The 230,686-nt window shown below is 46.6% G+C and carries 178 protein-coding genes and 4 pseudogenes (2 of these 182 running past the window's edge); 102 read left to right on the top strand and 80 right to left on the bottom strand.

Annotation, left to right across the window (positions count from 1 at the left end; all coding sequences use genetic code 11):
- From ACUJFK_RS17255 to ACUJFK_RS17235, 5 genes are all read left to right on the top strand, one after another.
- Positions 1-130: the 3' portion of a sugar kinase gene (locus tag ACUJFK_RS17255; RefSeq protein WP_226752260.1), read on the top strand. The gene continues 803 nt to the left of window position 1, outside the view; 130 of the gene's 933 nt are visible here — the last part of the coding sequence; the start codon falls outside the window, past its left edge; its stop codon occupies positions 128-130.
- A 48-nt stretch (positions 131-178) separates the two neighbouring features.
- A complete protein-coding gene (eda, locus tag ACUJFK_RS17250) occupies positions 179-829 on the top strand; it encodes a bifunctional 4-hydroxy-2-oxoglutarate aldolase/2-dehydro-3-deoxy-phosphogluconate aldolase (protein WP_445425616.1) in 651 nt (216 codons plus the stop codon).
- 140 nt (positions 830-969) lie between these two features.
- Entirely contained in the window at positions 970-1,863 is an 894-nt protein-coding gene (locus tag ACUJFK_RS17245; RefSeq protein WP_445426802.1) for a polysaccharide lyase family 7 protein, read from the top strand.
- A 394-nt stretch (positions 1,864-2,257) separates the two neighbouring features.
- A complete protein-coding gene (locus ACUJFK_RS17240) occupies positions 2,258-5,176 on the top strand; it encodes a TonB-dependent receptor (RefSeq protein ID WP_445426801.1) in 2,919 nt (972 codons plus the stop codon).
- A 123-nt stretch (positions 5,177-5,299) separates the two neighbouring features.
- Positions 5,300-8,950: a VCBS domain-containing protein gene (locus tag ACUJFK_RS17235; protein WP_445425615.1), complete on the top strand. Its 3,651-nt coding sequence runs from the start codon at positions 5,300-5,302 to the stop codon at positions 8,948-8,950.
- A gap of 133 nt (positions 8,951-9,083) precedes the next feature.
- Here the strand turns inward: ACUJFK_RS17235 and ACUJFK_RS17230 are convergent, their stop codons facing one another.
- Positions 9,084-10,364, bottom strand: a complete 1,281-nt coding sequence (locus ACUJFK_RS17230; protein ID WP_445425614.1) for a polysaccharide lyase family 7 protein — start codon at positions 10,362-10,364, stop codon at positions 9,084-9,086.
- Between the two features lie 655 nt (positions 10,365-11,019).
- On the opposite strand from ACUJFK_RS17230, the gene ACUJFK_RS17225 reads away from it, so the two are divergent.
- Positions 11,020-13,956: a TonB-dependent receptor gene (locus ACUJFK_RS17225; protein ID WP_445425613.1), complete on the top strand. Its 2,937-nt coding sequence runs from the start codon at positions 11,020-11,022 to the stop codon at positions 13,954-13,956.
- 187 nt (positions 13,957-14,143) lie between these two features.
- On the opposite strand, the gene ACUJFK_RS17220 is transcribed toward ACUJFK_RS17225, so the two are convergent.
- From ACUJFK_RS17220 to ACUJFK_RS17210, 3 genes are all read right to left on the bottom strand, one after another.
- Positions 14,144-14,884, bottom strand: coding sequence for a FadR/GntR family transcriptional regulator (locus ACUJFK_RS17220; RefSeq protein ID WP_445425612.1), 741 nt, complete (start codon positions 14,882-14,884; stop codon positions 14,144-14,146).
- A gap of 161 nt (positions 14,885-15,045) precedes the next feature.
- Positions 15,046-16,125 (bottom strand): transglycosylase SLT domain-containing protein, encoded by a 1,080-nt coding sequence (locus tag ACUJFK_RS17215; RefSeq protein ID WP_445425611.1) that lies wholly within the window; start codon positions 16,123-16,125, stop codon positions 15,046-15,048.
- A 206-nt stretch (positions 16,126-16,331) separates the two neighbouring features.
- On the bottom strand, positions 16,332-16,682 hold the full coding sequence (locus ACUJFK_RS17210) for a hypothetical protein (RefSeq protein ID WP_226752251.1): 351 nt from the start codon (positions 16,680-16,682) through the stop codon (positions 16,332-16,334).
- Between the two features lie 142 nt (positions 16,683-16,824).
- Here ACUJFK_RS17210 and ACUJFK_RS17205 point away from each other — a divergent pair, with 142 nt between their 5' ends.
- From ACUJFK_RS17205 to ACUJFK_RS17175, 7 genes are all read left to right on the top strand, one after another.
- The gene (locus ACUJFK_RS17205; RefSeq protein ID WP_445425610.1) at positions 16,825-17,958 is read left to right on the top strand and encodes an EAL domain-containing protein; all 1,134 of its coding nucleotides are present in this window, start codon (positions 16,825-16,827) and stop codon (positions 17,956-17,958) included.
- A 65-nt stretch (positions 17,959-18,023) separates the two neighbouring features.
- Positions 18,024-18,686 carry an ABC transporter ATP-binding protein gene (locus ACUJFK_RS17200; protein ID WP_445425609.1) on the top strand — a complete coding sequence of 221 codons (663 nt, stop codon included), beginning with the start codon at positions 18,024-18,026 and terminating at the stop codon, positions 18,684-18,686.
- Complete coding sequence (locus ACUJFK_RS17195; protein ID WP_445425608.1) at positions 18,661-21,063, top strand: FtsX-like permease family protein; 2,403 nt, start codon at positions 18,661-18,663, stop codon at positions 21,061-21,063. Before ACUJFK_RS17200 ends, ACUJFK_RS17195 begins: the two co-directional genes overlap by 26 nt.
- Before the next feature lie 6 nt (positions 21,064-21,069).
- Positions 21,070-22,113, top strand: a complete 1,044-nt coding sequence (locus ACUJFK_RS17190) for a lipocalin-like domain-containing protein (protein WP_445425607.1) — start codon at positions 21,070-21,072, stop codon at positions 22,111-22,113.
- A 311-nt stretch (positions 22,114-22,424) separates the two neighbouring features.
- Positions 22,425-23,519, top strand: a complete 1,095-nt coding sequence (locus ACUJFK_RS17185) for an efflux RND transporter periplasmic adaptor subunit (RefSeq protein WP_445425606.1) — start codon at positions 22,425-22,427, stop codon at positions 23,517-23,519.
- Positions 23,519-26,620, top strand: coding sequence for an efflux RND transporter permease subunit (locus ACUJFK_RS17180; protein WP_445425605.1), 3,102 nt, complete (start codon positions 23,519-23,521; stop codon positions 26,618-26,620). Before ACUJFK_RS17185 ends, ACUJFK_RS17180 begins: the two co-directional genes overlap by 1 nt.
- 312 nt (positions 26,621-26,932) lie before the next feature.
- Positions 26,933-28,192, top strand: coding sequence for an OmpP1/FadL family transporter (locus tag ACUJFK_RS17175; protein WP_445425604.1), 1,260 nt, complete (start codon positions 26,933-26,935; stop codon positions 28,190-28,192).
- Between the two features lie 183 nt (positions 28,193-28,375).
- Here the strand turns inward: ACUJFK_RS17175 and ACUJFK_RS17170 are convergent, their stop codons facing one another.
- From ACUJFK_RS17170 to ACUJFK_RS17160, 3 genes are all read right to left on the bottom strand, one after another.
- A complete protein-coding gene (locus tag ACUJFK_RS17170) occupies positions 28,376-28,726 on the bottom strand; it encodes a DUF805 domain-containing protein (protein ID WP_445425603.1) in 351 nt (116 codons plus the stop codon).
- Between the two features lie 124 nt (positions 28,727-28,850).
- Complete coding sequence (locus ACUJFK_RS17165) at positions 28,851-29,201, bottom strand: DUF4870 family protein (RefSeq protein WP_445425602.1); 351 nt, start codon at positions 29,199-29,201, stop codon at positions 28,851-28,853.
- Between the two features lie 427 nt (positions 29,202-29,628).
- Positions 29,629-41,556, bottom strand: a complete 11,928-nt coding sequence (locus ACUJFK_RS17160) for an Ig-like domain-containing protein (protein WP_445425601.1) — start codon at positions 41,554-41,556, stop codon at positions 29,629-29,631.
- 207 nt (positions 41,557-41,763) lie between these two features.
- Here ACUJFK_RS17160 and ACUJFK_RS17155 point away from each other — a divergent pair, with 207 nt between their 5' ends.
- The 5 genes from ACUJFK_RS17155 to ACUJFK_RS17135 are packed head-to-tail and all read left to right on the top strand — an operon-like array spanning position 41,764 to position 48,068.
- Positions 41,764-43,620 (top strand): TolC family outer membrane protein, encoded by a 1,857-nt coding sequence (locus ACUJFK_RS17155; protein ID WP_445425600.1) that lies wholly within the window; start codon positions 41,764-41,766, stop codon positions 43,618-43,620.
- A 23-nt stretch (positions 43,621-43,643) separates the two neighbouring features.
- The gene (locus ACUJFK_RS17150) at positions 43,644-45,782 is read left to right on the top strand and encodes a type I secretion system permease/ATPase (protein WP_445425599.1); all 2,139 of its coding nucleotides are present in this window, start codon (positions 43,644-43,646) and stop codon (positions 45,780-45,782) included.
- Positions 45,779-47,095: an HlyD family type I secretion periplasmic adaptor subunit gene (locus ACUJFK_RS17145; protein WP_445425598.1), complete on the top strand. Its 1,317-nt coding sequence runs from the start codon at positions 45,779-45,781 to the stop codon at positions 47,093-47,095. The genes ACUJFK_RS17150 and ACUJFK_RS17145 overlap by 4 nt, the downstream gene beginning before the upstream one ends.
- 7 nt (positions 47,096-47,102) lie before the next feature.
- A complete protein-coding gene (locus tag ACUJFK_RS17140; protein WP_445425597.1) occupies positions 47,103-47,690 on the top strand; it encodes a helix-turn-helix transcriptional regulator in 588 nt (195 codons plus the stop codon).
- Between the two features lie 12 nt (positions 47,691-47,702).
- Entirely contained in the window at positions 47,703-48,068 is a 366-nt protein-coding gene (locus ACUJFK_RS17135) for a hypothetical protein (protein ID WP_226751907.1), read from the top strand.
- Between the two features lie 6 nt (positions 48,069-48,074).
- Here ACUJFK_RS17135 and ACUJFK_RS17130 read toward each other — a convergent pair whose 3' ends face one another.
- From ACUJFK_RS17130 to ACUJFK_RS17095, 8 genes are all read right to left on the bottom strand, one after another.
- Positions 48,075-49,973, bottom strand: coding sequence for a bifunctional diguanylate cyclase/phosphodiesterase (locus ACUJFK_RS17130; protein ID WP_445425596.1), 1,899 nt, complete (start codon positions 49,971-49,973; stop codon positions 48,075-48,077).
- A gap of 34 nt (positions 49,974-50,007) precedes the next feature.
- A complete protein-coding gene (locus ACUJFK_RS17125) occupies positions 50,008-50,664 on the bottom strand; it encodes a transglutaminase-like cysteine peptidase (RefSeq protein WP_445425595.1) in 657 nt (218 codons plus the stop codon).
- A gap of 239 nt (positions 50,665-50,903) precedes the next feature.
- On the bottom strand, positions 50,904-51,701 hold the full coding sequence (locus ACUJFK_RS17120; RefSeq protein ID WP_445425594.1) for a hypothetical protein: 798 nt from the start codon (positions 51,699-51,701) through the stop codon (positions 50,904-50,906).
- 171 nt (positions 51,702-51,872) lie between these two features.
- Positions 51,873-53,471, bottom strand: a complete 1,599-nt coding sequence (locus ACUJFK_RS17115; RefSeq protein ID WP_445425593.1) for a peptidoglycan-binding domain-containing protein — start codon at positions 53,469-53,471, stop codon at positions 51,873-51,875.
- A 1-nt stretch (position 53,472) separates the two neighbouring features.
- Positions 53,473-53,820 (bottom strand): hypothetical protein, encoded by a 348-nt coding sequence (locus ACUJFK_RS17110; RefSeq protein ID WP_445425592.1) that lies wholly within the window; start codon positions 53,818-53,820, stop codon positions 53,473-53,475.
- Between the two features lie 22 nt (positions 53,821-53,842).
- Positions 53,843-54,130 (bottom strand): hypothetical protein, encoded by a 288-nt coding sequence (locus ACUJFK_RS17105; RefSeq protein WP_226751913.1) that lies wholly within the window; start codon positions 54,128-54,130, stop codon positions 53,843-53,845.
- Positions 54,131-54,946 (bottom strand): hypothetical protein, encoded by an 816-nt coding sequence (locus ACUJFK_RS17100; protein WP_445425591.1) that lies wholly within the window; start codon positions 54,944-54,946, stop codon positions 54,131-54,133. It lies immediately after the preceding gene.
- Positions 54,947-55,138: 192 nt separating this feature from the next.
- Positions 55,139-56,593: a sensor domain-containing diguanylate cyclase gene (locus tag ACUJFK_RS17095; RefSeq protein WP_445425590.1), complete on the bottom strand. Its 1,455-nt coding sequence runs from the start codon at positions 56,591-56,593 to the stop codon at positions 55,139-55,141.
- Between the two features lie 481 nt (positions 56,594-57,074).
- Here ACUJFK_RS17095 and ACUJFK_RS17090 point away from each other — a divergent pair, with 481 nt between their 5' ends.
- Together ACUJFK_RS17090 and ACUJFK_RS17085 are read left to right on the top strand one after the other, a co-directional pair.
- Entirely contained in the window at positions 57,075-57,920 is an 846-nt protein-coding gene (locus ACUJFK_RS17090; protein ID WP_445425589.1) for an alpha/beta fold hydrolase, read from the top strand.
- The gene (locus ACUJFK_RS17085) at positions 57,910-58,890 is read left to right on the top strand and encodes a sensor domain-containing diguanylate cyclase (RefSeq protein WP_226751917.1); all 981 of its coding nucleotides are present in this window, start codon (positions 57,910-57,912) and stop codon (positions 58,888-58,890) included. The genes ACUJFK_RS17090 and ACUJFK_RS17085 overlap by 11 nt, the downstream gene beginning before the upstream one ends.
- A gap of 266 nt (positions 58,891-59,156) precedes the next feature.
- Here ACUJFK_RS17085 and ACUJFK_RS17080 read toward each other — a convergent pair whose 3' ends face one another.
- The 10 genes from ACUJFK_RS17080 to ACUJFK_RS17035 all read right to left on the bottom strand — a co-directional run bounded on the left by ACUJFK_RS17080 (position 59,157) and on the right by ACUJFK_RS17035 (position 69,100).
- Positions 59,157-59,345, bottom strand: coding sequence for a YgaP family membrane protein (locus ACUJFK_RS17080; RefSeq protein ID WP_226751918.1), 189 nt, complete (start codon positions 59,343-59,345; stop codon positions 59,157-59,159).
- Between the two features lie 140 nt (positions 59,346-59,485).
- Complete coding sequence (locus ACUJFK_RS17075) at positions 59,486-60,052, bottom strand: Tll0287-like domain-containing protein (RefSeq protein WP_445425588.1); 567 nt, start codon at positions 60,050-60,052, stop codon at positions 59,486-59,488.
- Positions 60,053-60,082: 30 nt separating this feature from the next.
- Positions 60,083-61,375, bottom strand: coding sequence for an FAD-dependent oxidoreductase (locus ACUJFK_RS17070; protein ID WP_445425587.1), 1,293 nt, complete (start codon positions 61,373-61,375; stop codon positions 60,083-60,085).
- Positions 61,376-61,692: 317 nt separating this feature from the next.
- Complete coding sequence (locus tag ACUJFK_RS17065) at positions 61,693-62,298, bottom strand: rhodanese-like domain-containing protein (RefSeq protein WP_445425586.1); 606 nt, start codon at positions 62,296-62,298, stop codon at positions 61,693-61,695.
- 51 nt (positions 62,299-62,349) lie between these two features.
- Positions 62,350-64,026 (bottom strand): amino acid ABC transporter ATP-binding/permease protein, encoded by a 1,677-nt coding sequence (locus ACUJFK_RS17060; RefSeq protein WP_445425585.1) that lies wholly within the window; start codon positions 64,024-64,026, stop codon positions 62,350-62,352.
- Positions 64,013-65,719, bottom strand: coding sequence for a thiol reductant ABC exporter subunit CydD (gene cydD / locus ACUJFK_RS17055; RefSeq protein ID WP_445425584.1), 1,707 nt, complete (start codon positions 65,717-65,719; stop codon positions 64,013-64,015). Before cydD ends, ACUJFK_RS17060 begins: the two co-directional genes overlap by 14 nt.
- The gene (gene cydB / locus ACUJFK_RS17050) at positions 65,720-66,721 is read right to left on the bottom strand and encodes a cytochrome d ubiquinol oxidase subunit II (RefSeq protein ID WP_226751924.1); all 1,002 of its coding nucleotides are present in this window, start codon (positions 66,719-66,721) and stop codon (positions 65,720-65,722) included. It lies immediately after the preceding gene.
- Positions 66,721-68,118: a cytochrome ubiquinol oxidase subunit I gene (locus ACUJFK_RS17045; RefSeq protein ID WP_226751925.1), complete on the bottom strand. Its 1,398-nt coding sequence runs from the start codon at positions 68,116-68,118 to the stop codon at positions 66,721-66,723. Before ACUJFK_RS17045 ends, cydB begins: the two co-directional genes overlap by 1 nt.
- A gap of 27 nt (positions 68,119-68,145) precedes the next feature.
- Entirely contained in the window at positions 68,146-68,346 is a 201-nt protein-coding gene (locus ACUJFK_RS17040; RefSeq protein WP_445426800.1) for a DUF2798 domain-containing protein, read from the bottom strand.
- Positions 68,347-68,458: 112 nt separating this feature from the next.
- Positions 68,459-69,100 carry a peroxiredoxin gene (locus ACUJFK_RS17035; protein ID WP_445425583.1) on the bottom strand — a complete coding sequence of 214 codons (642 nt, stop codon included), beginning with the start codon at positions 69,098-69,100 and terminating at the stop codon, positions 68,459-68,461.
- A 291-nt stretch (positions 69,101-69,391) separates the two neighbouring features.
- On the opposite strand from ACUJFK_RS17035, the gene ACUJFK_RS17030 reads away from it, so the two are divergent.
- From ACUJFK_RS17030 to ACUJFK_RS17005, 6 genes are all read left to right on the top strand, one after another.
- Entirely contained in the window at positions 69,392-69,571 is a 180-nt protein-coding gene (locus ACUJFK_RS17030) for a hypothetical protein (RefSeq protein WP_445425582.1), read from the top strand.
- A gap of 57 nt (positions 69,572-69,628) precedes the next feature.
- Entirely contained in the window at positions 69,629-69,844 is a 216-nt protein-coding gene (locus tag ACUJFK_RS17025; RefSeq protein ID WP_445425581.1) for a hypothetical protein, read from the top strand.
- Between the two features lie 87 nt (positions 69,845-69,931).
- Complete coding sequence (locus tag ACUJFK_RS17020) at positions 69,932-71,131, top strand: TolC family protein (protein ID WP_445425580.1); 1,200 nt, start codon at positions 69,932-69,934, stop codon at positions 71,129-71,131.
- Positions 71,128-72,165, top strand: coding sequence for a hypothetical protein (locus tag ACUJFK_RS17015; RefSeq protein WP_445425579.1), 1,038 nt, complete (start codon positions 71,128-71,130; stop codon positions 72,163-72,165). The genes ACUJFK_RS17020 and ACUJFK_RS17015 overlap by 4 nt, the downstream gene beginning before the upstream one ends.
- Positions 72,166-72,167: 2 nt before the next feature.
- Positions 72,168-75,233 carry an efflux RND transporter permease subunit gene (locus tag ACUJFK_RS17010; protein WP_445425578.1) on the top strand — a complete coding sequence of 1,022 codons (3,066 nt, stop codon included), beginning with the start codon at positions 72,168-72,170 and terminating at the stop codon, positions 75,231-75,233.
- Positions 75,220-75,534, top strand: a complete 315-nt coding sequence (locus ACUJFK_RS17005) for a DUF3240 family protein (RefSeq protein WP_226751932.1) — start codon at positions 75,220-75,222, stop codon at positions 75,532-75,534. Before ACUJFK_RS17010 ends, ACUJFK_RS17005 begins: the two co-directional genes overlap by 14 nt.
- A gap of 89 nt (positions 75,535-75,623) precedes the next feature.
- Here the strand turns inward: ACUJFK_RS17005 and ACUJFK_RS17000 are convergent, their stop codons facing one another.
- From ACUJFK_RS17000 to ACUJFK_RS16990, 3 genes are all read right to left on the bottom strand, one after another.
- A complete protein-coding gene (locus tag ACUJFK_RS17000) occupies positions 75,624-77,888 on the bottom strand; it encodes a TonB-dependent receptor plug domain-containing protein (RefSeq protein ID WP_445425577.1) in 2,265 nt (754 codons plus the stop codon).
- A gap of 85 nt (positions 77,889-77,973) precedes the next feature.
- The gene (locus ACUJFK_RS16995) at positions 77,974-78,510 is read right to left on the bottom strand and encodes a response regulator transcription factor (protein ID WP_226751934.1); all 537 of its coding nucleotides are present in this window, start codon (positions 78,508-78,510) and stop codon (positions 77,974-77,976) included.
- A complete protein-coding gene (locus tag ACUJFK_RS16990; protein WP_445425576.1) occupies positions 78,507-79,763 on the bottom strand; it encodes a sensor histidine kinase in 1,257 nt (418 codons plus the stop codon). The genes ACUJFK_RS16995 and ACUJFK_RS16990 overlap by 4 nt, the downstream gene beginning before the upstream one ends.
- Before the next feature lie 284 nt (positions 79,764-80,047).
- Between ACUJFK_RS16990 and ACUJFK_RS16985 the strand changes: the two genes are divergently transcribed.
- Positions 80,048-81,280, top strand: coding sequence for an Nramp family divalent metal transporter (locus ACUJFK_RS16985; RefSeq protein WP_445425575.1), 1,233 nt, complete (start codon positions 80,048-80,050; stop codon positions 81,278-81,280).
- 296 nt (positions 81,281-81,576) lie between these two features.
- Entirely contained in the window at positions 81,577-82,194 is a 618-nt protein-coding gene (locus ACUJFK_RS16980; RefSeq protein ID WP_445425574.1) for a TetR family transcriptional regulator, read from the top strand.
- A gap of 99 nt (positions 82,195-82,293) precedes the next feature.
- On the opposite strand, the gene ACUJFK_RS16975 is transcribed toward ACUJFK_RS16980, so the two are convergent.
- The 5 genes from ACUJFK_RS16975 to ACUJFK_RS16955 all read right to left on the bottom strand — a co-directional run bounded on the left by ACUJFK_RS16975 (position 82,294) and on the right by ACUJFK_RS16955 (position 90,626).
- Positions 82,294-85,413, bottom strand: a complete 3,120-nt coding sequence (locus ACUJFK_RS16975; RefSeq protein WP_445425573.1) for an efflux RND transporter permease subunit — start codon at positions 85,411-85,413, stop codon at positions 82,294-82,296.
- Between the two features lie 14 nt (positions 85,414-85,427).
- Positions 85,428-86,576: an efflux RND transporter periplasmic adaptor subunit gene (locus ACUJFK_RS16970; RefSeq protein ID WP_445425572.1), complete on the bottom strand. Its 1,149-nt coding sequence runs from the start codon at positions 86,574-86,576 to the stop codon at positions 85,428-85,430.
- A 274-nt stretch (positions 86,577-86,850) separates the two neighbouring features.
- Positions 86,851-87,804, bottom strand: coding sequence for a glutaminase B (glsB, locus tag ACUJFK_RS16965; RefSeq protein ID WP_445425571.1), 954 nt, complete (start codon positions 87,802-87,804; stop codon positions 86,851-86,853).
- Positions 87,805-87,874: 70 nt separating this feature from the next.
- Positions 87,875-88,222 (bottom strand): hypothetical protein, encoded by a 348-nt coding sequence (locus ACUJFK_RS16960; RefSeq protein ID WP_445425570.1) that lies wholly within the window; start codon positions 88,220-88,222, stop codon positions 87,875-87,877.
- A gap of 211 nt (positions 88,223-88,433) precedes the next feature.
- Positions 88,434-90,626, bottom strand: a complete 2,193-nt coding sequence (locus tag ACUJFK_RS16955) for a TonB-dependent receptor (protein WP_445425569.1) — start codon at positions 90,624-90,626, stop codon at positions 88,434-88,436.
- A 410-nt stretch (positions 90,627-91,036) separates the two neighbouring features.
- On the opposite strand from ACUJFK_RS16955, the gene ACUJFK_RS16950 reads away from it, so the two are divergent.
- The 3 genes from ACUJFK_RS16950 to ACUJFK_RS16940 all read left to right on the top strand — a co-directional run bounded on the left by ACUJFK_RS16950 (position 91,037) and on the right by ACUJFK_RS16940 (position 94,975).
- Positions 91,037-92,881, top strand: a complete 1,845-nt coding sequence (locus tag ACUJFK_RS16950) for an esterase/lipase family protein (RefSeq protein ID WP_445425568.1) — start codon at positions 91,037-91,039, stop codon at positions 92,879-92,881.
- A gap of 87 nt (positions 92,882-92,968) precedes the next feature.
- Complete coding sequence (gene hemN / locus ACUJFK_RS16945; protein ID WP_445425567.1) at positions 92,969-94,330, top strand: oxygen-independent coproporphyrinogen III oxidase; 1,362 nt, start codon at positions 92,969-92,971, stop codon at positions 94,328-94,330.
- Positions 94,331-94,447: 117 nt separating this feature from the next.
- The gene (locus tag ACUJFK_RS16940) at positions 94,448-94,975 is read left to right on the top strand and encodes a hypothetical protein (protein ID WP_226751944.1); all 528 of its coding nucleotides are present in this window, start codon (positions 94,448-94,450) and stop codon (positions 94,973-94,975) included.
- A 50-nt stretch (positions 94,976-95,025) separates the two neighbouring features.
- On the opposite strand, the gene ACUJFK_RS16935 is transcribed toward ACUJFK_RS16940, so the two are convergent.
- Positions 95,026-96,462 (bottom strand): Na+/H+ antiporter NhaC family protein, encoded by a 1,437-nt coding sequence (locus tag ACUJFK_RS16935; RefSeq protein WP_445425566.1) that lies wholly within the window; start codon positions 96,460-96,462, stop codon positions 95,026-95,028.
- Between the two features lie 179 nt (positions 96,463-96,641).
- Here ACUJFK_RS16935 and ACUJFK_RS16930 point away from each other — a divergent pair, with 179 nt between their 5' ends.
- On the top strand, positions 96,642-98,048 hold the full coding sequence (locus ACUJFK_RS16930; RefSeq protein WP_306177909.1) for a M14 family zinc carboxypeptidase: 1,407 nt from the start codon (positions 96,642-96,644) through the stop codon (positions 98,046-98,048).
- Between the two features lie 6 nt (positions 98,049-98,054).
- On the opposite strand, the gene ACUJFK_RS16925 is transcribed toward ACUJFK_RS16930, so the two are convergent.
- From ACUJFK_RS16925 to ACUJFK_RS16910, 4 genes and pseudogenes are all read right to left on the bottom strand, one after another.
- Entirely contained in the window at positions 98,055-99,224 is a 1,170-nt protein-coding gene (locus ACUJFK_RS16925) for an exo-beta-N-acetylmuramidase NamZ family protein (RefSeq protein ID WP_445425565.1), read from the bottom strand.
- Positions 99,221-100,141 (bottom strand): N-acetylmuramic acid 6-phosphate etherase, encoded by a 921-nt coding sequence (gene murQ, locus ACUJFK_RS16920; protein ID WP_445425564.1) that lies wholly within the window; start codon positions 100,139-100,141, stop codon positions 99,221-99,223. Before murQ ends, ACUJFK_RS16925 begins: the two co-directional genes overlap by 4 nt.
- A gap of 13 nt (positions 100,142-100,154) precedes the next feature.
- Positions 100,155-101,012: a BadF/BadG/BcrA/BcrD ATPase family protein gene (locus ACUJFK_RS16915; RefSeq protein WP_226751949.1), complete on the bottom strand. Its 858-nt coding sequence runs from the start codon at positions 101,010-101,012 to the stop codon at positions 100,155-100,157.
- A pseudogene (locus ACUJFK_RS16910) lies at positions 101,012-102,584 on the bottom strand (sodium:solute symporter). The gene ACUJFK_RS16915 and the pseudogene ACUJFK_RS16910 overlap by 1 nt, the downstream one beginning before the upstream one ends.
- A gap of 265 nt (positions 102,585-102,849) precedes the next feature.
- Here ACUJFK_RS16910 and ACUJFK_RS16905 point away from each other — a divergent pair.
- Both ACUJFK_RS16905 and ACUJFK_RS16900 read left to right on the top strand, forming a co-directional pair.
- On the top strand, positions 102,850-104,661 hold the full coding sequence (locus tag ACUJFK_RS16905; protein WP_445425563.1) for a glycoside hydrolase family 3 protein: 1,812 nt from the start codon (positions 102,850-102,852) through the stop codon (positions 104,659-104,661).
- Positions 104,662-104,663: 2 nt separating this feature from the next.
- The gene (locus ACUJFK_RS16900; protein WP_445425562.1) at positions 104,664-105,854 is read left to right on the top strand and encodes an acyltransferase family protein; all 1,191 of its coding nucleotides are present in this window, start codon (positions 104,664-104,666) and stop codon (positions 105,852-105,854) included.
- On the opposite strand, the gene ACUJFK_RS16895 is transcribed toward ACUJFK_RS16900, so the two are convergent.
- The 3 genes from ACUJFK_RS16895 to ACUJFK_RS16885 form a co-directional block, all read right to left on the bottom strand.
- Positions 105,844-106,500 (bottom strand): cold shock and DUF1294 domain-containing protein, encoded by a 657-nt coding sequence (locus ACUJFK_RS16895; RefSeq protein ID WP_306177902.1) that lies wholly within the window; start codon positions 106,498-106,500, stop codon positions 105,844-105,846. The two genes, ACUJFK_RS16900 and ACUJFK_RS16895, sit on opposite strands and share 11 nt — an antisense overlap.
- Before the next feature lie 68 nt (positions 106,501-106,568).
- Complete coding sequence (gene nadC, locus ACUJFK_RS16890; RefSeq protein WP_445425561.1) at positions 106,569-107,450, bottom strand: carboxylating nicotinate-nucleotide diphosphorylase; 882 nt, start codon at positions 107,448-107,450, stop codon at positions 106,569-106,571.
- 3 nt (positions 107,451-107,453) lie between these two features.
- Positions 107,454-107,972: a retropepsin-like aspartic protease family protein gene (locus tag ACUJFK_RS16885; RefSeq protein WP_445425560.1), complete on the bottom strand. Its 519-nt coding sequence runs from the start codon at positions 107,970-107,972 to the stop codon at positions 107,454-107,456.
- Between the two features lie 69 nt (positions 107,973-108,041).
- On the opposite strand from ACUJFK_RS16885, the gene ampD reads away from it, so the two are divergent.
- The 6 genes from ampD to lpdA all read left to right on the top strand — a co-directional run bounded on the left by ampD (position 108,042) and on the right by lpdA (position 116,854).
- Complete coding sequence (gene ampD, locus ACUJFK_RS16880; RefSeq protein ID WP_445425559.1) at positions 108,042-108,608, top strand: 1,6-anhydro-N-acetylmuramyl-L-alanine amidase AmpD; 567 nt, start codon at positions 108,042-108,044, stop codon at positions 108,606-108,608.
- Complete coding sequence (gene ampE, locus ACUJFK_RS16875; protein WP_445425558.1) at positions 108,605-109,531, top strand: regulatory signaling modulator protein AmpE; 927 nt, start codon at positions 108,605-108,607, stop codon at positions 109,529-109,531. Before ampD ends, ampE begins: the two co-directional genes overlap by 4 nt.
- Positions 109,532-109,859: 328 nt before the next feature.
- A complete protein-coding gene (gene pdhR, locus ACUJFK_RS16870) occupies positions 109,860-110,618 on the top strand; it encodes a pyruvate dehydrogenase complex transcriptional repressor PdhR (RefSeq protein ID WP_226751958.1) in 759 nt (252 codons plus the stop codon).
- Between the two features lie 46 nt (positions 110,619-110,664).
- Positions 110,665-113,331 (top strand): pyruvate dehydrogenase (acetyl-transferring), homodimeric type, encoded by a 2,667-nt coding sequence (aceE, locus tag ACUJFK_RS16865; protein WP_226751959.1) that lies wholly within the window; start codon positions 110,665-110,667, stop codon positions 113,329-113,331.
- 11 nt (positions 113,332-113,342) lie between these two features.
- Complete coding sequence (aceF, locus tag ACUJFK_RS16860) at positions 113,343-115,256, top strand: pyruvate dehydrogenase complex dihydrolipoyllysine-residue acetyltransferase (RefSeq protein WP_445425557.1); 1,914 nt, start codon at positions 113,343-113,345, stop codon at positions 115,254-115,256.
- A 185-nt stretch (positions 115,257-115,441) separates the two neighbouring features.
- Complete coding sequence (gene lpdA, locus ACUJFK_RS16855) at positions 115,442-116,854, top strand: dihydrolipoyl dehydrogenase (RefSeq protein WP_226751961.1); 1,413 nt, start codon at positions 115,442-115,444, stop codon at positions 116,852-116,854.
- A 55-nt stretch (positions 116,855-116,909) separates the two neighbouring features.
- Here lpdA and ACUJFK_RS16850 read toward each other — a convergent pair whose 3' ends face one another.
- From ACUJFK_RS16850 to ACUJFK_RS16820, 7 genes are all read right to left on the bottom strand, one after another.
- Positions 116,910-117,647 carry a PEP-CTERM sorting domain-containing protein gene (locus tag ACUJFK_RS16850; protein WP_445425556.1) on the bottom strand — a complete coding sequence of 246 codons (738 nt, stop codon included), beginning with the start codon at positions 117,645-117,647 and terminating at the stop codon, positions 116,910-116,912.
- A 254-nt stretch (positions 117,648-117,901) separates the two neighbouring features.
- Entirely contained in the window at positions 117,902-119,452 is a 1,551-nt protein-coding gene (locus ACUJFK_RS16845; protein ID WP_445425555.1) for a cation:proton antiporter domain-containing protein, read from the bottom strand.
- Between the two features lie 128 nt (positions 119,453-119,580).
- A complete protein-coding gene (locus ACUJFK_RS16840) occupies positions 119,581-120,753 on the bottom strand; it encodes a GGDEF domain-containing protein (protein ID WP_445425554.1) in 1,173 nt (390 codons plus the stop codon).
- 219 nt (positions 120,754-120,972) lie between these two features.
- Complete coding sequence (locus tag ACUJFK_RS16835; RefSeq protein ID WP_445425553.1) at positions 120,973-121,563, bottom strand: carboxymuconolactone decarboxylase family protein; 591 nt, start codon at positions 121,561-121,563, stop codon at positions 120,973-120,975.
- Positions 121,564-121,648: 85 nt separating this feature from the next.
- Positions 121,649-122,362 (bottom strand): PepSY domain-containing protein, encoded by a 714-nt coding sequence (locus ACUJFK_RS16830; protein ID WP_445425552.1) that lies wholly within the window; start codon positions 122,360-122,362, stop codon positions 121,649-121,651.
- A 168-nt stretch (positions 122,363-122,530) separates the two neighbouring features.
- Positions 122,531-123,217 (bottom strand): cupin domain-containing protein, encoded by a 687-nt coding sequence (locus ACUJFK_RS16825; protein ID WP_445425551.1) that lies wholly within the window; start codon positions 123,215-123,217, stop codon positions 122,531-122,533.
- A 6-nt stretch (positions 123,218-123,223) separates the two neighbouring features.
- Positions 123,224-123,595 (bottom strand): VOC family protein, encoded by a 372-nt coding sequence (locus tag ACUJFK_RS16820; RefSeq protein WP_445425550.1) that lies wholly within the window; start codon positions 123,593-123,595, stop codon positions 123,224-123,226.
- 228 nt (positions 123,596-123,823) lie between these two features.
- On the opposite strand from ACUJFK_RS16820, the gene ACUJFK_RS16815 reads away from it, so the two are divergent.
- The 3 genes and pseudogenes from ACUJFK_RS16815 to ACUJFK_RS16805 all read left to right on the top strand — a co-directional run bounded on the left by ACUJFK_RS16815 (position 123,824) and on the right by ACUJFK_RS16805 (position 127,114).
- Positions 123,824-124,714, top strand: a complete 891-nt coding sequence (locus tag ACUJFK_RS16815) for a hypothetical protein (protein ID WP_445425549.1) — start codon at positions 123,824-123,826, stop codon at positions 124,712-124,714.
- A 119-nt stretch (positions 124,715-124,833) separates the two neighbouring features.
- On the top strand, positions 124,834-125,820 hold the full coding sequence (locus tag ACUJFK_RS16810) for an alpha/beta hydrolase (protein WP_445425548.1): 987 nt from the start codon (positions 124,834-124,836) through the stop codon (positions 125,818-125,820).
- A 95-nt stretch (positions 125,821-125,915) separates the two neighbouring features.
- Positions 125,916-127,114, top strand: a pseudogene (locus ACUJFK_RS16805) (anhydro-N-acetylmuramic acid kinase).
- 66 nt (positions 127,115-127,180) lie between these two features.
- On the opposite strand, the gene ACUJFK_RS16800 reads toward ACUJFK_RS16805, so the two are convergent.
- From ACUJFK_RS16800 to ACUJFK_RS16790, 3 genes are all read right to left on the bottom strand, one after another.
- The gene (locus ACUJFK_RS16800) at positions 127,181-129,955 is read right to left on the bottom strand and encodes a tetratricopeptide repeat protein (protein ID WP_445425547.1); all 2,775 of its coding nucleotides are present in this window, start codon (positions 129,953-129,955) and stop codon (positions 127,181-127,183) included.
- A gap of 84 nt (positions 129,956-130,039) precedes the next feature.
- Positions 130,040-130,870 carry an exosortase-dependent surface protein XDP1 gene (gene xdp1 / locus ACUJFK_RS16795; RefSeq protein ID WP_445425546.1) on the bottom strand — a complete coding sequence of 277 codons (831 nt, stop codon included), beginning with the start codon at positions 130,868-130,870 and terminating at the stop codon, positions 130,040-130,042.
- A gap of 506 nt (positions 130,871-131,376) precedes the next feature.
- Positions 131,377-133,131 carry a S8 family peptidase gene (locus tag ACUJFK_RS16790; protein WP_445425545.1) on the bottom strand — a complete coding sequence of 585 codons (1,755 nt, stop codon included), beginning with the start codon at positions 133,129-133,131 and terminating at the stop codon, positions 131,377-131,379.
- Positions 133,132-133,592: 461 nt separating this feature from the next.
- Between ACUJFK_RS16790 and ACUJFK_RS16785 the strand changes: the two genes are divergently transcribed.
- Both ACUJFK_RS16785 and ACUJFK_RS16780 read left to right on the top strand, forming a co-directional pair.
- Positions 133,593-133,796, top strand: coding sequence for a hypothetical protein (locus ACUJFK_RS16785; RefSeq protein ID WP_445425544.1), 204 nt, complete (start codon positions 133,593-133,595; stop codon positions 133,794-133,796).
- A gap of 305 nt (positions 133,797-134,101) precedes the next feature.
- Positions 134,102-134,620, top strand: coding sequence for a hypothetical protein (locus ACUJFK_RS16780; RefSeq protein ID WP_445425543.1), 519 nt, complete (start codon positions 134,102-134,104; stop codon positions 134,618-134,620).
- Positions 134,621-134,671: 51 nt separating this feature from the next.
- Here ACUJFK_RS16780 and ACUJFK_RS16775 read toward each other — a convergent pair whose 3' ends face one another.
- Positions 134,672-135,037 (bottom strand): hypothetical protein, encoded by a 366-nt coding sequence (locus ACUJFK_RS16775; protein ID WP_445425542.1) that lies wholly within the window; start codon positions 135,035-135,037, stop codon positions 134,672-134,674.
- A 229-nt stretch (positions 135,038-135,266) separates the two neighbouring features.
- Complete coding sequence (locus tag ACUJFK_RS16770; protein ID WP_445425541.1) at positions 135,267-135,761, bottom strand: malate synthase; 495 nt, start codon at positions 135,759-135,761, stop codon at positions 135,267-135,269.
- A gap of 142 nt (positions 135,762-135,903) precedes the next feature.
- Between ACUJFK_RS16770 and ACUJFK_RS16765 the strand changes: the two genes are divergently transcribed.
- The 8 genes from ACUJFK_RS16765 to ACUJFK_RS16730 all read left to right on the top strand — a co-directional run bounded on the left by ACUJFK_RS16765 (position 135,904) and on the right by ACUJFK_RS16730 (position 148,243).
- A complete protein-coding gene (locus ACUJFK_RS16765; protein WP_445425540.1) occupies positions 135,904-137,415 on the top strand; it encodes a DUF3612 domain-containing protein in 1,512 nt (503 codons plus the stop codon).
- 33 nt (positions 137,416-137,448) lie between these two features.
- Positions 137,449-138,582, top strand: coding sequence for a polyphosphate kinase 2 (gene ppk2, locus ACUJFK_RS16760; protein ID WP_445425539.1), 1,134 nt, complete (start codon positions 137,449-137,451; stop codon positions 138,580-138,582).
- A gap of 96 nt (positions 138,583-138,678) precedes the next feature.
- Positions 138,679-140,748, top strand: a complete 2,070-nt coding sequence (locus ACUJFK_RS16755) for a M13 family metallopeptidase (RefSeq protein ID WP_445425538.1) — start codon at positions 138,679-138,681, stop codon at positions 140,746-140,748.
- A gap of 297 nt (positions 140,749-141,045) precedes the next feature.
- On the top strand, positions 141,046-143,643 hold the full coding sequence (gene acnB, locus ACUJFK_RS16750; protein ID WP_445425537.1) for a bifunctional aconitate hydratase 2/2-methylisocitrate dehydratase: 2,598 nt from the start codon (positions 141,046-141,048) through the stop codon (positions 143,641-143,643).
- A 299-nt stretch (positions 143,644-143,942) separates the two neighbouring features.
- Positions 143,943-144,332, top strand: a complete 390-nt coding sequence (locus ACUJFK_RS16745) for a YacL family protein (RefSeq protein WP_445425536.1) — start codon at positions 143,943-143,945, stop codon at positions 144,330-144,332.
- 174 nt (positions 144,333-144,506) lie between these two features.
- The gene (gene glnK / locus ACUJFK_RS16740) at positions 144,507-144,845 is read left to right on the top strand and encodes a P-II family nitrogen regulator (protein WP_226751983.1); all 339 of its coding nucleotides are present in this window, start codon (positions 144,507-144,509) and stop codon (positions 144,843-144,845) included.
- Between the two features lie 11 nt (positions 144,846-144,856).
- A complete protein-coding gene (locus tag ACUJFK_RS16735; RefSeq protein ID WP_445425535.1) occupies positions 144,857-146,128 on the top strand; it encodes an ammonium transporter in 1,272 nt (423 codons plus the stop codon).
- Between the two features lie 1,158 nt (positions 146,129-147,286).
- Positions 147,287-148,243: a Dyp-type peroxidase gene (locus ACUJFK_RS16730; RefSeq protein ID WP_445425534.1), complete on the top strand. Its 957-nt coding sequence runs from the start codon at positions 147,287-147,289 to the stop codon at positions 148,241-148,243.
- Here ACUJFK_RS16730 and argR read toward each other — a convergent pair.
- Entirely contained in the window at positions 148,226-148,693 is a 468-nt protein-coding gene (gene argR / locus ACUJFK_RS16725) for a transcriptional regulator ArgR (RefSeq protein ID WP_226751986.1), read from the bottom strand. The two genes, ACUJFK_RS16730 and argR, sit on opposite strands and share 18 nt — an antisense overlap.
- A gap of 219 nt (positions 148,694-148,912) precedes the next feature.
- On the opposite strand from argR, the gene mdh reads away from it, so the two are divergent.
- The gene (gene mdh / locus ACUJFK_RS16720) at positions 148,913-149,851 is read left to right on the top strand and encodes a malate dehydrogenase (protein ID WP_226751987.1); all 939 of its coding nucleotides are present in this window, start codon (positions 148,913-148,915) and stop codon (positions 149,849-149,851) included.
- Between the two features lie 69 nt (positions 149,852-149,920).
- Here the strand turns inward: mdh and ispB are convergent, their stop codons facing one another.
- Positions 149,921-150,892 carry an octaprenyl diphosphate synthase gene (gene ispB, locus ACUJFK_RS16715; RefSeq protein ID WP_226751988.1) on the bottom strand — a complete coding sequence of 324 codons (972 nt, stop codon included), beginning with the start codon at positions 150,890-150,892 and terminating at the stop codon, positions 149,921-149,923.
- Between the two features lie 467 nt (positions 150,893-151,359).
- Between ispB and rplU the strand changes: the two genes are divergently transcribed.
- The 4 genes from rplU to folA all read left to right on the top strand — a co-directional run bounded on the left by rplU (position 151,360) and on the right by folA (position 153,731).
- Positions 151,360-151,668 carry a 50S ribosomal protein L21 gene (gene rplU, locus ACUJFK_RS16710; protein ID WP_226751989.1) on the top strand — a complete coding sequence of 103 codons (309 nt, stop codon included), beginning with the start codon at positions 151,360-151,362 and terminating at the stop codon, positions 151,666-151,668.
- A 15-nt stretch (positions 151,669-151,683) separates the two neighbouring features.
- Positions 151,684-151,941 carry a 50S ribosomal protein L27 gene (gene rpmA / locus ACUJFK_RS16705; RefSeq protein WP_226751990.1) on the top strand — a complete coding sequence of 86 codons (258 nt, stop codon included), beginning with the start codon at positions 151,684-151,686 and terminating at the stop codon, positions 151,939-151,941.
- Between the two features lie 134 nt (positions 151,942-152,075).
- Entirely contained in the window at positions 152,076-153,233 is a 1,158-nt protein-coding gene (gene cgtA / locus ACUJFK_RS16700) for an Obg family GTPase CgtA (RefSeq protein ID WP_226751991.1), read from the top strand.
- Between the two features lie 9 nt (positions 153,234-153,242).
- Positions 153,243-153,731, top strand: coding sequence for a type 3 dihydrofolate reductase (gene folA / locus ACUJFK_RS16695; protein ID WP_445425533.1), 489 nt, complete (start codon positions 153,243-153,245; stop codon positions 153,729-153,731).
- Between the two features lie 67 nt (positions 153,732-153,798).
- Here the strand turns inward: folA and ACUJFK_RS16690 are convergent, their stop codons facing one another.
- The 7 genes from ACUJFK_RS16690 to ACUJFK_RS16660 form a co-directional block, all read right to left on the bottom strand.
- Entirely contained in the window at positions 153,799-155,808 is a 2,010-nt protein-coding gene (locus tag ACUJFK_RS16690; protein ID WP_445425532.1) for a methyl-accepting chemotaxis protein, read from the bottom strand.
- Positions 155,809-155,883: 75 nt separating this feature from the next.
- Complete coding sequence (locus tag ACUJFK_RS16685; protein WP_306177875.1) at positions 155,884-156,684, bottom strand: symmetrical bis(5'-nucleosyl)-tetraphosphatase; 801 nt, start codon at positions 156,682-156,684, stop codon at positions 155,884-155,886.
- On the bottom strand, positions 156,684-157,061 hold the full coding sequence (apaG, locus tag ACUJFK_RS16680) for a Co2+/Mg2+ efflux protein ApaG (protein WP_445425531.1): 378 nt from the start codon (positions 157,059-157,061) through the stop codon (positions 156,684-156,686). The genes ACUJFK_RS16685 and apaG overlap by 1 nt, the downstream gene beginning before the upstream one ends.
- The gene (gene rsmA / locus ACUJFK_RS16675) at positions 157,051-157,869 is read right to left on the bottom strand and encodes a 16S rRNA (adenine(1518)-N(6)/adenine(1519)-N(6))-dimethyltransferase RsmA (RefSeq protein WP_226752395.1); all 819 of its coding nucleotides are present in this window, start codon (positions 157,867-157,869) and stop codon (positions 157,051-157,053) included. The genes apaG and rsmA overlap by 11 nt, the downstream gene beginning before the upstream one ends.
- Entirely contained in the window at positions 157,866-158,855 is a 990-nt protein-coding gene (gene pdxA / locus ACUJFK_RS16670) for a 4-hydroxythreonine-4-phosphate dehydrogenase PdxA (protein WP_445425530.1), read from the bottom strand. Before pdxA ends, rsmA begins: the two co-directional genes overlap by 4 nt.
- Positions 158,855-160,144: a peptidylprolyl isomerase SurA gene (surA, locus tag ACUJFK_RS16665; protein WP_445425529.1), complete on the bottom strand. Its 1,290-nt coding sequence runs from the start codon at positions 160,142-160,144 to the stop codon at positions 158,855-158,857. Before surA ends, pdxA begins: the two co-directional genes overlap by 1 nt.
- Positions 160,145-160,157: 13 nt before the next feature.
- Positions 160,158-162,422, bottom strand: coding sequence for an LPS-assembly protein LptD (locus ACUJFK_RS16660; RefSeq protein WP_445425528.1), 2,265 nt, complete (start codon positions 162,420-162,422; stop codon positions 160,158-160,160).
- A gap of 163 nt (positions 162,423-162,585) precedes the next feature.
- On the opposite strand from ACUJFK_RS16660, the gene djlA reads away from it, so the two are divergent.
- Positions 162,586-163,389, top strand: coding sequence for a co-chaperone DjlA (djlA, locus tag ACUJFK_RS16655; protein WP_445425527.1), 804 nt, complete (start codon positions 162,586-162,588; stop codon positions 163,387-163,389).
- Here the strand turns inward: djlA and ACUJFK_RS16650 are convergent.
- The 5 genes from ACUJFK_RS16650 to rapA all read right to left on the bottom strand — a co-directional run bounded on the left by ACUJFK_RS16650 (position 163,376) and on the right by rapA (position 169,470).
- The gene (locus ACUJFK_RS16650) at positions 163,376-164,125 is read right to left on the bottom strand and encodes a DUF3530 family protein (RefSeq protein WP_445425526.1); all 750 of its coding nucleotides are present in this window, start codon (positions 164,123-164,125) and stop codon (positions 163,376-163,378) included. The genes djlA and ACUJFK_RS16650 overlap by 14 nt on opposite strands.
- 32 nt (positions 164,126-164,157) lie before the next feature.
- On the bottom strand, positions 164,158-164,478 hold the full coding sequence (locus tag ACUJFK_RS16645) for a hypothetical protein (RefSeq protein WP_306177870.1): 321 nt from the start codon (positions 164,476-164,478) through the stop codon (positions 164,158-164,160).
- A gap of 193 nt (positions 164,479-164,671) precedes the next feature.
- Entirely contained in the window at positions 164,672-165,751 is a 1,080-nt protein-coding gene (locus ACUJFK_RS16640; RefSeq protein ID WP_445425525.1) for an OmpA family protein, read from the bottom strand.
- Between the two features lie 160 nt (positions 165,752-165,911).
- On the bottom strand, positions 165,912-166,562 hold the full coding sequence (locus tag ACUJFK_RS16635) for an RluA family pseudouridine synthase (RefSeq protein ID WP_445425524.1): 651 nt from the start codon (positions 166,560-166,562) through the stop codon (positions 165,912-165,914).
- A gap of 4 nt (positions 166,563-166,566) precedes the next feature.
- Entirely contained in the window at positions 166,567-169,470 is a 2,904-nt protein-coding gene (rapA, locus tag ACUJFK_RS16630; protein ID WP_445425523.1) for an RNA polymerase-associated protein RapA, read from the bottom strand.
- 247 nt (positions 169,471-169,717) lie between these two features.
- Between rapA and ACUJFK_RS16625 the strand changes: the two genes are divergently transcribed.
- From ACUJFK_RS16625 to ACUJFK_RS16615, 3 genes are all read left to right on the top strand, one after another.
- A complete protein-coding gene (locus tag ACUJFK_RS16625) occupies positions 169,718-171,109 on the top strand; it encodes a PhoH family protein (protein WP_306177865.1) in 1,392 nt (463 codons plus the stop codon).
- 79 nt (positions 171,110-171,188) lie between these two features.
- On the top strand, positions 171,189-172,223 hold the full coding sequence (locus ACUJFK_RS16620) for a hypothetical protein (RefSeq protein WP_445425522.1): 1,035 nt from the start codon (positions 171,189-171,191) through the stop codon (positions 172,221-172,223).
- A gap of 36 nt (positions 172,224-172,259) precedes the next feature.
- On the top strand, positions 172,260-173,090 hold the full coding sequence (locus tag ACUJFK_RS16615; protein WP_445425521.1) for an RluA family pseudouridine synthase: 831 nt from the start codon (positions 172,260-172,262) through the stop codon (positions 173,088-173,090).
- Between the two features lie 21 nt (positions 173,091-173,111).
- Here the strand turns inward: ACUJFK_RS16615 and ACUJFK_RS16610 are convergent, their stop codons facing one another.
- On the bottom strand, positions 173,112-175,163 hold the full coding sequence (locus ACUJFK_RS16610; RefSeq protein WP_445425520.1) for a tetratricopeptide repeat protein: 2,052 nt from the start codon (positions 175,161-175,163) through the stop codon (positions 173,112-173,114).
- Positions 175,164-175,230: 67 nt separating this feature from the next.
- Positions 175,231-176,166, bottom strand: coding sequence for a D-2-hydroxyacid dehydrogenase (locus tag ACUJFK_RS16605; protein ID WP_445425519.1), 936 nt, complete (start codon positions 176,164-176,166; stop codon positions 175,231-175,233).
- Between the two features lie 206 nt (positions 176,167-176,372).
- Here ACUJFK_RS16605 and ACUJFK_RS16600 point away from each other — a divergent pair, with 206 nt between their 5' ends.
- The 3 genes from ACUJFK_RS16600 to ACUJFK_RS16590 all read left to right on the top strand — a co-directional run bounded on the left by ACUJFK_RS16600 (position 176,373) and on the right by ACUJFK_RS16590 (position 178,925).
- Positions 176,373-177,302 carry an ABC transporter ATP-binding protein gene (locus ACUJFK_RS16600; protein WP_445425518.1) on the top strand — a complete coding sequence of 310 codons (930 nt, stop codon included), beginning with the start codon at positions 176,373-176,375 and terminating at the stop codon, positions 177,300-177,302.
- Positions 177,299-178,480 carry an ABC transporter permease gene (locus tag ACUJFK_RS16595; RefSeq protein ID WP_306177858.1) on the top strand — a complete coding sequence of 394 codons (1,182 nt, stop codon included), beginning with the start codon at positions 177,299-177,301 and terminating at the stop codon, positions 178,478-178,480. Before ACUJFK_RS16600 ends, ACUJFK_RS16595 begins: the two co-directional genes overlap by 4 nt.
- A 124-nt stretch (positions 178,481-178,604) precedes the next feature.
- Positions 178,605-178,925, top strand: a complete 321-nt coding sequence (locus ACUJFK_RS16590) for a hypothetical protein (RefSeq protein WP_445425517.1) — start codon at positions 178,605-178,607, stop codon at positions 178,923-178,925.
- Here ACUJFK_RS16590 and ACUJFK_RS16585 read toward each other — a convergent pair whose 3' ends face one another.
- On the bottom strand, positions 178,926-179,396 hold the full coding sequence (locus tag ACUJFK_RS16585) for a tellurite resistance TerB family protein (RefSeq protein WP_445425516.1): 471 nt from the start codon (positions 179,394-179,396) through the stop codon (positions 178,926-178,928).
- A 115-nt stretch (positions 179,397-179,511) separates the two neighbouring features.
- On the opposite strand from ACUJFK_RS16585, the gene ACUJFK_RS16580 reads away from it, so the two are divergent.
- From ACUJFK_RS16580 to ACUJFK_RS16570, 3 genes are all read left to right on the top strand, one after another.
- Positions 179,512-180,333 (top strand): M90 family metallopeptidase, encoded by an 822-nt coding sequence (locus ACUJFK_RS16580; protein WP_445425515.1) that lies wholly within the window; start codon positions 179,512-179,514, stop codon positions 180,331-180,333.
- 96 nt (positions 180,334-180,429) lie between these two features.
- Entirely contained in the window at positions 180,430-181,485 is a 1,056-nt protein-coding gene (locus ACUJFK_RS16575) for an efflux RND transporter periplasmic adaptor subunit (RefSeq protein ID WP_445425514.1), read from the top strand.
- Positions 181,485-184,631, top strand: coding sequence for an efflux RND transporter permease subunit (locus tag ACUJFK_RS16570; protein WP_445425513.1), 3,147 nt, complete (start codon positions 181,485-181,487; stop codon positions 184,629-184,631). Before ACUJFK_RS16575 ends, ACUJFK_RS16570 begins: the two co-directional genes overlap by 1 nt.
- On the opposite strand, the gene ACUJFK_RS16565 is transcribed toward ACUJFK_RS16570, so the two are convergent.
- On the bottom strand, positions 184,612-184,794 hold the full coding sequence (locus ACUJFK_RS16565) for a hypothetical protein (protein WP_306177853.1): 183 nt from the start codon (positions 184,792-184,794) through the stop codon (positions 184,612-184,614). The two genes, ACUJFK_RS16570 and ACUJFK_RS16565, sit on opposite strands and share 20 nt — an antisense overlap.
- 136 nt (positions 184,795-184,930) lie before the next feature.
- On the opposite strand from ACUJFK_RS16565, the gene ACUJFK_RS16560 reads away from it, so the two are divergent.
- The 4 genes from ACUJFK_RS16560 to ACUJFK_RS16545 all read left to right on the top strand — a co-directional run bounded on the left by ACUJFK_RS16560 (position 184,931) and on the right by ACUJFK_RS16545 (position 189,915).
- On the top strand, positions 184,931-185,902 hold the full coding sequence (locus ACUJFK_RS16560; RefSeq protein ID WP_445425512.1) for a calcium/sodium antiporter: 972 nt from the start codon (positions 184,931-184,933) through the stop codon (positions 185,900-185,902).
- Positions 185,902-188,130 carry an exonuclease domain-containing protein gene (locus ACUJFK_RS16555; RefSeq protein WP_445425511.1) on the top strand — a complete coding sequence of 743 codons (2,229 nt, stop codon included), beginning with the start codon at positions 185,902-185,904 and terminating at the stop codon, positions 188,128-188,130. Before ACUJFK_RS16560 ends, ACUJFK_RS16555 begins: the two co-directional genes overlap by 1 nt.
- A gap of 170 nt (positions 188,131-188,300) precedes the next feature.
- Complete coding sequence (mtgA, locus tag ACUJFK_RS16550) at positions 188,301-188,990, top strand: monofunctional biosynthetic peptidoglycan transglycosylase (protein WP_445425510.1); 690 nt, start codon at positions 188,301-188,303, stop codon at positions 188,988-188,990.
- A gap of 94 nt (positions 188,991-189,084) precedes the next feature.
- Positions 189,085-189,915, top strand: a complete 831-nt coding sequence (locus ACUJFK_RS16545; protein WP_445425509.1) for a DNA ligase — start codon at positions 189,085-189,087, stop codon at positions 189,913-189,915.
- Here ACUJFK_RS16545 and ACUJFK_RS16540 read toward each other — a convergent pair.
- A complete protein-coding gene (locus ACUJFK_RS16540; RefSeq protein ID WP_306177847.1) occupies positions 189,912-190,835 on the bottom strand; it encodes a DMT family transporter in 924 nt (307 codons plus the stop codon). The two genes, ACUJFK_RS16545 and ACUJFK_RS16540, sit on opposite strands and share 4 nt — an antisense overlap.
- Before the next feature lie 78 nt (positions 190,836-190,913).
- Between ACUJFK_RS16540 and ACUJFK_RS16535 the strand changes: the two genes are divergently transcribed.
- The 8 genes from ACUJFK_RS16535 to ACUJFK_RS16500 all read left to right on the top strand — a co-directional run bounded on the left by ACUJFK_RS16535 (position 190,914) and on the right by ACUJFK_RS16500 (position 197,244).
- Positions 190,914-191,201, top strand: coding sequence for a hypothetical protein (locus ACUJFK_RS16535; protein WP_445425508.1), 288 nt, complete (start codon positions 190,914-190,916; stop codon positions 191,199-191,201).
- A 142-nt stretch (positions 191,202-191,343) separates the two neighbouring features.
- Positions 191,344-191,730, top strand: coding sequence for a hypothetical protein (locus ACUJFK_RS16530; protein WP_445425507.1), 387 nt, complete (start codon positions 191,344-191,346; stop codon positions 191,728-191,730).
- 949 nt (positions 191,731-192,679) lie between these two features.
- Positions 192,680-192,964: an IS66 family insertion sequence element accessory protein TnpA gene (gene tnpA / locus ACUJFK_RS16525; RefSeq protein WP_226752469.1), complete on the top strand. Its 285-nt coding sequence runs from the start codon at positions 192,680-192,682 to the stop codon at positions 192,962-192,964.
- Between the two features lie 2 nt (positions 192,965-192,966).
- Entirely contained in the window at positions 192,967-193,323 is a 357-nt protein-coding gene (gene tnpB, locus ACUJFK_RS16520) for an IS66 family insertion sequence element accessory protein TnpB (RefSeq protein WP_445425237.1), read from the top strand.
- A 92-nt stretch (positions 193,324-193,415) separates the two neighbouring features.
- Complete coding sequence (gene tnpC, locus ACUJFK_RS16515) at positions 193,416-194,996, top strand: IS66 family transposase (RefSeq protein WP_445425506.1); 1,581 nt, start codon at positions 193,416-193,418, stop codon at positions 194,994-194,996.
- A 21-nt stretch (positions 194,997-195,017) separates the two neighbouring features.
- The gene (locus ACUJFK_RS16510) at positions 195,018-195,380 is read left to right on the top strand and encodes a hypothetical protein (protein WP_445425505.1); all 363 of its coding nucleotides are present in this window, start codon (positions 195,018-195,020) and stop codon (positions 195,378-195,380) included.
- Positions 195,381-196,678: 1,298 nt separating this feature from the next.
- Positions 196,679-196,960 (top strand): type II toxin-antitoxin system Phd/YefM family antitoxin, encoded by a 282-nt coding sequence (locus ACUJFK_RS16505; RefSeq protein ID WP_445425504.1) that lies wholly within the window; start codon positions 196,679-196,681, stop codon positions 196,958-196,960.
- Positions 196,957-197,244: a type II toxin-antitoxin system RelE/ParE family toxin gene (locus ACUJFK_RS16500; protein ID WP_445425503.1), complete on the top strand. Its 288-nt coding sequence runs from the start codon at positions 196,957-196,959 to the stop codon at positions 197,242-197,244. Before ACUJFK_RS16505 ends, ACUJFK_RS16500 begins: the two co-directional genes overlap by 4 nt.
- A 315-nt stretch (positions 197,245-197,559) precedes the next feature.
- Here ACUJFK_RS16500 and ACUJFK_RS16495 read toward each other — a convergent pair whose 3' ends face one another.
- Positions 197,560-198,168 (bottom strand): TetR/AcrR family transcriptional regulator, encoded by a 609-nt coding sequence (locus ACUJFK_RS16495; RefSeq protein WP_445425502.1) that lies wholly within the window; start codon positions 198,166-198,168, stop codon positions 197,560-197,562.
- A 253-nt stretch (positions 198,169-198,421) separates the two neighbouring features.
- Here ACUJFK_RS16495 and ACUJFK_RS16490 point away from each other — a divergent pair.
- The 4 genes and pseudogenes from ACUJFK_RS16490 to ACUJFK_RS16475 all read left to right on the top strand — a co-directional run bounded on the left by ACUJFK_RS16490 (position 198,422) and on the right by ACUJFK_RS16475 (position 205,169).
- Positions 198,422-199,667: pseudogene (locus ACUJFK_RS16490) on the top strand (efflux RND transporter periplasmic adaptor subunit).
- Positions 199,668-199,677: 10 nt separating this feature from the next.
- Complete coding sequence (locus tag ACUJFK_RS16485; RefSeq protein ID WP_445425501.1) at positions 199,678-202,857, top strand: efflux RND transporter permease subunit; 3,180 nt, start codon at positions 199,678-199,680, stop codon at positions 202,855-202,857.
- Positions 202,850-204,232, top strand: a complete 1,383-nt coding sequence (locus ACUJFK_RS16480; RefSeq protein ID WP_445425500.1) for an efflux transporter outer membrane subunit — start codon at positions 202,850-202,852, stop codon at positions 204,230-204,232. Before ACUJFK_RS16485 ends, ACUJFK_RS16480 begins: the two co-directional genes overlap by 8 nt.
- A 313-nt stretch (positions 204,233-204,545) precedes the next feature.
- Positions 204,546-205,169, top strand: a complete 624-nt coding sequence (locus ACUJFK_RS16475) for a LysE family translocator (RefSeq protein WP_445425499.1) — start codon at positions 204,546-204,548, stop codon at positions 205,167-205,169.
- A gap of 3 nt (positions 205,170-205,172) precedes the next feature.
- Here the strand turns inward: ACUJFK_RS16475 and ACUJFK_RS16470 are convergent, their stop codons facing one another.
- Positions 205,173-205,781 carry a DUF502 domain-containing protein gene (locus tag ACUJFK_RS16470; protein WP_445425498.1) on the bottom strand — a complete coding sequence of 203 codons (609 nt, stop codon included), beginning with the start codon at positions 205,779-205,781 and terminating at the stop codon, positions 205,173-205,175.
- Positions 205,782-205,791: 10 nt separating this feature from the next.
- Positions 205,792-206,877, bottom strand: coding sequence for a DUF2891 domain-containing protein (locus ACUJFK_RS16465; protein WP_445425497.1), 1,086 nt, complete (start codon positions 206,875-206,877; stop codon positions 205,792-205,794).
- Positions 206,878-207,198: 321 nt separating this feature from the next.
- Here ACUJFK_RS16465 and ACUJFK_RS16460 point away from each other — a divergent pair, with 321 nt between their 5' ends.
- Positions 207,199-208,665, top strand: a complete 1,467-nt coding sequence (locus tag ACUJFK_RS16460) for an aminoacyl-histidine dipeptidase (RefSeq protein ID WP_445425496.1) — start codon at positions 207,199-207,201, stop codon at positions 208,663-208,665.
- Between the two features lie 55 nt (positions 208,666-208,720).
- Here ACUJFK_RS16460 and ACUJFK_RS16455 read toward each other — a convergent pair whose 3' ends face one another.
- Complete coding sequence (locus tag ACUJFK_RS16455; RefSeq protein ID WP_445425495.1) at positions 208,721-209,230, bottom strand: lipocalin family protein; 510 nt, start codon at positions 209,228-209,230, stop codon at positions 208,721-208,723.
- A gap of 91 nt (positions 209,231-209,321) precedes the next feature.
- On the opposite strand from ACUJFK_RS16455, the gene ACUJFK_RS16450 reads away from it, so the two are divergent.
- From ACUJFK_RS16450 to ACUJFK_RS16440, 3 genes are all read left to right on the top strand, one after another.
- Positions 209,322-209,684, top strand: a complete 363-nt coding sequence (locus ACUJFK_RS16450; protein WP_226751700.1) for a DUF2237 family protein — start codon at positions 209,322-209,324, stop codon at positions 209,682-209,684.
- Between the two features lie 2 nt (positions 209,685-209,686).
- Positions 209,687-209,938 carry a TIGR03643 family protein gene (locus ACUJFK_RS16445; protein ID WP_226751701.1) on the top strand — a complete coding sequence of 84 codons (252 nt, stop codon included), beginning with the start codon at positions 209,687-209,689 and terminating at the stop codon, positions 209,936-209,938.
- Positions 209,939-209,999: 61 nt separating this feature from the next.
- Positions 210,000-211,451: an NAD-dependent succinate-semialdehyde dehydrogenase gene (locus tag ACUJFK_RS16440; RefSeq protein ID WP_445425494.1), complete on the top strand. Its 1,452-nt coding sequence runs from the start codon at positions 210,000-210,002 to the stop codon at positions 211,449-211,451.
- A 155-nt stretch (positions 211,452-211,606) separates the two neighbouring features.
- Here the strand turns inward: ACUJFK_RS16440 and ACUJFK_RS16435 are convergent, their stop codons facing one another.
- The 4 genes from ACUJFK_RS16435 to ACUJFK_RS16420 form a co-directional block, all read right to left on the bottom strand.
- Positions 211,607-213,652: a S9 family peptidase gene (locus ACUJFK_RS16435; protein ID WP_445425493.1), complete on the bottom strand. Its 2,046-nt coding sequence runs from the start codon at positions 213,650-213,652 to the stop codon at positions 211,607-211,609.
- Positions 213,653-213,924: 272 nt separating this feature from the next.
- Positions 213,925-214,797, bottom strand: a complete 873-nt coding sequence (locus tag ACUJFK_RS16430; RefSeq protein ID WP_445425492.1) for a DUF5694 domain-containing protein — start codon at positions 214,795-214,797, stop codon at positions 213,925-213,927.
- A gap of 63 nt (positions 214,798-214,860) precedes the next feature.
- Positions 214,861-215,850: a PA2778 family cysteine peptidase gene (locus ACUJFK_RS16425; RefSeq protein WP_445425491.1), complete on the bottom strand. Its 990-nt coding sequence runs from the start codon at positions 215,848-215,850 to the stop codon at positions 214,861-214,863.
- Positions 215,851-216,228, bottom strand: a complete 378-nt coding sequence (locus ACUJFK_RS16420) for a PA2779 family protein (protein WP_306177960.1) — start codon at positions 216,226-216,228, stop codon at positions 215,851-215,853.
- 839 nt (positions 216,229-217,067) lie between these two features.
- Between ACUJFK_RS16420 and ACUJFK_RS16415 the strand changes: the two genes are divergently transcribed.
- From ACUJFK_RS16415 to ACUJFK_RS16350, 14 genes and pseudogenes are all read left to right on the top strand, one after another.
- On the top strand, positions 217,068-218,414 hold the full coding sequence (locus ACUJFK_RS16415; RefSeq protein WP_226751706.1) for a tyrosine-type recombinase/integrase: 1,347 nt from the start codon (positions 217,068-217,070) through the stop codon (positions 218,412-218,414).
- Positions 218,411-219,187, top strand: coding sequence for a hypothetical protein (locus ACUJFK_RS16410; protein ID WP_226751707.1), 777 nt, complete (start codon positions 218,411-218,413; stop codon positions 219,185-219,187). The genes ACUJFK_RS16415 and ACUJFK_RS16410 overlap by 4 nt, the downstream gene beginning before the upstream one ends.
- Before the next feature lie 50 nt (positions 219,188-219,237).
- Entirely contained in the window at positions 219,238-219,438 is a 201-nt protein-coding gene (locus ACUJFK_RS16405; RefSeq protein ID WP_226751708.1) for a hypothetical protein, read from the top strand.
- A gap of 2 nt (positions 219,439-219,440) precedes the next feature.
- Positions 219,441-219,638: pseudogene (locus tag ACUJFK_RS16400) on the top strand (primase-helicase zinc-binding domain-containing protein); the annotation flags it as partial.
- Positions 219,639-219,659: 21 nt separating this feature from the next.
- Positions 219,660-220,451 carry a DUF7146 domain-containing protein gene (locus ACUJFK_RS16395; protein ID WP_226751784.1) on the top strand — a complete coding sequence of 264 codons (792 nt, stop codon included), beginning with the start codon at positions 219,660-219,662 and terminating at the stop codon, positions 220,449-220,451.
- Positions 220,444-222,246: a DUF927 domain-containing protein gene (locus tag ACUJFK_RS16390; RefSeq protein ID WP_445425490.1), complete on the top strand. Its 1,803-nt coding sequence runs from the start codon at positions 220,444-220,446 to the stop codon at positions 222,244-222,246. The genes ACUJFK_RS16395 and ACUJFK_RS16390 overlap by 8 nt, the downstream gene beginning before the upstream one ends.
- Before the next feature lie 129 nt (positions 222,247-222,375).
- On the top strand, positions 222,376-222,690 hold the full coding sequence (locus ACUJFK_RS16385; protein ID WP_445425489.1) for a hypothetical protein: 315 nt from the start codon (positions 222,376-222,378) through the stop codon (positions 222,688-222,690).
- 77 nt (positions 222,691-222,767) lie between these two features.
- Positions 222,768-222,989: a hypothetical protein gene (locus tag ACUJFK_RS16380; protein WP_445425488.1), complete on the top strand. Its 222-nt coding sequence runs from the start codon at positions 222,768-222,770 to the stop codon at positions 222,987-222,989.
- A 146-nt stretch (positions 222,990-223,135) separates the two neighbouring features.
- Positions 223,136-223,417, top strand: a complete 282-nt coding sequence (locus ACUJFK_RS16375) for an ADP-ribosyl-(dinitrogen reductase) hydrolase (protein WP_226751711.1) — start codon at positions 223,136-223,138, stop codon at positions 223,415-223,417.
- A gap of 22 nt (positions 223,418-223,439) precedes the next feature.
- Positions 223,440-223,790 carry a hypothetical protein gene (locus tag ACUJFK_RS16370; RefSeq protein WP_226751712.1) on the top strand — a complete coding sequence of 117 codons (351 nt, stop codon included), beginning with the start codon at positions 223,440-223,442 and terminating at the stop codon, positions 223,788-223,790.
- Between the two features lie 254 nt (positions 223,791-224,044).
- Complete coding sequence (locus ACUJFK_RS16365; protein ID WP_445425487.1) at positions 224,045-226,021, top strand: type I restriction-modification system subunit M; 1,977 nt, start codon at positions 224,045-224,047, stop codon at positions 226,019-226,021.
- Positions 226,018-227,367 (top strand): restriction endonuclease subunit S, encoded by a 1,350-nt coding sequence (locus ACUJFK_RS16360; RefSeq protein ID WP_445425486.1) that lies wholly within the window; start codon positions 226,018-226,020, stop codon positions 227,365-227,367. The genes ACUJFK_RS16365 and ACUJFK_RS16360 overlap by 4 nt, the downstream gene beginning before the upstream one ends.
- Before the next feature lie 14 nt (positions 227,368-227,381).
- Positions 227,382-230,555 (top strand): type I restriction endonuclease subunit R, encoded by a 3,174-nt coding sequence (locus tag ACUJFK_RS16355; protein WP_445425485.1) that lies wholly within the window; start codon positions 227,382-227,384, stop codon positions 230,553-230,555.
- A gap of 7 nt (positions 230,556-230,562) precedes the next feature.
- A protein-coding gene (locus ACUJFK_RS16350) for a hypothetical protein (protein WP_226751717.1) crosses the window boundary here: on the top strand, positions 230,563-230,686 show its beginning. Its footprint extends 1,121 nt past the window's final position; only the first 124 of its 1,245 coding nucleotides appear in the window; it begins with the start codon at positions 230,563-230,565; the stop codon falls past the right edge of the window.

Below are 230,686 nucleotides of genomic sequence, written 5' to 3'. Positions count from 1 at the left end.
TTTGTCAGGACGATCGGTCTTTGAAGCGGTACAACTAGGCGCTAAAGCCGCCGGCACGGTGATCCAGCACCCTGGCGCGATAGCTCCTTTGGCAGCATTCAAACAGGCCATGTCTGAAGTAGGCATATAGCTGTTACGGCAAAACAACATACATTATTAATTAAAGAGATATTCAGACATGACGCGTTTTTCTGAACTGATGGCAAAACAGACATTACTCCCTATTATTCAAGCGCAATCACCAAAACAGGGTGTGCAAATTGCCCAAGCTATGGCGGATGCCGGTCTTACTCTGGTCGAAGTAGTATTGAGAACAGAAGCTTCTCTTGCCGCTTTAACGGCGATTAAGCAAGAAGTGCCGCAACTGAAAGTCGGCGCAGGGACGGTGATCGATGCCCGGATCTTGAATCAGGCACTGCAAGCCGGTGCTGACTTCATTGTCACCCCAGCAACCTCAAAGACGCTATTGATTGAATTGGCAAGCTGTGGCGTGCCGGTGCTACCGGGAGTGTCTAATACCGGTGATATTTTGCTGGCGTATGAGCATGGCTACTCGGAAATGAAACTTTTTCCGGCTTCACTGTCGGGCGGGGTACCCTTCTTGCAGGCGGTATCGTCAGTATTCCAATCGGTTCGTTTTTGTCCGACCGGTGGCGTCAATCAGCAAAATATGCAGGACTATTTGTCATTGAGCAATGTGTTTGCGGTAGGTGGCACCTGGGTTGCACCTGCCAAGTGGGTTGAACAGGGTAATTGGCAAGCCATTACCACCGCCTGCTATCAAGCGCTGAATAGACAAGGTGCAGAAATGACCTGTTCAGTGACTTAGAAGCACTCGGGTATTGTCTTGGTAGAGTAAAAGGAACAACAATGAAACCCATAAACCGCATGTTGACGCTGAGCTTAATGTTATTGGCCGTTTTCGTCACTTATGCCAATGAAAACGACGAAAGTGACAGCAATATCATAATGCCAGTATCCCACCAACAATTAGCGCAAGGGGTATTACTGGGAAATTTTACGCATTTGGATCCTGCGAAAAAACCCAGTGAAAACTTTGATCTGCTGGATTGGAGTTTAACGCTGCCAACGGATCTGAACAAAGATAAAAAAGCCGACATTGTTTACGAGCGGGCATTAGCTGATGGCTTTGAACTGAAACCGTTGTTTTACACCGCCGAGGATGGCGGTATGGTGTTCGCTTGTCCAAATGAAGGTGCCAAAACTTCAAGCAATACCAAGTATGCCAGAACAGAGTTGCGCGAAATGCTCAGGCGCGGCAATACTCAGATAAAGACGCAAGGTATAACCAAGAATAACTGGGTTTTTAGCCAAGCGCACGGTTCAGTTAAACGCAATGCTGGCGCTGTTGAAGGCAGCCTAGAAGCAACGCTTGCCGTTAATAGGGTATCGATAACGGGCGATGAGAAACAAGTCGGCAGAGTGATCATTGGCCAGATCCATGCAACAGACGATGAGCCCATTCGCCTTTATTACCGAAAACTCCCTAATAATGAAAAGGGCTCTATTTATTTTGCGCATGAGATCAATGGCGGCGATGACGTCTGGGTTCATATTATCGGCTCGCGCTCGCACACCTTAGTCAATCCTGAAGATGGCATCGGATTGAATGAGAAGTTCAGCTATAAAATTACAGTGGAAAACAGTGTGTTGTTTGTCACTATCATTCGTCCTGGCAAAGCCAATATCACTAAATCCATCGATATGAGTAAAAGTGGTTATAACAGGAATAATCAATATATGTACTTTAAAGCGGGTGTTTATAACCAAAACAATAGCGGCGATCCTCGAGACTATGTGCAGGCGACGTTCTATCACCTTGATAACCAGCACGATAATTAGCCATTTTTGTTGAATGCAACGCTAAATACATATCCATCAAAGCGCAAACTGGTTAACCAGTTTGCGCTTTTTTTATGGCATTTTAGCTGTTTATCTTTATGGTGTTTTACCTGTTGCATCTTTTAAATTCTCATTGGTAATTAACATTGGTAATATCAATAATTAATAATTGGTTGATATGGCGGTTTGATTTGGTTATATTTCGAACGTTAAATAAATTTCTTACAGGTAACAGGTAAACCTAACCGCACAAAATAATAACGGAGAACAGGATATGTCGCTGATATTTGATAATGATGCAGACAGATGTACACAAGAGAAACACTTCAGGCTTTCGCCTGTCGCCACAGTGGTAAAAATGGCACTGGTTGTCTCTCTTACCAGTTTTATTGCGATGTCTGCCAAAGCGCAAGACACGAATGCTGAACCGAAAAAAGAAGCTGAAAATATTGAAGTTGAGGTGATTGAGGTTATAGGTACCCGTAAAACCATCCAAGACCAAATTGCCATAAAGCGTGAAGCGACTTCGGTGGTTGATGGTTTATCAGCTGAAGATATCGGTGATTTACCTGCACTGTCAATTGGTGAAGCCTTAGAGTCAATAACGGGTGCCGCCTCTCACCGTGAAAATGGCGGTGCGACAGAAATTACGATTCGCGGTTTAGGCCCCTTCTTGAGTGCCACGCACATTAATGGTCGTGAAGCGACAAATGGCAGTGGTGACCGCTCAGTTAACTTTTCACAATTTCCGTCTGAGTTAATGCAAAAAGTGGCGATTTATAAAACTCAGGACGCATCACTGATCGAAGGGGGTGTGGCCGGTGTCATTACCTTAGAAACGCTAAAGCCTTTAGATTACGGTAAACAGCAAATTCAGGGGGAGGTAAAAGTAAATTATAACCCTGATGAAGCTAATATTGACAACTCATTACACGGCAATCTAGGTGGTCGGCTAACATTCAGCCTTGTTGACCAATTTGAGTTTGACAATGGTCAGGCCTTAGGGGTTTCGTTTGGTGTGCAACGTCAGGATATCAGCCAACCTGAAGCGGAATATCGCAGTTCAGGCCCGACTGGCGCTTCTTTGTGGGCATGTTTAAACGATCCCACTAACACCAATGAAGGTTTTTTCCGCAGTACGGCCGGTGATTGCGAAGATCGGGTGGTGGGTAGTAGTAATCAAGGTTATCAAACCGCGATTAATCCCGTGACGGGTGAGGCACAAAGTGCGGGTACGCCTTACGCTTGGACGGGTAGTAGCCGTAGTTACCGCCAAAATGAAACGTCTGATGAGCGTGATGCTGTGTTTCTTGCGTTACAATATCGACCTTCCGATGCGTGGGATATCAACTTCGACGCGCAAATCTCGGATCGTAATCAAGCGGAAGCACGTCATGACTTACTGTTCTTACAAAAGCACGTTACGCCGGGTGTCACCGGTGAAAATCTGATTGTTAATGATGTCGGCGGCATTCTGCAATGGCAAGGCGACGAGCGTTTTGAGTCTGCCGGTGAGCAATTTTCTCGTGAAGAAAATTATGTTGGTTACGGCCTGAATGTTGAACACTTTTTCAATGACCGCTTAACGATCACGGCCGATTTTGGTTATTCGCAAACCAAACGTGAAGAGTTGCAAATTTCTAACCGGGGTAGAACGATTGACCGGCCCTTTTTAACGTGGGAAATGGGCAAGTATATCCCGCATATTACCGTCACTGATTTTGATGTGACCGACATCTCGAATTTCACAGACAGTTTACGCACCCGTCTTGATAGAGAAGGTGTGCGTGAAAACGAGATTGTTTCTGCACGCTTGGATTTCAAATATGCGCTGGAAAGCAATGTGTTTTCCAGTGTGCAAGGTGGGGTGAGAGCGTCAGAGCTCAGTTTTCTGCAGCTTGGTGGTAACCAAGGTAGTGGTTCACGTACGGAAATATTGCTGGATGAAAGTGCCATATCCGCATTAGACGTATTGCAGCAATGTCAGATCAATTTCCCTGAAACCGACTTATTATCCTCTGTGTCTGATGGCAATCTGATTACCCACATCGACAGTAACGGTAACGTCGTGGCCAGTGGTACGGGTTCATCATGGGCCACTTACGATAATGTCTGTTTCTCACAAGCACTTGTGAATTCAGTTGGTGGGAGCTTTGCCTACCCGGAAGTTGAGTATCAAAACTCGGGAACTCAGGATGTTACTGAAAAAACCCTGTCGGCTTATCTGATGGCCAACTACGATACTGAAATGTTCGGTAAGTTTATTCGCGGTAATTTTGGTGTGCGGCTGGTTGATACCGACGTTACTTCAATTGGTTTTAGAAACAGCTTTGATGTTGTTACCAATGAATTAGGGGTGCTGAGCCTGGTTACCGGCGATTCGTTAGAGTCGATTACTGGCGGCGGCGGTTATACCGAAATACTCCCTAGCTTTAACCTGGTCGTCGATTACAGTGACAACATATTGCTGCGGGCCGGTATTTACCGGGGCATGTCACGAGCGAACCCCAGTGATATGAGTTATAGCCGCACATTCCAAACGGATGATGATGTAGCGCCAACGTCCTTGGCAGACTTATTTGTCGGCGTGAATGGTTCAGGTAACCCCAATATCAAGCCTCTGATGTCATGGAATTACGACGTCGCATTTGAATGGTATCCTAACGAAGATTCCATCTTCGCGCTAAGCCTCTATTACAAACAATTCCAGGGTGGGTTCCAACAACGCACCGTATTGGAAGACTTTCTTGTTGACGGTCAGACGGTAACCTTGCCGATTACCAATTCGGTCACTACAGACAATGAAAGTGACCTATACGGCTTAGAGGCGTCAATAGCCTATCGCTGGGACAATGGCCTTGGCGTTAAGCTGGGTTACAACTACGCCGATACGGACTTCGAGTTTGAAGACAGCTTGTACGGTAATACCTTTATTACCGATTTAGATGGCACCACGCGTCAATTGACGGCAGGTATTGTGCCACCTGGCTCAGTCCCTGGCTTTTCTGAACATGTATTCAGTGGTCAGATCTACTATCAAATCGGCGATTTTGATACGGCACTTATTTACAAGTATCGCAGTGAATACTTCCAGCCCTATACCACTGACGGAACCCGACTGCGTTATGTTGATGAAGTGGGCGTATGGGAAGCCCGCGCCTCTTACCGCATTAATAAAAATATTCGGGTAAAAGTGGAAGCGATTAACCTGTTCAGTGCACCCAAATCACAGGATTTCTTTGTGCAGGGTAACTTGGGCGAAGTTAACGACTACGGTCCGCGATTCTTTGCCGGTATTAGTTTGAAGTACTAATCGATTCACTAGAGATCTGAATCAGAATGCGGGAGAAAATCGAAGCCCGCGAGTATTGACCTATATTACTTTTGTTCAGTCACTAAGCCACTTGTTAGTACTGAACCATTAGGAGCAGAAAGCATGTTTAAACAGTCTCTGATAGCCATCATCTTGGCAACCGCTTTGGTCGGTTGTGGTGGTGGTGATAATAACGAACTGGCTGGCAATAGCAGAGGAAGTATCAGTATCAGTGGTGGCGCATTAATCGCAGGCACCACCCTCTCGGCATCGGTAACGGATGCCGACGGCATTAAAAGCGACACCCTAGTTTACCAGTGGTCAACGGGGACAACGGGATCGTCATACACCATCACTGAAGCGGATGAAGGTTCTACCATCTCCGTGTCGGCCAGATATACCGATGAAAAAGGCATTACAGAAGGCGTAGGGGCATCGACGTCTGTGATACTGCCTACCCTGGATGTCAATGCCAATGTGGTAAAAGGGCCAATAGACGCCGCAAATTGCGAAATATTTGCTGTGACTGACACGGGTGTTGCAGCAACACCGGCTCAGGCCACGGCTATCTCCAATAGTATGGGTCGCGTCACTTTTACTAATGTGCATTTTGAAGGTACGGGCTTAATTTCGTGTTCAGGCGGTACCTATAAAGATGAGTCAACCGGCTTAATGCTGGAAGCGCCTACCTTGAGGTCGGTGGTGAATGTGGTGGAAGGCACTGCAGATGCGCCTGCACCTTCTTATGTTGTGTCGCCTTTAACGGAAATGGCGGTTCAGGCAGCAGGTGCCAACTTAAACACCTTTGCTGAGCGTGCTCGAGTCATCAATGCACGTTTTGGTATTCGTTTTGATACTACAACTGTGTTACCGACCGAGATTGGCGTTGTAGATCTGGGCGCTGCTGGTGCAGCAGATGCCGACCGCTATGGCTCGGTATTAGCACTGTTGTCGCAACTCGATGCCGACAACGTTGACAAAAACATGGCAACGTTAATCGCCGACATCGCGGCTGATTTGGCTGATGGTGCCTTTTCAGAGGGGCTGTTAGCTGCCCTTGAAACGGCCCAGCTTAATTTACAAACTATGTCAGTTATCGCAAATAAAGTGGATGTCTCTTTACTTAATATTATTGGTTCTGCGATTGGCTACAACAACACCCCTGTTGCTGCAATCATTGAAGGGACCTTAAATGGCACCATTCAACATACTGCCACCGAGCCGTTAACGGGTTCTGTTATTGTGATTGACCCGAACTTTGGCGAAGATGAAATTCTGGTACAAAGTAACGAACTGCTTGACTATGGTTCTTTCAGTATCAGTGCCCAAGGCAATTGGTCATACACTGTCGATGTGAACAACGAAACGGTTGCCAACCTAGAACTTGGCAACTCTGTGAATGATACGGTGACCATCACCTCGATTGACGGAACGACTGCTGAAATCAAGATCCGCATTGCAGCGTTAACGCAGTTAGTGAAGATTTCGGATACGGGTAATGACACTGGTGAAATTCGTTTTAGTGTTAACAATTTACGTAAAGGTAAGCTCAGTGCGTCTTTTGCTAAAGATGAAACCCTGGGCAGTGATGGCAATATAAAAGATGCCTATATTACACTGTATGGTTCTTCTGGTAGTTCCAGCGAGGCGTTGATTGATTTGCGTATTCAAGGTTCGCAAACGGGCAGTGATGGTATGCCGATTGCACCCCGTTTCTTGGTTAGAAACACAGAAAGTGCCGCTTATCCGGGTGTCATCGTTACCGCCCCCTTTGTGGAAGGCGAATTCTATAACGTTGACATTACCTGGGATTTAGATGCCGCTGAGCAATTAACACTTACGATTAACGATGAAGTGATTGGTGGTGGGTCGTTCTCCACTGCGGCGGTAGTTGATCCTGATTTTGTTAATCTGGAACAGTGGTTCGCCGATGGCGTTAAAGCGGTACAATTTAGATTGGGTGACAATGATCGAACCATCCCTTTTGGTTCTTTTTATGTAGATGATATTGAGGTTTATTCAGACGTTGCAGGTACCACCCGCGTATTCGCAGATGATTTTGAAAGCTACGCCGAGGGTGACACCCTGGATGGTGTCGGCAGTCTTTATAACTTAGCGATCTACTCTGAAGTTGTGGTATTTGATGTTGGGGATGGCACTGTTGAGCCAACGCCAGCCGTTTTCTTTGACTTAACTGCGTCTATTGCAAGCAATGCTACTGCAGCTTTAACCGGAACCGTTACTGTGGTTGACCCAGATGAAGGTGAAGCCTTTATTACGCCTGCCTCGTTCCGCAGCCGATTTGGCGACTTTGCTATTCTGGAAGACGGTTCTTGGAGCTACTTGCTTGATACGACCAACGCTACCATTGCGGCTTTAGTGAGCGGTGAAAGCGAAACCGATACGATCACCATTGAATCTTTCGATGGCACCACCGCAGAACTGGTGATTACCATCAATGGTGTGGGTGGCGAAACCGCAGGCGACAATAAGGTTGCAGTGATTATTGATACCGATCCAACGGATACTGGCGAGCTACGTTATGCGCTTGGCAGTAATGGCCCACTGGCACAAGGTCGAATTACCGCATCGGTTAAGCGTTTAGATGATGAATTAGGTGATGGTGATGCGTTTATCACGCTATTTAACTCTGCCACCAATAACAATGGTGCGATCTTAGATCTACGTATCACAGACGATAGCTTTGCGGTGCGTAGCCCAAGCAATGTTGATACGTCGGCAGCCACCGTGTTGTTAGATACCTTTATGGACATTGTTATCACGTGGGAATATCCAAATGGTAACTTAGAGGTTAATCCGCTGGTAACGGTTGAAGTAGACGGCGTCAGTTTTGTGGCTGAAGGCTTTACACCAGATAACAGTTCTACCGGTGGTGTCACGCACGTTGCATTCCGGTTCGGTGACAATAGTGGCGTACGACCAGAGACGGCTAAATTTACGGTGGATGACTTAGTCATTTACGCGGATAAGGCCGGCAATAATGTGGTATTTTCTGACGATTTTGAGTCATATAACAATGGTGATTCTCTTGGCACAGATAACCCGGCATCACCCTATAACTCAGCAACCTCTGAGGCAAGTATTGAGACTATTGGTGAAGCGATTGGCCCTGGCACACCGGGCAATAAAATTGCTGAAATACGGGATACCGATCCGACTGACACCGGCGAGTTAAGATATGCGCTTGCCGACAAAGGCCCGCTGGCTGAAGGTCGCTTTGTGCTTGCCATCAAACGTTTAGACGATGAAATGGGTGATGGCGATGCCTATATTACGCTGTTTAATTCCGCCACCAATAACGATGGGGCGATTTTAGATCTGCGTATCACTGACGATAGCTTTGCGGTTCGCAGCCCGGCAGGTGTCGACACCTCCGCAGCCAACGTCTTGCTGGATGAATTTATGCATGTGGTGATTACCTGGAAGTACCCAGGTGGCAATCTTGAAGTGAATCCGGTGGTCACGGTTGAGGTTGACGGTGTGCGGTTTACGGCCGATGGCTTTACGCCAGACAATAACTCCTTCGGTGGTGTCACTCACATTGCGGTAAGATTTGGTAGCAACAGCGGCACCATACCTGCAACCGGTGTGGTATCGGTAGATAATATTGCTATTTATGCCGAAGCGGAGGGCAGAACCCTATTGTTCTCAGACGATTTTGAATCTTATGCCGTGGGTGACTCGCTGGATACAGACAATTCTGCGTCACCTTATAACTCAGCCACTAATGAGGCGGTTGTCGCGGTGGAATAACACCTTTACTATACTGCTGGGTGAGCGCTCAGAGATTAAACGTGTAGTGTAAATAGTAAGGCGGGAATTATCCCGCCTTCTTTTTACTGTAACTCAAACCCTTAGTGTTTACGTTACTCGTACAGCGCTTATGTTATTCGCTAGCCGAATATCCGGTGTGACTGTTTTTAATTTCATAGAAGGTGGCTTGAACAAACTCTGCTGGATTGCTTGAATTGTTAACGTTATACACACCCACTTTAAAATAGTGGTACTGACCCGCCTGATCATACAAACTTTCAGCCATATCATACTGGGCCACAACATCGGCCTTGCCTGCACGGCTAATCGTCACGGTGAGTAAGTTGAAATTAACGCTGATGTGATAACTAAACACCTCATTCAGGGCGATTCCCTCCACCGGGTTTGCGGCGGTATTGCTGCGTGAGCCAATCATGTCAACATAGGTTTCAATGTTTCTACCTTGGCTGTCTTTCACCCGGCTCTCATGCGCGAAATAGATAGCACCGCGTTCATTTCCTGGCATTTTTCGATAGTATAAGCGAACCGGTTCATCATCATTAGCGTGGATCTGACCAATGATTACCCGGCCAATCTGAAAATTTTCGCCAGTGGTGGTAACCTGATTAACCGCCATCTTTACCCGCAAATCGCCGTCATAGCCGCCTGCATTCTGCCGCCCTTGTGCTGAGGCACTGCCAAACACCCAGTTATTTTTATTCACGCCCTGCGTGCTGATACTACGGTCGCCACGGCGTAACATTTCTCTTAGTTCAACCCGCACATAGCTAGTATTGGCAGAGGTTTTAAAGCCATAACTGGGTGAGCGCATCACAATGCCGCCATCAGCTGAGACATAAAAGAATTCAGAATTGGTATAACCGTTTGCAAGGTCTGTTTCAAAAATGGAGTCAGCGGTGCCACTGTTGTCCTCATCGGTAGGGATGCTCAGGTACCAGTCGATTAACTCGATACCCAATTCATTAGGAAAACGTTCGCTGAAGTTGCCGCCGGCATCTTGGCAATAATGCGCCTGAACTTCAACAATGGCATTATTTTGGTTTTCGTTATTACCAAGCCCGATTAGCTTGATATAGCGGGCTGATGTCGGCTCGATTTTTACTAGTTCAAAACCACTATGTCTGCCGCTGGAATCTGCTTGCGTTAATACGGTGGTCCAACTCGTGTTATCGCTCGAAGTTTCCACAGAAAATCTCGCGATACGTTTATTGCCTTCAAACCATTTAATGGTCAGTGCACCCAGTGTTTTAACGCTTCCCAAATCTAATATTAGCGCGGCATTTCTACCATCGTTTGACCATCTGGATTGGGATGATGTGTTGCCATCAATGGCACTGGATGCTGGATATGCCGAGTTCTCCATGGCGTCAGTGGCAGAGCGTATTGGGTACACCTGATTGATGCATTGCTCAGGTGTGACTATCACAGGGGGTGGGGATGTAATATTGGTGGTATTAGTGTCACTACTTCCACCGCAGGCTGTGACAGCTAGAGCTAAATTTATGGCAATAACGAGTTTGCCGAATTGATGGACTCTTTTTGACCGATAAGACATGCCCTTATCTCCTACTAGAACGATGAATAGAACTTGGTATAAATCTGGCGTTGTGGTGATGTTTGGTATTGCTGGTTATGTCATCAATAATTACCGGTTTACCTTTACTGGTCAACCAATTAATTTGGGCGATGGATGCTGGTGTCACATTTAAACCAATATTTCATCGGTAGCTTGGATATGTTCTTCAGTCGCATAGTCTCTTTAAGGTACTTTAAAAAGTAATTTTACTCATTATGAAACAATATAAAGATATGATTTTTATATTTTTTTTATGTTGTTTTTAGTTTTTCGCTTATTGGGCAGGAGAGTTTTTTACCAAATAGGTTAACCTTTTGGTTGACCAATATTCTAATAAGGTGTAAACATAAAGCATAATAATAAAATTGCCAGTAGTTGTTCTTTTAAGACTGTTGGCATAAAGGTTCGCGATTAACTTAAGGTCGCAGTTGCGACCCCAAAATATAATTATAATTTTAGACGGGGAACAAAAATGAGACATATGCTATCAAAAATTACCTTAGCGATACTGTCGACAACGGCACTCGGTATCGCCTCTACCGCCAACGCCCAAGAGTCAGAGGTAGAACAAAGCGATATCGAAGTGATACAGGTGACGGGGATCAGAAGCTCCTTAACAAGTGCTTTGGCAGAAAAGCGTAATGCCGCCAGCTTAGTTGAAGTTATTCAAGCAGAAGATATCGGTAAACTACCTGATCAAAATTTAGCGGAAGTGCTGGAAAATATTACTGGTATTCAGATTACTCGCTCAGCGGGTGTCGGTACGGGTGTACAAATTCGCGGTACTGATGCAAACCGCACTGAAATTAATGGTGTATCTACGGTGGGATCGGGTGCAGGGCGCAGTGGTATTGATTTTGAAGATGTTTCTGCATCGATTATTGCAGGTGTCGAAGTCATAAAAGCGCCACAAGCAAAAACGATTGAAGGCTCTGTTGGTGGCACTATTAACTTAAGAACCATTCGCCCACTTGAGTTAAGTGAAACGCTAGCCGCATTTAGAGTGCAAGGTGAAGAAAGCAGTTTATCTACCGATGGCGTTAAACCGCGCTTATCAGGAACCTTTGGTGATAATTGGGGAAATGACAATGGTGAGTTTGGTTTTGTCATTAGTGGCAGTTATGCAGAGCAGGATGTAACCGCATTTCGCCCCCGAGCTGACCGTGATAATCTGGTTCGCTCTGACAGTGGTTTAGCCAGCGCACAAAGTTTCCATTATCTACCCATTCAGTTTCTGATCCAGGATTACGATAACTTTGAATATGAGACAAAAAATTTCGCTGGTTCTTTTGAGTGGGCGCCAAACAGCAACAACAAATTTTGGTTTGATGCGATTATAAATGATCAGGACCGTCGGGAAGAAAGTTCCAGGGTTCAGGCGTCAGGGGTAAGTGATCTTATTGGTGTTTCGGTTCCAACTGAATTTGAAACAATTAATTTTGGCTCTTTAGATGGTGTCGAGCTTGGCAGCATTCAAGCCGCACTTAAAGGTATTATTCCGGTTCAGTCTGACGGTTCGGACGGTAATTTACGCTTATCCAGTGACACCAGTTCCCGGGCCACCAAGAGCAAAATATTCCGGCTAGGTGGGGAACACCAGGGGGATAACTTTAAAATAAGCGCCGAGATATCCTCATCTTCATCTGACTCTGCGACCCCCCGAATTGATACTACACTCAATTTTGTCAATCCCAATGCGGCAATTGGGTCAGCTAACGATAATGGTGTCCCGTTTGAGTATGACTTAAGTGGTGGTGCCTTGGCCTTCGGCATTGCATTTGGTGCAGAAAATGCGCCTGCTCCTGCTGATTTGCTCGACCCAGCCAACTACAGGTTGCAAGCGGTAGCACTAGCAAATAATACCAATGAAAATACCGAAGATGCCATGCGTGTTGATTTTAGCTACGACTTGAATATGTCGATTTTTACTACGCTTGACGCAGGTTATCGTTATAACAAGACATCCAGTGTGTCCAACGTTGTGGGCTCAAATCTTAGTTTGTCCAGAATGGTGGATTCTCCCAGTGGCGATTTGTTTGCTGATATTCTGACAACTGGCCCTAATAACTTTAATGCCGCAGATGGCAGAGCGCTTTATATTAAAGATTTTCTGCTGGTGAACCCGGCGTTGGTAGGATCTGATCCTGATCGGGTATTTACTACGTTAGCTAACGCCATTACTGCCCATGGGGGGACAAGACCACTGAATGCCCCAACGTCATCAGTTGCAGGTTTTTATGATATCAGTGAATCCACTAATGCACTGTATGCTCAGGCAAATTTTGAAACTGACATGCTTCGCGGTAATCTTGGTGTACGTTATTTAAAAACGGATCTTGATTCAACCGGCAACCGCAGTGTTAACGGAGATGTCGTCGCAGAAACTAGCTCAAGTGATTACAGTTTTGTGCTGCCGCGGATTAATCTGGCCGCCGATGTAACCGACGATCTGGTGCTGCGCGCTGCTTTTGGGAAGGATATTCGCCGTCCGAATTTTAGTGATCTTTCAACTTCTTATACATTTAGTACTAGCCCCAATCCACCGGTAGCTGGTGGTAACCCTAACTTAAAACCTGAAGTGGTTACATCCTTTGATATTTCTGCAGATTGGTATTTTGCTCAGGCCGCAGTTGTCAGTATCGGCTATTTCCACAAGATACGTAAAGATGTGCATGTGGGGCAACAAGATGATCCTTATTCAGAGCCTGTCACAGGTTATCGTGACATTATTGGTCCAGAGTGTGAGCAAGGCGGTATCTGGAACCCCATTGCGCTGATCAACGTGTTTGGTCCGGTGAGTTCTAACGTAGGTGTTTGTGTACCATTCTCCACTATTATTAATGACACTAAAGAGACTACGCAAAAAGGCATCGAAATGGCATTCCAGTATGATCTTTCTGCTTTCGAAGATCAGCTGGGCTGGGCATCTGGTTTTGGTGTGGTGGCAAACTATACTATTCAGGAATTCTCTGGTGGTGAAGCGGTCAATACCTCGGCTAGTCGTCCTAGTCAGGTTTTTGCTGCATCCACAGGTGGTTCAGGCTCACTGGAGGTGACTGCCGTGCAAGGCTTACTCAACTTATCTGAAAATGCCTACAACTTGACCTTGTATTACGAAAAATATGGCTTGTCTGCCCGGATGCGTTACACCTGGCGAGAAGCGTTTCGTTCAAACGATTTTGGCAGTACATCAAGTTATCCTTGGGGCTTTCCGGTCATTCAGGAAGACCGAGGACAACTTAATGCCAGTATCAGTTATGAGGTGAACGATCAACTCAATATTGGCATTGAAGCCGTCAACCTGACGGAATCTGAGGTTCGCCAATCTTGCGTTAATGAAGGCGCGCTACTTTGCTTTCAGGGCTTAACAGACCGTCGGATTACCTTGGGTGCCAGTTATAGATTTTAATTCTACTATCTAGGGCTGGTTGTCTAAGATAACCGGCTCGAGCAAAATCACAGCAAAAGCACTTGTTAAAGCAAACCAAAAGGTTTGCTTTTTTGCGTGTGGCAAGAAAAATATAAGCTCTGTGTCAGAGCCTATTATGAAGGATAAAAAATAGTGCCAGATGTGAAATGGGTTACGCTAACCGTTACTACTTATTTAAGTGAGAGATAGAATATAAACCGCGGCTTTCATCCGTTTTACGTTTGATCTCTTCCAAGGCTTTTGCTTCACTCGCCTCAAATAAAGCATTGATCAAACGGTCGAAGTGATTGTGCATCGCCGTTCTTGCCGCTGAAGCGTCACGTTTGGCTATGGCGTCATAAATAGCAGTATGTTCTTTGATACGCTGCGCTATACCTTTCGAGCATACATCCTGATAAGCGGCAACGACTTGAGGCTCATTCCGTCTGACTTTCCAAAGGTTGTAAATGGACAGGACAATGGCATTGTTACGTGTTGCACTAGAAATGATCTCGTGGAATTGTTGATCGGCTTCATCAGCCTTATCCAAATCTTCTGAAGATGACATATCATCCAGAGCCTGCTTGAGCGCTGCAAGCTCGGTGTCGCGGATTTTAACTGCGGCTAACGCTGCTGCTTCTCCCTCGACTAATGCCCGAGCCTGGGTGAGCTCAAATGCGCTGATAGATTCAAGTGAAGGTGCTGAGCCAGCAGAATCAGTGACATATACGCCTGAACCTGTTTTTACCTCTACTCTGTCTCTCACTTCTAGCGCGATAATCGCTTCGCGTATCGTCGGACGGCTAACATGATAAATTTCAACCAGCTCTCTTTCAGCGGGCAGGCGGCTTCCTGCAGGGTAAACGCCTTTGTCAATCAACGCTTCTAACTTTTCAACAACTGTCCAGAAACGTCTACGTTTCTTCATGATAGGTATCCCTTTAAGTCTTGCCATTGGCCGAACAGGTAATAACGCCGATTATACCCCGAACCTATCAAAAATTCTCAAAATGCCGGCATCTTATTCAGCTAGGGTTACCCTCCACATTAGAAAGTTCTAATTGGTTTTGCTAAACGCTATGGTCTTGTTTAAATCGGTTTTAGCTTTTTGGAGCGCTGCCAAGAAAACAGTTGGGTACTGCTTTGTGACTCTAACAGTTGCAGCGCAATTCTGATGTCGGCAGTGTAATACAGAGACGCGAAGCCAAGCCGATTGCGGCCAAGGTTATGGAATACCATACCAAAAGCAATATCACCGGCACTAAAGTCTTGATGATGTTCAGCAAAATAGGTCGCTGGTTTACTAAGCTCTTCATCGATAAGCAGCGATCTTACTCTGCCGGGGCCGCCGTGATAAGCCTGGATCAGCAGCAGCCGATAAACCTGTTCTCGTTTTTCTTCTGGTAGGTGGCCGAAGCGGGCCATGAATACGGGATGCAACATGCGATGGTTACGTTCAAATAACCAGAGCGCGCAATCGACCTGAGCGATGCGGTGTAACTGCTTATTTTTGGGAACGCCGCAGTCTTTTAATACTTGTGGGGTCAGTTGTAGAATACCTCTAGCATTGGCTTTTGAATGGGCCTCGCGCACGCCACCACTTTCGATAATCAACATACCGGCCAGATCGGCTAGAAGATCTTCTGGCAGGCTAATACGCTTTTGCTGCGCGCGACGGGCATATACCAAGCGCAGGGTGTCATGCAGTGAAGCTTGGTTTTTAGGTGTGCCTACTTTTATACCATCCCAGTTGCCAGACAGCCTACCTTCCGGATGCTTGCCCAGATAACGCTCAATGGCCAACGATAAATCGACATAAGGTTGGTGGCAACGAATCGCGAAAGGATAGCCAAGGGTCTGGGTATTACCTTCCACCCAGGCATGCACCCGCCCTTGTTGTGCCATACCCTGACGAGTTTGATTCAGGATTAACTGGGTTTGCGGCGAATCTGAGGCATCTTCGATAAATTCTAGAAAGTTGCCGCGCATATCAAATAGCAAATGGCGATTGCGCTCGGTACAGTGTCCTGAACGCGTCAGGATCCAACGTCTAACATTCATTACATTGTCATACACACCTTGGCTCTCGGCATAAGGCTTGCTGCGCACAACGTCAGTCCAGTTCTGGTAAGGTTGCACGAGTTGTTGCCCCAGAGCGCTTGCAGACAATAGGTATCCAAATAGTATAGCGGCGGTAACGGGCCAATAGCTGCTAGGTCGCATGGAACCCATATTTTCTCCGGTGTTGCAAAAGCTGGCGCAACGGTTGTTAGCTGAGGTTCAATAGCCAGAATGATGTATACCAGCAACAGTGGGCACTTTGCTAAGTACTGTTGCTGACACTGAGTATAATCTACGGCGCCTTTATTTAAACACTAATTAGAGGTTGTGACCTGTAAGCTCACCGAACTGTATTTAGACCATTTGCCTGTCATCCTAGAGGTAAATGGCAGCCCAGAGCGTTCAACTTGATTCAATAAATACTGCTGGTAGCTTTCATCATCGCCATAACGGATCACTGAGGCAGCAATGGTGCTGCTTATATTATCATCAAATTTATTCTCTATGCCGTAATCTGCAGGTACTATTTCGTCAGGATAAAAGCCCTGCAATGGGCTAATAAAGCTTTGGAAAAAACGTGTGCCATCATTAAGCCGAAAGTGTTCAACTCGGGGCGCGAGAGTTAGCGAATGGCCAATCGTTTTGATATTGCTCGAGTTTATCATTAACGCCTTATCTTATGCTGTCAGCAAATATAAAGCCGTTTTGTGCTGGTGCTGCTTTAAGAGCAGCAGAGCAGCATTGTCATGGTCTGAAGTTTTACCTTGCGCGTAAAAAAGCCAATAACGTTTAACTCAAGGGTATGAAATGTATTGTGCAGATTGCGAGTCAGTTGATGACTATTTTTTTGACGACGCCACTTTTTTTTGGATATTCGTGCCCACCACGGAAACCTTCGCCAAACTTGCCAGATACGTTGGCAGTCAAAATTACACGGCAAAACAGATAAGTACACACTGCATCGCCGTTGAAATTAAAGCCGGTTCCATTTCTGCTTTCTTAACGGGTGTTAATGGTGCATTAGAGCAAGCCGAATTAGCCGGCACTAAGTTAACGACGATGGCTGAAGATGCTTTACCGGATATTTCTGCTATGTCGCGCATGACCACCTTTAATGTGCTGATCAATCGCTTTAAGGCAAAGTGGCTAATCAATAGTATTGAACATGAGAATTATGAAACATGGTTTCAGCCTATCGTTTATGCGCAGTCGGCATTAGAAGATCCCAAAATCTACTCTTATGAAGGGCTGTTTAGGATGCGCGACGAGACCAACAGTATCGTGCCGCCGCAATTAGCCTTTTTGCTTGCCGAACAAGCCGATTTATTGTTTTCATTGGACCTAGTAGCAAGGCGTGCTGCGGTTGAATACTTTGCTGCAGCTAAATTAAAAGGTAAGTTATTTATTAATTTTAATCCCTCCAGCATCTATGACCCTTCATATTGTTTGCGCTCTACCGCCGCTGCCATTTATGAGCTTGGGTTGACGCCTGCCGATATTGTGTTTGAAGTCACTGAAACACACCAAAGTAGCGATTTAAATCACTTAAAAGGCATTCTGGCGTTTTATCGCAATGCCGGCTTTCAAGTGGCAATGGATGATATTGGATCGGGTTGGTCTGGCTTGAATCTTCTGCAAAAAATACGTCCAGATTACGTGAAAATAGATATGGAACTGGTGCGTGATGTGCATCAAGATGTATTTAAGCAAAATATCGTTTCCAGCCTAGTGAATATCGCCAAAACCAGCGGAATCACAACTGTGGCTGAGGGTATTGAAACGGAAGACGAGGCCAGATGGCTTATTGATAATAAAATTGATTTATTGCAGGGGTATTTATTTGGCCGGCCTAAATTTTATAATCAGAAAGTCAGCCAAGAAAAACGTGAAAATATAAAAAGCTCAGTGTCGCCACTTAAGAATGCGGCAAAAAGATTTTAGTGGCTAGGGCTTGTTGATACATATGAACTCAACAGCCTTGCTGCTGATTTAGAAGGGAAATTATCGTGATCAGTGTCACAGACCTATGCTTTCATCGACAGGATGGCGAGCAAGTTCACCAAGTATTCGACGGCCTCAGTTTTGAGATCAAATCGCAAGAGCAAGTTGCGCTACTTGGAGACAGTGGCTCGGGTAAAACTACCTTACTTAATTTATTATCTGGCTTACTGTCACCTCACAGCGGCCACATTGTCATTAATGGCGAACAGATTTCCTCATACAACGCTTTGCAGCTTGCCTACTACCGCCGCAAAATAGGTTTGATTTTTCAGCGTTATCAACTGCTCGATTGTCTTAGTGTAAAACAAAATATCTTGTTTCAGTATAAGTTAAATTTTCCAAGGCAACGACCTATAGAATTTGAATGCTTAACCGAGCAGCTGGGTTTAACGGATAAACTGCACAAGTTGCCTAATCAGCTGTCTGGTGGCGAGCAACAACGGGTAGGCATTGCCCGTGCTTTACTGAATCAACCTCAGCTTGTGTTAGCCGATGAGCCCACTGGAAACCTCGACCAGGCGCGCTCGCAGCAAGTGGTAGAACTGCTGACCAGTCTGTGTAAGACTCGGCAAATCAACTTGGTTATGGTGACACATTCTCAGCAATTAACGCGGTATTTCGATAGTGTGAAAGTGCTTGCTAATGGCCAGCTTAATGAACGAAATTAAGCTTATTTTACGAACCCATATGGCGTATTTTAAGCACCATCCGTGGTTGTTGTTACTGTTTATTGTGGGGTTAAGTTTAGGCAGCGCCTTACTAACAGCCATCGCTGGATTAAACCAAGAAGCGAAAAACCGGCACCAAATTTCCGCTGCGCTTATCGATAATACCGTTAGCCATATGGTGAAACCGCCAATAGGTCAAGCGTTTTTGGACGGTGCTTTATGGCTTAAATTAAGAGCCAATGGTTATACCAATGCGCAGCCGGTGTTGCGAGGGCAGTTGCAGCTGTCATCTGGTCACACCCTTTATCTGCAAGGTGTCGACAGCCTCATGTGGTTAACTCAGTCAGCAGCGCTAAGTACGCAGCAACATGCCGAGACCACAGAGGCCAGCTTTCGCTTCGATAACATCATCATTGATAGCAATAATGCTGCAAAGTTGATGCTGGATAGCGAAAGTCGGCAACTTACCCTACAAGACTCGGTTATCAAACCAAGCTTCACCTTAGCGGTTGATATAGGTGTGTGGTCAGTTACCGATCTTGCCTATGCAGATATGCTGCTAAACGCGAACGGTCAACTGAGCTTTATTGAGCTGATTGACTTAGCGCCCGAGCAGGCCCCATTAGTTGAGGCGATACTTGGAAATGATGCTCGTTTAGTGGCAGCACAAGAGCAAGACTTTGATGCTTTATCCGAGGCATTCTTTTTTAATTTGGGTGCGCTGGCGTTACTCGGCTACATTGTGGCGGCCTTTTTAAGTTTTAATGCCATCAAGCTATCAATCGCGGGGCGCAGAAACTTACTAATACAATTTCATGTTTTAGGTTTTTCGCAGCAGGCAATTTTTATTGCCATCGCTATCGAGTTTATCGTTATGGGCTTTTTAACGGCACTATTGGGTAGTTTGGCAGGCTATATTATTGCCAACACGTTATTAATGGACATTAACAGTACGCTGATGGGCTTATATCAATTAGAAAAAGCGCTTACCCTTAGCTGGCAGTGGCAAACTTTGTTATTGGGCTTTTTGTTAAACATCGTGACCCTCGGCCTCATGTTACTCACGCAAAAAAAGGTGCTGCATAGCCACCGTAAAGGGCTGTTTTATATTGTACTAGGCGGTGTGCTAGCGGCCCTTAGCTATGGTTATTATTACGCAAGCACCGAGTTTGATGCTCTGTTGATGTGTTTTTTAATCTTGGTAGTTTTTGTGCTGATTACCCCAAGTTGTTTGCAAGGCTTGCTTAGCGTTAAAAACCCGTTTAGCCAGCCACTTTGGCAGTGGCTTTATGCCGACAGTAAATTCCAGTTAGCAGAACTGCGAATTGCCATCGTCGCCATTTTAGTAGCTCTTGGCAGTGCCATTGGCATGCAAATCATGGTTAAAAGCTTCAGCGATACGCTAAATGCGCATCTTGAAACACAACTGAATGCCGATATTTACCTGCAAGTAGACGATGACGATCCAGCATTACGCCAGCGCTTAGCAATGGATACTCAGGTAGCGCGTGTGGGTATTTACATGGCCGCAGCTGGTTATATCGATAAAACACCTACACGCCTTATTAGCTATGGAGATGGCGATTCAGCGTTTTCGCACATCAGCCTTACGTCAAATCAGCCGGTCAGTGCCGAGAATTTTGCCGAACAAGGCTGTATTGCCAATGAGCAGGCGGCTATAAAAGAAGGCTATAAAATTAATGACCGTGTGCGCTTTGTGCAAAACCAACATGAATTTGCGTGCCGGATCAGTGCCTTTGCCTATGATTATGGCAATACCGCATTAAGCCTGATTATCCAAGAGCAGACTTTGCGCGCGAGCCCATTTCACTGGCAAGTTTTTGGTTTGTCGTTAACTTTAGCTGAGCAAGTCAGTGTTGAGCAAATCACTGAACGACTGATCAATGTTTACCAGCTAGACAGTGCCACTATCGCCGCCAATAAGCACTTTAAAGCAGTGGCGAATAAGATGTTTAACGAAACGTTTCAAGTAACTAAGTTACTTAATGGCTTTATTTTAGCTATTGCTTTACTGAGTTTATGTATCAGCTTATTGAGCCTGAGTGCGTTGCATGTAAGTCAATTAGCGGTGCTGCATAGCTTAGGTGTTGATGCGGCCCAGCTGCAAAAGCTTAAGCTGTTACAAACCACCTTATTGGTATTTTTTACCTGTGCTTTTGCGATCCCATTAGGCTTTGCACTTGGGTTCACGCTGTTGGAATTTGTGATGCCCATCGCCTTTGGTTGGACTATCCATTTTAATTTAGATTTGCCGGCACTGCTCTATACCTGTCTGTTTATGCTATTAGCCGCAGTCCTCTGCGCGTATCTGCCGATTAAAAAGCTTACAGCTCATTTGCAGGTAAAGGGGCCTTAACTATTGATGAAGTATGTTCTCGTTTTTTTCAGCTTTTTATTACTCAGTTGCAAGCCTGCGCCGCACCTCGAAAACTTTCAGGCTTTGCAAACTGACAGTGGGCAACCCGTCGATAAACAGCGTGGTGTAATTTTCCCGCAGGATCATGGCCCGCACTTAGAGCAAGGTATTGAGTGGTGGTACGTGACGGCCAATCTTACCGCAGAAAGTGGCGAAACCTTTGGTGCACAGTGGACGTTGTTTAGAACACAAGCTCCCGTTAGCTTTGAGTCTACTTGGTGGGATAACCAACTTTATTTTGCGCATTTCGCTCTGCAGCACGAGCAAACACATATTGCTTTTGAACGCTTTGCCCGAGCGGGGCAGGCCAGTATTGTTGCCAGCCCTTTTAGTGCGCAATTAGATGATTGGTCGCTTAAAAGCACTGAACAGTCGTTTTTACCGTTGCAGATGCAAGCAAAACAACAAGACTATGCCATTGCTGTATCACTGAGTAATAGCCCGTTAACGTTACACGGGGAAAATGGCTATAGCCAAAAAACCGAGAGTGGTCATGCATCTTACTATTTTAGCTATCCATTTCTTGAGGCAAGCGGCGTTATCACCTTCAAAGGTAAGCAATATAAGGTAACAGGTAACGCGTGGTACGATAGAGAATGGTCAGCAAGCTTATTAGATAAAAGCCAGTTTGGTTGGGATTGGTTTAGCCTGGTTAGCGATGAAAATGGCAAACAAGGTTTAATGCTCTTTTGTATTCGTGACGACAAAAATAACTATGATTATTGCAGCGGTAGCCGAATAGCGAAAAACGGGCAGGCCACGATGATTGCCAGAGAAGATATCAGCTTGTCGGTACTCGAGCGCATTACCCTTAACGACAGGCAATACCCCAGCAAGTGGCAGATTACCCTACCTAATTCAGCGCCGATTATGCTTGAAACTTTAACCAAAGACTCACGTAATCAATTGTCTGTGCCATATTGGGAAGGACGCGTGCGCGCTTCCGGTGGCTTTAATGGCTTAGGTTTTGCTGAGCTTACTGGGTATTAACGTTAAATATGGGGTTTTTAAGCGGCAGCTGCAACAGGTTTTGCTTGTCGAGGTATCCGCAAGTGATAGCAGCCTAGAGAGCTGCTATTTCTTAAGGGTTTCTTTGGACGATGCTTTGCATTAACTAAAATAACAATGCTTGAATAGTTAGTGGGTTATTAAAGGTATTTTAACTTGAGTTAATATGAACTATCGCTCCCTATTCACAGTAGAAATTTTAGGTTTGCGGCTTAACTTATGCAGGTTAATGATCTAAATAATCTCAATACAGTTAAACGTTATAGCCAAGACTATTTTTAAGAGGAAGAAAAATGCAATTTCGCCCCTGGATTGCCGCGGTTGCTGGTTGCCTCGTGCTGTTTATACTGTTGGCTTTTGTAAAGTTTACGCAAGTGCGGGCAGCGATTGCGTTTGGCGAGTCGTTTCCTGAGCCCAGCGAAACGGTGGCAGCAATAAAAGTTACCACCAGTATTTGGCAAGACAGTTTGCAGCTGTTGGGTGAAGTTAAGGCAACACGCTCGCTAGAGGTACGCAATGAGCTTGAGGGGGTGATTACCGCTGTTGGTTTTCGCTCGGGTGGCTCGGTAGAAAAAGATCAGGTGTTATTGAGTTTAGATAGCGTTAATGAACAAGCGGCACTAGATGCTATTAACGCAGAAATTGCTTTAGCCACCCTGGATCTTTCTCGATTAACTCAACTGGTTAAAACGCAGGCGTCCAGCCGCGCGCAACTTGACCAAGTGAGCGCGCAACTTGCCATAAAACAAGCTAACGCCAGAGCAATACAGGCCACCATTGCAAAGAAAACCTTGATTGCGCCCTTTAGTGGCAGCACAGGTTTACATGAACTTGAGGTCGGAGGATTTTTAGCGGCGAACACATTAATCACCCGGTTAATTGGTAACTTAGACCAAGTTTGGATCGATTTTTCAGTACCACAAGCTGCTTATCAATTAAGCCTGTCGACCGCGCTTGAAATCAGTAGCGTGGCGTCTGCGGATATCAAACATCAGGCAAAGATCGTTGCTATAGATCCGGTTATTTCTAGTATCTCTCGCAATTTACGAATTCGCGCCGAACTCGACAACCTTGATGCCCAGTTTAAACCCGGTGCCAGTGTGATGGTGAGTTTGCCCATTGCTGCGCCAATCAGCGTCATCCGCTTACCGAACACCGCGGTGCGTTATGATACGTTTGGTGCTTACGTGTATGTACTGGCGCAAGCTGCAGATGACAAGTTACGCGCCAATCGTCGGGCAGTAGAAGTTGGCGCGCATGATGATAAGCACATAGTGATTTTGTCGGGGCTGAGCGAGAATGAACAAGTGGCTACGGTAGGTTCTTTTAAATTACGTGATGGCACCTTAGTCAATCTTGCTAAGGCTGATGATGCGGGGCCGTTGTAATGGCACAGCACACTTCTGATCCGCACAATATAAAAGAGGTCGCGTTGGATAACCGGCCCTCAATAATAGATATATTTTGTAAAAAACCGGTTCTGGCGATTGTACTTTCGCTGATCTTGGTACTGGTGGGGATCCGAGCTGCAATCGATATTCCGGTGCTACAATTTCCACAAATTACCAGCGCGTCGTTACAAATCACTACACCCTATATAGGCGCTTCCGCAGAGGTAGTGCAAGGCTTTATTAGTGAGCCAATTGAACGCGTTGCCAGTTCGGTTCCTGGGGTCGATTATGTTGAGTCGCGCAGCACCCCTGGGCTCAGTGCTGTAACGCTTTGGTTAAAGCTGAATCAAGATAGTACCAAGGCGTTGGCAGAGTTATCGGCCAAGCTGGATCAAATTCGTTTTGAATTACCAGAAGGCGCCGAAGATCCGTCGGTTGAGGTGGTAAGGGCTGACCGTCCTTTCGCGATTTTTTATTTGGTGGTGAATTACAACCAAGCAGACAGCCCGATGTCGCGTATGGAAGTCACTGACTATTTATCGCGCCGTGTTTCACCAGCTTTGGCTTCTATTCCGGGCGTACAGCGCATTGGCATCGAGGGCGGCAGGGCACCGGCGATGCGAATTTGGTTGAATCCTGCGAAGCTGGCTGCTTTTAATATTGCTGCGGACGAGGTGATGTTAGCACTACGAGCAAATAATTTGATCGCGACAGTTGGCCAAAGTGAAAACAATCAGCAACGCATTCCGCTGCTGACCGATACCTCATTATCAAATGTGACTGATTTTGAACAGCTGGTGTTAAGAAATATCGAAGGTGCGCAGGTGCGTCTAGCCGATGTTGCAGAAATCGAGATTGCTGAAGAAGAAAGCGAAACCAGTGCTCGGTTGAGCCACGATACTGTGCTGTTTATTTCTGTCTGGCCTTTACCAGGCGCCAACGAGATAGCTATTGGGGATAGTTTGTATGCCAAGCTGGAGGAAATAAACCCAACCTTGCCCAATGGCTTACGCATTACCGACGGTTACGATGGCACCTTGTATATGCGCAGTGCTTTAACCGAAATATTTATTACGCTGGCCGAAACCATTGTATTGGTGGGTATTGTTGTGGTGGCGATGATGGGATCGTTTCGCACGGCTTTAGTGCCTTTAGTGACTATCCCTATTTCGATTTTAGGCGCTATCGGAACTATGGCGCTGATGGGGTTTAGCCTGAATTTATTGACCGTGCTTGCCATCGTGTTATCCGTGGGTTTGGTGGTTGATGATGCCATCGTTGTGGTTGAGAATGTGGCTAGACATATGCGCAATGGCATGAGTCGACTCGACGCGGCCTTACTTAGTTCACGCCAGTTATTAGCGCCTATAATCAGCATGACCATTACCTTAGCTGCGGTATATGCTCCTATTGGTTTATTAAGTGGTTTAACAGGGGCTTTGTTTAAAGAGTTTGCCTTTACCTTAGCGATTGCCGTGTTAATTTCCGGCTTTGTTGCAATAACCTTATCACCGATTATGAGCGCTTATGCCTCGCCAGAGGGGGGCAAAGAAAGCCGGTTAACTCAACGCATCAATCATGTTTTTGACCGTCTGCAGCTGGCTTACAGTAAAGTATTGCTTTTGACGCTTAAGTATAAAGCGCAGGTGTTATTTATTGCGGTATTTTTAGCGTTACTGAATGTACCGTTTTATCTGTTTTCATTAAAAGAGCTGGCGCCCACAGAAGATCAAAACAGCATTAATGTGGTGGTAGAGTCTGCTCCCGATGCCTCTTTAGCCTATACCATGCAGCATATGGATGCGGTAGTAGACACGATGCTGCAGTTGGATGGGGCGAAGTTTATGTGGCAAATTGTTAACCCTGCAGGAGCTTTTGGCGGCTTAGATTTAGTTGATCCGTCACAGCGTGCTGAAAAAACGCAGGATATGTTTTGGCAAGCCTTTGCTAATTTGTCGCAGGTGCCTGGCTTAAAAGCCTTTCCAGTGATGGAATCAGCCCTACCGACGTCCGGTAATTTTTCAGTAGAACTGGCCGTGCTTTCAACCGACTCTTACGTCGATATGAAACGCTACGCCGATCAGATGGTGGCGGCCGCTCAGGCTAGTGGTAAGTTCTTATTTGCCGAAACGGATTTGAAAATCGATTACCCGCAAGCGCGCTTCAAGCTTAATCGTCAGGCGATTGCGGATTTAGGCATGGATTTAGCCAGTGTTAGTGCCCAGCTTGAGGTATTGTTATCGGCTAATTTTGTCAATCGTTATAATCAAGATGGCCGCGCTTATCGCGTTATACCTATGCTAGATGAAAGCGCACGAGTGAATCCTGATGCCATATTGTCACTGTTGATCCGCACCCCCGCCGATCAGTTAATTCCTTTGCGTGCTATTGCCAGTTTAGAAACCGAAATTAGACCGCGTGTGTTAAGTAAGTTTCAGCAAAAAAATGCCTTTAGAATTTATGGCGAAGTGATCCCAGGCACCACCAAAGAGCAAGGCTTAAGTGCTTTAGAAGACGCCGCTGCGAAAATATTGCCAGCAGAATACAGTATTGATTATGCTGGCGAGTCACGACAAATTCGTTTAGAAGGCAACACCTTAGAAGGTGTACTAGTGGTCGCATTAGTCTTTGTGTTTTTTGTGCTAGCGGTGCAGTTTAATAGCTTTCGTGATCCTTTGGTGGTGTTGTTGGGCTCTGTGCCTTTAGCGATGGCTGGCGCCTTGATGTTTGCCTTTTTAGACTTCACGACAATCAATATTTATTCACAAGTTGGCTTTATCACCTTGGTGGGGCTGATTGCGAAAAACGGCATTTTAATTGTTGAGTTTGCCAATAAAATGCAACAGCAAGGTAAAGCAAAATTCGATGCTATACAGCTTGCAGCACAAGCGCGTTTACGCCCAGTGTTAATGACAACCGCTGCAACTGTGCTGGGGCATTTTCCTTTGGTGTTAGTAGTGGGCGCCGGCGCTGAAGCACGCAATAGTATCGGCATTATTTTAGTTGCAGGCATGTTGGTAGGCACGCTGTTTACTTTATTGGTGTTGCCTAGTGTTTATATGGTGCTGGCGTCAAACCATCAGCCAACTAAAAAGTAGCGAAAGCTCGTACTCAACTTTCTGCACATGTGTGACTGACATCTCACTAAAATTAATGAATTGAAAGCATGGTTTTCTTCTCAGCGTCAACTGAGAAAATGGTGATTTTAAGAAGTCTAATCGGTTAAATGGCTGCATTCTCATATGCTTAGGTTGAGTAATGCAGCTTCTCTCCACATTCAATATATCTGCTTAGCTAAAGTCACAACTGTTATATTTCTTTTGAGTATATCTAATGGTTTTAAATTATTTTTTGTTATATAAGAAAACCGTTATGGTGTCTTCCTTTTATAGTCTGGGTAGGTAGTAACCATGAAAAAACGTGTAGTAGTGAGTGTAGTAGCGGCCAGTATTTTTATGAGTTCTCCCGCTTTCGCAACGAATGGTTATTTTACACACGGTTATGGCATGACGCACAAAGGTATGGCGGGTGCTGGGGTGGCGGTATCAGAAGAGCTGATGTCTGCGGCGAATAACCCAGCTAACTTGCTGGTAAAAGGCAGTGAATTGTCAGTTGGCTTAGAACTGTTTGCGCCCGATCGCAACTATGCGGTGGCGGAGGTTAACGAGTTTTTTCCCGGTGCTTTTTACTTACAAAGTCCGGGTAAGCGAAGCGCAAAAACGTTATTTGCTATCCCCGAGTTTGCTTTTGGCCAGCAATTAAACGATCAAGTTAATGTGGGCATATTAATTTATGCTAACGGCGGTATGAATACGGAATACCAAGCCGACGCTATGCCCGAAGGCACTTTTTATGCGGGCACGACGGGGGTGGACTTAAAGCAATTATTTGTTAGCCCCACCCTAAGTTATCAGTGGACCGAGCAATTACGCTTAGGTGTGGCGCCGGTGCTGGTTGTTCAGCAGTTTTCAGCACAAGGCCTGGCGAGTTTTGCACCGTTTTCTCAAGCACCTACTTCGTTGTCAGATAATGGCTCCGATTTCAGTAGCGGTATTGGCTTGCAATTAGGTTTAACCTATTTAGTGTCGGATGCACTCAGTGTCGGAGCCAGTTATCGTTCTGCGGTAAGCATGGGGGAATTCGATCAATACGCGGGTTTGTTTGCCGAACAAGGCGATTTTGATTTACCCAGTGCCTTACAAGTCGGTTTGGCGTGGCAAATTAATCGGTCGCATCAAGTATTGTTAGATCTGCAGCATATCAATTACGGCGAAGTGAGCAGTGTAGCAAACCCAATCGGTAATATTATGTCAGATCCTTTGGGTGCGTCGAATGGTGCAGGCTTTGGTTGGCAAGATATGACGGTATATAAACTGGGTTATCAATGGCAGCGAACCGAGCAGCAAAAGATCCGGTTTGGTGTTTCTTACGGTGAGCAACCTATTTCGTCATCGCAGGTGTTATTCAACATTTTAGCGCCCGGGGTGCAGGAATGGCATTTCACTACCGGTTTAAGCCAGTCGTTAGCTGCGAATGTACAGATGAACCTAACAGCGTTTTATTCACCCACTAAAACAGTTACTGGGGCAAATTTTTTAGCGCCAAATCAACAGTTAAGCATTGCTATGCAACAGCATGGTGTAGGGGCATCAGTAGCGTGGGTATTTTAAGTTTAATTAAGTACTGATTACGCTGGCGCTAGCCGTAAGTGTTAGCTGCAGGTTTTTGTAGTTAACGCCTAAGCATTTTAGTTTGGCACTTGCGTGCGTTTAATACTGAATGGAAACACAGAAAAACACACCTAAATAAACCCGCAACCTAACTCGTGCTATTTTTAGGTGTGTTTTTGTTTTTTAAGCGAGTGGTACCGCTTTAGGGTTTGGCCCGTACTGGTTATCTTCAACACTATCAAAAATAAAGAAAACTAATAATACTATTCCGCCAATTAAAGGAACTAAGCCAATAAGTAACCACCAGCCGGTGCGGCCGGTGTCATGTAGGCGACGAGCACCAATAGCGAGAGACGGAATAAGTAGGGCTAGGCTGAATAGTAAAGAAATAATAAAGGTGCCTAATATACCGTCAACAATTACTGAGCCGATATAGAATAAAACATAAAACAAAAAAAACATCCAGTATTCTTGACGACGAGCCCTGCCAGTGAAATCTGCGTATTTTTTTATAGCATCCAAAAAGTAATTCATAATTTAACTTCTTTCATTAATGATATTCTTATCAAATATCTGGTAATGGGTAAAACCCGCTAGTACACATTAAGTGTTCTTAAAGGAATGTTGTTCGTAGAACAAGCATGCGCTAGGCGTTAAGTTAGAAAAACCAACTTTTCGGTTCGGCAATGGGTAGACCTTTATCTAAAGCCTGCATACCTTTTACAGAACGAACAATTAGCCATATCGCCCAAAATAGCAGTATAAACCAACCAATTAATACCAAAGCTAAAATACCGCCAAGTATGATATACAAGGCGCCAATCCAAAATGTTCTAATTTGAAATTGATAATGTGTTTGTAACCAAGCTGGCGCATCGCTTTTATTCACATAAGCAATCACCACACCAACAATGCCGGCAAGGCCAAATAGTAAACCGACTAGATAAAGAATATAGACAAGCTTTGCATTTCCTTTTTCGGTAGTGTTTTCCCTAACTATCTCATTCATATCGTTATCCTCATAAAAAGTAGTGATTATTAATATATGAATTATTTAATTCAGGCAACAAATAAATTAGCAGATGTATAAAATTCACTGATTTTATTGAGCAGGCTTCAATTAAATAGCGTTAACACTACAAAGCCTATGATTACCTTTAGAATGAATTAAGTTAGTAATGTTTATCTGGTTGTGTCATGTGGTGTTTTTATTATGCGGTGATGATTCGTTGTAAGGCTAAATTGATCTACCTAGACGTTACTATGTTATGAAATTTAAGCTAATTTGCTCAACTCAGGTGTGATAGGCCAAATCATGATGTGATGTATAAAATTGCTTTTAAATGGTGTTATCGTAATGGTGTGATTCCAACTTAATTGAATAAAAAAACAGGCGCTTAAAGCGCCTGTTTTATCTGGGTTAACAACAGTCAGGTTTAGCCATCAATTTTTAAATGACCACTACTAATCAAGCTATCAATAATGGCTTGTGTATCATTACCGAAGCTACTCAGGTCAACGTTTTCCAGCGTGATTTTTTGCGTTACGTTGCCGCTGCCAGTATGTTTAATATCTATCGTGGTATTACCATCGACAGTAGTAAAACTGAGGTAATTGGTAATGTTTTCGCTATTTTCGCCTTGAAGTAAGTCACGTAAATCGATGACATCGCCTTGTGCTGTGCTGAAGTCTTTAATGACATCAACAGCCGCTTTACCGCTACTTGATTGATCGCCTAATTGCCAAGCGAATACGTCGGCACCTTCACCACCGATAAGCGTATCGTCACCGACACCACCAAACAGCACATCGTTGCCGCTGCCTGCATTAATGGTGTCATTGCCTTGTCCGCCATAGATAACATCATTGCCAGCACCTGAGTTGATCACGTCATCGCCGCCGTAGGCATTGATTAGATCACCCTGATTAGTGCCGTTAATGGTTTGCGAGGCATCACTGCCGCTGTTCACTGTATTGGTCGTTTGCGACAGGTCGATAATTAGCGTATCGGATACTGCAGTAGTAGAAGTGCCATCAGTTGTGGTCGCCGTAACGGTTAAGTTCAGTTGGCCAATAAAATCAACCGGAGTAAGCAAGCTTAGCCCTTCCAATTGTTCTTGGGTTAGGGTCCAGCTGCCGTCAGCATTTTTTATACCCGCGGTGAGCAAGGCGTTGCTGGGTATACCGGTGATGGTGATCAACATGCTTTCACTAGCATCAGTAAGCGCAGCATTAATGTTTAAATCAACCATATCGCCATAGGTAACACCATTGACCGTGATCGTACTCGACGATAAGTTGAGTTGTGAGTCTTTACCGCTATCTCTACCGTTGAGAATAACCCAGTCAAATTTATAATCACCATCTTGCGTTGCGGTAAAGTTAAAGGTGCCATTACCATTAACGCCTGCGCCCAAGAACTCTGAGGACGTAATGATTTGTGTGGTTTTACTGCCATCAGGTGCGGTAATAATCACTAAAACAAAGTCGCTGAAGCCTTGTCGGATTTCACTTGCAATGTTTTCACCATTGATGAAATTCCAATTAAAGCCAACCGACATGCCGCTATTTAAACTAACTGTGCTAGACGTATAGTTTCCGTCGATGGCATTAGTGTTGCCTGATACATTGAGTGCCCCCGAGGGCGGGTTGAAGCCATCTAAGAAGCCACTGCTTAAACCAAGAGCTTGTTCAATAGAGGCTTGGCTTAAACCAGATCCTATCAAGAGGCCGTTCGCGCCAGTAGTAATAGAGGTTGCGCCGACTTTAGTTGAAACGGCATCACCGACTTGCAGAATTGCTGCGTCTGCCACTCCTGCCAAAGTAATGTTTAATGCGGCAGTCGATGAACCACCTTGTCCATCTGTTAGGGTATAGGTTACAGAAGGCAGTGAACCACTCCAATTTGCTACAGGAGTAAAAGTAAAGTTACCTTCAGCGTCTAAGGTTAATTTACCTTGGTTTTCAATAATCACTTCTGCGCCGGCTAGATAAGTTTGCCCATTTATCACAAAGCTTTGTACGGTTAGGGCATTGCCATCTACATCGACGTCATTGGTGAGCACATTACCTGTAATAACTTCATCTTCGTTACCGTTAACTACATTATTCTTAGCGACTGGCGCATTATTGATACTGGCTGAGTCGCCACTACCTTCATTACCCACGAGATCAGTGTAACTGCCATTTGCCACAGTAAATGAAATAGGTGCAGTGCCACTTGCCACGAAGGTGGCTGTCCATACATTCGGATTAGTTGGATCTTGTTTTAATCCGGACAGCACGCCACCGGTAACGGCAATATCAGTTAGATCAAAGCCTGAAATTTCCTCATTAAAGGTAAACGTGATCGTTGCAGATTGGCCACTTTCAAGCGTTGCTTGATCAGATGTGATATCAACACTTGGCGGTGTGAGATCTAAAGCGGCAATCGCGTTATCAATTAATGAGTTACCGTTGTTATCGACCGCCGTCGCGTCAATGGTTAATGGGCCATCGGCTAAGGCGCTGACATCGACACCGTCTAAGGCATAGCTGCCATCGGCTAATACGGTGGCTTGAGCAATGACCGTTTTACCGTTTTGGTCGGTGATGGTGATGTTAATTACGGTACCTGGAGCGACATCGGTGGTGTTGCCAGTCAGGTCAAGCGTACCGTCGGTGTTATCTACGGTGGCAGCGATATCCAATGAACCGGCAACCGCATCAAGTGTGGCTGAGGTATCTGCCGCGAGTGGGTTACCGTTGTTATCGACTGCCGTCGCGTCAATGGTTAATGGGCCATCGGCTAAGGCGCTGACATCGACACCGTCTAAGGCATAGCTGCCATCGGCTAATACGGTGGCTTGAGCAATGACTGTCTTACCGTTTTGATCGGTGATAGTGATGTTAATCACGGTGCCTGGAGCAACGTCGGTGGTGGTACCACTGAGGTCAACCGTACCGTCGGTGTTGTCCACCGTGGCAGCGATATCTAATGAGCCGGTAACCGCATCGAGTGTGGCTGAAGTATCAGCAGCCAATGGATTGCCGTTGTTATCGACTGCCGTCGCATCAATGGTTAATGGGCCATCGGCTAAGGCGCTGACATCGACACCTTCTAACTGGTAGCTGCCATCAGCCAGCACGGTGGCTTGGGCAATGACCGTCTTACCGTTTTGGTCGGTGATGGTGATGTTAATTACGGTACCTGGAGCGACATCGGTGGTGTTGCCAGTCAGGTCAAGCGTACCGTCGGTGTTATCGACGGTCGCAGCGATATCCAATGAACCGGCAATCGCATCGAGTGTGGCTGAGGTATCTGCCACGAGTGGATTGCCGTTGTTATCCACTGCCGTCGCATCAATGGTCAGTGGGCCATCGGCTAACGCGCTGACATCGACACCTTCTAAAGCGTAGCTGCCATCGGCTAATACGGTGGCCTGGGCAATGACTGTCTTACCGTTTTGATCGGTAATGGTGATGTTAATCACGGTGCCTGGAGCAACGTCCGTGGTGGTGCCCGATAAATCGAGGGTGCCATCGTTGTTATCGACGGTAGCAGCGATATCCAATGAACCGGCAATCGCATCAAGTGTGGCTGAAGTATCAGCAGCCAATGGATTGCCGTTGTTATCGACTGCCGTCGCGTCAATGGTCAGTGGGCCATCGGCTAACGCGCTGACATCGACACCTTCTAACTGGTAGCTGCCATCAGCCAGCACGGTGGCTTGGGCGATGACTGTCTTACCGTTTTGATCGGTGATAGTGATGTTAATCACCGTGCCTGGAGCAACGTCGGTGGTGGTGCCACTGAGGTCAAGCGTACCGTCGGTGTTATCGACCGTTGCAGCGATATCCAATGAACCGGCAACCGCATCGAGTGTGGCTGTGGTATCTGCCACGAGTGGATTGCCGTTGTTATCGACTGCCGTGGCGTCAATGGTCAGTGGGCCATCGGCTAAGGCGCTGACATCGACACCTTCTAAAGCGTAGCTGCCATCAGCCAGCACGGTGGCTTGGGCGATGACTGTCTTACCGTTTTGGTCGGTGATAGTGATGTTAATCACCGTGCCTGGAGCAACGTCGGTGGTGGTGCCCGATAAATCGATGGTGCCATCGTTGTTATCGACGGTAGCAGCGATATCCAATGAACCGGCAACTGCATCGAGTGTGGCTGAAGTATCAGCAGCCAATGGATTGCCGTTGTTATCGACTGCCGTCGCATCAATGGTTAATGGGCCATCGGCTAAGGCGCTGACATCGATACCTTCTAAAGCGTAGCTGCCATCAGCCAGCACGGTGGCTTGGGCGATGACTGTCTTACCGTTTTGGTCGGTGATAGTGATGTTAATCACCGTGCCTGGAGCAACGTCGGTGGTGGTGCCACTGAGGTCAAGCGTACCGTCGGTATTGTCCACCGTCGCAGCGATATCTAATGAGCCAGCAATGGCATCGAGTGTGGCTGAGGTATCAGCAGCCAATGGATTGCCGTTGTTATCGACTGCCGTCGCATCAATGGTTAATGGGCCATCGGCTAAGGCGCTGACATCGACACCGTCTAAGGCATAGCTGCCATCGGCCAGCACGGTAGCTTGAGCAATCACCGTTTTACCGTTTTGATCGGTGATGGTGATGTTAACCACGGTGCCTGGAGCAACGTCGGTGGTGGTGCCACTGAGGTCAAGCGTACCGTCGGTGTTGTCCACCGTCGCAGCGATATCTAATGAGCCGGCAATGGCATCGAGTGTGGCTGAAGTATCCGCATCAAGGGCGTTGCCGTTGTTATCCACCGCCGTGGCAGCAATGGTCAGTGGTCCATCGGCTAAGGCGCTGACATCGATACCTTCTAAAGCGTAGCTGCCATCAGCCAGCACGGTGGCTTGGGCGATGACTGTCTTACCGTTTTGGTCGGTGATAGTGATGTTAATCACCGTGCCTGGAGCAACGTCGGTGGTGGTGCCCGATAAATCGATGGTGCCATCGTTGTTATCGACCGTTGCAGCGATATCCAATGAACCGGCAACCGCATCGAGTGTGGCTGAGGCATCGGCCGCGAGTGGGTTACCGTTGTTATCCACCGCCGTCGCATCAATGGTTAATGGGCCATCGGCTAAGGTGCTGACATCGACGCCTTCTAACTGGTAGCTGCCATCGGCCAGCACGGTGGCTTGAGCGATAACGGTCTTACCGTTTTGATCGGTAATGGTGATGTTAATTACGGTGCCTGGAGCAACGTCGGTGGTGGTGCCCGATAAATCGATGGTGCCATCGTTGTTATCGACGGTAGCAGCGATATCCAATGAACCGGCAATCGCATCGAGTGTGGCTGAAGTATCGGCGGCCAATGGATTGCCGTTGTTATCGACTGCCGTGGCGTCAATGGTTAATGGGCCATCGGCTAAGGCGCTGACATCGACACCGTCTAAGGCATAGCTGCCATCGGCTAATACGGTGGCTTGAGTAATCACCGTTTTACCGTTTTGGTCGGTGATGGTGATGTTAATCACCGTGCCTGGAGCAACGTCGGTGGTGGTGCCACTGAGGTCAAGCGTACCGTCGGTGTTGTCCACCGTCGCAGCGATATCCAATGAACCGGCAATGGCATCGAGTGTTGCTGAAGTATCGGCGGCTAATGGATTGCCGTTGTTATCGACTGCCGTCGCAGCAATGGTCAGTGGGCCATCGGCTAAGGCGCTGACATCGATACCTTCTAAAGCGTAGCTGCCATCAGCCAGCACGGTGGCTTGGGCGATGACTGTCTTACCGTTTTGATCGGTAATGGTGATGTTAATCACCGTGCCTGGAGCAACGTCGGTGGTGGTGCCACTGAGGTCAAGCGTACCGTCGGTATTGTCCACCGTCGCAGCGATATCCAATGAGCCAGCAATGGCATCGAGTGTGGCTGAGGTATCAGCAGCCAATGGATTGCCGTTGTTATCGACTGCCGTCGCGTCAATGGTCAGTGGGCCATCGGCTAAGGCGCTGACATCGATACCTTCTAAAGCGTAGCTGCCATCAGCCAGCACGGTGGCTTGGGCGATGACTGTCTTACCGTTTTGGTCGGTGATGGTGATGTTAACCACGGTGCCTGGAGCAACGTCGGTGGTGGTGCCCGATAAATCGATGGTGCCATCGGTATTGTCCACCGTCGCAGCGATATCTAATGAGCCAGCAATCGCATCAAGTGTGGCTGAAGTATCAGCAGCCAATGGATTGCCGTTGTTATCCACTGCCGTCGCATCAATGGTTAATGGGCCATCGGCTAAGGTGCTGACATCGACGCCTTCTAACTGGTAGCTGCCATCGGCCAGCACGGTGGCTTGAGCGATAACGGTCTTACCGTTTTGATCGGTAATGGTGATGTTAATTACGGTGCCTGGAGCAACGTCGGTGGTGGTGCCCGATAAATCGATGGTGCCATCGTTGTTATCGACGGTAGCAGCGATATCCAATGAACCGGCAATCGCATCGAGTGTGGCTGAGGTATCTGCCACGAGTGGATTGCCGTTGTTATCCACTGCCGTCGCATCAATGGTCAGTGGGCCATCGGCTAACGCGCTGACATCGACACCTTCTAAAGCGTAGCTGCCATCGGCTAATACGGTGGCCTGGGCAATGACTGTCTTACCGTTTTGATCGGTAATGGTGATGTTAATCACGGTGCCTGGAGCAACGTCCGTGGTGGTGCCCGATAAATCGAGGGTGCCATCGTTGTTATCGACGGTAGCAGCGATATCCAATGAACCGGCAATCGCATCGAGTGTGGCTGAAGTATCAGCAGCCAATGGATTGCCGTTGTTATCGACTGCTGTCGCGTCAATGGTCAGTGGGCCATCGGCTAACGCGCTGACATCGACACCTTCTAACTGGTAGCTGCCATCAGCCAGCACGGTGGCTTGGGCGATGACTGTCTTACCGTTTTGATCGGTGATAGTGATGTTAATCACCGTGCCTGGAGCAACGTCGGTGGTGGTGCCACTGAGGTCAAGCGTACCGTCGGTGTTGTCCACCGTCGCAGCGATATCCAATGAACCGGCAATGGCATCGAGTGTGGCTGAGGCATCGGCCGCGAGTGGGTTACCGTTGTTATCAACTGCCGTGGCGTCAATGGTTAATGGTCCATCGACTAAGCTACTGACATCGACACCGTCTAAAGCGTAGCTGCCATCGGCTAATACCGTGGCCTGAGCAATGACCGTTTTACCGTTTTGGTCGGTGATGGTGATGTTAACCACGGTGCCTGGAGCAACGTCGGTGGTGGTGCCACTGAGGTCAAGCGTACCGTCGGTATTGTCCACCGTCGCAGCGATATCTAATGAGCCAGCAATGGCATCGAGTGTGGCTGAGGTATCAGCAGCCAATGGATTGCCGTTGTTATCGACTGCCGTCGCATCAATGGTTAATGGGCCATCGGCTAAGGCGCTGACATCGACACCGTCTAAGGCATAGCTGCCATCGGCCAGCACGGTAGCTTGAGCAATCACCGTTTTACCGTTTTGATCGGTGATGGTGATGTTAACCACGGTGCCTGGAGCAACGTCGGTGGTGGTGCCACTGAGGTCAAGCGTACCGTCGGTGTTGTCCACCGTCGCAGCGATATCTAATGAGCCGGCAATGGCATCGAGTGTGGCTGAAGTATCCGCATCAAGGGCGTTGCCGTTGTTATCCACCGCCGTGGCAGCAATGGTCAGTGGTCCATCGGCTAAGGCGCTGACATCGATACCTTCTAAAGCGTAGCTGCCATCAGCCAGCACGGTGGCTTGGGCGATGACTGTCTTACCGTTTTGGTCGGTGATAGTGATGTTAATCACCGTGCCTGGAGCAACGTCGGTGGTGGTGCCACTGAGGTCAAGCGTACCGTCGGTGTTGTCCACCGTCGCAGCGATATCCAATGAACCGGCAATGGCATCGAGTGTGGCTGAAGTATCCGCATCAAGGGCGTTGCCGTTGTTATCCACCGCCGTGGCAGCAATGGTCAGTGGTCCATCGGCTAAGGCGCTGACATCGATACCTTCTAAAGCGTAGCTGCCATCAGCCAGCACGGTGGCTTGGGCGATGACTGTCTTACCGTTTTGGTCGGTGATAGTGATGTTAATCACCGTGCCTGGAGCAACGTCGGTGGTGGTGCCCGATAAATCGATGGTGCCATCGTTGTTATCGACCGTTGCAGCGATATCCAATGAACCGGCAACCGCATCGAGTGTGGCTGAGGCATCGGCCGCGAGTGGGTTACCGTTGTTATCCACCGCCGTCGCATCAATGGTTAATGGGCCATCGGCTAAGGTGCTGACATCGACGCCTTCTAACTGGTAGCTGCCATCGGCCAGCACGGTGGCTTGAGCGATAACGGTCTTACCGTTTTGATCGGTAATGGTGATGTTAATTACGGTGCCTGGAGCAACGTCGGTGGTGGTGCCCGATAAATCGAGGGTGCCATCCGTATTATCTACTGTAGCGGCAATATTCAGTGTTCCAGGTGTTGTCTCTACTGTGTGTGATGAAGCACCGCTGGATTCGACGGTATTACCGGCGGCATCGCTTGATGTCACCACAGCAGTAAAGTCGGTATCGGCGGCTAAATCTGAACCTGCCACATCGACAGACCAACTGCCATCGGCTTGCACTGTGGTGGTGTAAGTGGTGCCATTAATCACTAAGGTGACCACATCGCCTGGGGCAATATCACCGCCTAGTGCGGTACCTGTAACGGCAATCGTACCCGCGGCTTCGGCCGCGTTAAGGATGTCGTCGTCGGTAATATTGTTGACTGTGACCGAACCCGCATCGGCGCTCAGATCCACGGTATGGGTGGAGTCGCCACTGGATTCGACGGTATTACCGGCGGCATCGCTTGATGTCACCACAGCAGTAAAGTCGGTATCGGCGGCTAAATCTGAACCTGCCACATCGACAGACCAACTGCCATCGGTTTGCACGGTGGTGGTGTAAGTGGTGCCATTAATCACTAAGGTGACCACATCGCCTGGGGCAATATCACCGCCTAGTGCGGTACCTGTGACGGCAATCGTACCCGCGGCTTCGGCCGCGTTAAGGATGTCGTCGTCGGTAATATTGTTGACTGTGACCGAACCCGCATCGGCGCTCAGATCCACGGTATGGGTGGAGTCGCCACTGGATTCGACGGTATTACCGGCGGCATCGCTTGATGTCACCACAGCAGTAAAGTCGGTATCGGCGGCTAAATCTGAACCTGCCACATCGACAGACCAACTGCCATCGGCTTGCACGGTGGTGGTGTAAGTGGTGCCGTTAATCACTAAGGTGACCACATCGCCCGGGGCAATATCACCGCCTAGTGCGGTACCTGTGACGGCAATCGTACCCGCAGCTTCGGCCGCGTTAAGGATGTCGTCGGCGGTAATGTTGTTGACTGTGACCGTGCCCGCATCGGCGCTCAGATCAACCGTGTGCGTTGAGTCACCGCTGGATTCGACGGTATTACCGGCGGCATCGCTTGATGTCACCACAGCAGTAAAGTCGGTATCGGCGGCTAAATCTGAACCTGCCACATCGACAGACCAACTGCCATCGGCTTGCACAGTGGTGGTGTAAGTAGTGCCGTTAATCACTAATGTCACGACATCGCCCGGGGCAATATCGCCGCCTAGTGCGGTACCTGTGACGGCAATCGTACCCGCGGCTTCGGCCGCGTTAAGGATGTCGTCGTCGGTAATGTTGTTGACGGTAACAATACCGGCTTCAGCGCTCAGATCAACCGTGTGCGTTGAGTCACCGCTGGATTCGACGGTATTACCGGCGGCATCGCTTGATGTTACCACAGCAGTAAAGTCGGTATCAGCGGCTAAATCACTACCGTCAACATCGACACTCCAACTACCATCTGCTTGCACCGTGGTGGTGTAAGTAGTGCCGTTAATCACTAATGTCACGACATCGCCCGGGGCAATATCGCCGCCTAAGGCCGTGCCGGTAACGGCTATGGTGCCGGCCGCTTCGGCGGCGTTAACGATATCATCGGCAGTGATGTTATTCACCGTAACGGTACCGGCTTCGGCAGAGAGATCAACGGTATGGGTGGAGGTGGCGCTCGATTCAACCGTGTTACCGGCAGCATCCGACGAACTGACCACAGCAGTAAAGTCGGTATCGGCGGCTAAATCTGAACCTGCCACATCGACAGACCAACTGCCATCGGCTTGCACCGTGGTGGTGTAAGTGGTGCCGTTAATTACTAATGTCACGACATCGCCCGGGGCAATATCGCCGCCTAAGGCCGTGCCGGTAACGGCTATGGTGCCGGCCGCTTCAGCGGCGTTAACGATATCATCGGCAGTGATGTTATTCACCGTAACGGTACCGGCTTCGGCAGAGAGATCAACGGTATGGGTGGAGGTGGCGCTCGATTCAACCGTGTTACCGGCAGCATCCGACGAACTGACCACAGCATCAAATTCGGTATCGGCAGCTAAATCACTACCGGCGACATCGACACTCCAACTACCATCTGCTTGCACGGTGGTGGTGTAAGTGGTGCCGTTAATCACTAATGTCACGACATCGCCCGGGGCAATATCGCCGCCTAAGGCCGTGCCGGTAACGGCTATGGTGCCGGCCGCTTCGGCGGCGTTAACGATATCATCGGCAGTGATGTTATTCACCGTAACGGTACCGGCTTCGGCAGAGAGATCAACGGTATGGGTGGAGGTGGCGCTCGATTCAACCGTGTTACCGGCAGCATCCGACGAACTGACCACAGCAGTAAAGTCGGTATCGGCGGCTAAATCTGAACCTGCCACATCGACAGACCAACTGCCATCGGCTTGCACCGTGGTGGTGTAAGTGGTGCCGTTAATTACTAATGTCACGACATCGCCCGGGGCAATATCGCCGCCTAAGGCCGTGCCGGTAACGGCTATGGTGCCGGCCGCTTCAGCGGCGTTAACGATATCATCGGCAGTGATGTTATTCACCGTAACGGTACCGGCTTCGGCAGAGAGATCAACGGTATGGGTGGAGGTGGCGCTCGATTCAACCGTGTTACCGGCAGCATCCGACGAACTGACCACAGCATCAAATTCGGTATCGGCAGCTAAATCACTACCGGCGACATCGACACTCCAACTACCATCTGCTTGCACGGTGGTGGTGTAAGTAGTGCCGTTAATCACTAATGTCACGACATCGCCCGGGGCAATATCGCCGCCTAAGGCCGTGCCGGTAACGGCTATGGTGCCGGCCGCTTCGGCGGCGTTAACGATATCATCGGCAGTGATGTTATTCACCGTAACGGTACCGGCTTCGGCAGAGAGATCAACGGTATGGGTGGAGGTGGCGCTCGATTCAACCGTGTTACCGGCAGCATCCGACGAACTGACCACAGCATCAAATTCGGTATCGGCAGCTAAATCACTACCGGCGACATCGACACTCCAACTACCATCTGCTTGCACGGTGGTGGTGTAAGTAGTGCCGTTAATTACTAATGTCACGACATCGCCCGGGGCAATATCGCCGCCTAAGGCCGTGCCGGTAACGGCTATGGTGCCGGCCGCTTCGGCGGCGTTAACGATATCATCGGCAGTAATGTTATTTACGGTAACGATACCGGCATCGGCGGTTAGATCAACCGTATGGGTAGAGGTTGCACTGTTTTGTACCGTGTTACCAAGCGCGTTAGTTGATGTCACAACAGCGTCAAAAGTGGTGTCTGCAGCCAGGTCGCTACCGGCCACATTAACAGACCAACTACCATCTGCTAGTACTACAGTCGTGTAGGTAACGCCATTAATTACCAGGGTAACAGTATTACCTGCCACAATATCACCCCCGCTGGCGGTGCCGGTAACCGTAATAAAACCTGCTGCCTCAGTCGCATTGACAATATCATCGGCGGTAATGTTATTAATAGTAATCTCAACAGGTTCAATAACATCCGCGGTTGATTCGGCTAATAAGGGTGCAATAGGATCGTCTTCAGAAAATGCAGCGAGTTCAAATAGTGTTGGCTCGGTTGACTCAGCTATTCGGGTAAGTCGGACAAAACCGTTACCACTATTCTCAGCTGAACCGCCATCAGCACCGGCTGCTGTGGCATCTAATTGCTCAAGTAAGTCACCTTCTTCGTCAAGTACGGCTAAGATATCGTCGGCAGTGTTTGAGGCAACAGCGGAGTCTTCAGGCGTAATATCTGTTTGCAGCCAACTTTCAGAAATAACGAATTGTTGGTTTGCGGAAACGCTAACGGTTTCGTCTAAATATGCCAAGATAACCGAACCTTGCTCTGAGGTGATCACAGTGTCGCCGGGCAGTAGCATATCACCTTGCTTCAGAACTCTTATTTCACCGTTAGTCGATTGTACTTGAACAATACCTTCAACAGCTTGAGCAACGATTTTTGACATAATTAGTGTATCCATTAAATAACTATCACAACTTATATGATAAGGTGGGTTTGTAGATAACACCATTGGACCTGAGTACAGTTAATCTCGTAAAAACTTGTTTTCTATTAACTATAGCCATGTGTATAGTGTATATTTGTTAAAATAGAATTAATGATTGTGTCAATTATAGAAACGTAAGGTGTATTCCAATTGAGAGCAGAGTCAGTGATAAAAAAATGTCTGTATCCTTTTTTTGCAACCTTAATTATTTTCGCTTCCCCCAGTTATGCCGCTTCAACAGTGCAGCAAGCTGCAAAAGAGGCAATAGAAAAAAACCCCGAAGTACTGGCTAAATGGTATGAATTTTTAGCCGCAGGCGATGATGTTAAGTCTGTGCGCGCTGGTTATAAACCAACTGTTGATGGCACCTTAGGGGTACAATATCAAAAGCAAAATTATGGTTTGGTTAGAGAATATGACGGTGCTTATGCGCGTTTGACTTTAACTCAAATGCTCTATGATGGCAGCCGCACGCGTTCGGAAGTGAATCGATTCTCCAACTTTCAGCTAGTTGCCTATTTTAACTTGTTAGAAACGGCTGAAAATATCGCGTTAGAAGCTTTTCGGGCTTATCAAGATGTGTTGGCTCAACGCCAGTTGGTTGCGTTGGCGCAAGAAAATTTAGACAAACATTTTGAAGTGTATCGGCAAATCGAAAGTAGCGCCAAAGCCGGGGTCGCAAAATTTGTCGATTTAGAGCAAATTAGCGGTCGTGTGTCCTTAGCGCAAAGCAACCTGATTACTGAAACGTCGAACTTGCATGATGTTACAACGCGCTATTTGAGAATTGTCGGTACCTTACCTGCAGCCGATATGAGACCTGTGACAACGTCAGATCAGTTGCCCAGCACGGTTAATCAAGCGCTACAGCAGGCCTATCAAGCCAGTCCAGCCTATCATGCCGCTTTACGCAACATTAAAGCCGCTGAAGCGGGCGTGCAAACGCAGAAAGCAAATTTTAAGCCTAATGTTAATTTAGTGGGTAGTTACGGATATCAAAACTATTCAGACATTGGTGTCAGAACCGATCAAAATGAAGCATCCGTTGGCATTGAATTAAAATACAATTTTTATAACGGTGGCCGTAATTCAGCTTCGCTAAGTCGTGCTTATTCAGAAGTTAATTTAGCCGAAGAATTACGCGATAAGGCCTGTATTGATATTCGTCAAACCATTCAAATTGCTTATAACGACGGCACTAAGTTAGCAGAGCAGTTGCCATTATTAAATCAACATCGCTTGTCTTCCGATAAAGTTAGAACAGCTTATAAACAACAATTTGATATTGGCCAACGTTCATTGTTAGATGTGCTTGACTCTGAAAATGAATACTTTCAAGCCAGTCGAGCTTATTTAGCCGCGATTTATACCTTAAGTGTCGCTAAAGCTAGAACTTTAGCTGGTATGGGAAACCTGACCAATACACTGGGGTTAACCTCGAGTACCTGGCCTTCTTTAACTGAGCTAGGCGCTGAAAAACTGACTGTTGATCCTGCTAATGCTTGCCCTGCAGTTGATGTATATGGCAGTTTGCAAGTTGATCAAGATACCGATAATGACTCGGTGAAAGACAGTGCTGATTTTTGCCCTAACACGCCAATAACCGATAAAGTTGATGCCAAAGGTTGCTCCGTCTTTACGCAAAAAGAGGCTAAATTTACTTTGGAAATTACCTTTGGTCATAATCAAAGCGTGATTGAAGAGCAATATTTACCTCAAATAGCTAGTTTTGCTGCATTTTTACAGCGTTACCCGAATACAAAAGCTGAAATACAAGGCCACACCTCATCAGATGGTGCGGCGTGGTACAACGATATTTTATCGCAACAACGTGCAGATGCAGTAAAGCAAATATTAGTTTCGCAGTATGGCATCGCGGAAGAACGCATTATGACTAAAGGTTATGGTGCGAGTCGCTTGTTAGATGAAGCTGATACGGAAGCCGCACACAATGTCAATCGCCGGATAGAAGCGGTTGTTACTGGAAAATATGACAATGCTGTGTCACGCGTTGCAGAATAAACCCTGACATAGGAATCGACGTATTGATCCCAGATAACAAGCATACGGGCGGCCCGTTATTTGAAGCCTTACTGTATATCTGTGAATTTCATCATTATGCAGTGAGTCCTGCCAGCTTACTCAGTGGCTTGCCGTTAGCAGACAACATGCTTAGTCCGGCGGTATTTCATCGCGCGGCCGATCGCGCCAAACTGGCTTCAAAAATTCTACAGCGGCCGTTGAAACAATTAAACACGGCGTTATTCCCCGCTATTCTGACACTGCACGACAATAAAGCCTGCATTATTCACAGTATTGATCATGCGCAGCAGCAGGTCAGCATCAGTTATCCTGAATTGCCAGCCAGTGTCATTACATTGCCGTTAGCCGAGCTTGATGCCCTGTACGCCGGTTCGGTGTTTTATGTGCGGCCGAAAACCGATGCGGCAGATAAAATTAACCACTTTAAATTACCGGCGCACCTGCATTGGTTTTGGGGTGTCATTAAGCAAAACCGCTCGTTATATCGCGATGTGTTGCTAGCCGCGATCATGATCAACTTGTTTGCATTGGCGATGCCGATGTTTGTGATGAACGTCTATGATCGAGTTGTGCCCAATTTGGCTACGCACACTCTGTGGATTTTGGCCTCTGGCATTAGCTTAGTGTTGGTAGCTGATTTAGTGTTAAAACTGTTGAGACACCATTTTGTTGATTTAGCGGCAAGTAAAACGGATGTGATGCTTTCGTCTGCCATTATGGACAAAGTGTTGTCGATGAAGTTGAAGTATCGACCGCAATCAACCGGTAGTTTTGCTTCAATTGTGCAATCATTTGAGTTTGTGCGAAGTTTTATCGGCTCTTTAACTATTGTTGCGCTGGCCGATTTTCCTTTTGTACTGTTGTATTGCGTCGTGATTGGCATGATCAGTTTGCCCTTATTAGCACCGATCTTAGTTGGGGCTTTCATTTCGTTGATTTATGCTTATTTTGCTCAGCGCAAACTGAAGTTCTTATCGGATGAATCGGCTAAATCGGTGGCTGAACGCAATGCGACCTTGATTGAAGCCTTAGGCTCGTTAGAAACGACTAAATCCAATAATGTTAATGCAGATATTCAGCACAGCTGGGAGCAGTTGTCTTTAAGCTGTGCTCATCACAGTGCCAAAATGCGCTCGGTATCAGCCTCTGTCAGTAATGTGTCCGCGTTTATTCAACAGCTTGCGGGTGTGGCGGTGATCATTATTGGTGTCTACCTGTTAATCGATGGCAACCTTACACAAGGTAGCTTAATTGCGGTCTATCTACTGTCATCGCGTGCCTTAGCACCGGTAAGCCAAGCTACCGGATTATTAGCGCAATTTCATTATGCGTCATCCGCTTATGAACAGCTGGATGTACTCATGGCTTATCCTTCAGAGCAAAACGCCACAAGGCAAACCATTGATAAACCCTTACTACAAGGCAAAATAGAATTTAAAAATGTGAGTTTCAGCTATCAAGATAGCGATGTCCCGTCGTTACAAAATGTCAGTTTTGTTATCGAGCCCGGTGAGCATGTTGCCATCTTAGGCCGAAACGGTTCGGGTAAATCGACCTTAGAAAAACTGATCTTAGGCTTACATGATGCTGAGCAAGGGCAGGTATTGATTGATGGTATCGATATTCGTCAGTTAGACATTAATCAGGTGCGAAACAATATCGGATATGTGCCACAAGATATCAGCCTGTTTCGTGGCACTTTGCGTTACAACATCGAATTAGCCGCGCCGCCGAAAAGCGCTGAGCATTTTCTCAATATCTGTAACATCTCTGGGTTAAATCAATTATTAAGTCAGCACCCGGCCGGATTTGAAATGCTAGTTGGTGAAAAGGGGCAAAACTTATCTGGCGGTCAAAAGCAAATCGTATCGATTGCCCGAGCGCTTTATAACGATCCGCCGATCTTACTGTTGGATGAGCCGACAGCAGCCTTAGATTACAGCAGTGAAGAGGCTTTTCGAAAGCAATTAGGTGAGTTTGCTGAGAGTAAAACCTTGTTGTTAATTACACATCGCAGCCCATTGTTGTCTTTAGCCAATCGGATTATCGTGATGGATAACGGCAAAATCATAGCCGATGGTCCGAAAGACACCGTTATGGAAGCACTGCGGCAAGGTCGTATCATGGGTAACAACGCATGAGTAATCAACCGCATAAATATTCAAAAGATTGGGTCTCTGAAGCGGAGTGGGCGCGTATAGCGCAATCGCCATTATCGGCGCGTGCTTTGCTTTATGGTGTGCTATTTAGTGTAGTGGCATTGATTGTCTGGGCTGCTTTTGCGCCATTAGATGAAATTGCCCGAGGCGATGGCAAAGTGGTCACTTCGCAACAATTACAAACCATTCAATCGCTGGATGGTGGTTTAGTGACCAATATCTTGGTGCGTGAAGGCGAAGTGGTGGATGTAGGACAGGTGCTGCTAAAGGTTGACTCCACCCGTTCAAACGCGAACTTAGCTGAGAACAAAGCACAGTTTTATGCCTTGACGGCAGAGGTCGCTAGGCTGCAAGCATTAACTAACGAAAGTGCCCCGCAGTTTCCGGAAGAGTTAAAAACGGCAGCGCCCGATCGACTACAACACGAAATTCAACTGTATCGTAATAGTTTAGCCGAGTTAAACGAGCAATTAGCGGTGCAAGCAGAGCAGCAGCAACAACGCTTACAAGAGTTAGTTGAAGCCAGAGCCGCACTTTTCCAATATAGCCAAACCTTAGAATTGACCAATCAAGAGTTAAGTGTAACCAAGCCATTACTGGCGAGTGGTGCAGTATCGGATATTGATATTTTACGCTTAGAGCGCGAAGTGGCACGAGCTAGCGGCGAAGTAAAGCGGGCTGAAGCCAATACTGCGAGAGCCGAGTCTGCCTTGCAAGAGGCAGGCAACAAACTCAACGAAATTAAGTTAACCGTGCTGAATCGTTGGCGTAATCAGTTATCAGAATCGCGTGCCAAATTAGCTGCGCTTGCTGAACTACAAACAGGTTTAGTGGATATGGTGCAGCAGGCTGAAGTGAGATCACCCATGCGTGGCACCATACAGCGGCTGCATATTAATACGGTAGGTGGGGTATTAACCCCAGGTAGAGATATTTTAGATATCGTGCCGTTGGACGATCAGTTATTAATTGAAGCCAGAATCTCGCCAAAAGATATCGCTTTTATTCAAATTGGTCAGCAGGCGACTATCCGCATCAGTGCTTATGATTTTGCTATTTTTGGTGGTTTGCAAGCCAGTGTCAGTCATATCAGTGCTGATACGGTGACGGATGAAAAAGATAACACCTATTATGTTGTCAGATTAAGTACTGCCAGCCCAAAGCTGGATGATAAGTTAACCATCTTGCCTGGTATGACGGTGCAAGTCGATATTGTTACCGGTAAACGCACGGTCTTATCGTATTTGCTGAAGCCACTGCTTCGAGCAAAAAGTAACGCGATGACAGAGAGATAATCAATTAATGTCCAATGTAGCAATTTTTACTGCTCCCGGTTTTACTGCCTCAAGCTGGAACACTGCTTTTGGTAAGCCGCAGCTGCATGTTTATCCCGATGCCGACATTCAAGCGTTAGATGCCTGTGATGTGGTATTAATCCACAGTGCGCGTAGCGATTGGACCATGCTCGTCAAACAGTTGCAACAGAGTAAGTTAGTGTTAGTGATCAGCCAGCAACTCGCTTTAGTTGAACTGCAAGTGGCGTTGAGCTCGGGTGCGAAAGGTTACCTGGATGCCGGCAGTAACAGCGTTAACTTTATCCAAGCCGTGGCGGCTATTCGTAATGGTGCCTTGTGGATCCCTGCAGCGCTGCTTAATCAACTAAATCGGTTTTTATCTAAAGCGATCCCCAGCAAAACAACGTGGCAAACCTTTGCCGGGCAATTGTCGAAAAGAGAATTCGAAGTGGCGAGCTTGGTACGGCAAGGTTTAAGTAACAAAGCGGTTGCCGAGCGTTTATTTATTACCGAGCGCACTGTGAAACAACACCTTACGGCAACCTTTGCTAAGCTAGGGATCAAAGATAGGTTGCAACTCATCATGCTGCTTTAAAGGAAGTGTCTTATGTACGTTAAGCGAGCCAGCAATAAAGAGATCGTCGCGTTAAGCACGGAGCAATCCGCCGACTATCCAGAGTTTGTTGCTAACAATGATCCTGACCTTTTGCAGTTTATGCAAAAAAATATTCCGGCGTATGCCTTAGCAGCAAGTTCTGAGCTAAGCCACAGTGAACAATTACAAGATTCAGATGCAGAATTGGCTCGCGTTCTTGAAGATTTGATTGAATTATTAACAGCTAACGGCATCATCACTTTTACCAAGTTGCCGATGGCCGCGCAGGTTAAATTACTGAACCGTAAAACCCTACGCCACGACATGCAAAGGCTGAGCCTCTTCAATGAAGAAGAGGACGACAGCATTATGCCTTAACCGGCTTTACACAATAGCTGGCCCGGTTAAACCATCGAAACCCAGCTCTAGCAAGCCTTCGATGTCTGCACTGGAGGTTACGCCCTCAGCAATCACGGTTAAGCTTAAAGTATGTGCCAGTTTGATTAAACCCGACAACAAATGAGCACTTTCTGTGTTTTGATAACGTCGTACCAAAGCAGCGTCGATTTTTAAGTAGTCAATGCCTAGTTTTTCTAAGTCTTGGATGGCATTAATGGCAAAGCCACATTTTTGCAAGCCAACATTCACTGACAATGAGGTTAAAGCGGCAGCGAAACGGCTAAACAGCAATGGCTGTTTTACCACTAAGCGCTCATCAAACTCCAAGGCTAAACGCACACGGATCGATGGCTCCACCGCCTGTAGTAGCGTTAATAATTCATAATGTGTTGCGACGTCTAATAAAGTAAGATCAGAGATATTAAGCGCCAAGTTCAGCGCTTTGTCCTCTTGCAGCAACAACAAAGCGTGCTTTAACATAGCGATATCCAACTGACTGGTGTAGTGATAACGCCGCGCCCAACCTAGCACCTGGGTAGCTGATAACCAGTGACCATCGATTTTCATTTTTAACATGGCTTCTTGATGCATAACACGGCTATCACGAAGTCGCACCGGGTAAATAGTCGAGCTAATACTGTCAGATGTTACCGCCTGCTGCAGCGCGTTTAGCCAGTCGGTTGCATCCGCTAAATCGGTGTATGGCTTGGCATCAAGCAGCGTTTTACTTTGTAATGGTGGCGAGGCTTCAACCTCAACTAATAAAGCATCAAGCTGTGCTAATGTTTGCTGCCGGCTAGTGACGGTATCTAATGACATACCGACCAACAATACCGGTGCATTGACCGTATCGGGCGAAACCTTACAGTTCTGATTGAGTTGATTGAGCAGTTGTTCTGTCAACTCAGCAGTCGAAGCTAACTGATCGACAACTAAAAAGAAATCGCTACCATTTAAACGGCTAACTAAGCGCATCCCCGAATATTGTTGAACCTCTGCAATTAACTGTTTTAACCAAAGATCTGTTTTGGCATGGCCGAGTTGCAGGTTTAACTCGTGCAGTTCGCTGACCCGCAATAACAACACGCAACTTAATTCACTGTGTTCAATATTGCCAAAATAACTGTCGAGCCAGTTGGCGCAATAATCGCGGTTAAACGCGCCGGTGACATCGTCCAATTCATGTTGCTTTTGCAGTCTATCCAGCTGTTTTTGTTCTTGTTCTAGCATGCTGCGCACGCGGCTGGTTAGCCGATTCATGGCAGCAACCAAGCGTTTTAACTCAAAGGTTGAAGGTTCTTCACTGGTAATGAATTGACGATTACCTAGCGCTTCTGCATGATTTACTACTTGGTTTAACGGCCGGCTAACACGTTTGAGTAAAAAGCTGCCCACCACACCACAAAAAATAGCAATCAGCAAAAAGCCTAGCGCTAAATCTTGGGTAATGTGCCATAACGCGGTTAAGCTGTAATCGGTTTGGCTTTCCAGTTCAATACTACCATAGCGTTGCCAGCCATCTTGGATCTGAGCAATACCGGGTTTAACATTAAACGCTAATAAACTAGCAAACCAATCGGGAACGGCAACCGGTTGAGGGCTAAGTGTAAATTCTGTAAGCGTATTTCCTGCTACGTCTTTTAAGGTAATGCGCCGATAATAACCGGTATCAAATTGCGCCGAGAGCATTAACTCGATAGTGGTCAGATCTTTATCCATTTGTGACAGGCTTAAAGCCATTCCGGTGGCATTATCGATATTTTTAACTTGTAGTTGTTCTGCGAGATAACTTTTTGATTGGTAGGCACTAATAAAAAAGCTACTGCCAAAGGCTAAGAGCACAATAACAATAATTCCAATCCACAACTGCTTAATCAGAGACATAGCCTAAACTCCTTAACCCACATATTGCCAAGCATTATAAAAAAATGCCCTGCAGTGATAATCGTGCTACCAGATCACGCCAGCGCGATAACCGCGCCGACGCACTGTGTTTTGATTTTTGATTGCCGCTACCCGCCCAAAGCCCGGTAGAATTAAAACTAAATACTGGCGTTAGATCTGGCCTGGCTGATGCGGGTAAAATATTTTGAATTAAACTATCGATAATCAGAGGTTCAGCTTCGGTATCTGGATAATAAGCCAGTACCATATGCGCTAAACTGAGGCCGCTGTGTTCAGCCCCAACGCGCGCTCGAACATAGACTAAGCGAAGCTGTGTATCAGGGATCCCTAAAGCGCGTAAGCTGATGTAACTGGTGATCGCCCAATCTTCACAGTCGCCGCGCCTTGATGCCAATATTTCGGCAGGGCTCGCCCAGTAATCTTCGACTTGATAGAGCGAGGCATCTAACTCGTAACTTAGCGTGTTATGTAAGAACGTGTTCACGGTTTCTAATTGCTGAACAACCGGTAAGTTTGCAGCATCTTGCAACATTTGTTGCCAAGCCGATGAGGTAGCCAGTGTTGTTGACGCTGGAGAAGATTGTTCGAGATAACGATCAAACTGAGAGAAATCAATAAGAAAGGGGGTTTCAAGCGCATGGTTATGCAACGCTGCCGCGATAAACAGCATGCCTCCAAAAGATATTGCGAATTTTTTTATCGCCTTTGCTGGCATTTAGCACACGCTCAGTACTCGTAACCCAGCCCCAAGATAGTGTAAAACTAGTTGTATCTCAACGGATTTTTGCAGCGCGCTCTACTGTTTTGTTATACCTGTTATCGTCTTAGGCTGCTGTGTCGAGTGTGACAGCCTTAAATCACGCTCATCGGGTTTGACACGTTAGGCTAGGCTTATCACACGCTGTGAACTTAGCGTTTGCGTGTTGCTGCGGGATGAATACGCTCGTCATACAGTTTGCCGAGCGCTTGGCTAATGCTGAGCGTGTCATTTTCGGTTAAATAGCGCTCAACTTGTTTATGTACAAAAATGACCGATTGTTTATGTTGTTTAGCAAATTGCTGGCACAGTGTCGTAAGTTGTTTTTGAAACTCCTTGGCTGCGGTTTCTCGATGTACCGCGTGGATGGCTTTTTCAAAACTGTTGCCGTGCTCTGCGTAGTATTCTTTTAAGGTGAATTTGGGAATGCGATACGCTTTACTGGCATAGTCTAGGGCTTCTCTAAAGCTGCTATAGCTTTCACCAAATACGTCAAAGCTGGCGCTAAGATGATAATATACTTGATGATTAATACCGGCAGCTTCGTAATTAAAACCTGGAAAATTAAGCCTTTCGGTGGTTTCTAAACCTAGTTTTAAGCCCGCAGCAATGCTATGGCTTAAGCTAAAATCCAGCGCAGCGAGTTCTTCTTCTGTCCACATTTCGAAAATATTTAAGGCTTTTTCATATTTTTTCGCCAGTTTTTTCTTGGCGTAAACACGGCGCTCTTCTAATGCCCCCGCTTTACAGCTTTTTAAATGCTCAAAGCATTCACGACAACTGGGGATCTTCACAAAATCAGCAGGTTCTTGTGTGCTGAGAAAGAAATCACGGTATTTTAATGGCGGTGCAAAGTCATGTTCACTGGCAATACAACCACAATAAAAGCAGGTATTAAAAGACGCTCTCTCAGTCGGCACAAGGAGGTGGTAGTCGGGATATTCGCTCATAAAGGCTCGCCTGGTTAAAAACTGCCGTTATAGTACGCTGTTTTATACGATCTCAACAGCTAAGTGCCGCCGAGAGCCTATTAAGCAAACTGTAACGGGGGCATCATTACACTGATGCGGGGGTTTACATGCTGAACTTAGCGGGCGGCTTCGACTAAGGCTTTGCTGCATTTAGGATATGTGTGCTTGAAAAAGCGCCTGTTTTATATCGATGCTGAGTTGATAATCAGCGATGCTATCGAGTTGTTGTTTTATGGCCTTTGCCGAATTAGCGAAATCAGCCAGTGCCAGTAATGCTAGTAACCAACCAAAGGGTGTGGTTACGGTTTTGAGCACCCGATGCGCCATACGCATTAAGTGGCTAATAATATTTAAGCTCGCGGCATAAAGCTTTACGCGAGAACGATATTGCACGAGATGGTGCTTGATTTGTGCAGGGGTAGCGCTAGGGCTGAGTAAACAATATTGGTCAAAATCATGGTCGTGGCTAAACAGCAAATTAGCGGGTTGGCTAAACTGATACACTGAGTTGCGCAAATAACTGGTGCCTGCGTGCACAATATCGATGGCTTTGACCACGGCAATATAAAATTTTCGGGCCTTTCTGCTGATATAGCGCGCGAGATTAGCAATAAATTCTGTAGTGAACTGCTGCAGTTGTTTCACGGCTCGAAATAACCAGCGGATCACTCGCTTGAGGCCATCAAAAATACCGTTGGCCAGCCGAGCAAATTGGTTCTGAAATTCTTTTTTGTGCTGATTGTGCGACAAAATGCTTTGCACGGTATTATTGAGCTGTTTACCTAGATAAATGTCTTTGCTCGGTTCATGAGTCAAAACAGCAAAAGCAGCCATCAGTTGCGCATCTACAGTGTTGCTGTGTTGTTTTGCATGAAGCGCTTCTGACGAATTGTCTTGATAAAAACGACTAATGGCGAGTGTGGTTTTTGACAGTTGGCGCCTTGGTCTGGCACTTCTTTTCGCGCGCAGTCTTTCCCATTCAGTTTGGTCTTGGCCAGGGGTAATATCATAGCCGAGCAGCCATAGTTCGATACGGCTAATGGCCTCAATGTTGTGCTGAAACTCGTGAGTAACTTCAGCAAATAACGCAGCATCGGCAAGCTTAAGGACGATAGCATCATGCTGATATAGGGCATGCACTAGTGGCTCGGTAAGCGTTAACGATGCCGTACTGAGCAAGCCTAAACGACCTGCAAATTGCGCAAACCGCGCGATGGCCAAAGCGAAAGCGGGGTTGTCTTGTGGCAATAGGATAGTTTTAGTGTGGATGCGATGCTGTGCCCAATCACTAAAAAAGCCCATACTGTAAAGACGGCAATAAATACCCCGTAACAACGCCAGGTTAGGCATGCCGACGGCAGGAATTAATTGCGCCAATGGCTTGGCCCACACCTGTTGCCAATTTGAGGGCAGTTGCTGATTTTCAAAGCTCACTAAACACTCCAACACCTGCCACGTTTCTGGCCCTGCCCAGCCGTCCACTTCGATGCCGGCTTCTTGTTGTAACTGTTTAATTTTCTTCACCAAGATCGGATCTACAGTGTGATTGCTGCGATTAACCCGCTTGTCGCCCTCGGCTAAATAACCTAACTCAATTAAACGTGCTCTAACGGCGCGAATATAAGCCGCCGAGTCGGTTTGATTGGGGTTGCTTACCGCCATAACGGGGTTGGGGAGATGTCGCTCATTAACGGCAGCATCGAGCCCCATGCCAAATTGCGCTAAAAAATCTGTTGCTGAATCAGCCATATTAGAGATCTGCGATATCGCCAACGATAGATTTCACAAAATCGATGGTGGCTTTACGCGATTCGGCGCCGGCTTGCACTAAATCAGCATGGGCTAAACGCTGCGCATCGGTAATATTTGTGTCATAAAAAGCGACAATATCACCATCAATACTGGTTTGGGTGCTGGCGAGTACTTTGACTTTAACCGTGGTATTGTCTTTCGCTTTGGCCATGACATCGGAGAATCGGACTAATTCCGGATCGCTGCCCTCTAATGTGACGGAGCCTTCAAAGGTAATGACATCTAATTTTGATAAGTCTTGTACGGCGTTTGCGAGATTAGACATGGCTTGTTTAAACGTGGACATAAGTGTTCGCCTCTTTTAGCAGTTAGTAAAACAAGATACTGATAGCATGAGTAAAGGTCGTTCCGTAGCGTTGTTGCAAGGTTGCTAAGGCTGTGGTTTTGGGTAATCCAACCTTGTTGATTACTGGGGTATAGCCTGTTGGATTAAAGGGAGAGCGAAACTGCAGCACATCCGGCAGTTCAGTGTTGGCACTTAGCACCATGCAGCCAGAATATTCCTGCCACTGAAAACCGCTTTGCTCAGTAAATTGCTGGTGTTTGGCTTGCGATGCCGCATAAATTTTTTGTAGTTGTGCCATGTTGTTACTCATTTACGCCACCTGCACTAATTCATCGGCTTGATAGGTGCGCGCAGCTTGCATGACTAACCTGGCTTCATCATCACGCCGATGTAATAAACCATCGAGCCCGCGGCCCTGCCATAAGCGTTTCATATTGATGATTTGTTGAGCGATGTCTTGATAGGCTTGGCGTAGAACCAAAGGTTGTATTGCCGCCATCTCACGGCGAGAATCGCCACTGATGCTGGTACCTCTGTTATAAACCAAAGACAATAACGCGCTTTGTGCATCGGGATGCAGCTTTTCGATACCGGGAAAGGTGCGTTGAGTTTTACTGGCATAAAGAGGCAGTGATGCATGGACAAATACATGTTTAGCGGCTGACAGTGGAATAACCAGTGTTTGAACTGAGCTTAGCAAACGCTTTGCGCTGGCGGCTTTGCTGCCGCAAACACGGCGTAATTTAGCGATATCATATGTTGGGAGTAGGGCTGACCAATCGCGTTCAAATTGCGCTGTGCTGGCATACCCTAAATCATAGCCAATACCGATGGTGATACCTGAGTCACCGCCGGGCCAACTGGGGTGAATGAGTTTGGCCTGATAGTACTGCTCAGAGCTAATTTCGTGCTGAATCATTAAGTCGATACCCTTTTTAGAAAGGGTGAGGCCTTGTGTAATGGCCGGGGGCGTGGCCGAAATGCTTGTTGCTTGCTCAAGGCGAACATCAATCGGTAGCAAGCGTTTTTCTAAGGCGCTAAGGGTTTGTCCACCCAAAACCCCATCGGGTTCTACACCTAAGTACTGTTGGATCCTTTTCAGTCGTTCCGAGGTGGTGCGATGCATGGCGTCCATCCTGCTGTGTTGTGAAAACCGAGCATAGTAAGTATAGACCGCATTAGCATGTCAGCAAGTGACCAACCGGTAGTCGGTTAAGTGCACTCAAGAAGTTGCGGCTTAAGCCGCTGCTGCAATTAGAGTCAGCGGCTCATAGAAAGGGTAACGATATGAAGACTGGCGCAAGGTTATGACGCCAGTTCAGCGTGTGTTGGCTAAAACCAGCGCTTTGCGTTGTGATTTGGCTTGATACATGGCAGCATCTCCAGCGGCTAAGAGAGCCTCTAGCGTTTCGGGCACGGTGCTAAACATGGCGTAACCGATACTCGCCGATACCGAAAAGTGTTGCTGATGCAGGCTAATAGTAAATTGTTCAAAATGTTTTTGTAATTCATCGAGTTTGGCAACGATTTCGTGCTGTGATCTAAAGCAGGCCAGGGCAACAAATTCATCACCCCCGATGCGTGCTACGGCGTCTTCCATGCGCATTTGGCTTTGCAAATAACGGGCAATCTCTTTTAAGGCTGTGTCACCAACGTGATGGCCATAGGTGTCATTGAGCTGTTTGAAGCTATCAACATCAATATAAAAAATGCCCAGTAAGTCGCCATTTTGGCGTTGATAATCCATTAAATGTTGGGCTTTTAAGCTAAAACCTCGGCGATTTAATATGTTACACAACATATCAATATTCGCTTCGTTTTCAGCACGTTCTTTTGCCATAGCAATGCGGCCGATACGTCGTGACACGGCTATGGCTAACATCAGGCTTTCAACCGCAAAGGCAATAATGAAACCATAGCGCTGCACAAAGATATTGCTGTCTAATAATACAATCCGAAAGATCATACTAATGAGCACAATACTAAGGGCGCAGAACACCAAACCTGCCTCACTCACTCGTCGTTGCCATTGCCACAGCGCGCTGGCAAAAATAGCGGCGACCAATGCCAAGGTACCATAGCTCATCAACATAGCGGCGGCGGTGGCCGACGGATGGTTTTCAATGACCATTCTAAGCAAGCAACTGAACAAGACGATCAGAGACATGGTTTTAAAAATGAGGCTCGTTCTTGGAAAGTCAGTGTTCACTTTCAAAATTTCGCACATAAACCAAGTGGCACTGACCACCGTTAAACCAATACTGAGTAAATAGGCGAGATGGATTTCTCTTAACAGATGGCTGGCAATATACAAAAATAACTGGCCTTCCTGCAGCAAGATAAAACTGGTGATACAAAAGATGTAGGCGCTGTAAAGTTTTAACGCCTTGTCGGGTACTTTACGGCTGATTATTAGCACATAGAGCATTAACGTAAAACTTAAACCGTAAAATAAGCCCATAATAAGATTATGTTTTTGGCTAGACAGCATAAAGTCTGTCAGCGGTTGCCATTGAAAGCGTGGGTTGTGCGCAAATTTGGAATCTATGCTAAGTAACGCCGAAAACTCGCCTTGATCAATTTGAAATGTCACTTCACCTGATCGGATCGGTGATTGCGTTATGCCGGCCTGCTGCCAGCTAAAGCGGTTTAAACCATGTCGCTGAAATGAAAACACACCCGGCTGATTAAGGTCACATCGCAGAGTAAATTGATTAAGGCCTGGGGTGAGTTTAATGCTCGATTTTTCAGCTGCGGTTAACACTTCTGCCATAGGCGAGTCGTGAGAGACTAATGAGCATGATTCTGCAGCGACTGCCCTGCTCGAATGAGTCAATAATACCAGGAGCAATGCCCAAAAAAGCGGCGTAAAAACAGACATTTGTTTAGCTGACATCAGTTCTATCCTATGAACAAAAAAGCATAACACGCCAATTAATCTCCAGATTAATCAAACATTTTATAGAACGCGTGTTCAGAGCCCATAAAGGCCAAGCCAGTTTAACATTTTTTACTGTTTTTATAACGGTAATGGCTGCCCAACTTTGCCGCAGTAAAGATAGGGCGGTTATAACAGAGATTGAGCTATCCATGTTTATTCGCGATACGACTGAAAATGTGGTAAGTACTTTCTTGATACTACTGACAGCGCATGACGGTTAAGCTAGGCTAAAGCAATCAATTAATGTGCACGAGCAAATAGAGTTTACGATGCAAAGCGATTTGCACCAAAGCTAGTGCAACAGTGAGGTTTTATGGCTCAGACCGAGCAGCCCAATTTTAATGCAACAACTGCAACTGAGGTGATACGTAGACACAATATTGCCATTCATGGCGAAGGTGAGCAAACGCTGGTGTTTGGGCATGGTTTTGGTTGTGATCAAGATATTTGGCAGCATGTTGCCCCGGCCTTTTACGCGCAGTATCGTGTGGTGCTATTTGATTATATCGGCTGTGGTAAATCAGATCTTGGGGCTTATAACAAGAAACGTTATAACCATTTGCAAGCTTATGCGGATGATTTACTGCAGTTATGCCAAAGCTTACAGTTAAACAACATTATTTTTGTGGGGCATTCGGTCAGTGGTGCGATTGCGCTATTAGCGTCGATAAAGCAGCCTACATTATTTAAAAAAATCATCGCTATTGGTCCTTCGCCACGCTATTTAAATGACCCACCTGCTTATTTTGGTGGCTTTGAAGCCAGTGACATCGCCGGTATGCTAGCGATGATGGAGTTAAACTATTTCGAATGGTCTAACTATTTGGCGCCAAAGGTAATAGGGCAAACAGATGATGCTAAAAGCGTCGATGAGCTGAAACTCAGCTTTATGCGCTCCGATCCGGTAATTTCGTTACAGTTTGCCAACGTGACCTTTTACTGTGATATTCGGCCGCAATTGCCAGCCGTATCAGTGCCAGTGACGATTCTGTATTGTCTTGAAGATATTATTGTTCCCGTGCAGGTTATTGAGTATCTGCAGCAGCATATTCCGAATTCCAAAATTATGGAGTTAGCGGCATCTGGGCATTATCCACAATTGATTAACCCTGGTGCTGTTATTGCTGCCATTCGTAAGGAAATCAGTAGTGAGTGTTAGTCTCGAGCCGGCATCGTTGCCTTGCGGTATTATGCTGCTGGACCAAAAAAATACCATCCAACAAGTTAATGCGCTGTTTTGTGATTGGCTGGGTTATCCGCAGCAACAGTTGTTGCATAATACGGTAACCCGAGTCTTTACCCCGGCTACTAAGTTAGTCTATCTCGGGCATATACTGCCCACGTTACAAACCAACGGGCAGATTGAAGAAAAATTGATCATATTAAAACAGGCCAATGGTCACGATTTACCTGTAATGGTCAACGCCCACCGCGTGCAACAGCAGGATCAGGATTATTATGTATTTGTCGTGCTGCGCATGTTACGCCGGCAGCTTATTGAAGAACAATTACTCACCGAACGACGCAAAGCTGAACAAGCGAATGCAGAAAAAGATGATCTTAATCAGCAGTTGCAGTTAGCGCAAAGTGAATTGCTGGCGAAGCATCAAGAGCTACTTATACTGAATTCGGGCTTAGAAACGCTGTCGGTGACGGATGCGTTAACTGGGTTATTTAATCGACGGTATTATGAGGCGCAACTGGATCTATTGCTTGCCCAATATCAACGTAACCAGCAGCAATTTGCTTTAATATTAGTTGATATCGATTTTTTTAAAACCATCAATGATATTCACGGTCATGCGATGGGCGATACCGTGTTGCAAGCCTTGTCGCAACAACTGCGCCAGCATATTCGCGAAATTGATATTTTGGTACGCATTGGTGGCGAAGAGTTTGCCATTTTATTGCCCGACACCGATCTGGCTGCCGCTCGCATTGCTGCAGAACGACATCGCAGCAGTATTGAACAAATCAGTGGTTTTGCCTTTACCATCACCGCCAGTTTTGGCATTGCCTTAGTGGCTGACGCGGATACCAAAAAGAGTATTTACCAACGCGCAGATAGTGCACTGTACCATGCTAAAACGCATGGTCGTAATCGCGTAAGTACAGAGCACGATCAGTAACAATATTATGCGCTGGCTATCGGCTTAGTTGTGAGCTGATGAACCGACCGGCATCCTCGATATGCCTACTGCGCTGTTCTGCAAGGTGAATGAGCAACGCGGTTGTGCGGTATTGTTAGTAACGCATGATCCTAGCTTGCCGGCGTCGTGCCAGCGATAGCGTTAATCAAGCAGAGCTAACTTAAAAGCCTTAAAACGCCCTGATAAATCAGGTTATTTAAGGCTTAAATCACTTAGGATATTCAGGTGCCCTTATCGTTTTTAGCTTAGGGAATTTTACAGGTTTTAATGCCAATCAAACTGTAAAGTGGGCAAAAGTTAAATAAACCGGTGGCTAGCGGCACCACACCAATCCAACCCCAAACACCAATATAACCGGTTGCCGCGAGCGCAATCAGCAATATCCCAGCGATAATTCTCAGTGTTTTATCCAGCGAGCCTACGTTTGCTTTCATTTGTTACTCCGTTATATTAAGGATCCTGAATATAAACAATAGTCTTTATTCAAAGTCATGTCGGTGAATCACTACAAAATTTTTTTATCTGCTTTGAAGCGTCAACAAGCTCTAGTGTGACGTCAATCTTCATAAAGGTGCTACAGACGCTTTTTAAGTGTAAAGGCACCGCGAAGTTCGCCAATCTCAAAGCCAGTTGCTAAATCTGCTGGATAGTGTTCTTGGATTGTTTGAAGTACCGCCTCAGTAATCATATTACCGTGACAAGCTTGGCAAACTGGCTCGAGCATAATCGGTTGCATGTAACGAAATGATGAACCTTCGCCTTTGTTAACAATTTCAGCATGTTGTAGCTCAGTTGCATCAGCGCCTGCAGCTAAGGCAGTGATATAGCTTTGTAAGATATTCTGCTCCCACGGATCGGCAATATTTGCGCTGTTACGAACGCGTAAGCTAGTGCGGCCTACTTCCCAGCCGTCAGTAGACCATTTTGCGGCGATCATCGGTGCTTGTTCTTGGCAAACCGCAACGCCGGCAGACAGACCCCCTTGCTTAATGGCAGAGCCGAGCGCACTTTTGAGTTCCGTCGCAAAACCTTTAATGCGGGTTTGAGCGTCGAGTTTTAGGCTATCAAGATTATGATCGTTAGCAACAGCATTAGCCATCTGACTTAAACCACACAATAAAAATAATAAAAAAATACGCATAGTTCTTCCATTAATTGGCAGTGGTAAAAATTATTTAAGTTGATTTTCTTGATGACGATCTTGCGGTAAATCGTCACGATAACTTGGTGTTGCCAGCCATTCGTGGCCTTTTAACATGGCATACCAATACAGTGGTGGGAGCATTTTTTCTTTTAAAAACCATGAAAGAGCGGAGGGTTTTGTGCCATCGACTAACCACTTAGGAAAGGTAGGTTCTACTTTGCCACCATAAAGAAACTCAGCTAGCACAATTTTGCCACGTTCTACCGTTAGTGGACATGAACCATAGCCATCATAAACAGCTTGCATGGGTTTGTTGGTTAGCAGTTTTATGAGGTTTTCTGCTACCACGGGAGCTTGCTTACGCACCGCAGCGGCGGTTTTAGCATTAGGGGTGTTGGCGCAATCACCCAGAGCAAATACATTTGGCCATTGTTGATGTTGCAAGGTATCTGGAAAAACATTCATCCAGCCGGCGTTGTCTGCTAACAGGCTTTGGCGTAATACATCGGGTGCTACTTGCGGCGGTGTTACATGCAACATATCGAAGTGTTTTTCAATGTCTTTACTACTGCCATCTGCTTGTATTTGTTTGAAGTATGCGGTTTGGCTTGAGGCATCAAGCGCGATTAAATTGGTTTGAAGGTTTAAATTAATAGCGTATTTTTTAACGTATTGTTGTAAAGCAGGCACATAGTCTGCTACACCAAATATCGCCGCGCCAGCACTACAAAAATGCACGTTGATATTTTTTAAGACGTGATGGCGTAGCCAATGATCGCAGGATAAATACATGGCTTTTTGTGGCGCACCGGCACATTTTATCGGCATCGGTGGTTGAGTAAATATGGCTGTACCTTGTTGCAGCTGCTGAACTAACTGCCAAGTATAAGGCGCTAAGCCTGGTGCATAATTGGATGTAACCCCGTGCTGACCTAAGCTGTCAGCTAGCCCTGGGATGGCTGACCAATCTAATTTTAAACCCATGGCAACAACCAGTGCACGATAAGACAAGGTCGAATTATCTTGCAGTACAACCTGATTAAGCTCTGGCTGAAAACTTGCTGCAGCACTCTTATACCAAGTGACGGCAGCCGGTATTAAATCTGCCATGTTTTTCACGGTACTTGCTTGCTTAAAAACCCCACCGCCGACTAAGGTCCAGCCAGGTTGATAATAATGTTGATCACTTGGTTCAGCTAGCGCGATTTTGAGGGAAGGTTGTCGTTTTAGTAAGCTAGCAATGGTAGCTAACCCTGCAGCGCCACCGCCAATCACTACAACATCATAGTTTTTGGTTGTAGTTGTGTTGTCTGTGTTCATCATATCTCCAAGCTGGTGACATGAGCACCAGAGTATTATGTCGGCACGTTATTCCAATTTGGAATATCTTATGCAAATAAAGAATAATCTAATATAGTGGTTGCATGTCCGTTGTGCAAGTTGAAATTAGCTTACCGATTAAATTTAAATTATTTTAAAAAGTGACCGTATGTTATTAAAAGTCATCAAACAAGACATGCCATTTTAAGCGACATACATTTTGACAAGTTACAGTGCAAGTTCTGTGTCAGTGTGGGCAAAGCTGAGTGTTACTATTGCATAGTTAAAGCCTTTACTTAGCTATATATCGGGATGTTTTATTGTTGAGGTCTCCAAGCAACACCTTCTGGGATCTTATAGCTCCAGGGTAAACCAGAATTACGCCAGCCATCTACCTTACGTACACCTTTCGATAAGCCTGTTTTTTCAGTCGTGCCTTCAAAGCCATCGCTGACTGACCATACTTTACTGTAACCATAAACGGCTAATCTATCTGCGGCAGGAGCGCTTCGCGTTGAACCACTGCGACACATCATGATGATATTGGCATCTTTAGCCACGCCAAGTTGATTCAGTTTTTGTAACAGTTCTTGATCAAAATGAAGGTTAGGGCGCATCGCCCATGATTGTGCTTGTTCATTCCATAAACTGGCATCGGTTAGTTGAAATGGCACATGCACTTTAGTCGCTTGAGCAAAACCAGTAAATTTAATTTCTACCGGATCTCTGACATCCACCAATATGGCTTTGGGATCATTTTCTAAAAGTTGATAGGCCTCTTTCGCGGTGAGATAAAGCCCTAATTGGCTTTTGGTTAAATCTACTTGTTCTACAGGCTTTGTCGAGTCTTGCGCTAGAGACGGTGCATTAAAAAATAACATGCTTAATGCTATGGGTAGCACTAACCAAGAGTGAAAAGACATTGTGTTCTCCTGCGTTGTTAAATAAAAAATATTTAATCGTATTTTGTGTGCTTAGCTTGAGTGTAGTATTTTGTGCTCAAATTGCGCGATATCTTTAAAATCGCTTGGTTTATGATGGAGCAGCAACAGCACGAATCGACCTTGCAGCCAAGGTAAAATATTTTGCCAAATCCGCTTAGCCATTGTGCTATCTAAGCCGTTAAAAGGCTCATCTAAAATAATCAGCATAGGATTGTGCAGTATTAAGCGGGCAAGGGTCAGCCGTCTTGCTTGACCACCCGAAAGATTCTGGCCTACATCACCCAGCCATGTATCTAAACCTTGGCTAAGTGTTCTTGCCCACTCGTCTAATTCAACTAAGCGTAATACTTGCCAAAGATCAGCGTCAGTCAATGGTGCTAAGCCAAGCTGCAGGTTGTAACGCAATGTGTCGGCAAAAATGGCGTTCTGTTGTTCTAAATAAGCAACAGCCTGACGATATGGCTGTGTTTCAGCAGCTGTTAGGTCAGTTTGGTTAATACTGAGCGTAATGTGTGGTGACGTGTGCTCTGCCGCCAACGCTGCGGCAACCGTCGACTTACCTGATCCTGAGACGCCAGTGAGCAATAACCACGGCTGTTGTTTGGTGAGACGCAGTGATAATGGGTGTAACTTGCTACTCGTTATCTGCGGGTGGTCAGAAATATCACACTGTATGCACGACACTTGTTTAGTTAAGGGGCTCAGAGGCGCAGGTGTTTGCGCAAAGCCAGCTAGGCGTTTGGCTGCATAAACGGTTTTACCGAGGTGGCTAAATTGCAGTGGTAAACCCGTCAGCAATTCAGCTACACCAAGCCAGCCAAGTAAAAACATCACGGCAAGTGGCCCAGTTAGTGTTCCGGCAACAAAAGCGACCAGTACACTGAGTAATAATGCTGAAAAAACGATAGCTTGCATCGTATTAACGCCAAGCTGTAAACGGGCTTGCATCAGTTGGAGACGACTTTCCAATTGATAAATATGCTCAATGCTTTTGAGTAAAGGTTGTTGATTAAACGCGGTAGTTTTGCTTGCATAAAGTTCCGCTAAACCATCAATGTGAGCAACCACTTCGGCGCGAGTGTCTGTAAACTGTTGAGCAAGCTCGCGGCCTGTGGTTACGTTGGCGTTGCCAAACAACCTAAGTGCAATCGCCATAAATAACAGTAATAAGCCAAGCGTAAATAGCGCAAAACTGGGCAGCCAAATTGCTAATATTCCGAAAAAAAATACCGTGGCTATTACGCTTATTACGGGGGGCAATAGCAAGCGCAGATAAAGATTATCCATTGAGTCTAACTCTGCGGTTAGTCGGCTTAACCAATCCGTGTCGGAAAAATGTTTACTCGTTGATCTGGGTAATTGCTGTAAGCCTTTAAATAACACTACTCGACTTTTAGCCAGTTGCCGTAATACGGTGTCGTGGTTATACAGCCTTTCAAAATAGCGGCTGACGGTACGGCTGAGAGCGAAAAAGCGAATGCCGCCACCTGGCAAATAAATATCTAACATAAATATGCCTCCAAGCAGCAGTGCCGCACCGGCTACCGCGGTTGCCGTGATAAACCAGCCGGATAAAGCGAGTAATGCGATACCTGATAGCGCAGTCGCTATAGCGAGTAAGGCGCCCAACACTAAGCGATGTTTATTTTGTTGCAGAAAAATATCGAGCCAAAAACGGAGCGCTTGCAGATTTTTATGAGATGGCATCTGTTACCTCTAGCAACTCCAGATGCTGATCCGCGAGTGCTTGTAGTTCGCTATCGTGGCTTACAATAACAAGCGTGCAAGTGAGTTTAAGTGTATGCAAAGCTTGAATAACATAGCGTCGGCTTTCCAGATCAAGGCTAGAGGTTGGTTCGTCTAACAGCATAAGGCCATAGGGTACAAGAAAGGCTCTGGCTAAAGCGATACGTTGTAATTGCCCACCCGATAAACCCTCACCTCTCTCTGAAATAAGTTGATCGAGTGCTGATACGGTTGGACATAGTTTGGCTAACCCAACGTTGTTAAGGGCGTTAAGTAAAGCGGCATCGTTAACGGGCCCGCTCAGAAGTTGAAGATTCTGTCTAATTGAGCCATTTACTACCCAAGGACGCTGCGCCATATAATAAATACAGACCTGTGACGGTGAAACTTGGTTAAATTGGACTTTGCCTGCTGCAACCGGAATTAACCCCGCGAGTGTTTTTAATAACGTGGTTTTACCAACACCCGATGGACCACTAATCAATAAGCATTGCTGCGGTTCGACATAAAAGTTCAAGTTTGTTGCTAGTGATTGGCCAGAGGGGTTTTTAATGGTTAAGTTTGTAACGTCTAAGGCCCCGACCATGGCTGTTGCGCTTGGTGTTGGCACTTCTGTTGTGATGTTTATAATGTTAGAGATTTCGGTTGCCGCAGCTAAAGCGCTGGCTTTGTCATGATAAGACTGCGCGAATTGACGGATCGGTTGAAAGAACTCTGGGGCCAGCGCCAAAATAAATAACCCGGTGCTCAGCGTTAATTGCGGTGCAGGTCCAAAATCAATGGCTCCGAATAAAGCAAAACCGATATAAATGGCCACAGCAGCAATCGCGACACTGCTAAAAAACTCTAATACTGCTGACGACAAAAAAGCGACTTTTAAGGTTTGCATAATGAGTCGGCGATAACTTTGACTGCGTGCTGCTACTTCATCTTGTACTTGTGCGGCCGCGCCTAGACGTGCAATGAGCGCGATTTTTTTTAGGCGGTCAAGAAAATGCCCCGCTAATCGTTGGCGCTGAAGTAAATGACGTTGGTTTATTTGCTCTGCCCCCATGCCAATTAGTGACATAAAAAGCGGAATGAGTGGTGCGCTAAACAATAATAATAGGCCGACTAACCAATCAGTCCAACTAATAGCAAGTAAGATGCACAGAGGTGACAGCAATAATAATTGCTGCTGTGGCCAGTAGCGGGCGTAATAGCCGTCTAAGGCATCAACATCTTCAAGTAAATGACTGGCATAAACACTGGGCGAGCGCTGTAATTGCGAGATGCCAACAACTTGCCATGCCAACAACATTTTTTGGCGTAATGTTTTTTTAATACGGCTACTCGCGTCTTGGGCTAAGCGCTCTTGCCAGAAAAGCAAATGGCTGCGCAGCAACCATAATAAAGTGATGCCCAAGATCGAGATAACGAGTTTGCGGTCTGCTGTGATGGTATTTTGAATAATCAGTTGATCAATGAGCCACGCGGCTAAAAACCAAATAATCACTAGCAAGACTGTTGCGATAACTCCAGCAAACACGCTTAACCACAAACGTGTTTGTTGTTGTTTTCGCAAAGCGATCAGCAGTGCTGATCCCTTCGCGGTAAGGTTACGAGCCTCAACACCTGACTCTTCAGCTAAGGAGTCAGCTAACGTCTTAGTCACTTAATGATATCCACCTTGTTTAACTTTCCCGCGGAAGACCCAATAAGTCCAAGCGGTGTAGGTTAAGACTAGCGGAATAACAAATAAGAAACCAATTAATAAGAACAACTGTGACTCAAACGCTGATGCGGCATCCCACAAGGTGTAATCTGGCGGCACCATGTAGGGCCATTTGCTGGCGAGTAAACCCAGATAGGTAAACAGAAATAAGCCCATGGTCGCGACAAAAGGGGTGCCTTCTTTTTGCTTGCGCAGAGCTTGAAAAACAACCCAAGCACAATATAGCGCTAAGAGGGGTAACAGCCACAGTAACGAGATACTATCAAACCAGCGAGACATGACGCGTGGGTCAACAAAAGGGGTGTACACGCTGATAATAGCAAACACCACGAGGACAGCTAATAACAAGCGCGGGGCGATTTTATAGGCCCACTGCTGTACTTCTCCTTCAGATTTCATAATTAACCAAGTGGCGCCAAGTAGGGCATAACCTGCGACTAAGCCAATGCCAGTAATGACGGTAAAGGGCGTTAACCAATCAAGCGCGCCGCCAACATAGCGGAAGTTTTCTGTTTTGAAGCCTTGAATATAGGCACCGACTACAGCGCCTTGGGCAAAGGAGGCGACAATCGACCCACCGGCGAAGGCCCAATTCCATAGGTAGCGTGAGGTTTTGGCTTTAAAGCGAAATTCGAACGCGACGCCCCGGAAAATCAGGCCGGCGAGGAGCAGAAAAACGCCGATGTATAACGCGGGCAGAAACACTGAGTAAACCAGCGGGAAGGCGGCTAATAAGCCTGCGCCGCCTAAAACGAGCCATGTCTCGTTACCATCCCACACGGGCGCGACGGAGTTCATCATGACATCACGATGATGCTCGCTGGGTGCGAAGGGAAATAAAATTCCTTGGCCTAAATCAAAGCCGTCCATGAGCACGTACATCATGACACCAAAGGCGATAATGCCGGCCCATATTAAAGTTAAATCAAAGGGTTGTGCCATTAGTTATCTCCTTCTAATCCGGCGTGCGCGGCTGAGAAGGGGCGTTTAGGCCGTTCAATCTCATCCATTTCATGTGGGGCATTGGCTTTTTCTAAACCGCCTCTAAACACTTTCAATAAGTAATAGACCCCTGCGCTAAACACTAAGCTATAGACCACGATATAACCAATTAAGGTAAATAAGGCCATACCGCCGGTTAATGAGGGGGTTAAACCTTGCGCGTGGGTCATTTGGCCATAAATCAACCAAGGGGCTCGGCCTGTTTCGGTAACAACCCAGCCAGCCAGCACCGCTAAAAAGGGTGTAATACTCATCAAGCGCAGTGTTTGTAAGAAGGCGCGTGATTGATGGTATTGCCCTTTGTAGCGCAATATAAAGCCCCATACGCCGACACCAATCATCAGCACACCTAAGCCGACCATAACTCGGAAGGCCCAAAACACAATGAAGACAGGCGGTTGTTCAGCTACGGGGACTTCGTTTAAGCCGGGCAAGGTGCCATTCCAATCATGGGTTAGGATAAAGCTGGCAAGCTTTGGAATACCGATTTCAAAGCGATTCTCTTGGGCGTCTTGGTCTGGCAGGGCGAACAACAGTAAGGGTGCGCCTTCGCGGGTGGTCCAGTTGCCCTCCATCGCGGCCACTTTCATCGGTTGATGCTTCAGGGTATTCAAGCCGTGGAAATCACCGACGACAGCTTGAATAGGGGCGAGTAACAGGAGTACCCACAATGAGATAGACAAGGCTTTACGGTTGGCGTCAACTTCACGTTTTTGAATTAAGAACCAAGCACTGACACCGGCAACGACTAGCGTGGCGGTTAAAAAAGAGGCTAAGGCCATGTGCATAAAGCGATAGGCAAACGAGGCGGTAAAGAGCGCATCACTCCAAGAGACAACATGGTACATCCCATCACGTAGCACGAGGCCGTCGGGGGTTTGCATAAGTGAGTTGGCTGATAAAATCCAGAATGAAGAAATAAAGGTGCCGGTGGCAACCATAATAGCGGCGAATAAATGCACGCCTTGGGGGACTTTATCGCGGCCAAAGAGTAGCACGCCTAGAAACGCCGCTTCGAGGAAAAAGGCGGTGACCACTTCATAACTGAGCACGGGGCCGAGGAAATTGGCGGTGGCGTAGGCGAAGTTGCTCCAGTTGGTACCGAACTGAAATGACATGACGATCCCGGAGACCACACCCATGCCAAAGACAACCGCGAACACTTGGATCCAAAATTTGGACAATCGTTGCCACATCGGGTTACCGGTTTTGTATGATAAGGTTTCTAACACAGCAATAGTACTGGCTAGGCCAATAGTAAAGACAGGGAAGATCGCGTGGAAACATACAACAAAGGCAAATTGTATGCGCGAGAGTAACAGCGGGTCGAGTTCCATAGATTGCTCCAGTGCAACCAAAAACGGTTAACGTGCCGTTTGGTTGGCGTTTGCGTGTTGTTTCATAATAAGTATTTGGATGAACTTTTTAACGATGGGCAGCACAATTAATAGTGTTGGAAAGGCGATTAACCATGACCAAAGCCATGCTGACATCCAACCTACTAGCGTTATATCGTTAAAGCCTAGTGCTTTAAGGGTACTGACCAACGAGATCACGAAAGTCATCAGTGTAGATAAAATAAGCGGCATTAAAACTTTTTCAATTAGAGAAATCTTAATTTGGATCATGGTTATCTCAAAAAAAGCGATGTCAGCCGAGGCTGACATCAAAGGTTAATTACAATGATTTTTTACTGAAGTACCAGTCAATGTACTGGTAACCTTGATCTTTACGTATATCAGCCTCTGCCATAGTTGCTGGCGGTGGCACAATAACATCATCACCAGGTTGCCAATTTTCAGGAGTCGCGACCTTGTGTTCATCGCTAGTTTGTAATGCCCGTAACACTCTTAAAAACTCATCAATACTGCGACCATTACTCATTGGGTAATACACCATGGCACGTAAAATACCATTTGGATCAATAATAAATGTGGCTCGTACCGCAGCCGTATCACTCGCACCTGGCTGAATCATGCCGTAAGCTTTGGCGACAGCCATCGACAAGTCCGCAATAATTGGAAAGGTAATTTTTACCCCAAAGTTTTCTTCAATACTCCGAGCCCAAGCAATATGTGAATGCACACTATCAATCGATAGACCTAAAAGCTCACAATTTAATGCAGCAAATTGATCAGCGCGTGTAGCAAAACCCATAAATTCAGTAGTACACACTGGCGTAAAATCTGCTGGGTGTGAAAATAATACTAACCATTTACCTTTATAGTCTTCTAAGGTCTTCATGCCATGAGTGGTTTTGGCATTAAAGGCCGGCGCTGGCATGTTGAGTTGCGGGAAGCTAACCGTTTGTTCAGTCATAATAAGATCCTTGTGAGTTTATCTTCATTACATTAGACATTAATGTTATATCAATATAGTATATGCTTATAACAAATAGAAATAAATAAAATTGATTGAATTAATCATAAAAAATGATTGGTCACAGCAAACTTAGGTTGTACCTAAAATATATGGTTTGAAATTTTTATTTTTAACTTTTTGCTCTCCTTATATTTACATTTTGGTTTTGGTTGTTTCGCGACAATCTTAATAATTGATTAAGTTTTCGCGTTTATTATTTCGCTTGCTTTGTTAAGTAGAAGAGACGATATGCCCAAATTAAGTTGGTTGATTCGTTTTAGTGGGCCTTATTTGTCTTTGCTGGCATTACTGATTGGCGGCTTGTTGTTATTGTCCATAAATCGTTTGGGTTTGGTGTTCTGGCATTATCAGCGCGTTTTAGCAACCGGTGAGCTAAGCCAGATTCTGCTGCAAGGTGTCAGTGCATAAGCACCTTTGTTCGGGCGCGATTTTAGTCGTGATGCTTCTACGCTAGGCAGGACTTTATTGCAATTTGATCAGTATTTTGCGCCGTTACAGCAAAAGCCAGATGGCAGCCCGAACATCACCATTTTAAAGCCCGATGGTCAGGCGGTGAGCGGGTATTATGATTTTGCACAAAAGCGGCTGACACTCAGCGATAGCGAAGTGACGGCAAAAACTAAAAACCAAGCGTTAGCTGAAGTGTTATTACCTTCTTGGTTGTATCGCGAGCAGCGCTAACGACTGAAGCTGGCTTTGGAGTGAAATTGAAATGCACGCTTTGCTCAAATGATGAATTAACAAGGAAGGATGCATAGAGGTGCTCTCATGAAGATTGTCAAACCGTTATTGGGTTGTTGTGTTGCGTTGTTGGTGATGTTGCCATGTCATGGTATTGCGCAAATGCTGTCAACAGAGTTGCAGCCGGTGTCTTCGTTAAGTCAATTAACGGATGCTGCTGAACAAAGGTTACAGCGTCAAGCACTGCATCAACCTGCGCCTTGGATCTCAACGTGGCTGGCGGATGCGCCGGTGCTATCTGCAGGGTTGCTGAACAGCAGAAGTCAAGGTGGCAGTGATGAGATCGAGTTAGCGCTTAATCTCCCCTTAAAAAGTCCTAGCCGAGTGCGCTTAGACGAAGATGTATTAGATAATCAACAACGCCTGACAGCCAGTTTACTGGCATATCGTCGTTGGTTTGCCAGTGGCTTAGTTCGCGATACGGTATGGCAAATCGTATTAGAACGCAAAAGACAGCAGCTCTTAACCGAGCAATTGGATATTTATCAGCACTTTATCGAAAAATTGCGTAGCCCAGGGCAAGCAAGTGAAATGCAAAGTTATCATCAATACTTGTATCAACAAGGTGCGACAGAGCTGGCATTAGAACAGTTAGATAGCGCTGCCAGATTACTGATTGCGCAGCAACAGCTACAGCAGTTAACAGGGCAGGCTAACTTGCCTAATATGACTGCAGAAGAGCCCACGGCTGATTTTCAGTTAGTACAGCATCCTCGTTTACAGTTGCTGTTACTGCAAGAGCAACAGTTGCAATTACAGCAACAAGCAAATTCTCCAGCCAATAGCGCTTGGCAATTAACCACACGGGTAAAACGTGTTAACAATGCTGAGCAAAACGATAATCAGATAGGTCTGCAGCTGGATATTCCTTTAACAATTGGCGAGCAATCAAACCAGTTGGCGAATAGTACTTTTCAGTTGGACTATCAGCAATGGCTCAATGATTACAGTGATTCACAGCGGGAAATTGAACAGCAGCACAGCGCCGCACGAACCGAGCTAAAGACGCAACAAGCGCAGTTAGCCCTTTTAAAAAATGACGACGCCTTGCGCCGGCAAGCAAAAGCCAGTTTGTTGTTATTACTAGAGCGCCAAGAAATTAACGCTGATGTGGCACAGCAGCGGCTGCAGCAACTGTTGCAAGCCGAGTTGCAACTTGTGCTATTAGAAATTCAAGTACAAGCCAGTATCGCCAAATTAAATCAAACTGCCGGAGTGATGTTATGAATGTATTTTTCAAAGGATGTCAAAGGGCAGCCATCGGTGTGTTATTGGTACTTAGTGGGCAAAGTGTTGCCCAATCAGAACCTGCAGAAGTAACCATTTCAGCGTTAGGGGCATTAAACTTGCGTTATGCAGAGGTGAGCCTTGCTAGCGATTTCGCGGGGCAGCCTTTGTTGGCGCAAGCCAGTGCTTACACTGGCAGTGCTCGGCCGGTTGGTCGAATGATTGAAAGCGCTGAGATGACATGGTTAGCGCAGCCCGGCAGCGTGGTCGAGGCTGGCCAGCCGGTAATGCAGTTAGCCGGAAGCGAAGTGCATCATTTTTTAACAGAATATGATGCGCGTAAAAGTTATTTTCAGTTAGTTAAAAAGCGTTATGACGATAATCAACAGTTGTTCAAACAAAAAGCCATTGGAGCCAGTGCATGGCAAGAAATTAGCTTGGCTTATCAGGCTGCAATGCTGGAGTTTGAACATTTAGATCATTTTTATGAACGGATTAGCCAAGTAAGTGCTGATCATTCAAGTATTATCCTCACCGCGCCAATCGCCGGTTTAGTGTTAAGTGCTGATGCGTCGGAGCCTGTGTTATTTAGCATCTTGGATCAGGCACAGCTGCGCTTAACAGGAACCTTAGTCGAGCAACCTTTTCAACCCAGTGCGATACGTTTTGAAAATTGTCAGCTGGCAATTGAGCGCTTTGAAGCGGTAAGCGAAGGCTTTGCGCGCCGCTGGTGGACGGCACCCGTGGCGAGTGAATCGGCTTGCCAACTTAATTGGCAGCAACAACTTAATGTTACGCCAGTTTATGCGCAGGCGGTATATCGTGTCCCCACTAGCGCTATCGTTCGTCATCATAGTCAGCAGCATCTTTGGTTAAAAAGTGCTAACAGCTTGCGTTTGGTGCCAGTGTCAATTTTAGGCAAAGACGCAGGCGCTTTTTGGGTGCAGAGTGAAGCGTTAGCCCCGGCAGATCAGGTACTAATTCAATCTGTAAGTGCGGTATATGGCCATTACTTAGGTTTAGGAGGCGAATAAGTATGGCCGCATTATTACGTTTTATTTTAACGCAAAAGCTCTTTGTGCTGGCGCTTACTGCGCTTGTGATTGCGCTTGCGGTGCAAGCGTGGCAGCGCTTGCCGATAGACGCTTTTCCCGATATTTCGCCAACACAGGTCAAGTTGATCATTCGTGCACCCGGCATGACGACAGCCGAAGTTGAAGCACAAATTACCCAGCCGATAGAAACTGAGTTGCTAGGGATCCCTGATCAAAGTATCTTGCGCTCGACCACCAAATACGGCATTACCTCTATAACTATCGATTTTACCGAAGGTACTGATATTTACTGGGCCCGGCAACAGGTTAGCGAACGTCTAGCTGGGGTTTGGGGCAGCTTACCAGATATCGCCGAAGGTGGGCTGGCGCCAATGAGTACTCCGCTGAGCGAAATTTTTATGTTCAGCTATAACAATCCTAATTTATCGTTAACTGAGCGGCGGCATGTTTTAGATTGGCAGATCCGACCGCTGCTGCGCACTGTGCCTGGCGTAGCTGAAGTAGCAACGATGGGTGGTTATGTACAAACCTATGAATTTGCTCCAGATTTAGTACGTTTACAGCAAGCCGGTATAAGCTTAGAGCATTTAATTAGCTGGCTACAACAGCAGCATATGAATGGCAGTGTTGGCCGAATTAATAGCGGTACCAATACCTTAGTGATTCGCACCGAGGGCAAGCTAACGGATGCTTTTGATTTAAGCCAACTCACCATTGCGGATGCGAATGGCAATCCGATTACCCTCGCGCAATTAGGTGAAGTGAGCTTAGGGCATTTAGCGCGTTTTGGTGGTGTTACGCATAATGGCAAAGAAACCGCACAAGCGATGATTATCGCCTTGAAAGGGGCGAATACCAGTGAGGTCGTGGCCGCGGTCAAAACTAAATTGGACCAAATTAGCGTGACCTTGCCAGAGGGCAGCGAGCTCAATGTGTTTTATGACCGTGCGACCTTAATTGAAACGGCGGTGAGTACCATTCTTGAAGCTTTGTTTGCCGCGGTATTGCTGGTCATTGTGGTGCTATTTATCTTTTTGGCAGATGTTAGGGCGGCCTTAGTGGTTGCCGTCGCGATCCCTTTGGCTGTGGCGATCACTTTTTTAGCCATGGATCAGTTTGGGTTAACCGCAAATTTAATGTCTTTAGGCGGTATTGTTATTGCTATCGGCATGTTGGTGGATGCGGCGGTGGTGGTGGTGGAAAACATTGTTAGCCAAGGTCAGCAATTACGTCATGCGCCATTAGCACATCGCGTATATCGCGCAACCTTAGCGGTCGCCAAACCGGTTATTGCGGGTACGGCGATTGTGATCATCGTATTTGCCCCTTTGTTAATGCTAACAGGTTTAGAGGGGAAATTGTTTTCGCCTGTTGCTATGACTATTGTCTTTGCGATGCTGGCTTCGTTAGTGATTGCTTTGTGTGTTATTCCCGTACTGGCGGTAAGTCTCATTAAAGTGTCAGATAAACCTGCGCCAAAGTTTTTGCAATGGCTATTACAGCGCTATCAACACGCCTTAACCAAGGTTATCCAACGTCCTGCGCCTTGGTTGATTATGGCGCTACTGCTAGTAATGGGGACGGGCTTGACGGCGAGCTTTGTCGGTAAAACCTTTATGCCCGTTATGGATGAAGGCGATTTAATCGTACAGCTTGAAAAGCATCCTGACGTCAGTTTAAGCGAATCTTTAGCGGTCGATAGCCAAATTAGCCAGCGGCTTTTGCGTGATGTAGCTGAAATAAAACAAATTGTTGCTCGCATCGGTTCAGATGAACTCGGGATGGATCCGATGGGTTTAAATGAAACCGACATGTTCATGCAATTGCACCCCGCTACAACTTGGCAGGTGTCGTCTAAAGAAGCGCTCACCGAGAAAATCCGCACTATTTTACAAGAGTATCCGGGGATTAATTTCAACTTTACTCAGCCCATTCAGATGCGGGTTTCAGAAATGCTCACGGGGACCTCTGGCGATGTTGCGGTCAAAGTGTTTGGTGACGATGTGGCAACTCTCAGTCATTTAGCACAAAGCATTGCTCACACGACTGAGCAAATGAGTGGTAGTGTCGATGTACAAACCACCATTATTGATGGCGGTGAATTTGTGAATGTTCGGCTACGGCCTGAGGTTGCGGCGCGTTATCAGCTTACTACCGAAGAGTTGTCTCGACGTTTACGGATCTTTGTTGATGGTTTGCAGGTGGGTGAAATTACCAATGGTAAGATTAAAACGCCCTTATTGTTTAGTAGTAGCCAGCAACCTAATCAAGTGAGTTATCTTGAACAGTTAGCAACTTTGCCGATAAGTTTGCCAAATGGCAGTGTGGTCGCGTTAGCGAGTGTCGCTACCATTGAAACGCAGTTCGGCCCGAGTTTAATTGAGCGTGAAAATGGCAGTCGTTTTGCGGTGGTCACAAGTAATGTGAGTGGTCGTGATATCGTCAGTTTTGTTGAAGAGTTAAAACAGCAAGTTGGCCAAGCGGTTAGTTTACCCAGTGGTTACACCATTGAATATGGCGGTGAGTTTGAGAATCAGGCACGAGCAACCAATAACTTACTCATGATCGTGCCGTTGGTTTTGCTGGTGATCGTGCTGATTTTATTCACCACCTTTCGCTCTTTAGCGATTGCGGGGCTGGTGTATGCCAATATCCCTTTTGCCCTGATGGGGGGCGTGTTGGCGTTGTTTATTAGCGGTGAATATTTATCGGTACCGGCATCGGTAGGTTTTATTGCCCTACTGGGGGTGGCTGTACTTAATGGTGTGGTGATGCTGTCACATTTTCAAAGTATTGAGGAACGCTATAACGACATTAAAGAGTTGGTTATAGCTGGCGCCGGCGATAGGTTACGGGCTATTTTGATGACGGCAACAACGGCTATGTTAGGATTGTTCCCGTTAGCGTTAGCCACGGGGCCAGGAGCTGAAATTCAGCGACCGCTGGCGATAGTGGTGATTGGCGGTTTAATTACTTCAACGCTGACCACCTTATTTTTACTTCCTTTAATGTATGCGCGTTTAAGAGGCCGTCATGACAGAACTTGAGATGCTATATGTGTTTTTTCCGTTAGAGCAACGCGATGCCGTGGTGGATAGTTTATTGGCTATTGACGATCTGAGTGGTTTTTCTATTGTCACCTTAGATGGCCATAGCCGCGATAATAGTCAATTTGACCGCTTGGAGCAGGTTGTTGGTTATCGGCAGTTATGTCGTGTCGAAGTGATAGTGAACAAACTATTGCGTGAGCAAGTTATAGTGCAATTGCGACAATGTCGCTCAGCTAAAACGGGTAATAATGGGTTTCGTTATTATGTGATGCCGGTGTTGGAAAGCGGCCACTTGTGAGTCATTAGCCATGATTAAAAACACCACGCCCTGCAATAGCAGGGCGTGAATGACGACGATAAAATAAGCAGTTGCTACTGTACTTGCGGTTAAAAAGTATAGTTAAAGCCGGCATAAACGGTGCGACCCATTCCTGGTACGCCAATACCAAACGGGATGCCATTCAACGACATGGTCATTCCTTGGCCGGTATACACACCACCCTGGGGTAAATAATAGAATTTATCCAGTAGGTTCTCTACACCCACATCAAGCCGCAGTGACTGCCAGCTATGACTAAATCGCGCATTGAGCAAGGCATAACCCGCAGTTGTCGGCTCACCACGAATCGTTGATACTCGATTCTTATTTTTATTTATCTGCCATTCTAAACTGTTTTCCCAGCCCGCTAAGGTGTGGTTGAGTGTTAACTTGCCATGCAGCGGCTGCACATTATGTAAACCCGCATTGGTATCGGTATTGCGTGCATCTATGTAACTGAACAGGGCTTTCAGTTGCCATTGCCCACTATTATTGTTGGCTAATGTGGTTTCAGCACTGAGATCGATTCCTCGCAGCTTGGCGCGTTGGTTTTGATATTGCAGCACATTAAACTGGCCTGCTAACCAACTGTTGTTGGCTGCCACCGCATCAATATAATCTTGCACATCGGTGTAATAGGGCGTGATGATTACCTGCTGTTGTTTATCTTTACTTTGCCACGCTAAGCTTGCCGATACGGTATGCGCTTTTTCTGGTGCTAGCGCCATATTACCCACATAACCATTGCCATCACCCACCAAATTATTCATCGATGCAGCCATAGGCCAAAATGACCATGGATAGGCTTCATAGAGGTTGGCTGAGCGCATCTTTTGTGCTAAGGCAAACTCTACACGTGTGTTGTCGGTGAGTTGATAGCGGGTCAGTGCGGTAATGTCTAAGTTGGTATCGCGTTGTTTGCGTTCTGCTTGGTTAAAGGCTGCCGCATTAGGAGCTTGCATGCCCATCGCGCTTGCTGACGTGTCATAACCTTGCACTTCATCGGCATTGCGTGTCACGCGCTCTACTCGAACGCCATAAAGCAGTAACCAATCCGGCGTTAAAGTTAACTCGTGCTCGGCAAACACCGCACTGCGATCACGACGGCCATTATTGATATTTAAAAACGTACCTGGGCCCATACCACCGCCTGACGCAGGCCAGTAATCATCTAAAGAAAACTGTTGTAACTCACTGCCTAAACGTATTGTTGAGTGAGCCCAAAAGGTCATTTCAACATTTAAGCTTAGCCCCCGGTTGGTGGAGTCAGAATGCATTGGCATACCTGCAGCGCAGGTGCCAGCAGGATCGCCATGAAAACGGATCGGGGCACAGGCCTGACCGCCCATCGCATTAGAGCCATACCAAAATTGCCGATCAGGGCCAAAATCCATCACATGCTCAACTTTTTCTTGATAGATGCGGCTTTGCCATTGCCCCCACGCAGTTGTGCGTTGCCAGCTAAGGTTAATTCGCTGTTGTTCGTTATCGAGCAAATCCATCCGCTGATTTGGGTAGAGTTGTATGGGCATATTTTGGTAGCCTAATTGCAACTCGATGAGATCGGCTGCGGTTTTATAGGCAAAGCGTAGCTGATGGTTTTGGGTTTCATAAGCACTTGAGCCGACTTCATCTAGCGGTAGTGTTTCGCCAGGTCGACCTGTAGCGTTAACGGTTTTAAAGTTGGCCGCTGCCGTGTAATTGTTGCCTTTACTCCAATTACCGCTATAACTTGCATACAGTGCTGCGCTACTGTGGCTCACTTTCAGATGGCTACCACGAGCTTGGTTATTACTGCGATAAAAGCCACCTAGTTCGGCCGTCGTTTCTGCTTGTTCTGAAAACTCAGCGGCTTTGGATTCACTGATGATGGTGCCGCCAATGCTATCTCCGCCGACACTGACTGGCGTAACCCCGGCAAACACAGAAAGCTGACCGACATCAGATGGCGCCATGTAGGATAGCGGTGGGTTCATATGATTAGGACAAGCAGCAATTAAATCCATGCCATCCACTTTAATGCGCAAGCGATCATCGGCTAAGCCGCGGATCATTGGTAAGCTTGAAACGGCGCCAGTTTGATTTACGCTAACACCAGCAAAAGCGTTAAGTAAAGCTGCCGTATCACTTGTTGCGGCTACCTGCGCTTGCAGTTCACTGGCCAATAATTGTTGTGCCATACCCACCGGTTGGCGCTGCCCTTCAACTTGAATATGTTCAATAGTTGGCTCGTTACTGTCTGCGGCCATTACAGGGTTAGCTAATACGGCCAGGCCAATGGCCGCAGCCAGTTTAGAGAGTTGAGCAAGGTGCTGAGAATGAGATGAGTGCATAAAACTCCGATAGCATTGAGAATTTTAAGCTATGGTAGTATTTTGCTGCGCTTAAAGTAATGCGGCATATTGTCGCAGTAACGGCTTAGGTGGGACGATGTTTAAGCAGTTTTCGCTGTAAGGTACGCCTGTGCATTCCCAAGCTTTTCGCTGTTTGCGAAATATTGCCATCGTGTTTGGCTAGCACACGCTGAATATGCTCCCATTCTAATTGTTCCGGTGACAAAAACACACTGTTCGACGGTGTTGGGGGGTGTTCTGGTACAGCTAAGTTGTCACCAAAAAGCGTTTGTTGTAGTAATTGAAAATCGACGGGCTTGGTCAGGTAATCGTCAGCGCCTTGTTTCACTGCTAGCACGGCAGTATTAATACTGGCATATCCAGTTAATACAATAATACGGCTGTGACTCAATGCCATTCGTAATGGTGCAATAAAACTTAAACCAGATTGCTGACCAAAGCGCAAATCTAACAAATAGATATCAGCTTGTTCGGCAATTAATTCGGCCTCAGTTAATGGCTGATAAAATGCTTGGATTTGCCAGCCTGGTTTTGCTAAACGCCTAGCGAGTGTGTTGATGAGTGCAGGATCATCATCAACAATAACCAGTTTTTTAATCATGCCTGTCCTCCAAATAGCAATAGTGTTTCCATACCAGCAGAGGAGCGGTTTCGCCTTTTAATCTGGCCACCCAGGCGCTCGATAGACACATTAGCAAGAAATTGTCCCCAACCAAGGCCTTGTTCGCTGTGTTGTGGTAAATGGCCAAGCTCAGCTAGGCGTTGCTCGGATAAGCCTTCACCAAAGTCGATAATACAAAGCGACAACTGCCCTTGCTGCAGCGTTAATTTCAGCTCAAGCTGAGGTTTTTGCTGCTGTAAGCCCGCATCGGCCGCATTGTCTAATATTTGAAACAGCGCTGCGGCAACCGCAGTTGCTTCTTTTACATAACAACGGCTATCGTCCGTGTTTTCGGTTATCGTAACGTGAATGTCTGGACGAGTAACCATCCAAGACTTTAAGCTTTGTCGCAAGATAGGTAATAGTGGGGCGGGTTTCAAATCGCGCCATTCTCCTGCATGTTGGCGCAGTTCGCTAATAATCTGCTGACAACGCCTTAGTTGTTGTTGCATATCAGCAGTTGCGGGGTGTGCCGCGATCAGCGGTTGCACTTCGTCGGTTAATAACAGCAGGTTTTGAATAGGTGAAGCTAAATCATGCGCGGCATTGGCGGCGTATGTGGCAATGGCTAAGGCGTGCTCTTGACGTACTTGCTGCTGTTGTAATTGATTAAGTTGCTCTGAGGTAGTTCGGTTCAGTGCGGTTTGCCGGCTAATAAACCAACTGATAACGATTGCAGAGATAACAAAAGCGCACCACATTTGCCACATATGGCGTGAGAAGGGCTGCATTACATTAGTATGCAGCATATGATGGCCAATGCCTTCAGCCGCTTGCAGGATCTGTGTTAAGTCACCCATCCACAGTAATAAGCTGTAGGCAATAATAGCACCCAAAGCGAACACATAACTTAGCCAAGCGGGTAATAAAACAGCCACAACTGCCACAGGTAGTAATAATAGCGCAACAAAGCCATTACTGACCCCACCGGATAGTGCTAACAGCGTAAAGATCGCCAATAAATCGAGCGCACAGCAGACAACAAAAAGTAATTGACTTTCGTGCCATGCCCTCGGTAATTGCAGCTGTGCTAAGTTAGTGGCTAATAAAGTACAAAGCACAAGCACGATGACATTCCACGCTGTGACCGGATAGACCATTATGCTGCCCAGTAGCGCTAATAACGTTAAGATGCTGAAGATTAAAGCTCGGAATTTCACCAGCTGCCAAAAAGAGGTGGTTGCCGTAAACATGTTATTTTCCATCTAGTAAGGGAAAAACTGTAACCGCTAATGCTCTTGGCGTTAAAAAGCAAAAACGCAGATGAGTCTAGCATAATTATGCGTTTGAGCTGAAGATAGCATCCATTATACATACACCGTATCGCAGATATTTTAATCAAGTCGCACGCTAAGCAAACTGAAGTGTTGTACTTAGTCGCAAAGACGCTTAAGTTAAAATAAACATCAGACAAATCATGCTGTTTTGACATCAATATTGCAAAGATGTCGCGGCAATACCTTCAGGAATTCAGTTTATGCGTGCGTATTTTCGTTTAGGCCCCGCCACTTTAGTAACGGCGGCTTTTATTGGCCCAGGCACGGTAGTAACCGCTTCATTGGCTGGCGCGAACTATGGTTACGCCCTGTTATGGGCATTGTTATTTTCTGTCATCGCAACGATGATTTTACAAGAAATGGCCTCACGCTTAGGCATCGTTACCGGTAAAGGTTTGGGTGAAAACCTTCGACATTTGGTACAACAGCCGCTATTAAAAGTGTTGTTATATAGCCTGGTGGTGGCGGCGGTTGTTGTGGGGAATAGTGCTTATCAAGGCGGAAATTTAACCGGTGCTAGCCTGGGTGCCGATGCCATTTGGGGGCAACAGTCGCTGGTGCTGTCGCTAAAGCAACACTCGGGGTTAAACCCTTGGTCATTGTTGTTAGGCGTCATTGCGATCGTGGTACTGTGGCGTGGTCGTTATCAACGGATTGAGCGGTTTTTAATTGGCCTAGTATTGCTGATGAGCTTGGCGTTTATCAGTACCATGCTGCTAACCAAGCCCGATCTGGGTGCGATGTTTTCGGGCATGCTGTTACCCACAATTCCTAGCGGCGCTACCTTAACGGTGATTGCTCTTATCGGCACCACGGTGGTGCCTTATTCTTTGTTCTTGCACGCGGCAAGCTCCGCAACGAAATGGCACAATCAGCCCAATAAAGCACAAGCTTTGGCAGAGTCTGCGGCTGACTTACGCACCGCCATACCCTTAGGTGGATTGATCACTTTGGCCGTGTTATCTACGGCAGCAACCGCTTATTTTGGCAAAGGCCTACAAATGGAAAATGCCGGTGATTTAGCGTTGTCGTTGCAACCGGTATTTGGTGCTGCAGCAACCTACTTAATGGCGTTAGGTTTACTAGCAGCAGGTTTGTCATCAGCCATTACCGCACCGTTAGCTGCGGCTTATGCTTTGCGCGGCTTGTTGCAGCTGAGCCCACAATGGTTTCGAATGAGTTGGTTACTGATTATTTTGGTGGGTATGCTGGTATCAAGTTTGGGCTTAAAACCTTTGAACATCATTTGGTTTGCCCAAGTGGCTAATGGTATTTTGCTGCCAATCATTACTCTGTGCTTATTACTAGCCGTGAACTCCTCACTGCTGGGTACCTATCGCAACAGCTTGCGGCAGAATGTGTTGGGGGCGGCGGTATTTGCTGCAACCTTATTATTAAGCGGCCGCACCCTTTACCTGGCTTTTTTTAGTTAACCCTCATCCGACCACACTCAGGTACTGGTCCGACCGGTGTCTGAGTGCGGTCTGACCAATGTCTGAGTGTGGTCGGAGGTGTTTGGGGGAGGGTAATGAGAGCATAACGTCGCTATTGTTAGCAAAAGCCATTTCAACGGTTTTTGGGAGCGTTATCCGCTTGCGCAATTTCAAAAAAAGTTGTCGTGGGTTTGCGACAAGGCACCTCGTTGTGCCGTTCGGCTATTAGGTCTGCATACATGAGTTATGTTAATATTACGGCCATGTAATGCAGCGAAACAGGCCTGATAAATTCTATGGCAAGACGTACGAAAGCCGAAGCAGAAACCACTCGCGCAGCGATCTTAGATGCGGCTGAACAGCTGTTTTTTCAGTTTGGTGTATCTCGAACCACACTCGAGAAAATTGCTCAAGCCGCTAATGTTACCCGCGGTGCTATATACTGGCACTTTGATAACAAAGCCGATGTGTTTAACGCCATGTTAGAGCGGGTGCGCTTACCGTTTCAGCATTTGTTGGCGGAAGTGGACAGTAATCCGCATGTCGATCCTTTCTTACAGGTGCGAGACCTCATGGTTAACGCCCTACAAATGATTGCCAATAACGAGCAGTTGCATCGTGTGCTGACAATTGTATTCCATCGCTGTGAATATCTCGATGAATTAAACCCGGCCGTAAATAAACAAGATGAATTAGATGCGCAAACCATCGCGGTGATGCAGCGAGCTTTTGCACGTGCCGAGCAAGCGGGGATGTTACGAACGGGTGTATCACCTCGTCTGGCGGCATCGGCTTTTCATATGTATGTTGGCGGTATTATTAGTAGTTATTTATTAAAACCGCAGCAATGCGATTTAGATCAGCATGCCGCTGTATTGATTGATGCCATGCTGCAAGGTTTAAAGCAGCGTTAATCCCCCAGTAACATTAAGCATAAAAAAAGCCGGCTATTTAGTGTGGGACTAAAAGCCGGCAAAGGTACGAATCGGCGGCAGTTTTACCTGCCTACTAAGTTAGGTTTGGCTTTGCTCAGCGTTCGCGCGGGGTTTCTTGGTAAACAAACGCATAATCACCAAGTAAAAGACCGGCACTAAAAACACGGCCAGTATCGTGGCGGAGATCATGCCGCCTAGTACACCGGTACCAATCGCATTTCTACTGGCAGAGCCTGCGCCGCTACTGATCACCAGTGGCAATACGCCAAGTGAGAAGGCCATTGATGTCATAATAATGGGGCGTAAACGCAACCGAACTGCTTCTAAAATGGCTTCGACCAGCTCTTTACCTTGTTGCTGTAACTCGCGTGCAAATTCAACAATTAAAATGGCGTTTTTCGAGGCCAGCCCCATGGTGGTTAACAACCCTACTTGAAAATACACGTCGTTGCCTAAACCGCGCATATACGCTGCTGTTAACGCACCAACAATACCGAGCGGTACAACTAAGATCACCGCAAAAGGCACGCTCCAGCTTTCATACAAGGCCGCTAAACATAAGAACACCACTAAAATCGACAGCGCATATAAAGCGGGTGCTTGTGAGCCAGAGAGTTTTTCTTGATAAGAGGTCGCGGTCCATTCAAAACCAATACCGTTAGGCAGCTGGCCAATAAGCCGTTCCATGGTATTCATGGCATCACCCGAGCTTGAACCCGGTGCCGGTTCGCCTTGGATCTCCAGTGCGGATACGCCGTTGTAACGCTCTAAACGTTGCGGGCCATATACCCATTCGCTGCTGGCGAACGAGGCGAAACTGACCATCTCTCCGTTGTCGTTGCGCACAAACCAACGCTTGATATCTTCAGGTGTCATACGAAATTCAGGTTCGGCCTGCACAAATACTTTCTTCACGCGGCCACGATCTAAAAAGTCGTTAACATAGGTCGAGCCCCAACCAATCGACAGGGTTTGGTTAATATTGCTAAGAGAGACACCAAGTGCTTGTGCTTTTAACTGGTCAACATTAATTTTTAACTGCGGCCCATCTTCCATGCCATTTGGCCGAACACCAACTAAGCCGGGTTCTTGCGCTGCCATACCCAGTAGTTGGTTTCTGGCGGCTAACAGTGCTTCATGACCCACACCGCCTCTATCCTGTAAGAATAAGGTAAAGCCGGTTGCGCGCCCTAACTCGGCAATAGGCGGTAAGTTAAAAGCAAAAATTTGCGCCTCTTTTACCGTCATAAAATAACCCATGGCACGGCCAATCACGGCTTGTACGCTGTCGGAGGCATCACGTAGGCTCCAATCTTTTAAACGCACAAAGGCTAAGCCCATATTCTGGCCGCGACCAGCAAAACTAAAGCCCGATACGGTAAACACTGACTGCACCGCTTGCTCTTGAGCATAATGGCCGGCAATTTTGTCCATTACAGCTTCTGTGCGTTCTTGGCTGGCGCCGGTGGGTAATTGAATTAACGTAAGGAATACCCCCTGATCTTCCTCGGGTAAAAATGACGTGGGTAAGCGCACGAACATCAGTGCCATCACCATCACGATGGCACCATAAACCAGCATTGAGCGTTTTGGCCGAGCAAGCATGCCCGCCACACCGCGCTGATAATTGCGATTGGTTTGCTCAAAACCCCGGTTAAACCAACCAAAAAAGCCTTTTTTTGCCTGATGATTACCGTGGATGGGTTTGAGCATAGTGGCACAAAGGGCAGGTGTGAAAATGATCGCAACCAGTACCGACAGCGCCATCGCGGTAACGATAGTAATGGAAAATTGCTGATAGATAGCGCCGGTTGCGCCACCAAAAAAGGCCATTGGCACAAAGACCGCAGATAATACTAAGCCGATACCCACTAAGGCGCCGGTGATCTGTCCCATAGATTTACGAGTGGCTTCAATAGGGCCTAACCCTTCCTCGCTCATTACCCGTTCAACGTTTTCGACGACTACGATGGCGTCATCGACTAATAAGCCGATGGCCAGCACCATACCAAACATGGTTAAGGTGTTGATTGAAAAACCAAAAGCAGCCATCACGCCAAAAGTACCTAGTAGCACCACGGGCACAGCTAAGGTAGGGATCAGTGTGGCGCGGAAATTCTGCAAAAACAGATACATGACCAAGAATACAAGGATAATCGCTTCAATCAGCGTTTGTACCACTGAGCTAATCGATATTTCGACAAAAGGCGTGGTGTCATAAGGCACCACAGTACTTAACCCCGCCGGGAAATAAGGGCGCAGTTCATCCAGTTTGGCTCGTACCGCGGCAGCCGTATCAAGGGCATTCGCACCGGTTGCTAATTCAATAGCTAAACCCGTGGCCATTTTGCCATTGTAACGGGCGATCACGGAGTAATCTTCACCGCCAAGCTCAACCCGCGCCACATCTGCCAATTTCACGGTTGAGCCATCGCTGTTGGTGCGCAGTAATATTTGGCTAAACTCTTCGGCTGAGGTTAAGCGTGTTTGCGCTAAAATAGCCGCATTAAATTGTTGACCGGGGAGGGCGGGCGAACCACCCAGTTGTCCCGCTGTCACCTGATTATTTTGTACTTGAATGGCCGCAGTAATATCGGCGGGGGTCAGTTGAAATTGGTTTAACTTATCGGCATCTAACCAAACACGCATCGCATATTGGCTACCAAACACTTGTACGTTACCTACCCCGCTGGTGCGGCTTAATGGGTCGCGCACATTGGCCACGACAAAGTCAGCAATATCATCGCGTGTTAAGCTGCCATCTTCAGAGATAAAGCCAACGACCATTAAGAAAGCGCCATTCGATTTAGCCACACGCACACCGGCTTGCTGCACCTCTTGTGGCAGCAAGGGTAAGGCTTGTTGCAGCTTATTTTGCACCTGTACTTGTGCAATATCGGGATCTGTACCGGTTTCAAACGTTAGCGTTAAGCTGATATTGCCTGAAGAGTCTGAGTTGGCCGACAGGTACATCAGGTTATCGAGGCCATTCATGGTTTGCTCGATAACTTGTGTCACCGCATCTTCAGCGGTTTGTGCAGATGCACCGCGATAAGAGGTGCTGATACTGATCGCCGGTGGCGCGATCCGAGGATATTGCTCTACCGGCAGTTGTTTGATGGATAACAAGCCTGCCAACATGATAACGATGGCGATAACCCAAGCGAAGATCGGTCGATTGATAAAGAAATTTGCCATGTGCGACTCCAGGGTTACTGCACAGCAGCAGAATTAGGTGAGGTTTGGGTTGCCGTTACTGTACGAACCGTGGCGCCAGGCCGAATTTTTTGTAAGCCCGCGACAATCACGCTATCTCCTGCCTTGAGGCCTGAAAGCACTTGCCAATCTTGACCCACAGCACGCCCGGTCTCAATGACCCGTGCTTCAACAATGTTATCCTGGGTGACTAACATCACCGATGCTTTACCTTTGGGCGTTCGGATCACCGCTTTTTGCGGCACCATCAGGGCATTTTGGTCGATACCATGCTGTAGGCGGGCTCGAACAAACATGCCAGGTAATAAATTACCCTGATCATTGGCAAACACGGCACGCAAGGTCACCATGCCCGTGCTGGGATCGACATTCACTTCAGAGAATTGCAGGCTGCCCTTTTGCGGGTAAGCACTGCCATCATCTAGTAACAGTTCAACCGTCACTTCGGCACTACCCATTTGCTGATGTTGCCGTTTAAGTTGCATTAATTCGCTGCTTGATTGCGTAAGATCAACGTAGATAGGGTTAAGTTGCCTTACCGTCGCCATCACCTGTGCCTGATTCGCCGTTAACAAAGCTCCTTCGGTTACATTCGAGCGACCAATTTGACCCGCGATAGGTGCCGTGATCTCGGTATAATCTAAGTTAATTTGCGCGGTTTGTAAGGCGGCCTCACTACTGGCAACTGCGGCATTTGCTTGCATTAAAGCCGCTTGAGCATCGTCATAGTCTTGTTGGCTAATGGCTTTTTTACCGATTAACCCTTTTAAGCGATCGGCTTTTAGCTGTGCGTTGTGTTGCATGGCTTTACTGCTGCTTAAATTCGCTTTGGCATGAGCCAAAGCGGCTTGATAAGGCGCCGCATCAATTTTATAGAGCACTTGTCCGGCAGTGACTAATTGACCTTCCGTAAATAAGCGTTGCTTTAAGATACCGTTGACTTGAGGGCGGATCTCCGCCTGACGATAATCCGTGGTGCGCCCGGGTAATTCAGAGATCAGCGGCATAGCGGAATGGCTTAACGTCACAACTTCTACTTCTGGCGCAGGGGCAGTACCTTGAGTGGCACTGGGTTCAGGTTGGCTACAGGCTACTAATAACATGCTGAATGCGGCAGCACTCAATAGTTTGGTCTTAAAACGCATAAAAACTCCTGTGAGGCATAACTGAAAAGTTGCGATAAATAACAGTAGCAGAATAATTGATGCAATATACATACAAGGCTGTATGTTATCAAGCGCAACAAGACTTATCGTGCTGTATGTGCGACTAAAGACTATAAACAGCGGTTGAATGTTGAAAGTGAGTTCGCTTCAGGATCAGAAAGATAACAAGTAATGGCGAGGGGCAGCTTGACTTGTCTTCGCTATATCCATAACTCATGGGCTGGTTCTGTTACTTATGAAACCAACGTTGTAATTAGAACAACGATAAGCCCAATTCTTCAGCAATAGCGGTTATTAGTTGCATGGCCACTACCGAGTTGCCAAACCGGTTGAGCGGTGGACTCCAAGCCGTGATCACCCCAAATTGCGGCACAATGGCAACAATAGCACCACCAACGCCACTTTTTGCCGGTAAACCCACTTTAAACGCAAATTCTCCAGATTGATCATACATGCCACTGGTCGACAAAATGGCGTTAACGCGGTGCGCGTCACGTCGGCTGCAAATTTGTGCTTGGGTGCCAGGCTGCACGCCACGGTTTGCCAAAAACAGCAGGGCTCGCGACAATTCGGCGCAACTAATGGCGGTTGCACATTGATGAAAATACTGCGCCAAAACTAAGGGCACTTCTGCTTCAATATTGCCAAAGCTTTTCATCAAATAGGCGAGGGCCGCATTGCGATTACCGTGCTCTAATTCGGATTGATACACTTGTTGATCGGCATAAATTGTCTCGGTTTGTGCTAAGCGGCGAATAAAGCTAAGAAAAGCACTTTTACTGGAAGAATAATGACTTACCAACACATCCGAGACTAAAATAGCCCCGGCATTAATTACGGGGTTACGTGGAATGCCTTTTTCCCATTCTAGCTGCACAATTGAGTTAAATGGCTGGCCTGACGGCTCCATATTGACGCGTTGCCACAGCTCGTCGTCGAGTCTATTCATCGCCATCACCAGCGCAAAAATTTTCGAGACACTTTGTAAGGAAAACTGTTGCTCAAACGCACCGGCACCACTGACCTTGCCATCCAAGGTGGCGATGGCAACCCCTGCTTGTGCGGGGGCGACCTGTGCCAATGCGGGGATATAGTTGGCCACTTTACCTTCGGTATAGCGCGGCTGATATTGAGTTAATAACCGTTGTAATAAAGCTTCTAAGCTGGGATCGGCATAAGACATAATGGCGAGATATCGTAATAGCAATAAGGCTGCAGTATACCATAGCCAAGTTGAGCATTGCAGGCGCGAGCGCGGTTTAACCTGTTGTCGACCATCAGCGCAGGGCTTGGCTAAACTCAGGTATCGTTAAGCTAGCGTCATAACGAATATTTTGTTCGAGTTGATCAAAGATCCACAACAAATGCCCTACTTTTAGCTGGTTGGCGCCTAAGCGTGAGTTAATACCTTGGATATAAGCGCGAAACTCTCGGCCCAAGCCACATAAATCGGCTTCTTCTGTGGCGGTAAGTAAGGCTTGTTCACTGAGCGGTCGATGTGCATGTTTTTGCGCTTGAGCTAACGCAGAAAAGTCGCGTTGGTAAAAGTACCACAAGGCAAAAGCCATAATAACAAGCATAACGATGACGGCGGCTACGATATTATCGAATAAAAAATTGAACATGGTCTACCTCGTTAGCGGTGAAGCGTCAGAAAAGGTGTGGTTAGCCGAGTGAATCGTTTCATTGGCCATGTTACGTGGTGAGCGGTGTTTTAGCGCAGTTGTTTAGGCGTTTTCTTAACATGATAAGCAGTAGCAATGTCGCTTACTGAGATACCTAAAATCCCAGCTGCGGTAGGCCGCAGCTGGGATGTTCGGTGTAACAGGTGCTTAATTAAAACTGCACGGTATAACGCACACCCAGTTCCCGCGCATCATTGCTTAAAATACGCAGAACATAGTCACCGGTATTCAACCGAGCATTATCATAGCGCTCATCAAGCAGGTTTTGCGCATACAATGACACTGACCAGTCACCCTGAGCCGGTGCATAGCGCAGATCCATATTAATTAACTCACGGCTATCGATTTGGGTAAAGCGGCCACTGTCACTGCTTGGTTCGCCATACATCTCATCGCGGAAAGAGTAATCTAGCCGTGCGGTCAATTCGGCACCGCCTTCCAACGCAAATTTATACGTTGCGCCCAGCGCGGCTGTAACGTCAGGTGTCAACGGTGCAACGGGTTTCACAGCACCGATCTGATCTACATCAACATCGATATAGCCTACTGCGCCATGCAGTTTAAAGGCGTCAGTGACAAACCAGGTGCCTTCCCATTCAATACCACGTGAGGTTTGGCTTACCACTAAGTTTGTGGTGCTAAACCCGCCTTCTGCGGTAGTGCTCACCTGATAGGGTAAATCATCATATTCGGTGTTAAATACCGCAATGCTCATGGCAAAGTTATTATTGATTTGCCCTTTTAAGCCCACTTCGTAGTTTACTGCCGTGATGTTTTCAGAAGCCACTAAGCAATTTGGATCGCCAAACAAGCAGTAAGGACGCGCCGGGAACTGACCTGATTGATAACCGCTTTGGATGCTACCGTAGACATTCAAGCCATTTTGCATGGTGTAGTTTGCGGATAAGTCATAGCTTAGCTGGCTCCAGCTGTCGCTCGCAGTAAAAGCACCAATGCCGACATCGGCAATCACGTCTTTTTTGTCACGGTTAAAACGCAAGCCACCGGCAATACGCAGATCGTCTGTAAGCATATAGCCGACATTCACAAAGATAGCGCGGCTGACTGAGCGCTGATCCAGCTCTAACAGGTTAGCGCCACCGTTAAAACGTGAATCGGCACCTTGCCGATTGCTGCCTTCTTCGGTGAAATAATAAATCCCAGAAACAAAATCGACTTCTCCGAGGTAACCATTTAATTGCAATTCAGCAGACGTTTGATCCGCATTACCCACTTCAGGATAGTGATCTAAGCTAAAAATAGTGGCGTCATCATCTAAGCCGGCTTTGTAGTCAGAGGTGCGATGACTAATGATGGCTTTAGTGGCTAAGGTCTCGGTCAGGCCGAGATCCATGGTCAGTGATAAACCGCTGGCAGAATTACTGACTTCAGTGACTTCTTTAGTACCTGTGGCATTATCATAAATATTAGCCGCTACATCGCTGTTACGTAGTGGGCCTGCCGGAGTGGGTTGGCCAAAACGCTCACCAGTGTAATAAGCACCCGTAGGCACTTCATCTATTAACGTGGTGTAAGGGCGCAAGCCGCCCTTACCGTCGTTAGCATCAGCGGTAAGGGTAAAGCTTAAATCGTCTTGTGGCGAAAATTTAATAGCTAAACGCCCATAAGCTTCTTGGGTTTCACCCACATCATATTTGGCATTAGGCACGTTAATAAATTTACCTAAGCCATCACGCTCGTTATAGCCGGCATTTAAGTTGAAGGCGAGGGTATCGGTCAATTCATGATTAACAAACACATCGCCTTTTAAGCGACCGCGTGTTCCGACGCTGACCGTAGCCTTATTCAGAGCGACTTCATCTGGTTGTTTCGTAATAATATTAATGGCACCGCCAATGGAATTACGACCATACAAGGTGCCTTGTGGACCACGTAACACCTCAATGCGCGCAATATTATTCAGGTTCCAGTTTTGACCGACTTGGCGGCCAAGATACACGCCATCCACGTAAACACTGACACCCGGATCGGTGGTGATCAGGTGATCTTGCAAACCGATACCCCGAATAAAAGGGTTAGCCGACGAAGTGTGACCAGCAGAAAAACCCGTGACATTTAAATTGGGAACAAATTTACCGACATCGGTTAAATCAGTAATACCTTGCTCGGCTAAGGCGTCGCCGCTGAACGCGCTGATGGCCACAGGCACTTCATAAATGGCTTGTGTACGTTTAGTAGCAGTAACTTCAATCACTTCAATTTTGCTTTCGCTATTAGCCGCAGCTTGTTGTGCTAGCGCTGAAGTGCTAAACAAACCTGCCATCGCCATAGCAATGATGCTTAGTTTGGTAGATACAGCAGGTGTCAGCTGTAGAGTTGGCATAAGGTGTCATTCTCCTGAGTAGACTGCCCAACCTATGGGCAAACCCGCGGAGTATAAATGCTGAATAGCTATATGAAAACCATTACCTCGCATTTAGCTCACCGTTTTTAATTGATGCTAATAGAGCGTAACTGAGGCGATAATTTGTGCCTGAGAAGATAAAATGTAGACGATATTTTGATTAAAGGTTTTACTCTCTTTTTCAAAATGCTTTTTGGTAAAACATTTTGGCATTTTGTTATGGCGGTTAAAGATTCGGCAAGGTGATATTCGTTGCAAACAGCACATGCTATGATCTGGCCCCTAAATAAGGTGTTCCATAGAGAGTATTTAGCTTGTTAACTACGGTAAAAATGTCACTAAATGGCTTGATAGGCCTTTGTCGCAAAGGGTCTTTGGTAGGGATATTTTTGCTGATCGGGCTTAGCGGTTGCGCCACCGTGTCGGTGTCGAATGTGGATAGCCGCGAGTATGTTAAGCAGCGGCGAGGCGATGTGTTAACTACGGGCACCATCAGCCAATATACAGGTGTCGTGCTGCAAATACTTGGGCTAGATCAGGCAAGCTGTCAGCGCAAAGCGGCTGAATGTGCCGAGATATTAAGTACCGGTTTAGGTTTAACCAGTGAACAACGCCTATCGGCGATGGCGGAACTGTGGTTACATCAAGCCTTATGGTATAGCCGTCCACGCAATAAAGATGTGCTGGCCGAGGTCGATGCCTACCTGATGAGCGCTCGCTATGCTTACGCTTATTTATTTTATTCTGGTGTGACGCCGATTAATCGTTTGTTTGAAGACCGACAAACGCAAGTGCGCGATTACTACAACTTTGCTACTCAACAAGCCGCAACCTTATTATTCTCACAGCAACAACGACGTTGGTTGCAGGACAGTGCTGTTACCTTACAAACCGAGCGTTGGCAGTTACGTAGCCAGTTGCAACATCGGCGCTTTCGCGAGCAAGCACTTCCTGCGCAGCTTGTGCCCACTAACACCTTGTCATTTCAAGGCTTGCGCAATCAATATCGCCGCGATGGTCTCGGTGCTGAATTAGTGGCCGTCAGTGCGGCGCCCACGCAATTAAATTTGCAGCAAGGCTATAGCGAATTACCCTCGCCGGTAGTAACAGCTGTATTGAGTTTTGGCGGTAACACGTTGGCGGAAGTATTAAGCACTGATCAGGTGACCTTGCATGTGCTAGATCCACTGCAACAGCAACAAGTAACGATTGCGGGGGCTGACATTCCGCTAGCGGCTAATTTTACCGCCGGTTACGGTTTATGGCTGGCGCGTTCTGATTTTTCTCGGCAAGCATTTTGGAATTTAATGGGCGCAAGCGATTCATTAGCGCAGCCACATTTATTTATGCTGCAGCCTTATGACCCTAATCGTAAAATTATCATTATGTTACATGGTATTGCTAGTAGTCCTGAAGCCTGGGTTAATACGGCGAATGAGGTTTTGGGTGATGAAAAGCTGCGTGCCAACTATCAGTTGTGGCAATTGTATTACCCTACGAACCTACCTTTGGTTCTGAATTTACAAGCTATACGCCAACGTATTACGCAAACCTTACGGCAGTTTGATCCTGAAGGCTTGGCTCCGGCTTCAGAAGATATCGTGATCATTGGTCATAGTATGGGTGGGCTATTGGCGCGTTTATTGGTGTCTGACTCGGGTGAGAAATTATTGTATGCCGTTAGCGAAGAGCATAAATTAGATTTAAAACGTCAGCAGCGTTTTTTTCAAAGCTTTCGTGATGATTTTACTTTTTCAGCTTTACCGGGGGCGAATCGGGCGATTTTTATTGCGACACCACATTTGGGTACGGCGGTGGCAGATTATCGTTTAGCTCGCTGGTTAGCCGGGCTCATTACCTTGCCCGTGACGGTGTTAGAACGTGTGGCCGAAGCCGCTGAGCTGTTAAATGATCCCAGCAGCAAGAGCCAAGCGCGGGTGCCACTGCGGATCACCAGCATTGAAAACCTCAGCGATAGCGATAGTTTTATCATGGCGGCGGCACGCATTCCGATTAATGCTGCGGTGCGGTATCACTCGATTATTGGGGTAGAACAACCCAGCTTACCCGTGGCCCAACACACGGATGGCGTAGTACCCTATTTAAGTGCGCATTTACCGGAAGCTCAATCAGAGATGGTGATCCGTTCGGGACATAGCGTACAAGAAACCTCGGCTGCCATTTTAGAGATCCGCCGTATTTTGCATCAGCACCTCGCTGAGTTAACACGCTAAACGGCAAGTATTTCCGTTTGCGTTAGATCAAGGCTGAGTCAGTGAAAGCTCAGTATACTGCCGTCTTAGCTTAATAAGGGGTAGCAGATGCAAGCGATATCATGGGATGCGGCGTTAATTGCCAAATACAACATTAACGGACCGCGTTACACCTCTTATCCAACCGCGTTAGCGTTAGATCCTGCTTTTGACTCGGCCATGATTACCCCCGGGCTGCAAGACGCTCCGTCTGAGCTGAGCTTATATATACATATTCCGTTTTGTCATCAGCTTTGCTATTACTGTGGCTGCAATAAAATTGTCACGCGGCATCAGCACAAAGCTGATCAGTATTTAACGGCATTGGCGCAAGAAATGGCGCTGTATCAAGCTAGTGTAGCCGATAAGCGTATCACGCAATTGCACTTGGGTGGCGGCACACCCACCTTTTTAACGGAAGCGCAGTTAACGCAATTAATGCAGTTAATTCATCAGCATTTTCAGCTGACAACTGAGGCAGAGATCAGTATTGAGATCGATCCGCGCAGTTGTATCGAGCAAAAGCTGCGACATTTACGCCAACTGGGGTTTAATCGTGTCAGTTTTGGTGTGCAAGATTTAGACGAGAAAGTGCAAATTGCCATTAACCGAGTGCAAGAAACCGAGTTGATCCGCCAGCAAGTGCAATTAAGTCGAGCACTGGGTTTTAGCTCGGTCAATCTGGATCTGATTTATGGCCTGCCATATCAACAGCCCGACAGTTTTGCTGAAACCTTAGCCGAGATTATCCGTTTATCACCCGATCGCATTTCATTATTCAGCTATGCGCATTTACCAGAGCGCTTTGCCGCGCAGCGTAAAATTCCCCACGACAGTTTACCGGCTGCGCCTGCAAAGCTGCAGTTATTGCAATTGGCGATCACGGCGTTAGTAGGAGCCGGTTATCAATTTATTGGCATGGATCACTTTGCTAAAGCCAGTGATCCACTGGCGATAGCGCAGCAGCAAGGCCATTTGCAGCGTAATTTTCAAGGCTATACCACAGCCGGGCAAGATGCGTTGTTAGGGTTGGGCGTGTCAAGTATTAGCCAAATCAACGGTGTATTGTGGCAAAACAGTAAGGTATTAGCCGATTATTATGCTGCCTTACAGCAACAACAGCGCCCAGTTGAGCGTGGCTTTAGTTTAAGTGAGGATGATCGGCTGCGCGCTGCATTGATTAGCCAACTCATTTGTCATTTTAAACTGGATATCACTGCTTTTTGCCAGCAATGGCAGTTAATCGATTTTTGGGGATATTTTGCCGATGCGGTGCCGCAGTTGCAGCCGTTTATCACCGATGGATTACTTGTCGCCAATGACAGTGAGTTAACAGTGACTGCCTTAGGTCGACTATGGGTTCGCAGTATTTGTGCCTGCTTTGATGCCTATTTAACGCAAAGTCAGCAACGTTATTCCAAGGTAGTATAAATCGGCATAGGGCAGGGTAAGTTGACTTTTTTAATCAAAATGCTGAAAAAGCTTTCAGCAGTGGTTCAGTTGTACAGTGCAAGATTAACGGGTGTTTAGCAGAAAGTGGAGGCTATTATGGCCACAACAATCACCAAAACCCTGTTTGCTGTTTCTTTGTTAACGCTGGTACAACTGCCAGTGCTCGCGCATCAAGCTTCGCCCGTTGCCATTGAGCGAGTAGGTCATGATGTGTTGGTGTATACCTTAAGGCGGGCTGCCGATGAATTAGTGAGAGTGGCCCGCATCGATCCGGTGCAACAAGGCTATAGCCGATATTACAAGGTTAAGCATGCAACACCGCGTATTGTTGCCAAGCAGCGTCAAGCATTACAGCAGTTAGCCCATGAACATCAGCGTCATCTGGTGTCGTTAGAGCGTCAGCTTGACCGCGAATTAGCGCAATTATCTGATGCTTATCAGCACAGTCATCACAAAGCCAAACCCAAACAAAAGAGCAAAGCAAGACAAGCGTATCAACGTAAAGTTGAGCGGGCTTATGATAAGTTTGCGCATCAAGTAGAAGTAGCGCATAACCAATTTGACAGACAGCGTGAACAGATCTTGCTTGCGAAATACAGTTATCAGCCGCATGGGCGCGGTTAACCAAACACACGTATAGAAATGAGCGGCTATCGTAATTGATAGCCGTTCGGTTAAATCATCAACCAACCGCTAATGGCAAAAGCGCTTAAGGCCAGTGCTCCACAAAACAGCGCATAGGGCAATTGCGTTTTAACGTGCTCGAGCAAATCACAGCCCGCGGCGACGGAACTTACTGCCGTGCTGTCAGAAATAGGCGAGCAGTGGTCACCAAAAATCCCGCCGCTTAAAATGGCGGCTAATACCAATTGAGGGGGTAAATTTAATAAGGTCACCATGGGAATGCCAATGGGGATTAAAATGGCGAAAGTACCCCAGCTAGTACCGGTGGTGACTGACATTAAAGAACCGGCTAAAAACAGCAAGGCTGGGATTAAAAAATGCGGGATATTTTGATCGACCATACCGGCAATCACGGTGCCGGTGCCTAATACTTTTAAGCTACTGCCTAGCGCCATCGACAGCAGCACAATAGTCACTACTGGCAGTAATTCAGACATACCTTTAAAACCCATATCCACTAACTGCTGATGCTGGAAGCGGCGGCTGATAATCATCATGGCATACGCCACTAAACAGGCTAACACGGTGGCATATAGCACCGAGCGCGACCCCGAGCCCTGCACTAACTCGCCGTTACCGGTTAAAAACATAAAGCCAATCATTGAGCCTACTAAGGTTATTAACGGTAACAGCATAAAGGCTGGATGGCTGGCCGGCGTTTCAATTTCTGTTTGCGGTAATTGCTCGCTGGCGCGCTGTTCTACCCGTTTTAACGGGCCATATACTTTGCCACTGATAATGGTATACAGCACCACGGCTAGCGTAAATAAGGCATAAAAATTCAACGGGATACTGCCTAACAGCACTGAAATGGCCGGCATCGGTAACTCATAAGTACTTAATAAACCAAGCACATAAGCCCCCCAGCCATTGAGTAAAATGATAATACAAATAGGCGAGCTGGTACTGTCGATGATATAGGCAAGCCGAGCACGGCTCATCTGAAATTTATCAAATAAACCACGGGTGCTAATCCCCTTGGTTAGCGAGCTGAGGTTCGATTCAATAAAGGTAAAAAAGCTGATACCAAAGGTCAGTAAACCGGCTTGACGGCCAGAGCGGGCAATACCTTTTCGTACTAAAAAATCTACCGTTGCGGTAACACCGCCAGAGAGGCGTAAATAAGCTAATAAACCACCGACTAACAAGGAAAACATTAAGATCCGAGCATTACCATCATCAGCGGTAACCGCAACAATACGCTCTAAGGTTTGAATACTGCCATCAAGCAGCAAACTCGCACCAAAGCCTTGTCCTTGCTGCATGAAAATCAGTAGTTCGGCGGTACAGAGAGATAATAACAGCGCTAAGATCACTTCTTTACGCCAGAGCACAACCGCAATCGCCACGATTGCCGGTAACAGGGTGAGCCAATTTGCCAAGATGTTCTCCGTTTTATGCGGGATCTGCTGGATGATTTCGGCCATAACGCTCAGGCGCTGGGTTCATCGCAGTTTGGATAATTTATGATTTTATACAGGCTAACTGCGCCTTCTGCAAGCGCGAACCCTGTGGCTTTACCCAGAAACTAATTAAAATATCCTATTGTCTTTTCATGCGTTTGTATTAGGATCTGTATAAGTATTGCAGTTTAAATGGGCTAATCATGAATAAATTGGTTTTCCTGATACTGGCAGTCAGCAGCGTAATAATGGCCAAAGCAATGACAATTCCTGATTATCACCCGTATCAACAAGCGCATTTAAATAAACCGCAACTGCAATTTAGCGATATTGCGCCGTTAATCGAGCACTACCAAGTGCAGCCATGGCTAACGGTAACCGAACTGGGGCGTTCGGTGAAGCAGCAGCCCATTTATCAACTTCAATTAGGCCAAGGTGACAAGCGAATATTGGCTTGGTCGCAAATGCACGGTGATGAATCTACCGCCACCGCGGCTCTGTTCGATTTATTAAATTATCTACAGGCACCAGAGCAGGCGGCGTGGCGCGAGCAGTTATTTGCCGAAATAACGCTGTATATTATACCCATGCTCAATCCGGATGGTGCCGCTAAGCACAGCCGAGTCAATGCCCAAGGTATCGATATTAATCGTGATGCCTTAGCGTTACAAAGCCCAGAAGGGCAGTTGTTAATGGCGGCAGCCAAGCAGATTAAACCGCATTTTGCTTTTAACTTGCATGATCAAAACCGTTTTCATGCGGCAGGTCCTTATCCTAACCCCGCAACGATTTCATTGTTAGCGCCGGCTTATAATGCCGAACGTGAGATTAATGCTAGCCGCCGAGCTGCGATGCAGTTAATTGCGCATGTCCAACCTTGGCTTGAGCAGCAGATCCCGCAGCATATCGGTCGTTATGCCGATGATTGGTCGGCCCGATCTTTTGGCGATACGTTTGCGGCGATGGGCATTAGCACGGTGTTAGTGGAGTCGGGCGCTTATCGTGGTGATGACAATCGGCAAATGGCGCGGCGGTTGAATTTCCAACTCTATGTGGCTTGGTTAGCTGCGATTGCTAGTGATAGTTATCAGCAGGCTGATGTGGCGTTGTATAACGCCATCCCATTTAACCGTAGCGGCGGCATGAAAGATGTCTTGCTACAAGGGTTAACCGTGAGCATCGGTGACACGACGGCTACGGTGGATCTGGCCATTAATTTGGCTCTTACTGGCGATCGGCGCGCGCGTATTGATGAGCTAGGTGACTTATCCTTGTTCAGCGCTTTTCATCAATTTTCGGTGCAAGGTTTAGCTTTTAAAGCTGGGCAGGCTTACCCGCTTAACACGGCCTTGTCTTTAGACACTGAGGCACATCTCGCTTTACTGCAGCAAGGTTATACCCATTTTTCGGGTGATAAGGCTTTGTTGCAAGCAAGCAGCCGTTTGCCCGTGCTGCTGAATCCGTTACGCCCGACACAAGGCTCGCCACAACTTTGGCAAGGTGCCACGTTCTTATTAGTTAATACGCAAGGCAAGGTTGTGCAAGCCGTATTAAATGGCCAATTAATTAGCGTGCCCAGCGGCGTTATTCACAACCCGTTAGGCACTTAATGGGCTTTACGGATAAAGCAAATAGGCTTGACGCTGTTTTAAAAACAGCTGTAGCTGTGGTTGCCAACTGGCGCGGATCTGCGCCTCACTTAAACCGGCAGCGATTTGCAAACGCAATTGATCGGTGCCGGCTAATTTATCCATAAAATCGGGCGCGCTAAATAGCGTTTTCGCATGACTATCAAATAACTGATTCCAGCGCATCAAATAACTCAGCGTTAAGCCGCCAGCCGGCACGTGGCGTAAATCTTCACCATGTAGCAATTGGTCCATTAAGGGCGGTTTTAATGCGGCACCTGGTGTGCTAACCGGGGTAAAAGCAAAGCCGTCAGTGGCAAACTTATCATAACCAATCACTTGAAACGGAAAATCTGTGCCACGGCCAACACTGAGCGGTGTTGCCTCAAAAAAGCCGAGCGATGGATAGAGTTTAATCGCTTGTTGATTCGGCAGGTTGGGGCTTGGTGGGATCGGTAAGGTATAAGCTTGCTGGCGTTGATAGTTCGCCACTGGGATCACGGTCAGTGTTAACTTATCAGCTTGAGCTATCCAACCCTCGCCTTTAATCATTAGGGCTAACTCACCCACGGTCATACCGTGTAATAATGGAATGGGGTGCATCCCCACAAATGACTGAAAAGCTAAGTCGAGCACAGGCCCATCCACATAGGCGCCATTCGGATTAGGCCGATCCAGCACCAGCATCGGTTTTGAAAATTCGGCTGCTGCCGCTAACATGTAGTGCATCGAGCTAATGTAGGTGTAATAACGTACGCCAACATCCTGAATATCAAACATGATAATATCCAGTGCTTGCATTTGCTCGGGGCTGGGTTTTTTGCTGGCGCCATACATTGACCACACCGGTAAACCCGTGCGGCTATCTGTGCCATTAGCGATAGCGGCACCAGCGTCATGATTCCCTCGAAAACCATGCTCTGGCGCGAAGATCGCGACCACCTGAATGTTTTGCGCCAGTAAAAAGTCAACCAGATGTTGTTCATCCACTACCGAGGTTTGATTAACTAACAAGCCAACACGTTTACCTTTTAGTAGCGGCAAGTATTTAGCCGGTTGCTCAGCGCCGGTCAGCAGCACGGGCGCGGCACTATTGGCCAAAGCTAGCGGGCTAAACCAAACGAGAAGCGTGAGCGCAAGGTGCCAGACGGATTTCATTGCATCGCCTCCAATGCTTGGCGCACGAAGCCCTGTTGTGCTGTTAATTGCTCACGGCAACGGGCAATCGGTTGGCCACTGAGTAAATGTAAAATAGCCAGCTTGGCGTTCATTTGGCTGTCTTGTAAAGCTTTTTCCGCCACTGGCGCAGTGCAATCGGTGGCTTGCATCACTATACGAATGGCGCGAGCGACTAATTTTTGGTTGCTGGCATGCAGGTCGACCATTAAATTCTGATAAACCTTGCCGGTACGCACCATGGCGGCGGTACTGAGCATATTTAAAATCATTTTTTGTGCGGTGCCGGCTTTCATCCGGGTTGAACCGGTGACCACTTCTGGCCCAACTTCAGCGCAGATGGCAATATCGGCAGCTTGTAGCAGTGGGGCCTGCGCATTACAACTAATAGCGACGGTGCTGGCGCCTAGCGAGCGCGCATAGGCCAGCCCACCTAGCACATAAGGGGTACGGCCACTGGCAGCAATGCCGACTAACACGTCTTTAGCGCTAAACTGAATGCGTTGTAAGTCGGCAGCACCAAGCTCTGGGTTATCTTCGGCGCCTTCAACGGCTTTATATATCGCTTTATCACCCCCGGCAATTAAACCGATCACTTGCTGATCTGGCACGCTATACGTGGGAGGGCATTCCACCGCATCTAAGATCCCCAAGCGACCACTGGTTCCTGCGCCCAGATAGATTAAACGACCCCCGTGCGTAAAGGCTTTAACAATCTGATCAACCGCTGCTGCGATTTGCGGTAAAGCGGGGGTAATGTGCTGCGCAACCCCTTGGTCGGCTTGGTTGATTAACGACACCAGTTGCAAGCTATTGAGTTGATCGATATTGGCACTGTCGCTATTACGTGCTTCGGTGCTCATGTTGGCCAGTTGGGTTAATAATTGTTCTGTGTGCATTGTCTTGCCTGTCTTAAGAAGAAGCGGCCAATTTGGCCGCTAGAACTAAACCCCCCGCTAATGCATCACCGCGGGCAGGTTGTAATTGTGCTTGTAAGTTATCGCAAAGCCAAGGCTGGCAATGCGTGGCTAAGCCACCTAATAACACCAAGGGCAAATTTTGCTGGTTGAGCGCGCACTTAGCCAAGGTAGAAATGGCAGCACCTTGCTGTTGTTGTAATTGCTGGCTGAGTGCATCCTGATAGTGATAGATCAAGGGCGCCAGTTTGGCAAAGTCGCTTGCATTGGCTTGTTTTAACCAAGGCAGCAACTGCTCGGTATTCGCGCCACATTGCTGACTAACCGCAGTCAGTAATGGGCTAAGTGGCCGTTGCCAATCTAATTGCCATAACAGTTGTCGTACTAATTGTTGACCAAGCCAAGCGCCACCGCCTTCATCGCCAATACCAAAACCCCAGCCACCTACCTGGTGTTCAGTGCCATCCTGTTGCAAGCGCATACCCACCGAACCGGTACCAATCGCCACCACCACCACGGGTTGGCCTAAGTTCGCACCATATAAAGAGGTACGCGCATCCGTTGTCAGCAGCCAGTGAGCGAAAGGGATTTGCTGGGCTTGGTTAAATGCTTCGGCTAACTGCGGATTTCCCGCGCCCGCTAAGCCGAAAATAGCACTGACGTCAGCAGGGCGGGCATTGGCTTGTTGGCAAAGCTGCAGGCTAAGCTCACGCACATGATGAATAGCTGCTGCAAAATCGTTGGTCAGCTGGGCAGCACCAGCGCGAGCCGTCCAACGTTGGCCGCTTTGTTGACACAGCAATAGGCCATCCGTTTTGGTGCCACCGCCATCTAAGGTTAACAAGTAACGCATTAAGCCTCCTTGGCATGCGCAGACGTGGTTTGCTGTGCGCTGCCGCTATAACAGGTTAAAAAGGCCAAAAGCGTGGCGATACATAACTGCCAGGTGAAGCCTAAATCTAAAGCCGCTAAGTTTGGACTAAGCTGCTTTAATACATAGGGTTGCAATACTAAGCAAGTAACAAAGCCGACACACAAGGCGGCCGTCACACTATATCGATTACCGCGCCGAGTAAATAACGCGGTAAAAAATACGCCGAGTAAACCGCTGTAAGAAAACACCATTACGCTAAGCGCAAAGGCCAGTAGCGGCATATCGGAATACTGTTGCCAGTAAAAACATAAGATAGCCATTAAGGATAACGCGATAGCCGTTAGCAGCATGGCGCATTGTCCGGCACGGACAAAATGTTTAGCTTCGGTAGCCGGTTGGCGGCGTAAGCGCCAAGGTTGATAGAGATCTGCAACCAGTACCGAGGCCATGGAGTTTAGCCCTGAGGTAATGGTTGAAAGCGCCGCGGCAATCACGCCGACCACCACCAAACCCCGTAAGCCAGATGGCAATTCATTTAGCACATAGTACATAAAGACAGTGATTTTCTCGCCTTGAAAGCTGTCTTGTAATACCTGTGTGCCTGCCGCTAAATCTGGCCGTTGATAAAACAAGTACAATAAAAATCCAATGACAATAAACACCAACATCACTGGGATCACTAATAACACTGAAGAGAGCAGCGCTTGCGCGCCTTTCGCCGGTGTTTTACAAGTCAATACGCGCTGCGTCATATCTTGATCTAAACCAAAGGCCGCAATATTTAATAAGACAAAGCCGGTAAGCGCTGACCAAACATTAAAGACGCCTGCCGAGCTAAAATCCAGATGGAAATCGAATAACAACAATTTCGAACGGGCTTGCTCTGGCGGATAACGTAAAGCCTCAACAACTTGTTGCCAGGGAAGATCGAGGCTGCTGTATAAATAAAACAAAACCAGCAAGGCGGCACTAACATAGACAAAGCACTGTAATGCATCGGTATAAATGACCGAGCGGATACCGCCCATCATGGTACAAAGTAAACCGATCACGGCCAATAACGCGACTGCGGCCACAATACCGCTGGCGTTGATATGATTAAACAGCAGCATTGAGACCGCTAAAGCCGCCATATATAAGCGCGCGCCACTGGCAAAAACCCGACCAAATAAATACATCTGCCCAGCATGATTTTTTCGCGCTGGCGCTAAAGCGCTGTTCTAATAACTCATACACGGTGGTGACTTTTAGCTGGTAATAGCGAGGGATCAGCCATTTAATCACAAACCAGGCCGCCAAAATGGCGCCAAAAGAGCTGGCTAAATAGGTTAAATTGCCACGAAAGCCCATATCGGGGCCACCTAAAAAAGTGGCTGCCGATTGCGACGTGGCAAGTACAGAAATTGCCACTAACCATGCGGGCATTGAATTAGCCGCTAAGAAGTAATCACTGCTGTTCTTCGATTTTTGTTGGTTGACCCACCATGCCAATAAACCAAGGATCAAAAAGTAGCTGCAAAAGACCAGCCAATCTAATAAGGTGAGCTGCATTACGCTTTGCCTGTCGAAATTAATGCGCCAAACCCACCCCGCAGCACATCATTGTGATGGGGTTGCTGGCAATTGCTAGCTGCAGTAAAGCATAAGTTATAGAATGTGAATAGACTAAAATATTCTTGTTTGCGTATTTTTTATGAATAATTTATGTTTAACCCTAATGAATTAGGCTAAGGATTTCCAATTGGCTACTGCTCGCCTTGGTTGCTACCGCAAAGTATTGCTAGCAATGCTGTCAACCTCACTGTTTTGGACTGCTATGGATATAAATGCTGCTGCGCGCAAGCCGGCAATAGATGTGCCCCACATGTTGGGACAAAAATTGATGTTGGATCTACGTTATTACTGTGACACGCCCGTAGCGGCGGGGCAATGTCGAACGCCGATGACGCAATTACCTGCGGCTTTAGCCGAGTTAATTCAACGCTATCAGATTGGCGGCGTTATTTTGTTTGCAGAAAACGTGCAACAACCACAGCAGATTATTCAATTAACCGAGCAGTTGCAGGCGGCTGCTCAAGCGCAAGGACATCATTTACCGCTTTTTATCGGTATCGATCAAGAAGGCGGTCGCGTAGCGCGTTTACCCCGCCAACAATCAACCTCGTTTAGCGGTAATATGGCCATCGGTGCCACTTATCCCGTGCATGGCACCGCCTTTGCTAGTCAAGTAGGTACGGTTCTGGCGCATGAGCTATTAAGTTTGGGCATTAACGTTAACTTTGCGCCCACGGTTGATGTGAATGTAAACCCCTTAAACCCGGTGATTAACGTCCGTTCTTTTGGTGAAGATGCCAAACAAGTGGCAGAGCTGGGTGGGGCGATGACAGGTGCGATGCAGCAAGCGGGCTTGTTAGTTTCGCTAAAGCACTTTCCAGGACATGGCGATACGCATGTTGACAGCCACTTGGGGTTACCCCGTGTTGATCATAGCGCGGAGCAAATTGCCAATACCGATTTATACCCCTTTGCGAAGATTATTCAGCAATATGATCCGGCGATGATCATGACTGCGCATATTCAGTTTCCGGCTTTAGACGACAGCGTGTTCGTGAGCAAAAATGGCGAAACCATGTTAAAGCCAGCGACGTTGTCGCGGAATATTTTGCATGGCGTATTGCGCCAACAGCTGGGTTATAAAGGGCTGATTGTTACTGATGCCTTGGATATGGCTGGTATTAGTCATTTCTTTACCGTACCCCAAGCCGTGATTGAAACCTTTGCTGCGGGGGCTGATATTGCCTTGATGCCAGTGAAATTACAAAGCCCAGCGGAGTTACCCCAACTGGCCGCTTTATTAGATGAATTAAGCGCGGCCGTGGCGCAAGGGCATTTAGATAAGCAAGAATTACAGGCGTCTTATCAACGTATTGTTAAGGCTAAACAGAGCCTAAAAGCGCTAAGTCAGCCCAGTCTCGCGCTGGCGACAAAAACCTTAGCTAACCCAGAGCATCGCGCCGCTGAGTTGGCCTTAGCCCGAGCTGCCGTCACCGTGGTTAAAGGGTCAACGGCATTACCGTTAACCTTTGAGGGTAAAAAAACGGTCTTGTTAATGCCTGATACCAGTAAGGGCCGAGTGTTGCAGCAACATTTGCAGCAACTTGGCGCGAATAGCGCTGATATCACGGTGATCAGTTTAGTGCAGCTTAATTTAGATCAGGCCAAGCAACAGATTGCCGCAGCAGATCAGGTCATTGCTGCCTTTATTTCACCGATGCAATCTTTAGCTGAAATGGGCGGTATGGACGATCTTGCTGCGAATACCAATTTGGCTGAGGCGTATCAAAAGCAGCAGCGTTACTTTTACCAGTTATTGGAATATGGTGCCGCGTTAAAGAAAGATCAGACCTTTGTCAGTTTGCGCTCACCTTACGAAATCAGCCTGTATGCACCCTTGGTGCAGCGCACCATCGCGACTTATGCCTACCATAACTGGCAACAGCAAGATGGTAGCTTAGTCAGCCCAATTTATCAGGCTCTGGCCGAAGTATTGGTGGGGCAGCGCCAAGCCACGGGCCAATTACCGGTCACGTTGCCGCTGAGTATGCCTGCGGTTACGGCGGGCCAATAGGCATGTTTGGTGTGCGCCAACACTGCCAAGCCATTTTGGCGCAACAGCCCGCGGGCCGTTTGTTGGCGCTGGATATATTGCGAGGCTTGGCCATTATGGCCATGGTATTGGTGAATAACCCAGGCAGTTGGCAATATATCTATGCGCCGCTACGCCATGCCGAATGGCATGGCTGGACAGTGACCGATCTGATCTTTCCGGCTTTTATCATTATGGTCGGCATGTCGATCCAGCTGAGCTTGCGGCAAAAAGTAGCGCAAACCAAGCTTGAGGTCATTCAAGCCGGCGCACTACGTGCATTAAAACTGTATTTGCTCGGGTTATTCTTGGTGCTGTTTTATTATAACTTTCGTGATCCGGCTTACAGTTATTTGCAGCAAAAACTTCTAACGGTACGTTGGTTTGGTGTATTACAACGCATCGCCTTGGTGTACTTTTGTACCTTATTAATTGTGCTGTATTGCGGCACCCGAGCGCGAGTGCTTTGGCTGGTGGGCTTATGTGTAGTTTATCTCGCTTTGATGCAATACATGCCATATCAGGACGCGCAAGGGCAACAATTTGTTGGGCTTTGGCAATTTGGCAATAATTTTGCTGCCTGGTTGGATCATCAGATACTCGGCGCGCAGCATGTGTTTTTTCGAAGCGCTACCCCCTTTGCGTTTGATCCCGAAGGCTTATTAAGCACTTTACCGGCCATCAGCAGCTGTTTACTGGGCGTGGTGATGGCGCAACTTTTACAAAGTGACCAGCCTCTCGCGTTTAAAATTCGTTTACTGGCTTTAGCCGGTGTGGCGATGGTATGGATTGCCGAACTCGCCCATCCGCTGTTACCCATTAATAAAATGCTATGGACTCCCACCTTTGTGTTGTTGAGTACCGGTTACACGGCGTTATTGCTGGCGGTGATTCTTTGGCTTACCGAGATTAAACGTTATCGCTTGTGGGGGGCTCCGTTAGTAGTGTTTGGCGTTAATGCTATTTTGTTTTTTATGTTAGCGGGGGTGGCAGCTCGCATCTTATCCATGCTGCCAGTGGCAGGGACGACTTTGGGGAATGCCTTATTTCGGGAAGTTTTTCAGCCGTTATTCGGTAATTACAATGGTTCGTTAGTCTTTGCGTTGTGCTTTTTAGCGATAGCGTATCTGGGCATGTTGGTTTTGTATCGGCGCGGTTTTATCTTTAAAGTGTAAGAAATGCCACGCGGGATAACAGTTGTTGACCTGGTGTTGACAGTAGCCATAGCAATAAAATGCAGTTGGCTAATACGATAAGCCAAAACTCACGCTGAAACAGTGGCTTACTGCGTTTGTGCGCGAGTTTTTTCTGGGCAAATAACGCCCCTGGCCAGCCGCCAATTAAGCTAAACATTTGTAAGCTTTCTTCAGGTAAGCGCTGACTTTGCCTTGCAATGGCCGCGTTTTTATCCGCTTGATATAACCAATAAGTAAAGATACTGACCTCGATATAAAGGATCGGTAAGATATACGGCAAGGTACCAAACAATAAACTGATAATCACCAGCATTAAAAAGGCCGCCCGAAAATACAGCGCCAGATCTTTAGCATACTCTAAGTCGACGGTATTTTTCGGGATAACAAGACGTTCTTTGGGGGGGGCAATTGTTGCGCTACTGTCGATGCTTAAGCTAACTGCAATTGGCCGACCTTTTTTATCTGTACCCAGGTCAAAACGCAGCAAATCACCCTCAGCAGGCCGGTGTTTTGGCTGAGCAAAATCGCGGATATGAAAAAAAAGTTTCTGGTTCGTTTGCTCACAAAACAAAAAACCAAAGCCTTTTTTGTCTTGCCAGAAAACGACCTTGCCTGTCAGTTGCATCAACTACACCTCACTGACCCAGCAAATGGCTGTATAAAAATCAGTGTAGCAGAAACGGCCAACATTGTTTACTTCCGGCTCTGTAAACGCATCGATAAATCAATAGCCGTAACATGCTTGGTTAAAGCACCGCTGGAAATAAAGTCGACACCGGTGGCCGCAAGGGCGCTAAGGTTTTCGCTCGTAATATTGCCAGACACTTCCAATTTAGCTTGGCCTGCGGTCAGCAATACCGCTTGTTGAATATCGGGCAAACTAAAGTTATCTAACATAATAATATCAGCTTGAGCACTAAGCGCTTCGGCTAACTCGGTGAGGCTCTCGACTTCAACTTCAATCGGTTTCCCTGGAAAATTAATACGGGCTGTTTGCACGGCGTTGCTAATTGTGCCCGCGGCAGCGATATGATTTTCTTTAATTAAGAACGCGTCGAACAAACCAAAACGATGGTTTAAGCCGCCGCCGCAGCTTACCGCATATTTCTGGGCAAAACGCAGACCAGGCAGGGTTTTACGGGTATCCAGTAATCGGGTGTTGCTGCCTGCTAGAAACTGAACGTAGTACGCTGTGGTGGTCGCAGTGCCGCTGAGCAATTGTAAAAAGTTAAGTGCACTGCGCTCTCCGGTAAGCAACACACTGGCTGGGCCAGTTAAAGTACACAGCAGGCTATTGGCTGCCACTTGGTCGCCATCGGCAACATGCCAACGCACGCTGACGTCGGCACTAAGTTGTTTAAATACCTCATCAACAAAAGCCGTGCCACAGATCACACAATCTTCACGCGTGATAATAGTGGCATCTGCATATTGCTGAGGGGGGATCAACGATGCGGTGATATCGCCTAAAGCAAGCGGTTGCAGACCTAAGTCTTCCGCTAGCGCAGTAGTCACCGCACGCGGAATTTCGTTGGCTAATAACGGGTGAGCAAAGGGTACGACGTGTCTGTTCATAAGTTAAATGCGCTGGATCAGTGTGAGTTCATTGCCTTGTTGCCGGAATTCTAACTGTTTTAGGGCGCTCATACCTAACAAAATCTCTGAGCCGGCTAAATTAGGTACTATGCTGGCTGGCACATTATGTAAGGTTATTAGGCCAAGTTTTAGTTCGGCAATTTCGCTGCGCCAAGCGGTAGTGACACCGTTAGCCGTGGCGACGCGCATCTCAGCGCCCTTAGGCAAGCCTAATTCTGCCGCTGCACTGGCGGAGATCGCTACCGTGGTGGCGCCAGTATCCAGTAAAAAATCGATGGGTTTGCCATTGATCAAAGCGACACCTAAATAGTGCCCTGCACGGTTTCGTGCTAATTTCGTGGTGATTTCATTGGCAGAAACGCTGCTTTGCAGTTGTTGGTTCGGGTTTTGTTGCTTACTCAGATAATCTTGAAAAAACCAAAACAAGGCACCCGCCAGCATCAGCCAAGTGATCAACGTAAAAAATTTACCAAATGCAGAACTGACTTCAGGTGCTTGCATAAATGTAATCCAGCATTGACAATAGCCCAACAGCTTACTGAGACAGCCGTAAAAAGGCAAAAATACCCCATGAGTCGCTTTGCAAGCCCCATGCCCCATTTAATTCAACGGCCATGCAGTCATTTTGATGCACGACCGGATGATACTGAAATAAACTTACTGGTGATCCACAATATTAGTTTACCCGCCGGTCAATTTTGTCAGGATCCGCGCCACAGTTATGTTGATGCCTTATTTAGTGGCACCTTGGATTGTCGCGCCCATCCTAGTTTTGCTGATTTACAAGGGCTGCGCGTGGCGGCCCATTGTGTGATTTGGCGCGATGGACAAATTTTCCAATACGTGCCTTTTGAGATGCGAGGCTGGCATGCTGGTCAAAGCAGTTTTGCCGGTCAGCCAAGATGTAATGACTATTCAATAGGTATTGAGTTAGAAGGCACGGACGAGATACCCTATACTGAACAGCAATATAGTAGTTTGCTGCGGTTAACACGGAGTTTACTGCAGCAGTATCCAGCGATAACCCTGGAGCGTATTGTGGGCCATTGTGATATTGCACCAGGCCGCAAGACCGATCCCGGAGCCGCTTTTGATTGGCAGCGTTATAAACAAGCGCTAAAGGAGAACAAGGCATGACTTTAATTAGTATGTTACTGGCATTAATTATTGAACGGCTTGCTGTACGCAGTGATGCATGGCAAGCCCGACCTTACTGTCAGGCATATTTAAAACTGACTGCAGGCTCAGGATTGAGCAAATTAGCCGAGCATAGCTTAGGTCGCTACCTGTGGCTGCTGTTACCTGGGTTAGTCATTGCTTTGATCTTGCATTTTGTGGATAGTCGTTTAATCAGTTTAATTGTGAATACCCTAGTGTTGTTAGTAGCGATTGGCTGTTGGCATTATCGGCAACTGTATAAGCAGTTTTTGAATGCGCAAGAACGTGGCGATGATGAAGCAGCTTATTTAGCTATGCAGCAAATTCGTCAAGACAGTGCCAGCAAAGTGGATGACAGCAACGGTTTACTGTTGGTCTGGTTAAACTTTCGCTATTACGCGGCGGTTGTGTTCTGGTTTTTAGTACTGGGTGCTTTTGGTGCCGTGACTTATGCATTATTACGTCATGTACAAGAGCAACCTCAGCTGAAAGATGAGCGTGATGATCAGGTTGAGACGGTTGATGCCTTAGATGAAAGCGAAACCGCGGCCACCGACAACTACAGTTCTTTTAACGCAAACAAAGCTGAAGCAACGCCAAAAGATGCGGTGCATTATTTACTGTTTTGGGCAGATTGGTTCCCTGCGCGTTTATTCGGTTTAGGTTTTGCGCTAGTAGGGCACTTCTCGCGTGCTTCCAATGCGCTGTTAGGCTATTTCCTCGACTTTACCGCGGATAATCAGCAAGTGATTACTGATGTGGCTAAAGCGGCCGAGCCGATCGTTGATGTCCCTCAGGAAGTCAGCGATGACACCGGTAGTATGGTGCAGCTCGCAAAGCGCAATATGCTATTCTTTTTAGCTTTTACTGCTATTTTGACATTAAGCGGATGGATTAGTTAATCAAAAGTGATTTGCCAAGCAGGGCGCACAGCGCAATAGGGTCAGTGTTCAGTCTGACAATATTGTACTGGCGCCTTTTTTTATGCGTAAAGCCTTATCTTGCTGTTCGTTAACTTGTCAGACCATTTAGCTTAGTACCGATTGACGCCACATTTTATCGAGCTAAAACTCTAAATATTTTTGCTTTTGCTATTCCTTGTAATCTCTGCTTTATTTACATACTGGTGTGAAACTGATAGCCTAGCGCATAATAATGAAAAATTGGTAATACCAATTTACAATGATGCGGCAGCTTGCCGTAAACAGGTAGCAGAACGTTTGACTCGCAATGACTGATTTAAAAATTAAGCCGGCAAAATTGTCTGATCGCATTGTCGAGCAACTCGAAAACCTGTTGCTTGAAGGCAGCTTTTCGCCAGGTCAAAAATTGCCCTCTGAGCGTGAGTTAGCCGAGCGGTTTGATGTGTCACGGCCCTCATTACGTGAAGCCATTCAAAAACTAGAAGCCAAAGGTTTAGTGAGTCGGCGTCAAGGTGGCGGCACCTATATCAAAGATACCTTGGCTGTGGGCTTAACGGATCCGCTGTTTGAGCTGATTGGCCGACACCCTGAATCACAATTCGATCTGCTAGAATTTCGGCATGCCCTAGAAGGCATCAGTGCCTATTATGCAGCGTTACGGGGTACTGAAGCTGATCACATAAAAATCAAAACCTTATACGAAGATATTTGTCGAACGCAACAGCAGCAAGATATAGATGCTCAGGCCATGGCGGTCGGGCAGTTTTATTTAGCAGTCGCTGAAGCGTCACATAATGTCGTGTTGCTTCATCTTGTTCGTGGCTTAACGCCGTTAGTTGAGCAAAATGTCCGTTTAAATTTAGCCGCCTTGCAGCACAGTGAAGGCATTGCCGAAAAGCTTAATGAGCATCGGCAACGGTTAATGCAAGCGGTGATAAATGGCGAGCCGGAATTGGCGCGTCAGGCCAGTAATGGTCACTTAGCCTTTATTGAAGAAGCTTTGTTAGAAGTCGGCAAAGAACGTTCGCGGATAGAACGTTCTTTGCGCCGTTCACAGCAAGCATAATTTTTTTAGCACGCCACGGGCGTGATTAACCATAGGAAACCTCGATATGTCTGAAGTCAGTAAGGTTGACATCGACGCTTTAGAAACCAAAGAGTGGCTTGAAGCGTTGGAGTCAGTGGTGCGTACCGAAGGGGTAGAGCGGGCGCAGTTTTTGCTGGAGCAAGTGCTAGAGCAAGCTCGGTTGGATGGTGTGGATATGCCTACCGGTGTGACCACCAACTATATCAATACTATCCCACCACAGCAGGAACCGGCTTACCCTGGCGATGTTAACTTGGAAAGACGTATTCGTTCGGTGATCCGTTGGAATGCTATCATGATCGTGCTGCGTGGCTCGAAAAAAGATCTGGAACTCGGTGGCCACATGGCGTCGTTCCAATCTTCAGCGGCGTTTTACGAAACCTGTTTTAACCACTTTTTCCGTGCACCAAATGAAAAAGATGGCGGCGATTTAGTGTATTACCAAGGCCACATTTCACCGGGTATCTATGCGCGCGCCTTTGTGGAAGGCCGTTTAACGGCTGAGCAACTGGATGGTTTCCGCCAAGAAGTCGATGGCAATGGTTTATCCAGCTACCCACACCCGAAACTAATGCCAGAATTTTGGCAATTCCCAACAGTATCAATGGGTTTAGGGCCAATCGCTTCCATTTACCAAGCCCGTTTCTTAAAGTATTTGCACGGCCGTGGTTTAAAAGATACCAGTGCACAGCGCGTTTATGCCTTCTTAGGTGATGGTGAAATGGATGAGCCAGAATCACGCGGTGCAATCAGCTTTGCCGCCCGTGAGAAGCTAGGCAACTTATGCTATTTAGTGAACTGTAACTTACAGCGCTTAGACGGCCCGGTTATGGGTAACGGTAAAATCATCCAAGAATTGGAAGGTTTATTCCGTGGCGCTGGTTGGAACGTGATTAAAGTGGTCTGGGGTCGTGGCTGGGATAAATTACTGGCAAAAGATACCACCGGTAAATTATTACAGTTAATGAACGAAACCATTGACGGTGATTACCAAACGTATAAAGCGAATGACGGCGCCTATGTGCGTAAACATTTCTTCGGACGTTATCCAGAAACGGCTGCTTTAGTGGCCGATATGACCGATGAAGAAATTTTTGCACTGAAGCGTGGCGGTCATGAGCCATCAAAACTGTATGCCGCCTTTAAAGCCGCGCAAGAGTGTACCGATAAACCCACGGTTATCTTAGCGAAGACGGTGAAAGGCTATGGTATGGGTGATGCCGCTGAAGGTAAAAACATCGCTCACCAAGTGAAAAAGATGGATATGACGCACGTGCTGCAATTACGCAAGCGCCTGGGTTTAGAAGATTACATCACTGAAGAAAAAGTGAACGAGTTATCTTACATCACCTTGCCAGAAGGCTCGCCTGAGTTGGAATACTTACACGCGCGTCGTAAAGCCTTACATGGTTATACGCCGGTGCGGTTACCGAACTTCACTAAGCCACTAACGCTACCTGAATTGTCTGCTTTTGACAGCCTGTTAGAAGAGCAAAAACGTGAAGTGTCTACCACCATGGCTTACGTGCGTGCGCTAAATATTTTGTTAAAAGACAAAAATATTGGTCAGCAAATTGTGCCTATTATTGCCGATGAAGCCCGTACCTTTGGTATGGAAGGCTTATTCCGTCAAATTGGTATTTACAACCCAGGTGGTCAGAACTACACGCCAGAAGATCGCTCGGTTGTCAGTTATTACAAAGAAGACGTGGGTGGTCAGGTATTACAAGAAGGGATTAATGAGCTGGGCGCCATGTCTTCATGGGTTGCTGCGGCCACTTCTTATAGCACCAACGATTTACCGATGATCCCATTCTATATTTACTACTCGATGTTTGGTTTTCAACGTGTTGGTGATATGGCGTGGTTAGCCGGCGATCAGCAAGCACGGGGTTTCTTATTAGGCGCTACAGCCGGTCGTACTACTTTGAACGGTGAAGGCTTACAGCACGAAGATGGTCACAGCCATATTCTGGCTAGCACAGTACCTAATTGTATTTCTTACGATCCAACTTATGCCTATGAAGTCGCGGTGATCCTGCAAGATGGTATTCGCCGCATGTACGGTGAAGCGCAAGAAAACATCTATTACTACATCACGGTAATGAATGAAAACTACCACCACCCAGCAATGCCAAAAGGCGCTGAGGAAGGCATTCGTAAGGGTATCTACAAGTTAGAATCTTTTAACGGCGGTCGCGGTAAGGTGCAGTTGCTAGGTTCAGGCACCATCTTAAATGAAGTGCGTAAAGCGGCTGATATTCTGAGCAAAGACTATGACGTCGCCTCAGATGTTTACTCCGTCACCTCGTTTAACGAACTAGCCCGTGATGGCCAAGATTGTGAGCGCTTTAACATGCTGCATCCTGATGCGGCAGAAAAAGTGCCCTATGTCGCCACAGTAATGAATAAAGCACCGGCCATTGCTGCCACGGATTACATGAAAAACTATGCTGACCAGATCCGGGCTTTTGTACCTGCTAATGCCTATAAAGTGTTGGGTACAGATGGTTTTGGTCGCTCGGATAGCCGTGAAAACCTGCGTCGTCACTTCGAAGTGAATGCCGGTTATATCGTGGTTGCCGCGTTAAATGAATTGGCGAAGCAAGGCGAGTTGAAAAAAGCGGTAGTGGCTGAGGCCATTAAGAAATTTGGCATCGACGCCGACAAAACCAACCCGCTGTACGCATAAGAGGATTTGTCATGACGATTGAAATTCAGGTACCGGATATCGGTGCAGATGAAGTTGAAGTTACCGAGATCCTGGTGAAGGTGGGCGATAAAGTCGCTGCCGACCAATCGCTACTCAGCGTGGAAGGTGACAAAGCTTCTATGGAAGTGCCTGCTGAGCAAGCAGGTGAAGTCGCAGAGATTTTAGTAAAAGTAGGCGACAAGGTGAAAACCGGTAGTCTGATTATGCGCTTTGCGAGTGCGGCTGCCGCAGCACCAGCCAAAGCGGAATCAGCGCCGGCACCCGCAGCAGCAAAAGAAACCGCTGCCACTAGCGAATTAAAAGAAGTACAAGTGCCCGATATCGGCGGTGATGAAGTTGAAGTTACCGAAGTGATGGTGAAAGTAGGCGACAGCGTAAAAGCGGATCAATCACTGCTTAACGTTGAAGGCGATAAAGCCGCGATGGAAGTGCCCGCTCCTTTTGCCGGTGTGGTGAAAGAAATCAAGGTGCAAACTGGCGCTAAAGTGAAAACCGGAAGCCTGATTATGGTGTTTGAAGTGGCAGCTAGCGGTGTAAGTACCGAGAAAGCTGAAACGGCAGCGCCAGCCAAGGCCGAGCCTGCTGCAGTACCCGCTGCCAATGAGTTAAAAGACGTGCAAGTGCCGGATATCGGCGGTGATGAAGTTGAAGTTACCGATGTGATGGTGAAAGTAGGTGATAGCGTAAAAGCGGATCAATCTATACTTAACGTTGAAGGCGATAAAGCGGCGATGGAAGTGCCCGCCCCGTTTGCCGGTGTGGTAAAAGAAATCAAAGTTCAAGCCGGTAGCAAAGTGAAAACCGGTAGTTTGGTGATGGTATTTGAAGTGGCCGGTAAAGCGCCTGCAGCCAGTGCACCTGCGGCTGAAAAAGCGGCTACACCCGCTCCGGCTCCTGCCAGTTCAGCCCCAGCTGCGGCTAGTACACCTGCAGCGAGCAACGATGGCTTTGTAGAAAACAGTGCCTATGCCCATGCTTCACCGGTGATCCGCCGTTTAGCTCGCGAATTTGGCATTAACTTAGCCAAGGTGAAAGGTTCTGCCCGTAAAGGCCGCATCGTTAAAGAAGATGTGCAGAACTACGTTAAGCAACTGGTGAAACAAGCGGAAAGCGGTAGCATAGCGAGTAGCGGTACAGTCACTGGCGGCCATAATATGGGGTTCGATTTATTGGCTTGGCCAAAGGTCGATTTTGCCAAATTTGGTGAAGTGGAAGCGAAGCCGCTATCACGTATTCAGAAATTGTCAGGTGCTAACTTGCATCGTAACTGGGTACGCATTCCGCATGTTACACAGTTTGATGAAGCGGATATCACCGGCTTAGAAGAATTCCGTAAAGAGCAAAATGCGCTGGCTGATAAGAAGAAAATGGGGGTTAAATACACGCCGTTAGTCTTCATCATGAAAGCCGTAGCGAAAGCTCTGGAAGAATTCCCCACCTTCTGCAGCTCGCTGTCTGAAGATGGCGCTAGCTTAATCATGAAGAAATACATTCACTTAGGTATTGCCGTTGATACACCCAATGGTTTGGTGGTGCCGGTCGTGCGTGATGTGAACAAGAAGGGCGTGATTGAGCTGTCGCGTGAGCTGCAAGAGATTTCGGTGAAAGCACGTGAAGGCAAGTTAACCTCAAGCGATATGCAAGGGGGGTGCTTCACTATCTCTAGCTTAGGTGGCATTGGTGGTACGGCGTTTACACCTATTGTTAATGCGCCGGAAGTGGCCATTTTAGGTGTCTCAAAATCTGAGATTAAACCGAAATGGAACGGCAAAGAGTTCGAACCGAAGCTAATGTTGCCTTTATCCGTTTCTTACGACCATCGTGTGATTGATGGCGCGTTAGCGGCGCGTTTTACGGCTACTTTGGCGGGTTATCTGGCTGATATTCGTCAGATAATCATGTAATAGCGTGCGGCAGCAGCGTTGAAACACGCTGTTGTCGCGGTTTAGGCGGCTAAAATTGCCGCTTTAGCCAAAAGTAGCGCGACAATGTGCGGCACGAATGTTAAAATTCAGCCACTTTTTTCGCCTGATAGCCGTGCCCTACACCGCGCTGTCAGAAAACCGACCCGATGATAAAAGGTAAAATGATGAGCAACGAAATTAAAACCCAAGTGGTAGTGCTGGGCGCTGGCCCTGGCGGTTACTCTGCGGCCTTCCGTGCGGCAGATTTAGGCTTAGAAGTGACGTTAGTTGAAGCACGCAGCACCTTAGGTGGCGTGTGTTTAAATGTTGGCTGTATTCCGTCTAAAGCGCTGTTACACGTTGCAAAAGTGATTGATGATGCACGTGATATGGCATCTCATGGTGTGACCTTTGGGGCACCAGAAATCGATTTAGATAAAATCCGTGCGTGGAAAGACAAAGTGATTGGTCAATTGACCAATGGCTTAGGTGGCATGGCAAAAATGCGTAAAGTAAAAGTAGTGAACGGCTACGGTAAGTTCACGGGCGCAAATACCTTACAAGTTGGCGACACCACCATTACGTTTGAACAGGCGATTATTGCTGCCGGCTCAGAGCCAGTGGCGTTACCCTTTATTCCAAAAAATGACGACCGTGTGATCGACTCTACTGGCGCGCTGGAATTAAAAGATATTCCTGGTGAAATGCTGGTATTAGGTGGCGGTATCATCGGTTTAGAAATGGGTACTGTTTACCGTGCGCTAGGTTCTAAAGTGTCTGTGGTTGAGTTTGCTGATCAGTTAGTGCCTGCAGCAGATGCCGATATCGTTAAAGCGTACACCAAGTACAACAGCAAAAACTTCAATATCATGTTGTCGACCAAGGTGACTGCGGTTGAAGCCAAAGATGATGGCTTGTATGTCACGTTCGAAGGTAAAAACGCACCGAAAGACCCAGTACGTTACGACAAAATCTTAGTCGCGGTAGGTCGTAAGCCTAACGGTAATTTAGTTGATGCGGCAAAAGCCGGTGTTAATGTTGACGAGCGTGGCTTTATTAATGTTGATAAGCAACTGCGTACTAACGTTGGCCATATTTATGCTATCGGTGATGTCATTGGTCAGCCGATGCTAGCGCACAAAGCGGTACATGAAGGTCACGTAGCGGCTGAAGTCATTTCTGGTTTAAAACACTTCTTTGACCCACGCTGCATCCCATCAGTAGCTTACACCGACCCAGAAATGGCCTGGACTGGTGTTACTGAGAAAGAAGCGAAAGAGCAAGGCTTAAAAGTAGAAACGGCTACCTTCCCTTGGGCCGCTTCTGGCCGGGCGATTGCCTCAGCGCGTACTGAAGGCTTCACTAAGCTGATTTTCGACAAAGAAACGCACCGTATCCTCGGTGGCGCTATTGTCGGTATCAATGCCGGTGAAATGTTAGGTGAGATTTGTTTAGCGGTTGAAATGGGTGCTGATGCCGAAGATATCGCATTAACCATTCATGCTCACCCAACGTTGAATGAGTCTATCGGTTTAGCGGCAGAGATCTACGAAGGTTCAATCACCGACTTACCCAACCCGAAAGCGAAGAAGAAGTAATTGTTTCTTCACTAAAAAAGGCGCCGTTCGGCGCCTTTTTTGTGTCTCGCTAAAACTAATTACGACGACGTAATCTTAATAACAGCAAACCGCCGGCTAATAACAGCGCTGTGGCAGGTGCTGGTACGGCAACATTAGGAGTGCCGACAACCACTCTTATGGCTGATCTCGCAACTTCACTTACATTATCAGACGCTCTGAGTGCAAATGTATATTCACCTGAAGCATCAGGATTAAAAGGACTTGAAGGCGCAACGTTAAAAGTCGGCGCACTTAAAGACAAATAATTAAATAGTAAGTTTTGTGATTGCTCTAGCTTGGTTGAACCTTGAAGGAAACCGAACCACGTATTTAAATTTATACTGCCATGGGTAGACTCATCATTTCCCACTGCTGGATTAAAATCGTACAAAAGTTCAAAATTATATTCATCTAAAACAGCAATATTTTCCAGATTTACATAAAAGTTAAAATTCCAAGTCGCGCCTGCGAATGATGAACTTGGTGGTGTGTTTTGACCGGGAGATGCGAAAAAAGTACCAGCACCATCATTACCTTCAGATAAATTTTCATAGCGGCCATGAGAAGATAAACCTAAAGTAAAGCCCCTAAAGTTAGTGATGGCTACAAAATCACCTGGGATGCCATCTCCACCAAATTCGGTATCCAGATAACCAAAACTGTCAAAAGTGGGAATGATAGGCGCTGCATACGAAGTTGTACTAACGGCACCGAATAAAGTCATAGCGGTTAGTGCTAGGCTAAATTTTTTAGTAATTGATTTAAAATTCAAAGTACATCTCCTTAACATGGATATGCTTATAAACTGGTTGCATAGTGCAATAGTACTAATCAGCAATAATTATGCCTTTATTTTTTTAATTTAAAAAACAATAGCTTAAAATTTTTTATGTTGGGTGTTGCCGGCAAAGTGTAAATAAACCTGACGAAAACCACACTAACGTCACTTTCCAATCAATATTTTCGTCTTGGTATTCGGCTAAAAATTAACCAGACCGAATTCAGCAGCTCTGGTTAATCGAAGTGTTAGTTGTTTACCGCAAAACAATGCTGCTTCACGTGTTCTGCAATGCCTACACCGGCTTCAGACATGGTTAAGTAGGTTTGATCGGCACCCGCGCTGATAATGTCTTTCGCTTCATCATCATGCATGCTGTGCGAAACGATAAAACCGCTAAAGCCAAAATCACGGAGTTTTTTTGCTGCGATAGATTTGGCCTCAACATCGTTCATGCTGAGGATCACTGCTTTGACTTGGCCAAAATCTAACCCCTGCCAGAACACTTGGTCTTCAGCATCAGCATAAAAAATATGGATGCCTTTTTCCTGATGTGCCGCTACTTTGGCGGGATCGGAATCCATGGCAATAATTTTGTGTGAATTGATTAAATAGCTATAAGCCGAAGTGCCGGTACGGCCCATGCCCATAATCAGTACCTCTGCATCGCCAAGCGACACCGGTTGCTCATCGGGGTGGTGGCTGTTACGTTCAAATTTAAGTAATCGATGACATAGTTTGTCATACAACGGGTGCGCAATACGATTCAGTGGTGCAGAGACGACAAACGATAAGGCGACTGTCAATGCTAATGGAATTAACCATTCAGGTAACACTACGCTGGCGACAATTAGGCCAAATTCACTGTAGTTAGTTAGGCTGATACTGGTTAAAAAAGCACTGCGCGCTCTTAGTTTAAACATCACTAGCAGTAAGAAGAACAGAATAGCTTTCAGCGGTAACAGTAAGGTCATGACCCCGGCAAATAACCAAGCATTTGCGTCTGGTAAGCCATCAATGCCTATTTGTAAAAAAAAGCCAACAAGGAAAAATTCTTTAATACTCCACAGTGACTTTGACAACTCGCCGGCGCGCGGATGCTTGGCTAACATGGCACCAAATACCAGCGCACCAAGTTCAGAGCTTAATCCAACCAATTCAAAGCCTTGCCCACCAATCACTAAAGCTAAAAGTAAGCCAAACAAAATCAGTAAGTCTTCATGGCCACTGGCGTCTAGCAGTTTATAGAATATTGGACGCAATAACGGTAAACCAAAGACTAACAGTGCCCAAGGTGAGGGTGTAGTGCCACTGGCTAAGCTCATCACTAACAGGGCCAGTAAGTCTTGCACAATTAAGATACCAATAGCCACGCGACCATGAAAAGCACGAAGTTCACGTTTACTTTCTAACACTTTAGCGGCGAGTACGGTGCTCGAAAAGGCTAAAGCCACTGCCAGCATCAGCGCCTGATACCAGGTCACGTCAAAGATAAACAGCGTTGCTGGCAGGATGAGTACAATAGATAACGCAAAGTGTAAGGTGCTGCCACCGAGTACTTCAGGTTTGCTTAAACTGCGGACATTAAGCTTTAAACCCACCGTAAATAACAGCAGTAATACGCCCAGATGGGCAATATGATGAATAATTGAAGGGCCTTCTGGTGGCATACTGATATTGGTAGCCGTAGCGGAGATAGCGAAACCTGCGATTAAGTACCCTATTAAAGGAGGCAAACCAATAGCCCGAACTACTAGGCCAAGCGAAAAAGCAAATCCTATCCAAATTGCCTCAAGCATGCTTATTCCTGTTTTATTACTGCGGTTTACATTAAGAATATCTTAAATTATTCAAAGATTAAAATGATTAGCCCGCAGATTAGACTTTTGTCGGGCAGTTGCTAACGTCAACACGGTGAATCTCAACATTATAGGTCTTGAGTAACAAGATGTTGATAGTGTTGGGTTTGGTTACGGCCTTGCTTTTTCGCTTGATACAGCGCGTTATCTGCTTGGGTGATGAGATGTTGCCAGTCTGGCTTGCCATCAGTATAAGTGCTAACACCAACACTCACAGTGGCTTTGGCTTGCTGGCAGTCAATGGCGCAGCTTTGCTCCACTTGTATTCTGATGCGCTCAGCAATGTGCAGCGCGGCCTGACTATCGGTATTTGGTAAACAGATTAAAAACTCTTCGCCGCCATAGCGAAAAATGGAGTCATAACCACGCAGTTCCGATTGTGCGACATAAGCGATATGTGCAATCACCCTATCACCGGCAACATGGCCATAGAGATCATTGACCTGTTTAAAATGATCAATGTCTAACATAACGAGACTACAACATTGCTTCAGACGTTGGCTACGTTGTAGTTCGGTTTGTAATTTTTCGTTCAGCAGCCAACGGTTAAACACACCAGTCAAGGCATCACGATCAGCAATGTGCTGCAAAGCGATATGCTGCTGTCGATAGACTAAATACAGGCAACTACCAAAGGTTAGCAGGCTAAAAGCGGTGATAGCAAAATAGCCAAGCCCAATCATTATTTGGCTGGAATGTTGCGTAAATATGCCTGATAAATCGAGTGAAAACAGAATGTAACGGCTGCAAAGCTGAATAATATTAAAAAGAAAAGCCATACTAAAACAGATATATACAGCGCGCAGCTCACGGTTTTTCTGGCGAATTAATAATCGCAGCGCCATAACGTTTAACACAATACTAATGGGCAAATTGAGCAATAAACGATTGGCCGAAGAGGCTTGTGCCAATTCGGTTAGGTTGATGGCATAGGTTAAAATGACAATAGCGAGTAACCAGCCAACCTTAAATTTGCGTTGTGTTTGTTCGTAAAGCCCGGCCAACAAAAATAAATAGATACCCATGTAACAGGTGTTGGGTATAGCCGGGTTGAGCCAATAGGGGAGATCAAAACCGGAACGGCTGAAAATACCAATTGTTGAGTTTATCCATAAACAGCTGCTCGCAAAAAACCAATACAGTAAAAACAGCTGCTTATTTTGTTTGTATAACAGAATAAGCAGGAAGCTGGCGGCGATCCCTAAAAACAGATTGACGTAATTCAGGGTCAGGATGTCCATACTTGCTGCTCCTGCGGCTAATCCAACATTTAATGTAACACAGTATTGGGTAATGAGTATGGCAAACAATTCAGACGGTAGAAGCCATTAGGGTAAGTTGCAGTGGCGATGACTCAACAATCATCGCTATGGGTTATCAGCTTTATCTTTGTTAGGAAAGTTCGTTACGGCAGCAGCATAACGTCGAGCCTGGCGTTAATTGCTGCTGTCACTGTTCGATTATTGATGTTTGCCTACTGTCCAATTATCGCAGGCGAGTAAGGCTGTAGCAGAGTCAATCGCACCTTCTTCTAGTGTTGTTGCCATCGAGTCATTCCAGCGATTGAGATAACCAAACAATGCAATAACGCCCATCATTTCCACAATTTCGCCGTCATCCCAATGTTTTTTCATTTCAGTTTGGATAGCCTCATCAACCGCGTTAGGCACTTGCGAGGCAGCGAGTGATAACTCAAGAGCGGCACGCTCAGCCGCTGAAAACGCCGGATGGCTGCGAAATGCCCAGATATTTTCAAGTTGTTCTTCAGCGGCACCATAGCGCTCTGCGGCACGAATGGTATGTGCCTGGCAATAACGACAACCGGTAGCGTTACTCGATACATAAGCAATTAAACGCTTCAGGGCAGAAGTTACTCGGCCTTGATTCGCCATGACTGCCATATTTAATTGGATAAACGCTTTAGCAATGGCGGGACGGTGGCTCATGGTCAGCACCGAGTTAGGGCAAAAACCCAGTGTTTCATTAAAAAACGCGGCTAACTCAGCAACGTCGGGGTTAGCATCGGCGGGTAGAGGGGGGATAAAAGCCATAGGGACAGTTCCTGTTGTTATTAGAATATGCGCATTCGGCGATTGATCAAAAAGAGCCTATGCCGGTGGCGCGTAGTTCATGCATTTACGGGCGTGGCAGCGCTTTACGTGGTCGAAATCGCTGCCACAGTAAGACAAAACCGGTCAAGCTAAAGAATAGCGCACTGCCAGAAAAGCCGATCAACAACGTAGTGTTCAAGTTACTGCGTTCTTGATAATCCATAATATGTAGCATCCAGAAAAAATCGAACAGGCGCCAACTGTCTGTTCGAACACGACTAATAGCGCCCGAGGCGGGATCGAGATAAAAACGGCTGTTGTCCTGATCATCAAACCTCACCAACCAAAGCGGGGCATGCAGTTGTTGAACTTCTTGGGGCAGCGTTAACAGTAATTCTGTGCTTTGCAACTGACCCGTACCTTGATACTGCGCAAGCGCAACCTGACGGATCTGTGTTTCGGTTAATGGCGGCAATAGTGTACCGTCGATCGCGCTATAGCGAAAAAGCTGATCTTGCTCGGCGACAACATAAACGGGGAGTGCCGTTAGCTTTTGCTGATGTAGGCTTAGATGCTGGCTTAAGCTCAGGTTAGCCGCGTTACTATGTTGCTGTAATAGTTCTGCAGGGCTTACTTGGGCGTGATGCCAATTTGCACTTATGCTTAGCCGTAAATGCTCACCACGTACTTGCTCGATGGGTAGGATAGCCATCACTAAACCACTTAAAAACCATAGCGTTACTTGCACTGCTAGCAATAAGCCAAGCCAATTATGCAGCTTACGACAAAAAATAAGCATAGTGTTAACACTGAAGAAATGATGACTTATAACAGCAGATATGGGCCTGTGCTGTAAAGCCTTATCTTGAATTGACTGCTCTTACCTGTCTCTGAGTGTGGTCATACCTGTACCGGAGTGCGGTCGGACCAGTATGCTGGGCAGGAAGAGCAGTTGTGGGGTGCAGGGTTACTCGATAAAACGATCACCTAGCAAGTTGGCGCCGAGATGGCCGGTTTTAACGTAAATCAGCGCGCCCTCTTCACGGGTAAAAGGGCTGTGGGTACTGTAGCGTGGATTACGTAGCCAGCTACCGGTAGGGTATTCTCCGTGTTCATCACAGAATAAGCCTTCTAACACCAAAATTTCCTCACCACCCGGATGGGTATGCGGGTTAAATTGTGTGTTAGGGGCCCAGCGTACTAAAGCAGTGTTAATGCCGTCATGTTCATGCAGAGGCAATACAGATAAACCGGGAACCATGCCTTGATACCAGCTGGCTGAGGTAGTTTGCTTAACCAGTTGTGTGGTATCGTCGGCGGCAAATTGCCAAAGTTTCACCAGTAAAGTACAGCCCTCGCGCGAAAAAGGCTGATGAGATGAACCGGGTGGGTTGCGAAGATAAGTCCCCGCAGGATAGTCGCCGTGCTCGTCGCTAAAAATCCCTTCAAATACAAAGATTTCTTCGCCACCATCATGCCGATGGCTAGTGTAACCTGCGCCAGCAGCATAACGCACAATGCTAGTTGCTCTGGCCACTTCAGCACCGGCGCGATCCAGCATCATACGGCTAACGCCAGCGAGCGGCGAAGCGACAAAACGGTAATCGCTTGGTCGCACCACCACCCGTTGGCTAAAGTCATTATTCACTTGCATCAGGTATTACCCGAAATGACAAAAACACAGTTTATTACCATCAGCATCACGCACATAAGCACCGTAGAACTTGCCTGGGATGCGTTGGCCCGGCGCACCGTCACAGTGGGCGCCTAAGCTAATGGCTTTCTTATACAACGCATCGACTTGCTCTTTTGAGCCCGGCGAAAAAGACACCATATTGCCATTACCTGGGTTTGGTGCTTCTTTATTAAATGGCACGCAAACACTTAGCATCGGTTGTGCCATGCTTTTGCCGAAAAAAACGATGCGCTCCATATCCATTAATGGTTTAGCGCCTAGCTCGCCAAGTAACTCGCCATAAAATGCTTTGGCTGCACTCAAATCACTAACGCCTAAAGTAATGTAACTGATCATGTTTAGCTCCAAATTTTCGTTAATGGGAATTCACTAAGCATCTTACGTTAAACTCCCTAAAATAGTGCACAGCTTATTTAATTAAATGCTTGCTAATGTATCTAAGACTTATCTTAACTCGCTAAGTATAAACGATGGCCATAATATTCTGCTGAGGTCGCTATAGCTGTAAGGCAGATCAGGCTATAGTGAGCAGTATTCGCCAAGGCGACTTGATAAGGACACCCTATGCGTTTTTGGACTTCGTTAAGCCGGCTGCAACAACGGCTTGTTGCTTTGTTTTTGCTGCTCGCTCTTGCGGCTTTGCTCTACACTGGCAGCTTACAGCAGCAGTTAGTCAATCCAGTATTGGCGCCACTTGATCAACAAGCGCAGCAATTATTAAAACGAGGCCTGTTATTAAGTAGTGCTTCTTTTGCCACCGCGCGTTTAATCGACCGCGGAATTGCGTTTGTATCAGAAGCGCAATTTAGTGTGGGTGTGGCCAGTATTAAACCCGGACAAATGCTAAAGCCGCTGCAGGATATGGCAGTACGTTATTCCGATTTAATGGTGTTGGCGATGACGTCGATTGGCTTGCAGTTATTTTTATTAGAGTTTGGCAAGCTCGCAGCGTTACCATTATTTGGTAGTGGTGTTTTACTCAGTACTGTTGTGCGTTTGTTTGGGCCGAGCAGCTGGCGCGAGGCAGCAACCTATTTATTCAGGATCTTTTTAGCTTTGTTATTGTTGGTCCGTCTCGGCGTGCCGATGGCCGCCGTGGGGGTAGCAAAGTTATCAGATTGGGTTATTGAACCACAACGTCAAGTTGTTGAGCTAGCGCTCACCACCGAAACCGCATCTTTGCAGCAAGTGGAGCAACCGCTAGGCGCACCCGATAGCGGTGCTTTGGCCTGGTTAAAACAATTAGCCGCCAATGCGAATGACCTATTTAATGCGGTGAAAAACTTCTCCGATGGTATGGTTGAAAAACTCATTCAACTGATCGTGTTATACAGTTTGCAAACCCTTATTTTTCCGCTGTTATCGTTATATTTATTGTGGCAGGCGGGCCGCTGGTTTGTTAGGCGTCCGCTACCGGCTTTTCGCCAAGCACTAGCGGTGCAACCACAAACTTAGAGGTATCATGCTATAGCGACTACGTGCCTAATGCGCATCGTGGGCTGCTTTGCATTTTTTAGGCAGTATCGGTTAATGTAAAAGCATGTTAAAAATGGATATACCGCAAAGGAGTTTGCATGTTAAAAGCGCATATTACACCTTACGCCAAAATGGCTTTGCTATTACTAGGGCTTAGTAGTTTAGTCGGTTGTGCGCAAGTGTTAGCTCAGCGTATTCATCAAAGCAAAAGTTACGCTGCCCCAGCCATTAAACCTGAAGTTATGCAGCGGTTAAATCCTAAGTTGCAACAGATCTGCGTTGGCAGTGAGCTTTGTATGCGTTATTGGCAAATACAGCCTGCGGCTGAACCTGCTGAGCGGTTAAAGTTCAGTATGAATGCCGAAGTCAATGCGGCGAAAAGTGTTTTAGCATTAGAGATTAATCGAGCCGACCTGATACCGCGCCAAGGTACCGTGTTATTGTTACATGGTTATCGTGGCAGTAAGGAATGGTTAGCATTAAGTGCGTTATATTTTCAGTATTTAGGTTTTGAAGTCTTGGTGCCTGATCTGCTGGGGCATGGTGAAAGTGATGGTGATGTTGCCTTTGGCGTAGCCGATGCTAAATTTCTACAACAGCTGACAGCAAAGCGCAGAAGTGATGGCCCATTACTTATCGTAGCGAACTCGATGGGCGCACTCAGTGCCGCTCATTTATTGGCAAGCAAACAAGAGGTTGCCGGCGTCATGTTACAAGCGCCGATGCAGTCTTTTGATATGGCTTTGCAAGGTTATGTTGCCATGAGTGAGCGTTGGTATCGCAAGGCTTTCTCAGAGCAGCAGCTCGTTGAGGCTGCTGAACTCGCCTTGGCTAAAGCCGGAGTTAGCGTGGCGCAAACCGATCTGCAACATTATAAAGCCCATTTCACCATGCCAACATTGATCTTAACGGCAGATAACGATTTAATTGCCCCTTACCAATTTTATGCTGGCTGGCAAGGGCCGCAATTTTATGTAAAGCAAGTTGCGGATCGTCATCATGCTTTGATGAGTGTGATAAGCCAACAAGAACACGAATGGGTGCAACAATGGTTAGCGTTAATTCCTGCTACACAATTGCGCTAAACCAAAGGCTCGCGCTCGTGCTCAATCTTTTTCGTAAGCTTAGCACCATAGCTTTTCAGAGCGCTTATATTTAGCAGATCTATAGCAGGTAAAGTATGCACAACCATATCAAAAAACTCTATCAGAGCGCGGCGAAAACAGAGCGGCGCATTATTGGCTTAATGAGTGGTACTTCATTAGATGGTTTAGATGTGGCGTTATGCCGTGTCAGCGGTGCAGGGCTTCAAACGAAATTAGTGTTAGAGCAGCATACCACTCTGAATTATCAAGACGATTACCGTGAGCGAGTACGCGCGGTTTTTTCAAAACGGGATGTTGACCTGCAACATGTGACCTTACTCAACGCCTGGATCGGCCAACAACATGGTGAGATGGTAAAGCAGTGCTTGGCGCAGTGGCAATTAACCCCGCTTGATATTGATTTGATTGCCAGCCATGGCCAAACCATTTTTCATTGTCCTAAGCGGCAACATCAGGATCCACGTTGGGGCAATGGCACCTTACAAATTGGTGATGCTGATCATCTTGCGGTAACAACCGGCATTACTACCTTCAGTGATTTTCGGCAAAAGCACATTGCGGCCGGGGGGAAGGCGCACCTTTAGCCGTGTACGGTGATTATTTGTTATTTAGTGCCGCTGATGAAAATCGCATTATGCTTAATATCGGAGGGATCGCTAATTTAACCTGGTTACCCGCCAATTTACGGGCAACAGAAGTTTTTAGCAGTGACATCGGCCCAGGTAATACGCTGATGGATGCTTATATCCGGCAGCAACAGCCCTCGGTGCAATATGACGAAGGTGCGCATTTAGCTTATCAAGGGAAGGTGTCTGAACCCTTATTAAACGCGTTGCAACAAGCGCCATTCTTTGCTGCGGCTATGCCAAAAACCACCGGCCCTGAGTTATTTAATCTGGGTTACTTACACCAAGCTCAACAACAAAGTCACACCCTAAATTTAGCGGCTGCCGATGTCATGGCAACGTTAAATCGTTTCAGTGCCGACAGTATTATTAATACGATCCGACATGCTATTCTGCCGAATAATTGTGTCATTTATGCCAGTGGCGGAGGTATTCATAACCCATTATTAATGCAACAATTAGCAGACGGTTTACCTGGTTTTCGTTTTGCGACCACCGCCGCGTTAACGATTCATCCTGATGCGAAAGAAGCCGTGTTATTTGCTTTATTAGCCAACGAATGTATTGCCGGAGGCGAGCAGCCCTTTGCCGACGCGGCAACAGGCTTTCCCAGTATTAGCATGGGCAAAATCAGTTTTGCAGATTAATAGCAAAACGACAGCTGATGCTGTCGTTTCAGTGTTATGCGAGTGATATAGCTTAACTCAGGCTGGTTATTGCGCTAAACGCGCTAATAATGCGGCAACTCTCTCACGGGTGGCGGCGTCAGTTGCATTTTGTCTTACTGCGTCGATATAAGGTTTTGCCTCTGTAGCGCGCTGTAAACTCACTAGCGTTTCTGCGAGTAATAAATTGATTTCATTATTGCTGCTTTGTTGCGCATACGCTTGATACAAGACCGCTAACGCTTGATCTGCTTGCTGGTTTTGCAGCAAAGCTTTGGCATAGGTCGTTAAGATTAGCGGTTCATTGCGTCTTAACTGGTTTGCTTTTGCGGCATGTTGTAATGCCAATGCGGGATCGGAAGTAAATAAAGCATTTGCTAGATTATTTTGTAAAAATGCATCGTCAGTGAAAGAGCCTGCCGCTAAGAGTTGCTGATAGAGCGTGCTAGCCTCAGGCCATTGTTGATGATTTATATGATGCTCGGCTAAGAGTCGCTTGACCCAAAAATCGTTGGGTTGCAACTGCAAGTGTTGTTGCGCCAGAGTGGTAAAGCGCTCATTGAATGTGGCTTGCCGGGATAACTCGTATGCCATACCCCATGCACGTTGAAAGCGCGGGTTTTGCTCAATACTTTTAGAGTAATTTTTAAAGGCTAATTCTGGGTTTTGCTGTTGCTCAGCTAACATACCCGCTAACAGATAATAGTCGGCGGAGCGCACTTGGCGTTGTGCTAGTTGTTGCAGGCGCTGTTCAGCTTGTTTTAACTGAGTAGTATCAAGTTGCAGGTTAATCAGCTCATAGTCATAAATGAGGTTGTCTGGCGCCAGTTTAATGGCCGTAGCAAAACTATTACTAGCATCTGCGTAGCGTTCAAGACGTTTTTGTAATAGGCCGAGTTCATAATAGTGGTTATCGTTCAAGTCAGCTAATTGAGCAAATTGGCTAACTTTTTCTTGCGCTTCGGTTATTTGGTTTAACGTAATCAGTGTATTGGCTTCAAGCAATAATAAATCTTTAGCCATAAACTCTCGCCTCAAGGAGCGTTGGATCAGGCCTAATGCTTCTTTTTGTTTGTTAACCGAAAAATAATGTGCCAATAACAGATTCAGACTGGGGCGGTGATGCTGCCGATTGACGATCTTGACTAAACGCTCAACAGCCTGTTCGCTGTTATTGGTTTGCAGTTCTACTTGCGCTTGCAATACTTGCAAGGTGTCGTTTTGTGGTTGCAGTTCAATTAACTGCTTAAGCAGCTTGGCTGCAGCAACAAAATCTCTTTGTAATATCAGTAAATTTGCTTGGGTTAATTGCCCAGGGAAAAAATCCGGTTTTGCTTGCAGTAGTTGCGTGAGTTGTTTGTCGGCTTCGGTTAAATCGCCCGAACTGACTAAGATACCGGCATAAATGTTGCGATAGGTTGGATCTTCGGGTTGCAGTGCCAACAGTTGTTGAGCGAAGTCTCGTGCGCGCGGAAAATCGTTCAAATCTTTCGCTAATAGAGTCTTACTTAACAATACTGATGGCTCGGCAGTAAAAGGACTATCGTTTAAATAAGCTAATGCAGCAGCAGGGCCGAGTGTTTGTCGCTTAAGCTCTGCATCCAAAGCGGCCATTTCGGCATTGTCAGGGAAACGTGCCCGCATCTCAGTTAACATTTGTTGTGCAACATAAGGGCGTTGTTGTTTAATGGCCAACAGCGCATGTTGTAATTGCAGCGGCGCATAATCTTTAATATACGCTTTATTATCATCTAAAAATTTAACGGCTGTACCGACCAATTCGTTTCTAATGTAATAATTGGCAACGATATCTATGGCGTTTAAATCATTAGGTTTGAGTTGCAGATAATTGTTAAAATCTTCAATCGCTAAAAATTCATTATTATTTAAATAATGTAGTGTTGCACGCAAGAATAGCTTATCGGGTTCGGCTTTAAAGTACTCTGCTGGCATACCGATTAAATCGGCATGTAAGGTTTGTATGGATTCATTAACCGCTGTTTTATCCTGTAATGCCGTTACCATGGGCAAGGCAAAACGTAGATAAGCATCGTCTAATCCCATGCTAGACAGTTGCTCTAAGGCGTTTCTTGCATCACCTAGCTGCCCAGTTAAAAATTGCACCGTACTGATCGCTCTTAATAACAAAGGGTTGTTCGGGTCAAGCGCTAAACCTGTTTGATAATGAGCAATGGCCGCGGGGTAGCGCTTTTGAATAAACGCTAGATGGCCCAACTGAAGTAATGTTGCTGAATTGTTCGGCTCCAGTTGTAAGCTTTGTGCTAATAATTCGGCAGCGCGATCTTCAGCTTTTTCTGCCAGTGCTAACTCGGCTTGCGCATTTAATAAGTTAACATTTTGCGGAAAAAGTGTGGCAGCCGTTTTGAGGGTAGAACGGGCTTGCTCAAGATCGTTTGTTTGCAGGTCAAGTGAAGCGGAAACGAGTAGCCAATTAAATTTTTGCGGCTGCCGAAGCTCGCCGTATTTTAGCATTTCTTGTAATTTGTTTTTTTGCCGTGACAATAAATACAAATAACTTAATTCATCACTGATTAAGTTAATGTCGGCACCGTCAGTCAGTGCGCCTTCAAAAACGTTTAACGCTTCTGCAAACAATTGCTGCTGCAGTAAAATTCGCCCATATAAAATTTGTGCCGCAAGGTTATCTGGCGTATCGCTGAGCACATTTCTAAGGTAAATAATGGCTGTTTTGTTATCGCCTTGTTTGTGTAATTGCAAGGCGTTGTCGTAAGTGTATTTGCTGCTGTCAGCATAGGTTGTTATTGAGACGCAGAGTAACAGCCCAAAGAGAAGACGATACAAGCTAAGATCCTTATTGCAATCAGCGAAAAATGGTTGTAAGCAATTATAATATACCATAACTAAAAAGGGGCCGAAGCCCCTTTTTTAACGCTGTGTACGGCGGCGATTTCGATACATAAGGCCAAAAATACCGGCGGCGAAAAGTGATAGGGTGCCTGGCAGTGGCACATCTTGCGCATTATCTGGTGATGTTGGTAGGGCGGCGAGCTTAGCAGTAATGCTGCCAAATTTCATTGCATCATTTAAACAAGATAACTTACAAGAACCGCTGTCAAATGCAGCGTTGTATGCACCGATCAACCAATATTGACTGCTAACACCTTTAATATTTTGAGTAGAGTAGCTCTCAGTTCTACTACTGCTTTCAAAAATATACGGTGTGTTGATACCTGTATTGGCGTAGCTCGCTTTTACAATTGCAGCGCTTGCAAGTTGGGTAAAATTTAAGGTTGGACTCGAAATGTTGGTAAATGGGTTGCTATTAAATGTAGCTATAGAAATATCGCTATCCATTCCTTCAGTTACCCAAGTATTAGTAAGACTTAACAATTCGACGGGAGAAGGAAATTCTAAAAAAATAAAATCTAAGCCTTTTTTGTTATCAACAGTATGGCTTTCGTCTGAATTTGTTCCATAAATTTGTACGCCATATTTGCTATCAAGAATTAGCTTATGTGCTGAAATTATGTTTGATGCACTATCAGAAGACTCAGAAGACCAGCCTGAAATAAATGCATTGGCGCCTGAAGCTGACGTTAACGTTATTTTGTTTGCACCTGTAACGCTTTTTGTCGTTGCAGGTGTAAAACTCCATGTCTCTGTTGTGCTCGTGGTTGTAGAGGCCAGCACAGAGGTTGATAACAACGCAGCGCTACATAACACCCCGAAGGTGATTTTTTTAATTGCTGATAGCATAAAGTTTAACTCTTAAATGATAATGTAAATAATAAAGCAAAAAGCGTACCAAATCTTAAGTCATTGATAGTTATAGCTTAGGGTTTTAACTTTTAAAGTGACTGTAAAAATTGTTGACGATTTTCATCAATGTCAGCCGGCAAATAAAACTGTTGCTGACACACTTTTTACAATAAAACGGTTATCAAACTCCTATTTTTAGAGTATTTGAAGTTATTCGCAACGCTCGTTTGTCTGCAAAATAGTTAATATATAACCAGCCTATCTTATATTTTGTTGCATTATTATATTAGATACAATGTGTTAGCTTTGGTTAGCAGGAACAGCCCACAATAAAAAGCCGATTACCACTAACTGGATCATTTGTTATTTTCACCATCAGTATTTTTACGTTTGCGCTAGCAAAAAATAGACTAGGTTAAATGTAAAGCTTGGCAACTCGCATGTTTCATGCAATGCAAGCTGCCAAACTGACGTTAAGTAACGTTATGCACGTTTACTAACACTTAAGGATTATAGCTCACATTCAACGTTACGCCACTAAAAGTACTATAGGCACGAATGCTGATGTGCCACGTTGTCGCGGCGGGGTTGCTGATACTGCAGGTTTCATTGTTTCCCTGTAAATAAGGGCGACAATCAAAGCTGCTGGTGGTTGGCCGCGCGCCGCGTCTGACGTACAGATCGGCATCTCCTGTTCCGCCAGCGATGCTGGCAGTAAAATTCTGCATGCCGGCCGGTATGTTAATGGTGTAATGCAACCAGTTATTGCGACTAGCAGACAGATTGGGCAGCGTATTGCTACTGCCTGTGGCGCCTGATCCTGAGCCTGTTGCGGCAAGCACTGCGGCATTGGCATCAACTAAGCCGACACCACAACCAGAGCAGCTTGCAGGGAAACTACGGGCTGAGGTTTTCAGAATATCTTCAATTTGATCCGGGGTAGCGTTCGGTTTGGCTTGCTTGATTAACGCAGCAATACCGGCGACATGCGGTGCGGCCATCGATGTGCCTTGGCTGTACCCATAGCTGTCATTGGCGGGTGTCGTTGAACCGCTGTTGTAAGTAGATAATACGCCACTTGGATCATTGGAAGAAGACATCGCGCCACCCGGTGCGGCGACATCAACACTGCTACCGGTATTAGAATAATACGCACGACCACCCTGGCGGTTTGTTGAGGCAACGTTGACTACACCAGTGCAATTACCTGGATTAAAGTTATTGGCATTACCATTGTCATTGCCTGCGGCAACCACTATTACTGTACCGCGGCTGCGCGCTTGATTAATGGCATTTTGGGTAGTGCTATTACAGCTACCTGAACCACCCAAGCTCATGTTAATGACGCTGGCAGGGTTGGCATTGGCGGGTACGCCAGACACTGAGCCCCCTGATGCCCAGATAATGCCGTCTGCGATATCGGAGGTGTAGCCACCACACTTACCTAAGACTCTAACCGGCACCACTTTAGCGTTAAAGGCTACACCGGCAACGCCAGTATTATTATTACTGACTGCGGCTACAGTACCGGCAACATGGGTGCCATGCCAACTGGACGCTCTAAACGACGTTGGTTGACCACCGCCACACTCGCCGACATTCGTCCAATCACCCGGATCGCGGGCATCGCTGTCGCGGGCATTACCATCGTTACCAATAAAGGCATCAGAGATCATGTCATAGCCTGGTAACAGGTTGGCATTTAAATCGACATGAGGCCGATAGCCGGTATCCAGTACCGCAACCACCACGCCTTGGCCTGTTGCCTTGTCCCAAGCCGCTGGCGCTCGGATGCCGCCGGTGTTTTCATAATAATGCCATTGGTTCGCATATTGGGTGTCATTAGGTGCAAGGGTCGGTTGCAGTAACATGTCTTCTTCGACCAGTTCTACATCATCATCTTGGGACAATTGATTGAGTAATGTCTCCGTTTCCGCGGCGGATAAGCGGCGCTCGGCACTGAACACCGCGTGTTTTTCTAAGGCCGTTTCGCGCACAAATTTTATTTTTTCACCTGCGCGTTGACTAAAGCGCTCGGCTTTCGCTTGCATCCGTTCGGCTTTGCGTTGCTGAGCCATGGTGGCTGGTAGGCTCTGTAGCATAGTATCGGTGTTGGTTTCTTTATATTTGATGATCACGCGGGTAACAGGACCAGTTGAAGTGTCGTTATCCTGATTTGCAATCGCTGCGGTGTTGAATAATGCACCGGGTAAACAAAGCACGGCTATTGCCGTTAATTTAAACTTCTGAGTAAGCATGGTATGACCTTTTTTATAATGTTGTTATTACCTGGATGTAAGGTGATGCGAAATGAATGACAACTTCGCAACACCGCTATTATTAATAGGACAAACTTGGCGTAGCTGTAAATCAGCAAAATCTGTATAAAATGAGCTGCTTATGTAGCTATAGCGGTATGCGGCCCCAAAAAAGGTCTTTTTTAAGCATAATAAAAAAAGGAACAAGTCATAAGCTACGCCTGCCCAATCGGAACTGTAAATATTTTGTAACAATGGAGTTTTATTCTAAATAGTTATAGATTTCTCATTTGGAGAGCAAATTGAATCTAAAGAAGGCACAATTACAGCAACATCAACTAGTTATTTGGTATTAGCAGATAAAGAGTACTATGTTGATTTGCACTGGACAGCTTAGTTTGATGCGCCATACTCAACAGCATAGTGGTGAGGTTAAGCGTATATGCCTGATGAACATAAGAATGAAATTGTACCTATCCTCTATGAATGCGGTATCGCGAGAATATGTCCACGCTGAGTATTGGCACAACACCATAGTGGTCAATACCGGCGATATTTCTGCGGTCAATTTTGATTTAAGCATGTTAAAAAAACAGCGTTTATATAAACAGGGCTATAGCACTGCGATGGCGATTGTAACGAAAAAACTTCCAAAATTTTTCTGAGCGAGCGGTTAAACAGCTCGATCAAAATGAAATTAAATTACATTTTTATTAATTTTCGTATTGCTTGAATAATGGGCAACCTAAATGTCACTTAGTTTTATTTGTTGTGGCATGCCTTTATTATATTGATTTTATTGGTTTATATTTTTCATGGTGAAAAGGTCTTTAGATTTTCTATTATAGATTAATTTAATTAATCTATTCATTCATTTCTTCTCGTTTGTCGGAATTACCATAATCTTGTAATTTTATTACGTGCCCAGCGATAGTGGCACATCAAATTAATTTTGCAGGAGAGACCAGACATGACTATTTCAACTCGTAAATTTATTACCCGTATGGCGGTGGTACTGTTGTCGTCAAGTCCATTGCTCGCTTCTGCCGCGAGCACAGGCTACAAGATGGCTTTAATTGATAATGCACCTGGCGCTGAATATATTCAGGCAGGTCAGTACGACAAGGCCATTGCTTCCGCCCAAGCGCCGTCGCAGGCTGATGCTGAGTCGTTTTATGGCCAGGTTAGCTTATGTGTCGCTTATAGCCGGATGAACGAATTAGCCTTAGCTGCCACAGCGTGTGACAACGCCGTATTTCGTGCCGCAACCTTAAAAGCGGTTACGGGTTCAGCTAAACGTGAAATGCGCGCTTTAGCATTGAACAACCGCGGTGTGATTAAGTTATTATCGGGTGACAAAGTGGCGGCATTACAAGACTTTATGCTGGCAGTGCGTTTAAACGATTCCGCTTTAACCGCGGCTAACTTAGAGCGTTTAACCTTCAGTATCAATGAAGGTCAAGAAATTGCAATGCAAACTGCTGAATAGCTTGTGTTTGCAATCAAAAACGCCTGGCTCAATGTCAGGCGTTTTTTTTGGTTATGACCAGCCATATAAAATTAAGAAAGTGGCGTAATGTTGCGCAGTGTTTTTTTGTAATAAAGTGGATTGCCCTTGTTCCCACATCGCCTCTTGTAACTGTGCTTTACTCAGCGATAAAAAAGCCTGGTTCAGTTCAATCGAAGCACTGCCGTCTGATTGTGGCAGCACTTGGCGTAAATCGAACGGTTCTAAAGTGCCGGTAAAATCATGACTTCCCTCAGTAGTCTCAGGTGTATTAGTTGTTTTATTTACTGAGTCGGGCAAGGCTTTAACTGGGCTTGCTAAAGCAGAACTGGGGATGGCTGCTTCAGTTGCGCTCGCGGTTGTTGGTGCTGGTAAATGTTCTGGCACTGGCAGCGCCATAATTTATCCTATCCACTTTCCCGCCTGAAAGGCACTGAATAGAGCGATTAATGCAAGCAATACCCAAAGCAGTGTTTTACGCATAGTCATCTCGCAAAGTTGCCAATTTAAAAAATAATTGTTTTTTTAATAGCAGTGCTGGCGGGGCTGGTCAATTTTTGGAATCGGCTGCTTGAAGCTAGAAACACGCAGCGCAGCAATTTGCTGCGCTTTTGGTCATGATGTGGCGTTAAATTTGGTAAGTACTGCCATCTTTGGCGGTGAAGCTTTTATCACCACGGCAACGACAACTGACTTGCCGGCCGGTGATCATGCTAAACCAATGACATACCGGATCGGTGGTTTGTAATTGAATATCATCAATACCCGCTAGGTCACGCTGACCTTGGCTGCCACTTTTATTCAAGATCAACTCAACATGGCGACCTTGGTTTTGCAGCAACAACGACTCAGGTGCTTCACGGTGACCATTTAAGCCAATAAATTGCGCCGGATCCGCTAGACCACTGGTGCTGCCATCTACGAAAAAGGCCAGCAACTGTTGGTAATATACGACATAGCTGGCTACGGCCTTGTGCGAACCCTGAGCCAAAGGGAAGGTTTTATCCAAAAAGCCTTTAGAGTAATCCATGATCTGTTTTACATGGCTGTCGTTCAGTTGCGTGATCATCGTAATATCGTGATCGATTTGTATCGACTGTGTTGAAGTGGCTAACGTCGTCATAATTATTTCCTCATCGGGTACGAAGTGTGGAGCCTCTGATAAGGCTTTTATTGCAGATAGTTTTGCTATCGCTTGAAAAACAGTCTAGATTAAATTTAAGCATAATTTCACAATAAAAATTTCACAGTGTAAATTTTACAAAATGAAAATAAATAAAAGCTTGATCCGCAAATCACATTTCTTGGGCACTAAAATTAGAAACCTGAGAAAACGCAATAACTTAACGATAGAAGATCTGTCGACACGTTGTGTGCGTGTTAATCCTGAGTCGGCGCCATCGGTATCCTATTTATCGATGATCGAGCGTGGTAAGCGGGTGCCGAGTATCGAAATGCTCGAAGTTATCGCGCAGGTTTTTCAAAAAGACTTAGATTGGTTTTTAGACGGTGAGGCTGAAGAGCAAGATTTAGTGCTGCCCAAGACCGCAAAAGGTGGCCTCAATGGTATGCCATTAGAGCCGAGCTTTTTATTCAGCCCCGATATTTTGCAAATTGCTATCCCGGAAATGTTGTCACAAACGGGCACCAGTGGTCGGCAGTTTGCGCAACTGTTGATTCGGGCGCATCAGGAGCATCACCAGAATCATTTTCCGGAATTAGAGCGTGCCGCCGAAGAGGTAGGGCAAAAACGTCTACCTTTATCTGTCGATGAGCTCATGGCGATTGTGCAGCAGTTAGGCTTAAAAATTCAGTGGTTTGATGAAGTACCACGCGAGCTCGTTGATGAATTAGGTGTGAAATCTAATAATATTGGTACTTCCTTTTTTATACCGCCCAATAGCTTACATTTAAATCGTATTTTGCAGCAGTGGCCTACTCGCTTAAAGTATGAATTAGCTGTGCACATTGGCCATGCCGTTTTACATAACAAAGATGGCGTAAAAAACGCGATGGCGGTAGGCGGGGCGCATGATGATGTGTTTGCCGATAGTAGCACTATGGCACCGCAAGATATTTTGCATGCGTGGCGTGACTTTGAATCGAGCTTTTTTGCTGGCGCCTTGTTGTGTCCAAAGCAAGCGTTTCGGCAATTATTAGAGCGGCGTGGTTATGAAATTGCCAGTCATTTACAGGCAGAAGTGTCGGCTTCGGTGGCGATGCGCCGCATGACCGCGGTGTCACCTTATCCGCATTGGCATTACTTTGATGCTTACAGCCCCGGTAAATTAAAGGCGGTGTATCGCGGTAATGGCATCCCTCTGCCTTGGGGCAATATGCGCCAAGTGGTCGACCCTTGCCAGCATTGGGCCGTGTTTCGCATGTTTGAGGTTAAAGACAGTGGCAGTTCGGCGCAATTATCGCTGTTAGATGTGCAAGGTGAGCCACGGATCTATTGTTGCGAATCGACCAAGGTACAAGACTTAGCCGGCAATCAGCATGTGTTGTGTGCTGGCATTGATCTCAACCCCGCGCTTAATGCGCAAGGGCTGGATGCTGCGGCCTTAGCACAAGATATGAAAGCGCGGTGTCAGCAGTATGGCGGTGCGGCCGTGGTACCGCAGTCGATCCAGACCACATTAAAGCGAGTGGCAAACATTTTAAATATCAATTGGGTTAGCCGTAGCATGAGCAAGCCCGCACAGTTAATCTGTGCCAGAGGAGGTAGTTGCCCTCGCTCTCCAAGTTGCTATCAATGCCCTGCGCTCACGAAATAAAGCGCAACGTTATGCAGAAACAAAGGATTTAGCATGAGCAAAAAACCACAGATGGCCGCAACGCCACCCCCTAAAAAAGTACAACCAGATGCCACAGCCGCAGCCCAGCATGACGTGTTTGCCGAGCAAGTAGAACAAAGGCTCACCGCCAGCCAGCAAGCAAAAGCCGTGGCGATAGAAGATATTATTGCCGCACAAGCTGCCGGTGATATGGACAAATTGTCTGAGCATTTACTGGCGATGTTAGAAGGGGTCTCGCCGGACGATTTAGCTGAATTAAGCAAAGCCTTGAATCGTGGAGAATCAATCTTAAGTGAAAAACGCCGTGAAAAAGCCGATACCGAATTAACCTCCAATTGGCGCGAAGGCGGTTATCCTTATGTCAATCGCTTAAATCGTAAAACCTATGAAAAGCAAAAATATCATTTACAAGTCGAATTACTGAAGTTGCAGCGTTGGGTGAAAGAAACCGGGCAGCGGGTGGTGATTTTATTTGAAGGGCGCGATGCGGCAGGGAAAGGCGGCGCCATTAAACGCTTTATGGAACATTTAAATCCACGTGGTGCTCGCGTTGTGGCGTTAGACAAGCCCAGTGAGGCAGAACAAGGCCAATGGTATTTTCAACGTTATGTGGCTGAGTTGCCAACAAAGGGTGAAATCGTGTTATTTGACCGCTCTTGGTATAACCGTGCAGGCGTTGAGCATGTTATGGGGTTTTGCAGCAATGATGAGTATCAAGAATTTATGATACAAGCGCCCGAGTTCGAACGGCATTTAGTGCGCAGTGGTATTCATTTAATAAAGTTATGGTTTTCGGTCAGTCAAGACGAGCAACGGCGTCGTTTTACCGAGCGTGAAGCGCATCCGCTCAAGCAGTGGAAACTGAGCCCGGTCGATCTTGCCTCGTTAGACAAATGGCATGAGTACACCCATGCAAAAGAAGCCATGTTTGCCAACACTGACACGTCCTACGCCCCTTGGTCAGTCATAAAGTCAGATTGTAAAAAACGGGCACGGCTTAATGCGTTGCGTTATGTATTGCAATGCTTGCCGTATCATAATCGCAATGCCGAAGTGGCTTGTGCGCCTGATCCGCTATTAGTGGGGCGGGCCAGTGTGATTTTCGAACTGGGAGAGCATGCGATGTCGACTGAGCCATCGGTTTAATACCTTGTTACAACTTAGTCATTGGCGCAAATTGGCAACACTGAACATAGCGCGTAAGATGATGCGCACAACCTCCAAGTAGAACAGGATATAAGAATGAAAAAATATACACTCGTTGCTGGCGCCGTTGCGCTAGCATTAGGTTTAACGGCTTGTAGTAAAGAACCGACAACGCCAGAAACCACGACACAAAGCCAAGTTGCCGCAGCACCTTTAGTGTCTGGTATTGATCAACAAAACTTTGATGAAAACGTCGCTTTTAGCCAAGACTTTTTCTTAGCGGTTAATGGTAAATGGTTAGCCGAAACTCCGATCCCTGCAGATAAAGCAACTTATGGTTCTTTTCACGTATTAGCCGATCGCTCACAACAAGCGGTAAAAGATATTATTGATCAAGTTGCAGCGAAGACCGATTTAGTTGCTGGCTCTGATGAGCAAAAACTGGGCAGTTTTTACAATAGCTTTATGAATGAAAGCGTGATTGAAGAACTAGGCTTATCGCCATTAACGCCGCAATTAGACGCGATTAAAGGGTTAACAGACAAAGCGCAGTTAGCTGAATTATTCGCGAGTTTACAGCGTGATGGCGTCAGTATTCCTTTTGGTTGGTTTATCAATAATGATGCAAAAAATTCTACCGAATATGCGGTTTACCTCAATCAAGGTGGTTTAGGTTTACCGGATCGTGATTACTATTTTAAAGACGATGAAGCCTCGCTGACGATCATCAATCAATATCAAACCTATTTAACCGATATGTTTGCTCTTGCTGGTGCACCTGATGCAAAAGCGGCGGCGATGCGGGTATACAACCTAGAAAAAGCTTTGGCGGAACATCACTGGACACGCTTAGATAATCGCAATGCTGATAAAACTTACAACAAAATTGCCGCTAGCGAATTAGATAGCTTAGTGGGCAGCTTTGATTGGCAGGCCTATGCCAAGGCCATGCAGTTAAACAACGTGGATGACTTGATTGTGCGGCAGCCAAGTTACTTTGAAGGTTTAGCTAAGGTGATCGCTGAGACAGATCTGCAAAGTTGGCAAGATTATCTCACCAGCAAAACCATCAATGGCTTTGCTGACAAACTTAGCAGCAACTTCGCTGATCGTCGTTTTGAGTTCTACGGCAAAACCTTAAGTGGTATCCAAGAGCAACAACCTCGCTGGAAACGTGCGGTAGACGCGGCTGATCAGGTTTTAGGTGAGTTAACCGGTAAGTTGTATGTTGAACAGCATTTTAGCCCAGAAGCTAAAGCGCGGATGGAACAGCTGGTGGCCAATGTCATTAAAGCCTATGAAGTTTCCATCAAAAACTTGGAGTGGATGGGCGAAGAAACCAAAGTTGCTGCGCTGGATAAACTGAGCAAATTCACACCGAAGATTGGTTACCCAAACAAGTGGAAAGATTATTCCACCTTAGAGATCAAAGCGGATGATTTAGTGGGTAACTTTGTTAGAGCCAGTCATTGGGCTTATGCAGAGATGACCAGTAAGTTAGGCCAGCCTATCGATAAAGATGAATGGTTTATGACGCCGCAAACTGTTAATGCCTACTACAACCCTGTGAACAACGAAATTGTGTTCCCAGCGGCTATTTTACAGCCGCCATTTTTCAATATGGCAGCGGATGACGCCGTCAACTATGGCGGTATTGGTGCGGTGATTGGTCACGAAATTGGCCATGGTTTTGACGACCAAGGCGCAAAATACGATGGCGACGGTAACTTACGTAACTGGTGGACTGAACAAGATAAAGCACAATTTCAAGCACGGGGTGCTAAGTTGATTGGTCAGTACAACAACTTTGAACCTTTACCCGGTGTCAATGTGAACGGTGCTGTGGCTTTAGGCGAAAACATCGGTGACTTAGGCGGCATGACCGTCGCGTTAAAAGCCTATCAGTTGTCATTAGCGGGTAAAGACGCGCCAGTATTAGATGGCTTTACCGGTGAACAACGCTTTTTTATTAGCTGGGCGCAGGTATGGCGTACTAAGTTCCGTGAAGAGGCGTTACGTCGGCAATTAAGCACCGGCCCGCATTCACCTGCGCATTATCGGGTAATTGGTGTATTGCCGAATATGCCTGAGTTTTATACGGCATTTGATATTAAAGAAGGCGATGCGATGTATCTGCCAGAAGCGCAACGCGTAAAAATTTGGTAACCACACGCGCTTAAGCAAAGTCAGCATACTTCTGCTACACTGCGGCTGCGACCTGTTTGATCTTTGCAAGAGGCAAGGTATGACAGGCGCAGCTTTTTAGTATGTTTGGTCGGACCACTATAAATAAAATGAGTATGACTGACCCTTTGTATTCAGCAAGGTTATAACCAGTATAAGCAGGTCAGTTATTATGCTATTAGGCTTTTGCCTTGATCTTTCTTATAATTGAGCCCATACATTCAACAGCATGACATTGCAGTGACCAGACTGCAAAGCAACGACTGAGAGGACATTACTGTGCTACAAGAATATCGTGAACACGTGGCCGAACGCGCCGAACAAGGGATCCCTGCCAAGCCGTTAAACGCAGAACAAGTAGCTGCCTTAATTGAGCTTTTGAAAAACCCACCAAAAGGTGAGGAAGAATTCATTTTAGATTTGCTTATCAACCGCGTACCACCAGGTGTTGATGAAGCTGCCTATGTAAAAGCGGGCTTTTTAGCCGCACTTGCGAAAGGCGAAGCAACCAGCCCGTTAATCGACGCTGAGCGTGCTACCGAGTTGTTAGGTACCATGATGGGTGGTTACAACATCGAGCCATTAATCAGTTTATTAGATGATGCCAAGCTCGCGCCGATCGCTGCTAAGGCGTTATCACACACCTTACTGATTTTTGATGCTTTCCATGATGTGACTGACAAAGCCGATGCGGGTAACGAGTATGCGAAGCAAGTCGTTCAAAGCTGGGCCGATGCCGAGTGGTTTGAAGCCAAACCGGCTTTAGCTGAAAAAATTACGGTGACCGTATTTAAAGTGTCTGGCGAAACCAACACGGATGATTTATCACCAGCACCAGATGCTTGGTCACGTCCAGATATCCCTCTGCACGCCTTAGCTATGTTGAAAAATGCCCGTGAAGGCATCAACCCGAATGAGCCAGGTACTATTGGCCCGATCAAGCAGCTAGAAGAACTGAATAAAAAAGGCTACCCATTGGCTTATGTGGGTGACGTAGTGGGTACGGGTTCATCACGTAAATCTGCCACTAACTCGGTATTGTGGTTTATGGGGGATGATATTCCCTACGTGCCAAACAAGCGTGGCGGTGGTTTTGTGTTAGGTGGCAAAATTGCGCCTATCTTCTTTAACACCATGGAAGACTCTGGCGCATTACCTATCGAAGTCGATGTTAGCAAGTTAGAAATGGGCGATGTGATCGACATTCTGCCATTCGAAGGCAAAGTGGTTCGCCATGGTACTGACGAAGTATTAGCCGAGTTCAGCTTAGCAACTGACGTTTTAATTGACGAAGTTCGTGCCGGTGGCCGTATTCCATTAATTATCGGTCGTGGTTTAACTGACCGTGCTCGTGAGTTTTTAAAATTAGGTCATTCAGACAAGTTCCGTCGTCCCTTACCCAAAACAGATTCTGGCAAAGGCTTCACCTTAGCGCAGAAAATGGTAGGTAAAGCGTGCGGCGTGAAAGGCGTGCGTCCTGGTACTTACTGTGAACCGAAAATGACCACCGTAGGTTCGCAAGACACGACTGGCCCCATGACGCGTGATGAATTAAAAGACTTAGCGTGTTTAGGCTTCACCGCCGATTTAACTATGCAGTCTTTCTGTCACACGGCTGCGTATCCGAAGCCCGTTGATGTTGACACTCACCACACGTTGCCAGATTTCATTATGAATCGTGGCGGTGTGGCACTGCGCCCAGGTGACGGTATTATCCACAGCTGGTTAAACCGTATGTTACTGCCGGATACAGTGGGTACGGGTGGTGATTCGCATACACGTTTCCCAATTGGTATTTCGTTCCCAGCGGGTTCAGGCTTAGTCGCTTTCGCTGCGGCAACGGGTGTTATGCCGCTTGATATGCCTGAATCGGTATTGGTCCGCTTTAAAGGCGAAATGCAGCCAGGCATTACCTTACGTGACTTAGTACATGCCATTCCTTACGTAGCGATCCAAAAAGGTCTGTTAACGGTAGATAAGAAAGGTAAGAAGAACATCTTCTCTGGCCGCATTTTAGAGATTGAAGGCTTACCAACCTTAACGGTTGAGCAAGCTTTTGAATTATCAGATGCGTCTGCTGAGCGTTCTGCTGCCGGTTGTACTATCAAGTTGTCAGAAGAATCGATTGCCGAATATCTTGAATCAAACATCGTGATGTTGAAGTGGATGATTTCTGAAGGCTATGGTGATGTTCGTACTATCGAGCGCCGTATTCAAGCAATGCAAGCTTGGTTGAAAGATCCACAGTTAATGTCTGCTGATGCTGATGCAGAATATACTGAAGTAATTGAAATTGACCTAGCTGACATTAAAGAGCCGGTACTATGTGCACCAAATGACCCAGATGATGCGCGTTTATTGTCTGAAGTAGCAGGCGACAAGATTGATGAAGTATTTATCGGTTCTTGTATGACCAACATTGGTCACTTCCGTGCTGCGGGTAAATTACTGGACAAATATAAAGGCCAGTTGCCCACGCGGTTATGGATTGCTCCGCCGACTAAGATGGACCAAGCACAGTTAACGGAAGAAGGTTACTACAGCATCTTCGGTAAAGTCGGTGCGCGCACTGAAATGCCAGGTTGCTCACTGTGTATGGGTAACCAAGCTCGCGTAGCTGAGAAGTCGACAGTCGTCTCAACGTCTACTCGTAACTTCCCGAACCGTTTAGGTCAGGGTGCGAATGTTTATTTAGCATCAGCCGAGTTAGCGGCGGTCGCTTCTATTATAGGTAAGTTACCGACAGTAGCGGAATACTTAGAGTACGCGAAACAGATCGATGCTACGGCAGCCGACACTTATCGTTACCTGAACTTCCATAAGATGTCGCAATACACTAAAAAAGCAGACAACGTGATTATTCAGCAAGCTGTGTAGTCAGCAAACTGTTTAACAAGGCCTGCTGAATGCAGGCCTTTTTTATACGTAATGTCCTACAAAGCCACGGCTGACATCGCACTGGGTGACAAGGTTGCTGAGCCGTGTCGGTTATCCTGTCGACTTAATCAGTACTGTGCTAACTGCCGCTACTAACTGACTTAGCGCAAAAACCTGCTATTTTGCCAACCAAGCCGCATGAAATCAGGTAAAATCTTCGCCTCAAACAAATACGGTACGCCTAGCTGCTGTGGCTTGTGCCGTGGGCGCTCTAACACTGCGTGTTAACGGAATAGTGCATGGAATACGACTTTACTTATGATCGGGCCACCCGGCAATTTAGCTTAAAACTCAGTGCTGAACACGATGTGTTAGCGCGCTTTTTATTGGACGAATTTGGCCAGCAAGCTTCGGCCTATCAACCGCTGTTAAGCCAATTGCAGGCCTTAAAAGCCTATGACACTTTGCGCTACCAAGGAAAAGAATATCTACTCGAAGTGGAACATGCCGAGGTGACTTTAAGGCATAACACCCTATTTTATGAAGCAGGGGACACGCCGCAACAAACCTCAGCCGAGCTTGATGAAGAGGCATTATCGCTGGATGATCATGGCATGCAAACCCAATGTGGTTTGGAAGATTTAGTGAAACTGCTACAGGCTTGGCAGCAGTTTTTAAGCGGCGGTTAAGCGAAGAGAGCTGCACAGTCTACGGGAATAAATGCACCATTATGGTGCTTTTTTTTGCTTTAAATTTGGCTATGGAGGCTTAAATTATTGTTTTTTATCGATAAATAAAAGTTGGCACAAGGTTTTCTTATATAACGGTGCAATCACAAAAATTAGTCGATAAGGAAAACCATCATGAAGCTTGTTTGTGCCATCATCAAGCCGTTCAAACTGGATGATGTTCGTGAAGCCATCGCGGACATTGGTGTAGAAGGTTTAACGGTGACAGAAGTAAAAGGTTTTGGTCGGCAGAAAGGCCACACCGAATTATATCGTGGAGCTGAGTATCAGGTTGATTTCCTGCCAAAGGTAAAACTGGAAATTGCGACCCAAGATGATCAGGTAGAACGTTTACTTGAAGCCATTCAAAAAGCGGCTCATACCGGTCGGATAGGTGACGGAAAAATTTTCGTTTACAACCTCGAACAAGCCGTCCGTATTCGGACGGGTGAAACCGACGCCGAAGCGATTTAAGGAGTATTAACATGCAAGAACAAATTTATCACTTACAATATGCCATGGATACCTTCTACTTTTTAATGTGCGGTGTCTTAGTTATGTGGATGGCTGCCGGTTTTTCAATGCTGGAAGCAGGTTTGGTGCGCGCCAAAAATACCACTGAGATTTTAACTAAAAACGTGGCCCTTTACTCCATAGCTTGCATTATGTACCTAATATGCGGTTACGCATTTATGTATGGCGGTGACTTTTTCTTAAGTGGTATCGGCGCTGTGGATGTTGATGCTACCTTAACCAGTTTTGCCGAGCGTGAAGATGGTTTTACAGGGGCAGCGGTTTACTCTAGCGCATCTGACTTCTTCTTCCAAGTCGTATTTGTTGCTACTGCAATGTCTATCGTTTCTGGTGCTGTTGCTGAGCGAATGAAGCTTTGGGCCTTTTTAGCATTCGCGGTGGTGATGACGGGCTTTATTTATCCAGTTCATGGATCTTGGACTTGGGGCGCTGAAGGGATGTTCGGTATTAATCTGGATGATCAGTTTGGTTTTTCTGATTTCGCAGGCTCAGGCATTGTGCACATGGCAGGTGCTGCGGCAGCCTTAGCGGGAGTGTTATTACTAGGTGCTCGGAAAGGGAAGTATAGTAAAGACGGTAAAGTGAGTGCAATTCCTGGTGCGAACATGCCTTTAGCAACCTTAGGGACATTGATACTGTGGATGGGTTGGTTTGGTTTTAACGGTGGTTCAGTATTAAAACTGGGGGATATCAGTAATGCTAATGCTGTTGCCGTGGTCTTTTTAAATACCAATGCGGCTGCCGCTTCCGGCGCTATTGCAGCACTGGCCTTATCGGTGCTCTTATTCCGCAAAGCTGATTTAACGATGGCATTAAACGGTGCTCTTGCAGGCTTGGTTGCTATCACGGCTGAACCTTCTACACCAACTGCTTTACAGGCAACGTTATTCGGTGCCATAGGTGGTGTGTTAGTGGTCGGCTCGATTATCGCTTTAGACAAAATTAAGATTGATGATCCAGTTGGTGCTATTTCTGTTCATGGTGTAGTAGGTTTCTTCGGTCTGATGATTGTGCCATTTAGTAAAGAAGGTGCAACCTTCGTTGGCCAGTTAATTGGTGCTTTTGCAATCTTTGCTTGGGTATTTATTACAAGCTTGGTGGTTTGGTATCTCCTGAAATTGGTAATGGGTATTCGTGTAAGCGAAGAAGCAGAATATGAAGGTGTGGATGCTTCAGAGTGCGGTATTGAAGCCTACCCTGAGTTTGTTGCCTCGGTAAAGTAAGCAGTTTGGCGGGTGTCGGTGGCACCCTCCAAGAGCCTGTGTTGTTGGCGTCAGTAAACTTAGTTTCTAGCCAGCAACACTAAACGTGACCCACCTCTGTCTATCCTTGTCCTTTGTCCTATTTGACACCCCGTTGCTACTGGCAGCGGGGTTTTTTTATGTGCAATAAACGCGATCAACAACGTAAATGCGTTTTAATGCAGCAGGGTATTGCTGCGTGTTTACTGAGCAGGTTTGCCAATTTTCGTATTTAACAGCATAGACCAAAAACATTTGAAAACAACAACCTGAGGGTAAATAGTCAGTCTGTCATCAGTGCAATAAGTAAGGGGCTTGCTGTGGGAAAGCAGATTGAACCTGTTGTGCGATGAGGCCGTTAAAAGCGGATAAAGGGGCAAGCTAAGCCAAACAATTTCTGCTGAGTGATAGGTTAAGATGGCCATTAGCATAAAAGAAAAAGGCCGCACAAGTGCGGCCCAGTTTCAATTTTGCATCCATTGCAGTGATCATTCCTTAATCGACTGAAAAGTGCTTCCGTGCTGCATCCTGCAAGCGTATCCATTACTCGCTGACATCATGTCAGTGTCCATACCACACCAAAATCCGCGGTGTGAAAGTGCATCCTGCTGTCATCTCCGATGACTTATCATGCGACAATAACGTTATCCTTATTACTGTCTGCCTGGCCGCATCCTGCAGCTGCAAGCGAAATATTGCCATCCAAGGCTATCCTTTCTTACTCTTTCATCCTGCCGAGTTTTCTTCATCCTGAAGATGTCCTAATGCTGTCCCTATGCTATCCTGCATCTGGTAATATCCATTACCGGGAACATCCTGTACCGCGACCTTGCTACTACTGAAATCCTTTCAACTATCGATCCTTCGATGTGTTCATTATGCCTTTATCAGCATAAAACAGGAGGGGTTTTCTGTAATTTGAAAAATTGTCTTATCTTTGCAATAAAGTGTAAATCAAAAATAGATATTTAATATCAACAGTTTAAATTTAAAGCCTTTCTAAGTGGTGCAGATATAAAGCGCTTTGGCTACCTGTTTTGTGAGAGATCTCGCACACAAAGGCAGGCGATTAGTCACACTGGGGATTGACCTTCTACTTTGGCAAGCGATAATGGTGACAGAAAACACTGAAGGAACCACATGGCACGCGAACAATTAGGAATTTGTGCAGAAGCAAATTTACATGGCAGTTATCTGCTCATTAATGTGTTAGATGGTCAAGAAGCCATGCTGCGGCAAAAACTAACGCGACTGCCGCAGATAATAAATCGTTTAGCCGATCACTTCTCCGAAGCCATGCTCAGCGGTGTGGTCGCCATTAGCAGCCATTTTTGGGATAGCCTGTATCCTTGGCAGCGGCCGGCCGGTCTTAGTGCGTTTCCCGAGTTTCGCTCAGAGCATTTTCAAGTAAGCCACAGTATGGCGGATTTACTCATCCAAGTGCGCTCAGATCGGACTGATGTTAATTACATCGCGCTGCAACAAATCTATCAGTTGATTAGTCCTAATGTCGAAATTGTCGAAAATTTATCAGGGTTCCGCTATCTGGACGGTCGGCAATTAACGGGCTTTATCGATGCCCCAACGAATCCACGCGGCATCAAGCGGCGCAAAGCGGCGCTTGTGGATGCGCTTAACGATCCTGTTTTTGCTGGTGGCAGTTATCTTTATTTTTATCGATTACAGTTAGATCAAAAACATTGGTTGCAATTAAGCACGGAGCAACAAGAAGCCATCATGGGTTATCAAAAGCTGGATGGTAAAAAGTGCGCAGCGGATGCTGAAATCCGTAGTAGTCATTTAACGGCACAACATGTGGTATTGGCGCCTAATGATGCGATGTTGCTCGAGCAAAACATGCCTTATGCCAGTTTGCATACGCAAGGTGCGTTACAGTTATGTTTTAGTGCAGAAAGTGATGTTTTTAGTCGGCTCTGGCGCAGTAAATTGGGTTTACAGCAATCGGGTATTTACGATGGCTTACTCGATTTTTGCCGTATTGATCTTGCAGCGGCGTTTTTTGTTCCTTCAATCACTTTTATGGAAGCCGCCGCCCGCGGTGAATTTACTGCGCAATCATCACACCTTCTCGAATAATTCGGTGACTTTTTGTAAGGTAAAATCGATATTTTTCACGCTAATCGGTGCGATAAAAATGGTATCGTCGCCAGCGATGGTACCCAAAACGCCTTCGGCTTTGCCGACAGAATCCAGCAAGCGCGCAATAAGTTGTGCGGCACCGGGACTGGTACGGATGATAATCATCACATCGTTATGTTCAATATCCAGTACCAGCTGACGCAATGGGCTTTTGGTCGTCGGTACGCCCAGTTCAGGCGGTAAGGTGTAAACCATTTCTTGTTTAGCATTACGGGTACGCACCGCACCGTATTTACTCAGCATGCGCGAGACTTTTGATTGGCTCACATTGTCAAAGCCATCATGCTTGAGGGCATCAACAATTTCACCTTGAGAGCCGAAGCTTTCTGTTTTTAGCAGGGCTTTAAAGGCATGGATCAGGGCTTCTTGGCGGTTTTGTTTGGTCATGGCTCTCGGTTCAGCAATATTTACTGTGTTTGATACTATCAAATTTAACGCCACAATAGCAGTGACTGCGCTAAAATAGCTTAGTTAAGCTGCGGTAGGTGACATCTGTCTACTTTATCTGAAAAAAGGCATAGACTTTAGGCTTAAGACATTTGTATTTTGAGCGTCATTTCAGTATTGTTGGCGCGGTTATTCTGAACTGTATAATTGGAGAGAATCATGAAAGTTGCCGTATTAGGTGCTGCCGGTGGTATTGGCCAGGCACTGTCGTTGTTACTGAAGTTAGATTTACCTGCCGGCACAGACTTAGCCTTGTATGATCTGGCTCCTGTTACTCCAGGTGTTGCGGTTGATCTGAGCCACATTCCTACAGCAGTAAACGTAACGGGTTATGGTAAAGAAGATCTGAACACGGCATTAGCCGGTGCCGACATCGTGATGATCCCTGCGGGCATGCCACGTAAGCCGGGTATGGATCGTTCTGATCTGTTCAACATCAATGCTGGCGTAGTGAAAACATTAGCTGAAGCTATCGTTGAGCAGTGCCCTAAAGCGTTAGTCGGCATTATTACTAACCCAGTGAACACCACTGTGGCCATTGCGGCAGAAGTGTTCAAGAAAGCCGGTACTTATGATGCACGTCGCTTATTCGGTGTAACTACACTGGACGTGATCCGCGCTGAAACCTTTGTTGCAGCCTTAAAAGGTAAAAATCCAACTGAAATCACTGTGCCAGTAATCGGTGGCCACAGCGGTACAACAATCCTGCCTTTACTGTCTCAAGTTTCTGGCGTGAGCTTTAGCGATGATGAAGTGGCAGCCTTAACAACGCGTATCCAAAATGCGGGTACCGAAGTTGTTGAAGCAAAAGCCGGTGGCGGATCAGCAACCCTATCAATGGGTCAGGCCGCTGCGCGTTTCTGTATTTCTTTAGTAAAAGGTTTACAGGGCGAAACAGTAAATGAATATGCTTACGTTGAAGGTGCGGGTGAACATGCACGTTTCTTCGCTCAGCCATTAGTGTTGGGTAAAAACGGCGTTGAGCAATTATTGCCAATCGGTCAATTAAGTGCTTTTGAAGAAAAAGCCATGAACGATATGTTGGGAACGTTAAAAGCAGACATCGCTTTAGGCGAAGAGTTTGTCAACAAAAACTAAGTTTAATTCAGTTTAAAAAAAGGCGCTTAAAGCGCCTTTTTTATTGCAATAAGTGGCCCGGATAAAGCCTTAATGGCTGCGTGACACCGCAATGTCTGCCAAGGCAACTAAAGCCTGCTTAAAAGGCGAAGGTGCTAACTCGGCTAAAGCCTGTTGCGCTTTTAATGCTTCTTGCTGCGCCAGCTGCCGGGTGTAATCAAAAGCGCCCGTTTCGTGCAGCGCGGCCATAATCTCTGGCAAATGCTGCATACCATTGCGCTCGGTAATCGCATCGCTAATCAATTGTTGTTGTATGGCTGAGCCATGACGCATCGCATGAATTAATGGCAGCGTGGGTTTACCTTCGGCCAGATCATCACCAATATTTTTGCCCAGTTCAGCGGCATCGGCTTGGTAATCTAATACATCATCAATTAACTGAAAGGCAGTGCCTAGGTGCATGCCATAAGCTTTCATGGCTTGTTCAACCGAGTCGGGCTGTGCAGCGATGATGGCGGCAAGTTGGGTAGCGGCCTCAAATAATTTTGCTGTTTTGCAGTAGATAACTTGTAAATAGTTTTCTTCAGTAGTGGTAGGGTCGTTGATGTTCATCAACTGTAATACTTCACCCTCTGCAATGATATTGGTGGCATTCGCTAATACTTGCATTACACGCATATTGTTCAGCTCAACCATCATTTGAAAAGAGCGGCTGTATAGAAAGTCGCCGACTAACACGCTAGCTTGATTGCCAAACAACGCATTAGCGGTTTCTTTGCCACGGCGCATAGTCGACTCATCGACGACGTCGTCATGTAGCAAAGTGGAGGTATGAATAAACTCCACAATAGCGGCAATGCTCAGATGTTGTGTTCCTTGGTAGCCCAAGGCTCTGGCGGCCAGTACCGCCAGTAACGGCCGCAAACGTTTGCCGCCACTATTTACAATGTAGATACCCAGTTGATTAATCAGCGCTACATCAGAGCTAAGCTGAGAAAAAATATGCTGATTGACCGCGGCCATATCGTCTGCGGAGAGTTGCTGTATTTCGTCGAGCGTCATCTGCTTCTAACTGCTAAAGTAATGAATGCTGGTGATTCTACACTATTCAAACTGTGGGCTAAAATGAAATCTGGATCCTTTTCGGTGATAGTACGGATCCCCTTTTCTGATAAATGATTGGCTTGCCAGTAAACTGCACTAAAATTAAGCTTTTAAATATCGTTTTAGCGGTGCGCAAAAGCGTGTAACGATATTCAGGATTGATCTTTCGGGGCGGTATTTGGGCGGCCAATGCGCTGTTGCAGCAGCTGAAAATAGTCTCTTTCTTCCAGCATTGCAGTGCCTAGCCCTTAACGCCTTGAACTTGGCTGAAGAGGCCTTGCTGCGTTAGAATGACCACAGCCAGATCTTTTTAATAATTGTGCTTGCGGCACTGGGGGAAATTGCGTACAATTCGCGCCCTGTGAATTGAATTAACACGCCCCTTAAATTTAAAAAGCGTTGGCGTGCTTTGTACGGAGTTAACTATGTACGCGGTTTTCCAAAGTGGTGGCAAACAGCACCGTGTGACGGAAGGTCAAACTCTTCGTCTAGAGAAACTAGACTTAGAAACCGGCGCAAAAATCGAATTTATCCCACTGATGATCGCTAATGGCGAAGAAATCAGTATCGGCGCCCCTTTAGTTGAAGGTGGTAAAGTAGTAGCGGAAGTGGTCAACCATGGCCGTGGCGATAAGATCAAGATCGTCAAGTTCCGTCGTCGTAAGCATTCACGTAAACAGATGGGCCATCGTCAATGGTTCACTGAAGTGAAAATCACCAGCATCAGCGCGTAACAGGAGTATCGACACATGGCAAGTAAGAAAGGTGTAGGTAGCACTCGTAACGGTCGCGATTCAGAAGCTAAACGCTTAGGTGTTAAGCGCTTTGGTGGTGAATCAGTTTTATCTGGTAGCATTATTGTTCGTCAGCGTGGCACTAAATTCCACCCAGGCAGCAACGTTGGTATCGGTAAAGACCACACTTTATTCGCTTTAACTGAAGGTAAAGTGAAGTTTGAAGTGAAAGGCGAGCACAATCGTAGATATGTAAGCATCGTCAGCGAGTAAGCTGGATGGTTACAAGAAAACCCCGCCTCGAGCGGGGTTTTTTATTATAAATTTTCTCCACTGTCTGACATGCGTTATACTGAGCAACAGTAAAACTAAGTCAAACCAGATCACAGTTAATCAGGACGCACCTCATGAAGTTTGTTGATGAAGCGATAATCCGTGTTGAAGCCGGCGACGGCGGTAACGGTATTATCAGTTTTTTACGGGAAAAGTTTATTTCCAAAGGCGGCCCAAATGGCGGTGACGGCGGTGATGGTGGTGATGTTTACCTACTAGCTGATGAAAACCTTAACACCTTGGTAGACTACCAATTTGAAAAGTTTCACGAAGCTGAACGCGGTGAAAACGGCGGTAGTGTTAACTGTACCGGTAAACGGGGTGCCGACTTAGTATTAAGAGTGCCTGTTGGAACACGCGCTGTGGATGCCGATACGGAAGAAGTGATTGGCGATTTAACGGCTAACGGTAAAAAGCTGATGGTTGCTAAAGGCGGTTGGCATGGTTTAGGTAACGCACGTTTTGCTAGTAGCACAAACCGCACGCCACGTAAAAAAACCAATGGTACGCCAGGTGAAATCCGTAATTTACGCTTAGAATTATTACTGTTAGCTGATGTGGGATTGTTAGGCCTACCTAATGCGGGCAAATCAACGTTAATCCGCGCCGTGTCAGCAGCTAAACCGAAAGTGGCTGATTATCCTTTTACCACCCTCGTGCCTAATTTAGGCGTAGTACGGGTTGAATCTCATCGTTCTTTTGTGATTGCCGATATTCCAGGTTTAATTGCCGGTGCTGCAGAAGGTGCGGGTTTGGGGATCCAATTCTTAAAGCATTTAGAACGTTGTCGCTTGTTATTACATGTGGTCGATGTGTTGCCTGCTGACGGTTCCGATCCGGCCGAGAATGCTAAAACCATCATTGAAGAATTACATAAATACAGTACAAAATTAGCGGCGAAGCCTCGCTGGTTAGTATTTAATAAACTGGATTTAGTATTAGAAGAAGAGTTAGATGAAATCATCGCTGAGGTCACTAAAGCCATTGATTGGCAAGGCCCTGTCTTTAAGATTTCAGCCGCGTCGCGTGAAAACACTGCGCGTTTATCGAAAGATATCTTAAGTTACATCGAAGAATTACCAGCCGAAGAAGTCGCTGATCCTATTGCTGATCCTGTTACCTTTAAGTGGGATGATTACCACGAAGAAGCGGCAGCATTGGAAGATGACTTGGATGACGATGATGATTTCGACGATGATGATTATGATGTTGAAGTTATTTATCAACGCTGAGTTAGCCTTATGCAAATAGCTATGATCGCTGCGATGGCGTCCAATCGCGTAATCGGTTTGAATAATCAGATGCCTTGGCATTTGCCGGCCGATTTAAAGCATTTTAAAGCCATGACTTCGGGTAAGCCGGTGTTGATGGGGCGCAAAACCTTTGAATCCATTGGTCGTCCTTTACCGGGGCGTCGAAATATCGTGATCAGTCGTCAGCCGGTACCGGCTCACTGTAACGTAGAATGGGTGAATAGCGTTGAACAAGCTTTAGCGTTAGTAGCCGATGTGTCAGAAGTGATGATTATTGGTGGTGCTGACATTTACCGCCAGTGTTTACCTTTAGCGCAGCGCTTATATTTGACTGAAATTGCATTAGAAACACCAGGCGATGCTTTCTTCCCAGATTATCAAGCGGTAGGGCCTTGGCAGATCACGAGTGAGGATGTTGTGCCACAAAGTGATAGCAACCCCTTAGCTCATCGGTTTATCACCTTAGAGCGCTGCTAATAAAGGCATAGACAGAAAAAAGGCCAGCTAACAAGCTGGCCTTTTTTATTGACATGAGTTTGCGCGGTTAGACTTTGAATTGATCGACCGAGCGACGTAATTCTTCGGCTAGGCTGGCCACCTCATGGCTGGAAGCGGATGTTTGATCAGCGCCGGTTGAGGTTTCTTCTGCCAGCGCCACAATGGCTTCTAATATTCCGCTGATTTCAATGGCTACTTGATGCTGCTCTTTGGCCGCACTGGATATTTGTTCACTCATATCGTGTGCCAAATGCACCGCATGTGTAATGCTATCGAGAGCTGATGTGGCGACTTCGGTTTTTGCTACACAGCTTTCTGCTTGTTTCTTCCCTTTATTCATTGCTTCTACTGCGGCTTGCGCACCGCTTTGTAACGCTTGGATCATGTTTTGAATTTCTTGGGTAGAAGCCTGTGTTTTACTGGCTAAGGAGCGAACCTCATCGGCAACTACCGCAAAGCCGCGGCCTTGTTCACCGGCTCGAGCGGCTTCAATGGCGGCATTCAGGGCTAATAAATTGGTTTGTTCGGCGATGCCACGGATCACATCTAAAATGCTACCAATAGCCGCGCTGTCTTTGTGCACCTTGTTAATCACCTCTGAAGCATGATCAACCTCTTTAGATAGCTGCACAATGATGGCTTTATTTTCTAACGAAATACCTTTAACGCGTTCGGCTTCGTTATCTGCATTTTTGATTTCAGCCAGCGCATCGTTCGAGCTTTGCAGCACGCCTTGCGCCGTACTGCTCATTTCCGTGGTGGCCGAAGCGGCTTGCGTGACTTGTGACTTTTGCTCGCGTATGGCTTCGGTGGTTTGCAAGGTAATGGTTGAGGTTTGTTCTGATGCTGCCGCTAGCTGCGTTGAGCGAGAAATAATCCCTTGGATCAAGCTTTGTAAGCTGAGGTTAACCTGATTAATACTTTTTGATAGCTCGCCAAATTCGTCCTGAGCGTGCTGCGGTAATTGTTGGGTTAGATCGCCTGCTGCCATTACGCTGAGCATGGCATTAATTTTTTGCAGTGGATTAACAATGGCGCTAATAGTCCTAAACGCAATAAAAATGGCGATAACAATAGAGCCAAACATCACCATAAAGATGGTAGTGATAGCATTTTGTACGCTGCTGCTACTTTGTTGTTGAATTTGCTCTGCGGCGGCAGTGCTTAGAGTTAATAATGCAGTTAAACGGCTAATGGCATCTTGCGTATCAGAATCGGCTTTCTCGAGCAGTTGGCGGGCATTTAGTTTGCCAGTTAACAAGCGGGTTTTGTTAGCAGGGATACCTTGTTGTTCATTTAAACCGGCCGATAGTTCCAGCATCTTAGTGGCTAATTCCGCGGGCATTGATACGCTGGCGGCTTGTTGCAACATGATATCAAGTTGCTTTTGTAAGTCAGCTAAGCGAAAGCCAATTTCATTACTAATGGTGGCGGCAGTGCTGCTGTCATTGGTGCGATTTAAATCAACCACGGTATTTAATAAGCTATTTATGCCGGTTTCCATTTGTGTCGCTGCTGTGTAGGCCTGCGGGAAGCTACTGCGGACATTACTGATATCGGTAAAATCTAACAATAACGACGCCATATCATCTGCAGTCATTTCCAGATCGCTCATTTGCTGTTCAATCTGACTTTGCAGGCTGATATTATTCGCTAATTGTTGAAATAGCTGCTTTGAGATAGGTAAGAAACTGTCAAAAGCGGCGGTAACTTGCTGTGCAGCCGCCAGTAATGTCGGCTGCTGCTGTACGGTTTTATTTAACGCTGCAGCGGCGTTGTTGTAGGTTTGCAGTTGGCTATCAAATTGTTGTTGTAACAAAGACAATTGCGCACTGTCGTTGACATGAAAAGCCTGCACGCCAATTTTGCTCATTAAAACAAACTGACTTTTCATAATGGCACTGTTTTCGAGGGCGGGGATCGAGATGGTGTTAACTTCGGCGGTCGCGTTACTCACGCTGTTTAAGCGTATATAAGCAGTAAAACCAATAATCACCAATAGCACCGTAATGATGCTAAAGCCCCCAATTACGCGAGACTTAACGGTTAACTTCATGACAACTCCAATTTAAGCATATTAACTGCTATGTCACGGCTAGCAGAGGATCCATCGTGTAGCCGTTACTTGTTATTATTTATTATCGACACTATACCTTTGTCGTGTTTCAACGCAATAGGCAGTTAATTGATTGCCCCAAACACAGCCGGTATCGAGTGCATGAATGTGTTTAATAGGGCTATAACCTTCTAACGCAGCCCAGTGGCCAAAGCAAATATCCATTTGTGCATGGTCTTGCCATAGCTCAAACCAAGGTTTGAGTTTTGATTGTTTATTTAAGCCCGATTTGGTGAGCAGTTCTAATGCGCCATCCGCTTGGCAAAACCGCATACGGGTGCAAGCATTGATAGTAAAACGCCAACGATCTTCCTGGGTAACAACATCACGCCAACGGCTCGGTGTATTGCCATACATGGTAGATAACAACAGTGTAGGTTGATGCTGTAACAGCGCACTAATCTCGGCGCTAGCACTCAAGGCGGTGCTGATATCCCATTCGGGTGCTAAGCCGGCATGCACCATCAGTAATTGGCGCTCAGTACACACTTGGATCAGCGGTTGTTGGCAAAGCCAGTGTATTAATTCCGGTAGATGTGCCGCTTGCTGTAAGGCGGTCAGTTGATCAGCGGCTTTAACCTTACTAAATCCATAATAGCTGGCGATAAAATTGAGGTCATGGTTGCCTAAAACAACGCGTGCTTTCGCACCTAAACCACGAACAAAATCAAGGCAAGCTAAAGAGTCGGGGCCTCGGGCAATCAGATCGCCACAGAACCACAACTCGTCATGTTCGGCTTGATAGTGAATATGTGCCAGCAAGCGCTGAAGCGGTTCAAAGCAACCCTGCAAATCGCCTATAACGTAGGTGGCCATCAGTTCAAAATATGTGGCTGCGCCAATCTGAATAAGGGGATGGGGGTTCGAAATGATTGCTGTTTTTGGTCAATCATTTCATAGTAACCCTGCATGGTGCCCACGGGGGTTTCTAATACCGCGCCACTGGTGTAACTGTAGGTTTCACCCGGCGCTAATTGTGGCTGCACTCCGATGACACCTTCGCCAGAAACTTCGGTTTGTTTGCCATTGCCATCAGTGATTTGCCAATAGCGGCTTAACAGTTGTACCTGTTGTTCGCTTTGGTTGGTGATATTAACACAATAGGCAAAAACATAACGCTGCTCAGCCGGATCAGACTGAGCGCCTAAATAAAAACTATCCACGGATACGGTAACGTCTTGCTCAAGGCTCATTAGCACTTTCCTGCTCTGCAAGCCACTGGGCAACTCTAACAAATTCTGCAACGGAGAGTTGCTCCGGTCGTAATGATGGATCAATTCCCAGCGCGGTTAATTGCTCAGCAGTGGCAAAATTACTAAAACAATTTCGTAAGGTTTTGCGGCGTTGATTAAACGCTTCTAAGCATACACGGTTCAATACTGCAGGATCCACTTTAGCGCGATCGGCAATGTTAAACGGGATTAAGCGCACAACGGCTGAATCCACCTTCGGTGCAGGTTTAAAGGCACCGGGGCCCACTTGCACCACAGGAATGGCCTGACAGTAATACTGGGTCATTACACTGAGACGACCAAAGGCTTTACTGCCATGCCCCGCAGTCATTCGATCAACGACTTCTTTTTGAAGCATAAAGTGCATGGTATCGATCTGGTCGGCAAATTCAAATAAATGAAATAATAGCGGGGTAGAAATATTGTACGGTAAATTACCAAATACTTTAAGTTTCTGACCCGGTTGCACCAGTTGGCTAAAATCAAACTTCATGGCGTCGGCTTGATAAATGGTTAATTTATCAGCCATGTCAGGATGTTGGCGTAAACGTTCCGCAAGATCGCGATCAAGCTCAACCACGGTTAGCTTACCGGCTTCAGCAACGACTGGCTCAGTTAAGGCACCTAGTCCCGGGCCTATTTCAACTAAAACATCCGTCGTTTTTGGGGCAATAGCTTTGACAATTCGGCCAATTACATGGGGATCGTGTAAGAAGTTTTGGCCAAAGCGTTTTCGGGCACGGTGGCCCTGATGTACATTATCTGTCATGGATTCGTGGTTCGTTGAGCCAATTGAATGGCTTGGGTCACGGCATGAAACAGGCTGCCAGGGTCGGCTTTGCCCGTTGCTGCCAAATCTAGAGCGGTACCATGATCAACGGATGTTCGAATCAAAGGTAAGCCTAGGCTAATATTAACTGAACGGCCAAAACCTTTGTATTTCAATACCGGGAGGCCCTGATCATGATACATCGCGAGTACAGCATCTGCTTCGTTCAGGTATTTGGGTTGAAATAAGGTGTCAGCAGGTAAGGGCCCAATTAAGTGCATACCTTGTGCGCGGAGTTCTTCTAAAGCTGGCGTGATCACTTCGATTTCTTCGCGACCTAAATGGCCATCTTCGCCGGCATGCGGGTTTAAACCGCAAACATAGATGCGGGGTTCGGCAATACCGAACTTTTGCTGCAAATCTTCATGCAAGATGCTGATCACTTTGTGTAAACGCTCGCGAGTAATCGCTTTAGCAACATAAGCCAGCGGAATATGCGTCGTGGCGAGTGCAACGCGTAAACCTTCAGTGGCAAGCATCATCACGACATAAGGCGTGTTTGATTGCTGTGCAAAAAACTCCGTATGGCCACTAAAAGGAATGCCGGCGCGGTTGATGATGCCTTTATGGACAGGGCCAGTGACGATGGCAGCCGCTTCTGCGGATAACACCATATCACCGGCAGCACGCAATGTATCAATGACATAACTGCCATTAGCGGCATTTAACTTACCAGGGATCACGGGTTCAGCTAGCGCAAACTCAGCAATGGTTAAAGTGCCGGCGCGTTGCGGTTGAGGTGCGGCACTGGCTTGATAAGGTAAAAGTTGCAGTGGTAAGCCTAAGCTCGCTGCACGTTCTTGCATTAGCTCGGCATTAGCACAAACAACCAGTTCAACTGGCCAGTCTTGGCGCGTTAACGCCAAGACCAAATCAGGACCAATGCCGGCCGGTTCGCCCGGGGTAATTGCGATACGCAGTGTCATTAATCTTCTGCCAATACTTCGATATACGCATCATCACGCAGTTCGCGTAGGAAACTTGCTGACTCTTCGTTAAAACGGCGATTAAAAATCATCCGATAAACTTGATTACGTTTTTTATCGGCAGTGGCATCTACGGTGCGACGATCTAGTAATTGCACAATGTGCCAGCCATGTTCGGTACGGAAAGGCTCGCTCAGTTCATCAGGTTGTAGACGATTTAAGGTGTCACGAAATGCCGGAACATAAACATCTGTTTCACTCCAACCGAGGTTACCACCGTTTAGTTTTGAACCTGGATCTTCGGAATATTGTTTCGCTAATTCCGCAAAATCCGCATCACCTGCACGAAGTTTTGTGGCCATGTCTAAAAGCATCGTTCTAGCACGTTCTTCGCTAACGATAATGGATGGTTTAATCAAAATATGCCGTGAATTAACTTCAGTAAGTTCTGCCACGTTTTCACCACGAATATCAAAAATCGTTAAAATGTGAAAACCTGCGCCAGAGCGAAGTGGGCCAATTAAATCGCCTTTTTTACGCCCACGAATACTTTCGGAAAACAAAGTGGGCATTTCGTTGATGTTCATCCAATCTAATTGACCACCCTCAAGGGCATTGGCACCACTGGATGAAGCGATAGCGATGCGACGGAAGTCACTGCCATCACGTAATAATTTTAGTACTTGATCTGCACGCTCGCGTGATTCGGTAATTTGTTCGGTAGTCGCTTGGCTAGGAATGGCGATCAGGATATGACCTAATTGGTATTGTTCGCTAATCGCACCTTGCTCTTCCATCAGTTTCACAAGGTTATCGACTTCTTGCTGGCTGATGTAGATGCGACGTTGCACATTGCCGCGCAACACTTCGTTCGTCATAATTTCTTCGCGCACTTTTTCGCGGAAGCGCTCGTAGTTGCCTTCTTCATTGATAACTTGCTGACGGAATTGCTCCATCGTTAAATTCTCACCTTGAGCGATATTACGAATAGTATCATCCAGTTGGGCATCGCTAATTTGTAAACCCATACGCTGTGCCATTTGTAATTGTAAATTGGTCATGATCAAGCGCTCAGTGGCCTGAGTGCGTAAGGCTAAATCTGATGGAAGTGTTTGACCTTGTGCTTCAGCGTTGCGTTTAACTCGTTGTACTATTTCATCAACATCACTTTTTAAGATCACGCCGCTGTCCACAATCGCTGCAACTCGGTCGATTTCGCGTTCTGCTGCTGTTAGGGAAACGCTGGCAAAACCAAGCAAAACCACACAGATAATTTGCTGTAACTTCATAAATTCCTACATTCTAATTTGTTAGTAAATATGGACGTCGATAACTGAAGATGCCATTTGACAACATGTCAGCTACGCCAAAACCGGCTTTATCACCAAATCCTTTAAAGACAAACTGCACACTGAAACCACTATCCAGTTCGGCAAATTGGTTAACATTATCCACGGCGGTGTCAAAATCTGCCTGTACCTGTCTGCGAGCGACAAAACGCACTGCCCAACAACAGGATTCATATTGCAGTCCTATATTGGCGTCTATCATACGATGATTCGTCACATCACGGTAGTAACTGGCGATCAGTTGCCAGTTTTTATCTATTGGAAAGGCACCAATAACACCTAATTGTTGAATTTCCACTCCTGAGACTGCGCGGCTGTAGCGATGGTTCAATTGGAATAACGTATTCTCACTGCCACGGTAATCTAAGCTGGCTGAACTCTTGATCAGTTTGTTTTGTTCAATGTCATATTGCAGTGCGCTGCTGACATACCAACGACGATACCAATTCCAGATCATTTCAGAGGCGAGCATTGATTCTGTGGATGGCAAATCTTGAGTAATGGTATTTGCTGTGATTTCAGGATCTTTTAAGAAAAAAATCTGGCCAAGGCTAAAACGGAATAATTCATTTTCGGTATTGTCGTAAAAGCGTGTCGTAGCACCAAGGGTAATTTGATTCGCTTCATTGATACGATCTAAGCCCGAGAAACGGTTTTGTCTAAATAAGCCGTAATAATCATCTTGTAAGCGCGTGGTATCGTAGAGGCCAATATTGCTTTGATCACGATAAGGAATATACAAATACTGTATTTGCGGTTCAAAGGTTTGTAATGCCGGCTCGCCAAACCAATCGTATTCCCGTTCCATATTGACTTTGGCATGCAAGCGAACCTTGGGTAAAGTCCGAGTAATCTCGGCTTGTTCTTCATTGAGCGCGCTTAAGCTATCTTGTTGATAGTAAGTATAAAGCAAGCTTGTTTCAGCCGTGAATTCAATTGCCGATGTGATGATAGGAATTCGAAGCGTTGGCTGAATGTGTAGTCGATCCGCGGTGTTATAAAAGGCTTGGTCATTTCTGAAATGCGCATATTGGCTAAACCAACTGGCTTCAAGCCAGTTACCTAAAGCGATAGGCGCCGCTGAAGCCACACTTAGTTGCGGGATCGCTTTATAGGCTTGGTTATAATTGCCAAGAATCTCAAAGCCTTGCATTTTTAAATGCGAATGAACTTGTTCACCGTAATAACTCAGGCTGGCTTCACGATATAATTGAGTATCACTCTGGTTTGTGTAGTCTGAGCCTAATTCTGTTAGATAAGCGCTATCGCTAACATCGGTAAAGTCGATATAGCCTCGCCATTTATCACCAAAATCGGAGCGATTCGTCAAATGTGTTAAGTAACGCGCGCCGAAATCATTGGTTTTTTCATCATCGCTATCCATGTATTCTAATTGCAATAAGCCACTGTGTTCGGCTGTTAAATACCGCAGTTGCGACTTTAACTGAGTACCACGATTACTCATAAAACGCGGTGTAAGCGTCAGATCGTAGTTTTCGGCCAGGTTGAGGTAATAAGGTACTTCTATGTCTATACCGGTGCTTTGTGAACTGCCGACTTTCGGTACTAATAAACCTGACTTACGTTGTTCATTTACTGGGAAAGTTAAATAAGGGATATAAAAAATAGGGATGTCTTTAATTTTAAACACGGCATTACGCGCTTCACCCCAGCCTGAGTCTGCTGCGATGCTAATTTCTTCTGCGTGTAAACCCCAGCTGTCATCTTGTTCTGGGCAAGTTGTGAACACGGCTTGGCGTAATACTAACGCCTCGTTCGAAGCCACCATGGCCGAAGCTTCACCGCGACCAGCATTTTCAACAAATTGATAACGCGCATCACCCAGTGTAACGCGGTTTTGGCTAATGTCTGCTTCAAAAAATTGGCTACTCACCGACAGTGCTGGATTAAAATACTCAATACCGCCATCGGCGCGTAGTTTTTGGGCGCGGGTATCATAACGTGCTTTAGGTGCTTGTAATAAGGTATCGCGATGCAGGATTTGTACTTTACCTGAAAATTCAGCGCTTTGGTTTTCTTGTAAGTCGACGTTATCTGAAAAAATGCGGATTCGACTATCTTGTCCATTTAAATCTTTTAAGATATCAGGCAGTTGAACGGGTTGCTGGCAAGTTTGGCTAGCAAGCGGTGCAGCATTAACCTGCAGAGGTGTCATCGCTACCCAGAGTAATCCTGCTAAACTTAAACCTTGTTTCATGCCTTTCTACTCATTGCTTACTGCGTCGCACCAGCCGACCTTCGGTGGGTTATGATAAATCAATTTTAGAATTCCTGCTAATCCGATATAGTGCCTATGTTAATCGTGTTATGCCAGACCAGTGGCTGGCTCAGGGCTCATTGCAGTTTTCGGGGTATGTTACGTGTGGGGAAAAATTCTTGGTGCCTTATTTGGTATCGCTTTATTTAAGCTACCTGGCCTGTTGTTGGGTGTGGTAGTAGGGCATCTTATTGATCAGATGTTTCAACGCAAATTAGCGAATTGGGAAGGGCTGCAAAGCGTTTTCGGGCAAGACGATGAACAAGCCTTATTTATGTACAGTAGTTTTGCTGCAATGGGGCATCTTGCGAAAGCGACGGGTGTGGTAACCAAAGCACATATCTCAGAAGCCACCCACTTTATGCAACAGTTGGGTTTAAATGCTCTGCAGCAAAAAGAAGCACAAGCGGCATTTAGAGATGGCAAGGCGGTTAATTTTCCGTTTCGCGCGCAAATTACGGAGTTTTACCAACGCTATAAACGGCGGCCGGACGTTTTACAATTATTCCTAGAAATTCAATTAAGTATTGCCTGTGTTGATGGCCGCATCAGCGCTGAGCAGCATCAGCTTTTAATTCAAGTTGCCGAGTGTTTGCATATTTCGCGCAGCACTTTAGCGCAATTGCTGTTGGCTTATCAGGCGCAGTCACGGTTTAAACAGGGGCAAGCCCCCGGCAAAGAACAAGGGCCCTCTTTACTTGCGGCCTATCAAATGCTGGGCTGCACACCAGAGATTGCTGACAAAGAGCTGAAGCGTGCTTACCGTAAATTGATGTCGCAACATCATCCAGACAAATTAATGGCACAGGGAGTGCCAGCGGCGATGTTAGAGGTAGCCAAAAGACGTACGCAAGATATTCAAGCGGCGTATGAGCAAATCAAGCAGGCCCGAGCTAAAAACCCGTAGAGTGTAACCAGCCGATAATTTCATTGACTTGCCAGTGTTGCAGGCTTTGTTGATGAAAACCGTCGTTTAAATGACGTTGTCGATATAAAGCATTGCCACGCTGTTGCCCTAATTCTGCCCTTGCTGTGGCCGAGGCAAGTGCTTGTGGATGGTCATGCGCCGTTAATAAATCGAGTACCGGTACGTTATTCAATACGTTTTGTGCAAAGCTACTCTGTTGCTCGGTTGCTGATAAATAGGCCCCTAAATTCACTAGCGCGGCCGGTGGCATATTTAAACTATCTGTCAGCAGTAAATTCATTACCGCTGCGATTTTCCCTTGTGCAATAACAATCACTGGTGGCTTTAACCGCGCTTGCTGCGCTAACAATTGCCAGCGTTGGCTAAGTTGGTTTTTTTGTAATGTTAATTGCTGCGCAGAGTTGGTCGCCGTTACTGGATCTGGTTGCGGCAACACCCAGAGATCCCAGCCACGGTCAGGTAAAGATAAGCGAAGTTGATTAAGTAACGAAGGACTAAAGGCATGCTGATGGGCATCCGGTAGCAACACGATACTACCTCGTGTTAAACGAGCGGCACTGGGGGTATGCAATGCCATGAAGGTGGCACTCGCAGCATCAAATTGTTGTAGGTTAACCTGAGGGAATTGGCGTTGAATATCTTGCCAGTGAGGTTCTGCTTGGCTGCTGGTCGCGGCAAAAAGCATAACAGCTAATGCGAACCCTTTATTTTGCATCTATGTTACCGCCATTAAAAAACTCAAATTGATTACTCTATAGCGGCTTGTGTTCCCATATCTTGAGCGGGAAGGTGTTGTGCCAGTAAATCTTCGGCAAAAGCAAACAGCACTTTGTTGTTATGTCTAAATTTTATGTAATTGCCTTTATGCTCGAGTAAGGCAACCACAGTTGAAGGTTGGATGATAAAACAAAATTTTGTGGCTTTAAATTCGACCAACGCTTTGGCCATTTCTCTAAGATGATCGTTTGCTGCAAGACGTTGTGTTTCTTGCTCGTCATTACAGACATGTGCTGAATGCTGTAATTGAATCATTTCAACATCATCCGCAATGGCGTTAATGCTAAACATGCATAGACCGCATGTAATGAGAAGAAAAACAAACTTAGCCATGATAGGAGGAGTCCAGTAATTGACATTATGTACTAAAAATTAGCAGTGATTGTAAATTACGGCAATAGAAAATAATAGTAGAGTAGCGAAAGCCAATAAAAATAAAGCCGCTAGCATAGCGGCTTTATTTAATATTAGTACTTAAATACTATTAGCGAAGTACTGGCTCTTTAATCTTAGCCGTTACTTTTGCTTCAATACGTTGGTTGGCAGCGTGTGCTGCGCGGGTATTACCCTCAACGCGAAGCTGAGTGACACCGAAACCTTTAGAGGTAATACGGCTGCTGTTGATGCCTTGCGCTGTTAATAAATCAGCGATGGCTTTAGCACGACGCTCAGATAAACGCATGTTGTAAGCGGCATTACCGATGTTAGACGCGTGACCTTCGATGAACACAACCGCTTCAGGGAAGCGTTTCATAAAGGCGGCTAACTGGTTAACTTCTGTTTGGCCGTCAGCAGATACTGCTGCAGAGTCAAACGCGAAACGAACTTCGATATCGACATCGCCTACACGGTCCATTTTCTCAGTGTAGATAGTACAGCCTTGAGCATCTACTTTGTGAGCCGCTGGTGTGTTAGGGCACTTGTCTTGACTATCAACTACGCCATCACGGTCAGAATCAACAGGCATTGGTGCTGGCGCTGGGGCCGGAGCTGGGGCCGGAGCAGGAGTAGGAGCAGCAGTTGCTTCAGCACCGAAAACCCACGTTGCACCTGCTTTTAAAGACGCATCATTCCAATCGCCGTTGTTAATACCACGGAAACGATTACCTTCAACAAATAAGGCTACCGCTGGGCTAACAAAATAACGATAACCAACACCAATGTTTACTGCGTCAAAGGCGATGTCATTTTCAAAATGTTTCCAGCCACCCACTAAATACAGATTAGTGTTAGCCAGATGATACATTGCATCTAAACCAAAACGGTCACCCGTTACGCGAGAATCTTGAGTTAATGAATTGAAGCTCTGACGAGCATATTCAAAGCGCACACCCCAAGTTTCGTTGACACGGTAACCAATGTCAGCACCTACACCCCAAGCATCATCAGTGTTGCTCCAGGTAGCTGATTGCGCTTTACGCGAATCATTCCAGTAGCCTTCACCAAATAGTGAGCCAAAAACCTTTTTTTCTAGATCTTGAGCTGTTGGTGCATCGGCAATAGCCTGAGCGCCAAACAGCGGAATAGCCGCAAGAACTGCTACAGCGATTGCTTTAAGTTTCATCCGTTTCTCCTTCGATTCATCCAATTAAGCAAACTTTTTATAGTTTACCATATTGTTTTGTCAGTATTATTGATTTTTGCAAAAAATAAAGTTTATTTTTAAGACAATACAATAATAGTGCAGTTAAATGAATGTTGCGTTAATAGCCGATTCTTTTTACTTAAAAAGGGCAAATTGCTGAAAAAATCATCTTTTTTGCCGTTGTTGGATGGCTAAGCCTTAAATGACAGGCATGCAGTTGCAGCCGATCTGCAGCATGCACTGCCTCTCCGGCGTAAAATTTATCGCCTAAGATGGGATGACCAATAAATTGTAAGTGCACGCGTAGTTGATGAGAGCGTCCGGTGACAGGGGTTAATTCCACGCGGCTTTGGTAATTGGCACGGCTAAGCACGCGATAGTGCGTTAAAGAAGGCTTACCATGTTGATAACACACCTTTTGCATCGGTCTATTTGGCCAATCACAAATCAATGGCAAATCAATACTGCCACTGCTCGCCTTAACTAAACCGGAGACTCTCGCTTCATAACTTTTCTCAGTTTCGCGCTGTTGAAATTGCCGGTTTAGCTCACGTTGCGCTTCTTTGTGCATTGCCATAATAAACACCCCTGAGGTGGCCATATCTAAGCGATGCACAATGCTGGCATTGGGCCAAACGCGTTGCACTCGGTATTGCATGCTATCAAAGTGTGCAGGATCTTTACCCGGCACCGACAATAAGCCACTGGGCTTGTTTAGCACCACGATATCGTTGTCTTGATACAAAATATCGAGATAAGGCCATGTCGGTGGGGTATAAGTTAACAGCATGGCGTTAATCGTGACTCACCACGATCACCCGGATCGCATCTAATTTTAACCGAGCTTTGGCCAAGTACTCATTCAGTTGCTGGCATTGCTGCTGTTGATGAGCGATCTCTTCATCCCGCACTAAGGGGTTTACTTGGCGAAGTGCCTGCAAACGCTCGATATCTGCGGTTAAGCTTTGCTGCATTTGGGTTTGTGCTTGGCTGCGTAATTGCTCAAGTTGCAGCGTGGCTAACTGTTCCGCTTGTTGCAGCATAGGGTGGATCAGATTTTGTAAGGCATTCACCAGTTTTGTCGCCGTTTGTCGACCAACCGGTTTTAATTGACGATTAAAGTTATCAAACGACACTTTGGCTGCCAGATCTTTACCGGTTTTATCTAACAACATACGAATCGGCGTAGGCGGTAAATAACGCCCCAATTGTAACGCCGCTGGCGCGCTCGCTTCTGCGATATAAATTAACTCCACAAAGAAGCTACCAACCGGTACGGCTTTGTTAGGTAATAATGCCACGGAGCTGTTACCTAACACATCATTACTCAGGATATCCAAAGTGCCTGTGACCATCGGATGATCCCAGCTTAAAAATTGAATATCTTCTTCGGCTAATGCAGTAGCGCGGTCAAAGGTGACTGTGGTGCCATCATCTGCTAATCCAGGATAGTTTTGCTGTAAATGCTCAGATGGCCTTAAAATGATGCTGGTATCAGAGCGATCTTCTTGATTAACGCCCAGTAAATCCCATGCCTTGAACATCAGCATTGGCAGTTTAACGTCTTGATCGAGTGCACTGACTTCGGCAGCAAGTTGTAACGCTTGTTGGCCACCGCTGGAGTTGATTTCTAATAACTGATCGCGGCCTTGCTCCAATTTAGCTTGTAGCTCGGCGGCCAATTCAGCACAGGCTGCGATTAATTGCTCGGCCTCGTCGCTCGGGCCTCGGTAGTCAGCGAGTAGCTGTTCTAACTGCGCTTTTTGTTGTTCAAAAATCAGGCGACCCGTTTGGCAGGTTTTGGCAAACGCATTTAAGCCGTGATGATACCACTCTAATAATAATTGCTGAGCGGTATTCACAAAGTAGGGAATATGGATCTGAATATCATGCTGCTGCCCAATCCGATCTAACCGGCCAATCCGCTGTTCGAGTAAATCAGGGTTTAGCGGTAAATCAAACAATACCAAATGTTCGGCGAACTGGAAGTTACGACCTTCGCTACCAATTTCAGAACACAGCAACACTTGGGCACTGTACTCTTCTTGGGCAAAGTAGGCGGCCGCTTTATCTCGCTCGATAATGCTCATGCCTTCATGGAATACGGCGGCACGAATACCTTCAGATAAACGTAAGGCTTCTTCCAAGGCGAGAGCCGTGGCTGCCGACGCACAAATCACTAAAAACTTGCCGTGTTTCGCCGCTTTTAAGGCGGACAACAAATATGCAACACGCGGGTCAAATTGCCACCACTGGCTGTTTTCACCTTCAAATGCCTGAAAAACTTGCTCGGGAAAGAGATTAGCGGTGATTTTAGCGTGCACCGAGGCGTCTTGTTGCAAGGCGCGATGCACTTTTAAGGCATTTTGATATTGCTCTGGCATTGCCAGAGGTTGTAATAGCGGGCAACGTTTTGGGAAGCCTTGAATGGTGTTACGGCTATTGCGGAATAAAATGCGGCCGGTTCCATGACGATCTAATAACTTTTCGACCAGCTCATGCCGCAACGTCTCGCTGAGGGGTTGCTGATCGGCGAGTGATTGTAATAGCGCTTGGCTAGCGCTATCGTTTAACAAGTTGTTTAACGAGGCTAACAAGTCAGCATTCAGTGACGTGGCGCTTAACAGTTGCTGAGCTAACTTGGCGATCTGCTGATAATCTTGCTCTTCAGCTTGAAATTGTTCGTAGTCATAAAAACGATCAGGATCTAATAACCGTAGCCGGGCAAAGTGGCTCTGATGGCCAAGTTGATCGGGGGTGGCTGTCAGTAAGATTAAACCGGCTGTATCTTGGGCTAGGGCCTCGATGCGCTGATATTCCGTGCTAGGCTTTAACGGATCCCAATGAAGATGGTGAGCTTCGTCGACCACCAATAAATCCCAGTGGCTACTGACCGCATGCTCATGCCAGCTGCGCTTTTTCGCTAAAAACTCCATGCTACACAGCACGAGTTGTTCGGTATCAAACGGGTTATCCGCATCGAGTTGCGCTTGCTGGCAACGTTCTTCATCAAAAATCGCAAAACGTAGATTAAAGCGCCGCAGCATTTCTACCAGCCATTGATGTTGTAATGACTCCGGTACAATAATCAAAATACGACTGGCCAAGCCCGTCAGTAATTGCTGGTGAATAATTAAACCGGCTTCAATGGTTTTACCTAAACCTACTTCATCGGCCAATAACACGCGTGGCGCGTGGCGCTGTGATACTTCGCGTGCAATATGAAGCTGATGTGGGATCAAGCTAACACGACCACCAACCAAACCACGCAGCGGGCTTTGTTGCAGGCTTTGTTGATGCTGCCAGCTTTGAAAGCGTAATGGGAAGAATTCAAAACGGTCTACTTGACCGGCAAATAAGCGATCTTGAGGTTTGTTAAAACTCAGGAAGTGGTCTAAAAAGGTTTCGCGTAAAATGCAGGGTTCTTGCGTATCTAAGCGAATGCCGTGATAACTTAATAGTGCGTTTTCAATCGTTACTTGCTGCACCAGTAAAGTAAAGCCCTCTGCACTTTTCACTTCATCGCCGATGTTAAAACTCACGCGAGTCAGAGGCGCTTCTTGCTGAGCATAAAAGCGTGTTTCACCGCTGGCGGGGAACAGAATTGATAGCATTCTGCCCTCCAGTGCAATTACAGTACCTAAGCCTAAATCAGACTCTGTATCGCTGATCCAACGTTGTCCCAGTGCAAAATTCATTCTAAACCCTAACTGTCAAAAACGGGGCGCTATGGTACAGCGAAACGACCTTGGTTGCATCTGTCTCGCACAGCTTTTTCTTCAGCAACGATTATAAGTTGTCATGCTGTTGTCATCTGGTAACGGCAACGTAGCAATTAGCGTCTAAGGTGCGGTTCGGCACTTTTAGTCGCAGTCTGGCAAAGTTGCACTATGCTAAAAAGAGCCGTAATGCATTACGGTGAGATAAGCAAATAAAGGAGTGCTTATGGCGCGGAAAAAACAGCAAGCGAAAAAAATTTATGTTCTAGATACCAATATTTTGTTGCATGAACCTTTTGCCTTCCTCAATTTTGAAGAAAACGATGTTGTGATACCGATGACGGTATTAGAAGAACTTGATCATATAAAAGATAAAAATAAAGACGTCAGCCGAGATGCACGAGTGGCGATTCGTGCGTTAGAAGATATTTTAAAAGACGCCTCCCCAGAGCAAATGCTGCACGGTGTGGCGTTACCCAGCCGCCAAGATGCCAAGCCCGCCGGTCATATTTTTATTGTTAACGATCACCATCTAAAAGATGAAATCCCTGGTTTACCCGGCGGCGAGAACGATCATCTGATCATTAACACCGCCTTGTATTTGCAGCGCGAAAAAAGCCCTGTAAAAGTCATATTGGTGACAAAAGACATCAATATGCGTTTAAAAGCCAAGGGTGCAGGTTTAAAGCATGTAGAGGATTACCGCACTGACCAACTGATAGATGATGTACGCTTTCTCTATAAGGGCTATTACAAATTTGCCGGAGAGTTTTGGCCACAAGTCGGTGAATGTCACAGTGTGAATGAAGGGCGCGATACGGTCCATTACATCAACCGAAAGGTCTTACCTAATGCTTATGTTAACGAGTATCTAGTCGATGAGGCTGAAACTTTTGCTGGGAAGGTTTTGGCAGTCAGCGAGCACGAATTAAAAATCCAAGACTTCGGTTATGAGCGATTAATGCATCGACATGCTTGGGGGATTCATCCAAAAAATATTTATCAAGCCATGGCCTTAAATGCCTTGCTCGATCCGCAAATGGATTTGGTGATTTTAACTGGCCCAGCCGGATGCGGAAAAACCCTAATTGCCTTAGCTGCCGCGCTGGAGATGGTTATCGAAAAAGGCATTTACGATAAAGTCATTGTGACGAGGAATACACCTGAAATTGCCGAGTCTATTGGCTTTTTACCAGGCTCTGAAGAAGAAAAAATGGCACCTTGGTTGGCGGCCATTACCGATTCGTTAGAAGTACTGCACAAAACCGACGAACATCCGCATGCCAGCGTGAATTACATTATGGAAAAGGCGAATATTCAGTTTAAGTCGGTTAACTTTATGCGTGGCCGCAGTATTCAAAATGCCATTGTTATTTTAGATGAATGCCAAAATTTAAGCGCAGCGCAGTTAAAAACCATTATTACCCGCTGTGGCGAGGGAACAAAATTAATCTGCTCAGGTAATTTATCGCAAATAGACAGTAATTATCTTACTGCGGTGACCTCGGGGCTCACTTACATTGTGGAGCGTTTTAAAAACTTTGAAGGCAGTACTACCGTTAATTTAAATGGGGTTGTTCGTAGTCGATTAGCCTCTTTTGCTGAGGCGAACTTGTAGTTTTCTGCGATGGATAGATTGACTAATTAATGAAACGCGCTAATTTAGTTTCAACGCAATTGTTAACAAGGAAAGGTTGATGCAAAATCCAGCGCTTTACGAATATCGCCGTACGGTCAAATTGGCGGCGCTATTCGTCCTAATGTTGAGTTTTGTTGCGGCACTCTGTCACTTTTTATTGACCATCGATAACCGGCTACAACACACCGAACAACGTTTGCAATTTAAAGCCGCACAAATTGACACGCAACTACAACCGCTGCTGAATTTGCTTGATTGGTTAACCAAACTGCCGTTTAGTGAGCAAGCTGCTTTGCAAAGCTCGCTTTCGTTAAAGCTGCATAATCGTCAGGGAGAGCCATTAAATACCGCGGAGTTAGTAGAGAAAACCGACAGTGTGGCCAGCGAATTGTTATTACTGCAGCATCTCGATTTAGCCTTTACGGCTATCGAATTGATGCAACCCGCGCTAGAGCGCATTGTGTATGTGTCAGAACAACATTTTATTTATGCTAATCCGCAGACACAGTTCACCGCAACTTTAGCGAGTTTAGTGCCGTGGTTTGAGCAATATGAGCAAGCTGAAGGCTCAGCTAAACTAGGTTTAGCGACTTTGGCGTTAAGTAAAAACAAAGTATTGCTAAGCCAACGTATCCAGCAGCCGAATGGTGGGGCGGGGTATATCTTATTTGTGTTAGATGTTCCTTTATTGTTGATGCCATTACAACAGCAAACACCGGGGGCTGATTTCCTGTTACTAGATGAGCATGGCCATATGCTCGGTGGCACGACAAAAGACGACAGCAAGGTCGATGAAATGTTATTGCAATTACAACGGATAGGTCGGCAACCGTTTTCTTTAGCGATGCTCGAAGCACGGAATGGCTTATTTAGTGCCGGCTTTAAAAGCTTTATTGCTTATTGGATTGGCTATCTTGTCGTGTTGTCGCTGGCAAGTTTAGGTTATGCGTATCGTTACAAGCAAAAAGTGGTGAGGCCGGTGCGGCGTTTAACGGTTCATGTTGAGCGAGCGATCCGCGATCAGGCTGGCGTAAGACATATTCCTAGTGGTTGGGAAGAGATCTTTGATAAGATCAGCCGATTGAAATCCTGATATACCTTTGCCAATGGCAAGGGCTGAGAATATATTATGAAGTTGTCTCGTCAACTGCCGGTAACTTCGGCCATCTCGGCTATCGATTTACTGGTCTCCGCTGCTCCTGAATTAAGTAAAGGCCGTTTAAAAGATGCGATGAATAAAGGTGCAGTGCAGTTAGTCGGCAAGCCGTTTAAACGGTTGCGCCGCGCTCAATTTATGTTAAAGCCCGGTGCAACACTACTGTTAAATTACGATGAGGATATTTTGCAGCGGCAATGTGCGCCGGCAACCTTATTATTTGATGAAACGGCTTACAGCATTTGGTTTAAACCGGCAGGTATGTTGTCGCAAGGCAATGAGTGGGGCGATCATCTGAGTTTACTGCGCTTTGCTGAGCAGCACTTTACCCCCGCGCGGCAGGTTTTTTTATTACATCGCTTAGACCGTGAGGCCAGTGGCTTAGTTATACTTGCTCACAGCAAAAAAGCGGCTGCCGCTTTTAGTCAATTAATTGCTCAGCGACACATTGCCAAAGGTTACGCCATCACGGTAAAAGGCCAATTATCTGCCGATTTAATAGCCGATGGGGTGATCAGCTTACCTTTAGACAATAAAGCCTCAGAAACCCGTTTTACTGTTGAGGATTATAATGCCGTTACCGATTGCAGCCGACTTCATGTGCAGTTAATCAGTGGTCGAAAACATCAAATTCGTCGTCACTTTGCCAGTGTTGGCCATCCGGTGTTAGGCGATCCACAGTATGGTAGTGGCAATAAATCGGCGGCAGGGTTGGCATTACAAGCGGTCAGTTTAAGTTTTAACTGTCCATTACGCCGCCGCCAGCAGCATTTTGAGCTGCCAGCGGCACTGCGTATAGCGTGATAGGGTAAACAGGTTAGGGGGTTAATCGACTTGATCTGGCGTTAAAGCTTGTTGATTGACCAAAATGGTCAGTTCGCCCAAGCGATAAGCATTGACAATATCTGTGCGTAAATCTTCTACCTGCCATTCGCAGGGCCTAGCATGTTCAGTGGTGAAACTTAACCGCCAAGCCAGGTCCGTTGGCGGAGATTGCTCAAGTAATGACCAACCAAACCATACGATATCGGTTAAACCATTCAAATCACGTTTGTGCCAATTGGGTCCTAGTAATGAAGCTAATTCCAGTTCTGCCGTTAAGATAGCGGGTGCAACACCTAGCGCGAGCAATTTATGGCTGAATGATTGGATGGCTTGTTCTAACAAAGCACTTTGTGCGGCTTTATCTTGGCTGTCAACGGCGAGCCAAAGCATTTCACTGCCACTAAAGGATGCGTTAACCGCCTCTGTATCAAGCTCTTGTGCTAATTGTTTCAGCATATTGGTGACAATGCGTCGGCCAAATTGCCGCTGTAAGGCAGCACGCTGGCGCGGCATAATAACGAGTAAGCTTTGTGTTTGCTGTTGATCCAGCACTTTAGCCTTCTCACGGAACTGGACCCATTGTGGTGGCGCTAACTCTGGCACTACCGAAGGCGTGACGGCGTTTTGTTGCCGGCGCACCAATTGCCAAAAAACAAAGCAGATAAAAATCAGTAAAACCAGTAACGCTTGCAATAAAAATTGGCGAGATTCTGTTTCTGCTAAGGTTTGTTTTAATGCGGTTAATTGCTGGCGATATTGCTCTGCTTCATTAAGTTCTGATAAGCCTTCGCTTAGCTCAGCCATGTTGTACTGCATTTGTTCTGCTAATTCTTGTTGATTTAATTGAGTGACTTTTTCTTGTAAGGTATAGGCTAGTTGCCAATCGCCTGCCGCGCTCGCTAAAGCTGCTGCGCTATCGTGATAGCGCAATTGTAAAAAAATAGCGGCTTGTTCGATATCCGGGCTTAATTCATTTAGCAGCACTTTTGCTTCAGCATAACGTTGTTGCGTAATGAATAATTTAACAATGGCCAACGCAGTTTCTTGCATCATGCTGCGGATGTTTAACTGTTTAAAGTTCTCAAAAGCCAATTGATAATACTGTTCTGATTGTGGGTAGTTTTTACTTAAAAGTGCGGCGCGGCCCAAGCTGTAATAGACCAAAGCGGTGCGCTGTTTGTGCTGTAATTGCTCTGCGATCTCTAAGGCTTGTTGCAGTAAAGTTTCAGCTTGTGCTATCTGCTGTTCACCTTCCATATAACTTTCAGCCATGTAAATCAGTACATGACTGTAATTCGACAGCCGATTTAATTGTTGATAGCGTTCAGCCGCTTGTTGAAAGTGAGTGAGGGCAAGATCATGTTGATCAAGTTTGCGATAAGCCATGCCCATGCGGAAGTAAATCGATGCAATTTGTTCGTCATCCGATAACTCACGGGCAATGACCAGTGCTCGTTCAAAATGACTAAAGGCGACTTTATATTGGTTATTTTGCAATGCTAATCGGCCAATCAGTACTAAGGCATTCAACTGGCGTGGGGTATTGCTAAGCTCTTCAGCTAACAGCAAACTCCGCTTGGCATATTCTAAGCCTTGGCTAAGATTACCCAATACGTTATTAGCAGAGGCAAAGCTGTTCAATACATCGCTCAATAGCACTTTTGCAGCCACATCTTTTAACGAGATTAGGTGCTTTTCAGCTTCAACTAATTGCACTAGTGCCATCTCGGCGTCTTGAAAATAAATGCCATAGATTTGCGCTTTATGAAACAAACTCATGGCGCGAAGATAATCGCTTGGCGCCATGTTTTCTGCTTTATTAACCGCATCTAAAGCGGCTTCACGTTTGCCGAGTGTTTGATAACTTTCTGCTAAGACTAAATAGTCTTCGGTGCTTAGGCTGTTCTCTGTTTGCGTTTGTAGCGACGTGATCACTTGTTCGGCATGTTCACTGCTGCTTGCTGCATCACGCATTCTCGAGCTCAGCGTTTCTGCGGCTAAGTTCGTACTGATAAACAGTAGTATAAAGGTAACAAACGTCAGGCATTTCATAGCACTTTTGCTCTTATTAGGTTGTTGACCACTGCATTCAACTTGTTGGCGCATGGTGTGAAGTATTCTACTGTGTTGCTATAAAGTTATTAATATTGTCAGCAATTTTGCCCACCATCCGTGCTCTGGCTTCGCGGCTGGCCCACCCAATATGTGGGGTAATTAATAAATTCGGTAAGGCACAGTGCAACAGCGCCGTGTCGGGCGCGGGCGGTTCTTCGGCTAACACATCTAAACCGGCCGCCAGTTTTCCTTGTTGCAAAGCATTAATTAATGCTGCGGCATCGATTAACGCGCCTCGTGCGGTATTAATTAAAATCGCGCCGGGTTTTAGCCATGCCAGCCGCTGTGCGTTAATAAAAGCTCGTGTGTCTGTCGTTAACGGACAATGTAATGACACCACATCGGCTTGAGCAAAGGCTTCTGCCATCAGCATTCTTTCTGGCCTTGCCACCGTTGCGCTAGGGCGCTCTGCAATAATTACCTGCATACCAAAAGCTGCCGCTAATTTTGCCGTAGCTTGACCCAAAGCACCATAACCCACAATCACCATGGTTTTATTGGCTAATTCCATTATCGGAAAATCCAGCAAACAAAAAGAACGACTTTGTGCCCATTTGCCCGCGGCAACCCGCTGCTGATAGCCAATAAGTTGATTGGTGAGTGCCAGTAATAACGCAAAAACATGCTGCGGCACCGCCGTTTCGGCATAGTTACGCACATTTTTTACCACAATGCCGGCTGCTGCTGCCGCGTCCAAATCAATATTGTCGGTGCCGGTTGCACTAATCATAATCGCTTTTAAACGCGGTAGCTGCTTCAGTACCTCGGCATCTAAGATGCATTTATTCACGATAGCAATATCAGCATTGCGCAAGCGCGGCACAATCTGCGCAGTTGTACTGTAATCGTGTAAGGTTAATTCACCATCAATGTGCTTTAACGCTGAAAAATCTGCATCACCCAAGGTGGCTGCATCTAAAAAAACCAGTTGAAGAGACATAATTTATTCTTAAAGACCAAAGCTATAAATTAGCGATAGAGCAATTAAACAGTTTTACCATAGCCGTAGCTAAAATGCAGCAAGTGTTGTTGTTAGACCATTGGCTAAGTGGTTCTGAGATTTTTGTTATACATTTGCTAACAAATTGCTTGTGAATTAGCGCAGTGGCTTTGCTATTATCGTATTTTCATACAGGAGAAAGCAGCATGCGAATAGCGGTATCGGCTATAGAAAAATCTTATGCCACGGTACAAGCCGTGCGGGGTGTTAGTTTTACTATCGAACCGGGTGAGATCTTTGCGTTACTCGGTCCAAACGGTGCGGGTAAGTCTTCTATTATTCGTATGTTAGTGGGAATGACGTTGCCCGATACAGGCACTATTCAGGTCGAATACCAACAGCAGCGCTATAACCATATACCGCGTCGCCAGTTGGGCTATTTGCCCGAAGACCGGGGTTTATATCCGGATAAAAGCGTTGAGAAAAATTTATTGTATTTAGCGCAATTGCATGGTTTAAGCAAAGTCACCGCACAGCAGCAGATGACGCATTGGTTAGAGGTATTTGAGTTAACCGAACGGCGACACGAAGATTTAAAGCAATTATCAAAAGGCAATCAACAAAAAGTGCAGCTGATCGCGGCTGTGATCCATCGGCCGGCCGTGGTGATTTTGGATGAGCCATTTTCTGGCTTAGACCCACTCAATCAGGAAAAAGTCGTCGCCTTTTTAAAAGAGTTGCGCCAGCAAGGTATGACGGTGATCCTGAGTGCTCATCAGATGGCGATGGTAGAAAAACTGGCTGACCGCATGTTGCTGATGGCAAAGGGCAAAGTAGTCTTAGCGGGCACTTTAGCCGAGATCCGCCTACAAGCACAGCCAAAGCAAGTGGTGTTAATTGAAACTGAACAAGCTGTTAGTGAAGACAGCTTAGCGTCAGTATTGGCTGATGAGCATTGGCAATGGCAGTCGAGTCACAGTTTTAGTGTCACTTTGGCCAACAGCACTGATCTTACACATTGTCTACAACGAGTGTTGGACTCGTTCACTGTGCGCGCCGTGACCATGCAAGCAGCCGATTTACATCAATTATATGTGTCGGCCATGGCCGAGCATCAGCAAGGGAGTGCAGCATGATCTCTAAGCAAAGTTTAATTGTCGCTAAATGGGAGTTTTTACGCTTCTTTAAGTGGAAACAACAGCTGATCTCCTACCTGTTAATGGTGTTGGTGATGGCTGCGGTGGTGGCTTGGAGCTTTTTTGTGGACGAAAGCCGGCATCAATATCGGATTGCAGTTCCTGCGCATTTTACGTTGGAAAATACTGAGCAATTTCAGTTTCAGCGGCCTACGATAACCTTAGATGAGCAATTGACACAGTTAAAAGAGACTCAGACTTGGCATGCGGTGGTCAGCGAAGAGGCTGAGGCTATTGTGGTGCATACGCTATCGGGTAAAAAATGGCAGCAAACACTGGATAGCGAGTTACAAAAGTACTTTCGGCAAGTTTATGGTCAGTCACAAGGTTTGTCTGCGGCACAGTTAGCGACATTAGAAGAGCCCGTTACCCTTGAAATGCGTTATTTGGATGACAACTACAAGGGCAGTGATCGGCCGGAGAAGATGATCGCGATAGGTTTATTGTTTTTATTACTGATTGGTTTATCGACGGCCTTTGGCCAATTACTGATGAGCATTACCGGTGAAAAACAACAACGCGTAACCGAACAGTTATTCGCTATTGTAACGCCACAGCAGTGGATTGATGGCAAGGTGCTGGGACACAGCTTAAGCGCAATGAAGGCGATGTTTACTACCAGTTTAGTCATCGTGTTAAGTACGGTGATCACGCTGTTGTTTATCGCCGATAAGCCGGTGGATTTTACTTGGCTAAATTGGGCGGTCATCGCTTGGCTAGTCCCGTTTGCTTTAATTGGCTTGTTGTTATGCGCCTGTTTTATGGCGGCCATTGCCGCATCGATTGACGATCCGAACACCAGTGGTAAAGGGGTGGTAATGATGGTGACATGGTTACCGCTGTTATTTACTTACTTGGTCATCGATAGCCCCACTGGCTTTGGCATGACTTTACTCAGTTGGTTACCTTTAACGTCGTTTGCGGCTATGCCGGTAAGATTAGCCATGGTAGAACTTGCTTGGTGGCAACCCTTGCTATCGTTATTATTGCTACTGGGTACGCTGTATTGGTTAAGGCGTTTAGCTGGGCGGATCTTTTTACGCGGTATGCAGATGTATGGCAAAGAACCGAGTTGGGGCGATATTATGCGCTGGGCACTGAGCAATAAAACCGAGTAATCGTATTTTTGAACTATTCAGGTCAGGCTCAGCCAGATAAGAGATAATAAGCTGCCGTGGTAACACGGTGGTGCTTTTTGCAGAGCAAGGTTCGACTTACTGCAGCAAATTAAATGAGGTTATTATGTTTGATTCATCCTTTCGCCAGCAAGCAGCCGCTTGGCAGCGCCAGTTTCAGCTGCAGCATCGAGGCAGCTTTGTACAGCGTGTACTCGCCTGGTTGGTACTGGGTGTCATGCTGATGGTCGGGGCCTTTTTACTGTTGTTTGCCTTAGTACTCAGCTGGGTATTGATCCCCATTTTGATTTTTCGGCATCGGCAACGCATGCGTAAATTTAGAGGGCAGGCCGGTCAATATCAGCAGCAACAGCAAAGCCACACGCGTTCTGGCGGTCAAGTAATTGAAGGCGAAGTTATCCACAAAGATGACGCCGATCCACGTTAGTTAAGTGGGTTTATTGGCCAGCTTACTTTGAATAAAATCACTGTGGCGGATGAACAGTAAATCCGCTACTTTGCGTAACATCGCATCTTCATGTGGGTCGATATTGCCATCGGCATAAGCCACTTTCCATAACTGGTCTAAAACGGCAATGCGCTGCGGCTCGGTTAAACTTTTTAGTTTCGAGGTGTAAGCGTGTAAGCAGGTTGAGTCAGCCGCCATTTGCTGCGCCTGAGCAAAAACCTTTTTGGTATGCTCTGGGGTTAATTGATATTCCTCTGATAAATAGCGTTGCACAAGTTGCTGCTCTGCTTCAGCGCTGTCAAAGTCTGCGTGAGATAACTGTAACATCAGTACCACGGCCATAAATTCTGCTTCGTTAAGCCCAGCTTGTTGCCAATGCTGTTCAGCCGCGCCGGCACCTTGCCAATCGTTACTGGCTTTTTCGAGTAAGTTTTTTAAAAGATTAAACATGACAACTCCTAAATCACTGCAGCCATAGCGCCTAACTGCTTGACGCTAAATGCTTGAATTTTGTCAGACCTCACCCCACTAAAAGAGTTCGACTGCCTCTTATTGGAGCACCTAAGTGCCCTTAGTTATCCTATTAATACTGACCATCTTAATCAGTGGTTTTATCTTTGGCCAGCCTTACTATCAACTTTGGCAACGGCAGCGAATCCGCGCTCGGCCTTTTCCCGAGCCTTGGCGGCAGATCTTAAAAAAGCGGTTACCTTATTATCGCGCCTTGCCCACTGATCTGCAGCTGCAATTAAAAAAACATATTCAGGTGTTTATTGCAGAGAAAGATTTTGTAGGCTGTGCAGGCTTAACCGTTACCGATGAAATGCGCGTGACCATAGCGGCGCAAGCCTGTTTGCTGTTATTAAACCGACCCAATCATTACTTTCCGCAGCTAAGATCGATCTTGATTTATCCTGCCGCCTTTATTGTGGCCAATGCGCAACAAGATGCAGCGGGCTTAGTCAGTGAACAACGGCGTATTCTCAGTGGGGAATCTTGGCAACAAGGGCGGGTGATTTTAAGTTGGCAAGATACTTTGGCTGGCGCCGCCAATCCAAAGGATGGTCACAATGTGGTGATCCATGAGTTTGCGCATCAGTTAGATCAAGAACATGGCAATGCACAAGGTGCACCATTATTGCAACGCAGTAGAGATTATCAGCAATGGTCTCAAGTGATGCAGCAAGCCTTTGATCAATTACGATGGCAGCTACAACAAGGCCAACCCGTGCTGATTGACCCTTACGCGGCAACCAACCCAGCAGAGTTTTTTGCGGTATTATCAGAGGTGTTTTTTGAACAGGCCGCCGAGTTAGCGCAACAGCATCCGGCATTGTATCAACAATTGAGCTACTTTTATCGATTAGACCCGTTAAGTTGGCACTGATCGCTTAAATGCTGTCTCTCACCGTGCGCTGAATGATCGTGATGCCCACTTTACGCATAACAGATCAGGTTAACCTGCTGATGATAAGGAGAGACAATGCGGCATTTACTGGCAATATCGTTACTGTGGAGTGGTGTCTTGTGGGCAAAAGATGTTGTGCCGGTGCAAGCGATCCAGCCGGTGGCTAACAGTCTGGCAGAGCAACTGACCGTTTCGGGTACTTTAACTGCGCGTCAAGATGCGAATTTATCGAGTAAAACAGCAGGTTTGGTCGCGCAAGTCCACGTCGATGCCGGTAAACGTGTGGCAGCGGGTGACGTGTTGTTGACTTTAGATGCTGCCTTAGCGCAACATGATTTAGCACAGTTTCAAGCGGGATTAGCGTTAGCTGAAGTCAATTTACAAGAACAGCAACGCTTGGTTGCCGAAGCCGAAACGCTGACGTCGCAACAGCTTTTTCCACAAACGGAATTAGCGTTAAGAAAAGCGGCATTGCGTCAAGCCGAGGCCCTAAAACGCCAAGCAGCTGCGGCGCTGGCGCAGCAGCAAGAGCAAGTAGCACGTCACCAGTTAACCGCTCCTTTTGCCGGCGTGGTGGTTGAGCGATACACTGATGTGGGTGAGTATGTCAACTTAGGTGCCCCAGTATTTCGCTTAGTGGCCTTAACGCCGTTGTATCTTGACGTGCAATTACCACAAGAATATTACCCCGCCTTAGCGGACCTTTCGCATATTGATGTTATCTCTGATCTTTATCCTAATAACGCGTTGTCAGCTACTTTAACGGCCGATGTGCCCGTGACCAGCGGTAATGCCCGGAGTTTTCTAGCAAGGCTCACCGTCGAGAGTCAGCTTAGTGGCTTATTGCCAGGTACGTCAGCCCGCGCGGTATTCCATTTTCAACAACGTGAGCGTCAAGTCTTGGTGGTGCCTGCTGACGCGTTGCTACGCCATGCTGATGGCAAATTCAGTGTGTTTTCTATTGCTGACGGTAAAGCCTATCGCCGACTTGTGACACTTGGGCGTAATACCACTGCCGGTGTAGAAATTGTGTCGGGTTTACCCAAAGGTGAAGCGGTGGTGGTGCGAGGTAATGAAAATTTACGTGATGGCCAAGCGGTTCGGTTAGTTAGCGTGGCAGGAGGCAACTGATGTTAGCTGCCGCAATCCGCCATGGCACCATTTTAACGGTTGCTGTTTTAATTATTTGTGTGTTGGGTATTGTTGCCGCTTTTCGAATACCCGTGCAAATGATCCCTGATTTGGAAGTTAGAACCATCAGTGTGGTCACGGGCTGGCCTGGTGCCACGCCGCAAGATATTGAAAAAGAAATTTTAATTGAGCAAGAGCGCTATTTACGCAATTTGCCTAATTTGCAGCGGATGATTTCCAGAGCAAGTACTGGCTCAGCTAACATTGAGTTAGAGTTTCCATTCGGGGTGGATGTTAATGAAGCCTTGATCCGAGTCAGTAATGCCTTAAGCCAAGTGTCTAGTTATCCTGAAAATGTCGACCAACCGCGCTTATTAAGCAGCTCATTTTCCGCAAATGCCTTTATGTATTACCGCTTAATGCCCCTTGCCGGCAACCCGCTGCAATTAGACATGGACATGCTGCGGGATTTCGCTGAAGACGTGGTTAGGCCCCGTATGGAACGCGTGCTTGGGGTATCTGAAATTGGTGTCAGCGGCGGTGCTGAGCGGCAAATTCAGGTGCTGGTCGATCCGGCTAAATTGGCACAACGCGGTTTAAGTATGAGTGATGTGCGCCAAGCCATTCGCGAGCGTAACCGCGATAGCTCTGCAGGTGATATCGATAACGGTAAACGACGTTATTTATTGCGGGTGATCGGCCGTTTCGATAATTTAAACGAATTAGAAGACGTTATCCTTGCACAACGCGGCGCTGAACAAGTGCGACTGCGTGATGTTGCCAGCTTGGTGTTAGATCATTTTGAAGTGCGGCAACTTTCCTATGCAGACGGTGAGCAAGCTATAGGTTTATCTGTCAGCCGCGAAAGTGGTGCCAATGTTATCGCCATTAAACAAGGTATGTTGGAGGTTGTAGCGCAGCTTAATCAAGATTTATTAGCGCAACAAGGTTTGCAACTGATGCTGATTGGCGATGACGTGCGTTATGTTGAAGATTCTATCGTTAATGTCTGGACCAACTTAGCATTAGGGGCCGCTCTAGCAACCCTGGTTATGTATCTGTTTTTACGTTCTGGCCGTGCCACACTTGTCGGCATTATTGGCCTGCCAATCTGCACCATTGCGTCATTCCTTGGCTTGTTATTATTTGATCGCACCATCAATGTCATTTCTTTAGCGGGAGTCGCCTTTGCCATTGGTATGACGGTGGATAACACCATTGTGGTGCTTGAAAGTATTGAGCAAGCCAGGCGACGGGGCTTAACTAAGTTTGATGCCGCTTTAGCCGGTGTGCGTGATGTTTGGCCAGCGGTATTAGCCTCAACCATGACCACGGTGTTGGTGTTTTTGCCTATTTTGTTTATCGAGGAAGAAGCCGGGCAGTTGTATTCCGACATTGCGATATCGATTGCCGCGGCGATAATTGCCTCGATGTTAGTGGCAGTGTTTGTGGTACCTTCCGCCTTAGCCAGAATGGGATTTGGTGGTCAAGCTGCGGCTCAAGCGGGCGGATCAGCTGCGCCAAGCCGAATATTGGCTGTGATAAATCGGCTAACTGCCAACGGTAAGCGGCGGGCAGCCGTTATGCTGAGCACACTCGTCTTTACCTTGGGCTTAGCCGCTTGGTTAATGCCCCCTGCCGAGTACCTGCCCGAGGGCGAAGAGCCGAAAGCATTTTCATTGATGATTGCGCCACCCGGTTACAACCTCACTGAAATGGCGATGATTGCCGAAGAGGTCAGGGCGTTTTTAGAGCCGCATGTATTGGCAGACGCGCAATCGTTTGACGAGGGTACAACCATTATGCCCCCTTTGAAATATTATTCAATGAATGTGTCAGTAGGGCGAATTTGGTTGATGAGTGAGCCGGTGCGAGCAACGGATATACAGGCGATGATGGATCGCTTAACGGCGTTATTTCGGCAGTATCCTGGGATGCGGGCTTTTTCTTCACGAGGTTCCATAATTAGCAGTAATGATGGCGGTACCCGTGCGGTGGCGTTGGATATTTCTGGGCCTGATCTGGCGAGTTTATATGCGACTGCCGATGCCGCCTATTTGGCAGCACAACAGCTATTTGACAACCCACAGTTAAATTCTGATCCGTCGTCGTTGTCTTTAGATCAGCCGCTGATTGAAATTCGCCCCAACTGGCAACGCTTGGCAGAGCAAGGCTACAGTGCGGCAGACTTTGGCTTTGATGTTGCCGCGTTAAGCGATGGTGCCTTTGTTGACGAGTTTTTCTTGAACGACGATAAAGTGGATATTTTCTTATTCAGTGCGGCGGGTAATCAACAACAATTGGCCGCGTTGGGGCAAGCGCCCTTGCATACACCGGCTGGCGCAGTATTACCGCTTAGTGCGTTGGCTTCACTGCGTGAAGTGGCCGACAGTGATAACTTACGGCGGGTAAATGGTTTACGAACTGTCACGTTGTATATTATTCCACCTCGCGACGTCGCGTTAGAAACCGCTGTTGAGCAAGTACAGCAACAGCTTGTGCCACAATTACAACAACAAGGCGCCATTGCCCAGGGCGTTAGCCTCGATATTACGGGTGCCTCGGATCAGCTTGATGCCACTAAGGCGGCGCTCAGTGGTAACTTTATGATTGCGATTGTCTTAATCTATTTATTACTGGTTGCCATTTTCCGGCATTGGGGCTATCCGCTGTTAATTTTAACGACTGTGCCCTTAGGGCTGGCGGCGGCTCTGGTCGGTTTGGTCACCATTAACGCAACGGGGAGTGTGTTTACTGCGATGGGGCTAAGCGGGTTTTATCAACCCTTTGATATGATCACCATGTTGGGGTTTTTAATTTTGCTCGGCACAGTGGTGAACAACCCCATTTTGATTGTTGATCAAAGCCGGCGTAATTTTGCAGCACAGCCAGGTAAGGTACAAGCCGCAGTGTTGGCCGCGGTGGCTACACGGTTAAGGCCTATTTTAATGTCCACCGCAACGACAGTGTTTGGTTTAGCGCCTTTAGTGTTCCTCCCTGGTGAAGGCACAGAGTTGTATCGTGGCGTGGGGGTCATAGTGTTAGGTGGTTTGCTGCTGTCTACGGTCGTCAGTTTACTCTTCTTACCGGCATTATTAATCTCGGTATTTAATGCCATACCGCGTTTTACGCGAATAACATCTTAAGTAATTGCGCGATTAACACTAAGGCGACCAACGGCAGGATCCAGCGACTGTATTTACGATAGTCCTGCTCTGCTGCATCGCCTTTTTTAGCAAACTTTTCCATAACGGGCACTAAAATCATTAAGGCCAAAAATAAAACTGCTAGAATGCCAAGTAACGCCATTTTGTTATTTATCCTTCAACGTGTTTACACCGCGAACACGGCCCGATATATATTTATCAAGGCACCGTTCGCCACTCTATTGACCTTATCATACGCATGTTAAACTGCCCACAATCTCTTAAAAGGAATGGTCATTATGTTGCTGGCGGTATTAGCGTTGTTAGCAGGCTTAGGCTTGCTGGTGTGGAGTGCAGACAAATTTGTAGATGGCGCGGCGGCAACAGCTAAATATGCAGGTATGCCGCCGTTGCTGATTGGTATGTTAGTGGTGGGTTTTGGTACTTCAGCACCCGAAATGGTGGTGTCGGCGATGGCAGCCATTGATGGTAATCCCGCTTTGGCTTTAGGGAATGCTTATGGCTCGAATATCACCAACATTGCGTTAATTTTAGGCTTAGTCGCGTTGATTAGCCCTATTGCGGTTAATTCGCAAGTGCTGCGAAAAGAGCTACCCATTTTATTAGGCGTAACATTGTTTGCAGGTTGGCAATTATTCGATCATCAGTTAACACGGTTTGATGCTTGGTGTTTGTTAGGCGTGTTTTTACTGTTAATGATTTGGTCGGTATGGCAAGGCATGCGTAACCCTGGCGATCCGATGGCAGTCGAAATGAATTCCGAACTGGCCAACGCGGAGAGTATGAGCTTAAAACAATCGATAATCTGGTTGCTGGTAGGCTTATTGTTATTGATTTTGGCTTCGCGGATGTTGGTGTACGGTGCGGTGTTTATTGCACAATCATTGGGTGTCAGCGATTTAGTCATCGGCTTAACGGTGGTGGCGGTGGGCACCTCGTTACCAGAGTTGGCGTCTTCATTGATTGCCATCAAAAAAGGTGAGCACGATATTGCCTTGGGTAATGTGATCGGTTCAAACCTGTTTAATACCTTAGCGGTAGTGGGTATCGCTGCGGCTATTCAACCGATGAGTGTTGATGCCGTGGTATTAACACGCGATTGGACCTTGATGGCGGTGCTGACTGCGGCGTTATTGGTGCTCGGGTTTGGTTACAAAAAACAGGGGCGTATTAATCGGTTTGAAGGCGCGCTGCTGCTGGCCGTATTCTGTGGTTATACCGGTTATCTATTAAGCACCGTGTTGGGCTGATGGCATATCACAAGCCTGAGTTAGATAGCGGTTATTATTTACAGCATTTTAATGAGCTGCTGCAGTTTGTGGCAGCGCATTATCAAGCAGTGTTAACGGCAGACAGTCAGGCTTTTATTAGCGACTTTGCTGCCTTAGCGCCCTCTGCGCAGCTGTTGTTGGTGCGCATGCTGAATCGCAAAGGCGCAGTGTTTTGTGATAGCGAGCTAAGTTACGATGAAATTGGTGCGCCAACACCTTGGTTAACGCTGTTACAGCAACAGGGTTTTGTCGCAGAACTACAGACTGCGGATTTAACCGATTTTTGGTTACGTCTGACCAAACACACTTTATGGCAATTACTTGAGCTGGCGCAGCAGCAATTAGCCGTGCCGTTAGAGCTTAAAAAAAGCGCCACCAAACCCCAATTGCTGCGTATCGCGTTGAGTTTGCCAGTGGATTGGTTGGCACTGATCCGCCAGTTACCACAGCGCTATGTGGTGTTACAGCGGCAAGCCGCACTAAGTTATATCTATTTCCTGTATTTTGGCCGCATAGAAAGCAATTTATCGCTGTTTACGCTGCGCGATCTGGGTATTCGGCAAACTGGGCAATTTAAACAAGTCTTCCAACCTCGCTTTACCGAGTTAGCTCAAGCGCAACTGGCTTTTAGCATTGCTAGCGCTAAAGCACCGATCCAAGCATTAACCAAAAAACTGAAACCGCTAACGGATGTGGCAACTATCCGCGCCGAATTACAGCCGATGCTCACTATGGTTGAACACTGGCCGCAAACCGATGATCCGCAGCTCAGCACTAAGCGCAGCGAACGGTGTTATCAGCTAGGCCGGATTGCCGAGCAGCAGCGGCAAATGGATTTTGCTATCGCGTTTTATCAGCAAAGTGCTGATTTTCCCGCATCAGAGCGACTGGCGCGCTTGTATTGGCAGCAAGGCGAGCGCGAGCAATGCCAAAGCTATTTGCAGCAACTGTTAAATGATCCAGCCTGTGATGAAGAATGGCTGTTCGCCGATGATTTTTTCACTCGGCACTTTCCTGCGCCAGGCACGGTCAGTGCTAAGCGCTCCCGACTGACAGAATTACTGCAACAAGCCCCCAGTATCGGTGTGGATGAGTTGTACTTAGGCAAAGCTGAGCAAGGTGTGATCGCGCATTATCAACGCCAAGGTTATCAGGCGTTTCATGCCGAAAATAACCTATGGTTGGCGCTATTTGCCCTATGGTTTTGGCATGAGCTATTTGAGCATCCGGCGAGTGCCTTGCATAACCCGTTTGAACGGCGGCCACGCAATCTCAGTGCTGGGCTGTTTTACTCGCAATTTGCCGACAGTATTGAACAGAAACTGCAGTGGTTAGACGAGCCTGGGGCCACGCAGCATCTGCTAAATGCTTTGGCCGCGCATTTTGGCAAACGCAATAGTATCTGTTTTTGGCCGCAAGACTTGGCTGAACAACTGTTACCTTTGATTAAGCTGGCGCCGGCCAAGGCGTTAGCCACTTTGTTACGCCATATGGCGCAAGATTTTCAGCGCTGCAGTAGTGGCTATCCTGACTTGCTACTGATCAAAGGAAATGAGCTGGCTTTTGTTGAAGTCAAAGCCCCGGGTGACAAGATCCAGCGCCATCAACTCGCGCGTTTGTTAGCTTTGCAGCAAGCGGGGTTTAACGCCCGTTTAGAAAAGCTGCATTGGATCATCGATCCTGATCGTCTGTATGTGGTACTTGATGTCGAAACCACTGGCGGTAAAGCGGGGAGTGATAGGGTCATTGAAATTGGTGCGGTTAAAGTACAATCTGGCGAGATCATTGATAGCTTTAGCACCTTACTTGATCCTCAGCGGCGCATTCCGTCTTTTATCAGCCGACTAACCGGCATTACAAATAATATGGTTGTGGACGCCCCCACCTTTGCCGAAATAGCCGATAGCTTAGCGGCCTTTCTCAACGGCGCGGTGTTCGTGGCGCATAACGTGAAATTTGATTACGGCTTTATTAAGGCCGAGTTTGCTCGGTTAGCCATAACCTTGGATATGCCGCAGCTGTGTACCGTGGTAAATATGCGCCGGTTTTATCCCGGGCATGCTTCTTACAGTTTAGGCAAATTATGCCAAGCGTTAGACATTCCATTGCTGAATCATCACCGCGCCTTAGATGATGCTAAAGCCGCTGCGCAGTTACTCTTACTGATAAATCACAAACGCGGTAAGCCAGAGCACGCCACGACCTAACTCCTTTTTAATGCGGCATATATTGCCTTAATAGAAGGCATAAGTCATCGAGCTATGCCGTCATTACCAGCGGCGATAAAGGCTGCTGGCTTAATAAGGTGTGCTGCTGTCATCGTCTATAGTGTTAAGGGCAACTTGTAAGAATCATGGCTTTAATGAAGAGGGTTCGAATGACACAACATCAACGTAGTTGGCTTGGCTGGACAGGGCTCGTCATTTGGCGATTTTTACTGTGCTTTAGCCTCGCCTTATTAACTTTGCTGTGTGTGCTGCGCTTTATCCCGCCACCCACCTCCGCTTTTATGCTGCAAAGCCCTTATCCCGTGACGCAACATTGGATAGACATCACTGAACTGCCGACACATGTGCCGTTAGCGATGGTTGCCTCTGAAGATCAGCGGTTTCCTCAGCATTGGGGGGTAGATTTTGCGGCGATCAGTCAAGCGCTACAGCAATTTGATAATGGTGGTGGTCTGCGGGGGGCGAGTACCCTAAGCCAGCAAACAGCAAAAAATCTATTGTTATGGCCAGGACAAAGTTTTTTACGTAAAGGCATAGAAGCGGGTTTAGCACTGAGTCTTGAGGTTATTTGGGGTAAAAAGCGGATTTTAGAGGTATACCTCAATCTTGCTGAATTTGGGCAAGGTATATACGGTGTTGAAGCGGCTAGCCAACATTATTTTGCTAAATCGGCGCGCTATCTCACCGTTAATGAGGCGGCGAGGCTCGCCGTGCTGTTACCCAGTCCACGCTCGCGCGATCCACGTCAATTAACGCCTTATTTGCGTCAACGCGTCGCTTGGGTCGAGCGACAAATGCGGCAATTAGGGAGCAGTTACTTAAACCCGATATTGCATTAATCACTGGTGGTAGCAATAACCGCGACGCAACTGCAAAAAAATCAGCAAAGGTTAACAAGCGGCTATACTTTATTTTTTAAATAAAGGATGCCAAATGATGATTAGATTGTTAATTGTTCTGTGGGTGTGCGCATGGCCTTTAGGGGTAGCAGCTAAGCCTGAGTTGCTGCTAGCTCAGATTTACCATGAAGATGTCGACATTCAAGATTATTGGGTAAGCGAGAAACTAGATGGTGTGCGTGCTTATTGGGATGGTAAACAACTACTTAGCCGAGGAGGCAATATTATTGCCGCGCCGTCTTGGTTTCTTGCTGATTTTCCAAGCCAAAAATTAGATGGCGAGCTGTGGCTGGGTCGCCAGCAGTTTGCCGCCACGTTAAGCATAGTGAGCAAGCAACAACCGGTACAGAGCGAATGGCAACAAATTCGCTATTACGTATTTGAGTTACCCGAGGCGGCAGGAACCTTTAGTGATCGGGTCTTGGCAATGCACGCGCTTAAACAGCAGCTCAATTCGCCTTATATCGTCATTGTGCCGCAGTTTCGTGTTGCGGATAAGCAACAACTGTTTACTAAACTTACTGAGCTGGAGCAGGCTGGCGCAGAGGGCTTAATGTTGCATCATCAAGCCGCGTTGTATCATACCGGCAGAAGTCAGGCGTTATTAAAGCTGAAAACCTATCAGGATGCAGAAGCCGAAGTGGTGGGTTATCGCCCGGGTAAGGGCAAGTATCAAGGTATGGTTGGAGCGCTTATCGTCAAAACACCTGAAGGCAAAACCTTTGCTATTGGCAGTGGTTTAACGGATGCGCTTCGCGAAACACCACCAGAAATTGGCACGGTGATAACCTATCGGTATAACGGTCTGACCGTGCATGGCTTACCCCGTTTTGCGCGATTTTTAAAAGTGCACTCCGATTTTTAAGCCATGGGTTCGAGTTTCACGGTGGCGGGGCGCAATAAGGCTCGGATCCGTTCAAAAGGAGTCAACACGATAGCATTGCCCAGCAACACCAGCGCAAAACCGCTAAAGGTATAACTGGTCCAGCTAAAACCTTCAAATAAGGTACTTAATACCACGGCCACTAATGGAAACAGCACTATGGTATAGCTGGCTTTTTCCGGGCCAATTTTTTTCAGTAGCGCAAAATAACTGGCAAACGCGATGACCGAGCCAAAGATCGCCAGATAGAGCAATGAAGCAAGATAAGCCGGTTCAGTACTGAAGTTAAACTGTTGTCCTTGCCATAATGCCGCTAACAATAATACGCCGCTACCGTACAGCATGCCCCATGCATTCACTTGCATAATGGGCATGCCTTCTCGTGAGTTGCGCACGCTGACCATGTTGCCAAACGAGGCCGAGAGTGCACCCGATAAGATCAGCAATAAGCCGATTAAGCTGGCATTGGTAAAATCTAACCCATCTAAATCAGGCCAAAACAGCACCACAATACCGGCGATGCCCATTAAGGCACCAAAATAAATACGTTTCGCTACCGGTTTGCCGAAAAACAACCGCGTATTAACGATGTTCATCAGTAGCATAGTGGTAAAGGCGATGGCGGTCATCGCGGAGGTCAGGTATTGTTGTGCTTGATAAATAAACAGAAAGTTGACGGCAAAATTGAGCGTGGCTAACAACAAAATAAAGCCATGCTGGCGCAGCGTAAAACGCATATCGAGCTTTTTGTACCAGCAAAATAGCCACATCAGTACAGCGGCAATTGCAAAACGGTACAAGAGTGATACTTCAATCGCAACTTCACCGAGTTGAAACTCAATGGCAAACCAGGTGGAACCCCAGATCAACACGGTAACTAAGTACAATAAGATGTTTTGCATAAAGCGATGCCAGAGGCGATAAAGGCACTGATCATAAAGCCTTGTTCAAGATTAAAACAGTAGTCAAAGTAGAATTTTATGGGTTTGTTTAGCAACAAGGGTGGTTTTGTTGGGAGTCAAACCATTAAGCTGCGCAAGGTTTTAATTTTGCATAGTCGAGAATTTTTTCGCCGCTGGCGAGGGACTTTCTTTTGCCTCGCCAAAAGAAAGTCCCGCAAAGAAAAGGCGACCCACGTTGCGGCGAAAGCCCGTTCAATTTTGCCCGCCCAAGGCGACGAGGTAACTCGCTCGGTGCTACCGCGCCTCACTCAAACACCCCTCGTCTTAAAACCTTGGTCGCGCAAATTTGATCGGCTTGCAACGTAATGGGATTGAAAAGCACAACAGCCTTAAATGCTTGGTCTTTGACCTCAAACATGAAAACGATTTGGGGTAAAAAACGGATTATTCAGCTTAGCGAATACCGCTCTGGTTTTTAGTCCCCTTAGAGCGAGCCGACTGATCATCGTTGGCCAAGGTTTTAAGAAAACGGGTGTTTGAGTGCGGCGACGTTAGCGCCGCGCGAGTTACGTTTTCGCCTTGGACAACGATTGAGCAGTTGGGCTTTCGAGCGGAAGTGGGGTCGCATTTTCTTTGGATACTTTCTTTTGGCGACGCAAAAGAAAGTATCTCGCCAACGGCGAAAACGTTAAGGATCTTGGTATCTGAACCCGAAGCCAATCGTGCAAAAAGCGTCGCAAGTGCAAGCAAAAGCATCCTGAAAAATGTAGACTCGGCCTTAGGAAATCTGGCTAAAAGTGCAAGCACTGCTGGAGCTGAGAGTACGGCCTTGGTAACTGATATAAATGAAGCACTTGATAAAATGAGAGAGAAGAGATCGATAAGTGATGCGTAACGGACTAAAAAATTATCTAAATATGTCTTTTTCATTTGGAATAATGATTGTTATGGGTGTATTGATAATAAAAGACCAAATAGCTCATCATCAGTATACTTCAGGCTATATTGAATACTTTGAATGCTTTAACGACAAAAAGACGGAGTCGACTTATCAATATAATTTGAAACTTAAAAGTGACGAGAGTTTTAGGAATCGAATCAAAGTACCTTGTGACGTAATCCCCAAAATCTCAAAAGGGGATTATGTCGAGGTTGAAAGTATTGGTCACATTTTCATCCAAATAACCCTCAATGAAGTTGAATTATTTGACAAAGCTTACTTAGAGAGAAGAAGCAATGTTAACTTTATTTTTATACTGCTTTTTTTGTTAGGGTTATGTGATTTCAGCTATAGAATGTTTAACAACGTAAAGAGTAGGAAACCCATCTAAACATAATATCAGACCAATTCTCAGAAGTTAGATAAGGAAAATGAGTGTTGACGTTCATGGTGTTTTGTATTCTTTTTATTCTTGTCTTAAATTACTAATATGCGGGGCTATTGCGAGTTTTAGTTTTTGGATATCCAATTGACAAAGCTATACAAGGCCATGTGAAATTTGATCAAAAGTGGCGGGTACTCGCTGTTCATAGCTTGCGGGGCTTTGTTTTATCTGGCTTGGGTTTATAAAGCTGGCTGAGCAGCGGTTTCTGAACGGATAGAATTAATAATTTAAAAAAATAGGTTTAAGTGGGAGTAATGGGTAAACGTAAGATAAAGTACAGCGAGGGCGATGTGTTCTTAGTGCCCTCCAGGGATGGTAAGTTTTTTGTTGGGCAAATTATAGTTGATGGCGATTCTGATATTGGAGCATTATTTTGTAAGCGTAACGCCAACCACACATTCCTATCCTAACTGATCAACATTACCCTGTCTGCCTCTTTAAATTATCAGGGTAATCATCATGAAACGCACTAAAGAACAATGGCTGGCCTTATTCGCCGAGCAAGCCCAAAGTGGCCTTACTCAAACGGCATTTGCTAAACGACAAGGGATTATCCCGACCTATTTCAATCTCCGTAAACGCCAGTTGTTGGCTCATCAGAATGATGACACCGGTTTCATTGAATTAGCACCACAAAGCTCGCCACTGGCCCGGCATATCCTGCTACGCAAGCGTGATATGGAATTGCAACTTCCAGCAGGGACGGATGCACTCTGGTTAGCCGCCTTGCTCAGGGCACTTTGACCATGAAAATGTTCCTCGATGTGCTTAAGGTCTATTTGCATAAACAGCCGGTCGATTTTCGCAAATCCATTAATGGCTTATCGTTGCTGGTCGAGCAAGAGATGCAGCTCTCGCCATTTAGCGGCGCATTGTTTGTGTTCTGTAATCGGCAGCGTACCCGGTTAAAAGTGCTGTACTGGGATAGCACTGGGTTTTGTCTGTGGTACAAAAGGCTTGAAAAAGACACGTTTCGCTGGCCAAGGCAGATGCCAGGTAAAGTGTTGTCTATTAGCGAGCAGCAATGGCATTGGCTGTTGCAAGGTGTCGATATTCAAAAAATCACCGCGCACCAGCCGCTGCATTACCAGAGTGTGGGTTGATATGCCGATCGGCTATAAATCCTGTAGATCGCATCCAAAACAATCTAAATCTTACCAAGCACTTAGCCAAATTGGCCGTTACAATAACGGCTATGAAAAAGATACCAGATACCCTACCTGATGACGTTGAACTGCTTAAGAAAATGCTGCTTGAGCAGACAGCGCTACTTGCCAAGCATGAGCAAAAGCTTGAGCGAAAACTGGCGCAAAAAGACAAACGCATCGCTAAATTAGAGCGGGTTAACCAGCAGCTGTCGGATAAGCTGCAGCAATTGCTGGAGCGCTATAACCTGAAGAAGTATCAGAAATTTAGCCCCAGCAGCGAGACCTACGAAGGTGAAGGCGAAGTCTTAAATGAGGCCGAACAGCTTATTGAAGAGCAGTCCGTAGCGACAGAGCCAGACACTCAGACGACCGAGAGCGCTGAGAAAACCGTCAAACCACGTCGGCCGCGTATTATTCCTGAATTGCCCCGCGTTGACGTTATCCATGACATTGACGATAAAACCTGTGCCTGCTGCGGCCATGCGCTGCATCAAATGGGTGAAGAAGTCAGTGAGCAAATCGAGTTCGTGCCAGCACAAATCCGGGTGCTTAGGAACGTGCGGCTGAAATACAGCTGCCGGCAGTGTGAAACCAATGGCACTAAGGTCGACATTAAGATTGCCGATGTACCGCCTGCGGTTATCCCTAAGAGCATGGCCACGCCAAGTTTACTGGCGCAAATCATCAGCAGCAAAATGCACTATGGGATGCCACTTTACCGACAAGAAAAACTGTTTAATGAAGCCGGCATTGAGCTTAGTCGTCAAACGATGAGTCGTTGGCTGATAACCTGTGCAGATAAACTTAAACCGCTACTGGCGTTAATGAAAGCTGAGCTTCTGAAACAGCCGGTGCTGTGGGCAGATGAAACCACGGTCAATGTGCTAGATGTTGAGAAAAGCACCTGTTACATGTGGGTATATGGCTGTGGCTTAGAGAAAAGTACCGGCCCTAAGCTGGTGCTGTTTGATTATCAGGATAGTCGCAGCAGTAAACATCCCTGTGACTTCTTATCCGGCTTTAACGGTTATCTGCAGGTCGATGGTTATGCCGGATATGAGAAAACTCACGCAACCTTAGTCGGTTGCTGGGCGCATGCCAGACGCAAGTTCGTTGAAGCCCAAAAAGCACAGGGCAAAGGCAAAACGGGTAAAGCGGATGTGGCCCTTAACCACATCCAGAAACTCTATGCACTGGAGAGTAAATTAAAAACTGCGCCGCCTGATAAGAAGTATGACGCCAGACAAGCACTAGCTAAACCACTGCTAGAACAATTTAAAAGCTGGCTGGATAAATCAAGCGAGAGTGTCACGAAAGAAAGTTTACTGGGAGTGGCTATCACGTATAGCCTGAATCAGTGGCCCAAACTAATCCGCTATCTGGGTGATGGCCGATTAAATATCGACAACAACCGTGCTGAGCGCGCGGTCAAACCGTTCGTGATTGGTCGCAAGGCGTGGCTGTTTGCCAATACCAAGACGGGTGCACAAGCCAGTGCGGCGCTGTACAGCCTGGTTGAAACCGCCAAAATCAATGGTCTGGAACCGTATGATTACTTATGCCGCTTGCTGACAGAGCTGCCCAAAGCCAATACCCACGAGCAACTGCAACAACTCCTGCCTTACTGATCACCAGCCACACCGCAAGGTGTGGTTGTTGTTACGCTTACATTATTTTGCTATTTTTTTGACCTAAAAGTTACCATTGATGAAGCACAAAATATCTCTGATTTGTCGTCAGAAAAAATTATAAGCGCAATTTTAATTACACCCGAAATGATACAGCGAGGCTACTGGACAATAACCGTTAATTGTCCAGTAGTTCAAAGTGTTCATGAGAAATTATATTGGCGTTTAAAAGAAAATAATTTTGTTGGTTCTCGCGTTAACGGTGGTGGTCTGATAGCGGATAAGCTGGATACCTACTACGGACTTCTTGAAGAGAGCTATTGGGCTCGGTTGGACATGGTATATGAAGCGTTTTTAGTTCCTCCAGAAAAACGTCAGTCTTGATATTTACAAACAAGAAACGTTTAGTTTCTGACCCCAAACATAAGAGGATTAATAGCGAGATCGCTTAGTAACATTTTAAATTCACTAGGGTTGATGAGAAGCGCTTAACCTTCTCGCCGTTGGCGAGTAACTTTCTTTTGCCTCGCCAAAAGAAAGTCCCGCAAAGAAAAGGCGACCCACGTTGCGGCGAAAGCCCCTTTCAATTTTGCCCGCCCAAGGCGACGAGGTAACTCGCTCGGCGCTAACGGCCCTCATTCAAACACCCCTCGTCTTAAAAACTTGGTCGGACAAACTTGCTCGGCTTGCAACGTAATGGGATTAACAGCAGTGCAGCGCGGTTAGTCGATGACGTTTTAACGTGAAGCTGATTTCTACAGCTCAATTTGTGGTAATGAGTGGATCAAATTTCAGTTGTTGGTGTAGTGAACGATTAAGTGGAGTTGGCTAATTATTTAACCTTTTCGCCGTTGGCGAGGGACTTTCTTTTGTTTCGCCAAAAGAAAGTCCCGCAAAGAAAAGGCGACCCACGTTGCGGCGAAAGCCCGTTCAATTTTGCCCGCCCAAGGCGACGAGGTAACTCGTTCGGCGCTACCGCACCTCACTCAAACACCCCTCGTCTTAAAACCTTGGTCGTGCAAACTTGCTCGGCTTGCAACGTAATGGGATTGAAAAGCACATCAGCCTTAAATGCTTAGTCTTTGACCCCAAACATGAAAACGATTTGGGGTAAAAAACGGATTATTCAGCTTAGTGAATACCGCTCTGGCTTTTTATTCCCCTTAGAGCGAGCCGACTGATCATCGTTGTCCAAGGTTTTAAGAAAACGGGTGTTTGAGTGCGGCGACGGTAGCGCCGCGCGAGTTACGTTTTCGCCTTGGACAGCGCATGAGCAATTGGGCTTTCGAGCGGAAGTGGGGTCGCATTTTCTTTGGATACTTTCTTTTGGCGACGCAAAAGAAAGTATCTCGCCAACGGTGAAATCGTTAAGGGTCTTGGTATCAGAACCCGAAGCTACTCAAACACTCCTCGTCTTAACACCTGGTCACGCAAACTTGCTCGGCTTGCAACGTAATGGGATTAAAAAGTACATCAGCCTGCGGAGTGTTTCTGTTTATTACTGCAAAAAGCGAAGAACCAAAATTCCTGCCGCATCAAAATGTCTACGCGCATATCCGCAATAACTTAAGATCTGACAATTGGCTAAGTTTTTTAAAAAATAAATACCTTATCAATTCCTTGCTCGCAAAGGTCAACAGGACTAATATTTGTACGTTAAGTTGTACTAATTGGAGTTCAATATGAGCCGTATACATCTAGATAAAGATATTCAGCCTTTATCTGAATTTCGTGCTGGCGTTACATCATTTATTAAGCAAGTCAATGAGACACGTCGGCCGTTGGTTATTACGCAGCATGGTAAAGGTGTGGCCGTTGTTCTTGATGTCGCAGAATATGAAGCAATGCAAGAGAAGATCGAGTTACTTGAAGAAATACATACTGCTGAAGCGCAATTAGCTGCAGGTTTAGGTGTATTAAATAAAGATGCTCGTTCCCAAATCTTAAAACGCATTCATAGATGAGAGTAGTCTGGTCACCTTTAGCATTACAAAAGCTGGGTGATGCTGCAGAGTTTATTGCTTTGGATAATCCCTACGCCGCAGAAAAATGGGTAAATGACGTTTTTGACAAAACGGATCTCCTTGAATCAGTGCCAGAAATGGGGCGAATGGTTCCAGAAATGCCTCATACACACTACCGAGAAATTATTTTTGGTCATTACCGCATCATTTATAGCTTGAGTCATGAGATACGCGTGCTAACGGTAAGACATTGTCGTCAGTTGCTCACCGAGCATGATGTATGAAACGATGTTAGTAAATGCTTAGTATCTGACACCAAGCATCGATTGTTGAAAGCTTTTTCGCCGTTGGTGAGTAACTTTCTTTTGGCGACGCAAAAGAAAGTATCTCACCGCAGGTGAAATGCTGACTAGCTGATTAGGCTAAGATGCTGAAATGATGATCAAACGTTTTTGGGTAAAAGACAGAAGTGGGGTCGCATTTTCTTTGGAGACTTTCTTTTAGCGACGCAAAAGAAAGTCTGTCACCGCAGGTGAAATCTTGCCTCACCAAGTAGGCTAAGCCACCGAATATTCAGCCGCAAAAAATGCAGGTAAAACTTAGCGTGGAAAGGCCTGCAGCGTCATTTCAGCAATTTGCTGCAGTTGCTCTGCTGTGGCGCCATTATTGGCTTGAATCGCCATGCCTTGTAACACGGTTCCCATAAAGCGTGACAACACTTCTGCATCAACATGTGCCGGAAGATCGCCCGCTATTTTGGCCTGAGCAAAGCGTTCATGCAGTTTTTGTTCACCGGCTAACCGACGATTAATTAATGCCGCTTTAACGGCCGATGCGGCTTCGCTGCAAGACAAGGCCCCCTGTACGACAAAACAACCTTGCGGCTGTGATTTATCGGCCATATTATTCGCTGCGCCAAAAAGCATGTGTTCGGCAACTTGATAGGCAGTGGGTTTTTCTAGTGCCGGTAAAAAAAACGAGCAAGGACGGCTTTCATAAAGCTCAATGGCTTTTAAAAAAAGCTGCTCTTTATTACCAAAAGCGGCATACAAGCTGGGTTTGTTAATTCCCATGGCTTCGGTGAGATCGGCTAATGAAGTGCCATCGTATCCTCTGCGCCAGAAAACCTCTAGAGCCTTCTCAAGCGCGGTATCTGTATCAAAGGCGCGGGGGCGGCCGACACTTTGTGGGCAACTTGTTACGGTCATGGCTCTGCTCCTGAAAATAGTGTTTATATAGTAAACAGCAAATCGCCCCATGTCCAGCAAGGGTTATATACCGCTAGGTATAAAACCTGACCCCCAGCTAACGCTTATAACGAATCGTTATAAAGGCAAACTTATTATATTTACCACTTGGTACAAAATAGATTGACAGTAAGAGATAAATCTATATATTTACCGACCGGTACAAAATAAGCAGATTTAATGCAAATTACGCAACAAAGTGGAGACGTGCGTCATGAGTAGTTTCAAACAGGTGAAAATTTTAATGTTAGCCAGCGTTGCGGCATTAGCGCTGTCCGCTTGTGGCAATCCTGAAGCCGCAGAGCAAGCTACGGCGCCTGCTGCTCCTGAAGTGAGTGTGGCACAGGTTGTCGCTGAGCGTATCACCGAATGGGACGAATTTACGGGCCGTTTGCAAGCTCCGCAAACCGTGAGGTTGGTGCCTCGTGTATCCGGTTATATTGAGCAGGTACATTTCAGCGAGGGCGCTTTGGTGCGTGAAGGGGATTTACTGCTGCAAATCGATCCTCGCCCGTTTACCGCAGATGTGGCGCGTTTAAAAGCCGAATTACAAAACGCCGAAAGCGCGGCCAGCTTAGCTGAAAGTGAATTTCGGCGTGGCGAAAGGTTAAGCAAGCAGCAAGCTATTTCTACTGAAGCACTCGACAGCCGTTTAGCACGGCAACAACAAACAGCAGCCACTGTTGCTGCGGTGAAAGCCGCCTTACAGCGCGCAGAGTTAGATTTAAGTTATACCCGCGTAACGGCCCCTATTAGTGGCCGAGTGTCTTATGCGATGGTAACGGCCGGTAACTTTGTGACCGCTGGGCAAACTGAACTGACCAATGTGGTCTCGACTGATAAAATGTATGCCTATTTCGATGTAGACGAGCAAAGCTATTTAAAATACGCCCGCCTAAGCAACGAAGGAAAACGCGCCGATACGCGTGATGCAACGGGCAACCCCGTTTATATGGCGCTGGCTAACGATACAGATTATCAACATATCGGTCAGATCGATTTTGTGGATAACAGTGTCAATCAACACACTGGCACTATTCGTCTTCGCGCCAGTTTTGCTAATCAAGATAACCAGTTATTACCCGGTTTATTTGCCCGTTTTAAAGCTCGTTGGCAGCAATAGCTATGACGGCGTGTTAATTGATGAAAAAGCCATTGGTACGGATTTGAATAATAAGTTTGTATTGGTGGTGAATGCCAATAATCAACTGGAATATCGCGCCGTGACTTTAGGGGAAAAAATCAATGATTTGCGCATTGTTAAAGCGGGCTTAGCCCCTAGCGATAAGATCGTGGTCAATGGTTTGCAGCGGGTACGGCCGAATATGCAAATTTCACCGAAAATGGTGGAGATGGCAAATGAAACGCAGTTAACGCAAATTCGTCAGGCACAGCAACTGCTTGAGCAAAGCCATGCCGCATTAACAGCACAAGCCGCACACAGCGTGACTCAAGGTTAAGGGCTCTTCGATGTTTTCTCAATTTTTTATCAAACGGCCGATCTTTGCTGCCGTTATTTCATTACTGTTTTTTATCAGTGGTGCCATTGCGGTTTGGCAACTGCCGGTAACGGAATATCCAGAAGTGGTGCCACCCACTGTGGTGGTCACCGCAAATTATCCGGGTGCCAACCCTAAAGTGATTGCTGAAACCGTTGCCTCGCCGTTAGAGCAGGAAATCAACGGTGTTGAAGATATGTTGTATATGTCATCGCAAGCCACCTCGGATGGCCGCATGACCTTAACCATTACCTTTGCCATTGGTACCAACGTCGATTTAGCGCAAAGTCAGGTGCAAGCGCGGGTTGATCGCGCTATGCCAAGGCTGCCGCAAGAAGTGCAGCGACTGGGTATTGTCACAGAGAAATCGTCACCCGATCTGACTATGGTGGTGCATTTAACGTCACCAGACGATCGTTACGACATGCTGTATTTATCAAATTATGCTGCGCTAAATGTTAAAGATGAATTAGCGCGTATTGAAGGTGTTGGCGCGGTACGGGTATTTGGTGCGGGTGATTACAGCATGCGTATCTGGTTAGATCCGAGTAAGGTTGCGGCCTTAGGGTTATCGCCAAGCCAAATTGCCAGTGCCATTCGTGAGCAAAACCAACAAGCGGCAGCCGGTAGCTTAGGCGCACAACCGAGTGGCGATGCCGATTTTCAATTATTGATCAATGTGAAAGGCCGTTTAACCACGGAGGCAGAGTTTGAAGACATTATTATCAAAGTGGGCGAGCGTGGTGAAATCAGCCGCTTAAAAGATGTCGCCCGGGTCGAATTGGGTGCATCCACCTATGCGTTACGCTCTTTATTAGATAACAAAGATGCCGTCGCGTTACCGATCTTCCAAGCGTCGGGTTCAAACGCTATCCAAATTTCTAATGATGTGCGCAGCACCATGCAAACGTTAAGCAAGAGTTTTCCAGATGGCCTAACTTACGACATTGTGTACGATCCAACCGTGTTTGTGCGCGGCTCAATTGAGGCCGTTGTTAAAACCTTATTAGAAGCGGTTTTACTAGTAGTACTGGTCGTGGTGCTGTTTTTACAAACATGGCGCGCGTCTATTATTCCGCTGGTAGCTGTGCCAGTGTCTTTAGTGGGTACTTTTGCCTTTATGCACTTAATGGGTTTCTCATTAAATGCCTTATCGTTATTTGGCTTGGTTTTAGCAATTGGTATCGTGGTTGATGATGCCATAGTGGTGGTCGAAAACGTTGAGCGTAATATCAGCGAAGGTTTATCACCGGTAGCGGCTACACAAAAAGCCATGAAAGAGGTCACGGGGCCTATCGTGGCCACCACCTTGGTATTAGCGGCCGTGTTTATTCCAACGGCGTTTATGTCGGGTTTAACCGGGCAATTTTATAAGCAATTCGCGCTAACGATTACTATTTCTACCTTTATTTCGGCGATTAACTCTTTAACGTTGAGCCCGGCATTGTCGGCCCTTTTGTTAAGAGGGCATGGCGAGAAAAAAGATGCGCTAACCCGTGGTATGGACAAACTGTTAGGCGGTTGGTTGTTTGCACCGTTTAACCGTTTCTTTGCGCGGTTGTCGAATGGCTATGGTTATTTGGTGCAAAAAATCATCCGTTTTGGTGCCATTGTGATGTTGCTGTATGTTGCCTTGGTCGGTTTAACCGGCTTGCAGTTTGCCACTACGCCAACCGGTTATGTGCCTGGGCAAGATAAGCAGTATTTAGTTGCTTTTGCGCAGCTACCAGATGCCGCTTCACTTGAGCGTACCGAAGCGGTGGTGAAAGAAATGTCACGGATCGCCTTAGCACAGCCAGGTGTGGCTAATTCGGTGGCCTTTCCAGGACTGAGCATCAATGGCTTTACCAATAGCCCGAACAGTGGTGTGGTCTTTACCCCGTTAGACAGCTTTGACGAGCGTCAAGATCCAGCGTTATCCGCTAATGCCATCGCTGCGGCCTTAAACCAAAAATTTGCTGGTATTGAAGATGCTTACATCGCTATTTTTCCACCACCGCCAGTACAAGGTTTAGGCACCATTGGCGGCTTTAGATTGCAAATTCAAGACCGTGCTAATTATGGTTATGAAGAGCTGTACAACGTGACCATGCAGGTAATGATGAAAGCGTGGCAGACACCTGAACTTGCTGGGGTGTTTTCAAGTTATCAGGTTAATGTGCCGCAGCTAGATTTAGATATTGATCGCACCAAAGCGAAACAACAGCAAGTTTCGTTGGATACGGTGTTTCAAACGTTGCAGGCGTATATGGGCTCGGTTTATGTCAATGACTTTAACCAGTTTGGTCGCACCTATCAGGTGAATATGCAAGCTGATCAAAAGTTTAGACAAACGCCAGAACAAATCAGCCAGTTAAAAGTACCGAATGCCCAGGGTGAAATGATCCCACTTGGTTCTTTTATCACGGTAACCGATACCGCCGGCCCTGATCGCGTGATGCACTACAACGGTTTTACTACGGCAGAATTAAATGGTGGTGCGGCCCCCGGCTTTAGCAGTGGCGAAGCGCAAGCGGCTATTGAGAAAATCTTGGCAGAAACGCTACCCAATGGCATGACTTACGAGTGGACTGAACTGACCTACCAGCAAATCTTAGCCGGTAATGCGGGCATGTTTATCTACCCGTTAGTGATTTTGCTGGTGTTTATGGTGTTAGCGGCGCAGTACGAAAGCTTAAGCTTGCCGCTGGCGATAATCCTGATCATTCCAATGACCTTATTATCGGCGTTAAGTGGTGTGCTGTTATACGGCGGTGATAACAACATCTTTACGCAAATTGGTTTAATTGTGTTGGTGGGCTTGGCAACGAAGAATGCCATTCTTATCGTCGAGTTTGCGAAAGAGTTGCAAGACCAAGGCATGACAGCTTTAGAGGCCATTTTAGAGGCCGGTCGCTTACGTTTAAGACCGATTTTAATGACGTCTATTGCCTTTATTATGGGCGTAGTACCGATGGTGTTCTCCAGTGGTGCCGGTGCAGAAATGCGACAAGCGATGGGCGTAGCGGTATTTGCTGGCATGATTGGTGTCACTATTTTCGGCTTAATTTTAACCCCGTTGTTTTATTATTTACTGGCCAGTCGGCAACAGCAAAAACGTGCCGCGACGCCAGTGCAACAAAACCCGACTGTGGAGGCTTCTGATGCCTAACATGTTTAAGCTATCAACGATGGCAATACTGGTCGCTACGTTAAGTGCCTGCACGGTGGGGCCCGATTATCAGCAACCGACTCAGATAGCCACCATTAACTTTGATAGCCCTTATCAACAAGCAGAGCAAGCTCAAAGCTGGTGGCTAGCGTTCGATGATGCCACGTTAAACCGCTTAATTAGCCGTGCTTTAGTGGAGAACCGCACCTTAGTGCAAGCTCGCGCTAACGTTGACCGCGCCTATGCGGTATTTCGTGACACGCAAAATAATAGCTTGCCCAAGGGGAGTTTAGCGAGCGGTTATCAAGCAACAGAAAATGGCACTGTGTCGAGCAGCGATGACGGTGTCATTACCCGTGGTTTTAGCAATGGCGCTAGCCTAAGTTGGGATATCGACTTATTTGGTAAGTTAAGGCGGGCCACCGAAGCGGCAACCGCGGCGGCAGAGCAAGCCGATATCTTGTGGCATGATGCGCAAGTGCAGCTGATTAGCCAAGTTGCCACCAGCTATGGTGAATATCGCGGTGCTCAGCTGCGGTTATTAGTGGCAGAGCAAAATTTGCAGAATTTGCAGCAAAGCCGTGACATCGTGCTAGCTCGGCTTGAAGCCGGTTTAGCGTCTGAATTAGAGTTAGCGCAAATTGAGGTGCAATATCATCAGGTGCAAGCCGCGGTGCCCGCCTTACGGGTAGCCTTGTTAACTGCCGATGCCACTTTATCAGCGTTATTAGCGCAACAACCCGGCAAACTTAACTTAGGCTCTGTACCGAAACTGCCTGAGTTGGCCGAGCCTGTCGCCGTGGTCGCCGGTGAAAATTATCTGCGTTATCGCGCCGATGTTGCCAGCGCTGAGCGCGAGTTAGCGGCACGAACTGCCGATATTGGCGTGGCCACTGCCGATCTGTATCCGAACTTATCCGTAACGGGCTTTTTGGGTTTTATTTCGGGCCCAGGTTTTTCCTTGGGCAGTGATAATCAAAGTTGGGCGCTTGCGCCCACACTAAGCTGGCAGGCTGCCGATTTAGGCTCGGTGAAAGCGCGGATCCGTGTGGCTGAAGCCAATGCCACTATGGCCTTAGCCCAGTTTGAGCAGCAGGTGTTCAATGCCATTGCCGATATGCAACTGAGCTTGCAAAGCTACAATTTGAGCCGTGAGCAGCAACTGAGCACTGAGCGGCAATGGCAAGCTAGCAATAAAGCGCTGCGTATCGCGCGCGAGCGATACAATGCTGGTAGTGGTGAGTTTTTAGCGTTATTAGATGCCGAACGCGAGCAGCTGTTCGCGCGTGATCAGTTAGCGCAGTTGCAGCAACAAAGCTTTAGTCGTTTAGTGGCTATTTACCGCAGTTTTGGTGGTGCGATCCAGCTGCAATAAATACAGCTAGCCGTGCTTAGAGATAAAAACTGGGTTAATCCTAATACCGATCAGTTTAACGTATAGCATGACGTAGTTTGCTCACATCAACACGCCATGAATCATCCCTGAGGCTCGATTCCGGCCATCCATGGCCTTCAACGGTTGATTTAGAGCAAACAGGTCATGCTTAACTGACTTGCATTGGGAGTAATCCAGCTTTTTGCTTTGATAAAACCGTTAAAATACCTGAAGGGCGCTAATTCCTGTTTAAAGTCACTTGCTGAGTGCACAACTAATCGCCAAAATAGCCGCCTACTGCGATGAGGTCACTATGGTTAATTTAGCTTTGCTGGGTGCGTTTATTCCGACGTTTTTGTTTGTGTCGGTAACACCGGGTATGTGTATGACGCTGGCAATGACGCTAGGTATGAGTCAGGGCGTGCGCCGCACCTTTTGGATGATGTGGGGTGAAATGTTAGGCGTGGGGCTGGTGGCGGTATTGGCCGTGCTAGGCGTCGCCGCGCTCATGTTGCAATTTCCGGCGTTATTTCAATGGTTCAAACTGCTGGGCGCGGCTTATTTGTGCTATGTGGGTATCCAAATGTGGCGGGCTAAAGGCAAGTTAGCTTTACCCAGTTCTGGCGCCGTACCGAAATTGTTATCGCGCCGCGCCTTGTTTAGTCAGGGGTTTATCACCGCAGTGTCCAATCCGAAAGGCTGGGCATTTCATATGGCGTTATTACCGCCGTTTATCGACAGTTCGCTGTCGTTTTGGCCGCAACTGGCTATTTTGATCAGTATTATTTTGTTGCTAGAGTTTTTATCTATGCTGCTGTATGCCAGTGGCGGTAAAGCCTTGGCATTGTTTCTAACACGGTCTAATCGGGTGCAGTATCTCAATCGCATTGGCGCCAGCCTGATGTTCGGCGTGGCGCTGTGGATGCTAGTCGATTAACGCTTAATCGGGCTTGGGCGGTGTTTTGGCACTGCCAATACCGCCACTTAACACCAGTTGTAGCGCTTCAGCGGGTTTCATATCAATTTTGCGAGTGCAGCTGCGCGGTACAATAATGGTATAACCGCCCACGTTGTAGGCCATCGGTAAAAATACCGCTAATTGCTCTTCTTGCATTAAGCTCGACATACGGTCATCGGCTTGGCCGCCTTGTTTGGTGACAATACCAATCATCTCAATCTCGGATGAGGGCAGCTTAACCAGTACCACCGAGCCATCTTTAAAGTTTTTACCCGACATCACATCAATAATATCTTGCAACATGCCGTAAATTTGTTTGGTGCCGGGCAATTTCATCAGCGTTTTGCCGGGTAATTGCCACAGCCAGTTAAGGCTGCGCCAACGTGAGCTAAAACCCACTGCAACACAGACTAATAGGAAGCCGACGATGGCTAAACCCGGAAAATACCATTCACCCGGCAGAACCATTTTAAACAACGGTGCCAAACTGCTTTCGATGGTATGCAGCAGCCAGCGTAAGATCTCAATGGTGATCACTAAGGGTAAAATGATCACCAAGCCTTTCAATAGGCTTTTTACAAATATGTTCATGAAAATCCTTTTATGGCTTAGCACTATTTAACGCATGAATGGCAAAACTACCTAACCAATGACCACCTTCGTAACTGTCGCCAATCAGGTTAGGATAGGAGTGCGCAACATGCTGATCGGCAATGGCTTGTAAATGGGCATAGCGTGAGTATTGTTTGGCCAGCACCGATAAATTCCAAGCGCGACTGAAGTTTAAACCATCTAAATGCACCAGTTTACCATCGCTGCGATCGCTAACTTGGCCAACGGCCAGTTTATAGTTCTTATCGGCTAATTGCGGCATAAAGCGGTTTACCCAGCGTAAAAACTGACCGGCAGGTAAAATGCGCTGCATAAGGCCAATTTCTTCTAAGCAAGGCGATAAAAAGTCGTAACCACTCGGCTCCCAAGTGATGAGGCAGTTGGCATCGTCTAAATAATAGCTTTTGGCTCGCTCACTGATCAGCTGTTGTAACGCGGTATGCTGCAGGGTAAGCGCATAATCGTAAGCAAAGCTTAAACCAAAGGCGGTATTAGTATGTTCACCCACTCGCACTGGATAAACCAAGCGCGGTAAGAAGTTTTCGTAGCGGCTAACAATCACATCGGCCAGTGGTTGTAAATTTTTAGCCAATTGTTGGCCAAGCGGATCGGGCCAACTGTGCAGCTCTGCGGATAGCTTTAACAACCAGGCCCAGCCATAAGTGCGTTCAAACGACGCATTGATATCTTTGCTAAAGAACGCGACTTCTTGTGCCACTTTTTCAGCGGTGATATGACGTTTTAAAATCGTTTTAACCTCTTCAGCTTGCGCCAGCTCAGGAAACTGTTTCAGTAAGGTAACCATTGACCAATAGCCATGCACCGCACTGTGCCAATCAAAGCAGCCAAAAAATATCGGGTGCACTACCGACGGTTCTTGTAAATCCGCGGCACTGCCCAATACAGTGCCCGTTTTGTATGGATAAGGTGTTTCGACACAATGCAGCGGTAATGTCACCAGCTTGTTAGCTTCGGCTAGAGTCAAGCTATGGTGAGTTGCGGCGGTATTATTCGCCTGGCTGGTAAAACTGAGTGTGGCGACAAAAACCATGCTGAGCAGGGTGCTTAACTTCATAATGAAACCTTGTTGTCTGCAGATAAGATCAGGTAATGCATCTAAGACTAAAGCATATTGGTGAGGTTGTTAATGTAAATTCGCCGCCTTTCGTCATTTCGCGGTTTTATATGGGCGAAAGCACGTTGCCGATTAATAAACTAATTGCGCTATAACTGGCAGCCTACCTTTACAGCTCTGCGTTCTCTTTAGCTTGCGCCGGTGTGTGCGCTGCGGCAGAAACTCAACTCTGATGTTGGCTTATGTTAAACTGACGTCAATTTGGCTTTGCCTGCATGTTCGCGCAGAGCCTGTCGTTCTCTTCGATTTTCAGGAGCCTTTGTGACTGCTTTATCTAGCTTATATCCACAACCCTTATGGCAATGGTTTGCGCAAATTTGTGCTATTCCTCATCCTTCAAAACATGAACAAGCACTTAGCCGGCATATTCAAGCCTGGGCGCGAGATAAAGGCTTAGCCGTGCATGAAGATCAGGTTGGCAACTTAATTATTAAAAAACCCGCTACTGCAGGCATGGAAAACCGTAAAGCCGTGGTTATTCAAGCGCACCTTGATATGGTGCCACAGAAAAATGCCGATAAAGTGCATGATTTTACAAAAGATCCTATTGATGCTTACGTTGATGGCGAATGGGTCACGGCACGTGGCACCACGCTAGGCTCAGACAACGGTATCGGTATGGCATCTGCGTTAGCCATCTTAGGCAGTGATGACATTAAACACGGCCCATTAGAAGTGTTACTCACGGTAGATGAAGAAGCGGGCATGACGGGCGCCTTTGCTTTGCAACCCGGTGTGCTAGAAGCCGAAATTTTAATTAATACCGACTCAGAGCAAGAAGGTGAAATTTACATGGGCTGCGCCGGTGGTGTAGACGCCGAGTTTAGCGTGCCGATGCAATGGCAACCTATCCCTGCAGGACATCAAGCATGTCGGTTAAGTTTAACCGGTTTAAAGGGTGGCCACTCGGGCGTGAATATTCACTTAGGTCGCGGTAATGCCGCCAAACTATTAGCGCGCTTTTTAGTGATGTCGGCCGCTGAATTAGGTTTGCGGATCAGTGAAATAGTCGGCGGCTCTTTACGAAATGCCATTCCGCGTGAAGCCGGTGTTACGGTGACCTTGCCTGCGGCGAATCAAGCCTTGTTAGCTGAAAAAGTCGCGGCTTTTGAAGCGTTATTACAGCAAGAGTTAGCGGCTATTGAGCCAGCGATCCGCTTTGCTATGTCGGAAACCATTTTACCCTCACAAGTCATGGCGCCACAGTGTGAACAAACGCTATTAAACTTATTACATGCTTGTCCAAATGGCGTGATGCGGATGAGTGATGACGTGGCGGGTGTGGTTGAAACCTCGTTAAACTTAGGTGTGATCACCACCGATGGCGACAGTGTACAGGTGGTGTGTTTAATTCGCTCACTGATCGATTCGGGCCGTGAGCATGTCGAGTCGGTATTGACCAGTTTGGCGGCATTAGCCGGTGTCTCGATCAAATTTAACGGTGCTTATCCAGGTTGGAAGCCGGATCCTGATTCACCGGTAATGGCTATCGTTAAAGCCACTTACGAAGACATCTACAATAAAGAGCCAGTGATAATGGTGATCCATGCGGGTTTAGAATGTGGTTTATTTAAAAAGCCTTATCCTGAGATGGATATGGTATCGATTGGCCCAACCATTCGTTATCCGCATGGCCCTGACGAAATGGTGAATATCGAAACGGTCGGCCAGTATTGGCAATTGCTGTTAGCAGTACTAGAGCGTATCCCGGAAAAGACTGCAGCTTAAGTCACTAAGCAAGCCGCAGTAAGCCATTACTGCGGCTTTTTCTTGGGCCAGCCCACTATTTGCAGCTGCCAATCCAAATCAAATTGTCAGTCGCCACCCCGATCCGTTCGGCTTCTTTTAAGAAAGGCGCACATTCTGCCGCCGTTAATTGCGGTTGGCGTGCCAGTAGCCAAGCGTAATCCGTATTAGGGCCTATTACCAAGGCAATTTGATAATCGGCATCTAACATGGCGATATTATAGCCGCTATAAAAAGGCCCAAAAAACGACACTTTTAAGCGGCCAACATCAGCGGCTTCCACAAAGTAAGCTTTGCCATTGGCGGTGTTCCAGCGTTGTTTTTTAGCATCGTAGCCACGGTTAATAACACTCACACCACCATCATCACGCCGTTGATATTCTGCGGTTACTTGGGTTAAGCCTCGCTCAAAAGAATGATCTAACCTGGCAATTTCATGCCAGGTACCAAGATAGCGCTCTAGCTCAAAAGGTTGCACCGGCGTTACGCCATCAGGCACGGCGGTGCAACCGGTTAGCAAAAATAGGCAGATCCAGAAAAAACGCATAACCACTCCTGTTTAAATATTTCGCAGATGATTAATCGACTCGGGGATTCTATACGTTTAACTAGCTTAACAGTGTCAAAAAGCAGATGATATGGATAAAAATATTCTTGGCGGTGCGCTAGAAGCGTGTTGCTATTCACCAATGACCGGCTATTTTCGTGATGGTTTTTGCAAAACAACCGCACAAGATAGCGGCAGTCATGTGCTGTGTGGTCAAATCAGCAGGGAGTTTTTAGATTTTACCTTAAGTCAGGGCAATGATTTGACTACGCCCCGGCCCGAGTGGCATTTTCCTGGCTTACAACCGGGCGATTTTTGGTGTCTTTGTGCCATGCGTTGGTTAGAAGCCGAGCAGGCCGGGGTTGCGCCTTTATTAAAGCTATCGGCTTGTCATAGCAAAGCGCTGCAGTTTGCCGAATTAGCCTTGTATCAGCAGTATGCGCTTAAGGAGTAACGATGCAGACCTTATCTGAAGAAGATGTCTCTCGTATTGTCGAAATGGCTTGGGAAGATCGTACGCCGTTTGAGGCGATTGAAGGGCTGTATGGCTTAAATGAAAGTGCGGTGATTAAATTAATGCGCAAAACACTCAAAGCCGGAAGTTTTCGGCTATGGCGAGCGCGAGTAACGGGCCGTAAAACGAAACATTTACAGTTACGTGATCCTGCCGTTAGTCGGGCCTATTGTCCTACACAATATAAGCGTTAGGGTTGTTTCCTGTGGGCTGAAGGTCTAGGCTGATTAGTCGCGATACAAGGAGACCGATGCGATGCTGACTAACGTAGATGCGAGTTTACTGAAAACCTGTTCCTTTATTAATGGCCAATGGCAAGCCGGCCCTGATAGTTTTGCCGTAACAAACCCTGCAACACAACACGTGCTGCTGGACGTGCAAGGCGCTAATGCCAACATGGCAGAGGTTGCCGTAGTCGCGGCGGCGGCGGCCCAAGCCGCCTGGGCTGCCCAACCGGCTCAACAGCGAGCCTCAGTATTATTGCGCTGGCAGCAGTTGTTGTTGCAGCATAAAGCTGATTTAGCCCTGCTACTCACTTTAGAACAAGGCAAACCGCTAACGGAAGCGGCGGCAGAAATCGAATATGGGGCTTCTTACCTGCAATGGTTTGCCGAAGAAGCGAAACGACTTTACGGCGACCTGATCCCTGCACCGGCCTCAGATAAACGCATTTTAGTGCAGCGACAGCCAGTGGGCGTTGTGACCGCGATCACCCCTTGGAATTTCCCCAATGCCATGATGATGCGCAAAGCCGCTGCGGCTTTGGCTGCAGGCTGTAGTTTTGTGGTCAAGGTAGCCCAGCAAACCCCCTTGTCTGCCTTAGCTTGTGCCGAATTAGCGCAACAAGCCGGTGTACCATCAGGCATCTTCAATGTGTTGGTTGGCACTGATGCACAGGGCATAGGTGAGGTGCTCACGCAACATCCCAAGGTGAATAAATTCAGCTTTACCGGTTCAACTGCCGTTGGTAAAAAACTGCTACAACAGTGCGCGACTGGAGTAAAACGGGTGAGCATGGAGCTTGGTGGCAATGCACCTTTTATTGTGTTTGCCCATGCCGATTTAGAGCAAGCGGTAACAGGCCTGCTGGCGGCGAAGTTTCGTAATGCCGGCCAAACCTGTGTGTGCGCCAATCGTATTTTAGTTGAAGAAAGCGTGTTACCAGACTTTTTAGCGATGCTATTACCCAAAGTGAAGGCACTAAAAATGGCCGCTGGCGAGCAAGAGGGCGCGCAAATTGGCCCCTTAATTGATGAAAAAGCCATCCAAAAAGTAGAGCAGTTGGTTGAAAAAGCCTTGGCAGCAGGGGCTGTCTTACATTGTGGCGGTCAGCGCCAAGCCGCGGATAGTTTATTTTACCCTGCCACAGTATTAACCAATGTTCGTGCTGATATGGAAATAGCACAACAAGAGATCTTTGGCCCGGTCGTGGCCATCAGTAGTTTTAACAGCGAGGCGCAAGCGATACAACTTGCCAATGCCACTGAATATGGCTTGGCGGGTTATTTTTACAGCCAAGATTTAGCGCAAGTGTTTCGTGTGGCCGATGCCTTACAATTTGGCATGCTGGGTATTAATGAAGGCATTATCTCTAATGCTGCGGCACCTTTTGGTGGCATCAAGCAGTCAGGATATGGGCGTGAAGGGTCAAAATACGGGCTAGATGATTATACCGATTTAAAGTATTTGTACCTTGGTGGGCTTTAAACGGGGGATGGACAAATCCTTGCTCAGCTAACGGCTTGTTCAGCCACAAAGCGCCTTAGTTGTTAGTGAGATAGTCGCTCTTGTGATAAAAAAAACCGGCACTTAAGTGATGAGCTTAGGTGCCGGTTTTCGTTTTGGCGCGAATGAACGTGGACTTACTGCGCTGGCGCTTTTTGATAACGCTTAAACCAGGCTAGCGCATGCTCTACTTTCGCAATCATCCAAGATGGCCGATTAGTCACGCCATGATAAGCATCAGGTACCCGCACCATCGCAGTATCCACTTTGCGCAGCTTTAATGCTTGATAATACTGCTCTGTTTCGGAAATGGGCGTGCGGCGGTCTTTCTCACCGGTAAACAGCAGTACCGGCGTTTTCACATTGCCGACTAAAGATAACGGTGAACGCTGCCAATAATGGGCTTGATGTTCCCAAGGCACCCCAGGAAATTGGTTCTGAATTTGCCCAATATAGCTATCAGCAGTCAGTACCTTAGTCGTCCAGTTCACCACCGGGTTCGTAGCGGCGGCTGCGTTAAAACGATCGGTTAACCCCACGGCATAAGCCGTGGCAATACCGCCGGCTGAGCCGCCAGCGATGTACAGATTGTTTTCATCGATAAAGCCTTTGGCAATCATCGCGTCAACGCCTGACATATGATCTTGATAATCAAACTCAGACGAGTAGTTATAGTGCAATAGCATGGCAAAGCGTTCGCCGTAACCGGTACTGCCGCGATAATTGTTATAAAACACCACATAACCTTCAGCTGCATAGCGCTGTAATTCAGCGGCGAACTGTGGGCCATAGGCTAGGTGTGGGCCACCATGAATTTCGACTAACAGCGGATATTTTTTGTTCGGGTCAAAATTCGGCGGGGTAATATACCAGCCCTGAATTTCTTCATTACCCGCAGTTGAGGTATAACGAATTTCCTCTACTTTACCCAACTGGCGTTGCTGCAATAAGCCGCTATTTAAAGCCGTAAGGGTGCGGCTTTTATTTTTCGAGTAAACCGCTACATCGGCTGGGCGCTGGCTAGTGCCTTGGGTGTAAGCCAAGGTGCCATCGTTGGCCACACTGAACATGCCGCTTAAATAAGGCCGACCCAATGAGGTACCGCCGAGATCGTTTACCAAGTCGGTCATGCGATCACGGGTACTGATTTGCGCTACTTTAGTTTGCCCTTGATCAGCATATTGAAACACTAAAGTGCTGTTGTCGACCCACTTAGGGCTTTCAACGCTGCGATCCAAGTTGGCGGCAAGATCGCTGAATTTACCTGAATCTAACGCTAACAATTTAAGTTTAGTGTTGCTGTAAGAAACGGCAGCCGGGCTGCTAAAGGTAAAGGCCAAGGTTTTACCGTCGGGTGATAAAGCGGGTTCGCTTTCTGCACCATCAAGGCGGGTTAATTGAGTCAGTTGCTGATTGTTAATGCTAACTTTATACAGATCGCCTTGGTTACTTTGATATTCCCAGTCGGCATTACGGTTAGCCGAGAAAATCAGGTTATTGTTATCTTTGGTCCAAACAACTGGCCCGCGATGCGCATAAGGGCCTTCAGTGAGTTGCTGCTCTACACCGCCTTCACTGGGTAACACAAATAACTGGTTATACGCAGAGCGCATTACACCTCGGCCATCGGCCTGATAATAAGTGCGTTCTACCACGATGGGGCTTTGAGACCAATTCGCTCCAGCCGGTTTTTTCGGTTGATAAACACTTTTGGCAAAATCGGTAGTGGGCGCGCTCACTTCAGCCATGAACGCAATGTGCTTACCATCAGGAGACCAACTCAGTTGCGAGGGGCGCACTTGCAGTTGGCTAATGGCTGCGGTTTTTTGTTCGGCTAGCCAGTGCACGTAGATTTGGCTGCTACCATCACGATCCGAGACAAAGGCAATACGTTTACTGTCGGGGGCCCAGCGTGGTTGGCTGTAACTGAACTTATCGGCAAAGAGCGGCGAGTGCTTGCCGCTTGCGACCTCGATTAACCATAGGTTACTCTCGGTACGATCCGTCATAATGTTGTTCTGTTGGCGCACATAAACAATGTATTTGCCATCAGGCGAGATTTGTACATCATTCGCCGCCGCCAGTTTAAAGATATCTTCAGCTTGAAATGGAGTGGTGCTAGCCGCTATTGCGGGGGCAACACCTAGCGCAGTGGCGAGTGCAAGCATCGGGAAAATGTTCATAAAACCTCGAGAGATTAACAATATTCTATTTACCATATAGGGTATGGAGTAACAGACAAGATCAGATCAGTTGAAGTTGCGGAATAACGAGCTAACTGTAAGTAAAGTGAATTAGCTGGATCATGATGAATTTAGTTGTCTGGTTATCACTTACCATTGCACAACCTAACATACCTAAACAGCAGCGTAAACGGCTGTTTAGGTATGTTAGGTTGAGCGCATCATCAGGCAGTTGCAACTGCTGCTGTGAGCTTGAGCATTTACGTATTGTATTAAGGCTTAAGATAGTGAAGTGTATCGACCATCTGAAATTTAGGGCTACGTTGTATAAACTCACGTAGCATTGCTGTATGTGCGCTGCCCATTAAAATCAGCACGCGGTCATTGTTGCGCAGTGGGATCCGGTTAAGGTTGGAATAAATTTTCATATTGCGCAGATAAAACTGTGCGGCTTGCTCTGCCCCTTCAAAACCCTCGCCAATACCAACATAAAACAACTTGTCTGCATTGGTATTCAAAGCGTAATCCAGCATCAGTGGTTCGTTGGTCAGTATTAGCTTTTGCTGCAAGCTTAAGCTATCAAACTGCGCATAGCGTTTTGCTAATTGCGGGTAATGCTTTAGCGGCTGATGTGTAAGTTGTAAGTAGGTGTTGCGGTCTATAGCGTTTTCGAGCTCGTCGCTTTGTTCAATAAAATCGCCTAGGCTGTAGTTATAGCCTAGATGATAATCGATACCATACAGCTTGCTGATGCCACTTAATCTGGCCACGTCAAAACCCAGCATACTCAGTTCACCATAGCGGGTATCTAACTCAGAGGGATCAGCTAAGAACGCTTGATAAGCCTGATTGATCTGCTCTGTCTGCTCGGGTAAAAACTCTAAACAAATAATGGTGGGTTTAAACCGCGCAATCAGCTGTGCCATGGCTCTGACTTCTTGTTGGTTCGCCGCATCTTGCTCATCAAATTCCACGGTATGGGCATCACTACTTTGACCAAAGTGAAAGCTGCCTAGGTTAAGCACCTGAATTTTCGGCGGCCCCACATAGTTGTTTGTATCAGTGTTCTTTTCTGTCTGTTTAATTAATGTTTGGCTACAGCCCAACAACATAAACGTGAGTAAAAAGACGGTTTTCTTGATCATTTCAAACATCCCTGCTTGCGTGGTTGACAGCGCGGTGTTCAGTTTTGCAACGTTAACTATGTGCTACTTCAAATCAACTAAACATGCCGCAAGATTTTCCTGACTTAAATCGGCAGATAAAATTTGCTGCTGACTATCGAGCAAGTTAGCGTCTTGTGGTGCTAACTGCAGTGCCATATTGATCAGGGCGATGGCTTTACGCTGGCAGCCTAGCTCACTTGATAACATCGCGTAGTTGTTTAAATAACTCACTTCATTTTTGGCGTAAGGTAAGCCTTTGGCAAACCATTGTGCCGCGTAGTTGGGTTGGCTATTAAAATAATGATTCCCTAATAAAAAATAAGGTAGCCAGTAATCAGGCCATTGCTGTGTGGCACTAATGAGTGCAGCTACACCGGCTGCAGCTTGTTGCGTGTTCAGTAAATCATGGCAAGCTTTGCTGTAAATAAAAGGGTCTAAGTGCGGGCTGGTGATGTGGCTAGGTAACATGGCCAGCATCCAGTATTTACCGCGTTGCCAAGTGCGCTCAAAAGTGGCGAAGTTCAAGCGATGCGCTGCGGTAACACCGCTATGTAAGATGATTTCTGCCTTACTCAAATCGTAACCAATTGCTACGGCATAATGCCACTGTGGCAACCAAGCTACAGAATTGTTCTGTAACACAATAACCGGAATATCTTCCGCCAGTAGCTGCAATAATTGTTGCATGTTGCCACGTTGCTGATAAGCAACCAGCCCAAGTTGCCGAGTGGCTGCGGCCATTTCAATTTGCAAGGTACCTTCAAGACCCGGGGTAAAGGTATGGGCCGCGATAGTATCCGGTGACGCCTCAAGCCCATGAAAATTCGCCACTTCCGCTAAGGTGGTTGGGCCACAGTAAAATTGTTGTTGTGGATAAAAGGGCACTTGCGCGATCAGATGAGAAAAAGTGATGTTGGGTGGTTCGCGCAGTAATTGTTGCGTTTGTGGCGGCGTTTGACAAGCCGACAGTAACAATACGGTCAAAATAAAACCAGCCCAAGGGCTGGTTTGTAGAAGTTTACGCACCGACATTTATCGGCCGATAGGGCGAATAAACGGATATACGTCGGTTAAGCCCATTAAATCTAAAACCGCAACAACAACTAATACCGTGATTACGGTACCAATAACACCGCCCGCGGGCATATCATTTAACTGTGCGTTTAACGCGGCTAATTCTTCACTGGTCATATTCGCAATGCGCTTTTCAGCATCGGCAGGGCTAACGCCTAACTCAACGAGTTTGCTTTGCACATCGGCGTTATTTACAAATGATAACACTTGCTGCTTATTAAACTGATATTGCTGGCTCTCGATTACCTGGCTAGAGCTATAAACCCCAGCGGTTGCATGGCCCATACCCAGAATTAACATCGAACTGATAATGCCGACTTTTAATACGTTTTTCATCATGAAATATATCCTTAATACGTTGTTTATCAGGTTAAATCTGCTTTAAATGAAAAAGTCATAAGGAAGCAAAAATGCTGAAGCCTTTAGAGAGTAGTCGATAGCAGATTGCTGCGCAATAGTGTGTGTTTTTTCAAGTCGTAATGTGCTTATCTTTTCAACGCTCAGATGCAGCAATGTTGGCTAGGTGTCAGCAATTAACTTGTGCCTTACTTGTAAATACATTTTTTATCCATTTTTACATGAAAATGAGGAAGTACATATTCAGCAATAGCGTTCATACTTTCTTCAACTGACGCGTCATTCCGTCTAAAGTGCAGCCCGATATGGTGAATTCTTTCAATCCCAGCAGTTTATCTTAACCTTTGTAGGGATGACCAAGATAATCGCGGTGCATATTATTTTTGGAAAAATGGTCATGAAAAAGGATATTGAGTGGGCAGATTACGTGAAGATTAAAGGGTGTTCTTCCACAATTCTGATCCTCTAGTGCTCCGCAGAGAAAATATAAGAATTTGTAGAATTTCAGAATTGACGTAAGTCATTGAAAAGAATGGTGGCCCCAGCTGGACTCGAACCAGCAACCGATCGATTATGAGTCGAGTGTATAGCGTGTTTTTCTATATTTATCTGCATGTCATAACCACTAAATATCAAGCATTTACCTCCAAACCCCTTTGCTGGCGCGTTGTCCGGAATTGATGTATATTGACGTTAATCTGATCCCTATCTGATCCCTGGAATGTTCCCGGCCTGATCCCTGGGGTTAAACGCAACAAAAAGCCCCGCTAGTGCGTCAACACAAACGGGGCTACCAGACGAACCATAAGGGGGTTCAAATGGCTGTAAAAGATTCTACCATTAAAGCAAAAACCAATCGTGTCAATTTCACAGCAGATGTTGTCAGGCGATTTAAATGCCCTGACGATAAAGCAGAAGCCTATTTATGGGACACTCAAACGACTGGTTTGGGTATCAGGGCTAAAGCTTCGGGGGACCGTGCTTATGTATTTCAGGGAACAGTAAACGGCAAAACGCGCCGCAGTCGTATCGGGAATGTTGATAGCTACGACATAACTCAAGCCAGAGTGGAAGCCAAACGATTAAGCGTATTAGCCAGCCAAAACATTAGTCCGGCTAAATTGAAGCGGGAAAAAGCAGCAGCTGAACTAGCAGAAGAAAAAGAAGTAAAACGCGGATCTGTTACATTCGGTACGGTATGGGCTGAATATGTAGAAGCTAACAAAGGCGACTGGGGGCAAAAGCATTACCGTGATCACCTTAATTTTGTGCAAGCTCCGGGCTTACCTTGTGACCGTGGCCGGCGTGTTACCAAAGCCGGTTGCCTGTATCCACTAATGAATGTAAAGCTTGGCGAGCTAACTGCTGCAGTGATTAAATGCTGGTTAGACAACGAAAACAAAACCCGCCCCGGCGTTGCAGCGCAAAGCTATCGTTTGTTGTTTGCCTGCTTAGGTTGGTGCAATGAGCAGCCAGACTATGCTGGGCTGGTTGATGTTGCAGGGCTTAAAAGCAAAGCTGTGAAAAAGACCGTTACCAAGTTAAAGCCCCGCGATGATGTGTTGCAGCGTGAACAATTACCCGGCTTTTTTGCCGAGCTGCTAAAAATATCAAACCATGTAATTTCCGCTTATGTTCAAACGTTGTTATTAACAGGAGCTAGGCGCAATGAATTAATGGGCCTGCAATGGGTTGATGTTGATTTTAAATGGCAAAGCATGACTATACGCGACAAGGGCACCAGTAAAGGCAGTATTGCCGGGGTGCGCGTCATTCCGTTAACGCCTTATGTTGCCAGCCTGCTAAACCAACTACCCCGCCGCAATCAGTGGGTTTTTTCTAGCCCTTCAAGTAAAGACGGCAGGTTAGTAGACCCCCGCAAGAGTTTTGACCCCGCAGTAATCGCCGCAGGTATTGAGGGTTTAACCTTACACGGTTTACGCCGTAGCTTTGCCACCTTATCGGAATGGGTAGAAGTACCCGCTGGGGTCGTAGCGCAGATTATGGGGCATAAACCCAGTGCTACCGCTGAAAAGCATTACAAGCAAAGGCCGCTGGACTTGCTCAGGGTTTGGCATGAGCGAATAGAAGCCTGGTTTTTAGAGCAGGCAGGGTTGAGTGCTAGCAACAAAACGCCAAAATCTAACCTTAAGGTAGTGTCATGAAAAAACGGCTGAAAGGTGAACAATTACCAATATTAGAATCTGAAAAGAAATCTGGTGTAACCGCAAAGGCTAAAGTTGGTCGCTCCCGAAGCGAACGTATCGATAGGCAATTTAGTTCGCATGAAGAAGCTGTTGCGTACATGCACGAGAATCAAACTAACTTTCTACAAAAAGTATCGGATGATTTAGATTTCGCAAAAAAGTACTTAGCTTCAAAAAGCTTGCCACTAAAGGTTCCTGACAATAAAGAGGAACTTTTTTCAAATCTATTCGATTATCTCATTACTAATCTGGAGCATGGTGGGTATGGATTAGAGCATGACTCTTTTGAGGCGCTGGCAGCACGTTTCATTTGGCACATTGAAGAGATGATTGATCAGGAGTTAGACACGATAACTCGGTTGGAGCATGCAGTTGCATTTGGACATGTCACTACATTGTGGGATCACTATCACACAATAGGCCCATCACAAAAGAAGAATTCTGAAAAACCACGCGACCCTTTACTGAGTGACATTTACTCAAAATTAGCTAAGCGTAAATCAGGGGCAGATTTAACTCCAAAAGAGTTATGGCAAGAGTTCATCAGTGCATTAGATAATTCGATGTTCACTGATGATGTAAAAGAGGAAAAGAGAAATTCAACTAATCCTGAAACTTGGTCAGTTACTTTTCGTAGATTAAAAGGTGAGGAAGTTAGCGGGTTAGAGATGGTTCATTACAAAAGATTTCGTGATGCATTAGCTGAAAAAGTACGCACTAGCCGTGGCTAGCACGAGGTAAGTTTTTAAATACGCATACCAATCAACACAGGAGAATTGGTATGCAACAAACCACAGTTTTATCACTTTATTTATCTACTGAGCAATTTGCCGAATCTATTCATGGCAAACCCAGCACCATCCGCACCCGCCTTTGCAAGACGGGCAGCTACTACGGTATTAAACCGATCAAACTCCCATCAGGCCGCTTACTGTGGCCAGCTGATGCGATTCAGGCACTAATCAATGGCGAGGTAGCTTAATTATGAGTAACCAAACCTTTGTGAAACCTAATGCAGCGTGCCGTGGTTTTAACTGGGAGCAGGTTTTTAAGCAATGCTTGCCAGAGTTGCGGCTTAATACCAGGCACCAACCGTGCCCGGCTTGTGGCGGAAAAGACCGGTTCCGGCTATTTAGTGATTGGCCAGAAACCGGCGCGTCTATCTGCAATCAATGCGGTAACTGCAACGGCATTGGGCTGCTAATGAAAAGCTTTAATATGTCATTCTGCAGTGTAACGCGCATGCTTGAAGATGAAAGAGTACCGGCACACATTCAAGTTGCACGTCCTGTTAACGCAAGTATATCCGATCCCACTAAGCGGTTGCGGGTCTTGAGGCAGCATCTGCAGCAAAGTAAGCAACTACAAAGCGCGAATCGCAATGCAGCAACGCAATATTTGCGTAACAGAGGCTTAGGCGTGCTGATCGACGGAAACGATTTGCCAGACAATCTGTACTTCATTCCGAACTTACAATACAGAAACCCTGGCGAGCGAACGCAACGCTTTGGCTGCATGTTTGCTGCAGTGCATGATGTTGAAGCCAGTTTGATTGGCGGGCATCGCGTCTACCTGAGTGCAGACGGCAAAAAAGCCCCCGTTAGCACTCCCAAAAAGAGTTTACCTGCTGCATTTGAAGGTGCCATGCATGGCGCTGCAGTGCGGTTATATCCTGCCAAGCACTCGCTGTGCATTACAGAAGGTATTGAAACTGCGCTGGCCGTGCGCTGCATGCGACCACGTTTACCAGTATGGGCTACCTTAACTGCCGGTGGCATGCGCACGCTACGCTTACCTGCTGAGATTTGTGATGTGCATATTTTTGCAGATCATGATTTAAGTGGTGAAGGTGCCAAGGCTGCACATGCGCTTGCTGCACGTTTGCGCAAAGAAGGGCGGCAGGTCAAGGTTTACTGTCCATCGTATTACCTACCAGCAAATACATACGGTGATTTTCTGGATGTCTGGTGCATGGGGGTAACCAGCTATGAGTGAAAAGTTATCGCAAGTAGCAGTTACAGCCGTAACAGACGTAACTATAAATAAAAACAGCCACTTAGCTGCCGTGCCTAGCACGGCGGCTGCCAAAAAAGGCGTAACACTACCAACTGAGGAGCAGCGGCCATGTTACCGCTGTTATCCCGAAGCTTTTAAAGTTAACGGCAAGCGCTATGACGCTGGGTTGTACTTTCATGACAGCATAGACGATGGGCGCAGCAAGCGAAGTTGTGATCATTGGTTATGTGCATCGCTTGAGGTGGTAGCTATGGCGTCAGACACCGGCCACAGCTATTCCAAGTTACTGCATTTTGTTGATGCAGAGGATCAGCAGCGCGAGTTCTTGCTGCCAATGCAAATGCTTAAGGGGCAAGCCGAAGATCTTAAGGGTGCTTTTTTAGATATGGGCCTAAGCCTTGAGCTGAAGCGTTTTCATTTATTGCGAGATTACATCAACAAAGCAAAACCCAAGCGCCGGATAAAGCTGGCACAAAAAACGGGGTGGGCCGATGAACACAGCTTTCTTTTACCTGATGTGGATATTGGTACCGGTGATTATGTACTTGCTCACAACCCATTTGGCTCTGCAGATTATGGTATTGCAGGAACCATGCAAGACTGGCAGCAACAGGTCGCCGCTTATGCGCAAGATAACGTTTGGTTGGTAGTGGCAATAGGCTCTGCACTGGCTGGCCCCTTATTATTAAAGCTTGAACTGAGTAACGGTGGCTTTCATGTGTACGGTGATTCGTCCATAGGTAAGTCGACAATAAGCCGGGTTGCCTGCAGTGTGTGGGGAGCACCGGATAAGTTTATCAAAACATGGCTTGCGACTTTGAATGGTCAAGAGGGCGTTGCTGCCAGTCGGAATGATACTTTGTTAGTGCTCGATGAAATAGGCGAGTCTGATCCGGCTGAAGTCGGTAAAATTATCTACCAGCTCGGTAATGGCCAGGGCAAAATCCGGGCAGATAAACTCGGTGGGGTAAGGCCGGTACAAACCTGGCGTTTGATGCTGTTATCAAATGGCGAGCACCCTATTGAAGCGGTGTTGCAGCAAGCGCGACAGCAATTAAAAGCAGGGCAGCAAGTGCGGCTAACATCCATCTCTGCACTGCGCCAACATGGTTGCTTTGACACCTTGCATGCTTTTACCAGAGGTGCAGAGCTGGCTGATCACTTAAATCAAGCTTGCAATCAACACTACGGGCATCTAGGTACGGCCTTTGTGCGTAGGTTGGTGCAGCAGAATACTAGCGAGTTAAAAAAGGAATTTGCGGGCTTTTTGCAACAGTTTGATGCTGGGCATGGGAAAGGCAATCGCATAGCAAAACGCTTTGCTGTTATTGCTTTTGCTGCCGAGCTAGCAAAACGTTGGCAATTGTTACCTTGGCCACAACAGCATGCGCTTACGCTTTGCCTGCAACTCTATGCTGAATGGCAAGCGTCACAGCCGCAGGGCAGTCATGAAGATCAAGCTATTATTACTGGCTTTATTGATTACATAACCCGCTACAGCGATACCCGCTTTAGCGCCTTAAGCGATGCGGATCATCGGGCAAGCCCAAGGACTGGATTCTTTGAGTTTATCAATAGTCAGTGCGTGTATTACGTTACCAGTACTGGCCTAAAAGATATGTTTCCTAGCATGGATAGCAAGCGGGTGGTGAGGGCACTCTTTCAAGCTGGTTTGTACTATCAAACGGGGCCGAAGGAGCGCGCATTGGTAAAGCGTATTCATGGCAAGCCCGTTAAGGTGCATGCGCTTTGCTTACCAAACGATGCGCAGTAGCAGTCAATAGGGTGTGCTGCAAAGTTAAGCTTGTAACGCGTAACGGCTGTAACGTGTGTAACGGCAAAAAAACAAAGACACGTTAAGCTTAACTTTGCAGATGATTTCGGTAAATCCAAAGAGGTTGGTATGGGTGGTTACGGCAGTGGTAGGCGCTATGATGGTAAGGCCGTTGTGTCTTCGCATTTATGCATTGATGTGGCTGAACTGAAAAAAGCTGGGGTGTTAATGCCTGGCGCGCAATTTGATATTGTCTTTGCCAACGATTTTGGTGCAATCACTGGTGAAACAGACGACAGTGCTGTTTGGTTTTGCTATGCCATCAAACAAGGGGGGATTACAAAGATGAATTGTACCGTGTACCGCTGTCTTTTACAGATACTCAGTTTAATGGAGAGCGTGCATGGTTTTTATGCCCTTATAACCAGTGCGGCACAAGAGTAAAGAAGCTTTATATTGCGCATAGGCTTGGTTGCAGGCATTGCTTAAACCTGAGCCATCAAAGCAAAAACGAAAGCCATATGGACAGAATGGCTCGCAAAGCCGATGGCATTCGAGCAAAGCTTGGATGGCAGCTCGGTATTCTATACCCGGAAGGCGGCAGACCTAAAGGTATGCACTTACATACCTATCAGCGTTTAGTGCAGCGCTATCGCAAGCTGAGAAACATCGCCATTTTGGCGATTGCAGATGAATTTTCGGTCTTGCAAAGGCTTAGAAACACTGCAACTTTTGATCAATGACATTTGATATTGCTTCCGAGAAAATTTGTTATTGCTTAATAGAGTATAAAGCGCAAGCTAAGCAGAATATTATTTTCTCTTAAAGCTATCACTTTATCTTCTATATATATATACTGTATATACACTAACTGGCAAGGAACTAAGTAGTGGCTATATATATTTCAGATAAGGTGAAAAATAAAATACAAGAAAAACATGGTTTAACGCTTGATGAAGTATACGAAGCTATATCTGGTCGGCTCGCTGGTTTCCTTGCAGATACCAGAGAGGAGCATAAAAGCGACCCGCCAACATACTGGTTTATCGGCAGTACAGATTTTGGAAAAAAAATTAAAGTCGCATTCATTTATAAAGATGACACCTTGATCATCAGAACAGCGTATGAAGCAAACCCTCGAGAGTTAGCTATATACAACAAATACGCTTAGTACCACAACGGAGAGTTAAAAAATGAAACAACCTACCTACGACGATTCACAAGACGTCAAGTGGGACGATGGTACTTACGGTACCAGTGAAGAGCATGTACTTAAAGCCGAGTTGTCACTTGACGTTATGACTCAGTTTGATAAGGCTGCTTCTATGACGTTGATTTCAATTCGTTTACAAGATGAATTAATAGCTGATTTAAAAGAAATTGCTGGTTTACATGGAATCGGTTATCAACCAATGGTTCGACAACTGCTTAAACGATTTGTTGTGGCTGAACGTAAAATCCTTGCAGCTAGAAATGAAGCTATGCAAATTCAAGTAGAACCACAGCAGCATTGTGTTGAATCATTGAAAGCTGCTGTAGGTTAAAAATAAAATATCTGATGCCGGTTAAAATGACCGGCTTTTTTATTAGTCAAAAACTCTTCAAGTTCATCGATAAACTCATTTTGTATTTTCGTAAAGACTTAATATGTTAATATTTTAAGTCCTTGCAACCTCCTGATCTCTGTTGTTAAATGATATAAGTATTCAAAATAACAACACGCAGCAACGGACTTGCCTTTTCACCTGCCATTACCCCTTAATGGCCTGCAAAACCGCTGCTGCCTCAGAGGTTTTACATGGTCGTTGAAAATCACTCCCAAACTGCATCTTTTATCTGGTCTGTCGCTGACTTACTGCGCGGTAACTTTAAACAGTCTCAGTATGGCCGGGTGGTGTTGCCATTTACGCTGTTGCGTCGAATGGAGTGTGTGCTTGAAGCAACCAAGGCTGATGTGTTATCCGCTGCTGCGGCGCATAGCAATAAACCGGATGAAGTGCGTGAGCAGTTATTACGCCGTGCGGCTGGGCAAGAGTTTTTCAACAGCTCTGCGCTCAGTCTAACTACCTTGTCGGATACCCAAACCGCTGAAGATTTGATTAGCTATGTGCAATCCTTTAGCCGTGAAGCACGGGAAATCTTCGAGCACTTTAACTTTGAAGAGTTTGTGCATCAGCTACAGCAAGCTGATTTGCTGTATCAGGTCACCCAGCGTTTTGCGTCATTTGACCTATCACCTAAATCCATCAGCAATTTTGGTATGGGGCTTATCTTTGAAGAGCTGATCCGTAAGTTTGCTGAAAGCTCCAATGAAACTGCCGGTGAGCACTTTACCCCGCGTGATTGCGTGCATTTAGCCAGCTCATTACTGCTAACCGGGCAGGATCATATTCTGCAGCCCAATAGTATTGTTACCATCTACGATCCAACAGCGGGGACGGGCGGGTTTTTATCGGAAGCCGAAGAGTATATTCAAAGCATCAGCAATGGCGTAGACGTTAACCTGCTGGGCCAGGAGCTTAACCCTGAGTCTTACGCTATCTGTAAGGCCGATATGCTGATTAAAGGCCAAGCGGTGGGTAATATTAAGCTTGGTAACACACTATCGAATGACCAGTTACGAGGTGAACGCTTTACCTACATGCTCAGTAACCCGCCGTTTGGTGTTGACTGGAAAGGCGTGCAAAAGGTTATCGACAAAGAGCATAAAGAGCAGGGTTTTGATGGCCGTTTTGGCCCTGGCTTACCCCGTGTATCCGATGGCTCGTTACTGTTCTTACTGCATTTAGTGAGCAAAATGCGTGACGCAAAAGACGGTGGTTCGCGCATTGGTATCGTACTTAACGGTAGCCCGTTATTTACTGGCTCTGCCGGTTCGGGTGAGTCAGAGATTCGCCGTTACCTGCTGCAAAATGACTTGGTTGAAGCCATTGTTGCACTTCCCACTGATATGTTCTTTAACACCGGCATTGCCACCTATATCTGGATTTTATCTAACAGCAAACCGACTAACCGCCAAGGTAAAGTACAGCTAATTGATGGCAGTAACCACTTTGCCAAAATGCGTAAATCGCTGGGTAGTAAGCGTAAATATCTGACCGAAGATCATATCAACGAGCTGGTGCGAGTATACGGTGGCATGGAGCAGTCGGCTATCAGTAAGCTATTCCCGAATGAAGCCTTTGGCTATCGCCGCATTACCGTTGAGCGGCCATTACGGCTAAATTTCTGCGCAAGTAGCGAGCGTATTAGTAAGCTGCAACAAGAAACCGCGCTGCAAAAGCTATCAGACGCTGAGTTTAATGAGCTGCTAGTGGCTTGTACTAAGCTGGGTGATACCCTTTACAAAAACCGCGAAAGCTTTATCAAACTGCTCGATAAGCAGCTTAAAACCGTAAGCTTTAAAATTGCTGCGCCGGTTAAAAAGGCTGTACTTAATGCGCTGTCCGAGCGCGACGATAGCGCTGATATTTGCCGCGATGCCAAAGGTAACCCAGAGCCAGATACCAACCTGCGTGATTATGAAAACGTACCGCTTACTGAAGCGATTGATACCTACTTTGCCCGTGAGGTATTACCGCATGTACCGGATGCCTGGATAGATACCAGCAAAACCGACCCGTTAGATGGTGAAGTGGGGTTAGTTGGCTTTGAGATACCCTTTAACCGGCACTTTTATGTGTTTACCCCGCCACGGCCACTGAGTGATATTGATGCTGACCTAAAAGCCTGTACTGACCGCATTAAGGCGATGATCGAAGGATTATCAGCATGAGTTTTGCGAAATATTGTGAGTTCAAAGACTCGCTAGTTCACTGGATTGGCTTGATACCCTCTGAATGGGAGCTTTACAAGTTGTCTCATGCATTTGGGGTTATTGGTAGTGGTACAACTCCGAAAAGTGATGAGGAATCCTGGTATTGTGAAAGTGATGAAGGTATTCCATGGGTTACCACTGGTGAACTCAGAGAAAATGTTATTTTCTCTACATTTAAAAATGTAACTCATGATGCTGTTAAGGCTCATAGTTCACTTAAGATACATCCAGCTGGTTCTCTGATAATTGCGATGTATGGTGCCACAATCGGTCGATTAGGTATTTTGGCTGTTGATGCGACCACCAATCAAGCATGCTGTGTCTTATCGGTGCCTAAAACTCTTGAACCTAAGTATGCTTACTACTGGTTAAGTGTCTATAAAGACTCGATTATCTCTTTGTTTTCAACGGGTGGCGGACAGCCAAACATCAATCAGGAAACAGTCTCATCTCTGCGGATTTCTGCTCCGTCATTAATTGATGAGCAAACCCAAATCGCCTGCTTCCTTGACCACGAAGTCGGCAAAATTGATGCCCTTATCGCCGAGCAGGAAAAGCTGATTGCGCTGTTAAAAGAAAAGCGGCAGGCAGTTATTAGCCATGCGGTAACCAAAGGCTTAAACCCAGATGCACCGATGAAAGATTCCGGTGTGGAATGGCTGGGGCAAGTGCCGGAGCATTGGATCGTCGCCGGTTTCAGAAAATACATATCATCAATAGTCGATTATCGCGGTAAAACTCCGGAAAAAGTTGAATCAGGTGTATTTTTAGTTACGGCTCGGAACATTAAAAAAGGTGGAATTGATTACTCGTTATCACAAGAGTTTATTTCAGAGGATGAGTATGACGATGTAATGAGTCGAGGACTCCCATTTATTGGTGATATTTTATTCACGACTGAAGCCCCACTAGGTGAGGTTGCACAAGTCGATAGAACGGATATTGCATTGGCTCAGAGAATCATAAAACTTCGGGCTAACGAGCATTATTTATCTAATGACTATTTTAAGTATTTTCTAATGTCTACTCCATTCCAAGACAGTCTCATTATGCATGCATCTGGTTCGACTGCTTTGGGTATAAAAGTTGAAAGGCTAGTCTACCTACGTAAGTTGATACCACCATTAGAAGAACAATCTCAAATAGTTGCATTCATCAATAAAGAATTATCAAAGCTTAACTTACTTGAGGAACAGGTGAGTCAAAATATCCTGTTTCTTAATGAGCGCCGTTCAGCTCTAATCTCCGCTGCTGTTACCGGCAAAATTGACGTTCGCGGCTGGCAGCCTCCGGCAGCACAATAAAACAAGGACGCTTTATGGCCGATACCAAAGAACGCATCTTTCAAACCGATATTTTAAACAGCCTAGAAGCGCAGGGTTGGTTAGTCGGTAAAGCGGCCAACTACGACCGGCTTAACGCGCTTTATACTGAAGATTTACTTCACTTTGTGCGTGAAGCTTACCCTGAGCGCTGGGAGAAGTTTGCTAAAAGTAACCCGGCCAATCCGGAGAAAATCTTAATACAGGCACTAACCCGAGCGTTAGAGCGTGATGGCGCTTTGTATGTGCTGCGCCACGGTTTTAAGGTCATTGGCGGCCATATCAATATCTGCGCCTTTAAGCCTGATCATGGCATGAACCCGGATACTGAACGCCGTTATGGTTTAAACCGGTTGCGGGTAGTGGAAGAAGTATCGTACTCACCGCATGCCCGTGAAGGTGCCAATTCAGCAGAGTGCTATAACCCGCGTATTGATTTGGTGCTATTCGTCAACGGTATCCCCACTGCTACGCTGGAGCTTAAGAGCGAATTTAAGCAAACCATTGAACACGCTAAAGCGCAGTATAAAAAAGATAGGCCGTTAAAAGCTCCGCTAACCCGTAAACCTGAACCACTGCTGGCGTTTAAACGGGGTGCCTTGGTGCATTTTGCGGTAACGCAAGATGAAGTGGCGATGACCACTAAGCTGGCCGGTAATGACACCTTTTTCCTGCCATTTAATATGGGTAGTGATGAAGGTGGTGCCGGTAACCCCACACCCAAAACCGGTGATTATGCCACCAGCTATTTATGGCAGCAGTTATTTGCCAAAGACAATTGGCTGAATATCCTTGCCCGCTTTATGCACTTGCAGGTCGATGAAAGGCCGCAGTTTGATGGCAGTATTAGTCGCAAAGAAACCCTGATATTCCCGCGCTTTCACCAATGGGATGTGGTTAACCAGCTTATTCATACCACCCGTAGCGAAGGGCCGGGTAAGCGGTATCTTATTCAGCACAGCGCCGGTTCCGGTAAATCCAACTCTATTGCCTGGACAGCTCATCAGCTGGCATCGCTGTATCAGCAGGATGAGAAAGGGCAGCATAAAAAGCTGTTTAGCTCGGTAATTGTTGTGACCGACCGTACCGTGCTCGACAGTCAGTTGCAAAATACTATTCGCCAGTTTGAACATGCTGATGGCATGATTAAAGCCATTACCCGTGATATTGGTAATCTGAGTAAATCTGAACAATTAGCCGAAGCGCTGCAAAGCAATACCCGGATAATTATCGTTACCATCCAAACCTTTCCAGCCTTGTATGATGCGTTAGACCGTTACCCTAAGCTTGCTGAAGGGCATTACGCCATTATTGCCGATGAAGCGCATTCATCCCAAACCGGCTCGTCTGCGGCCAAGTTAAAGGCGATTTTAGGCAGTGATAAACCCGAGGGTGACGAATTAAGTGCCGAAGAGTTACTAAGCGCTGCCGTGGAGGCCCGAACACCAACTGACCGTATCAGTTACTATGCCTTTACTGCCACACCTAAAGGGAAAACGCTGGAGCTGTTTGGTCGCCCCGAGCATCCTGATGAGCCATTAAGTGATAGCAATAAGCCATTTGCCTTTCATCTGTATTCGATGCGGCAGGCCATTGAAGAAGGCTTTATTCTCGATGTGCTTAATAACTACACCACCTATGCCACGGCCTGGAAGATTGCTCACCCTGATGGTGAAGATACCGAAGTGGAAAGCAAGCAGGCACGCATTAAGCTAGCGAAATGGGTGCGGTTACACCCTTACAATATCAGCCAACGGGTAGAGATTATTGTTGAGCATTTTCGCACCAACGTACGCCACCTGTTAAACGGTCAGGCCAAAGCTATGGTAGTGACGGCAGGGCGTGAAGATGCGGTGCGCTATCAGTTGGCAATGCAGCAATATATCAAGGATAAAGGGTATACCGATGTGCATGCCTTGGTGGCGTTCTCAGGCAGTATTTTACCCAATGAGGTGATACCCGAAGAAGTCACAGAAACCAGTCAGCTACTTAATCCCGGTTTAAAAGGGCGTGACCATGCTAAGGCATTGGACTCGGATGATTTCAATGTGCTGATTGTGGCAAACAAGTACCAAACCGGTTTCGACCAACCCAAATTGTGTGCGATGTACGTTGATAAAAAGCTTGCTGGCGTGGAATGTGTGCAAACGCTGTCACGGTTAAACCGTACTTTCCCCGGTAAAATCCAAACCTTTATTCTGGATTTTGTAAATGCAACAGAGGACGTTAAAAACAGCTTTGCGCCCTATTACACCCGCTCTGAAATTGAAACGGTAACCGATCCTTACCTGATTTATGACATTCAGAAAAAGCTGGATGACGAGCATATTTATCAATGGACGGAAGTACGCGGATTTGCTCAAACCTTCTATGACCCTAAAGCCAGTGCCAGCAAACTGTCGTTCTTTGCAAAGCCCGCTAAAGAGCGTTTTACGCTGCGCTATCGGCAAGCGAAAGAAGCCTATCAACTCGCCCGTGACGCCAAAGCAAAGGCGCAAGCAGACGGTAATACCTACGGTATAAAAGCAGCGGAAGAGGGGATAAAGCAGGCAGGTGAAACGGTAGACCAGTTAGATCTGTTTAAGAAAAACCTAACGTCGTTTATCCGGTTGTACGAGTTTATGTCGCAGATTGTGCCTTATGAAGATAACGATCTGGAAGCTCTGTGCGTTTACGGTAAAAACCTATTACCGCTTTTACGCGCCGACCGGCTAGAAGACCCTGAAGATTTTGATTTAACCGGCACTGAGCTTACCCATTACCGCATTACCAAAAAGCAGGAACTGGCTATTCGCTTAGGTGAAGAAGATGGCCCCTACCTGAAAGGCATTACCGAAGTCGGTAGTGGTAAAGCGCATGACCCTGAGAAGAAAAAGCTATCTGAAATTATCGATGCCCTTAACGACTTATTTGGCGCTGAGGTAAGCGACGATGACAAGCTTCACTTCGCCCGTGGCGTGGCTGAGCGTATCCGCAAGGACGAGCCAACCATGGCGCAAATCAGCAAACATACTCCTGATGAGGTGATGTATGGCCGCTTCCCGCAGCTGGTCACTGATACCATCTTAGATTTAATGGGTGATAACGAAAAACTGGCCACCGAAGTGCTGGCATCTCAGCAAAAGGGCAAAGATTTTGCGCGGTTGATTTTAAGAATGTTGGCGGGGTAAAGCAATAATGAGGGATTATCTTTTTTTAATAAAAATAATCACTGTTCTATGTTTGATTTTGTTTACGATGGGCACTGGTTTGTTATTTATTGCATTCTTGCTCCTGTGTTATCAAATATATTCAGTATTTA

It is taken from the genome of Alishewanella sp. HL-SH06 (genome assembly GCF_052656265.1).
This window is presented reverse-complemented; position numbering and strand designations above follow the sequence as displayed.

Excerpts from the sequence above, each read along its gene's own strand:
- eda (WP_445425616.1), top strand. The coding sequence starts at position 179 with ATGACGCGTTTTTCTGAACTGATGGCAAAACAGACATTACTCCCTATT.
- ACUJFK_RS17245 (WP_445426802.1), top strand. The coding sequence starts at position 970 with ATGCCAGTATCCCACCAACAATTAGCGCAAGGGGTATTACTGGGAAAT.
- ACUJFK_RS17240 (WP_445426801.1), top strand. The coding sequence starts at position 2,258 with ATGTCTGCCAAAGCGCAAGACACGAATGCTGAACCGAAAAAAGAAGCT.
- ACUJFK_RS17235 (WP_445425615.1), top strand. The coding sequence starts at position 5,300 with ATGTTTAAACAGTCTCTGATAGCCATCATCTTGGCAACCGCTTTGGTC.
- ACUJFK_RS17225 (WP_445425613.1), top strand. The coding sequence starts at position 11,020 with ATGAGACATATGCTATCAAAAATTACCTTAGCGATACTGTCGACAACG.
- ACUJFK_RS17220 (WP_445425612.1), bottom strand. The coding sequence starts at position 14,884 with ATGAAGAAACGTAGACGTTTCTGGACAGTTGTTGAAAAGTTAGAAGCG.
- ACUJFK_RS17210 (WP_226752251.1), bottom strand. The coding sequence starts at position 16,682 with ATGATAAACTCGAGCAATATCAAAACGATTGGCCATTCGCTAACTCTC.
- ACUJFK_RS17205 (WP_445425610.1), top strand. The coding sequence starts at position 16,825 with ATGTATTGTGCAGATTGCGAGTCAGTTGATGACTATTTTTTTGACGAC.
- ACUJFK_RS17195 (WP_445425608.1), top strand. The coding sequence starts at position 18,661 with ATGGCCAGCTTAATGAACGAAATTAAGCTTATTTTACGAACCCATATG.
- ACUJFK_RS17190 (WP_445425607.1), top strand. The coding sequence starts at position 21,070 with ATGAAGTATGTTCTCGTTTTTTTCAGCTTTTTATTACTCAGTTGCAAG.
- ACUJFK_RS17185 (WP_445425606.1), top strand. The coding sequence starts at position 22,425 with ATGCAATTTCGCCCCTGGATTGCCGCGGTTGCTGGTTGCCTCGTGCTG.
- ACUJFK_RS17180 (WP_445425605.1), top strand. The coding sequence starts at position 23,519 with ATGGCACAGCACACTTCTGATCCGCACAATATAAAAGAGGTCGCGTTG.
- ACUJFK_RS17175 (WP_445425604.1), top strand. The coding sequence starts at position 26,933 with ATGAAAAAACGTGTAGTAGTGAGTGTAGTAGCGGCCAGTATTTTTATG.
- ACUJFK_RS17170 (WP_445425603.1), bottom strand. The coding sequence starts at position 28,726 with ATGAATTACTTTTTGGATGCTATAAAAAAATACGCAGATTTCACTGGC.
- ACUJFK_RS17165 (WP_445425602.1), bottom strand. The coding sequence starts at position 29,201 with ATGAATGAGATAGTTAGGGAAAACACTACCGAAAAAGGAAATGCAAAG.
- ACUJFK_RS17160 (WP_445425601.1), bottom strand. The coding sequence starts at position 41,556 with ATGTCAAAAATCGTTGCTCAAGCTGTTGAAGGTATTGTTCAAGTACAA.
- ACUJFK_RS17145 (WP_445425598.1), top strand. The coding sequence starts at position 45,779 with ATGAGTAATCAACCGCATAAATATTCAAAAGATTGGGTCTCTGAAGCG.
- ACUJFK_RS17140 (WP_445425597.1), top strand. The coding sequence starts at position 47,103 with ATGTCCAATGTAGCAATTTTTACTGCTCCCGGTTTTACTGCCTCAAGC.
- ACUJFK_RS17135 (WP_226751907.1), top strand. The coding sequence starts at position 47,703 with ATGTACGTTAAGCGAGCCAGCAATAAAGAGATCGTCGCGTTAAGCACG.
- ACUJFK_RS17130 (WP_445425596.1), bottom strand. The coding sequence starts at position 49,973 with ATGTCTCTGATTAAGCAGTTGTGGATTGGAATTATTGTTATTGTGCTC.
- ACUJFK_RS17125 (WP_445425595.1), bottom strand. The coding sequence starts at position 50,664 with ATGCTGTTTATCGCGGCAGCGTTGCATAACCATGCGCTTGAAACCCCC.
- ACUJFK_RS17120 (WP_445425594.1), bottom strand. The coding sequence starts at position 51,701 with ATGAGCGAATATCCCGACTACCACCTCCTTGTGCCGACTGAGAGAGCG.
- ACUJFK_RS17115 (WP_445425593.1), bottom strand. The coding sequence starts at position 53,471 with ATGGCTGATTCAGCAACAGATTTTTTAGCGCAATTTGGCATGGGGCTC.
- ACUJFK_RS17110 (WP_445425592.1), bottom strand. The coding sequence starts at position 53,820 with ATGTCCACGTTTAAACAAGCCATGTCTAATCTCGCAAACGCCGTACAA.
- ACUJFK_RS17105 (WP_226751913.1), bottom strand. The coding sequence starts at position 54,130 with ATGAGTAACAACATGGCACAACTACAAAAAATTTATGCGGCATCGCAA.
- ACUJFK_RS17100 (WP_445425591.1), bottom strand. The coding sequence starts at position 54,946 with ATGCATCGCACCACCTCGGAACGACTGAAAAGGATCCAACAGTACTTA.
- ACUJFK_RS17095 (WP_445425590.1), bottom strand. The coding sequence starts at position 56,593 with ATGGCAGAAGTGTTAACCGCAGCTGAAAAATCGAGCATTAAACTCACC.
- ACUJFK_RS17090 (WP_445425589.1), top strand. The coding sequence starts at position 57,075 with ATGGCTCAGACCGAGCAGCCCAATTTTAATGCAACAACTGCAACTGAG.
- ACUJFK_RS17080 (WP_226751918.1), bottom strand. The coding sequence starts at position 59,345 with ATGAAAGCAAACGTAGGCTCGCTGGATAAAACACTGAGAATTATCGCT.
- ACUJFK_RS17075 (WP_445425588.1), bottom strand. The coding sequence starts at position 60,052 with ATGCGTATTTTTTTATTATTTTTATTGTGTGGTTTAAGTCAGATGGCT.
- ACUJFK_RS17070 (WP_445425587.1), bottom strand. The coding sequence starts at position 61,375 with ATGAACACAGACAACACAACTACAACCAAAAACTATGATGTTGTAGTG.
- ACUJFK_RS17065 (WP_445425586.1), bottom strand. The coding sequence starts at position 62,298 with ATGTCTTTTCACTCTTGGTTAGTGCTACCCATAGCATTAAGCATGTTA.
- ACUJFK_RS17060 (WP_445425585.1), bottom strand. The coding sequence starts at position 64,026 with ATGCCATCTCATAAAAATCTGCAAGCGCTCCGTTTTTGGCTCGATATT.
- cydB (WP_226751924.1), bottom strand. The coding sequence starts at position 66,721 with ATGGCACAACCCTTTGATTTAACTTTAATATGGGCCGGCATTATCGCC.
- ACUJFK_RS17045 (WP_226751925.1), bottom strand. The coding sequence starts at position 68,118 with ATGGAACTCGACCCGCTGTTACTCTCGCGCATACAATTTGCCTTTGTT.
- ACUJFK_RS17040 (WP_445426800.1), bottom strand. The coding sequence starts at position 68,346 with ATGACTTTCGTGATCTCGTTGGTCAGTACCCTTAAAGCACTAGGCTTT.
- ACUJFK_RS17035 (WP_445425583.1), bottom strand. The coding sequence starts at position 69,100 with ATGACTGAACAAACGGTTAGCTTCCCGCAACTCAACATGCCAGCGCCG.
- ACUJFK_RS17030 (WP_445425582.1), top strand. The coding sequence starts at position 69,392 with ATGCCCAAATTAAGTTGGTTGATTCGTTTTAGTGGGCCTTATTTGTCT.
- ACUJFK_RS17020 (WP_445425580.1), top strand. The coding sequence starts at position 69,932 with ATGAAGATTGTCAAACCGTTATTGGGTTGTTGTGTTGCGTTGTTGGTG.
- ACUJFK_RS17015 (WP_445425579.1), top strand. The coding sequence starts at position 71,128 with ATGAATGTATTTTTCAAAGGATGTCAAAGGGCAGCCATCGGTGTGTTA.
- ACUJFK_RS17010 (WP_445425578.1), top strand. The coding sequence starts at position 72,168 with ATGGCCGCATTATTACGTTTTATTTTAACGCAAAAGCTCTTTGTGCTG.
- ACUJFK_RS17005 (WP_226751932.1), top strand. The coding sequence starts at position 75,220 with ATGACAGAACTTGAGATGCTATATGTGTTTTTTCCGTTAGAGCAACGC.
- ACUJFK_RS17000 (WP_445425577.1), bottom strand. The coding sequence starts at position 77,888 with ATGCACTCATCTCATTCTCAGCACCTTGCTCAACTCTCTAAACTGGCT.
- ACUJFK_RS16995 (WP_226751934.1), bottom strand. The coding sequence starts at position 78,510 with ATGATTAAAAAACTGGTTATTGTTGATGATGATCCTGCACTCATCAAC.
- ACUJFK_RS16990 (WP_445425576.1), bottom strand. The coding sequence starts at position 79,763 with ATGTTTACGGCAACCACCTCTTTTTGGCAGCTGGTGAAATTCCGAGCT.
- ACUJFK_RS16985 (WP_445425575.1), top strand. The coding sequence starts at position 80,048 with ATGCGTGCGTATTTTCGTTTAGGCCCCGCCACTTTAGTAACGGCGGCT.
- ACUJFK_RS16980 (WP_445425574.1), top strand. The coding sequence starts at position 81,577 with ATGGCAAGACGTACGAAAGCCGAAGCAGAAACCACTCGCGCAGCGATC.
- ACUJFK_RS16975 (WP_445425573.1), bottom strand. The coding sequence starts at position 85,413 with ATGGCAAATTTCTTTATCAATCGACCGATCTTCGCTTGGGTTATCGCC.
- ACUJFK_RS16970 (WP_445425572.1), bottom strand. The coding sequence starts at position 86,576 with ATGCGTTTTAAGACCAAACTATTGAGTGCTGCCGCATTCAGCATGTTA.
- ACUJFK_RS16960 (WP_445425570.1), bottom strand. The coding sequence starts at position 88,222 with ATGTTCAATTTTTTATTCGATAATATCGTAGCCGCCGTCATCGTTATG.
- ACUJFK_RS16955 (WP_445425569.1), bottom strand. The coding sequence starts at position 90,626 with ATGCCAACTCTACAGCTGACACCTGCTGTATCTACCAAACTAAGCATC.
- hemN (WP_445425567.1), top strand. The coding sequence starts at position 92,969 with ATGCAAGCGATATCATGGGATGCGGCGTTAATTGCCAAATACAACATT.
- ACUJFK_RS16940 (WP_226751944.1), top strand. The coding sequence starts at position 94,448 with ATGGCCACAACAATCACCAAAACCCTGTTTGCTGTTTCTTTGTTAACG.
- ACUJFK_RS16935 (WP_445425566.1), bottom strand. The coding sequence starts at position 96,462 with ATGGCCGAAATCATCCAGCAGATCCCGCATAAAACGGAGAACATCTTG.
- ACUJFK_RS16930 (WP_306177909.1), top strand. The coding sequence starts at position 96,642 with ATGAATAAATTGGTTTTCCTGATACTGGCAGTCAGCAGCGTAATAATG.
- ACUJFK_RS16925 (WP_445425565.1), bottom strand. The coding sequence starts at position 99,224 with ATGAAATCCGTCTGGCACCTTGCGCTCACGCTTCTCGTTTGGTTTAGC.
- murQ (WP_445425564.1), bottom strand. The coding sequence starts at position 100,141 with ATGCACACAGAACAATTATTAACCCAACTGGCCAACATGAGCACCGAA.
- ACUJFK_RS16915 (WP_226751949.1), bottom strand. The coding sequence starts at position 101,012 with ATGCGTTACTTGTTAACCTTAGATGGCGGTGGCACCAAAACGGATGGC.
- ACUJFK_RS16905 (WP_445425563.1), top strand. The coding sequence starts at position 102,850 with ATGGATATAAATGCTGCTGCGCGCAAGCCGGCAATAGATGTGCCCCAC.
- ACUJFK_RS16900 (WP_445425562.1), top strand. The coding sequence starts at position 104,664 with ATGTTTGGTGTGCGCCAACACTGCCAAGCCATTTTGGCGCAACAGCCC.
- ACUJFK_RS16895 (WP_306177902.1), bottom strand. The coding sequence starts at position 106,500 with ATGCAACTGACAGGCAAGGTCGTTTTCTGGCAAGACAAAAAAGGCTTT.
- nadC (WP_445425561.1), bottom strand. The coding sequence starts at position 107,450 with ATGAACAGACACGTCGTACCCTTTGCTCACCCGTTATTAGCCAACGAA.
- ACUJFK_RS16885 (WP_445425560.1), bottom strand. The coding sequence starts at position 107,972 with ATGCAAGCACCTGAAGTCAGTTCTGCATTTGGTAAATTTTTTACGTTG.
- ampD (WP_445425559.1), top strand. The coding sequence starts at position 108,042 with ATGAGTCGCTTTGCAAGCCCCATGCCCCATTTAATTCAACGGCCATGC.
- ampE (WP_445425558.1), top strand. The coding sequence starts at position 108,605 with ATGACTTTAATTAGTATGTTACTGGCATTAATTATTGAACGGCTTGCT.
- pdhR (WP_226751958.1), top strand. The coding sequence starts at position 109,860 with ATGACTGATTTAAAAATTAAGCCGGCAAAATTGTCTGATCGCATTGTC.
- aceE (WP_226751959.1), top strand. The coding sequence starts at position 110,665 with ATGTCTGAAGTCAGTAAGGTTGACATCGACGCTTTAGAAACCAAAGAG.
- aceF (WP_445425557.1), top strand. The coding sequence starts at position 113,343 with ATGACGATTGAAATTCAGGTACCGGATATCGGTGCAGATGAAGTTGAA.
- lpdA (WP_226751961.1), top strand. The coding sequence starts at position 115,442 with ATGAGCAACGAAATTAAAACCCAAGTGGTAGTGCTGGGCGCTGGCCCT.
- ACUJFK_RS16845 (WP_445425555.1), bottom strand. The coding sequence starts at position 119,452 with ATGCTTGAGGCAATTTGGATAGGATTTGCTTTTTCGCTTGGCCTAGTA.
- ACUJFK_RS16840 (WP_445425554.1), bottom strand. The coding sequence starts at position 120,753 with ATGGACATCCTGACCCTGAATTACGTCAATCTGTTTTTAGGGATCGCC.
- ACUJFK_RS16835 (WP_445425553.1), bottom strand. The coding sequence starts at position 121,563 with ATGGCTTTTATCCCCCCTCTACCCGCCGATGCTAACCCCGACGTTGCT.
- ACUJFK_RS16830 (WP_445425552.1), bottom strand. The coding sequence starts at position 122,362 with ATGCTTATTTTTTGTCGTAAGCTGCATAATTGGCTTGGCTTATTGCTA.
- ACUJFK_RS16825 (WP_445425551.1), bottom strand. The coding sequence starts at position 123,217 with ATGCAAGTGAATAATGACTTTAGCCAACGGGTGGTGGTGCGACCAAGC.
- ACUJFK_RS16820 (WP_445425550.1), bottom strand. The coding sequence starts at position 123,595 with ATGATCAGTTACATTACTTTAGGCGTTAGTGATTTGAGTGCAGCCAAA.
- ACUJFK_RS16815 (WP_445425549.1), top strand. The coding sequence starts at position 123,824 with ATGCGTTTTTGGACTTCGTTAAGCCGGCTGCAACAACGGCTTGTTGCT.
- ACUJFK_RS16810 (WP_445425548.1), top strand. The coding sequence starts at position 124,834 with ATGTTAAAAGCGCATATTACACCTTACGCCAAAATGGCTTTGCTATTA.
- xdp1 (WP_445425546.1), bottom strand. The coding sequence starts at position 130,870 with ATGCTATCAGCAATTAAAAAAATCACCTTCGGGGTGTTATGTAGCGCT.
- ACUJFK_RS16790 (WP_445425545.1), bottom strand. The coding sequence starts at position 133,131 with ATGCTTACTCAGAAGTTTAAATTAACGGCAATAGCCGTGCTTTGTTTA.
- ACUJFK_RS16785 (WP_445425544.1), top strand. The coding sequence starts at position 133,593 with ATGAAATTGTACCTATCCTCTATGAATGCGGTATCGCGAGAATATGTC.
- ACUJFK_RS16780 (WP_445425543.1), top strand. The coding sequence starts at position 134,102 with ATGACTATTTCAACTCGTAAATTTATTACCCGTATGGCGGTGGTACTG.
- ACUJFK_RS16775 (WP_445425542.1), bottom strand. The coding sequence starts at position 135,037 with ATGGCGCTGCCAGTGCCAGAACATTTACCAGCACCAACAACCGCGAGC.
- ACUJFK_RS16770 (WP_445425541.1), bottom strand. The coding sequence starts at position 135,761 with ATGACGACGTTAGCCACTTCAACACAGTCGATACAAATCGATCACGAT.
- ACUJFK_RS16765 (WP_445425540.1), top strand. The coding sequence starts at position 135,904 with ATGAAAATAAATAAAAGCTTGATCCGCAAATCACATTTCTTGGGCACT.
- ppk2 (WP_445425539.1), top strand. The coding sequence starts at position 137,449 with ATGAGCAAAAAACCACAGATGGCCGCAACGCCACCCCCTAAAAAAGTA.
- ACUJFK_RS16755 (WP_445425538.1), top strand. The coding sequence starts at position 138,679 with ATGAAAAAATATACACTCGTTGCTGGCGCCGTTGCGCTAGCATTAGGT.
- ACUJFK_RS16745 (WP_445425536.1), top strand. The coding sequence starts at position 143,943 with ATGGAATACGACTTTACTTATGATCGGGCCACCCGGCAATTTAGCTTA.
- glnK (WP_226751983.1), top strand. The coding sequence starts at position 144,507 with ATGAAGCTTGTTTGTGCCATCATCAAGCCGTTCAAACTGGATGATGTT.
- ACUJFK_RS16735 (WP_445425535.1), top strand. The coding sequence starts at position 144,857 with ATGCAAGAACAAATTTATCACTTACAATATGCCATGGATACCTTCTAC.
- ACUJFK_RS16730 (WP_445425534.1), top strand. The coding sequence starts at position 147,287 with ATGGCACGCGAACAATTAGGAATTTGTGCAGAAGCAAATTTACATGGC.
- argR (WP_226751986.1), bottom strand. The coding sequence starts at position 148,693 with ATGACCAAACAAAACCGCCAAGAAGCCCTGATCCATGCCTTTAAAGCC.
- mdh (WP_226751987.1), top strand. The coding sequence starts at position 148,913 with ATGAAAGTTGCCGTATTAGGTGCTGCCGGTGGTATTGGCCAGGCACTG.
- ispB (WP_226751988.1), bottom strand. The coding sequence starts at position 150,892 with ATGACGCTCGACGAAATACAGCAACTCTCCGCAGACGATATGGCCGCG.
- rplU (WP_226751989.1), top strand. The coding sequence starts at position 151,360 with ATGTACGCGGTTTTCCAAAGTGGTGGCAAACAGCACCGTGTGACGGAA.
- rpmA (WP_226751990.1), top strand. The coding sequence starts at position 151,684 with ATGGCAAGTAAGAAAGGTGTAGGTAGCACTCGTAACGGTCGCGATTCA.
- cgtA (WP_226751991.1), top strand. The coding sequence starts at position 152,076 with ATGAAGTTTGTTGATGAAGCGATAATCCGTGTTGAAGCCGGCGACGGC.
- folA (WP_445425533.1), top strand. The coding sequence starts at position 153,243 with ATGCAAATAGCTATGATCGCTGCGATGGCGTCCAATCGCGTAATCGGT.
- ACUJFK_RS16690 (WP_445425532.1), bottom strand. The coding sequence starts at position 155,808 with ATGAAGTTAACCGTTAAGTCTCGCGTAATTGGGGGCTTTAGCATCATT.
- ACUJFK_RS16685 (WP_306177875.1), bottom strand. The coding sequence starts at position 156,684 with ATGGCCACCTACGTTATAGGCGATTTGCAGGGTTGCTTTGAACCGCTT.
- apaG (WP_445425531.1), bottom strand. The coding sequence starts at position 157,061 with ATGAGCCTTGAGCAAGACGTTACCGTATCCGTGGATAGTTTTTATTTA.
- rsmA (WP_226752395.1), bottom strand. The coding sequence starts at position 157,869 with ATGACAGATAATGTACATCAGGGCCACCGTGCCCGAAAACGCTTTGGC.
- pdxA (WP_445425530.1), bottom strand. The coding sequence starts at position 158,855 with ATGACACTGCGTATCGCAATTACCCCGGGCGAACCGGCCGGCATTGGT.
- surA (WP_445425529.1), bottom strand. The coding sequence starts at position 160,144 with ATGAAGTTACAGCAAATTATCTGTGTGGTTTTGCTTGGTTTTGCCAGC.
- ACUJFK_RS16660 (WP_445425528.1), bottom strand. The coding sequence starts at position 162,422 with ATGAAACAAGGTTTAAGTTTAGCAGGATTACTCTGGGTAGCGATGACA.
- ACUJFK_RS16650 (WP_445425526.1), bottom strand. The coding sequence starts at position 164,125 with ATGCAAAATAAAGGGTTCGCATTAGCTGTTATGCTTTTTGCCGCGACC.
- ACUJFK_RS16645 (WP_306177870.1), bottom strand. The coding sequence starts at position 164,478 with ATGTTTAGCATTAACGCCATTGCGGATGATGTTGAAATGATTCAATTA.
- ACUJFK_RS16640 (WP_445425525.1), bottom strand. The coding sequence starts at position 165,751 with ATGAAACTTAAAGCAATCGCTGTAGCAGTTCTTGCGGCTATTCCGCTG.
- ACUJFK_RS16635 (WP_445425524.1), bottom strand. The coding sequence starts at position 166,562 with ATGCTGTTAACTTATACCCCACCGACATGGCCTTATCTCGATATTTTG.
- rapA (WP_445425523.1), bottom strand. The coding sequence starts at position 169,470 with ATGAATTTTGCACTGGGACAACGTTGGATCAGCGATACAGAGTCTGAT.
- ACUJFK_RS16625 (WP_306177865.1), top strand. The coding sequence starts at position 169,718 with ATGGCGCGGAAAAAACAGCAAGCGAAAAAAATTTATGTTCTAGATACC.
- ACUJFK_RS16620 (WP_445425522.1), top strand. The coding sequence starts at position 171,189 with ATGCAAAATCCAGCGCTTTACGAATATCGCCGTACGGTCAAATTGGCG.
- ACUJFK_RS16615 (WP_445425521.1), top strand. The coding sequence starts at position 172,260 with ATGAAGTTGTCTCGTCAACTGCCGGTAACTTCGGCCATCTCGGCTATC.
- ACUJFK_RS16610 (WP_445425520.1), bottom strand. The coding sequence starts at position 175,163 with ATGAAATGCCTGACGTTTGTTACCTTTATACTACTGTTTATCAGTACG.
- ACUJFK_RS16605 (WP_445425519.1), bottom strand. The coding sequence starts at position 176,166 with ATGTCTCTTCAACTGGTTTTTTTAGATGCAGCCACCTTGGGTGATGCA.
- ACUJFK_RS16600 (WP_445425518.1), top strand. The coding sequence starts at position 176,373 with ATGCGAATAGCGGTATCGGCTATAGAAAAATCTTATGCCACGGTACAA.
- ACUJFK_RS16595 (WP_306177858.1), top strand. The coding sequence starts at position 177,299 with ATGATCTCTAAGCAAAGTTTAATTGTCGCTAAATGGGAGTTTTTACGC.
- ACUJFK_RS16590 (WP_445425517.1), top strand. The coding sequence starts at position 178,605 with ATGTTTGATTCATCCTTTCGCCAGCAAGCAGCCGCTTGGCAGCGCCAG.
- ACUJFK_RS16585 (WP_445425516.1), bottom strand. The coding sequence starts at position 179,396 with ATGTTTAATCTTTTAAAAAACTTACTCGAAAAAGCCAGTAACGATTGG.
- ACUJFK_RS16575 (WP_445425514.1), top strand. The coding sequence starts at position 180,430 with ATGCGGCATTTACTGGCAATATCGTTACTGTGGAGTGGTGTCTTGTGG.
- ACUJFK_RS16570 (WP_445425513.1), top strand. The coding sequence starts at position 181,485 with ATGTTAGCTGCCGCAATCCGCCATGGCACCATTTTAACGGTTGCTGTT.
- ACUJFK_RS16565 (WP_306177853.1), bottom strand. The coding sequence starts at position 184,794 with ATGGCGTTACTTGGCATTCTAGCAGTTTTATTTTTGGCCTTAATGATT.
- ACUJFK_RS16560 (WP_445425512.1), top strand. The coding sequence starts at position 184,931 with ATGTTGCTGGCGGTATTAGCGTTGTTAGCAGGCTTAGGCTTGCTGGTG.
- ACUJFK_RS16555 (WP_445425511.1), top strand. The coding sequence starts at position 185,902 with ATGGCATATCACAAGCCTGAGTTAGATAGCGGTTATTATTTACAGCAT.
- mtgA (WP_445425510.1), top strand. The coding sequence starts at position 188,301 with ATGACACAACATCAACGTAGTTGGCTTGGCTGGACAGGGCTCGTCATT.
- ACUJFK_RS16545 (WP_445425509.1), top strand. The coding sequence starts at position 189,085 with ATGATGATTAGATTGTTAATTGTTCTGTGGGTGTGCGCATGGCCTTTA.
- ACUJFK_RS16540 (WP_306177847.1), bottom strand. The coding sequence starts at position 190,835 with ATGCAAAACATCTTATTGTACTTAGTTACCGTGTTGATCTGGGGTTCC.
- ACUJFK_RS16535 (WP_445425508.1), top strand. The coding sequence starts at position 190,914 with ATGGGTTTGTTTAGCAACAAGGGTGGTTTTGTTGGGAGTCAAACCATT.
- tnpA (WP_226752469.1), top strand. The coding sequence starts at position 192,680 with ATGAAACGCACTAAAGAACAATGGCTGGCCTTATTCGCCGAGCAAGCC.
- tnpB (WP_445425237.1), top strand. The coding sequence starts at position 192,967 with ATGAAAATGTTCCTCGATGTGCTTAAGGTCTATTTGCATAAACAGCCG.
- tnpC (WP_445425506.1), top strand. The coding sequence starts at position 193,416 with ATGAAAAAGATACCAGATACCCTACCTGATGACGTTGAACTGCTTAAG.
- ACUJFK_RS16505 (WP_445425504.1), top strand. The coding sequence starts at position 196,679 with ATGAGCCGTATACATCTAGATAAAGATATTCAGCCTTTATCTGAATTT.
- ACUJFK_RS16500 (WP_445425503.1), top strand. The coding sequence starts at position 196,957 with ATGAGAGTAGTCTGGTCACCTTTAGCATTACAAAAGCTGGGTGATGCT.
- ACUJFK_RS16495 (WP_445425502.1), bottom strand. The coding sequence starts at position 198,168 with ATGACCGTAACAAGTTGCCCACAAAGTGTCGGCCGCCCCCGCGCCTTT.
- ACUJFK_RS16485 (WP_445425501.1), top strand. The coding sequence starts at position 199,678 with ATGTTTTCTCAATTTTTTATCAAACGGCCGATCTTTGCTGCCGTTATT.
- ACUJFK_RS16480 (WP_445425500.1), top strand. The coding sequence starts at position 202,850 with ATGCCTAACATGTTTAAGCTATCAACGATGGCAATACTGGTCGCTACG.
- ACUJFK_RS16475 (WP_445425499.1), top strand. The coding sequence starts at position 204,546 with ATGGTTAATTTAGCTTTGCTGGGTGCGTTTATTCCGACGTTTTTGTTT.
- ACUJFK_RS16470 (WP_445425498.1), bottom strand. The coding sequence starts at position 205,781 with ATGAACATATTTGTAAAAAGCCTATTGAAAGGCTTGGTGATCATTTTA.
- ACUJFK_RS16465 (WP_445425497.1), bottom strand. The coding sequence starts at position 206,877 with ATGAAGTTAAGCACCCTGCTCAGCATGGTTTTTGTCGCCACACTCAGT.
- ACUJFK_RS16455 (WP_445425495.1), bottom strand. The coding sequence starts at position 209,230 with ATGCGTTTTTTCTGGATCTGCCTATTTTTGCTAACCGGTTGCACCGCC.
- ACUJFK_RS16450 (WP_226751700.1), top strand. The coding sequence starts at position 209,322 with ATGGATAAAAATATTCTTGGCGGTGCGCTAGAAGCGTGTTGCTATTCA.
- ACUJFK_RS16445 (WP_226751701.1), top strand. The coding sequence starts at position 209,687 with ATGCAGACCTTATCTGAAGAAGATGTCTCTCGTATTGTCGAAATGGCT.
- ACUJFK_RS16440 (WP_445425494.1), top strand. The coding sequence starts at position 210,000 with ATGCTGACTAACGTAGATGCGAGTTTACTGAAAACCTGTTCCTTTATT.
- ACUJFK_RS16435 (WP_445425493.1), bottom strand. The coding sequence starts at position 213,652 with ATGAACATTTTCCCGATGCTTGCACTCGCCACTGCGCTAGGTGTTGCC.
- ACUJFK_RS16430 (WP_445425492.1), bottom strand. The coding sequence starts at position 214,797 with ATGATCAAGAAAACCGTCTTTTTACTCACGTTTATGTTGTTGGGCTGT.
- ACUJFK_RS16425 (WP_445425491.1), bottom strand. The coding sequence starts at position 215,850 with ATGTCGGTGCGTAAACTTCTACAAACCAGCCCTTGGGCTGGTTTTATT.
- ACUJFK_RS16420 (WP_306177960.1), bottom strand. The coding sequence starts at position 216,228 with ATGAAAAACGTATTAAAAGTCGGCATTATCAGTTCGATGTTAATTCTG.
- ACUJFK_RS16415 (WP_226751706.1), top strand. The coding sequence starts at position 217,068 with ATGGCTGTAAAAGATTCTACCATTAAAGCAAAAACCAATCGTGTCAAT.
- ACUJFK_RS16410 (WP_226751707.1), top strand. The coding sequence starts at position 218,411 with ATGAAAAAACGGCTGAAAGGTGAACAATTACCAATATTAGAATCTGAA.
- ACUJFK_RS16405 (WP_226751708.1), top strand. The coding sequence starts at position 219,238 with ATGCAACAAACCACAGTTTTATCACTTTATTTATCTACTGAGCAATTT.
- ACUJFK_RS16395 (WP_226751784.1), top strand. The coding sequence starts at position 219,660 with ATGAAAAGCTTTAATATGTCATTCTGCAGTGTAACGCGCATGCTTGAA.
- ACUJFK_RS16390 (WP_445425490.1), top strand. The coding sequence starts at position 220,444 with ATGAGTGAAAAGTTATCGCAAGTAGCAGTTACAGCCGTAACAGACGTA.
- ACUJFK_RS16385 (WP_445425489.1), top strand. The coding sequence starts at position 222,376 with ATGGGTGGTTACGGCAGTGGTAGGCGCTATGATGGTAAGGCCGTTGTG.
- ACUJFK_RS16380 (WP_445425488.1), top strand. The coding sequence starts at position 222,768 with ATGGACAGAATGGCTCGCAAAGCCGATGGCATTCGAGCAAAGCTTGGA.
- ACUJFK_RS16370 (WP_226751712.1), top strand. The coding sequence starts at position 223,440 with ATGAAACAACCTACCTACGACGATTCACAAGACGTCAAGTGGGACGAT.
- ACUJFK_RS16365 (WP_445425487.1), top strand. The coding sequence starts at position 224,045 with ATGGTCGTTGAAAATCACTCCCAAACTGCATCTTTTATCTGGTCTGTC.
- ACUJFK_RS16360 (WP_445425486.1), top strand. The coding sequence starts at position 226,018 with ATGAGTTTTGCGAAATATTGTGAGTTCAAAGACTCGCTAGTTCACTGG.
- ACUJFK_RS16355 (WP_445425485.1), top strand. The coding sequence starts at position 227,382 with ATGGCCGATACCAAAGAACGCATCTTTCAAACCGATATTTTAAACAGC.